The sequence below is a fragment of the Rheinheimera metallidurans genome, from assembly GCF_036983985.1.
Lineage (GTDB): Bacteria > Pseudomonadota > Gammaproteobacteria > Enterobacterales > Alteromonadaceae > Alishewanella > Alishewanella metallidurans.
Genome location: NZ_JALAHQ010000002.1, coordinates 1 through 230,686 on the forward strand (window position 1 = coordinate 1; position 230,686 = coordinate 230,686).

The 230,686-nt window shown below is 43.5% G+C and carries 193 protein-coding genes, 2 tRNA genes and 1 pseudogene (1 of these 196 cut by a window edge); 113 read left to right on the forward strand and 83 right to left on the reverse strand.

The features are described 5' to 3' along the window. Window positions 1-120 precede the first annotated feature (120 nt). From MN199_RS05450 to MN199_RS05465, 4 genes are all read right to left on the reverse strand, one after another. Complete coding sequence (locus tag MN199_RS05450) at window positions 121-1,563, reverse strand: SLC13 family permease (RefSeq protein WP_335738682.1); 1,443 nt, start codon at window positions 1,561-1,563, stop codon at window positions 121-123. Window positions 1,564-1,580: 17 nt separating this feature from the next. Beyond that, window positions 1,581-2,342 (reverse strand): pseudouridine synthase, encoded by a 762-nt coding sequence (locus MN199_RS05455; RefSeq protein ID WP_132583230.1) that lies wholly within the window; start codon window positions 2,340-2,342, stop codon window positions 1,581-1,583. A 122-nt stretch (window positions 2,343-2,464) separates the two neighbouring features. Next, entirely contained in the window at window positions 2,465-4,516 is a 2,052-nt protein-coding gene (locus MN199_RS05460) for a hypothetical protein (RefSeq protein ID WP_335739188.1), read from the reverse strand. A gap of 290 nt (window positions 4,517-4,806) precedes the next feature. Further along, window positions 4,807-6,441, reverse strand: coding sequence for an electron transfer flavoprotein-ubiquinone oxidoreductase (locus MN199_RS05465; RefSeq protein ID WP_418338082.1), 1,635 nt, complete (start codon window positions 6,439-6,441; stop codon window positions 4,807-4,809). A 201-nt stretch (window positions 6,442-6,642) separates the two neighbouring features. Here MN199_RS05465 and MN199_RS05470 point away from each other — a divergent pair, with 201 nt between their 5' ends. Both MN199_RS05470 and MN199_RS05475 read left to right on the forward strand, forming a co-directional pair. Further along, window positions 6,643-7,392: an electron transfer flavoprotein subunit beta/FixA family protein gene (locus MN199_RS05470; protein ID WP_335738684.1), complete on the forward strand. Its 750-nt coding sequence runs from the start codon at window positions 6,643-6,645 to the stop codon at window positions 7,390-7,392. Beyond that, window positions 7,392-8,318 carry an electron transfer flavoprotein subunit alpha/FixB family protein gene (locus MN199_RS05475; protein ID WP_335738685.1) on the forward strand — a complete coding sequence of 309 codons (927 nt, stop codon included), beginning with the start codon at window positions 7,392-7,394 and terminating at the stop codon, window positions 8,316-8,318. Before MN199_RS05470 ends, MN199_RS05475 begins: the two co-directional genes overlap by 1 nt. A gap of 98 nt (window positions 8,319-8,416) precedes the next feature. On the opposite strand, the gene fur is transcribed toward MN199_RS05475, so the two are convergent. Then, window positions 8,417-8,857 carry a ferric iron uptake transcriptional regulator gene (gene fur, locus MN199_RS05480; protein ID WP_132583240.1) on the reverse strand — a complete coding sequence of 147 codons (441 nt, stop codon included), beginning with the start codon at window positions 8,855-8,857 and terminating at the stop codon, window positions 8,417-8,419. A 154-nt stretch (window positions 8,858-9,011) separates the two neighbouring features. On the opposite strand from fur, the gene MN199_RS05485 reads away from it, so the two are divergent. Further along, a complete protein-coding gene (locus MN199_RS05485) occupies window positions 9,012-9,479 on the forward strand; it encodes a DUF4442 domain-containing protein (RefSeq protein WP_335738686.1) in 468 nt (155 codons plus the stop codon). A 38-nt stretch (window positions 9,480-9,517) separates the two neighbouring features. Here the strand turns inward: MN199_RS05485 and fldA are convergent, their stop codons facing one another. The 4 genes from fldA to MN199_RS05505 form a co-directional block, all read right to left on the reverse strand. Beyond that, window positions 9,518-10,048 (reverse strand): flavodoxin FldA, encoded by a 531-nt coding sequence (fldA, locus tag MN199_RS05490; RefSeq protein ID WP_335738687.1) that lies wholly within the window; start codon window positions 10,046-10,048, stop codon window positions 9,518-9,520. Window positions 10,049-10,061: 13 nt separating this feature from the next. Further along, the gene (ybfE, locus tag MN199_RS05495; RefSeq protein WP_335738688.1) at window positions 10,062-10,334 is read right to left on the reverse strand and encodes a LexA regulated protein; all 273 of its coding nucleotides are present in this window, start codon (window positions 10,332-10,334) and stop codon (window positions 10,062-10,064) included. Between the two features lie 11 nt (window positions 10,335-10,345). Then, a complete protein-coding gene (locus MN199_RS05500; protein ID WP_335738689.1) occupies window positions 10,346-10,546 on the reverse strand; it encodes a DUF2788 domain-containing protein in 201 nt (66 codons plus the stop codon). A gap of 65 nt (window positions 10,547-10,611) precedes the next feature. Further along, window positions 10,612-11,382 carry an alpha/beta fold hydrolase gene (locus MN199_RS05505; protein WP_335738690.1) on the reverse strand — a complete coding sequence of 257 codons (771 nt, stop codon included), beginning with the start codon at window positions 11,380-11,382 and terminating at the stop codon, window positions 10,612-10,614. A gap of 109 nt (window positions 11,383-11,491) precedes the next feature. On the opposite strand from MN199_RS05505, the gene seqA reads away from it, so the two are divergent. The 26 genes from seqA (at window position 11,492) to MN199_RS05635 (ending at window position 49,126) form a co-directional block, all read left to right on the forward strand. After that, window positions 11,492-11,998 carry a replication initiation negative regulator SeqA gene (gene seqA / locus MN199_RS05510; protein WP_335738691.1) on the forward strand — a complete coding sequence of 169 codons (507 nt, stop codon included), beginning with the start codon at window positions 11,492-11,494 and terminating at the stop codon, window positions 11,996-11,998. Window positions 11,999-12,010: 12 nt separating this feature from the next. Further along, window positions 12,011-13,660, forward strand: a complete 1,650-nt coding sequence (pgm, locus tag MN199_RS05515) for a phosphoglucomutase (alpha-D-glucose-1,6-bisphosphate-dependent) (RefSeq protein ID WP_335738692.1) — start codon at window positions 12,011-12,013, stop codon at window positions 13,658-13,660. 174 nt (window positions 13,661-13,834) lie between these two features. After that, entirely contained in the window at window positions 13,835-15,484 is a 1,650-nt protein-coding gene (locus MN199_RS05520) for a tetratricopeptide repeat-containing diguanylate cyclase (RefSeq protein ID WP_335738693.1), read from the forward strand. 73 nt (window positions 15,485-15,557) lie between these two features. Then, window positions 15,558-16,637, forward strand: coding sequence for a succinylglutamate desuccinylase (gene astE / locus MN199_RS05525; protein WP_335738694.1), 1,080 nt, complete (start codon window positions 15,558-15,560; stop codon window positions 16,635-16,637). Window positions 16,638-16,810: 173 nt separating this feature from the next. After that, window positions 16,811-17,995 (forward strand): thiamine pyrophosphate-dependent dehydrogenase E1 component subunit alpha, encoded by a 1,185-nt coding sequence (locus MN199_RS05530; protein WP_132583260.1) that lies wholly within the window; start codon window positions 16,811-16,813, stop codon window positions 17,993-17,995. Next, window positions 17,995-18,972, forward strand: a complete 978-nt coding sequence (locus tag MN199_RS05535) for an alpha-ketoacid dehydrogenase subunit beta (RefSeq protein ID WP_335738695.1) — start codon at window positions 17,995-17,997, stop codon at window positions 18,970-18,972. The genes MN199_RS05530 and MN199_RS05535 overlap by 1 nt, the downstream gene beginning before the upstream one ends. Window positions 18,973-18,983: 11 nt before the next feature. Further along, on the forward strand, window positions 18,984-20,579 hold the full coding sequence (locus MN199_RS05540) for a dihydrolipoyllysine-residue acetyltransferase (RefSeq protein ID WP_335738696.1): 1,596 nt from the start codon (window positions 18,984-18,986) through the stop codon (window positions 20,577-20,579). A gap of 85 nt (window positions 20,580-20,664) precedes the next feature. Further along, window positions 20,665-20,922 carry a hypothetical protein gene (locus MN199_RS05545; RefSeq protein ID WP_335738697.1) on the forward strand — a complete coding sequence of 86 codons (258 nt, stop codon included), beginning with the start codon at window positions 20,665-20,667 and terminating at the stop codon, window positions 20,920-20,922. 4 nt (window positions 20,923-20,926) lie between these two features. Next, window positions 20,927-22,756: a protein kinase domain-containing protein gene (locus MN199_RS05550; protein WP_335738698.1), complete on the forward strand. Its 1,830-nt coding sequence runs from the start codon at window positions 20,927-20,929 to the stop codon at window positions 22,754-22,756. Window positions 22,757-22,896: 140 nt separating this feature from the next. Next, window positions 22,897-23,370 carry a GAF domain-containing protein gene (locus MN199_RS05555; protein ID WP_132583268.1) on the forward strand — a complete coding sequence of 158 codons (474 nt, stop codon included), beginning with the start codon at window positions 22,897-22,899 and terminating at the stop codon, window positions 23,368-23,370. Further along, window positions 23,367-23,675: a hypothetical protein gene (locus MN199_RS05560; protein ID WP_132583270.1), complete on the forward strand. Its 309-nt coding sequence runs from the start codon at window positions 23,367-23,369 to the stop codon at window positions 23,673-23,675. The genes MN199_RS05555 and MN199_RS05560 overlap by 4 nt, the downstream gene beginning before the upstream one ends. Continuing rightward, complete coding sequence (gene proQ / locus MN199_RS05565) at window positions 23,662-24,378, forward strand: RNA chaperone ProQ (protein ID WP_335738699.1); 717 nt, start codon at window positions 23,662-23,664, stop codon at window positions 24,376-24,378. The genes MN199_RS05560 and proQ overlap by 14 nt, the downstream gene beginning before the upstream one ends. 17 nt (window positions 24,379-24,395) lie before the next feature. Beyond that, window positions 24,396-26,420: a carboxy terminal-processing peptidase gene (prc, locus tag MN199_RS05570; RefSeq protein WP_335738700.1), complete on the forward strand. Its 2,025-nt coding sequence runs from the start codon at window positions 24,396-24,398 to the stop codon at window positions 26,418-26,420. Between the two features lie 82 nt (window positions 26,421-26,502). After that, window positions 26,503-27,834 carry a sodium-dependent transporter gene (locus MN199_RS05575; RefSeq protein WP_335738701.1) on the forward strand — a complete coding sequence of 444 codons (1,332 nt, stop codon included), beginning with the start codon at window positions 26,503-26,505 and terminating at the stop codon, window positions 27,832-27,834. 75 nt (window positions 27,835-27,909) lie between these two features. Continuing rightward, window positions 27,910-29,379: a Na+/H+ antiporter NhaC gene (gene nhaC, locus MN199_RS05580; RefSeq protein WP_335738702.1), complete on the forward strand. Its 1,470-nt coding sequence runs from the start codon at window positions 27,910-27,912 to the stop codon at window positions 29,377-29,379. Between the two features lie 69 nt (window positions 29,380-29,448). Then, a complete protein-coding gene (gene pepN, locus MN199_RS05585; RefSeq protein ID WP_335738703.1) occupies window positions 29,449-32,037 on the forward strand; it encodes an aminopeptidase N in 2,589 nt (862 codons plus the stop codon). After that, window positions 32,037-32,258 carry a DUF2835 family protein gene (locus tag MN199_RS05590; RefSeq protein WP_132583280.1) on the forward strand — a complete coding sequence of 74 codons (222 nt, stop codon included), beginning with the start codon at window positions 32,037-32,039 and terminating at the stop codon, window positions 32,256-32,258. The genes pepN and MN199_RS05590 overlap by 1 nt, the downstream gene beginning before the upstream one ends. Before the next feature lie 318 nt (window positions 32,259-32,576). Then, on the forward strand, window positions 32,577-34,670 hold the full coding sequence (locus tag MN199_RS05595; RefSeq protein ID WP_335738704.1) for a DUF1302 domain-containing protein: 2,094 nt from the start codon (window positions 32,577-32,579) through the stop codon (window positions 34,668-34,670). A 16-nt stretch (window positions 34,671-34,686) separates the two neighbouring features. Next, complete coding sequence (locus tag MN199_RS05600; protein WP_132583284.1) at window positions 34,687-36,048, forward strand: DUF1329 domain-containing protein; 1,362 nt, start codon at window positions 34,687-34,689, stop codon at window positions 36,046-36,048. A gap of 136 nt (window positions 36,049-36,184) precedes the next feature. After that, on the forward strand, window positions 36,185-37,162 hold the full coding sequence (locus MN199_RS05605; RefSeq protein ID WP_243695582.1) for a WD40/YVTN/BNR-like repeat-containing protein: 978 nt from the start codon (window positions 36,185-36,187) through the stop codon (window positions 37,160-37,162). A 1-nt stretch (window position 37,163) separates the two neighbouring features. Next, entirely contained in the window at window positions 37,164-39,479 is a 2,316-nt protein-coding gene (locus MN199_RS05610) for an efflux RND transporter permease subunit (protein ID WP_335738705.1), read from the forward strand. Between the two features lie 228 nt (window positions 39,480-39,707). Then, window positions 39,708-44,546: an NAD-glutamate dehydrogenase gene (locus MN199_RS05615; RefSeq protein WP_335738706.1), complete on the forward strand. Its 4,839-nt coding sequence runs from the start codon at window positions 39,708-39,710 to the stop codon at window positions 44,544-44,546. A gap of 64 nt (window positions 44,547-44,610) precedes the next feature. Further along, the gene (gene pyrD, locus MN199_RS05620) at window positions 44,611-45,621 is read left to right on the forward strand and encodes a quinone-dependent dihydroorotate dehydrogenase (protein ID WP_335738707.1); all 1,011 of its coding nucleotides are present in this window, start codon (window positions 44,611-44,613) and stop codon (window positions 45,619-45,621) included. 99 nt (window positions 45,622-45,720) lie between these two features. Next, window positions 45,721-46,254: a cell division protein ZapC domain-containing protein gene (locus MN199_RS05625; RefSeq protein ID WP_207903158.1), complete on the forward strand. Its 534-nt coding sequence runs from the start codon at window positions 45,721-45,723 to the stop codon at window positions 46,252-46,254. A 76-nt stretch (window positions 46,255-46,330) separates the two neighbouring features. After that, on the forward strand, window positions 46,331-47,533 hold the full coding sequence (locus MN199_RS05630) for a class I SAM-dependent methyltransferase (protein WP_335738708.1): 1,203 nt from the start codon (window positions 46,331-46,333) through the stop codon (window positions 47,531-47,533). A 90-nt stretch (window positions 47,534-47,623) separates the two neighbouring features. Beyond that, entirely contained in the window at window positions 47,624-49,126 is a 1,503-nt protein-coding gene (locus MN199_RS05635; protein ID WP_335738709.1) for an alanine/glycine:cation symporter family protein, read from the forward strand. Between the two features lie 70 nt (window positions 49,127-49,196). Here the strand turns inward: MN199_RS05635 and pyk are convergent, their stop codons facing one another. Then, window positions 49,197-50,633 (reverse strand): pyruvate kinase, encoded by a 1,437-nt coding sequence (gene pyk / locus MN199_RS05640; protein WP_132583298.1) that lies wholly within the window; start codon window positions 50,631-50,633, stop codon window positions 49,197-49,199. A gap of 130 nt (window positions 50,634-50,763) precedes the next feature. After that, the gene (locus MN199_RS05645; RefSeq protein WP_132583300.1) at window positions 50,764-51,621 is read right to left on the reverse strand and encodes a MurR/RpiR family transcriptional regulator; all 858 of its coding nucleotides are present in this window, start codon (window positions 51,619-51,621) and stop codon (window positions 50,764-50,766) included. A gap of 253 nt (window positions 51,622-51,874) precedes the next feature. Between MN199_RS05645 and zwf the strand changes: the two genes are divergently transcribed. The 10 genes from zwf to MN199_RS05695 all read left to right on the forward strand — a co-directional run bounded on the left by zwf (window position 51,875) and on the right by MN199_RS05695 (window position 64,649). After that, on the forward strand, window positions 51,875-53,344 hold the full coding sequence (zwf, locus tag MN199_RS05650) for a glucose-6-phosphate dehydrogenase (RefSeq protein ID WP_335738710.1): 1,470 nt from the start codon (window positions 51,875-51,877) through the stop codon (window positions 53,342-53,344). A gap of 3 nt (window positions 53,345-53,347) precedes the next feature. Beyond that, window positions 53,348-54,040, forward strand: coding sequence for a 6-phosphogluconolactonase (pgl, locus tag MN199_RS05655; RefSeq protein ID WP_335738711.1), 693 nt, complete (start codon window positions 53,348-53,350; stop codon window positions 54,038-54,040). Between the two features lie 21 nt (window positions 54,041-54,061). Continuing rightward, on the forward strand, window positions 54,062-55,894 hold the full coding sequence (gene edd, locus MN199_RS05660; RefSeq protein WP_132583304.1) for a phosphogluconate dehydratase: 1,833 nt from the start codon (window positions 54,062-54,064) through the stop codon (window positions 55,892-55,894). Next, window positions 55,887-56,861, forward strand: coding sequence for a glucokinase (glk, locus tag MN199_RS05665; RefSeq protein ID WP_335738712.1), 975 nt, complete (start codon window positions 55,887-55,889; stop codon window positions 56,859-56,861). Before edd ends, glk begins: the two co-directional genes overlap by 8 nt. A gap of 1 nt (window position 56,862) precedes the next feature. Beyond that, the gene (locus tag MN199_RS05670; protein WP_335738713.1) at window positions 56,863-57,510 is read left to right on the forward strand and encodes a bifunctional 4-hydroxy-2-oxoglutarate aldolase/2-dehydro-3-deoxy-phosphogluconate aldolase; all 648 of its coding nucleotides are present in this window, start codon (window positions 56,863-56,865) and stop codon (window positions 57,508-57,510) included. Window positions 57,511-57,658: 148 nt separating this feature from the next. Next, window positions 57,659-59,248, forward strand: a complete 1,590-nt coding sequence (locus MN199_RS05675; RefSeq protein ID WP_132583310.1) for an ABC-F family ATPase — start codon at window positions 57,659-57,661, stop codon at window positions 59,246-59,248. Window positions 59,249-59,443: 195 nt separating this feature from the next. After that, window positions 59,444-59,911, forward strand: coding sequence for a Dps family protein (locus MN199_RS05680; protein WP_132583312.1), 468 nt, complete (start codon window positions 59,444-59,446; stop codon window positions 59,909-59,911). A gap of 184 nt (window positions 59,912-60,095) precedes the next feature. Further along, window positions 60,096-60,941 carry an HDOD domain-containing protein gene (locus MN199_RS05685; RefSeq protein ID WP_335738714.1) on the forward strand — a complete coding sequence of 282 codons (846 nt, stop codon included), beginning with the start codon at window positions 60,096-60,098 and terminating at the stop codon, window positions 60,939-60,941. Between the two features lie 56 nt (window positions 60,942-60,997). Beyond that, on the forward strand, window positions 60,998-62,680 hold the full coding sequence (locus MN199_RS05690; RefSeq protein WP_335738715.1) for an NAD-dependent malic enzyme: 1,683 nt from the start codon (window positions 60,998-61,000) through the stop codon (window positions 62,678-62,680). Between the two features lie 112 nt (window positions 62,681-62,792). Continuing rightward, the gene (locus MN199_RS05695; protein WP_335738716.1) at window positions 62,793-64,649 is read left to right on the forward strand and encodes a DUF885 domain-containing protein; all 1,857 of its coding nucleotides are present in this window, start codon (window positions 62,793-62,795) and stop codon (window positions 64,647-64,649) included. 70 nt (window positions 64,650-64,719) lie between these two features. Here MN199_RS05695 and yghU read toward each other — a convergent pair whose 3' ends face one another. Next, window positions 64,720-65,559 carry a glutathione-dependent disulfide-bond oxidoreductase gene (gene yghU / locus MN199_RS05700; protein WP_335738717.1) on the reverse strand — a complete coding sequence of 280 codons (840 nt, stop codon included), beginning with the start codon at window positions 65,557-65,559 and terminating at the stop codon, window positions 64,720-64,722. Between the two features lie 208 nt (window positions 65,560-65,767). Here yghU and MN199_RS05705 point away from each other — a divergent pair, with 208 nt between their 5' ends. Further along, complete coding sequence (locus MN199_RS05705; protein WP_335738718.1) at window positions 65,768-66,754, forward strand: diaminopimelate dehydrogenase; 987 nt, start codon at window positions 65,768-65,770, stop codon at window positions 66,752-66,754. An 84-nt stretch (window positions 66,755-66,838) separates the two neighbouring features. Here the strand turns inward: MN199_RS05705 and asnS are convergent, their stop codons facing one another. Continuing rightward, a complete protein-coding gene (asnS, locus tag MN199_RS05710; protein ID WP_335738719.1) occupies window positions 66,839-68,239 on the reverse strand; it encodes an asparagine--tRNA ligase in 1,401 nt (466 codons plus the stop codon). A 176-nt stretch (window positions 68,240-68,415) separates the two neighbouring features. Between asnS and MN199_RS05715 the strand changes: the two genes are divergently transcribed. Further along, window positions 68,416-68,790, forward strand: a complete 375-nt coding sequence (locus MN199_RS05715) for a hypothetical protein (protein ID WP_132583326.1) — start codon at window positions 68,416-68,418, stop codon at window positions 68,788-68,790. A 12-nt stretch (window positions 68,791-68,802) separates the two neighbouring features. Here MN199_RS05715 and bioA read toward each other — a convergent pair whose 3' ends face one another. Further along, window positions 68,803-70,074 (reverse strand): adenosylmethionine--8-amino-7-oxononanoate transaminase, encoded by a 1,272-nt coding sequence (bioA, locus tag MN199_RS05720; RefSeq protein WP_335738720.1) that lies wholly within the window; start codon window positions 70,072-70,074, stop codon window positions 68,803-68,805. Window positions 70,075-70,180: 106 nt separating this feature from the next. On the opposite strand from bioA, the gene bioB reads away from it, so the two are divergent. The 4 genes from bioB to bioD are packed head-to-tail and all read left to right on the forward strand — an operon-like array spanning window position 70,181 to window position 73,876. Further along, on the forward strand, window positions 70,181-71,221 hold the full coding sequence (gene bioB / locus MN199_RS05725; protein WP_335738721.1) for a biotin synthase BioB: 1,041 nt from the start codon (window positions 70,181-70,183) through the stop codon (window positions 71,219-71,221). Beyond that, the gene (gene bioF, locus MN199_RS05730) at window positions 71,222-72,373 is read left to right on the forward strand and encodes an 8-amino-7-oxononanoate synthase (protein ID WP_335738722.1); all 1,152 of its coding nucleotides are present in this window, start codon (window positions 71,222-71,224) and stop codon (window positions 72,371-72,373) included. It begins immediately after the preceding gene. Beyond that, window positions 72,370-73,170 carry a methyltransferase domain-containing protein gene (locus MN199_RS05735; protein WP_335738723.1) on the forward strand — a complete coding sequence of 267 codons (801 nt, stop codon included), beginning with the start codon at window positions 72,370-72,372 and terminating at the stop codon, window positions 73,168-73,170. Before bioF ends, MN199_RS05735 begins: the two co-directional genes overlap by 4 nt. Beyond that, a complete protein-coding gene (gene bioD, locus MN199_RS05740) occupies window positions 73,157-73,876 on the forward strand; it encodes a dethiobiotin synthase (RefSeq protein ID WP_335738724.1) in 720 nt (239 codons plus the stop codon). Before MN199_RS05735 ends, bioD begins: the two co-directional genes overlap by 14 nt. On the opposite strand, the gene pepE is transcribed toward bioD, so the two are convergent. Next, window positions 73,859-74,560 (reverse strand): dipeptidase PepE, encoded by a 702-nt coding sequence (gene pepE / locus MN199_RS05745; RefSeq protein ID WP_335738725.1) that lies wholly within the window; start codon window positions 74,558-74,560, stop codon window positions 73,859-73,861. The genes bioD and pepE overlap by 18 nt on opposite strands. Window positions 74,561-74,727: 167 nt before the next feature. Here pepE and htpX point away from each other — a divergent pair, with 167 nt between their 5' ends. Then, window positions 74,728-75,594 (forward strand): protease HtpX, encoded by an 867-nt coding sequence (htpX, locus tag MN199_RS05750; protein ID WP_132583336.1) that lies wholly within the window; start codon window positions 74,728-74,730, stop codon window positions 75,592-75,594. A gap of 66 nt (window positions 75,595-75,660) precedes the next feature. Here the strand turns inward: htpX and MN199_RS05755 are convergent, their stop codons facing one another. Then, entirely contained in the window at window positions 75,661-76,002 is a 342-nt protein-coding gene (locus MN199_RS05755) for a zinc ribbon domain-containing protein YjdM (protein WP_335738726.1), read from the reverse strand. A gap of 152 nt (window positions 76,003-76,154) precedes the next feature. On the opposite strand from MN199_RS05755, the gene MN199_RS05760 reads away from it, so the two are divergent. The 3 genes from MN199_RS05760 (at window position 76,155) to MN199_RS05770 (ending at window position 81,030) form a co-directional block, all read left to right on the forward strand. Beyond that, entirely contained in the window at window positions 76,155-77,285 is a 1,131-nt protein-coding gene (locus MN199_RS05760; protein WP_335738727.1) for a pyridoxal-phosphate-dependent aminotransferase family protein, read from the forward strand. Between the two features lie 107 nt (window positions 77,286-77,392). Next, complete coding sequence (locus MN199_RS05765) at window positions 77,393-80,662, forward strand: S41 family peptidase (protein ID WP_335738728.1); 3,270 nt, start codon at window positions 77,393-77,395, stop codon at window positions 80,660-80,662. A gap of 116 nt (window positions 80,663-80,778) precedes the next feature. Next, window positions 80,779-81,030 (forward strand): TIGR02647 family protein, encoded by a 252-nt coding sequence (locus tag MN199_RS05770; protein WP_335738729.1) that lies wholly within the window; start codon window positions 80,779-80,781, stop codon window positions 81,028-81,030. Here MN199_RS05770 and MN199_RS05775 read toward each other — a convergent pair. The 4 genes from MN199_RS05775 to MN199_RS05790 are packed head-to-tail and all read right to left on the reverse strand — an operon-like array spanning window position 80,992 to window position 85,451. Next, a complete protein-coding gene (locus MN199_RS05775; RefSeq protein ID WP_335738730.1) occupies window positions 80,992-82,941 on the reverse strand; it encodes a transglutaminaseTgpA domain-containing protein in 1,950 nt (649 codons plus the stop codon). The genes MN199_RS05770 and MN199_RS05775 overlap by 39 nt on opposite strands. Continuing rightward, complete coding sequence (locus MN199_RS05780; protein WP_335738731.1) at window positions 82,935-83,879, reverse strand: DUF58 domain-containing protein; 945 nt, start codon at window positions 83,877-83,879, stop codon at window positions 82,935-82,937. Before MN199_RS05780 ends, MN199_RS05775 begins: the two co-directional genes overlap by 7 nt. Further along, window positions 83,867-84,775, reverse strand: coding sequence for an AAA family ATPase (locus tag MN199_RS05785; RefSeq protein ID WP_132583350.1), 909 nt, complete (start codon window positions 84,773-84,775; stop codon window positions 83,867-83,869). The genes MN199_RS05780 and MN199_RS05785 overlap by 13 nt, the downstream gene beginning before the upstream one ends. A 31-nt stretch (window positions 84,776-84,806) precedes the next feature. Continuing rightward, complete coding sequence (locus MN199_RS05790; RefSeq protein WP_335738732.1) at window positions 84,807-85,451, reverse strand: response regulator transcription factor; 645 nt, start codon at window positions 85,449-85,451, stop codon at window positions 84,807-84,809. A gap of 128 nt (window positions 85,452-85,579) precedes the next feature. Between MN199_RS05790 and MN199_RS05795 the strand changes: the two genes are divergently transcribed. The 3 genes from MN199_RS05795 (at window position 85,580) to MN199_RS05805 (ending at window position 88,636) form a co-directional block, all read left to right on the forward strand. After that, a complete protein-coding gene (locus tag MN199_RS05795; protein WP_335738733.1) occupies window positions 85,580-86,047 on the forward strand; it encodes a low molecular weight protein-tyrosine-phosphatase in 468 nt (155 codons plus the stop codon). A gap of 149 nt (window positions 86,048-86,196) precedes the next feature. After that, entirely contained in the window at window positions 86,197-87,546 is a 1,350-nt protein-coding gene (locus tag MN199_RS05800) for a class II 3-deoxy-7-phosphoheptulonate synthase (protein WP_132583356.1), read from the forward strand. 22 nt (window positions 87,547-87,568) lie between these two features. Continuing rightward, window positions 87,569-88,636, forward strand: coding sequence for a 2-dehydropantoate 2-reductase (locus MN199_RS05805; RefSeq protein ID WP_335738734.1), 1,068 nt, complete (start codon window positions 87,569-87,571; stop codon window positions 88,634-88,636). Window positions 88,637-88,650: 14 nt separating this feature from the next. On the opposite strand, the gene ppsR is transcribed toward MN199_RS05805, so the two are convergent. Next, window positions 88,651-89,460 (reverse strand): posphoenolpyruvate synthetase regulatory kinase/phosphorylase PpsR, encoded by an 810-nt coding sequence (gene ppsR, locus MN199_RS05810; RefSeq protein WP_335738735.1) that lies wholly within the window; start codon window positions 89,458-89,460, stop codon window positions 88,651-88,653. A gap of 136 nt (window positions 89,461-89,596) precedes the next feature. Between ppsR and ppsA the strand changes: the two genes are divergently transcribed. Continuing rightward, complete coding sequence (ppsA, locus tag MN199_RS05815) at window positions 89,597-91,972, forward strand: phosphoenolpyruvate synthase (RefSeq protein WP_335738736.1); 2,376 nt, start codon at window positions 89,597-89,599, stop codon at window positions 91,970-91,972. A 59-nt stretch (window positions 91,973-92,031) separates the two neighbouring features. Here ppsA and MN199_RS05820 read toward each other — a convergent pair whose 3' ends face one another. Further along, the gene (locus MN199_RS05820) at window positions 92,032-93,501 is read right to left on the reverse strand and encodes a protein adenylyltransferase SelO (RefSeq protein ID WP_335738737.1); all 1,470 of its coding nucleotides are present in this window, start codon (window positions 93,499-93,501) and stop codon (window positions 92,032-92,034) included. A gap of 90 nt (window positions 93,502-93,591) precedes the next feature. On the opposite strand from MN199_RS05820, the gene MN199_RS05825 reads away from it, so the two are divergent. Beyond that, entirely contained in the window at window positions 93,592-94,275 is a 684-nt protein-coding gene (locus MN199_RS05825) for an MOSC domain-containing protein (protein ID WP_335738738.1), read from the forward strand. A gap of 24 nt (window positions 94,276-94,299) precedes the next feature. On the opposite strand, the gene MN199_RS05830 is transcribed toward MN199_RS05825, so the two are convergent. Continuing rightward, the gene (locus MN199_RS05830) at window positions 94,300-95,190 is read right to left on the reverse strand and encodes a BrxR family helix-turn-helix transcriptional regulator (RefSeq protein ID WP_335738739.1); all 891 of its coding nucleotides are present in this window, start codon (window positions 95,188-95,190) and stop codon (window positions 94,300-94,302) included. Between the two features lie 341 nt (window positions 95,191-95,531). Between MN199_RS05830 and MN199_RS05835 the strand changes: the two genes are divergently transcribed. The 6 genes from MN199_RS05835 (at window position 95,532) to MN199_RS05860 (ending at window position 104,472) form a co-directional block, all read left to right on the forward strand. Further along, window positions 95,532-95,843, forward strand: a complete 312-nt coding sequence (locus MN199_RS05835; RefSeq protein WP_335738740.1) for a hypothetical protein — start codon at window positions 95,532-95,534, stop codon at window positions 95,841-95,843. A gap of 100 nt (window positions 95,844-95,943) precedes the next feature. Continuing rightward, a complete protein-coding gene (gene hsdR, locus MN199_RS05840) occupies window positions 95,944-98,337 on the forward strand; it encodes an EcoAI/FtnUII family type I restriction enzme subunit R (protein ID WP_335738741.1) in 2,394 nt (797 codons plus the stop codon). A gap of 154 nt (window positions 98,338-98,491) precedes the next feature. After that, complete coding sequence (locus MN199_RS05845; RefSeq protein WP_335738742.1) at window positions 98,492-99,967, forward strand: type I restriction-modification system subunit M; 1,476 nt, start codon at window positions 98,492-98,494, stop codon at window positions 99,965-99,967. Window positions 99,968-99,971: 4 nt separating this feature from the next. After that, window positions 99,972-101,666, forward strand: a complete 1,695-nt coding sequence (locus MN199_RS05850; protein ID WP_335738743.1) for a restriction endonuclease subunit S — start codon at window positions 99,972-99,974, stop codon at window positions 101,664-101,666. A gap of 43 nt (window positions 101,667-101,709) precedes the next feature. After that, window positions 101,710-103,194: a hypothetical protein gene (locus MN199_RS05855; protein ID WP_335738744.1), complete on the forward strand. Its 1,485-nt coding sequence runs from the start codon at window positions 101,710-101,712 to the stop codon at window positions 103,192-103,194. 591 nt (window positions 103,195-103,785) lie between these two features. Continuing rightward, window positions 103,786-104,472 carry a hypothetical protein gene (locus tag MN199_RS05860; RefSeq protein ID WP_335738745.1) on the forward strand — a complete coding sequence of 229 codons (687 nt, stop codon included), beginning with the start codon at window positions 103,786-103,788 and terminating at the stop codon, window positions 104,470-104,472. Window positions 104,473-104,740: 268 nt separating this feature from the next. Here MN199_RS05860 and MN199_RS05865 read toward each other — a convergent pair. Next, window positions 104,741-104,817 (reverse strand) — tRNA-Met (locus tag MN199_RS05865). A gap of 173 nt (window positions 104,818-104,990) precedes the next feature. Then, a tRNA-Met gene (locus tag MN199_RS05870) sits at window positions 104,991-105,067 on the reverse strand. 204 nt (window positions 105,068-105,271) lie between these two features. On the opposite strand from MN199_RS05870, the gene rlmKL reads away from it, so the two are divergent. From rlmKL to rmf, 5 genes are all read left to right on the forward strand, one after another. Beyond that, window positions 105,272-107,386, forward strand: coding sequence for a bifunctional 23S rRNA (guanine(2069)-N(7))-methyltransferase RlmK/23S rRNA (guanine(2445)-N(2))-methyltransferase RlmL (rlmKL, locus tag MN199_RS05875; RefSeq protein ID WP_335738746.1), 2,115 nt, complete (start codon window positions 105,272-105,274; stop codon window positions 107,384-107,386). Between the two features lie 2 nt (window positions 107,387-107,388). Then, a complete protein-coding gene (locus tag MN199_RS05880) occupies window positions 107,389-107,628 on the forward strand; it encodes a glutaredoxin family protein (RefSeq protein WP_335738747.1) in 240 nt (79 codons plus the stop codon). Continuing rightward, window positions 107,628-109,529 carry an ATP-binding cassette ATPase Uup gene (uup, locus tag MN199_RS05885; protein WP_335738748.1) on the forward strand — a complete coding sequence of 634 codons (1,902 nt, stop codon included), beginning with the start codon at window positions 107,628-107,630 and terminating at the stop codon, window positions 109,527-109,529. Before MN199_RS05880 ends, uup begins: the two co-directional genes overlap by 1 nt. 26 nt (window positions 109,530-109,555) lie before the next feature. After that, window positions 109,556-111,325, forward strand: a complete 1,770-nt coding sequence (locus MN199_RS05890; protein WP_335738749.1) for a DUF3466 family protein — start codon at window positions 109,556-109,558, stop codon at window positions 111,323-111,325. A 264-nt stretch (window positions 111,326-111,589) separates the two neighbouring features. After that, on the forward strand, window positions 111,590-111,772 hold the full coding sequence (rmf, locus tag MN199_RS05895; RefSeq protein ID WP_132583384.1) for a ribosome modulation factor: 183 nt from the start codon (window positions 111,590-111,592) through the stop codon (window positions 111,770-111,772). A 100-nt stretch (window positions 111,773-111,872) separates the two neighbouring features. Here the strand turns inward: rmf and fabA are convergent, their stop codons facing one another. After that, a complete protein-coding gene (fabA, locus tag MN199_RS05900) occupies window positions 111,873-112,385 on the reverse strand; it encodes a bifunctional 3-hydroxydecanoyl-ACP dehydratase/trans-2-decenoyl-ACP isomerase (RefSeq protein ID WP_335738750.1) in 513 nt (170 codons plus the stop codon). A 142-nt stretch (window positions 112,386-112,527) separates the two neighbouring features. Here fabA and MN199_RS05905 point away from each other — a divergent pair, with 142 nt between their 5' ends. The 3 genes from MN199_RS05905 to MN199_RS05915 all read left to right on the forward strand — a co-directional run bounded on the left by MN199_RS05905 (window position 112,528) and on the right by MN199_RS05915 (window position 114,525). Then, window positions 112,528-112,785 carry a hypothetical protein gene (locus tag MN199_RS05905; RefSeq protein WP_132583388.1) on the forward strand — a complete coding sequence of 86 codons (258 nt, stop codon included), beginning with the start codon at window positions 112,528-112,530 and terminating at the stop codon, window positions 112,783-112,785. A 77-nt stretch (window positions 112,786-112,862) separates the two neighbouring features. Next, entirely contained in the window at window positions 112,863-113,720 is an 858-nt protein-coding gene (locus tag MN199_RS05910; RefSeq protein ID WP_335738751.1) for a 6-carboxytetrahydropterin synthase, read from the forward strand. Continuing rightward, window positions 113,683-114,525: a M23 family metallopeptidase gene (locus MN199_RS05915; RefSeq protein ID WP_335738752.1), complete on the forward strand. Its 843-nt coding sequence runs from the start codon at window positions 113,683-113,685 to the stop codon at window positions 114,523-114,525. The genes MN199_RS05910 and MN199_RS05915 overlap by 38 nt, the downstream gene beginning before the upstream one ends. A gap of 6 nt (window positions 114,526-114,531) precedes the next feature. On the opposite strand, the gene MN199_RS05920 is transcribed toward MN199_RS05915, so the two are convergent. Beyond that, window positions 114,532-116,301 (reverse strand): M61 family metallopeptidase, encoded by a 1,770-nt coding sequence (locus MN199_RS05920; RefSeq protein ID WP_335738753.1) that lies wholly within the window; start codon window positions 116,299-116,301, stop codon window positions 114,532-114,534. Between the two features lie 177 nt (window positions 116,302-116,478). Between MN199_RS05920 and MN199_RS05925 the strand changes: the two genes are divergently transcribed. From MN199_RS05925 to MN199_RS05935, 3 genes are all read left to right on the forward strand, one after another. Further along, window positions 116,479-116,877, forward strand: coding sequence for an acyl-CoA thioesterase (locus MN199_RS05925; protein WP_132583396.1), 399 nt, complete (start codon window positions 116,479-116,481; stop codon window positions 116,875-116,877). Between the two features lie 124 nt (window positions 116,878-117,001). After that, window positions 117,002-118,084, forward strand: a complete 1,083-nt coding sequence (locus MN199_RS05930) for a sensor histidine kinase (RefSeq protein WP_335738754.1) — start codon at window positions 117,002-117,004, stop codon at window positions 118,082-118,084. Further along, entirely contained in the window at window positions 118,077-118,895 is an 819-nt protein-coding gene (locus tag MN199_RS05935) for a LytR/AlgR family response regulator transcription factor (protein WP_132583399.1), read from the forward strand. The genes MN199_RS05930 and MN199_RS05935 overlap by 8 nt, the downstream gene beginning before the upstream one ends. A gap of 7 nt (window positions 118,896-118,902) precedes the next feature. On the opposite strand, the gene MN199_RS05940 is transcribed toward MN199_RS05935, so the two are convergent. Further along, on the reverse strand, window positions 118,903-119,892 hold the full coding sequence (locus tag MN199_RS05940) for an ATP-dependent 6-phosphofructokinase (RefSeq protein WP_132583401.1): 990 nt from the start codon (window positions 119,890-119,892) through the stop codon (window positions 118,903-118,905). A 175-nt stretch (window positions 119,893-120,067) separates the two neighbouring features. On the opposite strand from MN199_RS05940, the gene MN199_RS05945 reads away from it, so the two are divergent. After that, a complete protein-coding gene (locus tag MN199_RS05945; protein ID WP_335738755.1) occupies window positions 120,068-121,039 on the forward strand; it encodes a DMT family transporter in 972 nt (323 codons plus the stop codon). Window positions 121,040-121,060: 21 nt separating this feature from the next. Here MN199_RS05945 and MN199_RS05950 read toward each other — a convergent pair whose 3' ends face one another. Then, window positions 121,061-122,908, reverse strand: coding sequence for an ABC transporter ATP-binding protein (locus tag MN199_RS05950; protein WP_335738756.1), 1,848 nt, complete (start codon window positions 122,906-122,908; stop codon window positions 121,061-121,063). Window positions 122,909-123,105: 197 nt separating this feature from the next. On the opposite strand from MN199_RS05950, the gene MN199_RS05955 reads away from it, so the two are divergent. The 4 genes from MN199_RS05955 to ydiJ all read left to right on the forward strand — a co-directional run bounded on the left by MN199_RS05955 (window position 123,106) and on the right by ydiJ (window position 129,372). Continuing rightward, window positions 123,106-124,944, forward strand: coding sequence for a cation:proton antiporter (locus MN199_RS05955; protein WP_335738757.1), 1,839 nt, complete (start codon window positions 123,106-123,108; stop codon window positions 124,942-124,944). A 174-nt stretch (window positions 124,945-125,118) separates the two neighbouring features. After that, the gene (ribA, locus tag MN199_RS05960; protein WP_132583409.1) at window positions 125,119-125,700 is read left to right on the forward strand and encodes a GTP cyclohydrolase II; all 582 of its coding nucleotides are present in this window, start codon (window positions 125,119-125,121) and stop codon (window positions 125,698-125,700) included. A gap of 72 nt (window positions 125,701-125,772) precedes the next feature. Next, entirely contained in the window at window positions 125,773-126,246 is a 474-nt protein-coding gene (locus MN199_RS05965) for a YehS family protein (protein WP_132583411.1), read from the forward strand. A gap of 87 nt (window positions 126,247-126,333) precedes the next feature. Further along, the gene (gene ydiJ / locus MN199_RS05970; protein WP_335738758.1) at window positions 126,334-129,372 is read left to right on the forward strand and encodes a D-2-hydroxyglutarate dehydrogenase YdiJ; all 3,039 of its coding nucleotides are present in this window, start codon (window positions 126,334-126,336) and stop codon (window positions 129,370-129,372) included. A gap of 92 nt (window positions 129,373-129,464) precedes the next feature. On the opposite strand, the gene MN199_RS05975 is transcribed toward ydiJ, so the two are convergent. Further along, window positions 129,465-132,023 (reverse strand): TonB-dependent receptor plug domain-containing protein, encoded by a 2,559-nt coding sequence (locus tag MN199_RS05975; RefSeq protein WP_335738759.1) that lies wholly within the window; start codon window positions 132,021-132,023, stop codon window positions 129,465-129,467. 217 nt (window positions 132,024-132,240) lie between these two features. On the opposite strand from MN199_RS05975, the gene MN199_RS05980 reads away from it, so the two are divergent. Beyond that, window positions 132,241-132,804: a GNAT family N-acetyltransferase gene (locus tag MN199_RS05980; protein ID WP_335738760.1), complete on the forward strand. Its 564-nt coding sequence runs from the start codon at window positions 132,241-132,243 to the stop codon at window positions 132,802-132,804. A 14-nt stretch (window positions 132,805-132,818) separates the two neighbouring features. After that, complete coding sequence (locus MN199_RS05985) at window positions 132,819-134,156, forward strand: NAD(P)/FAD-dependent oxidoreductase (RefSeq protein ID WP_335738761.1); 1,338 nt, start codon at window positions 132,819-132,821, stop codon at window positions 134,154-134,156. 35 nt (window positions 134,157-134,191) lie between these two features. Here MN199_RS05985 and MN199_RS05990 read toward each other — a convergent pair whose 3' ends face one another. Continuing rightward, window positions 134,192-136,522 carry a TonB-dependent receptor gene (locus tag MN199_RS05990; protein WP_335738762.1) on the reverse strand — a complete coding sequence of 777 codons (2,331 nt, stop codon included), beginning with the start codon at window positions 136,520-136,522 and terminating at the stop codon, window positions 134,192-134,194. Between the two features lie 177 nt (window positions 136,523-136,699). Between MN199_RS05990 and MN199_RS05995 the strand changes: the two genes are divergently transcribed. The 4 genes from MN199_RS05995 to MN199_RS06010 all read left to right on the forward strand — a co-directional run bounded on the left by MN199_RS05995 (window position 136,700) and on the right by MN199_RS06010 (window position 139,653). Then, the gene (locus tag MN199_RS05995; protein ID WP_335738763.1) at window positions 136,700-137,338 is read left to right on the forward strand and encodes a LysE family translocator; all 639 of its coding nucleotides are present in this window, start codon (window positions 136,700-136,702) and stop codon (window positions 137,336-137,338) included. Between the two features lie 103 nt (window positions 137,339-137,441). Next, the gene (gene trhO / locus MN199_RS06000) at window positions 137,442-138,356 is read left to right on the forward strand and encodes an oxygen-dependent tRNA uridine(34) hydroxylase TrhO (protein ID WP_335738764.1); all 915 of its coding nucleotides are present in this window, start codon (window positions 137,442-137,444) and stop codon (window positions 138,354-138,356) included. A gap of 163 nt (window positions 138,357-138,519) precedes the next feature. Further along, on the forward strand, window positions 138,520-139,068 hold the full coding sequence (locus MN199_RS06005; protein WP_472511582.1) for a cytochrome b: 549 nt from the start codon (window positions 138,520-138,522) through the stop codon (window positions 139,066-139,068). Between the two features lie 15 nt (window positions 139,069-139,083). After that, on the forward strand, window positions 139,084-139,653 hold the full coding sequence (locus MN199_RS06010; RefSeq protein ID WP_335738765.1) for a YceI family protein: 570 nt from the start codon (window positions 139,084-139,086) through the stop codon (window positions 139,651-139,653). 61 nt (window positions 139,654-139,714) lie between these two features. Here the strand turns inward: MN199_RS06010 and MN199_RS06015 are convergent, their stop codons facing one another. The 5 genes from MN199_RS06015 to ubiG all read right to left on the reverse strand — a co-directional run bounded on the left by MN199_RS06015 (window position 139,715) and on the right by ubiG (window position 145,664). After that, complete coding sequence (locus tag MN199_RS06015; RefSeq protein WP_335738766.1) at window positions 139,715-140,770, reverse strand: tetratricopeptide repeat protein; 1,056 nt, start codon at window positions 140,768-140,770, stop codon at window positions 139,715-139,717. Window positions 140,771-140,839: 69 nt separating this feature from the next. Continuing rightward, window positions 140,840-141,097 carry a class I ribonucleotide reductase maintenance protein YfaE gene (gene yfaE / locus MN199_RS06020; protein ID WP_335738767.1) on the reverse strand — a complete coding sequence of 86 codons (258 nt, stop codon included), beginning with the start codon at window positions 141,095-141,097 and terminating at the stop codon, window positions 140,840-140,842. A gap of 5 nt (window positions 141,098-141,102) precedes the next feature. Beyond that, window positions 141,103-142,233, reverse strand: coding sequence for a class Ia ribonucleoside-diphosphate reductase subunit beta (gene nrdB, locus MN199_RS06025; protein WP_335738768.1), 1,131 nt, complete (start codon window positions 142,231-142,233; stop codon window positions 141,103-141,105). A 68-nt stretch (window positions 142,234-142,301) separates the two neighbouring features. Next, window positions 142,302-144,587 (reverse strand): class 1a ribonucleoside-diphosphate reductase subunit alpha, encoded by a 2,286-nt coding sequence (nrdA, locus tag MN199_RS06030; protein ID WP_335738769.1) that lies wholly within the window; start codon window positions 144,585-144,587, stop codon window positions 142,302-142,304. A gap of 357 nt (window positions 144,588-144,944) precedes the next feature. Further along, entirely contained in the window at window positions 144,945-145,664 is a 720-nt protein-coding gene (gene ubiG, locus MN199_RS06035; RefSeq protein WP_335738770.1) for a bifunctional 2-polyprenyl-6-hydroxyphenol methylase/3-demethylubiquinol 3-O-methyltransferase UbiG, read from the reverse strand. A gap of 188 nt (window positions 145,665-145,852) precedes the next feature. Here ubiG and gyrA point away from each other — a divergent pair, with 188 nt between their 5' ends. From gyrA to MN199_RS06080, 9 genes and pseudogenes are all read left to right on the forward strand, one after another. Next, on the forward strand, window positions 145,853-148,471 hold the full coding sequence (gene gyrA, locus MN199_RS06040; RefSeq protein WP_335738771.1) for a DNA gyrase subunit A: 2,619 nt from the start codon (window positions 145,853-145,855) through the stop codon (window positions 148,469-148,471). Between the two features lie 148 nt (window positions 148,472-148,619). After that, on the forward strand, window positions 148,620-149,705 hold the full coding sequence (serC, locus tag MN199_RS06045) for a 3-phosphoserine/phosphohydroxythreonine transaminase (RefSeq protein ID WP_418338083.1): 1,086 nt from the start codon (window positions 148,620-148,622) through the stop codon (window positions 149,703-149,705). After that, a complete protein-coding gene (gene aroA / locus MN199_RS06050; RefSeq protein WP_335738773.1) occupies window positions 149,702-150,982 on the forward strand; it encodes a 3-phosphoshikimate 1-carboxyvinyltransferase in 1,281 nt (426 codons plus the stop codon). Before serC ends, aroA begins: the two co-directional genes overlap by 4 nt. Window positions 150,983-151,127: 145 nt before the next feature. Beyond that, entirely contained in the window at window positions 151,128-151,817 is a 690-nt protein-coding gene (gene cmk / locus MN199_RS06055) for a (d)CMP kinase (protein WP_132583448.1), read from the forward strand. 111 nt (window positions 151,818-151,928) lie between these two features. Next, complete coding sequence (gene rpsA / locus MN199_RS06060) at window positions 151,929-153,608, forward strand: 30S ribosomal protein S1 (protein ID WP_132586737.1); 1,680 nt, start codon at window positions 151,929-151,931, stop codon at window positions 153,606-153,608. Between the two features lie 37 nt (window positions 153,609-153,645). Then, window positions 153,646-153,957: pseudogene (gene ihfB, locus MN199_RS06065) on the forward strand (integration host factor subunit beta); the annotation flags it as partial. Between the two features lie 286 nt (window positions 153,958-154,243). Next, entirely contained in the window at window positions 154,244-155,380 is a 1,137-nt protein-coding gene (locus MN199_RS06070) for an N-acetylglucosaminyl transferase (RefSeq protein WP_335738774.1), read from the forward strand. A 16-nt stretch (window positions 155,381-155,396) separates the two neighbouring features. Then, the gene (gene pyrF / locus MN199_RS06075) at window positions 155,397-156,101 is read left to right on the forward strand and encodes an orotidine-5'-phosphate decarboxylase (RefSeq protein WP_132583456.1); all 705 of its coding nucleotides are present in this window, start codon (window positions 155,397-155,399) and stop codon (window positions 156,099-156,101) included. A 17-nt stretch (window positions 156,102-156,118) separates the two neighbouring features. Continuing rightward, window positions 156,119-157,858 carry a potassium/proton antiporter gene (locus MN199_RS06080; protein ID WP_335738775.1) on the forward strand — a complete coding sequence of 580 codons (1,740 nt, stop codon included), beginning with the start codon at window positions 156,119-156,121 and terminating at the stop codon, window positions 157,856-157,858. Window positions 157,859-158,429: 571 nt separating this feature from the next. Here MN199_RS06080 and MN199_RS06085 read toward each other — a convergent pair. The 10 genes from MN199_RS06085 to MN199_RS06130 all read right to left on the reverse strand — a co-directional run bounded on the left by MN199_RS06085 (window position 158,430) and on the right by MN199_RS06130 (window position 164,813). Beyond that, the gene (locus MN199_RS06085) at window positions 158,430-158,624 is read right to left on the reverse strand and encodes a hypothetical protein (RefSeq protein ID WP_335738776.1); all 195 of its coding nucleotides are present in this window, start codon (window positions 158,622-158,624) and stop codon (window positions 158,430-158,432) included. A 118-nt stretch (window positions 158,625-158,742) separates the two neighbouring features. Beyond that, entirely contained in the window at window positions 158,743-159,894 is a 1,152-nt protein-coding gene (locus tag MN199_RS06090) for a zonular occludens toxin domain-containing protein (protein ID WP_335738777.1), read from the reverse strand. 1 nt (window position 159,895) lies between these two features. Then, window positions 159,896-160,213 (reverse strand): DUF2523 family protein, encoded by a 318-nt coding sequence (locus MN199_RS06095; protein WP_335738778.1) that lies wholly within the window; start codon window positions 160,211-160,213, stop codon window positions 159,896-159,898. Window position 160,214: 1 nt separating this feature from the next. After that, on the reverse strand, window positions 160,215-161,789 hold the full coding sequence (locus tag MN199_RS06100; protein WP_335738779.1) for a hypothetical protein: 1,575 nt from the start codon (window positions 161,787-161,789) through the stop codon (window positions 160,215-160,217). A gap of 103 nt (window positions 161,790-161,892) precedes the next feature. Continuing rightward, a complete protein-coding gene (locus MN199_RS06105; protein ID WP_335738780.1) occupies window positions 161,893-162,027 on the reverse strand; it encodes a hypothetical protein in 135 nt (44 codons plus the stop codon). Between the two features lies 1 nt (window position 162,028). After that, complete coding sequence (locus MN199_RS06110; protein WP_335738781.1) at window positions 162,029-162,316, reverse strand: hypothetical protein; 288 nt, start codon at window positions 162,314-162,316, stop codon at window positions 162,029-162,031. Continuing rightward, window positions 162,316-162,684 (reverse strand): hypothetical protein, encoded by a 369-nt coding sequence (locus MN199_RS06115; protein WP_335738782.1) that lies wholly within the window; start codon window positions 162,682-162,684, stop codon window positions 162,316-162,318. Before MN199_RS06115 ends, MN199_RS06110 begins: the two co-directional genes overlap by 1 nt. Before the next feature lie 10 nt (window positions 162,685-162,694). Then, window positions 162,695-163,945, reverse strand: coding sequence for a phage/plasmid replication protein, II/X family (locus tag MN199_RS06120; protein WP_335738783.1), 1,251 nt, complete (start codon window positions 163,943-163,945; stop codon window positions 162,695-162,697). Then, complete coding sequence (locus MN199_RS06125; RefSeq protein WP_335738784.1) at window positions 163,942-164,238, reverse strand: OmpA family protein; 297 nt, start codon at window positions 164,236-164,238, stop codon at window positions 163,942-163,944. Before MN199_RS06125 ends, MN199_RS06120 begins: the two co-directional genes overlap by 4 nt. Next, window positions 164,235-164,813 (reverse strand): hypothetical protein, encoded by a 579-nt coding sequence (locus MN199_RS06130; RefSeq protein ID WP_335738785.1) that lies wholly within the window; start codon window positions 164,811-164,813, stop codon window positions 164,235-164,237. Before MN199_RS06130 ends, MN199_RS06125 begins: the two co-directional genes overlap by 4 nt. A gap of 117 nt (window positions 164,814-164,930) precedes the next feature. Between MN199_RS06130 and MN199_RS06135 the strand changes: the two genes are divergently transcribed. Continuing rightward, window positions 164,931-165,284, forward strand: a complete 354-nt coding sequence (locus MN199_RS06135) for a hypothetical protein (protein ID WP_335738786.1) — start codon at window positions 164,931-164,933, stop codon at window positions 165,282-165,284. A gap of 143 nt (window positions 165,285-165,427) precedes the next feature. Here MN199_RS06135 and MN199_RS06140 read toward each other — a convergent pair whose 3' ends face one another. The 5 genes from MN199_RS06140 to MN199_RS06160 all read right to left on the reverse strand — a co-directional run bounded on the left by MN199_RS06140 (window position 165,428) and on the right by MN199_RS06160 (window position 171,549). Next, window positions 165,428-166,870 carry an alanine/glycine:cation symporter family protein gene (locus MN199_RS06140; protein ID WP_335739190.1) on the reverse strand — a complete coding sequence of 481 codons (1,443 nt, stop codon included), beginning with the start codon at window positions 166,868-166,870 and terminating at the stop codon, window positions 165,428-165,430. Window positions 166,871-166,956: 86 nt separating this feature from the next. Next, window positions 166,957-168,441, reverse strand: coding sequence for an aldehyde dehydrogenase (locus tag MN199_RS06145; protein WP_335738787.1), 1,485 nt, complete (start codon window positions 168,439-168,441; stop codon window positions 166,957-166,959). Window positions 168,442-168,452: 11 nt separating this feature from the next. Then, window positions 168,453-169,316 carry a 4-hydroxy-tetrahydrodipicolinate synthase gene (gene dapA, locus MN199_RS06150; RefSeq protein WP_335738788.1) on the reverse strand — a complete coding sequence of 288 codons (864 nt, stop codon included), beginning with the start codon at window positions 169,314-169,316 and terminating at the stop codon, window positions 168,453-168,455. Between the two features lie 26 nt (window positions 169,317-169,342). Beyond that, entirely contained in the window at window positions 169,343-170,596 is a 1,254-nt protein-coding gene (locus tag MN199_RS06155; protein WP_335738789.1) for an NAD(P)/FAD-dependent oxidoreductase, read from the reverse strand. Next, window positions 170,596-171,549 (reverse strand): 4-hydroxyproline epimerase, encoded by a 954-nt coding sequence (locus MN199_RS06160; protein ID WP_335738790.1) that lies wholly within the window; start codon window positions 171,547-171,549, stop codon window positions 170,596-170,598. The genes MN199_RS06155 and MN199_RS06160 overlap by 1 nt, the downstream gene beginning before the upstream one ends. 140 nt (window positions 171,550-171,689) lie before the next feature. On the opposite strand from MN199_RS06160, the gene MN199_RS06165 reads away from it, so the two are divergent. Beyond that, a complete protein-coding gene (locus MN199_RS06165) occupies window positions 171,690-172,463 on the forward strand; it encodes a helix-turn-helix domain-containing protein (RefSeq protein ID WP_335738791.1) in 774 nt (257 codons plus the stop codon). A 92-nt stretch (window positions 172,464-172,555) separates the two neighbouring features. Here MN199_RS06165 and MN199_RS06170 read toward each other — a convergent pair whose 3' ends face one another. Then, window positions 172,556-173,113 (reverse strand): NAD(P)H nitroreductase, encoded by a 558-nt coding sequence (locus tag MN199_RS06170; protein ID WP_335738792.1) that lies wholly within the window; start codon window positions 173,111-173,113, stop codon window positions 172,556-172,558. Between the two features lie 77 nt (window positions 173,114-173,190). Further along, a complete protein-coding gene (locus MN199_RS06175) occupies window positions 173,191-175,209 on the reverse strand; it encodes an NADPH-dependent 2,4-dienoyl-CoA reductase (RefSeq protein WP_335738793.1) in 2,019 nt (672 codons plus the stop codon). Window positions 175,210-175,393: 184 nt separating this feature from the next. Here MN199_RS06175 and sppA point away from each other — a divergent pair, with 184 nt between their 5' ends. Next, complete coding sequence (gene sppA, locus MN199_RS06180; RefSeq protein ID WP_132583494.1) at window positions 175,394-177,274, forward strand: signal peptide peptidase SppA; 1,881 nt, start codon at window positions 175,394-175,396, stop codon at window positions 177,272-177,274. A gap of 63 nt (window positions 177,275-177,337) precedes the next feature. After that, on the forward strand, window positions 177,338-178,354 hold the full coding sequence (gene ansA, locus MN199_RS06185; RefSeq protein WP_335738794.1) for an asparaginase: 1,017 nt from the start codon (window positions 177,338-177,340) through the stop codon (window positions 178,352-178,354). Between the two features lie 32 nt (window positions 178,355-178,386). Here the strand turns inward: ansA and MN199_RS06190 are convergent, their stop codons facing one another. The 12 genes from MN199_RS06190 to MN199_RS06245 form a co-directional block, all read right to left on the reverse strand. Further along, window positions 178,387-181,098 (reverse strand): DUF349 domain-containing protein, encoded by a 2,712-nt coding sequence (locus MN199_RS06190; protein ID WP_335738795.1) that lies wholly within the window; start codon window positions 181,096-181,098, stop codon window positions 178,387-178,389. Continuing rightward, a complete protein-coding gene (locus tag MN199_RS06195; RefSeq protein WP_132583500.1) occupies window positions 181,088-181,369 on the reverse strand; it encodes a YeaC family protein in 282 nt (93 codons plus the stop codon). Before MN199_RS06195 ends, MN199_RS06190 begins: the two co-directional genes overlap by 11 nt. Window positions 181,370-181,371: 2 nt before the next feature. Then, entirely contained in the window at window positions 181,372-181,698 is a 327-nt protein-coding gene (locus MN199_RS06200) for a zinc ribbon domain-containing protein (RefSeq protein ID WP_335738796.1), read from the reverse strand. A 28-nt stretch (window positions 181,699-181,726) separates the two neighbouring features. After that, window positions 181,727-183,400, reverse strand: coding sequence for a penicillin binding protein PBP4B (gene pbp4b, locus MN199_RS06205; protein ID WP_335738797.1), 1,674 nt, complete (start codon window positions 183,398-183,400; stop codon window positions 181,727-181,729). Window positions 183,401-183,410: 10 nt separating this feature from the next. Further along, on the reverse strand, window positions 183,411-184,538 hold the full coding sequence (locus tag MN199_RS06210; RefSeq protein ID WP_335738798.1) for a M14 family metallopeptidase: 1,128 nt from the start codon (window positions 184,536-184,538) through the stop codon (window positions 183,411-183,413). A 152-nt stretch (window positions 184,539-184,690) separates the two neighbouring features. Beyond that, window positions 184,691-186,193 carry a glyceraldehyde-3-phosphate dehydrogenase gene (locus tag MN199_RS06215; RefSeq protein WP_472511583.1) on the reverse strand — a complete coding sequence of 501 codons (1,503 nt, stop codon included), beginning with the start codon at window positions 186,191-186,193 and terminating at the stop codon, window positions 184,691-184,693. A 74-nt stretch (window positions 186,194-186,267) separates the two neighbouring features. Next, window positions 186,268-186,654, reverse strand: coding sequence for a peptide-methionine (R)-S-oxide reductase MsrB (msrB, locus tag MN199_RS06220; RefSeq protein WP_132583506.1), 387 nt, complete (start codon window positions 186,652-186,654; stop codon window positions 186,268-186,270). Window positions 186,655-186,668: 14 nt separating this feature from the next. Further along, the gene (locus MN199_RS06225) at window positions 186,669-187,184 is read right to left on the reverse strand and encodes a hypothetical protein (RefSeq protein ID WP_335738799.1); all 516 of its coding nucleotides are present in this window, start codon (window positions 187,182-187,184) and stop codon (window positions 186,669-186,671) included. 134 nt (window positions 187,185-187,318) lie between these two features. Further along, window positions 187,319-188,782, reverse strand: a complete 1,464-nt coding sequence (locus tag MN199_RS06230; protein ID WP_335738800.1) for a catalase — start codon at window positions 188,780-188,782, stop codon at window positions 187,319-187,321. A gap of 226 nt (window positions 188,783-189,008) precedes the next feature. Continuing rightward, window positions 189,009-190,199, reverse strand: a complete 1,191-nt coding sequence (purT, locus tag MN199_RS06235; RefSeq protein ID WP_207903045.1) for a formate-dependent phosphoribosylglycinamide formyltransferase — start codon at window positions 190,197-190,199, stop codon at window positions 189,009-189,011. Beyond that, complete coding sequence (gene gndA / locus MN199_RS06240; RefSeq protein WP_335738801.1) at window positions 190,196-191,725, reverse strand: NADP-dependent phosphogluconate dehydrogenase; 1,530 nt, start codon at window positions 191,723-191,725, stop codon at window positions 190,196-190,198. The genes purT and gndA overlap by 4 nt, the downstream gene beginning before the upstream one ends. A gap of 111 nt (window positions 191,726-191,836) precedes the next feature. Then, window positions 191,837-192,835: a 4-alpha-glucanotransferase gene (locus tag MN199_RS06245; protein WP_335738802.1), complete on the reverse strand. Its 999-nt coding sequence runs from the start codon at window positions 192,833-192,835 to the stop codon at window positions 191,837-191,839. Window positions 192,836-193,043: 208 nt separating this feature from the next. On the opposite strand from MN199_RS06245, the gene gap reads away from it, so the two are divergent. Beyond that, window positions 193,044-194,054, forward strand: a complete 1,011-nt coding sequence (gene gap, locus MN199_RS06250) for a type I glyceraldehyde-3-phosphate dehydrogenase (RefSeq protein WP_335738803.1) — start codon at window positions 193,044-193,046, stop codon at window positions 194,052-194,054. Window positions 194,055-194,069: 15 nt separating this feature from the next. Then, complete coding sequence (locus MN199_RS06255) at window positions 194,070-194,954, forward strand: aldose epimerase family protein (RefSeq protein WP_335738804.1); 885 nt, start codon at window positions 194,070-194,072, stop codon at window positions 194,952-194,954. A gap of 3 nt (window positions 194,955-194,957) precedes the next feature. Here the strand turns inward: MN199_RS06255 and MN199_RS06260 are convergent, their stop codons facing one another. Beyond that, window positions 194,958-195,344, reverse strand: coding sequence for a hypothetical protein (locus MN199_RS06260; protein ID WP_335738805.1), 387 nt, complete (start codon window positions 195,342-195,344; stop codon window positions 194,958-194,960). Window positions 195,345-195,622: 278 nt separating this feature from the next. Between MN199_RS06260 and ccoN the strand changes: the two genes are divergently transcribed. The 11 genes from ccoN (at window position 195,623) to ttcA (ending at window position 205,417) form a co-directional block, all read left to right on the forward strand. Next, a complete protein-coding gene (gene ccoN / locus MN199_RS06265; RefSeq protein WP_335738806.1) occupies window positions 195,623-197,050 on the forward strand; it encodes a cytochrome-c oxidase, cbb3-type subunit I in 1,428 nt (475 codons plus the stop codon). A 10-nt stretch (window positions 197,051-197,060) separates the two neighbouring features. Further along, on the forward strand, window positions 197,061-197,672 hold the full coding sequence (gene ccoO, locus MN199_RS06270; protein ID WP_132583523.1) for a cytochrome-c oxidase, cbb3-type subunit II: 612 nt from the start codon (window positions 197,061-197,063) through the stop codon (window positions 197,670-197,672). A gap of 5 nt (window positions 197,673-197,677) precedes the next feature. Continuing rightward, window positions 197,678-197,857, forward strand: coding sequence for a cbb3-type cytochrome oxidase subunit 3 (locus MN199_RS06275; protein WP_132583525.1), 180 nt, complete (start codon window positions 197,678-197,680; stop codon window positions 197,855-197,857). Further along, window positions 197,850-198,830, forward strand: coding sequence for a cytochrome-c oxidase, cbb3-type subunit III (ccoP, locus tag MN199_RS06280; protein WP_335738807.1), 981 nt, complete (start codon window positions 197,850-197,852; stop codon window positions 198,828-198,830). Before MN199_RS06275 ends, ccoP begins: the two co-directional genes overlap by 8 nt. 68 nt (window positions 198,831-198,898) lie before the next feature. Further along, on the forward strand, window positions 198,899-199,384 hold the full coding sequence (locus MN199_RS06285; RefSeq protein ID WP_335738808.1) for a FixH family protein: 486 nt from the start codon (window positions 198,899-198,901) through the stop codon (window positions 199,382-199,384). 13 nt (window positions 199,385-199,397) lie between these two features. Next, window positions 199,398-201,779 (forward strand): heavy metal translocating P-type ATPase, encoded by a 2,382-nt coding sequence (locus MN199_RS06290; RefSeq protein WP_335738809.1) that lies wholly within the window; start codon window positions 199,398-199,400, stop codon window positions 201,777-201,779. After that, entirely contained in the window at window positions 201,776-201,955 is a 180-nt protein-coding gene (ccoS, locus tag MN199_RS06295) for a cbb3-type cytochrome oxidase assembly protein CcoS (protein ID WP_132583533.1), read from the forward strand. Before MN199_RS06290 ends, ccoS begins: the two co-directional genes overlap by 4 nt. Next, window positions 201,952-202,626, forward strand: coding sequence for a sulfite exporter TauE/SafE family protein (locus tag MN199_RS06300; protein ID WP_132583535.1), 675 nt, complete (start codon window positions 201,952-201,954; stop codon window positions 202,624-202,626). Before ccoS ends, MN199_RS06300 begins: the two co-directional genes overlap by 4 nt. A 27-nt stretch (window positions 202,627-202,653) precedes the next feature. Further along, the gene (gene fnr / locus MN199_RS06305; RefSeq protein ID WP_279432800.1) at window positions 202,654-203,382 is read left to right on the forward strand and encodes a fumarate/nitrate reduction transcriptional regulator Fnr; all 729 of its coding nucleotides are present in this window, start codon (window positions 202,654-202,656) and stop codon (window positions 203,380-203,382) included. A 98-nt stretch (window positions 203,383-203,480) separates the two neighbouring features. Further along, window positions 203,481-204,413: a universal stress protein UspE gene (uspE, locus tag MN199_RS06310; protein ID WP_335738810.1), complete on the forward strand. Its 933-nt coding sequence runs from the start codon at window positions 203,481-203,483 to the stop codon at window positions 204,411-204,413. 80 nt (window positions 204,414-204,493) lie between these two features. After that, complete coding sequence (ttcA, locus tag MN199_RS06315; protein ID WP_335738811.1) at window positions 204,494-205,417, forward strand: tRNA 2-thiocytidine(32) synthetase TtcA; 924 nt, start codon at window positions 204,494-204,496, stop codon at window positions 205,415-205,417. 24 nt (window positions 205,418-205,441) lie between these two features. On the opposite strand, the gene MN199_RS06320 is transcribed toward ttcA, so the two are convergent. Then, a complete protein-coding gene (locus MN199_RS06320) occupies window positions 205,442-206,092 on the reverse strand; it encodes a DUF2987 domain-containing protein (protein WP_132583543.1) in 651 nt (216 codons plus the stop codon). Window position 206,093: 1 nt separating this feature from the next. After that, on the reverse strand, window positions 206,094-206,957 hold the full coding sequence (locus MN199_RS06325; protein WP_132583545.1) for a glucosaminidase domain-containing protein: 864 nt from the start codon (window positions 206,955-206,957) through the stop codon (window positions 206,094-206,096). Window positions 206,958-207,200: 243 nt separating this feature from the next. On the opposite strand from MN199_RS06325, the gene MN199_RS06330 reads away from it, so the two are divergent. Continuing rightward, window positions 207,201-208,598, forward strand: a complete 1,398-nt coding sequence (locus tag MN199_RS06330; RefSeq protein ID WP_335738812.1) for an alanine/glycine:cation symporter family protein — start codon at window positions 207,201-207,203, stop codon at window positions 208,596-208,598. On the opposite strand, the gene MN199_RS06335 is transcribed toward MN199_RS06330, so the two are convergent. Further along, window positions 208,595-208,912, reverse strand: coding sequence for a YebG family protein (locus MN199_RS06335; RefSeq protein ID WP_335738813.1), 318 nt, complete (start codon window positions 208,910-208,912; stop codon window positions 208,595-208,597). The two genes, MN199_RS06330 and MN199_RS06335, sit on opposite strands and share 4 nt — an antisense overlap. A 201-nt stretch (window positions 208,913-209,113) precedes the next feature. Between MN199_RS06335 and MN199_RS06340 the strand changes: the two genes are divergently transcribed. Together MN199_RS06340 and MN199_RS06345 are read left to right on the forward strand one after the other, a co-directional pair. Continuing rightward, a complete protein-coding gene (locus MN199_RS06340) occupies window positions 209,114-210,400 on the forward strand; it encodes an anti-phage deoxyguanosine triphosphatase (protein ID WP_132583551.1) in 1,287 nt (428 codons plus the stop codon). A 36-nt stretch (window positions 210,401-210,436) separates the two neighbouring features. Further along, window positions 210,437-210,829, forward strand: a complete 393-nt coding sequence (locus tag MN199_RS06345; protein ID WP_132583553.1) for an MAPEG family protein — start codon at window positions 210,437-210,439, stop codon at window positions 210,827-210,829. A gap of 83 nt (window positions 210,830-210,912) precedes the next feature. Here MN199_RS06345 and MN199_RS06350 read toward each other — a convergent pair whose 3' ends face one another. Together MN199_RS06350 and MN199_RS06355 are read right to left on the reverse strand one after the other, a co-directional pair. After that, entirely contained in the window at window positions 210,913-212,349 is a 1,437-nt protein-coding gene (locus MN199_RS06350; protein WP_335738814.1) for a tetratricopeptide repeat-containing sulfotransferase family protein, read from the reverse strand. A gap of 98 nt (window positions 212,350-212,447) precedes the next feature. Then, window positions 212,448-215,411 carry a TonB-dependent receptor gene (locus MN199_RS06355; RefSeq protein ID WP_335738815.1) on the reverse strand — a complete coding sequence of 988 codons (2,964 nt, stop codon included), beginning with the start codon at window positions 215,409-215,411 and terminating at the stop codon, window positions 212,448-212,450. Between the two features lie 315 nt (window positions 215,412-215,726). Between MN199_RS06355 and ggt the strand changes: the two genes are divergently transcribed. Together ggt and MN199_RS06365 are read left to right on the forward strand one after the other, a co-directional pair. Next, on the forward strand, window positions 215,727-217,397 hold the full coding sequence (gene ggt / locus MN199_RS06360; RefSeq protein ID WP_335738816.1) for a gamma-glutamyltransferase: 1,671 nt from the start codon (window positions 215,727-215,729) through the stop codon (window positions 217,395-217,397). A 38-nt stretch (window positions 217,398-217,435) separates the two neighbouring features. Beyond that, on the forward strand, window positions 217,436-218,266 hold the full coding sequence (locus MN199_RS06365; RefSeq protein WP_335738817.1) for an amino acid ABC transporter: 831 nt from the start codon (window positions 217,436-217,438) through the stop codon (window positions 218,264-218,266). A 61-nt stretch (window positions 218,267-218,327) separates the two neighbouring features. Here MN199_RS06365 and prpF read toward each other — a convergent pair whose 3' ends face one another. From prpF to fabF, 12 genes are all read right to left on the reverse strand, one after another. After that, a complete protein-coding gene (prpF, locus tag MN199_RS06370) occupies window positions 218,328-219,515 on the reverse strand; it encodes a 2-methylaconitate cis-trans isomerase PrpF (protein ID WP_335738818.1) in 1,188 nt (395 codons plus the stop codon). Between the two features lie 361 nt (window positions 219,516-219,876). Continuing rightward, window positions 219,877-222,465 carry a Fe/S-dependent 2-methylisocitrate dehydratase AcnD gene (gene acnD, locus MN199_RS06375; protein WP_335738819.1) on the reverse strand — a complete coding sequence of 863 codons (2,589 nt, stop codon included), beginning with the start codon at window positions 222,463-222,465 and terminating at the stop codon, window positions 219,877-219,879. A 296-nt stretch (window positions 222,466-222,761) separates the two neighbouring features. Beyond that, window positions 222,762-223,889, reverse strand: coding sequence for a bifunctional 2-methylcitrate synthase/citrate synthase (gene prpC, locus MN199_RS06380; RefSeq protein WP_132583563.1), 1,128 nt, complete (start codon window positions 223,887-223,889; stop codon window positions 222,762-222,764). Between the two features lie 28 nt (window positions 223,890-223,917). Then, a complete protein-coding gene (gene prpB, locus MN199_RS06385; protein WP_335738820.1) occupies window positions 223,918-224,802 on the reverse strand; it encodes a methylisocitrate lyase in 885 nt (294 codons plus the stop codon). 1 nt (window position 224,803) lies between these two features. Beyond that, on the reverse strand, window positions 224,804-225,487 hold the full coding sequence (locus tag MN199_RS06390) for a GntR family transcriptional regulator (protein WP_132583567.1): 684 nt from the start codon (window positions 225,485-225,487) through the stop codon (window positions 224,804-224,806). Window positions 225,488-226,012: 525 nt separating this feature from the next. Next, window positions 226,013-226,795 carry a TatD family hydrolase gene (locus MN199_RS06395; RefSeq protein ID WP_132583569.1) on the reverse strand — a complete coding sequence of 261 codons (783 nt, stop codon included), beginning with the start codon at window positions 226,793-226,795 and terminating at the stop codon, window positions 226,013-226,015. A gap of 15 nt (window positions 226,796-226,810) precedes the next feature. Continuing rightward, window positions 226,811-227,137 carry a PilZ domain-containing protein gene (locus MN199_RS06400; RefSeq protein ID WP_132583571.1) on the reverse strand — a complete coding sequence of 109 codons (327 nt, stop codon included), beginning with the start codon at window positions 227,135-227,137 and terminating at the stop codon, window positions 226,811-226,813. A gap of 11 nt (window positions 227,138-227,148) precedes the next feature. Next, window positions 227,149-228,042: a DNA polymerase III subunit delta' gene (holB, locus tag MN199_RS06405; RefSeq protein WP_335738821.1), complete on the reverse strand. Its 894-nt coding sequence runs from the start codon at window positions 228,040-228,042 to the stop codon at window positions 227,149-227,151. Window positions 228,043-228,045: 3 nt separating this feature from the next. Then, window positions 228,046-228,672 carry a dTMP kinase gene (tmk, locus tag MN199_RS06410; protein WP_335738822.1) on the reverse strand — a complete coding sequence of 209 codons (627 nt, stop codon included), beginning with the start codon at window positions 228,670-228,672 and terminating at the stop codon, window positions 228,046-228,048. Next, entirely contained in the window at window positions 228,669-229,679 is a 1,011-nt protein-coding gene (gene mltG, locus MN199_RS06415; protein WP_335738823.1) for an endolytic transglycosylase MltG, read from the reverse strand. Before mltG ends, tmk begins: the two co-directional genes overlap by 4 nt. A gap of 35 nt (window positions 229,680-229,714) precedes the next feature. After that, the gene (gene pabC, locus MN199_RS06420) at window positions 229,715-230,488 is read right to left on the reverse strand and encodes an aminodeoxychorismate lyase (RefSeq protein WP_335738824.1); all 774 of its coding nucleotides are present in this window, start codon (window positions 230,486-230,488) and stop codon (window positions 229,715-229,717) included. 97 nt (window positions 230,489-230,585) lie between these two features. Beyond that, on the reverse strand, window positions 230,586-230,686 hold the final stretch of the coding sequence (fabF, locus tag MN199_RS06425; RefSeq protein ID WP_132583581.1) for a beta-ketoacyl-ACP synthase II. Its footprint extends 1,138 nt past the window's final position; the window shows 101 of its 1,239 coding nt (coding positions 1,139-1,239); its start codon lies off the right edge, out of view — the gene reads right to left on this strand; the stop codon is at window positions 230,586-230,588.

Consider the following 230,686-nt stretch of genomic DNA (forward strand, 5'->3'; position numbering starts at 1 on the left):
TATAGCTCAGCTGGTAGAGCGCGACCTTGCCAAGGTCGAGGTCACGAGTTCGAACCTCGTTACTCGCTCCAAATTAAAAAACGCAGCCTAGAGCTGCGTTTTTTATTGCTTGTGATATCACTAAAAATGAAAGATATGGCGCGCTATAAACAGTACAAACACGGTAATCAAGCCAATAGCGATGATATTAAGTACTAAGCCCGCCTTCACCATATCAATTATCTTCAACTTACCTGAAGCAAACACTATAGCGTTTGGAGGTGTGGCCACCGGCATCATAAAGGCGCAGCTAGCAGCTACCGCAGCCGGTATTACTAGCATGGCAGCTGATGTATTTAGCGATACAGCAATTGGGCCAAGCAAAGGTAAAAATGCCGCCGCCGTCGCAGTATTACTGGTGATTTCTGTTAAAAATATAATGACGGTTGTTACTAACAAAATAAGTAATACCAGATTGATATTACCTAGCTGGCTAATTTGCAATGCGATATAAGATGATAAGCCAGAGTTATCTATCTGTGCCGCTAAGGTTAAGCCTCCGCCAAATAGCAATAAAATACCCCACGGTAGTTTTTGGCAATCTTCCCACTGCAAAATACGCTGTCCAGTTTTTAGTGAGATTGGCAAGATAAATAGTAAGCAGGCCGCCGCAATAGCAATTAAGGCATCATCCAGTTTTATACCTATTATTGAACTGATAGGGCGATTAAATACCCAAAAAAAAGCCGCTAATACAAAAACAACTAAGACTAGTTTTTCCGCGATATGCATTTTACCTAGCTGTTGTAACCGAGTAGCATAAAGCGCGCGGCTATTTAGTTTGGGCAAAGCATCTAATTTAAAGTGGATTTGAGTTAGCCAAAACCAACAAAAAAAGAGTAAACAAATGGCTAATGGCACGCCAAATAGCATCCAATCGCTAAAGCTAAGCTGTAACTGGTAACTGCGTTCAAGATACGCCGCCAGTAACGCATTAGGCGGCGTGCCAATAAGGGTAGCAATGCCGCCGATGCTGGCAGAATAGGCAATGGCCAATAATACCGCTTTGGCAAAATTCTCGTCTTTACAGTCGTGATCTTGTTGCATGGCGATAATAGATAAACCAATAGGTAACATCATTACTGCTGTAGCGGTATTGGACATCCACATGGATAAAAACGCGGTGACTATCATAATGCCGGCTATTTGCTGGCTAGGCTTGCTACCAACCAATAACATGGTTAATAGCGCAATTCGCTTGTGTAAATTCCAACGCTCCATCGCTATGGATAATATAAAACCGCCAAGAAATAAAAATATTAACGGGTGAGCGTAGGGTGCAGTAACGTTGCTAATAGAATCGAGCCTAAGCAGCGGCACCAGCACGATAGGTAAAAGTGCAGTAACGGGAATAGGCACTGGCTCTGTAACCCACCATAGCGCCATCCAAGCGGTAACGCCGCTAATTAGCCATGCACTGTGCGACATGCCCGCAAAAGCGGGCTCAGATAGTAGCGTAAGCAAAAAAAGCGAAGGGCCAACGAGTAATGAAAGATAATAAGGCCAAGTAAAATTAAAGCGCATCACAACCTCAAATTACGTTAATCGTCAAAGCTATTAGTTAACGCGGTATTGTCTTGGTTAATATTATCCGAGGTAACAAGTTGTTGTTCTAACATACGAATTTCAATAGGCTCTAATAAACGCCATTGACCAGGTTTTAAACCCGCTACACGAATATGCATAATGCGAGTGCGTTTTAAACTTTGTACTTCATAGCCGAGATATTCACACATACGCCGAATTTGTCGGTTTAAACCTTGAGTTAAAATAATAGTAAAGCTTTGCTTTGAGCGCTGTTGAACGGTGCAAGGTAGGGTGATGGTATCTAAAATTGGCACGCCACGGCTCATTTGTTGAATAAAACGCTCCGTAATCGGCCGATTTACCGTAACGACGTATTCTTTTTCGTGAGCATTACCGGCGCGGAGAATTTTATTAACGATATCACCATCATTGGTAAGAAAAATAAGTCCATCAGAGGGTTTATCTAAACGGCCAATAGGGAAGATACGTTCGGGGTAGCGCACTGCGTCAATAATATTTCCCTGTATATGACGTTCAGTAGTGCAGGTAATACCCACGGGTTTATTGTAAGCAAGATACACTCGTTTTGGTTTGGCTTTTAATGGTTTACCATCAATCAGTACCTGATCTTGTTCCGATACTTTTAAACCAACTGGCGCAACTGCACCGTTTACCGTTACTTGGCCATTTTCAATAAACTTATCGGCCTCGCGCCGAGAACAAAAACCGGTGTCACTAATAAATTTGTTTAAGCGAAACAAGGTGGCGTCAGACATAAATACACTAAATTCCAATAGGGTCAACGTGTGCCGATAGTTTAGGGGGTAAGACTGCTTTTCGCTACAACATATAAAAAAAAGGCTTAACATTGTTAAGCCTTTTTCTCGGTTATCTCAATTTACTTAGCTGCGTCTGACTGCGAGCTAGGCTGTGCATTAAGTGAAATAACTTTTGTCTTACTAATTTTATGCCGATAAATTTCACGCAGGTATTTAATGGCCTTTTTAACGCTGTCGCGACTTAAGCGTATATCGTTAATTGATACAAACTTATCTTTATTATGAATAAGTTCACGATACTTTTTCTCGTACATTGGTTTGATAGCGTACCAGTTGGTATCAAGAATTTTTGCTGGGTTTTCAAATTCATTTAGCATGGTGTCAAGCTGTGCTTCGTCAAATTCGTCTGAACGAATAAAATTAAGCATGGCTTGGTCTAATTGCTCGTCAAAGCGGTAATTATCTTTGGCAAAACAGCGCTTAATAAAAGCAACGATTAAAGTTAAAAAATCATCGCTTAAACATGGGCTTTTTACAATTAGTGTTGTGAGCGAAATATTGGCAGAGGCGCCTATTACCAACGCATAACGTTTTAATGTGGTGTTAGGAAATAACGAGTTTAGGTGCGACTTTAACCGGTTAAGATCCATGTAAGATAACTTGTAGTCTTTGGGTAATGACACAATAGACACTACAGAGGAGCAGTTCTTAAAGAAGTGAAGATCGTTCAATTCTGCAGCGTTGTAGCCGTTTTTTACATAGTTAGCCAAGGTTTCACGATAACTGCTCGACTCTATAGGCAACAAACTTATGCCTTCAATGGCTTGTGTCACTTTGTTAAAGTGCGGTAAATCAATAGAGCGGAAAAACAAATCATCAATATTCAAGCTGGTGCCAGTTTTTTTATCGGTCGCGTTAGCGTCAGGCGGAATAACTGACTCAGCATAAGCTATGGCAACCGGGCCAGCTAAACTCATAAACAGGTCGTTGGCGTCTAGCCGAATAGTTTCGCCGATGTCGATGCCGGCACGACGGAAATAGTTCTCGTCGTAATCTGTGGTTACTGCTTGCGCTGTTAAAATATTAAAAATTTGCTGAGAAATATATTGGTTAGCATATTTTTCCATGGCGTTAACATCGATATGTTGGATACCACCATCATCAGTTTCTTCGGCATAGCGCATAATGTCGTTTGAAATCAGCATCATCGCGTTCCAAGGGCGAATGCGATGCATAACACTAGATTCGCTGGTTTCTTCGTTATCAAAGTTATACGAAAAATCCCATTCTTCAGCTAAGTACTTACATAATAAGCGGCCAGCATTAATATGCAGCGCTTCTGACATTTCGACACCGTGATCCGAAATGTTCGGTAAAATACAAATACCGCTGGTAAATATAGGTTCAAAGACAAAAGAGTGGCCGCGATTTTCTTCATCTTCGGCTAAGGTGCGGGTATCAAAGGTTTTGCTCATATAGGCATATTGCTGAGCTAAACCAAATTCAGAAGCCATGCCGGAACCTGTACCACCGCCAGCGCTGAAAATATAGAAATACAAACGCGATTGGTTGGCTTTTATGCCACAGGAGTCGATAAGGTAAGAGTGAATATTTTTCCAATCGGTGTTGGCAAAACGCTGCGTATCTTTATTAAGAATAATTTTAGCTAAATATTGTCCCAAAATAGGGGCGTTACCGGCACCACCGGCATGAACTTCAGATAAGTCCATAATTTTCATTTTGGTGTAATCATGCAAAAAGCCGCTGCTTTCGCCTTTATGTGAAAAGCGAATACGGCCTTCGATATCTTTATCTAAGTCGCCAAGCATGACTAAAGGCTCAATTAAGAATACCGGCTTTAACGCTTGAGAATTAGATAAATGCAGGCTGCGCTTAATCCAGCGCATGGGTTGGTATTCTTGCTCGCGAGATTGCTTTTCTTCGTTATTAAATTCGTTCAGGTAAAAGTTGCGGGCGTTATACACTAATGAGGCGACATCAAGCGCGATATTAGAGCCACAGCGGCCTAAGCCAATAAGGCAAACCGATGGGAAATTCTGCTGCTTGCGGCTTTCAATTTCATTATCTGGATTCTGGACCGGAAATACACTAGTACGTAAAGCGTCTAGGTTGGTGAGTATTTTGTTGAGATCACGCTCGGTAAAATACATATAGCGATCACTAGCAAAAGAGGGTGCGGCAACTGTTGTTGCAAGTTTTTTCACTGCTGTTTTTACAGCAAGCACATCCTCTTGGGAATTAAATTCGTTTTTTATTTTATTGTTCATCAATCTACTTCCTGTCTCTGTCGAGGCGATACTGCAAGTAATATATGTTACGTTCAGTATTAAAGGTAGTAGTTGTTTGAAATTAAGCTAGCGTTAAGAAAGTTAAAACAAAATTGCAGCAACTGAGCATACTATATAGAACCTGAAGTTTACATAGTATGCTCGATAGCCCCTCACATATTCGGGTAGTTAGGCCCACCAGCGCCTTCAGGTGTCACCCATGTAATGTTCTGCGACGGATCTTTAATGTCGCAGGTTTTACAATGAATACAGTTTTGCGCGTTTATTTGAAATTTAGGCTCGTTTTGCTCATCTTGCACAATTTCATACACCCCGGCAGGGCAGTAACGTTGTGCGGGCTCGTTATATTTAGGCAAATTAACACTAATTGGAATACGCGGATCTTTTAACTTTAAATGACACGGTTGTTCTTCTTCGTGGTTGGTATTGGATAAATACACTGAGGTTAAGCGGTCAAAACTTAAAATATTATCAGGTTTAGCGTAATGAATAACCGGTGCCTCACTGGCTAATTTCATTTGCGCATAATCGTAACTATTGTCTTTTAGTGTAAACGGTAGTTTACCGGCAAAGATGTTTTGATCCAGCGTGTTGAATGCACCGCCCCAGAAGGTACCAAATTTATGCATTGCCGGGCCAAAGTTACGTGAGCGATATAATTCGTCATATAACCAGCTGTTTTTTATCGCATCAGCAAACTCGATTAAATCTCTACCTGCGTTATCGTCTGTTTGCAGTGCGCTAAACAGCGTTTCGGCCGCCAACATGCCAGACTTCATGGCGGTGTGGTTGCCTTTAATCTTGGCAAAGTTTAGTGTTCCGGCATCACAACCGACTAATAAACCGCCGTTGAAGCTCATTTTAGGTAGGCTGTTTAATCCGCCCTTAGTGATAGCCCGAGCGCCGTAGCTAACACGCTTACCATTTTTCAAATACTGGCTAATAACCGGGTGCTGTTTATAACGTTGAAACTCTTCAAATGGGCTTAAATGCGGGTTGCTATAATTAAGATCGACAATTAAACCCACCATCACTTGCTGGTCTTCACCATGATATAAATAACCACCACCAGAGGTGTCACCAGTTAAAGGCCAACCGGCTGAGTGCACGACTAAGCCTTCATGATAATTTTCGGCGGGCACATCCCAAATTTCTTTAAAACCCAATGCATAATGCTGCGGTGACTGGCCTTGGTCTAATTTAAAATGGCTGATGAGTTGTTTACCCAAATGCCCGCGGCAACCTTCGGCAAACACCGTGTACTTAGCGCGCAGCTCCATGCCCGGTGTAAAGCTATCTTTAGGTTGGCCATGTTTATCTAAGCCCATATCACCAATAAGAATACCTTTGACCACGTCGTCTTCAATTAATACTTCGCTGGCGGCAAAGCCGGGAAATATTTCTACACCTAATTGCTCCGCTTGTTGTGCTAACCAGCGACACAAGTTAGCAATTGATACAATGTAGTTACCGCTGTTGTGCATGGTTTTTGGTACAGCTATGCTGGGCAACTTGGTTGCGTGCTCGGCATTTTTAAACAGATAAATATCATCATGTTTAACCGTGGTTTTTACGGGGGCATCAAGCTGCTGCCAATCAGGGAAAAGTTCTGCTAGCGCGCGGGTTTCAAATACTGCGCCCGATAAGATGTGAGCTCCAACTTCAGAGCCTTTTTCTACCACACAGACTGAAAGCTCTTTTGCTGCGGCTTTGGCTTGTTGCATCAATCTGATCGCAGTAGACAAGCCCGCTGGGCCGGCACCTACTATTACTACATCAAATTCCATTGATTCTCTTTCCACTGCACGCACCTCTTGGAGTTTATTATTTACAGCTTACACCGCTTTTATCATGGTGTTTAGGGTATTGCAGGTTGACGTTAACGTCAACAGTAAGTAAATTGTGACAAACATAACTATTATAGCTTTACCTTAACGTAACCCTGTAGTGAATCGCGTAATTTCTTGCGGGAAAAGAATGAGGAACATATGAAAATATTAGTGCCGGTAAAACGGGTAATAGATTACAACGTAAAAGTACGTGTAAAAGCCGATCAGACAGGTGTTGACTTAGCAAACGTCAAAATGGCACTTAACCCATTTTGTGAGATTGCTATAGAAGAAGCGGTGCGTTTAAAAGAGGCGGGTAAGGCATCTGAAGTGGTAGTGGTATCTATAGGTACTGCTGCTGTGCAAGAACAGCTAAGAACGGCGTTGGCGCTGGGTGCTGATCGCGCAATACATATAGAAACTGAACTGAGCTTAGACTCACTGCAGGTTGCTAAGCTGCTGGCCAAATTAGTTGCACAAGAGCAGCCTAACTTAGTGATCTTAGGCAAGCAGGCAATTGACTCAGATAACAATCAAACCGGCCAGATGTTAGCTGCGCTTACCGGTATGGGGCAGGGAACCTTTGCCTCTAAAGTACAAATAAACGACGACAAGGTACAGGTTACTCGCGAGATAGATGGTGGTTTGCAAACGGTTGAACTAACACTGCCTGCAGTCGTTTCTACCGACTTACGTTTAAACGAGCCACGTTACGCATCGTTGCCTAATATTATGAAAGCTAAAAAGAAGCCACTTGAAGTAAAAGCGGCTGACAGTTTTGGTGTTAATTTGCAGTCGAATGTTACCGTAGTAAAAGTTGCTGCACCTGCTGTGCGTCAAGGCGGTATTAAAGTGGAATCAGTCGCTGAACTGGTTGACAAATTAAAGCATGAAGCGAAGGTGATCTAATGGCTATTTTACTTATTGCAGAACATAACAATCAAAGCTTGAAAAGCGAAACGCATAAGGTCGTGCAAGCGGCGAGTGCAATTGGTGGTGATATTACCGTGCTGGTTGCCGGTTTAAATTGTGCTGCGGCAGCAAATGAAGCTGCAACCATTAAAGGTGTTAGTAAAGTATTACTGGCTGATAATGCGGCCTATGAGCATCAATTAGCGGAAAACATCGCCGGTTTAGTTGCAGAATTAGGCGCTAATTTCAGCCATATTTTGGCGGCAGCAACGACTACAGGTAAAAACTTTTTACCTCGCGTGGCAGCAATGCTAGACGTAGCACAAATTTCTGATGTTATCGCCATTGAAAGCAGCGATACCTTTGTCCGGCCTATATACGCCGGTAATGCTATTGCAACGGTTAAATCTACTGATGCAATTAAAGTATTAACGGTGCGCCCAGCCGCGTTCCGTGCTGCACAAACGGGTAACAGTGCAACGGTTGAAACTGTTGCGGCAGTGCACGATGCTGGTGTGTCTAAATATATTAGTGCTGAATTGACTAAGTCTGAACGTCCTGAATTGACAGCGGCTCGCGTGGTTATTTCTGGTGGTAGAGGCATGCAAAATGGCGAAAACTTTGCGCTATTAAACGGCATTGCGGATAAGCTAGGTGCGGCAATAGGCGCATCGCGCGCTGCGGTAGACGCGGGTTTTGTGCCGAATGATATGCAGGTAGGTCAAACCGGTAAAATTGTTGCACCTGATCTGTATATTGCAGTAGGGATCTCTGGTGCAATTCAGCATTTAGCTGGTATGAAAGACTCAAAAGTTATAGTAGCAATTAATAAAGATGCAGAAGCGCCGATATTCCAAATTGCGGATTATGGTTTAGTTGCTGATTTATTTACGGTATTACCGGAATTAGAACAGTTGCTGTAACGAGAATTACTAATAAAAAAGCCAGCTAAATGCTGGCTTTTTTGTTGCTACCGTTTAATAAGCAACAAATTTACGCGCTTTAACTTTAGTGTAAGTTATTAATTAGCTGCGCTATTTTTTTTACACTGCACAGTGTCTTTACACTCGCCGTATAAATATAAACTATGATGGCTAAGTTTAATGCCATTTTTTTCGGCAATCTCTAGCTGCTTAGCTTCAATAACATCATCTTCAAACTCAACCACTCTGCCACATTTTAAACACACAAGATGATCGTGGTGCTCGCCGTCTGACAATTCAAATACTGACTTACCGCCTTCAAAATGATGACGGGTGATAATACCTGCGTCGTCAAATTGATTTAGTACGCGATAAACTGTTGCTAGGCCAATATCTTCGCCGATATCGAGTAATATTTTATAAACATCTTCGGCACTAATATGCTGATGTTTTGGATCTTGTAAGATCTCTAAAATTTTTACCCGTGGCAAGGTCACTTTCAGGCCGGCTTTGCGTAACTCACTGTTGTGATCTGACATAAAAACTCTAACTCTGGCTTATACATGCCAAAGATTATAGAGGCATTGGCAGGAGAATGATACGGCAAAATGCCTAACAGATTTTAAAGCAAAGCTTGTTCTGTACAATTTGCAAAGTACAATAGCGTTTATCAGGTCGTACCAGAGTGTGTTTATGAAATGGATGTTTAATCCAGCAGTTATGCGGCATTTATTAAATTTTTGGCCGCCGTTTTTATTTCCTGGAATAAAAGTTGAAGAGTTACGCGACGATTATCGTTACTGCAAAGTGATATTAAAAGGGCGGCCTTGGACACGTAATATTAATAATAGCCAATTTGGTGGCTCAATGTTTTCGATGACCGATCCTATCTATCCGTTAATGCTGATGGGGGCGCTAGGTAAAGAGTATATTGTTTGGGACAAACAAGCAGACATTAATTTTATTACCCCAGGTAAAGGTAAGCTAGTGGCGGAGTTTTGGTTAGCTGATCATGAAATTGATGCAATTAAACGGGCGACAGAAAGTGGTGAAAAACATTTTCCGCAGTTTATAGTACATATTAAGGATAGTAATAACCAGATTGTGGCAGAGGTAAACCGCACGGTGTACATTCGCAAAAAGGCGCAGTATCGGCCTTAAGTCGCAGCTAAAAAAGCCGGCACTAACGCCGGCTTTTTCTAGATACCTTCAAATTCTTTTAGGCTCATTTCTTCGTATATTTGTTTACACCATTGCTTAACGCGCTGTTCGGTTAGCTCTGGTTGGCGATCTTCATCAATACCTAAACCTACAAAGTGCTTGTCGTCCGTTAAGGCTTTAGATGCAACAAAGTTGTAACTCGCTGTTGGCCAGTGGCCAACGATAATGGCGCCTTTAGGTTCAATAATATCGCGCAGTGTACCCATAGCATCTAGGAAGTACTCAGCATAATCTTCTTGATCACCGCAGCCAAAAATTGCGACCAACTTGTTCTTAAAGTCAATATTCTCTAACTCAGGGAAAAAATCATCCCAATCACACTGCGCTTCGCCATAATACCAAGTAGGGATACCGAGTAGCAGTAAGTCAAAGGCCGCAATATCTTCTTTACTACTTTTAGCAATATCGCGAATATCAAACAAATGTTTACCCAGTTCTTTCTGGATCATTTTGGCGATATGCTCAGTGTTGCCGGTATCACTACCAAAAAAAATGCCTACAGTTGCCATTAATCTAACCTTCTTACCTAGATAAAACTTGAGCCAAAATATGTTCTAAATACGCACTGCGTGTCATTTTGGCTTGTTCAGCTTGTTCACTCAGTGCAGTATATAGTTGTTCAGACACTTTAAACTCAATGCGCTTTAAACCTTTACTACGATCACGTTTAACTTGATTACGCTTGTTCAGTTTAAGCTGTTCGTCGCGAGGCAACACGTTAGTTTTTGGCCGCCCGGGACGCTTATCCTGCGCAAATAAATCAATTGTGGTGCGATCAGTGGCAATTTTCGCCATTAATCTTAACCTTATTGCTCAAAAAAATACGGTACTATGCTTTTGATAATAAACACTGCAGGCGAAAGAAATAGCACCAGCCAGACAAAAAACTGGCCGAATTTAGGTGCATTACTTTTCTTTAGCACATCGCGTATTGCCATAATGATAAACAAATACAAAATGCCAAGCCCAAACCATAAACCCAAAGACTCAAACTGCTCAATAGACATGGTATTAAACCTGAGCTATAAAAAAGTGCGCGCATTGTAGCATAACTTGGCAGAAATTTAGTGTGTTAACGTAATAAAAAGTCGATAACTAATCGGCTAAACATGGCTGGTTTTTCAGCATGCAACCAATGGCCGGTGTCTTGAATAACTTTCGCTTCGGCTTTGGGGAATAGCTGCGTAATGCGTTGTTTATATTCAGGTAAAATATAATCTGAATTACCGCCTTTAATAAACAGCGTCGGTCCAAGATATTGCCCTTGTTCTGCCCCGGCTGAAATTAACTCATTATAATTATCGTGTAACGCGGCTAAATTAAAGCGCCAAGCAAAACTGTCGTTTTCTTTAATTAAACTTTTTAGTAAAAATTGTCGTACGCCAGGCTCAGTAATAAATTCCGCCAACTGTTTATCGGCATCAGTTCGGCTGGTTATACTTGCTAAATTAACGGCTATTAAACCAGCAAACACATTACTATGCCGAGGTGGGTAGTGTATTGGCGCTATATCGGCCAAAATAAGTTTGGTTACGCGCTCGGGATAAGCTAGCGCAAATGCCATAGCAAGTTTGCCGCCCATAGAATGGCCTAGCAGTGCAACCTGGTTAATGCCTAAAGCATCAAGTGTTTGCGCCAGATCTTCTGTCATTAGTGCATAATTCATCTGTTCACTATGCTCAGATCTGCCGTGGTTACGCACATCAATGTTAATTATGTGAAACTGCTCACTTAAACTGCGTGCTATTACGCCTAAGTTCTCATAACTACCAAACAGACCATGTATTAGAACTACAGGTGTTGAACTGTTGTGCTGGCCACTGCTATGGGTATATAAAAGCATAGAAAACTCGCTTATTTAGTTAAGGATGTTAGTTTATCAAATCATGTTGCTGGCGTCAGTCGATAAGGCTTTATATAATGGCTTCACCTTTAGCGCGCGGAATAAATATATGAAAACCATCGAAATAGATGACGAGCTGTATCAGTACATTGCTGGTCAAACTAAAAAAATAGGCGAAAGTGCATCAGAAATCCTACGGCGTTTGCTGCTAGGTGATGCTGCAGCTTCAGTGCCTGAAACGGTGGAAGTCATAACCCCTGAATCGGTATCAGTAGTTAATAACAATATTTTTGATCTTGTGCATAAGCAAGACTTGCAAGCAGAGTCGAGTGTGGTGGGGCGGTTTTTGTTTATTTTATCGGCCTTAGCCCGCGCGCATAAAAAGCAATTTACTAAAGTATTGGAGATTAAAGGCCGTAATCGACTGTACTTTGGCCGCAGTGCCGAAGAGCTGTCAGAAGCGGGTAGTAGCACTAACCCTAAGCAGATCCCCAATACTGATTTTTGGGTTATTACTAACTCAAATACAACGCGTAAAAAAATGATGTTAACCGAAACCGCCGCTAAGCTTGGTTACACTGAGCAGGACGCCGAACGCATTCGTGATTTGTTATAACAAGGAATTTTTATGTCTTTACACCCACTTGCTGGGCAACCGGTGCCAAGCGCATTAGTGCCTAATATAAGCCGACTTATGACGGCGTATTATGTACTTGAGCCCGATGTACAAATGCACCCAGAGCATAAAGTGAGTTTTGGTACTTCAGGCCACCGTGGCAGCGCATTAAGCTGCTCATTTAACGAACCACACGTGTTGGCAATTTGTCAGGCAATAGCAGATTATCGAAAAAAGCACGCGATTACTGGGCCATTATTTTTAGGTAAAGACACCCATGCCTTATCAGAAGCGGCCTTTGCTACTGCGCTTGAAGTACTAATAGCGAACAAGATTCAAGTGTGTATTCAAAAAGACTTCGGCTATACGCCAACACCGGTTATTTCGCATGCCATTTTAACGCAGAACGCTGGTGCAACATCGCAACTCGCCGATGGCATTGTGATCACACCATCGCATAATCCGCCGCAAGACGGTGGTATAAAATATAATCCGCCGCATGGTGGCCCAGCCGACACTGATGTAACTAATTGGATAGAAGCACGCGCTAATGAGTTGCTAAGCAAGGAGTTAGAAGGCGTAAAAATGATGCCTTACGCCTTGGCGCTACAATCCGGCTATTGCCAGCATATTGATTATATTGAGCATTATGTTGAAGATTTAAAGAATGTTATCGATATGGATGCCATTGCTAAAGCCGGTATTCGTATTGGTGTTGACCCGCTAGGTGGTTCAGGGCTGGCTTACTGGCCACGCATTGCTAAACGTTATGGTTTAAACATTACCGTGGTTAACGACAAGATTGATCCAGCGTTTGCATTTATGCCGTTAGATAAAGATGGGCAAATTCGCATGGACTGTTCATCTGAATATTCGATGGCGAATTTAATAAAGTTAAAAGACCAGTTTGATATCGCTATTGGTAATGATCCCGATTTTGACCGCCACGGCATTGTCACCAAAAGCGGTGGTTTAATGAACCCAAATCATTACCTAGCGGTTGCCATTAACTACTTATTGGCTAATCGATCACAGTGGCATAACGAGTTAGCTATTGGTAAAACGTTGGTATCCAGTGCCTTAATTGATCGCGTGGTTGCCGCTCGTGGTCGCACTTTGTTTGAGGTGCCGGTAGGTTTTAAGTGGTTTGTTGAAGGTTTACACAATGGTAAGGTTGCTTTTGGCGGTGAAGAAAGCGCTGGCGCCAGCTTTTTACGCTTTGACGGAACCGCTTGGTCTACCGATAAAGATGGTTTTATTTTGGGCCTATTGGCCGCCGAAATGTTAGCTAAAACCGGCATTGATCCGTATTTGCAATATCAGGCGTTAACGCAAGAGCTAGGTTCACCATTGTATAAGCGGTTTGACGCGCCCGCCACAGCAGGACAAAAAGCGGCCCTGAAACAACTGGATGCCAATAGTGTTTCGCAAACCCAGTTAGCCGGTGATGCCATTCTAGCAGTGTTAACCAAGGCACCAGGCAATAATGCAGATATTGGCGGCGTTAAAGTGGTAACTAGTAATGGCTGGTTTGCCGCACGGCCGTCAGGCACTGAAAACTCATATAAAATTTACATGGAAAGCTTTGTTGATGAAGCCCATTTACAACAGTTAGAGCTGGATGCTAAGGCATTTGTTGAATCTGTATTCAGTAAAATATAAGCTGTGGTAATATTTCGACATCTTGATAAGAATGCAGCGCTGATGATGGCCAATAATATAATACGGTGTTACTAGTTGCTAATGGCTAACATGTTCAGTGCGTACATAAAGCGAGCGAGGGCGATATTTATTATCGCCCTTCTGTTTTGCAGTTGTTTAGTTAAAGCCTCTGCATTGTCAGAGTTAGAATTAATTGATGATACGAAAGCCATCGATATTAGCGCGTTTCGAGAAAAACTTGCCGATTTCTCGCGGCAACATAAAGTTTTATCGGCCGATGAGTTGAGCTATTTTCAATTGTTGCAAGGGTATAGCTATATTCTCGTAAACGATTACAAAGCCGCCACCCGTCAGTTAGAAGATATGCTGATGACCGCGCAAAATAACGACCTACGATTTCGCGCAAAAGCATGGTTAATTAATGCTTACATTTTGCAGTATAATTATCAAAGCGCGTTTTCTTTTTTAGAGCAAATTAACCGCCAAGTTGAAGATATTAGCAATATCCGCGCCCGCGACCACGGCATGAGTATATTAGCCTATACCTACAACCAGCTTGAGCAATTTGATACGGCAAAATATTATGCCGAGCAATTAGTTAGCGACACCTTATCGGGAAAAACACGTTGCCATGCTAACCATCATGTGCTTGCCGCCTTAGTGGGGTTGGCACAATGGCGTGAGTTTGACCAACGTTATAACGCCGCCGAAGCGCAGTGCTTAGCTGTTGATGAACGCTTGGTAGTAAGTTTAATGCGGTTAAAGTATTTAGACTATTTACTGCACGACAACCGCGCTATTGAAGCTATCAGCTTTTTTAAAACGATAGCCGCTGAAATTAATGCTACGGCGCACAAACAGATTATTGCCAATGCCCAGCTGTTATATGCCAAAGCGTTATTTCAGCAAAAAAACTATCCAGAAGCCTTAACTGAAGCTAATAAAGCGCTAACGTTATTCGAAGGCAGTGATGACAATAAAGTTTCTGTTGCAACCTACGCGTTATTGCAACAGCTTCACACGATAAATAAAGATTATAAACAGGCATTGGCATACCAGCTAAAATTTAGTGATGCTGAAAAGACACTCAGTGACGCACGCTATAAGCGAATGCAGGCCTATTACATGGCGCGTACTGACGTTGATACTAACAATCGACAAATGGCGATGTTGCAAAAAGATAATGAACTTACTTTATTACAAAAAAATGCCTATCAACAACATATTCAACAACAACGCCTATTAGCTTTAGCGCTAATTAGCGTGTTAATTCTGATCAGTGTTTTACTCTATTTAGCGGTTACTGGGCGTCGCCGGTTTAAAAGGATGGCCGAGTTTGACCAACTTACCGGGATTAGTAATAGATATCACTTTAATAACCAAGCCAAGGTAGCGTTAGACTATTGCGAAAGTAACACTAAGCCCGTTGCGCTTATGCTGTTTGAATTGGATAACTTTGCCCGCATTAATCAAGAGTACGGCCAAGCAACAGGAGATTGGCTGTTACAGCGCGTGGTGCTTACCTGCCGTAATTTTATGCGTAATAATGATGTGTTTGGTCGAATTGGTGATGAAGAGTTTGTACTTGTGTTGCCCGGTTGCCTTACTGATAAAGCCGTATTACTAGCTGAAATATGCCGTGACGCCATTAGTAATATTACTAAAGTCGATAGTATTCCGCCGTTATCGATTACGGCAAGTTTTGGTGTAACAGGTTCTGATAATTCAGGTTATCAATTGAAACAATTACTGGCTGATGCCGACGTTGCTATGTATCAAGCAAAAGCGGCTGGGCGAAATAGAGTTGTGGTTTTTTCCAGCTAAGCAGCCAGCAATGTGTTGTCTAATGCACTAATACTGTAGAATTAACGCCAGTCTTATTTTATGGAGCTGGCGCATGTCTGAATTTACTGATTTAAAATCGTTGTCTAGCGCAGAATATTTACAACAATCTGGCGACTTCCTCAAGCTTACCCTAGAGCAACCGGATACGCTTGAACCCTTTAGTTTTAACCTAACCGACGGCACCAAGGTTCAGGTTTGGGATACTGGCGTTATTTGTTTTGAACCTGCAGTGTTAACCCCTAATGATATTGTGTTGTCTTGTGGTGTGCATGGTAATGAAACTGCGCCAATTGAAATTTGTGCTGCGCTGGTGCAAGACGTGTTACTCGGCCGTTTAACGTTAAAACATCGCCTATTAGTGCTGTTTGCTAACCCGCCAGCCATTAATGCGTCAACGCGTGAAATTAGTGAAAATTTAAATCGTTTATTCTCTGGCACGCATAGCAAAATAGACGGTGCACATAACGCAGAACGTACGCGGGCTAAGGCTTTGGAACAGTATGTAAGTCAATTTTATAATGCGGCACGCGTAACTGAAACGGTTTCGCGTAACCGCTGTTTGTATGATTTACATACTGCGATTCGCGGTTCTCGTTTTGAAAAGTTCGCGGTATACCCATTTTTGCATAACAAGCCGTGGCAAAAGGCTCAGTTTGAGTTTCTGCACGCCTGTGATGTAACAACGGTGCTATTAATGCAAACCCCTGCAACTACCTTTAGTTATTACGCCTCTAACACGCATGGCGCCGACTCTTTCACTATAGAGCTAGGCAAAGTACAACCTTTTGGCCAAAACGATATGCGGCGCTTTACCAAAGTGAACCACGCACTGCGCCAATTAATTAGCGAAGATGCGGTAACAACCAAAAGTTTTGATGAGTCACAATTTCAGTTGTATCAGGTGTATCGCGCAATTAATAAACAGACGGAAGCGTTTGAACTACATTTTGCCGATGATGTCGAAAATTTCACCTGCTATCCTGTAGGCACATTGCTAGCAAGCGATGGCGAGATTGAATATCGTGTCGAGCAAGAAGGCGAAGCGTTGATTTTCCCCAACGCTAAGGTCGCAAAAGGCCAGCGTGCCATGCTGATGGTGGTGCCAACCAGCGTAGTGCATAACTTAGCTTAACGCAGAGTTTGGCTAAACGTGGCGGCGTAAAAGAGTAAATTTTTGCTGACACTCCTTGGCCTAAATTGGTTGTGCAAACCTAGCCTGCAGTTGCAATGCAGTTTACGTAAAGGTAAAGTTGCCGCCGACAAGAAGCTGAATGCTTAATATGTTTAACAAATAAGAGACACCCTATGACGAACCCAAATAACGCCACCATCACGACGGTGCACACTGCAGAGTTTACTGCCGGTGATGCGTTAAAAATTCCTACGTTACGCATTTTGCGAGACGATGGCAGCCTTTACGAAGGTGCCGTTGCGCCAGAGCTAGATAAGGCTACTGCGCTTAAAATGTACGATACTATGGTGTTTATTCGTGTGCTTGATGAGCGCATGCTAGCAGCTCAGCGCCAAGGTCGTATTAGCTTTTATATGCAGTGCTTAGGCGAAGAGGCCACTACCGTGGGTAGTGCGGCTGCATTAGATGACAAAGACATGATTATGGCGCAGTACCGTGAACAAGGTGCGTTGCGTTATCGCGGTTTCACGTTAGAGCAGTTTATGAATCAATTGTTTTCTAACGAAAAAGATTTAGGCAAGGGCCGTCAAATGCCAGTGCATTACGGTAGTAAAGATATTTACTACATGACTATTTCATCTCCTCTGGGTACGCAAATTCCACAAGCCAGTGGTTATGCTTATGCACAAAAACTGCGCGGCCTTAAAAACGGCACTATTTGCTACTTTGGTGAAGGCGCTGCATCTGAAGGCGATTTTCATGCCGGTTTAAATATGGCAGCGGTACATAAAGCGCCAGTAATTTTCTTCTGTCGTAATAACGGCTATGCCATTTCAACACCAGCTAGTGAGCAGTTCGTTGGTGACGGTATTGCTTGTCGTGCCGTAGGTTATGGCATGAAAGCGTTGCGTGTTGACGGTGCTGATATTTTAGCGGTGTTTAAAGCAACACAAATGGCGCGTGAACACACGATGAAACACAATGAGCCGGTGTTAATTGAGTCTATTGCTTATCGCTTAGGCGCGCACTCTTCATCTGACGATCCTAGTGGTTATCGCTCTAAAGAAGAAGAAGAGAAATGGCGGCAAAATGATCCTATTTCACGGTTTCGTTTATGGTTGCTGGAAAAAGGTTGGTTAAACGAAGCCGATGACAAAAATACCATTGATGCATTACGTACAGAAATTTTAGATGCATTAAAAGTAGCAGAAAAAGTGGCTAAGCCTGGTATTGAACACCTTATATCTGATGTGTATGCAGAACCTATTCCTGCGTTACAACAACAATTAGACGAACTAAAAGCGCATATCCGTAAGTATCCAGATGCTTATCCGGTAACAGCGGGGAGACTAGACTAATGGCAAAAATGAACATGCTTCAAGCCATTAATAATGCGCTTGATTTAGCGATGGCCAAAGACGATAGCGTAGTATGCTTTGGCGAAGACGTTGGCCACTTTGGTGGTGTATTTCGTGCTACCAGCAAGTTACAAGAAAAGTATGGTAAGGCACGCTGCTTTAATACTCCGTTAACCGAACAAGGTATCGCTGGCTTTGCCAACGGTATGGCGGCACAAGGTATGAAACCGGTCGCTGAAATTCAGTTTGCCGATTACATTTTTCCGGCGTTTGATCAAATTGTTAACGAAACAGCTAAATTTCGCTACCGCTCAGGTAACGAGTTCGACGTAGGTGGTTTAGTGTTTCGTAGCCCTTACGGTGGAGGTATCGCTGGCGGCCATTATCATAGCCAATCACCAGAAGCCTATTTTGCTCATACTCCTGGTTTAAAAGTGGTGATACCGCGTGATCCTTATCAAGCTAAAGGCTTGCTATTAGCGTCTATTGCGTCACCAGATCCAGTTATTTTCTTTGAACCAAAGAAATTGTACCGTGCATCAGTGGGCGAAGTGCCAGAAGAGTATTACGAAATAGAACTGGGTAAAGCCGAAATAACGCAACAAGGTAAAGATATTACCGTGCTAGCGTGGGGCGCCCAAATGGAAACGGTACAAAAAGCGGTGGAAATGGCAGAGAAAGAGGGCATCTCGTGTGAAGTAATTGACCTGCGCAGCATTTTACCGTGGGATGCTGACACGGTTGCTAACTCAGTGAAGAAAACCGGCCGTTTAGTTATTAACCACGAAGCGCCATTAACCGGTGGCTTTGCTGGTGAAATTGCCGCAACTATTCAAAAAATGTGTTTCTTACATTTAGAAAGCCCAATTGAGCGCGTGTGTGGTTTAGATACACCCTATCCATTGGCACTAGAAAAAGAGTATGTGGCCGATCATTTAAAAACCTATGAAGCTATTAAACGCTCGATCAATTTCTAACGGAGGCAGCAATGAAAAAAGATTTTATTCTGCCTGATATTGGTGAAGGCATTGTTGAGTGTGAACTGGTTGAATGGTTAGTCGCTGAAGGCGATATCATTAAAGAAGACCAACCCGTTTGTGATGTAATGACTGACAAAGCTTTGGTACAAATACCGGCGGTACATGATGGCATCGTGTCGAAGTTGTATTATGCCAAAGGCGATATTGCCAAGGTACACGCGCCTTTATTTGAAATGCAAATTGCCTCTGATGATCACGTGGTGTCTGCCCCAGCGGCAGCCGTTATGTCGCCTGCAGCCGTGGTAACTAATAGCGTTGCGCCAGCAGCATCAGTAATGGGTAGCGAAGACTTTATTTTGCCAGATATTGGTGAAGGTATTGTTGAGTGCGAATTGGTTGAATGGTTAGTTGCTGAAGGTGATGACATCGTCGAAGACCAACCGGTCTGTGATGTGATGACCGACAAAGCATTGGTACAAATTCCGGCTAAGTATTCAGGCAAGGTAACGCGCTTGTATTATGCCAAGGGTGAAATAGCCAAAGTACATGCACCTTTATTTGCCATGCAGCATGCCGGCATTGCCGCTGCTACCCCTGTAGTGGCTGCAGCTACTGCCGTGGTTCAGCAAGCGAATGTTCCGCTGCAGGCCAAAGCCAATGTTCAAGCTGCTAACGTGCAAGCTAAAGTAACCAATGCTAAAGCACTGGCCAGTCCAGCAGTGCGTCGTTTAGCTCGAGAGCTTAACATTGATTTAAATACTGTACCTGGTAGTGGCGAAAAAGGCCGAGTATACAAAGATGATGTACGCGCCTTTGCTAACGGTAATAGCCAAGCTACTGCGGCTACGACAATAGCATCGGCCCCGAGTGCGGCTAATAACACCTCAGTAGCGCCAGCAGCTAATCGCGTTGAGCCAATTAAGGGTATTAAAGCGATAATGGCGCGGCAAATGACCGAGTCAGTATCAACTATTCCGCATTTTACCTATTGCGAAGAAATTGATTTAACCGAGCTCATCGCGCTGCGTAGTAGCTTAAAAGATGGCTATGCCAAACAGGGAATAAAATTAACCATGATGCCGTTTTTTATTAAAACGCTGTCATTGGCTATTAAGCAATTCCCGATTATGAACTCTCAGGTTAGCGCTGATTGTACTGAACTTACTTATATGACTGATCATAACGTTGGTATTGCGGTTGACTCTAAAGTCGGCTTGTTAGTACCTAACATTAAAGGTTGTCAGCATAAGTCGGTTATTCAAATTGCCGAAGAATTAGGTCAGCTTACTGACAAGGCCCGAGAAGGTCGCGTAAGCCCTGCTGATTTAAAAGGCGGTACTATTAGTATCTCTAATATTGGTGCGCTTGGCGGTACGGTAGCTACGCCAATTATCAATAAACCTGAAGTAGCCATAGTCGCCTTAGGTAAGGTACAAACCTTGCCGCGCTTTAATAGCAAGGGTGAAGTAGAAGCACGGCAAATTATGATGATTAGCTGGTCTGGTGATCATCGGGTTATTGATGGTGGCACCATTGCGCGCTTTACTAACCTGTGGAAACAATACTTAGAGCAGCCAGCAAGCATGCTAGTCGAAATGGCTTAACAGGCGTTATTAGCCCTTGGCAGCGTAGTTGCTTTCTGATAAAACCCACTGATGCCAGTGGGTTTTTTGTATTTAAGGGATGCTAATGAACGAGTTTGAAGATTTAAAGGTATTATTTCAGGCCAGCAGCCCACTAATTATTATTGAAAGTTACGAAGAGCCACGGGCGTTGCTACTAATAAAACGCCTTGCCGCTAACTTAATGCGGCCAGTATTTAAGTGGACCATTACCGAAGGCTTGTTGCGCTTAGATAGTGAACACGCCGCCCAAGTATTTAATGCCGATCCTACCAATGTGTTAGCGCAAATAAAAGCCACGCGGCAGCGCTGTGTAAAGGCTTAAATAGATGCAATATAAAAGTCAGTTACGTAATTTTTATATACCCGAAGAGCAATCTATTTATTTGCTTAATGCCAACGATGCGAAAAAACTAAAAGATTGGGTAGCCTTGTGTATCTCTGAGCTACAAAAACTAGGTTATAAACACATTTCTTTGTTAGGTAAGGGCGCTTATGGCTTCGCCTTTTGTGGTTTAGATACTACTGGTGAAGAGTGCGTATTTAAATTCTCACGTATTAACTTACCGCAACATATTCAAGAACGTTTGGCCGATGAAGCCTACATGCTGTCACAGGTTAAGCACGTTAATGTGCCAAGCTATATCACTTATCAGGTAGTAAAAAAACAAGGCATCTTGATGATGCAACGCGGTAAGGGTATCGACTTAGAGCAATTTAGTTTAAAGCATGGGCGTATTAGCGCACGTTTGCTTATTGATATTGCTTGTCAGCTAGCCGATGTACTACTTGCACTACGTAACTATCGTAAAGATGGAGAGCCACAACCGATAGTACATGGCGATATAAAGCCTTCTAATTTAGTGTTTGATCAACCAAGTGGTTTACTTAGCGTTATTGATTGGGGCTCATCAGTTTTTGCCCAGTTAGACCAGCATGGCCAGTATTTGTCTAATAATGTAATGCAACTAATGTCTGCCGATTTACAAATATCGAATGCGCGTATGGGCGATGTGTATTTTATTGGCCGTGAACAACGCCTAGGTGCGTTGTCTAGCCCACGCTTCGACGAGCAAGGCGTAGCTGGCACCTTATACGCGCTAGCATCCGGCCAGTCGTGTCGCTTTGGCCATAATGCGATACCTGCACGCAGCTTAGGCTTACCGGTAGAATTTGCGACCTTATTAGACAGTATGCTGTCTGACGATGTGCAATTACGTAACCAGGCCGGCGATTATTTTTTACAGCAGATGCCAAGATTAAAACGTTTGGTTTTGCCCGAGGTAAGCTTATTTGACGATACGCCACTGCTGCCGGTTTGGGTTAGTCCGCAGGTTCGTGAACTGGATACGGTGGTATACTCGTCACGTAAATCCTTTTTACGCGAGCATAGTGAACAAGATGGTATTGCCTATATCGATGATGCGCAGCTTGAACGTTATTATAAAAATTATTTAGAAGGTATGGGCGAAACTGAAAAAGCCTTTGTTGCTGCAGTAAGCCGATTAGCTAAATATCCGGTAGTGGGGGGCTTAGTTATAAACTGGCAGGTTGATGGGATTTATATCGATTCGAGTTTAAATTTATATAATGAAAGTTTAACCGAGTCGTTTGCGCTATCCGTTAATAATGTAATAACGTTAGCTCGCGCTATTGCTAAAATCGGTATCTTTAAGGCATGCTTATTTAACGCCCGTAATACCATACATATTAGTCGTGACAGCCGTGACGTCGCTTTTATTCCTGCAGCTGATGCCGTAATACCTTATCAAATCTCACCAATACTCAGTACGGACAATGCCAGTCGGCAGCATTCTTATTTTGAAGACGGTAAAGATCCTGATGAGCAGCTAACATTGCCGGTCTCAATTATGGATGATATTGCTCGGCTTAACCTAATTCGACACACCGGTTGCATTATTTTTGAAGTTAGTAGTTTGTATATGAAGGTACATAGTTATTTTCGTTTGCTCGATCCTGAAGCTGAACCAGAGTTTGCCCAGTTGCTAAAAAGCATAGTCACCAAAATTGCTTTAATAAACGATGTAGGCGTTGGCGGCTATATGAAACTACCGTACAAAGATACCCGATTTTTTAGCCATCAAGCGCAACAGCCCGTATGTTACTTTCCGGCTAATCCGCATAAAAGTAACGAATGATTGTACAAATCTCGAGCGAATAAACGCAGTCACCGATTAAAAGTGACACTGAGTCGAAATCTTTGCTGAGAAGAGGTTTAATTTCTTAGGTAAACCGAGTAATGTACGGGTTTTGAGTTATAAACAGAATACTGCATTTCATGTCTAACGATAAAACAGCGTCATACAAACTGCTAAATCAGCAAGCTCAAGCCATTATAGAGCAGGAACCTGATCTTATTGCCAATATGGCAAACCTCAGTGCTTTATTGTTTAACCAGCTACCAGACTTAAATTGGGCCGGATTCTATATCCTACGCGGTGATGAGTTGGTGCTTGGACCATTTCAGGGCCAAGTAGCTTGTGTGCGTATACCTGTAGGTAAAGGTGTCTGCGGTACGGCAGTGGCTACAGGTCAGGTGCAACTGGTTAAAGATGTACACGAGTTCGAAGGCCACATAGCCTGCGACAGTGCCAGCAACTCTGAAATTGTGCTACCACTTCGACATAACGGTAACATTATTGGCGTATTAGATATTGATAGTCCTTATATTGCTCGTTTTGACTTAGATGATCAGCATGGACTTGAGCAATTTGTTTCTGTGTTTGAACAGCATCTGGCGAAAACGCTATGAAAGATGCTATTTCTTTGCATGACTATTTGTTTGATGTTGCTGACATTGGCGATTGGGAAGGCGAAGAAGAACTAGTAACAGATAAGATTAACGAGGTATATCACGCAGTTTGGCGAGCATTGCCCGACGATATTAGCGTGGCGCAGGTTGATTTTTTACTACCAGGGATCTGGGATCAGCTGCGCGGTGGTACCATACTGCTAGAAACAGATGAATACGAACTAATTGATTGGGCGTTGGCATATGTTCGCCAACAGCTGGAAGAAGGTATACCTGAAATGGATACCGCAGATGATGAAGAGTGAAGCGTTAATGACCACCCCAACCGAACAAAATGTAAAAATTAGCAATGTTAAAGAAGTACTAGCGTATCTTGCGCAGCAGTTTCCAGCATGCTTTAGTTTAACTGGCGAAGCTAAACCATTGAAAATTGGTATTTTTCAAGACTTAGCACAAAAGTTACAAGATGATGCAACCGTTAGTAAAACGCAACTACGCCAAGCTTTACGAGTGTATACCTCAAGCTGGCGCTATCTAGAGTCAACTAAAGAGGGCGTAGCCCGTGTTGATTTAGACGGTGCAACTGGCGAGCTAATTGATGCCTCTCAGGCTGAACACGCCAATAAAGTGTTAGACGAAAGCAAAGCTCGCGCGGCAGAAAAACGTAAGGCCAAAATAGCGGAAGCCAAAGCTAAACAAGCTACGGTGGCAGCGCCAGAAAAACCTGCTTACAAAAAAACTGCGAACAAAAAGCCCGCTACAGCCTCTAACCAAACCAAGGTTAGCCCTACATCAGTGAAACCTGTAGTAGATGTACCGGCTAAACCAGCGGTAACGTTAGAGCGTATAACAGCAGAGCACATTGTGGTTGGTGGTAAAGTATTACTTAAGCTAGGGCAAAACCCAATGCTTGCAACCGTACTTGAAGTTAACAAAGACGATGTGACTGTGCAGCTAGGCTCTGGTATGGTGATCAAAACCCGTCAGGACAGCTTGTATTTAGCCTGACCAACTCTGAGACGCTTATGAAAAAATTATCAGTACTTGCAACCGCGATTCTTGTCGCTTTTAGTATCAATGCCTCTCCCGAATCGAAAACTGAGCCGCTTGTACTGCCTTCAATTACTCAAGATGCACAGCATGCTACTGCGAGTAAAAGGATCACTGCATTATTTACCCGCGGGCATTATACCGACGTACAACTTAATGATGAGTTGTCGTCTAAAATGTTTGATACGTATTTAAAAAATCTTGATTACTACCGCAATGTACTGACTAAAGCTGATGTTGACGCCTTCGAGCAATACCGCGATAAATTTGATGATGCAATTAACAAAGGCAATCTTAATTTTGCTTTTGATATGTTTAATTTAGCGCTAAAGCGACGCTTTGAGCGTTTTGATTATGCTTTACAATTATTAGATAAAGGCTTCGATTTTACTACTGATGATCAGTACGTGTATGACCGTGAAAAAGCTAATTGGCCAGTCAACGAAACTGAACTTAACGAAATATGGCGTCAGCGTGTTAAATTTGATGCCTTAAATTTAAAGTTAGCCGGCAAGAGTGCCGAAGACATTCAGCAAATTTTGGTTAAACGTTACCGTAATAGCCAAAAACGTTTAACGCAAAGTGAAAGCGAAGATGTCTTTCAACTAATAATGAATTCGTTTGCTCGAAGCATTGAAGCCCATACCTCGTATTTGTCACCAAGAAATGCTGACCGTTTTCAACAAGAAATGAACTTGTCGCTTGAGGGTATTGGCGCCGTGTTACGTGCTGATGAAGACTACACTGTTATTCAGAGTTTGGTGCCAGGTGGCCCTGCCGATTTAACTCAGAAGCTCAAACCTAAAGATAAGATTATTGGTGTTGCCCAAGATAAAACCGAGTTTGTTGATGTTATTGGTTGGCGCTTAGACGATGTTGTTGATCTGATTAAAGGTCCTAAGGGTAGTACGGTAAGGTTGCAGGTAGTTAGTGCTAACGAAATTGGTACTAGCCACGCGCAAGTCATCAGTATTGTCCGCGATAAAATTCGTTTAGAAGACCGAGCGGCAAAAGCAGAAGTGTTTAAGCCTCAGCTATCAGAATTACAGCAAAAAATTGGTGTTATTAGCATTCCTGGTTTTTACAATAACTTGTCTGAAGATGTAAAAAAACTACTGGTAGAGCTTAAAGAAAGCGCGGTGGAAGGCATTATTATTGATCTGCGTGGTAACGGTGGTGGTTCATTACAAGAGGCGACCTTACTTACCGGATTATTTATTGATCGCGGGCCTGTAGTACAAATTCGTGAAGGTGATGGCAAAGTATCGGTATCGCAAGATAACGATGGTGTTAGCTATTACGACGGTACTCTTACCGTAATGGTTGACCGTTATAGTGCATCTGCCTCAGAAATTTTTGCTGCAGCAATGCAAGATTATGGCCGCGCACTAATCGTTGGCGAGCAAACCTTTGGTAAGGGTACGGTGCAACAACATCGTGGTTTAGGTCGAATTTATGACATGTTCGATCATCCGCTAGGTAGTGTGCAATATACCATTGCTAAGTTTTACCGTATTAATGGTGGCAGTACTCAACATAAAGGCGTGATCCCTGATATTCAATTTCCTACCGCAATTGACCCAGCTGAATGGGGAGAAAGCAAAGAGGAATATGCATTGCCTTGGGATTCAATAAACGCAGCACGATACGAAAGCTTGTCTGATCTTAGCGCCATCATTCCTACCCTAAGAGAAAAGCATCAAGCGCGTATTAATGCCGAAGCTGAATTTCAGTATCTGCTAGAAGATATTGCTGAGTACAAACAGCAAGCGGATGATAAAACCCTTTCGTTAAAAGAAGCAGAACGCGTTGCCGAGCGTGATAAAACGAAAGCTAAGCAATTGGCACGAGTCAATATTCGCTTAAAACGTTTTGGCTTGCCTGAGGTGGCGTCGTTAGACGATGTACCAGAGAAACTAGAGAAAATTGATCCGTTTTTAGAAGAAGCGGCAAATATCACCGCTGATTTTAAACAGATTAATCGTTTGGCAAAAAAATAGTACATAGCATTTAAAGTTCGAAGCAGGGCGGTATTATTACCGCCTTTGTTAATATAAATTATAATAATTATAAAGGTTTAGTATGAGCGCACGTGGTGAATTCTCTTCGAGAATTGGCTTTGTCCTTGCTGCATCAGGGTCAGCAGTAGGGCTTGGAAATATTTGGGGATTTCCAGCGCAGGTTGCCAGCAATGGTGGTGCTGCTTTTGTTTTAATGTATTTAATTTTAGCATTTTTGCTGGCTTATCCCGTATTAATGGCTGAGTTCCTTATAGGTAGAGCAACCAAGTCAAACGTGGTAGATGCACTAGGGCAGGTGACTAAAAGCAATTTAGGCCGGGCAGTAGGCATGTGGGGTATTGCCACTGTATCTCTTATTTTGGCATTTTACGGTATTGTTGGCGGTTGGATGCTTGCCTATGCACTGCAAGCGTTAGCCAATTTACTTGGTCTAGAGCAGCTAGCGCAGTGGTTAGTTGCCTCTTCATTAGCTCGTGATATCGTTTTTTGTGCACTATTTATGTTACTAACGGTGGGAATAGTTAGTGGTGGTGTCGTTAAAGGTATCGAACGTTGGTCAGTACGCTTAATGCCTGCGTTGTTTATTATTATGTTGCTGTTGTTTGGTTATGTAATGACCCAAGCCGGTGCAATGGACGGTTTGAAAGTTTACTTACTGCCTAATTTTTCCGATATCCTTAATCCTAATTTACTTATCAGCGCCATGGGCCAAGCGTTTTTCTCAATGTCTTTAGGCGTGGGTACTATGCTGATTTACGGCTCTTATGTTAGCCATAAAGAAAACTTACCTAAACTTGGTGCCGCGGTATCACTTATTGATATAGGTGTCGCCGTGCTTGCAGGGTTACTAATTATTCCTGCAATGTACGTAGCGCTTCATAATGGCGTACAAATTTTTGGTGAAGACGGCAAGTTATTGGCCGAAGACACGCTGATTTTTGCGGTATTACCCTCATTATTTAATACTATGGGCTTGGCCGGAATATTTGTTGCGCTGGCATTTTTTCTTTTAATGTCAATTGCTTCGCTAACATCGTCTATTTCAATGTTAGAAGTTCCGGTATCTTATGTCGTTGAAAAACAAAAAGTAACTCGGCATAAAGCGGTTTGGTTAATTGCGGCGATTATCTTTGCTATTAGCGTGGTGATCATTTTCAATTTTGCTAGCTTGTTTGGTTTTGTTATCGCGTTAACTACGCGTTATAGCCAACCTTTGCTCGGTTTAATGTTATGCATTTTTGCTGGCTGGATCTGGCATCGCAACGAAATTTTACGTGAACTGCAAAAAAATGACGCGAAAGCTGAGCATTCGATGTTCTGGCGAATTTGGCCGTGGTATGTCAAGTTTGTCTGCCCAGTAGTAATACTCGTGATGTTTTATCGTTCACTGTGATCGTGAATTTATTTTCCTATAACAAGAAAAAATTGAAAGGCGCTATTAGTGCCTTTTCTAAATCGGAGTAACACAATGTCTGACAAACAGCCCAGTTTTCTGGATGCTTCTATTCCACTTATCACACTGATCGTTTTATTGTCGGCGTCTGTGTATCTATTTGGTGATAACTCTTCTTACGGTCCGAACCAAGTTGCTTTATTTATGGCCACAGCCGTCGCTGTCGCCATTGGTTTAAAAAATGGCTACCGTTGGTCGATTATTGAAAAAGCCATGGTAAAGGGTATTTCTATATCACTAGGCGCGGTACTTATTTTGTTATCGGTTGGCGCATTAATAGGTACTTGGATGTTATCCGGTACTGTACCAACCTTAATTTACTACGGCTTGCAGCTTATTAGCCCTAGTTGGTTCTATGCAGCTAGCTGTTTGTTATGTGGCATTGTGGCTATGAGCATTGGTAGTTCTTGGACTACCGCAGCAACCATTGGTGTTGCTTTAATTGGTGTGGCTCAAGGTCTAGGTTTGTCACCGGCGATTACGGCCGGTGCTATTGTATCGGGCGCTTATTTTGGCGATAAAATTTCACCACTAAGTGAAACCACGAACTTGGCACCAGCAGTAGCCGGTGCTGATTTGTTTGATCATATTCGACATATGCTGTGGACGACCATACCAAGCTATGCTCTTGCTTTAGTTCTATTTACTATTATTGGTTTTCATACTGATATTACTTCAGATTTTGCGCGAATTAATGAAATTAGTAACGTGCTACAAGAAAACTTTTCGATTAGCTTTGTCGCTTTAATTCCGCTATTTGTTTTGCTTATAATGGCTGTGAAAAAGGTCCCTGCTTTTCCGACAGTTTTTATTGGCGCCATGTTAGGTGCGGTATGGGCCGTATTTTTTCAGCAAGATTTAATGGCGCGTCTGGTAGAAAAAGATCTGGCCTATGCGCTGGGCTCACTTAAGTTAATATGGCACATATTACACGCAGGGTTTGCTATAGAAACGGGCAACGCTAGCTTAAATTCATTGCTTAGCGGTGGTGGCATGTCCAGTATGCTTAATACTATTTGGTTAGTGTTTTGCGCTATGATGTTTGGTGCAACCATTGAAAAAATTGGTTTACTACGTAAGTTTGTATCGTCAATTTTGTATTTTGCTAAAAGCACGGGGTCGTTAATTACCAGCACTATCGTTACCTGTTTTATTACTAACGTACTAACCGCTGATCAGTATATGTCAATTGTAATGCCGGGAAGAATGTTTAAAGAAGAGTACGAGCGTCGTAACTTGGCACCAGTTAATCTGTCTCGTACCTTAGAAGATGGCGGCACTATTACTAGCCCGCTAATACCATGGAATACTTGTGGTGCTTATATGCACAGTGTATTGCAAGTAAGCCCGCTAGATTACGCAATGTACGCCTTCTTTAACTTAATAAACCCTGTGTTAGCGATAATTTATGCTTACTGTGGTATTAAAATTCTTAAACTTAGCCCGCCTGATTCCGTGATCAGTGAAGTGGCAGCAAAAGCCTAAAAAGAAGCCTGACTTGTTCAGGCTTTTTTATCAGTATATTTATAGTAGTTAAACTATTAGGACCGCATTATGGCGCAAAACAGCAGTAGCAGAGTGGCAAAACATCGGCTTGATTATCAACCGCCAAGCTTTTTAATTTCAAAGGTAGCCTTGCGTTTTGAGCTGGATAAAACAGCTACTAAAGTAACATCTGTTATGCAGTTAGAGCGTCAAATTAGCGGCGCAGCATTAAAACTAGATGGTCAAGATTTAACACTATTAAGTGTCGCGATAAACGGTGTTGAATTAACCACTAGCCAGTATCAGCAGGATGAAGCTAGCCTTACTTTAGTAAGTGTGCCTGATCGCTTTGAGTTGACGGTAGTTACCCAGATAGCGCCAGTGGACAATACGGCGCTGGAAGGCCTATACATGGCTGGCGATACCTATAGTACGCAATGCGAAGCCGAAGGCTTTCGTCGGATCAGTTATTTTTTAGACCGTCCTGATGTTTTGGCTGAGTATGAAGTAACCATTCAAGCGGATGCTAAACAATACCCCTATTTATTATCTAATGGCAATAAGGTAAGTGAGCACATTGATGCTAAGGGCATGCGCATTAGCAAATGGCATGATCCATACCCTAAACCCAGTTATTTATTTGCCGTAGTCGCCGGTGATTTTGACGTATTAACCGATACCTTTACTACACGTTCAGGTCGTGAAGTAAGCTTGCAACTCTTTGTTGATAAAGGCTATACCAGTAAAGGCGAGTTTGCCGTAGCCTCATTAAAACGAGCAATGCTATGGGATGAACAGCGTTTTAATCTTGAGTATGATTTAGATATTTATATGGTGGTCGCGGTCGACTTTTTTAATATGGGCGCAATGGAAAACAAAGGCCTGAACATTTTCAATAGTAAGTATGTATTAGCGGATGCTAGCACCGCAACTGATCGTGATTATTTTAATATTGAATCAATTATAGGCCATGAATATTTTCATAACTGGACGGGTAATCGCGTAACGTGCAGAGATTGGTTTCAGCTGAGCTTAAAAGAAGGCTTAACGGTATTTCGCGATCAAGAATTTAGCGCAGATATGGCATCGGCTACGCTATGCCGAATTGATGCGGTAAAAATGATCCGTACTGCACAATTTGCTGAAGACGCTAGCCCAATGGCACATCCTATTCGGCCCGATTCCGTAATAGAGATGAATAACTTTTATACCGTCACTGTTTATGACAAAGGCGCCGAAGTTATTCGTATGTTACAAACATTGTTAGGCAAAGAGCGGTTTAATGCGGGTTTAGCGCTGTACTTAAAACGTTTTGATGGGCAAGCAGCAACTTGTGATGATTTTTTAAGTGCGATGCAACAGGCCAGTGGCCGCGATTTAACGCAGTTTTCGCTATGGTATAGCCAGTCTGGTACACCAGAGTTAACGGTTAGCGAATCTTATAACACGCAATCTGGACAACTAAGTTTGACGGTGCAGCAACATACGCCAAGCACGGCCGATCAATCGGAAAAACAGCCCTTACTTATACCGATAAACATTGAGTTGCTATTGGCTAACGATGTTAAACAAACGCATTTGTTGCAGTTAACTGAACCAACACAACAGTTTGTATTTGATGGTATAACTAGCCAGCCCGTTGTAGTTTGGTTGGCACACTTTTCTGCGCCGGTGAAGTTGATTCAACAAGCTGAAGATACAACGTTATTACACATTGCCGCACAGGCTTCAGATGGCGTAGCGCGCTGGGATGCCATGCAGCAATTTTGGAGTAGAAAAGTACAGCAAGTTATTAACGGTGCCGATGCGGTTTTAGTTCTGCCTGAATTGCTATTTACTACTATGCAGCAGTGGCTAAGCCAATCAGGGCCTGATTTGGCCTTAACTGCTGAGCTTTTAACCCTACCTGATTTTGATACCTTAGCTGAGCAATACAGTGTGATTCCAGTTGACGCCATTTTAACGGCGTTACAACAGTTTAAACAACATCTTGCGACTAGGCTACAGGCAGACTTTAACGCCTGTTATCAAAGCATTACCCAAACAAGGTACCAGTATAACGAAGCGTCAGTTGGTCAACGTAGCCTAAAGGCGATATGCTTAAGTTATCTTGCGGTAAATACCGCTGCCCACGCTGAGCTACTTAAAACCCATTATCACCAAGCTGATAATATGACCGATAAAATGTCTGCGCTAGTTGCCAGCCAGCAACACTGTCCTGAGTTGTTCAATGCGCTTGTTAGTGATTTTGCTAATAGCTGGCAGCATGATGCGTTGGTTATGGATAAGGTATTTTCACTTGTCGGCTCTGAACCATCAGAGCGGGTATTTACTGGTATAGAAAAAATGCTAACGCACCCTGTATTTAGCTGGAAAAACCCGAATCGGGTTAGGGCGCTATTTTCGGCATTTTGTTTACGTAACCCACAACAGTTTCATCGAATAGATGGCAAAGGTTATCAATTAATTAAGCAAACCGTGGCAAAGCTAGATCTAATAAACCCACAGATAGCAGCGCGGCTAATAACCCCCTTACTAAGTTGGCGGCGATTCGATAATGAACGTCAACAATTGATGCGCAGTGCCCTGCAATCGCTGGCATCTGAGCAGACATTAAGTAATGATGTATTTGAAAAGGTTAACCGAAGCTTGAACTAATGCACCGTTATTTTTTTAATGCCATGCTGAGCGCAGAACAATGCTATGGTTATTATCGTGGTGACATACGCAACATTATTGTTACTGCTGATGATGGCATGCGCATTCAGCTAAATTTTCGCCATTTTCAGCGTTTTATCGAGTCAAACGGCATCAAAGGCCGGTTTCGTCTAACGCTAGATCAGCAGGGTGGTTTTATTAGCTTAGAGAAAATTAGTTAGAGCTTATACTTTAAACGCATGGTTAAAATAATTACTTGCTTAAAGTACTGGTTTGACCTTTAATTTCATAGGCTTATATAAAAACGTATTGGCTCGTAAATAGCCGATTAAACCACAACAGCTAATATTAGTGTGAAAGATAAACAGAAATATCAAAAACTGAATACAAATCAACAGATTTACGCTCGAGCAGGCCTTGCTTGCTGCTTGAAATGATGTAATTATTTTGACTAAGTGAGCTGAGCTCCGATCAGTGGGCTTAATATTATAATTAAAAAAACATTTATAAATCCTGCAGGGACAGGGGGGAGAAACAAGATGAATAAAAGGTCAATAACCTTTGCTAAGAAACCCTTAGCTGTGGGTGTTGCTTCTGCGCTGTTTGCCTTGTCATTGGCACCGGTACAAGCTGCATCCTGGAGTTTAGGTGATGTTAACATCACTTTTGACTCTACATTTTCTTACGGTGGTAGCTGGCGTGCAGAAGAGCGTAATTTTGATACGATCAGTAAAGTAAATCATCCACGCTTCGATTGGGATGGTTACAACGCCGCAACCAACAATATTTATTTACCATCACAAATTTGGCAACAACCCGGTGCGTACTCAAGTAATGGCGATGCCGGAAATTTGAATTACGATCGCGGCGATATGTTTAGCAGCCTTGCTAAGGGCTTACACGAACTGTCTATTTCAAAACATAATATCGGCCTATTTACCCGCTTTATGTATTTTTACGATTTCGCCTTAATGGACAACGACGTTGCTTATACCAATCCGGTGTCTGGCCAGCGCGTCGATCCATGTGCCGACAGCGATGCTCGGGCACTAACCTGTCGTGATATACGCCTGCTTGATGCTTATGTATATGGTAATTTTAGTTTTAACGATGGTATGAACCCAGTTACGGTTAAAGTAGGCCAGCAAGTACTAAGCTGGGGTGAAAGTACTTTAATTCAGCATGGTATTAATATTACTCCTATCGACGTAGGCGTAGCCCGTGCGCCAGGTGCTGAGTTAAAAGAAGCCTATATTCCTGTAGGTATGGCAACGTTAAATATTGGTTTAACTGAAAATTTATCTACCGAAATATTTTATCAGTACGAGTGGGTAAATAGCTATCTACCTGTACCTGGTACTTATTTTTCTACTAATGACTTCGCCGGTGAGGGCGGTTACTTACAAAACGTACAGCTTGGTTTTGCCGGTAACCCAGATATTGATCTCGCCCACGTACTACAAAGTTTAAACCAGCTTGGTGCAGGTGTCGCCGGTGGCGTATTAGACCCAAGCGTAGCAGCGCAAGCCTATTTAGCTTATCCAACTAAGGTAACATTGCGGCCGTATGGTAGTGCGGGTGAAATAAAACCGAAAAATGGTGGCCAATACGGTATTAAATTTGACTATTTTGCTACTGATTTAAATGACACAGAGTTTTCAGTGTATTACATGAATTACCATAGCCGAGTGCCGGTAATATCGGGTATTGCGTCAGACTTCTCTCAAATTGGTGCTGATATCGGTCGTTTAGCTGCATTGCAGGCTAGCGGTGGCGTTACTAAAGACAACATTACGCAACTGGCTGCGTTTTCTAAAGCGTTAGTTGAATATCCAGAAGATATTAAATTATATGGTTTTAGTTTTAATACCACCGTCGGCGAAACCTCTGTTGCTGCTGAAATCGCTTATCGTCAAGATGAACCATTACAAATCGATGACGTTGAAATTTTGTATGCAGGTATGCCAGAGCAATTAGCTAATGCGGGGTTACGCCCTGATTTAGCCGGTATTTCACAAATAGGCCGCGATCCAAAATATGGCGCAAAGGTAGCTCCTGGACAAAAGGCGAGTGGTTTTATTCTTAGTGATACCTTGCAAGCACAGATGACATTTACCCATTTATTTGGCCCTACACTGGGCTCGGATAACTTAACCATGCTAGCTGAGGTTGGTGGTATTCGTATTCAAGATATGCCTGATCAAAGTGTCTTGCGTTTAAATGGTCCGAACACCGACCGCAGTGGCGCACCTTTATTAGGGCTAACTAACGGAGAGCTGGTAAATAAAGATGGTTTGCTAACCGGTTTATCTAATGGTGGCGAAACTAATCCATTTCCAACTGCATCAGCTTGGGGCTATCGTTTACTGGCTAAAGCCGATTACAACAACGTATTTGCTGGTGTTAACTTATCGCAGCGCGTTGTGTTTTCGCATGATGTTAATGGTATAACACCAGATCCACTGTTTATGTTTGTTGAAGACCGTAAGTCATTAGCTTATGCGGTAAGCTTCGATTATTTAAGTAAGTGGTCAGGTGAGGTGTCATACAACGTTTTCTGGGGCGGTCAGGGTACAACGAATAACGTTGCAGACCGTGACTTTATCTCTTTCAATATTAAATACTCTATTTAAGGGACGAGCACTAACTATGAATAAACTCACCCTAATTTCGTCAGCAATAGCACTAGTATTAAGCTGTTCAGTATCGGCTAAAATTACATCAGAGCAGGCAGCACGACTAGGTAACGATTTAACACCGCTTGGCGCTGAAAAGGCGGCTAGCGCAGATGGTTCTATTCCTGCTTGGAATGGTGGCATTACTGCAGCACCCGCTGGATACACAGTTGGCATGCATCATCCTGATCCATTTTCAGATGATAAGGTGTTGATAACCATAGATAAATCAAACTTAGACCAGTATAAAAACTTACTAAGTCCAGGTCAGATTAAACTATTTGAAATTTACCCTGATAGTTACAAAATGAATATCTACCAATCGCGTCGTACGGCGTCATTTCCCCAATACGTATACGATGCTACTAAAGACATTGCGACTAAAGCAGAGTTAATAGAAGGCGGTAACGGTATTATAAATGCTGCGATTGGCATTCCGTTTCCAATGCCTGCAACCGGTTTAGAAGCCGTATGGAACCATTTATTGCGCTATCGCGGTGTTGCTGCAAGTCGCAATGGTGGCCAAGCCGCACCAACAGCTACGGGTTCGTACACTATTATTGGTTTTGATGAACAAATTATATTTAAGTACTCAGATCCTAAAGCGACACCTGAAGCGTTAACTCAAGAAAATATATTATTCCGCTTTAAGCAAAGTGTTACTTCACCAGCGCGTTTGGCAGGTACGGCGTTATTGGTACATGAAACCATGGACCAAGTAAAAACACCGCGTCAAGCATGGACTTATAATACGGGGCAACGTCGTGTGCGCCGCGCACCTAACGTAGCTTATGATGCACCAGGTACCGCATCGGATGGCCTGCGTACTACTGATGACTTTGATATGTTTAACGGTTCACCAGATCGTTATAACTGGACATTAGTTGGTAAGCAGGAGCTGTATATTCCGTATAACAGCTATAAGTTACATAGTGATAAAGTAAAATATGCGGATTTATTGCTACCAGGTCATATTAATCCTGAATATGTGCGCTGGGAAAAACATCGCGTTTGGGTTGTTGAAGCTAAACTGAAAGATAATACTCGTCATGTCTACGGTAAGCGGGTGTTTTATATCGATGAAGATAGCTGGCAGATCCATGTTGCCGACCTATACGACAACCGTGATGAATTATACCGTGTTGCGGTAGCGCATGGTCTTAACTACTACGAAGTGCCAACGCATTGGAGTACGTTAGAGGTTTATCATGATCTTAACTCGCGTCGCTATATCGCCATTGGTTTAGATAACGAAGATAAAATGTACGATTTCTCTGTTAAATTAACTGATGCTGATTTCACTCCTGCGGCGCTGCGTCGTGAAGGTACAAGATAAGCAGTTAGTGTTATAACCACGGTTGGCCAAGTGCCAACCGTTTTTATTTTTAATCTTTTATAGAGTAAAAAACTTTAGTATGCGTAAAAAAAATATCTGTCTAACAGCCTTGTTTGCTGTGTTTTGTGCAGCTGCAATGGCGGCTGAGCCGGCTGATAATCAACCGCAGCAAGCTGACATAGCAAGGCTTGCTGAAAAAGTATTGCTTACCGATATTATTGATGTTAATCAGCAAAGTTTGGTTGCAGTGGGTGAGCGTGGGCATATATTAATCAGTAATGATGGCCAAAACTGGTTACAAGCCGTTGTTCCGGTGCAGGCTAATTTGAATAGCGTGTTCTTTGTCAACAAACTGCAAGGCTGGGCGGTAGGGCATGATGCCAGTATTTTAGTGACCACTGACGGCGGCGCAAACTGGCAATTACAACATTATGCACCAAGTACAGATAAACCTTTGTTTGATGTGTATTTTGCTGATAAAGACCGAGGCATAGCAGTGGGAGCCTATGGTTTATTTTACCGTACTGAAGATGGCGGTAATACGTGGCAAACCGAGTTTCATCCGGAGCTACTTGCTGAAGAAGAGCAAGAATACTTAGAAGAGTTAGCAGAGACTGATCCTGATATGTATGAAGTAGAACGGGGCGCTATTTTACCGCATTTTAATCGGTTATATGCTGACGGCAATGTGCTTTATATGGTTGGTGAGGCAGGTTTTGTTGCAAAAAGTATTGACAATGGCCTTAATTGGAACCGGCTTGAAGCATTTTATAATGGTTCGTTATTCGATATTACTCGCACTGCACAAATGACTTTAATTACCGTCGGTTTACGTGGTAATGCCTTTATTAGCAATGATCAAGGACAAAGCTGGGCAGCGCTTATCTTAAACAAGCAGGCGACGTTAAACAGTGCGTTTTCTGACGATAAAGGCCGCTTATATTTAGTAGGTAATGCCGGTACATTATTAATGAGTACCGATAATGGCGTATCGTTTAAAGACTTTTCGCTAGCAGATGGCAAAGCTATCGTTAATGGTTTGCTCTGGCGCGATCAGCTGTTATTAACAACAGAAGTAGGCATTAAGACGATTAATTTGAGTGAATTAAAATAAAATGAGTTTAAATCGATTAGTTAATAAATTTGAATATGCGCTATTTCGTCATCGCGCGGTCGTTATCTTTGCTTTTGTATTGGCAACGTTATTTTTATTATTTAAAGCCACGACGATCAAGCTTGATGCCGCATTTACAAAAAATATACCGTTAAAACATGAATATATGCAAACCTATCTGCGCCATGCGCAAGACTTTGGTGGTGCTAATAATATTCTTATCTCGTTGTGTGACAATAGCGGCGATATTTTTAATGCCAACTTTTTTGATACCTTACGTAAAGCCCATGATGAATTATTATATACGCCGGGTGTTGACCGCGTTTTAGTTAAATCGCTATTTAGCCCCAGCACACGCTTTGTCGAAGTAGTTGAAGATGGCTTTGCCGGTGGCCCGGTTATTCCTGCTGATTTCGTCGCTAACAAAGCAGGGCTAGCCAAAGTAAAAGAGAATACCGAAAAAGCCGGTATCGTCGGTCGGATGGTGGCCGATGATTACAGTTGCGCCATGATTTCTGCCCAATTATTTGAAGTGGACCCTGACACTGGAAAGCAATTAGATACCATAGGTTTTGCCAATACGTTAGAACATAACATTCGTAATAAGTATCAATCAGATAGCATTAGTGTACATATCATCGGTTTTGCCAAAATGGTTGGCGACGTTGCGAATGGTGCTAAAGGTGTGTTGCTGTTTTTCGCCATTGCGATTGCTGTTACCTCTATTATGGTGTTTTTCTTCTGCCGTTCGATAATGCTAACGGTGTTACCTATTGCTTGTTCGTTAATTGCCGTGATTTGGCAGATGGGATTATTGTCTGTAATGGGCTTTGGTATCGACCCCATGTCTATTTTAGTGCCGTTTCTGGTATTTGCTATTGGTGTAAGCCATGGTGTGCAAATGATTAATTCTACCGGCAAGCGTGTTGCAGCGGGTATGAATGCAAAAACTGCAGCGCAAGCCAGTTTTAGAAAGCTACTGGTGCCAGGCGGTGTTGCGCTGTTATCAGACACCGTCGGATTTTTAACGTTGCTAATTATTGAAATTGGCGTGATCCGTGAACTTGCTATTACCGCTAGCTTAGGTGTGGCAGTAATTATTCTGACTAACTTAGTTTTACTTCCGGTATTAATGTCGTTTGTGAAATTTAGCCAACGTTATAAAGAGTATGCGGCAGCGCCAACGCCCAAGACCGATAAAATTTGGTTTGCCTTGTCAGCGTTTGCCACGCGTAAATACGCTGCGGTTATTTTAATTATTACTGCTGCATTATTTGCCTTTGGTTATATGCAAAGCCAACAATTAAAAATTGGTGATTTACATAAAGGTGCTCCAGCGCTACATGAAGACTCGCGTTATAACCAAGATACCGATCTTATTACTAAACGTTATGCTATTTCAGTAGACTATTTAAATGTGATGGTAGAAACCATCCCTAGTGCCTGTACCGAACATAGTATTATGGCAAAAATTGACCGCTTTCAATGGTTAATGGAAAACATTGAAGGTGTGCAATCTACTGTATCACTGGCGTCGGTTTCCAAATCGATTAACGCCGCCTTTAACGAAGGTAACGTAAAGTGGCGGGTGCTACCGCGTAATACGCAAAGTTTAGTACAGGCATCGTCACGCGTTGAAACCAGCACCGGTTTGTTAAATGCGGACTGCTCGGTAATGCCGGTTATTCTGTTTTTGCACGATCACAAAGCTGAAACTATGGAGCGAGTGGTATTTGCTGCCAAAAAATATGCGCAAGAGCTTAACGATGAACAAACGCATTTTATGCTAGCTTCAGGCCCCGCCGGCGTTATGGCGGCAACCAATGAAGCGGTAGCGGAAGCGCAACAACCCATGATGTGGTATGTGTATGGCGCGGTTATTTTGCTTTGCCTACTTAGCTTTCGCTCACTGCGGGCAACAATATCGGTGATAGTGCCATTATATGTGGTGTCGGTATTGGCAACAGCATTAATGACTTGGCTACAAATTGGCCTTACGGTATCAACCTTGCCGGTTATTGCGCTAGGGGTGGGGATCGGCGTCGATTATGGTATTTATATTTTATCAAATATGACGCCGATGCTGCGTGATGGTGTGCCACTGCGCCAAGCCTATTATGAAGCGTTAAAAGAGCGCGGTAGTGCGGTATTGTTTACGGGTATCACCTTAGCAATAGGCGTAAGTACTTGGGTGTTTTCAGCATTAAAATTCCAAGTTGATATGGGTATTTTATTAACCTTTATGTTTGTGGTTAATATGCTCGGTGCTATTGTCGTATTACCTGCTCTAGCCGCTTTTTTATGGCGCAAAAAATAATTAATTTTACTGCATGAATAAACACGAAAATGGCCGAAAGGCCATTTTCTATTTACTTGTACTGAATAACTTCGCAATAACCCTAAATATCACTGGTTTAACCAGAACAAAACCACCAAATAGTACTCGAAAAGCGCTACAATAGTGACTACACTGCGCACCGGACACGCTCTGGTTTGTTCGGTAGCGCCTGCTGTTAAATGCAGTGACTGCAAAAAGGATACAAAAATGGCATTGAAAGACGGTCAACCCTCTGTATTACTACAAAATGTTAATAAATTAATCAAACAAAAAGTAAAAGATCAGGTTGGCCTGGTCGAGAAATTTGCTTATACGCTGTACGGTAATATGTCTGATGAAGACTTAGATGGCCGTAATGACAGTGACCTATATGGTGCAGCGCTTAGCTTGTGGCAAACATTTAATGGCCATGCTGAAGCTACAGTAAAAATTCGGGTATTCAATCCGGAATTAGCAAAATTTGGCTGGGAATCTAAACATACTATCGTTGAGATGGTGGTGCCTGATATGCCATTTTTGGTTGATTCTGTGCGGATGGCACTAAGTCGTCACAGTATTACGGCGCATTTGCTATTGCATTATCCATTGCAAACCGAACGCGACAACCAGCAACAAATTACTGATTTCTTTAAGCTTGGCAGCAAAGCGAAAGCGAGCACGGAACAAACCGTATTTCATATTGAAATTGACCGCATGACTGATACTGCGGCAATACAGCAGTTAACCGATGAACTGCACTCAGTAATGAAAGACGTGTCACTTGCCGTGCAAGATTGGCAGCCTGTGAGTGATAAACTGCAGCAAGTCATTAGCAACTTGCCTAAGCAAGCGAATAAATGCTCTGCAGAAGATATTACCCAAACCACTGAATTTTTAAACTGGTTAGCTAAAGATAACTTCACCTTGTTAGGCTATCGCGAATATTCAATTACACCGGTAGAAGGTGATTACAAAATTAGCGGTATTGACGCTAGCTCATTGGGTTTAATGCGCCGCTCTGCGTCACGTGATCTGATGTTGTCTGAGCTACCAGAGATTGGCCGTAAGCAGGCATTAAGTAATGCGTTATTAGTATTAACTAAGACCAATAACAAATCACGGGTGCACCGTCCGGCTTATATAGATTACATCGGCGTGAAGAAGTTTGATAAAGACGGTAAAGTTGTTGGTGAAGACCGCTTTATTGGTTTGTTCTCATCATCGTTTTATAACAACAGTGCTGCCGATATTCCGTTACTGAAAAACAAACTTGGCACTGTAATGCAGATGTCAGAGTTTTCAGCCGGTACTCACGCTTATAAAGCGTTATTAAATATTTTAGAAACTTATCCACGTGATGAGTTAATCCAAGCTACCGCCGATGAGTTATTGCATGTCGCGATGGGCGTGCTGCAAATGCAGGAGCGTGATATGACGCGCCTGTTTATGCGTAAAGATAGTTTTGGTCGTTTTGTTTCGGCCATGGTGTATGTACCGCGCGAGCGTTACAACACGCAATTGCGTAAACAAACTCAGGCGGTACTACAACGCGCTCTGGGTAGCGATGAGTCGGTAGAGTTTACTACTTATTTTTCTGAATCTGTGTTGGCACGTACGCACTACTTAGTACGGATCAACGATAGCCATGTAGAGTATAAAGTGAAAGATATTGAACGTAATCTAATTGAAGCAGCCCGCACTTGGGAAGACAAATTTGAAACCGCATTAATTGGTGCATACGGCGAAGCGCGTGGTCGCGAGCTGATTGCTAAGTATGTTAATGCCTTCCCGCGCAGCTATAAAGAAGAAATGTTACCGAGTGATGCATTAGTTGATATCGGTAAACTTGAAGCGTTAAACGACGATCGCAAGTTAGAAATGTTATTCTACCGTCCGCAAGAAGAAAAAGCCGACAGTAAAGCGGTACGTTTAAACTTATTCCACAAAGATCACCCAATTCATTTATCAGACGTACTGCCAATGTTAGAAAATTTTGGCCTGCGCGTTATTGGTGAAACACCTTATGCAGTGAAATGTGCTGACGGTTCTGTAAGCTGGATCCTAAATTTCACTATGGAATTAAATTGCGCAGTGCCGGCTAACTTTGAAGCGGCCCAGCAATCATTCCAAGAGTCGTTCGCAAAAGTGTGGGGCGGCGATTTAGAAGATGACGGCTTTAACCGTTTAATCCTAAGCGCAGGTTTAAGTGGTCGTGAAGCATCATTACTGCGTGCTTTGGCAAAATATAAGCGCCAAATTGGCGGTACATTTAGCCAATCTTATGTTGAAAGCACTTTCACTCGTTATGCCGAACTGGCTAACTTATTGGTACAACTGTTTAATAGCAAGTTTGACCCAAGCGCTAAAGACGGTGCAGCGGTGTCAGCTAAGTTAGAAGACAAAATAGCGGCGGCACTAGAAAACGTAGCCAACCTTGATGATGACCGTATTATCCGTCGTTATGTCGACATGATTAACGCCATTGTCCGCACTAACTACTTCCAAAAGAGTGCACAGGGTACAGAGAAATCGTATATCTCGTTTAAGATTAAAGCTGATTTAATCCCAGATATGCCAATGCCAGTGCCAATGTTTGAAATTTTTGTTTACTCACCAAGAATTGAAGGTTCGCATTTACGTTTTGGTAAGGTTGCGCGTGGTGGTTTACGTTGGTCAGACCGTCGTGAAGATTTCCGTACCGAAGTTCTGGGCCTAGTTAAAGCGCAAACGGTAAAAAATACCGTTATTGTACCTAGCGGCTCAAAAGGTGGTTTTGTTTGTAAAAAATTACCAACAACCGGTGGTCGTGAAGCCTTTATCAACGAAGGTAAAGAATGTTACCGCACCTTTATTCGTGGTTTGTTAGATGTTACCGACAACATTATTCAAGGTGAAATCGTGCCACCAAAAGACGTTGTACGTCTTGACGTTGACGATCCGTACCTAGTAGTAGCAGCTGACAAAGGTACTGCAACCTTCTCGGATATTTCTAACGGCATTTCTGCAGAATACAATTTCTGGATGGGCGATGCTTTTGCATCAGGTGGCTCAAACGGTTACGACCATAAGAAAATGGGTATTACTGCCCGCGGTGGTTGGGAATCGGTTAAACGCCATTTCCGTGAAGTTGGCATTGACTGCCAAACTACCGACTTTACCTGTGTGGGTATAGGTGACATGGCGGGTGACGTTTTCGGTAACGGTATGTTGTTGTCTAAACACCTATGTTTGCAGGTTGCCTTTAACCATATGCACATCTTTGTTGACCCAAAACCAAACTCAGCCAAAGGCTGGGAAGAGCGTAATCGTCTGTTTAGATTACCAACTTCTACTTGGGATGATTACGATAAGTCATTGATTTCAGAAGGTGGTGGTGTTTTCTCTCGTAGCGCGAAGGCAATTAAGTTGTCGCCGCAAATGCAAGAAATGTTGGCCACGACTAAAACCAGCATGACACCAACCGAACTGATCCGCGAAGCCTTGATGATGAAGGTCGATCTGATTTGGAACGGTGGTATTGGTACCTACTTAAAAGCCAGCACTGAAACACACGCTGAAGTGGGCGACCGTGGTTCAGAAGCTATGCGCGTTAATGGTAAAGATTTAAAAGCGACTATCGTTGGTGAAGGCGGTAACTTAGGCGCAACCCAACGCGGCCGTATTGAATACGCGCTAAACGGTGGTCGTATTAATACCGACTTCGTTGATAACGTAGGTGGCGTAACCTGTTCAGATAACGAAGTAAATATTAAAATTTTACTTAACACTCTAGTTGCATCTGGCGATTTAACATTAAAGCAGCGTAACCAATTGTTATTGGATATGACGCCAGATATAACCGCGATTGTGCTTAGAGACTGTTACAGCCAAACGCAGAGTATCAGTATTTCGTCATTACTGGGTGCTGAGCAGTTAAAAGAATATACCCGCTTTATTCATGAGCTAGAAAAAGACGGTAAGTTAAACCGTGAACTAGAGTTTTTACCATCTGATGATGAATTAGCTGAGCGCGCAGCGAAAGGCCAAGGTTTAACACGCCCTGAGCTAGCGATACTTACTGCTTACGGCAAAATGGTACTTAAAGAACGCTTAGTACTGCCAGAAATTTACGAAAATGCTTACTTTAAACGTCAGCTATTCAGTAATTTTCCGCAATTATTGCAAGATAAGTACGCTGCAGAAATGGAAAATCATCCGTTAAAAGCCGAAATTATTGCTACTAAACTAGCTAATATGATGGTTAACGAAATGGGCCCTAACTTCGCTCAGCGTATGCAAGAAGAAGCGGGTGCGAGCTTAGGTGAAGTAACGTTATGTTATGCTATTGCACGTGATCTGTTTGACTTGCCAACAATGTGGCATAAGTTAGAACAGCTGGATAACATTATTTCAGCCACGTTACAAACTAAGTTTTTACACCAGTTACGCCGCACTATGCGCCGTGTAACACGCTGGTTCTTGCGTCATCGCAATAAGGCATTAGATATTCAACAAACGGTTGATTTCTTTAAGCCAGCGTATCAGCAGTTAAGTAAAGATTTATCTAACTACTTAGCACCAGCCGAAGCAGAGCAACTGCTGCAGAAACAAGCTACGTTAGTAGAGCAGGGTGTACCAGAAGATATTGCGAAATACTTAGCGCAGTTAAGTACCGTATTCTCGGTAATGGATATTGCCCAAGTAGTTGATGCTGAAAAAATGGCATTACCACTGGTTGCGGAAATTTACTTTAAACTAGGTGATAAGCTGGACTTACACTGGTTCTTAGAGCAAATTACTAATCAACCAGTAGCGAATCATTGGCAGGCGTTAGCACGTGCGTCTTATCGTGAAGAGCTAGACTGGCAGCAACGTTCATTATCGGCGGTTGTTGCGCGTAGCTGTGGTAAAACCTGTTCTGCAGATGAAGTTATTTCTACTTGGATCACCGAACATAATGCACTACTTGAACGCTGGCGTTTAATGCTGGCTGAGTTTAAAACTACTAAGAACCATGAATTTGCTAAATTCTCAGTAGCACTGCGTGAATTAATGTTATTAAGTCACCACTGCGACACTGTAAAATAGTAAGTTAACTGGCTACAATACCCCGGCAAGTCCGGGGTATTTTTTTGTTTAAAAAAGGCAGTGTATGTTTTATCCAATAGCACAAAAAGTCATGTTCGCTTGTGACGCAGAGTGGTCACATAACTTTGCTCTAGGTAGTTTAAAACGCTTGGCTCATACGCCTATCGCTGGTTTATGGCGACAAAATTTACCTGTTAAACCGGTTACGGTTGCAGGCATTCGCTTTGATAACCCATTGGGCTTAGCGGCGGGTTTAGATAAAAACGCGGAATGTATTGATGCCTTTGGTCAAATGGGCTTTGGCTTTCTTGAAGTAGGCACGGTGACACCTAAACCGCAGCTGGGTAATGATAAACCTCGGATCTTCCGTTTACCGCAGTCAGAGGCCATTATTAACCGTATGGGGTTTAATAATAAAGGCGTAGATTACTTGGTGCAAAATGTTAAAAACGCCAGTTATAAAGGTGTTTTAGGCATTAATATTGGTAAAAACAAAGACACGCCAAACGAGCAGGGTAAAGACGATTATATTCACTGCATGCGCAAGGTTTATATTCATGCTAGTTATATTACCGTCAATATTTCGTCGCCTAATACACCAGGTCTGCGTGATTTACAGTTCGGTGATGCGTTATTGGATTTGTTAATAAGCGTAAAAAACGAACAACTCGATTTACAAGCAAAGTATGATAAATACGTGCCGGTATTTGTAAAAATAGCGCCGGATATGGATCTTATAGCCGTAAATCAGATTGCTGAAACCCTGCTAAAAAGCAAAATGGATGGTGTTATTGCCACTAATACCACATTAGATCGCAGTTTGGTGCAAGGGCAGCGTTACGCCGATGAAGCGGGTGGCTTAAGTGGCTTACCGGTACAAGCAAAAAGCACAGAAGTGTTGCGTCAGTTGCGCGCCGCAGTAGGTACTGATATGCCCATTATAGGCGTTGGTGGCATTAATGATGCCGCGTCAGCACAAGATAAACTTGCCGCAGGCGCAAATTTGCTGCAGGTGTATACAGGTTTTATTTATCGTGGCCCAGAGCTAATAAAACAGATCGTAACGAGCTTATAAGGATCCGTAGCTGATCTTGGCACGTTAGAACAAAAAAGTCTTTAACGTGCTGAACAACTTAGTGTACTTATATAAGAGATAGAATTAACAGTTTAATAAATGCAGACAGGGAATACCATGCTTAGGCCATCAGAACACTGGTTCTGGACATACTGTGCACAAAAAGACCGCTTATTGCTAGATATTAGTAATGAGGCACAGTATTGCTCGCCATATAGCGCAGCGCAACTAGCATATAAACCACAGCAGCAACCGTTATCGATAGCTGAAGCGCAAGCATTTTGGCACATGGATGATAGCCTGCAGCAGCTAGATATTGCGCCAGCAGTACGCTTAGAGCTTTGTCTTAGCGGCCTGTCAGCGTTTTTTATGCAACAACAGGCGCATAAAAGCTGGTATTTTCAGCAAGGCACAGGCTGCGATGCCAAGCAATTCGATTTAGTCATACTGCGCGGTTTAAGCAACCAATATGCGTTAGTGTTAAATGCTGAAACTGATTGTGTTACCTGTTTATTATTAGGTGATATTAGTACGCTAGCAGGTAAACACTTAGTAAGACTAAATGTAGTTCGGGTGCTGCGTAACCGTATTAGTCGCTTTAAGGTCGATGCCGCTTATCGTTATACCGCGTAGATTTAACTAGGTTTTATTTCTCTTCGCTAAAGATCCGACTAAACTAGCGGCTATTTTATTGTAGTGGAGCAGCGTTATGTCTGCCGTACCCCCATCATCATCTGAGCTTGCAGCTTTTCTGCAATTGTTAAAGACAGCATTATCAACGCAGCAGCTGATAAAGTTAGTACTTAGTAAGTATCAAGGTGACGAGCCAATTAAACAGCTGCAGATTAGGCCAGTAGAACTAAAGCAGCTATGGCAGCTTAGCTTTACCTATAAATACCAAACTAACGATATAACCCGTAATTTTAGCCCTGAAGAGGCGCTGACAGAAATTACCCAGCTACTTGGCAAGCAATATGCTGCAGCAAACCTATTTACTACGGAGGTTGAGGCGCAAGTCTCTATCAGTAAAAAAGGTAAAATATTGTTACAACAAAAAGCCTTGCCGCAGCCTATCAACCAAGTGGTCGCTAGCCATAATCGCGAGAAGCAACGTTACCTCAGTTTAGAGCGGCCGTTTTTAACTGAATTAGGGGTAACGGACGCAGAGCACCAACTCATTCCGGCAATGGCACGCAAGTGGAAGCAAATAAATAAATTTCTTGAGGTTTTTTCTGGCGCAGTAAAAGACTCAGGCCTTAGCCAGCACCAACAATTACATGTGGCCGATTTTGGCTCTGGTAAAGCTTACCTTACCTTCGCTATGCATGATTATTTAACTAATACATTAGCGCTTGAAGCTAAGGTTACTGGTGTAGAGTTAAGACAAAACTTAGTTGAGCTGTGTAATAACACCGCGCTTAAGTTAGGCCTTAACGGCATAGATTTTGAACAGGGTGACGTAAAGCATTTTAAAGCGCGCGGCATTAACGTAATGATTGCGCTACATGCCTGCGATATTGCCACCGATTATGCGATTCATATGGGTATAGCTACCGGCGCCGAAATTATTATGTGCTCACCCTGTTGTCACAAACAAATACGGCCGCAAATGAGCATGCCTAGTGTATTGGCACCTATGTTAGCGCATGGTATTCATTTGGGCCAAGAGGCTGAAATGGTAACTGATAGCCTAAGGGCATTATTACTTGAAGCCTTTGGTTATAGCACTAAGGTATTTGAATTCGTTTCGCTGGAGCACACCAGTAAAAACAAGATGATTTTAGCCATTAAAAATAAACAGAAATACAGCAAAACCGCGATTTTAAAGCAGGTTAATGCGATTAAGAACTTCTATGGTATTAAACAGCATTATTTAGAAAAGCTGCTAAATATTGAAAATGAGTCGGATTAACCGCTGCTGTTGCGTAGATATTCTCGGGTTGATGTGGCAAATTAACACCGCATTAGATAATTAAAATTACAATAATTATAAGGAAGGGAAATGGAAGGCTTTATTAGTGCGCTAAACAGCATTATCTGGAGCCAAGCGCTTATTTACTTGTGTCTTGGTGCTGGCTTGTTTTATTCAATACTCACACGTTTTGCGCAAGTGCGTCACTTCAAAGAAATGTGCAAACTCCTACTTAACAACACCGAATCTGATAAGGGCATTTCGTCGTTTCAGGCATTAGCCGTATCGTTATCGGGTCGAGTGGGTGTCGGTAATATTGCCGGTGTAGCTGCTGCCATTGGTTTTGGTGGGCCAGGTGCTATCTTTTGGATGTGGGTTGTAGCCTTTTTAGGTGCTAGTACAGCTTATGCAGAATCGACTTTAGGTCAAATTTATAAAGTAGAAGAAAACGGCCAATATCGCGGTGGCCCAGCATATTATTTTGAACGCTGTTTAGGCTGGCGTTGGCTAGGTATTGTTTTTGCTATTTCAGCCATTATTGGCTGTGGTATTTTCTTGCCTGGTGTTCAAGCTAATGCTGTAGGTAATGCGGTAACGCAAATTTTTGGTGAAGGCGATATGGTAGTAACCAGCTTCGGCGTGGTCGGCACCCATAAGTTGATAGCCCTAGCTGTTATTTTAATTGTGTTAGCTTTTATTATATTTGGCGGAATTAAACGCATTGCTCATTTCACGCAAATAATTGTGCCGTTTATGGCGCTTGGCTATATCGTGATGGCCTTAATTGTCGTATTTCTTAATATTGAAAAAATACCCGCTGTGTTTGGTCTTATTTTTAGTGATGCCTTTACGGCGCAAGCCGGTTTTGGTGCCGCCATTGGCTGGGGGGTAAAACGGGGTATTTATTCTAATGAAGCAGGTCAGGGTACAGGCCCACATGCGGCAGCGGCTGCAGAAGTAGATCATCCGGCGCAGCAAGGTTTAGTGCAAGCATTCTCGGTATACGTAGACACCTTGTTTGTTTGTACGGCAACGGCGTTAATGATCCTTATTACACAACAATACAACGTGGTAGGTGACTTACCTGCAGGCCAATTTATTGTACAAAACGTGGATGCGGCAACAGAAATTGGTTCTGCCGCCTTTACGCAAATGGCGCTATTAAGTGTGTTTGGTAATTTTGGTCAAATATTTGCTGGTTTGGCGTTATTCTTTTTCGCCTTTACCACTATCTTGGCTTATTACTATATAACTGAAACCAACGTAGCGTATTTAAATCGGGTATTTAATAACAAACTATCGTCTTTGGTATTTAAGTTGCTGTTAATGTTTATGGTTGCTTATGGCACGGTAAATAACGCAGGTTATATTTGGAACATCGGTGATATCGGCGTTGGTATGATGGCTTGGGTAAACGTGATCGGTATTCTGGCAATCTTCTTTATGTATCGGCCAACTATGCGTTGCCTGCGTGATTATGAGCGGCAGAAAAAAGCCGGTGGACCAATTACTTTTGACCCTGTAAGTTTGGGCATTAAAAATGCTACTTTCTGGGAGAAGAAACTAGCAAAGCAACAGACAGAGAAACAGTAATAGTAAGTTGATAGAGCTTAAAACGAAAAACCCGGTGTAAGACCGGGTTTTCTATTTTACGCGAATGAGGTTATTTAACTTGTACTATTTTACAGGTGTTTGATGCGCCTATAGTTTCCATTATGTCACCGTAGGTGATAACCACTAAATCACCAGTCTTTAATTCTGCTTGATGTTTTATGGCGTCAATTGCTGCATCAGCTAGTGACTTACCCGTTATTACCGTGCTGTCAAAAAATACCGGATATACACCGCGGTATAGCGCCATTTTATTTAACGTTTTGGTATGCCGAGATAGCGCATAAATAGGCTGTGGTGACGTAATACGCGACATCAGCTTGCCGGTATAACCTGACTCAGTGAGCGTAATAATGGCTTTAATACCGTCTAAGTGGTTAGCCGCGTACATCGCAGATAACGCAATAGTTTCACTAATTTCGGTGAAAGCGACGTCCATACGATGTTTAGATATTTGCACGCTTGGGTGTTTTTCCGCACCGTCACATACTCGCGCCATAGCTTTAACCGTTTCAGTTGGGTATTTACCTGCTGCGGTTTCTGCCGATAGCATTACCGCATCTGTGCCATCTAATACTGCGTTGGCGACGTCCATCACTTCAGCCCGTGTCGGCATAGGGCTTTCAATCATACTTTCCATCATTTGCGTAGCCGTAATTACCACGCGGTTTAATTGGCGAGAACGGGCAATAATCCGCTTTTGTTGGCCAACTAGCTCCGCATCGCCAATTTCTACGCCCAAATCACCACGTGCCACCATTACGGCATCTGATGTACGAATAATGTCATCTAAGGTTTCATCGTCAGCTACTGCTTCTGCGCGTTCAATTTTCGCCATAATACGTGCTTCTGAACCTGCGGCCTTCGCTAGTTCACGAGCTAAACGAATGTCATCACCGCTACGTGGGAAAGATACCGCTAAATAGTCGACATCAATTTCTGCTGCAGTAAGAATATCACGTTTGTCTTTATCGGTTAGGGCAGGGGCAGTTAAACCACCACCTTGACGGTTAATACCTTTATTATTACTTAGCTTACCGCCAACAGTAACTGTGGTATAAACACGCGAACCTTCAACCTTATCTACCGCAAGCTGAATGCGACCATCATCTAACAGCAGTAAATCGCCAGCTTTCACATCTTGTGGCAATTCTTTATAGTCGATACCTACTTGCTGCTCGTCACCTTCACCTTTGGCAAGCTCAGCATCTAGTACGTAAGCATTACCTTCTTCAAGTATTACCGAGCCATTTTTAAAGGTTGAAACCCGAATTTTGGGCCCCTGTAAATCACCTAATATAGCGACGTGGGCACCAAGCTTTGTCGCCGCAGCTCGAACCATCTGTGCCCGTTCGCGGTGATCATCAGAGCTACCATGCGAGAAGTTTAAACGGAAAACAGATGCACCGGCTTGGATCAGTTTTTCAATAGATATTTGCGTATTGGTTGCTGGGCCAAGGGTGGCGACAATTTTAGTTCTTCTATGCATGATTACTTCCTGCTAGTTACAAAGAGGGCGGTGTTGAATGACGTTAGTGTAATGTAATTTAATTACAGAATATAGCTTAAGACTGAAGAAAACGACCAACGCCGCAGTTGCTATGACCACTGTCCTTGGTTTAGTTGTTAAAATCTTTTCTATCAAAACGCGACCCACGAAGGCTGTCTTTTACCTTTTTCAAATTTTCTCTAAATTTGCTGCCGCGCCGCAGTGTGAAACCGGTAGCTAAGATATCTATTAACACTAACTGAGCAACGCGTGACGCCATAGGCATATACATATCAGTGTCTTCAGGTACATCTAACGATAATACCAAGGTACACTCTTTTGCTAGCGGGCTATCGTATGACGTAATGCCAATGACGGTAGCATCATTTTCACGAGCTATAGTTGCGATATCACATAGGTTTTTGGTTCTGCCGGTATGGCTAATGCACACGACTACATCACCCTCTGTACTATTAATGGCGCTCATGCGTTGCATCACAATGTCGTCGAAACAAACAACAGGCACATTAAAGCGAAAAAACTTGTTTTGCGCGTCGTGCGCTACCGAAGCAGAAGCACCTAAACCAAAAAATGAAATCTTTTTGGCTTGGGTAAGTACGTCTACCGCACGATTAATAGTGTTAATATCTACCCGTTGTCTAGCGGTGTCTAACGCTGCCATTGTCGATTCAAATATTTTAGCCGTATAGGCTTCAGGACCGTCGTCTTCTTCAACATGACGGTTAACATAGGGCGTGCCGTTGGCTAAGCTTTGCGCTAGATGTAGTTTAAAATCAGGAAAGCCTTTAGTATCAAGCCTGCGGCAAAACCGGTTAACGGTAGGCTCACTTACGTTAGCCATTTTTGCTAATGTGGCTATGCTAGAGTGTATGCTAACTTGCGGGTTAGCCAGAATAACGTCAGCAACTTTGCGTTCTGATTTACTAAAGTTAGTTACATTATTGACGATTTTTTCTAGCACATTCATCCGGTGATCCCTAGCTTATAATTAGGCTGATACAATTTGTTCTGTAGTATGTTGTCTTTCTTCACGTCAACAGAAAAGTATTAAAGTTACTACAAAATAACAGATCCGTTGCTAAGGCTGCCTTATTATATAAGAATAGTCAAAACATTACGCAATTCGTAATTTAATTACGTTATATTTGGTTTACAAGCTTAATCCGCTGCGTTAGCATCGGTTAAGTGTTGTAAAATTACATATATTTTAAGGGTTAGATATGGCAGCAACTGCGCAAAACTCTGCATGCGATTTAATTTTATTTGGTACCAAAGGTGATTTAGCGCGGCGGAAGCTATTACCCGCTATGTACCAATTAGAAAAAGCCAATTTGTTTTGTGTCGACTCTCGCATTATTGGTGTGGCGCGAGATGAGCTATCGACCGAAGAGTATACTGAGCTGGTATTAACCAATCTAAATAAGTTTCTTAAAGAACCTCTAGATAACGAGGTATGGCAGCGGTTACAGAAAAAACTCACTTACGTGCAGTTAGATCTCACTAACGAGCAAGATTACCAAAAGCTTGCCGATGTTACTAACTGCAATAAGCGCGTACCTGTAAGCTATTTTGCTACGCCACCGTCATTATTTGGCGCTATATGTAAAGGGCTTGCGTCTGCTGGTTTAGCTACAGGACCGGCGCGGGTGGTATTAGAAAAACCAATTGGTCATGACTTAGCTTCATCAAAGATAATTAACGATCAGGTTGCTGAGTTTTATGATGAGAGCCAGATCTACCGTATTGACCACTATCTAGGTAAAGAAACCGTACTCAACTTGTTGGCGCTGCGTTTTGCTAACGCTATTTTTGCTAGTAATTGGGATCATAACTCTATTGATCACGTGCAAATTACCGTTGCCGAAGAAGTTGGCGTAGAAGGCCGCTGGAGCTATTACGACGATGCCGGTCAAATGCGCGACATGGTACAAAATCATCTATTACAAGTGCTTACCCTAATTGCCATGGAGCCTCCTGCACGGTTAGATGCAGATAGTATTCGTGATGAAAAGCTTAAAGTGCTCAAAGCACTACGTAAAATAGATCTCAGCAACATTCAAGAAAAAACCGTGCGAGGCCAATATGCCAGCGGTTTTGTTGCTGGTAAAGCTGCACCGGGTTATTTAGAAGAGGACGGCGCAAGACTAAATAGTAGAACTGAAACTTTTGTCGCCATAAAAGTAGATATTGATAACTGGCGTTGGGCTGGTGTGCCATTTTACTTGCGCACGGGTAAGCGAATGGCATCTAAGTTAAGCGAAGTTGTTATTAGTTTTAAGCCGCAACCACATAATATTTTCCACGCTACCTACAGCCATTTACCTGCTAATAAGCTCATTATTCGTTTACAACCGGATGAAGGCGTTGAAATCCAAGTATTAAACAAGATACCAGGCTTAGGTGAAACCATGCGCCTGCAGGAAAGCAAACTGGATTTAAGCTTTGACGAAACCTTTAAATCACAGCGTATTGCTGATGCTTACGAGCGTTTATTACTGGAGGCTATGTTAGGTAATCAATATTTGTTTGTGCGACGCGATGAAGTAGAACATGCCTGGCGCTGGATTGACGGTATTTTAGATGCGTGGAAGATAAATAATGAACCACCAAAGTCATATCAAGCAGGAAGCTGGGGCCCGGTTGCGGCTATATCGTTACTAGCTCGTGATGATCGTAATTGGGAGGAATAAATTATGATGCAGTTACACAAATTTAATGACACTACAGCACTGAATGCCGATTTTTCCGATAGGTTGGTAACTATTTTACAGCAGGCCATTACGCAACGCGGCGCGGCGTATTTAGTAGTTTCCGGTGGTAAAACACCACAAGCCTTATTTACTGCACTCAGTCAGGTTAATTTAGCCTGGGATAAAGTTACGGTATTGTTGGCAGATGACCGTTGGTTAGATGATAGCCAAACTGACTCAAACGAGCGGTTAGTTAAAGCTACTTTATTACAAAACAAAGCCAGCGCGGCCCGTTTTATTAGCCTATATGCCAATACGCCATCAGCCTTTACGGGGGCTGCAGAAGTACTGCCGCGCATTAGCGCTTTACCCACTTTTGATGCAGTCATTCTGGGTATGGGCGAAGATGGCCATACTGCCTCTTTATTCCCATGTAGTGCACAAATAACGGCAGGTTTAGCTGAGGGGGCACCTGCTGTATTAGCAGTAGAACCGACTACCGCACCTTACCAACGTATGTCGCTTAGCCTGCCACGATTATTAGATAGTCGGCATATATTTTTGCATTTAGTTGGCAGTAATAAATTGGCGGTACTTAATAAAGCGATGGCAGAGCAAGACGTATTAGCTATGCCAATACGAGCATTCTTACAACATCCGCTAGCGCAAGTTACGGTAATGTATAGCGACACCTAGGGAGTAAATGGAAAAATGGTTATGTTACCTGAGATCCAGCAAGTGACCGACAGTATTATTGCCCGTAGCCAAAAAAGCCGCGAAATTTATCTGCAACGTATACAGGCGGCTAGGTTAAAAGGACCGCATCGAGGCGTATTAAGTTGCGGTAATTTAGCCCACGGTTTTGCCGCGTGTAATTCGCAAGATAAAGGCGATTTACGCAGTTTAACCAAAGCAAATATTGGCATTATTTCGTCGTACAACGACATGCTGTCGGCACATCAACCTTATGAACACTATCCTGCATTATTAAAGCAAGCGGTATCTGAGGTGGGAAGTGTCGCGCAGTTTGCCGGTGGTGTGCCAGCAATGTGTGATGGAATTACTCAGGGCCAGCCCGGTATGGAATTAAGCCTGCTTAGCCGTGACATCATTGCTATGTCAGCAGCGATTGGCTTGTCGCACAATATGTTTGATGGCGGTTTAATGCTGGGTATTTGTGACAAAATCGTGCCAGGCTTGTTTATGGCAGCAATGAGTTTTGGTCACTTACCCTTTGTGTTTGTGCCTGCGGGGCCAATGCCGTCCGGTATTCCTAATAAAGAAAAGGCTCGCGTACGGCAGTTATTTGCAGAAGGAAAAGTAGGCAAAGAGCAGTTACTTGAAGCTGAATCGGCATCTTATCATGCTGCAGGCACTTGCACCTTCTATGGCACAGCCAATTCGAATCAGTTGGTTATTGAAATTATGGGGCTGCATTTACCCGGTTCGTCCTTTGTTAATCCCAGCACTTTGCTTCGTGATGAGCTAACTAAAGCTGCGGCCCGCCAAGTAACACGTTTAACAGATTTAGGCCCAGATTATCTGCCAATCGGCCAGATGATTGACGCTAAATCTATTGTTAATGGCATTGTTGGCTTATTGGCTACCGGTGGTTCAACTAACCATACTATGCATTTAATTGCGATGGCGCGTTCTGCGGGCTTTATCGTTAATTGGGACGATTTCGCCAAACTGTCTGCGGCTACGCCGTTATTAACGCGTATTTACCCGAACGGACAGGCCGATATTAACCACTTTCAACATGCCGGTGGTATGGCACTGCTTATTCGTGAGCTACTTGATGCCGGTTTATTACACGAAGACGTACAAACTATTGCCGGTAAGGGCTTGCGCCGCTATACCCAGCAACCGGTTATACAAGACGGTAAATTACAATGGATAGAGGCACCGGCCCAGTCGTTAGACTTTGATGTACTGACCTGCGTAAGTAAACCGTTTAAAAGCCATGGTGGCCTTGAAGTGTTATCGGGTAATGTCGGGCGCGGTGTTATTAAAACTTCAGCGCTACGCGAAGGTACCGAAGTGGTAACGGCGCCAGCAGTAGTATTTTCTAGCCAGCATGAGCTCGACGCCGCGTTTCAGGCCGGTGATTTAAATAAAGACTGTATTGTTGTAGTGCGCTTTCAAGGGCCTAAAGCCTGTGGTATGCCAGAGCTGCACAAACTTACGCCGCCACTTGGCGTGTTACAAGACCGTGGTTTTAAAGTTGCTTTAGTCACTGACGGTCGTATGTCTGGAGCATCAGGTAAGGTACCAGCCGCTATTCACGTAACGCCAGAAGCACTGGATGGTGGCAATATTGCACGCATTCAAACCGGCGATATGATGACGGTAGATGGTTTAACCGGCCGCTTAGAGCTACTCATTTCGGACGCAGATCTCGCTGCGCGCGAAGCGGTAACGCTTAGCATGCAAGATAATCTTCATGGTATGGGCCGAGAAATGTTTGGCGCATTGCGTAGCCAACTTACCGGCGCGGAGCAAGGCGCATGCAGTTTATTCGGCACCGAGGAGCACCTGCATGGCTAACTTGCCAACTTATGCCATTGTGGCTGATATTGGTGGTACCAATGCCCGTTTTAGCCGCGTTGATCTGACAACCTTAGCGCTAGATAAGGTGGCGGTGTATGCCTGTGCCGATTTTGCCAGCCTAGCCGCTGCACTTATACATTATCAAACAGAACAACAGTTGATGCTAATAAAGCATGTCGCTATTGCCATTGCTTGTCCGGTTAACGGCGACCAAATTAGCATGACAAATTTTCATTGGCAGTTTTCAGTAAATGCCATGCAGCGGCAACTAGGCTTAGAAGCACTGCAGGTTATTAACGATTTTACTGCCGTCGCTATGTGCCTGCCCGCATTAAATGCCGAACAGAAGGTGCAAGTGGGTGCGGGAGAAATACAACAGGGTAAACCTATGTTAGTGCTGGGTGCCGGTACCGGGCTTGGTGTTGCCTATCTATTAAAGATTGACGACACCTTTATTCCATTACCAAGCGAAGGTGGGCATACCGAATTTGCGGTGCAAACTGAGCAAGAATGGTTTATTAAGCAACAATTAGCCAAAGAATACGGCCACGTATCAGCCGAGCGAATATTATCTGGCCCTGGGCTGGAAGCAATATTTAACGCCTTGGCACGCTATCGAGGGCAAGACGTAGCACCGACAAGTGCCGCACAAATTGCCGCACAGGCACTGACGGGGAAGTCTGAATTGGCCAAAGACAGTGTTAACCAATTTTTTGCCAGTTTAGGCAGTGTGGCTGGCGATCTGGCATTAACCTTAAGTACCTTTGGCGGCGTTTATATCGCCGGTGGTATTACGCCCAAACTGTTACCACTGATGGCTGATAGTGAATTTAGATCTCGTTTTGAAACAAAAGGTCGGTTAAGTGCATTTAATCGCCAGATCGCAACCTATGTTGTTACTGCTGCTCAGCCCGGTTTAGTAGGCGCGGCAGTGTATTTAAAACAATTTTTGGCGAGTAATTAATATGGCATTTAAAAATTGGCAGTTACAACCCGAAACCTTATTTAACCAAGGGCCTGTAGTGCCAGTTATTGTGGTTAAAGATCTCGCCGACGCTGTACCTATGGCCAAAGCGCTAGTGGCCGGTGGCATAAAAGTATTAGAAGTAACACTGCGCACACCTATTGCGCTGGATGCGATCCGTTTACTCGCAAAAGAAGTACCTGACGCCATTGTTGGTGCCGGTACTATAACTACGCCAGAACAGTTGCAACAATGCATTGCCGCTGGAGCGAAGTTTGCAATAAGCCCTGGCCTTACACGTGAATTACTGCAAGCGGGGAAAGACGCCAGTATTCCGCTTATTCCAGGCATTGCCAGTATTTCTGAGTTAATGGAAGGGGTGAGCTTGGGTTATAGCCACTTTAAATTTTTTCCGGCAGAAGCCGCTGGTGGCGTAAAAACACTAAAATCGATTTATGGTCCATTTGCTGACGTATGCTTTTGCCCAACGGGTGGCATTAACGACAGTAATTTTATGGATTACTTAGCGTTACCCAACGTAAAATGTGTTGGTGGCTCTTGGATCGTACCTGACGACGCCATAATACAAAAAGATTGGCAACGCATTACCGAGCTTTGCCAAGCCGCAGTAATTAAAAGCCGCGCCTAACCTGTTGCAGCCTAATAACCATTAACGCCTAGTTTTAACTAGGCGTTTGTTTTGAGTTTACGTTCAAATAAGCGTATAGTAGCGCACTTTTTGCCCTTGGTAGTTTTGTCTACTTAGGTATCAGTCCTAACCTGTTCTGGAACACACTGTGATATCAACTGCTAACATTACAATGCAATTTGGCGCCAAGCCGTTGTTTGAAAATATTTCAATTAAATTCGGCGATGGTAATCGCTACGGTTTAATTGGTGCGAACGGCTGTGGTAAATCCACTTTTATGAAAATTTTAAGTCGTGAACTTGAGCCAAGTGCGGGAAATGTGTTTGTTGAACCTAATCACCGTGTAGCTAAGCTGCACCAAGATCAGTTCGCATTTGAACAATATTCGGTAATAGATACCGTTATTATGGGGCACGGCGAACTTTGGGCAGTAAAAGAAGAACGTGATCGTATTTACTCTAGTGCCGAGATGAGTGAAGAAGATGGTATGAAAGTAGCTGACTTAGAAGTTGCTTTTGGTGAAATGGACGGTTACACGGCAGAATCGCGCGCTGGCGAATTGTTAATTGGCGTCGGTATTCCGGTCGAGCAGCATTTTGGTTTAATGTCAGCCATTGCGCCCGGCTTTAAATTGCGGGTATTACTGGCACAAGTACTGTTTGCTGATCCAGAAATAATGCTGTTAGACGAACCTACCAACAACTTGGATATTAATACTATTCGTTGGTTGGAAAACGTACTAGCTGAGCGCAATAGTACTATGGTTATCATTTCGCATGACCGTCACTTTTTAAATAGCGTTTGTACGCATATGGCTGATTTAGACTACGGCGAGTTACGTTTGTATCCGGGTAATTACGACGAATATATGTTTGCTGCAACCCAAGCACGCGAGCGTTTATTGTCAGATAATGCGAAGAAAAAAGCCCAAATTGCTGAGCTACAAACCTTCGTTAGCCGCTTCTCTGCTAACGCCTCAAAAGCTAAGCAGGCTACATCGCGTGCCAAACAAATAGATAAAATTCAGTTAGACGAAGTCAAAGCTTCTAGCCGCGTTAACCCATTTATTCGTTTTGAACAGCAAAAGCAGCTATATCGCTTAGCGCTAGAAGTAGAGGGTTTAAACAAGAGTTTTGGTGAGCTTAGCTTACTTAAAGATTTAGGTTTAACTATTGAAGTTGGCGAGAAAGTAGCCATTTTAGGTGCGAATGGTATTGGTAAAACTACGCTACTTAAATGTTTAGTAGGTGATTTAAAACCCGATTCAGGCATGGTGAAATGGTCAGAAAACCATAAGATTGGTTACTACGCTCAAGATCATGCGCATGAGTTTAGCGAAGACATCAGTTTGTTTGACTGGATGAGCCAGTGGAAGCAGCCGTCTGATGATGAACAAGCGATCCGAGGTATTCTTGGCCGGTTATTATTTTCACAAGATGAGATTAAAAAGTCGGTTAAAGTACTATCAGGTGGTGAAAAAGGCCGGATGTTATTTGGTAAATTAATGTTACAACGGCCAAATATTTTAGTTATGGATGAACCGACCAACCACTTGGATATGGAATCGATAGAATCATTAAACTTGGCATTAGAGCATTATAAAGGCACGTTAATATTTGTTAGCCATGACCGTGAGTTTGTATCTAGTTTAGCCAGTAGAATCATTGAAATAACCGATAAAGATATTCGTAATTTCGTGGGTACGTACGAAGAGTATCTCGCGGCACAAACCGTGTAATAACAAGCATAAAGCCGGGCATTCACGACCGGCTTTATTGTTTTTCTACTTGAATTTTCTACACAACATCCCCATGTCTACTAAGTCCATATTTATTCACGCGCGGTAACACACTGTTTTACCTAGAAAGGTAAAACGATATTTCTATTTTATGCTATGTTAAAACAGTGTCCGTGCTCATTAAGAGGAAGCGCTATGAAAATTAATATTGGTATTAACGACGTTCAACGTAAAGCCATTGTCGAAGGTTTATCTGTACTGCTTGCCGACACCTATACATTATATTTAAAAACGCATAATTATCATTGGAACGTAACTGGGCCAATGTTTCAAACACTACACACCTTATTTGAAACTCAGTATATGGAATTATCAACTGCGGTTGACGATATCGCTGAGCGTATTCGTGCGTTAGGTGAGTTTGCGCCGGGCTCTTACAAGGCTTATGCCAAATTAACATCAATTAAAGAAGCCGATGGTATTCCAAGTGCTGAAGAGATGATTAGAGATTTAGTTAATGGCCAAGAGGCTATTGCTAAAACGGCACGTTCATTGGTTAAAACCGCTGAAGATGCCGAAGACGAAGTAACTTTAGATATTTTGACGCAACGCATGACAGTACATGAAAAAACGGCCTGGATGTTACGTAGTTTAGTAGCCTAAATTTAACAAGTTACAGGTCAGTCTGGTCTGGCCTGTAATAGCTTGTGGCACGCTAAGCGCATATAAACGACGTTCTAACAAAAAACACTAAGTTTTTCCCAGCAAACCTTGTAAAATCGTATCAAGCAGTAACACTTATAGTTAACGCACCATAGTGTGTGTTCGCTACGGGAGATAATATCCAATGAAAGCTTTGCAATATGCTCAGAATGTTGCAGATCTGTTTGCCTTGCCGGAAGGATATTTACATGCAAAGCAGCTGATGGACTCTGACACCGCAAGTTTGGATGAAGTCGCCGACGTGATCATGTTAGATCCGGTGTTAACCTCTAAGCTTCTAAAGTTGGCCAACAGCGCCATATACAATTTACCTTACCAAGTAGAAAGCGTCAGCAAGGCCCTTTTAATTTTAGGTAAAACTCAAGTTTATAACTTGATCCTGAGTATTGGCATTTCATCGGCATGTAGCAAAATTGACACCTCAGCCATTGATCTTGAACGGTTTTGGGAGCAAAGCATTAATGCGGCGCTAATCGCTCGCTTTCTTGCGCAGTGCTGCCTGCTAAAACCTACCGATCGGTATTATGTTGCAGGTTTACTGCACAATATTGGCGAGTTAGTGGTTTTACAAAATAACCCAGTACAAGCACAAAACTGTCAAAATTACACGGCAAGTGAACGGCCATGGCAAGTGCAACAGCGTGAACTCGCTTTTACCTATGCCGATTGCGGTGCCGAGTTACTGCATTTATGGCAATTACCCGACAGTATTGTCGAACCTATTGCCTTACAGCATAGCCATAATTTTGTGCAGAAAAATAAAGCGCAGCTCGTAACATATTTGGCCACACGTTTGGCATTAGCTAACCAGCATCCAGAAATTTATTCGATAAAAGAATTGGTCGATCCTTTTGTGCTCGAATTATTACAACTAAGCCAACAAGATGTGCTTCGCGCCATTGATTTTTGTAATACGGAAGGCTTATTTATCCTATCGGTACTAAATCCTAGAATTAGCACCATTTATTAATTTTAAGCTAGGTAAGGTGCCATAGTGTTACCTTGTCTACTTTCGGATGTCTATTAATGAAAAAACTCCCGCTGTATACCGCATATTCAGGCTCTGCATTATTAGAAACGCCATTGTTAAATAAAGGCAGTGCTTTTACGCAAGAAGAACGTTTAGCCTTTAATTTGGCAGGGTTATTACCGCCCCGTTATGAAACGATTGAAGAGCAAGTTAGCCGTGCTTATATGCAATATAAAAGCTTTGACACCGCGATTAACAAGCATATTTACTTGCGGGCCATTCAAGACAATAACGAAACTTTATTCCATCGCCTGCTGCAGCAGCATTTAGAGGAAATGATCCCGATTATTTACACGCCAACGGTGGGTGATGCGTGTGAGCAGTTTTCTGATATTTACCGCAGCGCACGTGGCTTATTTATTAGTTATAACGATCGGCATCAGTTAGATGAAGTACTAAGAAACGCCACTAAACGTAAGGTAAAAGTGATTGTCGTCACCGATGGTGAACGTGTGCTTGGTCTAGGTGATCAGGGCATTGGCGGCATGGGCATTTCTATTGGTAAATTGTCGTTATATACCGCATGTGGTGGTATTAGCCCTGCTTATACCTTACCGGTAATGTTGGATGTTGGTACCAACAACGAAAAACTGCTGAACGACCCAATGTATATGGGCCTTAGACAAAAGCGGGTAGCACAACAAGAATATGATGAATTTGTTGAGTTGTTTATTCAAGCCGTAAAACGTCGCTGGCCAGAAGCGATTATTCAGTTTGAAGATTTTGCTCAACCTAATGCTATGCCAATATTGCAGCGTTATCGCGATAAAATTTGCTGTTTTAATGATGATATTCAGGGCACTGCAGCTGTTACTGTAGGCACTTTGCTTGCCGCTTGTCGCAGTAAAAATGCAAAGCTATCTGAGCAAAAAGTGGCATTTGTTGGTGCAGGTTCGGCCGGCTGTGGTATTGCAGAACAGGTTATTAGCCAGATGGTGGCTGAGGGTATTAGTGAAACTCAAGCGCGTAGCCAAGTGTATATGATTGACCGTTTTGGTTTGCTTACCTGCAGCACCCCCGATTTACGTGATTTTCAACAAGCCTTAGCACAACCACAAAGTGCCATAGATAGCTGGAGCTATAGCGGTGCGTTTCCTACGCTACTTGATGTAATGAACTGCGCCGCACCGGGTATTCTAATAGGTGTGTCCGGACAGCCCGGTTTATTTACCGAAGCGGTAATTCGCGCTATGAAAGCGGGCACCACAACGCCTATTATATTTCCATTAAGTAACCCGTCGCGTCAGGTTGAAGCCACACCTGAGCAAGTTATAAATTGGACTGATGGCGATGTCATTATTGCTACCGGTAGCCCCTTTGCGCCGGTAACCTATAACGGCAAGCAATATGCTATTGCCCAGTGTAACAATAGTTATATTTTTCCCGGTATTGGCCTTGGCGTAATAGCGAGCAAGGCACGGCTTATTAGCGATGAGATGTTACGCGAAGCCAGTAAAACCTTAGCTGCGGCGTCACCAAGAGCGAATACAGGTAGTGGTGGTTTATTACCCGCATTTACAGAATTAGCGGCACTAAGTAAGCAAATCGCCTTTAACGTGGCTAAGGTTGCGATACAGCAAGGTTTAGCCTTAGAACTTGACGATGCACAATTACAGCAGAAAATTGATGATAATTTTTGGTTGCCGCAATATCGGCAGTACAAACGGGTTAGTGCTTAAACCAGTATAAGTTCAAGCCAGACAAAGCTGGTTACAATTAAGGCTTATACTAAAAACCGATTACAGGGTAGGCTGTGTTTAATAACTACTAAAGTAATAAGGACACGTTTTTATGTATAAGTCTTTGCTTGCGCTGGCAATTGCCAGCGTTATCACAGGTTGCAGCCCTGTAACTGAAACCCCAACCAACAGTGCGGCCAACGTTGTTGCAGAGCAAAAGCAGCAATCAGAGACCGAACGCTTAAATCAATGGTTTGACATAAAATATAATGAACAACTGCAGCAAAGCCCATTACAAATGACGTTTTTGGGCCGCAAAGATAAGTATGACCAAATTGATGATGTCTCTATTGCTGCAGAAGATAAACAGCTAGCTTGGTTAGCCGCTACCGTGGCGGAGTTAAAAAGCCAATTTGATTACAGTAAGTTAGAGCCTGAAGCGCAAACATCTTATGACATCTGGGTTTATCAATATGAGCAAGCTAAAGAGGGCGTAGCCTTTCGCCACAATGCTTATGTATTTACTCAAATGCAGGGCATACAGAGCATGTTGCCGCAAATTCTTATTACCTTTCACAAGGTAGATAATATCGATGATATGCAAGCCTATGTTAAACGTATCGATGGCATTAGCCACGCACTTAACCAGCTGCTAGAACGTGCTAAAGACAATGCAAAGCTAAATATACGCGCGCCGCGTTTTGCGTATGAGGGCGTAGTAGCACAAATTAATAATTTGATTGCTGGTGCGCCTTTTATTGATGCCGAGCAAGATGTTCCGCTATGGGCCGATGTCAAAGATAAAATTGATACTCTGGTTAAAGCTGATAAGTTAACGGATAGCCAAGCTAAACAGCTAGCTGATGATGCAAAGACAGCGTTAGAAACCCAATTTTTACCTGCCTATACCGCACTTAAGCAATGGTTAGAGCAAGACATTCAGTTTACTGATGATATAGCGACAGGCGTAGGCAAGCAGCCTAATGGTGTCGACTATTACAATTATCAATTAAAAGTATCAACCACTACCGATTTAACCGCCGAGCAAATTCACCAAATTGGCTTGAACGAGGTAGAGCGCTTAACTAATGAAATGATCGCAATAAAAAACAAAGTAGGTTTTACCGGCGATTTAAAAGCCTTCTTTAAATTTATTAAAGACGATGATCAATTTTACTATCCTGAGACAGATGCTGGGCGTGAAGCATATTTAGAGGATTCACGTCAGTACCTTGCGTTTATTAATCAGCGATTACCCGAGCTCTTCGGAATTTTACCCAAAGCTGATCTGACAGTGAAAAGAGTAGAAGCGTTTAGAGAAGAGCCAGGTGCAGCACAGCATTATTTCCCTGGTACCCCAGATGGTGCAAGGCCAGGTATTTACTATGCGCATTTGTCTGATATGCGCTCTATGCCAAAAAATGAAATGGAGGCCATTGCTTATCACGAAGGTAACCCAGGCCATCATATGCAAATATCTATTGCGCAAGAGTTAACTTCGGTACCCACATTTCGCACTCAAGCTGGCTTTACCGCATATTCCGAAGGTTGGGGGTTATATGCCGAGTTATTAGCCAAAGAAATGGGTGCTTATCAAAACCCGTATTCCGATTTTGGCCGTTTGATCACTGAAATGTGGCGTGCGGTGCGTTTAGTGGTCGATACAGGGCTGCATGCTAAAGGCTGGAATGAGCAACAAGCGATAGATTACTTTTTAGAGAAAACGCCCATCGCTCAAGGTGCGGTTATTTCAGAGGTACGTCGTTATATTGTTTGGCCTGGCCAAGCAACCGCATATAAAATTGGCATGTTAAAAATAGTAGAGCTACGCAGTAAAGCGCAAACTGAGCTAGGTGATAAGTTTGATATTCGCGCCTTTCATGACACAGTATTAGGTGGCGGTGCATTGCCACTTAATGTGTTAGAAAAACGGGTTAATAACTGGATTGCTAGCGTAAAAGCCGCTTAAGTATTAATTTGTTTTAGGTTAAAAAAGGCTGTTGTTATAACAGCCTTTTTATTTATACCAAGACAAACAGCTATAAATTGAATGGAATAAAATCAGAGCTATTATGGCGCTCTGGTAGCTGCGCGCCGTCACCAAACGAGCGATTAACTAAGTGACCACGTTTTACCGCTGGGCGCTGTGCCAGCTGCTTAGCCCAGCGTAAAACATGGCTATAACTTTGCACATCTAAAAATTCTGCCGCGTTATATAGTTGGCCCAACACTAAGCCGCCGTACCACGGCCAAATGGCCATATCAGCAATACTATATTCATCACCAGCTATATATTCGTGCACCGCAAGTTGCTTATCTAATACATCTAGCTGGCGTTTTACTTCCATGGCATAGCGATTTATTGGGTATTCGTATTTTTCTGGTGCATAGGCATAAAAATGACCGAAGCCGCCACCTAAAAAGGGGGCACTGCCCATTTGCCAAAATAACCAGCTCATTACTTCGGTGCGTTTTGCTAAGTCTTTGCTTAAAAATGCATTAAATTTATCGGCCAGATAAACTAAAATCGAACCTGACTCGAATATGCGCATGCCATTAGTGGTGTCCAATAAAGCCGGAATTTTTGAATTTGGGTTAATCTCAACAAAGCCACTGGCAAATTGATCGCCTTTACTAATATCAATTAGCCACGCATCGTATTCAGCTGCGCTATGGCCAGCAAGTAGCAGCTCTTCTAACATTATGGTTACTTTCACGCCGTTGGGAGTAGCCAATGAATACAACTGCAATGGATGTTTACCAACCTGCATTGCTTTGTTATGAGTAGCACCTGAAACAGGGCGATTAATATGGGCAAATTTACCCCCGTTTTCGCTATCCCAGGTCCACACTTTGGGCGGGGTATAATTGTTAGTCATAAAAAGCTCCTGATTTGGTTTAATTAAAATTAAAGAGATAACTAATTTATCCGGTATTTTGCTTAGTGTTCCGGCAAGATTGCGTTATTATTTTGCTGCTAAGCCAATCTCTCAATTAACACTGCGCATTTAAAACGTTTTGTTTTTTTAATGCTGTGCAGTGGTATTGGCCTGTTTCGTTATTTTTAATGCTATAAGGTAAATTATTATGACGCATCCCATCAGAGTGGCCATTGCCGGTTATGGCAATTTAGGCCGTGGTGTTGAAGCTGCACTAAAACAAAACCCCGATATGCGCTTAGTTGGCGTATTTAGTCGTCGCGCGCCAACGAGTGTTACCTTACTTGATACTGATGTACCAGTATACGCTATGGCCGATATTGAGCAGTATCAAGACGAAGTTGATGTGATGATACTGTGCGGTGGCTCTAAAACCGACTTACCCGAGCAGGGGCCGTATTTAGCACAGTTTTTTAATACGGTTGATAGTTTTGATACTCACGCCAAAGTGAATGATCACTACGCCGCGTTAGCTCAGTCGGCACAAAAGTCTGGCCATGTTGCCATGTTGTCTGGTGGTTGGGACCCCGGTTTGTTTTCAATTAACCGTTTATATGGTGAGGCTATTTTACCTGAAGGTAAAACTTACACCTTTTGGGGTAAAGGCTTAAGCCAAGGCCATTCTGATGCCATACGCCGCATTGCTGGCGTGCAAAGTGCTGCGCAGTATACCTTACCGATTGAAGCGGCGATTACACGCGTACGCAGTGGTGAGCAACCAGAGCTTACCACTCGAGAAAAACACACCCGCGAATGCTATGTGGTATTAAAAGCCGGTGTTGACGAGGAAACAGTGCGACATACGATTGTAACTATGCCTGACTACTTTGCCGACTATGACACCAAAGTACATTTTATTGATCAAGCTAGCTTTGATAAAGATCATAGTACAATGCCTCACGGTGGTTTTGTTATTCGTAGTGGAGTAACCGGCGATAATAATAAACAGACCATAGAGTATGGTTTAACCTTGGACAGTAACCCCGAGTTTACCTCAAGCGTGTTAGTGGCTTATGCTCGTGCGGTACATCGTTTAGCCTTGTCTGGTGAAGTAGGGGCAAAAACAGTATTTGATATTGCACCTAGTTTGTTATCGGCAAAAAGCCCAGCGCAGCTACGTGAAGAATTACTATAACAACGCTAATGGCAAATTGTGGTTGCTAAGAAATAGAAAAGGGGCTTTGCCCCTTTTCTTGTTAGTGCATAGGCTTAAGCTGTATTAGAAATCAGCATTACCTGGTGTACGTGGGAACGCGATAACATCGCGAATATTATTAACACAAGTAACGTACGACACTAAACGTTCAAAGCCTAAACCAAAACCGGCGTGTGGTACGGTGCCATAACGACGTAAATCACGGTACCAACCGTAGTCTTCTTTATTTAAGCCCATTTCTTCTAAGCGCTTATCAAATTCTTCTAAACGCTCTTCACGCTGGCTACCACCGATAATTTCACCAATACCTGGTGCTAATACGTCCATTGCTGCAACCGTTTTACCATCGTCATTTAAGCGCATATAAAAGGCTTTAATGTCTTTGGGGTAATTTTGCATAATAATTGGCGCGCCAATATGTTCTTCAGCAAGGTAACGTTCGTGCTCTGATTGCAAGTCAACACCCCATTCCACAGGGTATTCGAACTTTTTGCCACAGCTTTTTAAAATGTCAATCGCGTCGGTATAATCCATACGGACAAAGCTAGAATTAACCAGTTTTTCTAAACGAGTTATCGCAGTTGGGTCAATGCGCTCGGCGAAGAACGCCATGTCGTCAGCACGTTCAGTTAGTACGGCTTTGCATACGTATTTCAGCATATCTTCGGCTAATTGCGCGATGTCTTTCAATTCAGCAAAGGCGACTTCTGGTTCAATCATCCAGAACTCGGCTAAGTGACGGCTGGTATTTGAATTTTCGGCACGGAAAGTTGGGCCAAAAGTATAAATTTTTGACATAGCACAAGCGTAGGTTTCGCCGTTTAACTGGCCAGAAACTGTTAAGAAGGTTTCTTTACCGAAAAAATCTTGGCTGTAATCTACGGCGCCTTTATCGTTACGCGGTAAGTTTTCAAGATCTAAAGTGCTAACACGGAACATTTCACCGGCACCTTCAGCGTCTGAACCGGTAATAATTGGTGTACTGATCCAGTAATAACCTTGTTCATGGAAGAACCGATGTACCGCTTGAGCTAAACAATGGCGCACCCGAGTAACAGCACCCATAATGTTAGTGCGCGGGCGTAAATGCGCGTGTTCACGCAGATATTCCATGCTATGACGTTTTGGTGCCATCGGGTAGGTATCTGGGTTTTCTACCCAACCTAGTACTTTAATATCGCTAGCTTGCAGTTCAAATGCTTGGCCTTGGCCTTCAGATTGCGCAACAGTGCCGGTAACGCTTACTGAACAAGAACTGGTTAGGCGTTTTACTTCTGATTCATAATTAGGTAATTCAGCAGGTATAACCGCCTGCACAGCATCAAAGCAGCTGCCATCATGAATAGCTAAAAAGGAAATGCCGGCTTTAGAATCGCGGCGGGTGCGGATCCAGCCTTTAACAGTGACAGTATCACCTATGGCATAGCGACCAGCTAAAACATCTTTAATAACGGCGTGCGTCATGCAACAAACTCCAGAGGGTGTAAACTTAGCAAAGTATGTTCACTAATATGTTCACGAACTATGTTTAATAATGGGTTTAAGACTATGTTTAGTACTGCGCATAGTAAACGATATAAGGCATATAATGATACTGAGCCAAGCGCACAACACAAGTAAAAGTTACTAGGACAATTAAATTGATTTCAGACCAAGATAAACCAGAGAAATTTGAACGCCGCCAAGGTCCAGATCTACTGTGTAGAGGTTTTAGTTGGCTCGCAATATTGGGCTGGTTATTGTTTATTGCCGGCCTTGTGCTGGCGCACTATGCCAGTCCAGATCTCGAAACGGGTTTAGTACGTTATTGGGATATCAATATTCGCGCCGATTGGCAGCCGCAGCTTACGCAATATTTACGCTACCTATTATGGGCAGCGATATTGAGTAGTAGCTTAAGTTTATTATTAAACAAAATGCGCTTACGCCGCCGTGGTGATCATTTACACTTTAACATTATTATATTATTGCTCAGCAGTATTGGCTTATTGCTGTACTTATATTGGCAGGTGTAAGCATTAGCAAGTTTAAACACCAGTAATAACACGCATGGCGTGGGTTAGCTTGCTTAGCTCTGCTTCAGTAATAATAAACGGCGGCATGACATAAATAAGGTGATTAAACGGCCGGATCCACACACCTAGCTCGACAAACTGTTGCTGCAATACGGCTACGTCCACTTTATCGTGCATTTCAAGTACGCCAATAGCGCCTAGCACCCGCACATCTTTTACCTTTGGCGAATTACGACAAGCGGCTAGCTCACGTTTTAACTGAGCTTCAATGGCTGGCACCTGCCATTGCCAATCGCCATACTCAATAAGTTGTAAACTGGCATTTGCTACTGCGCAGGCGAGCGGGTTTGCCATAAAAGTTGGGCCATGCATTAAACCGCCGGCGGCGCTTAGGCTAATACCGCGTGCCACTTCATTGGTACACAAGGTGGCGGCCAACGAAATGTAACCGCCACTAAGGGCTTTACCAACACACATAATATCGGGCTGAATACCTGCATGCTCACAAGCAAATAGTTTACCGCTACGGCCAAAGCCGGTAGCAATTTCATCGGCAATTAATAGTATATGATAACGGTCACAGAGTTTACGCGCTTGGCGTAAATATTCAGGGTGGTAAAAACGCATACCACCATAACCTTGTACTATAGGTTCAACAATAAGCGCGGCTATATTGGTGTGACATTCAGCTAATAGTTGCTCTAAAGCGCTAATGTCATTAGCAATAAAATCGCCGTCAAAACGGCTTTCCGGTGCGGGTAAAAAATAGTGCTGCGCTAATAAGCCGGCAAACATATCGTGCATACCATCAACCGGATCGCATACTGCCATCGCGGCAAACGTATCGCCATGATAGCCTTTTCTTAGGCTTATCAGTTTGGTTTTGCTTGGTTGCTCACTGGCTAACCAATATTGCAAAGCCATTTTTATGGCAACTTCTACCGCAATAGAGCCACTATCGGCTAAAAAAACTTTGGTTAAATTGCCGGGCACCATCTTTAGTAAACGCTGACATAGCTCAACCGCCGGCGGGTGGGTTATGCCGCCGAACATTACATGTGCCATTTTGCTCAGCTGGCTGGTTACCGCCTCGTTTAGCAATGGATGGTTATAACCGTGTACTGCCGACCACCACGATGCCGTACCATCAATTAGATGCTGGCCGTTTTCTAATATCAACTCACAGCCTTGTGCTGCAACTACTGGATATACCGGTAACGGCTTGAGCATAGAGGTATAAGGGTGCCAAATATGCTCGCGATCAAACGCTATATTTATGCTCATTTAATAACCTGTAGTAAAGTTTGGCCTTTTGCTGGCATTGACAAGGCTGAGGTGGCGGTTAGACTAGCCGAAAATGTTTATAACCTCAATCTGAACAAGGATTATTATGCAGGCAGCAGTGCGCCACGATTGGACCTTGGCCCAAGTTAATGCATTATATGCGTTACCATTTAATGATTTATTATTTCAAGCGCAAACCGTACATCGTCAGCATTTTACACCGAATGAAGTGCAAGTAAGCACCTTGTTATCCATTAAAACCGGCGCTTGTGCTGAAGACTGTAAATATTGTCCGCAAAGTGGTCATTATAATACCGGTTTAGAGCGTGAGCGTTTATTAGAAGTTGAAAAGGTGCTGACACAAGCAAAAGCGGCGAAAGATCAGGGTGCTACTCGTTTTTGTATGGGCGCCGCGTGGAGTAACCCAAAACAACGCGATATGCCCTACATTATTGAAATGGTGCAAGGCGTGAAAAATATGGGCCTAGAAACCTGTATGACACTTGGCATGCTTGATAATGAACAAGCGAAAACGCTAGCGCAAGCGGGCTTAGACTATTACAACCATAACCTAGATACCTCACCTGAGTTTTACGGTGAAATTATTACTACTCGTACTTATCAAGACCGTTTAGATACACTAAGCCACGTGCGTGATGCCGGCATGAAAGTATGTTGTGGTGGTATTTTAGGTATGGGTGAAACGGCCAATGATCGTTCCGCATTATTAATGCAATTAGCCAATTTGCCTGAACATCCAGAAAGTGTACCAATTAACATGCTGGTAAAGGTCGCGGGAACGCCATTAGAAAATGTTGAAGATTTAGACGCGTTTGAGTTTATTCGTAGCATTGCGGTGGCGCGTATTATGTTGCCGCAAAGCCATGTGCGTTTATCGGCTGGTCGCTCGCGGATGAATGAACAAATGCAAGCGCTGTGTTTTTTCGCTGGCGCTAATTCAATATTTTATGGCGACAAATTACTTACTACCGATAACCCTGAAGCTGACGCCGATATGTTGTTGTTTGCCAAGCTAGGTATTAAGCCAGAACAGCGCCATGATGTATCAGATGAAGCGCATACTTTGGCGTTAACCGAAGCGATAAAAGAGCAAGCTAACCCGCCATTGTTTCACGCAGCGGGCTAAATGCAACCAACGAAAATTGCCCAACTGCAACAGGCGTTAACCGAACGTGCGCAGCAACATTTGCTACGCACGCCACAAACGCTACAGCAATATAGTGGCCGTTTGGTGCAAATAGCTGAGCGCGATTATTTAAATTTTTGTGGTAACGACTACTTAGGTTTAGCTAGCGCACCGCAGCTATTGCAAGCTTATGCGGACGGTGCATTAAAATACGGCGCGGGTAGCTCGGGCTCCCCTTTGGTTACCGGCCAGCATCAGATACATCAGCAACTCACTGAACAATTATCTGATTGGTTAGGCGTAGAACGCGCCTTGTTATTTTCTTCCGGCTTTGCTGCTAACCATGCCATGCTTACGACGTTAGCAGATAAACAAGACACGCTGCTGTTAGACAAGCTTAGCCATGCCTCGTTAATTGATGGTGCGCTGCACAGCAATGCTAGCTTTAAACGTTTTTCTCACAATGACACTGCCGCATTGGCGCAGCTATTGGCAAAGCATAATGCAGCAATGGTGGTGACCGAAGGTGTGTTTAGCATGGACGGCGACAGCCCTGATTTAACAAGCATGCTGGCGTTGTGCAATAAGCATAGCGCTATGCTGTTGTTAGACGATGCGCACGGTATTGGTGTGCTTGGACCACAAGGCGAGGGTTCGGCGGCGGCGCAGGGCGTTAGTAATAATCAGCTATTTTGCACTATGGCCAACTTTGGGAAAGCTCTTGGCGTAGCGGGGGCCTTTGTTGCTGGTAGTAAAACGGTAATTGATTACCTAGAACAGTTTGCTCGGCACTATGTTTACAGCACCGCGTTATCGCCAGCCTTATGTGCGGCAGTAGTTAAAAGTATCGGTTTGTGCCGTGTTGAGCATTGGCGCCGCGACAAACTGCAAAGCAATATTGCGCTATTTCGCCAGTTAGCTGACGATTTACCTTTGCTGCCATCACAAACTGCAATTCAAGTTGTGGTGCTTGGCAGTAGCGAGCGCGCTTTGGCCGTTAGCCAACAGTTAAAAACGGCTGGCATTTGGCTTAGTGCTATTCGCCCACCTACAGTAGCTAAAGGCAGTGCTCGTTTACGCATTACGCTTAGTACACAACATACTGAGCAAGATATACAGCTGTTAGTGCAGCAATTAAGGCAATGGTTATGACAGTGGCTATGCAGCCAATATCCGAGCGTTTTATATCACAGGTTGCTAATAGTTTTAGCAAAGCCAGTGAGCAGTATATTACGGCAGCACGTTTACAGCAGCAGGTTGCACTTGATGCTTTAACCTTACTGCCAGCCGATCAACGCGGGCAGTTACTTGATATTGGCTGTGGCCCAGGCTGGATCCATCCCCGTTTTAGTGCCTATAGCACCGGCTTCTCTGCGGTCGATTTAAGCCAAGGTATGTTACAAAAGGCAGCGCAGCAGCAATTAGCCACACGTTATATTCAGGCTAATGCAGCATCACTGCCGTTACAAAACCAAAGTATTGATAAAGTGTTCTCCAGTTTAATGCTGCAGTGGTGCCCAGATCCCTCGGCAGTCCTGGCTGAGATTAGCCGAGTGCTAGTACCAGGTGGGCGTGCCGTTATTACCACGTTGATTGATGGCACATTAACCGAGCTAAAGCAGGCTTTTGCTAGCATTGACAACCAGCAACATGTTAACTCGTTTTTAGTACAACAGCAGCTTTGTGCTGCGGCCGCACAGGTGCCTAATGTGAGCTGGCAATTTACACAGCATAGCTATCAGCTGTATTACCCTGATGTAATAAGTTTAGCTAAAGAGCTAAAAACCTTAGGTGCGAACCAGGTCGCTAAACGTCATGCTGGCGGCCTTACTGGGAAAAATTACTGGCAACGGTTAGCTGCAGCCTATAACCAAAACTGCACTGCATTAGGTTTACCTGCAACCTACCAAGTGTTGATTATTAGCGGGGTTAAACATGGCTATGAGTAGGCGCCTAAATACGTCTATTTGCATGGCTAGCAGTTTTATTACTGCTACCGACACCGATGCTGGCAAAACGTATATCAGCACTATGTTACTGCACGGTTTTAAGCTGCTTAAACTAACTGCTGTAGGCGTAAAACCAATAGCTGCGGGTGTTGACGCCGATGGATACAATAGTGACGCGTTACTGATGCAGCAGCATTCCGGTATCGCGTTACCCTATTCGCAAGTTAACCCTATTTGTTATGCACCTCCAGTAGCACCACATTTAGCGGCTATTAATACCCTGCAGCCGATAGACGAAGCGGTGCTAAATAGCGCGTTACACCGCTGGCAACAGCTACCAATACAACAGTTAATTATTGAAGGTGCGGGTGGTTGGTTATTACCTATAAGCGAGCAACGCTATTTAGCGGACTGGGTCGTTGAGCAGCAATTGTCGGTAATATTAGTGGTTGGAGTAAAGCTCGGCTGTTTAAACCACGCCATGCTAACGGTGCGTGAAATTGAACGCAGCGGCGCAAAGCTAATAGGTTGGATCGCAAACTGTATTGATACAGAAATGGCACTGCTTGAGCAAAATATTGCTGATTTACGCCAACGTATTACCGCACCCTGTTTTGCGGTAATACCCTATGCTGCTAATACCGCAGCATATCAGCAGCTAGCGTTACAACTCGCTACCCAATTACAGTTAGCACAGCAGCGCTGATAAATCAGCTTGTGCTATTAACGGCGTTTTCTTACCACCTTGAAATAAAAAACCACCGGCGTCGCCCAATAAAGTTAAATTATCCGCAGTGCACTTAAGTGCGCTACCTTCAGGCAGTGCAATAATAGGCGTGGTTGGCTGCAACTGCATAAACTCAGCTAAGCGCATATCTCGGGTTTCACCGTGAAAATCAGCTAGCGTTACATTGCTATAATGCGGGTTTAATTGCAGCGGTAATAAACCTAACGCATTAAATGAGGCAGGTTGCACAATCGGCATATCATTGGTGGTTTGAATGGTTGCACCGGCAATATTAGTGCCTGCGCTCCAGCCAATATAAGGGATGCTTTCGGTTACGCGTTGCTTAATGATATCTAAGATATCTAATTGATATAACTTATAAAGTAGGTGAAATGTATTGCCGCCGCCGACACAAATAGCTTGGGCATTTTGCAGCGCTAATTTGGGTTCAGATGCCTGATGTAAACTACTCACCTTTATCGCTAACGGCTGTAACGCTTGCTTTACCTTGGCTAAATAAGCGTCATAACTAATGCTAACACCGGCATAAGGAATAAATAGCAGTTCAGTAATACCCTTTAACGTTTGCTCAATTAACGGCATATAGGGTGCAAGATAGTCGCTACCATTGGCGCGCGAGCTACTTAGTAACAGTAATTGCATAACAACATCCTTTTAAACTGCATAACCTTGTCCTTTTAGTTTGCCCGATTGTAGCGAATTATCATGTGCCAGACACCTTTTCTTACAAATTATCGCGTGGCTTGCAATTGAATTAGCAAGATATGCCCATATAGTTCGATGCAGTGTGTCATTTGAGGTAAAGCAGTATGAAAAGAGTTTTTTTATTTTTACTCACCAACTTAGCGGTAATTTTAGTGCTAAGCATTGTGCTAAATGTTGTATTTAGCTTTTTAGGCATCGATCGCAGCGGCATTGGTGGTTTGTTAGTGTTTGCCGCCATCTTTGGTTTTGGTGGTTCGTTTATTTCGTTGGCTATTTCAAAATGGATGGCCAAGCGCTCAACCGGCGCGGTGGTTATTCAGCAACCACGCAATGCTACCGAGCAATGGTTAATGAACACCGTGGCACGCCAAGCTAAAGCGGCCGGTATTGGTATGCCAGAAGTAGCCGTTTACGACTCGCCAGAGATGAACGCCTTTGCCACAGGTATGAACCGTAACGACGCCTTAGTGGCCGTAAGTACGGGCTTATTGCGCAATATGCGTGAAGATGAAGTAGAGGCCGTGTTGGCGCATGAGGTATCGCATATCGCTAATGGTGATATGGTTACGCTAACCTTGATCCAAGGTGTGGTAAATACCTTTGTTATTTTTCTCGCCCGTTTAATTGCCGGTATGTTGAACAATAGCGGTAATGATAATAATCGTGGCGGTGGCATGGCATATTTTATTACCGTAATGGTACTGGAAATGGCCTTTGGTGTGCTGGCTAGCATTATTGTGATGTGGTTCTCTCGCCAACGCGAATACCGTGCTGATGCCGGTGCGGCCAAACTAGAAGGTAACCCAAATAAAATGATTGCGGCATTAGAGCGGTTGAAAAACAACCATGAAAGCCGTTTAGAAGGCAGTATGATGGCATTTGGTATTGCTAGCGGCGCGGCGAAGTCTGAATTGTTTTTAAGCCATCCACCACTGGAAAAGCGTATTGCTGCGCTACGTAATCAAAGATAAAAAGCAAGCTTATAACGCCACTAACTCAAAGGTTAGCGGCGTTATATCAACACATTATTCTGGAACTTATTCTTGAACTTTGCGGACAAATTCTGATTTTAAGCTCATCTGACCAAAACCATCAATTTTACAGTCAATATCGTGATCGCCGTCAACTAGGCGAATATTCTTCACTTTAGTGCCAATTTTTACTACTGACGATGAACCCTTAACTTTTAAGTCTTTAATTACGGTTACCGTATCGCCATCTTGTAGCACATTGCCAGCAGAGTCACGTATTTGTGTGGCATCATCACTAGTATCCGCGTTAGCAGACCATTCATGACCGCATTCCGGACACATTAGCAAAGTGCCATCCTCATAGGTATAGCTCGACTGACATTTAGGACAGGCAGGTAATGTACTCATTATAAGGCTCCTTACAAAAGGCGGGAGTATAGCTTAAACGCGTGCCACTTTGGTGACTATTAATCTGGCGAATAGTCGTAATAGCCGCACAACACTGGCATCGATAGTGGTTTTTGATATTGTAAACCGCAAACGCTAGCTATGGAGTCACTATGATTACGCCGCCAACTATTCACGCATTTTTACCACCTAAACGCATTCTTATGGGGCCAGGGCCATCTGATGTGCACCCGCAAGTATTAGCAGCACAAGCTCGGCCAACAGTGGGGCATTTAGATCCGCTGTTTATTGGCATGATGGATGAGTTAAAACAGCTACTGCAATACGCGTTTCAAACTAAAAATGACATGACGCTTGCGGTATCCGCGCCCGGTAGTGCCGGTATGGAAACCTGTTTTGTTAACTTGCTGCAACCGGGCGATACGGTAATTGTGTGTCGTAACGGGGTATTTGGCGAGCGCATGCGACAAAACGTAGAGCGCTGTGGCGCGATAGCCATTACGGTTGATAATGCTTGGGGTGAGCCAGTAAACCCACAAGCAGTTGAAGCCGCACTAAAAGCGCATCCTGAAGCTAACTTTGTCGCCTTTGTGCATGCTGAAACCTCAACCGGTGCGTTATCTGATGCGAAAACACTGTGCGCGCTGGCACGGCAATACCAGTGTTTATCTATTGTTGATGCCGTTACGTCATTAGGCGGTGTTGAGCTTAGGGTGGATGAGTGGGGTATTGATGCAATTTATTCTGGTAGCCAAAAATGCTTGTCTTGTGTTCCGGGTTTATCACCCGTGTCGTTTTCGCCAGCCGCAGTAGCGCGAATTCAAGCGCGAACCCTGCCAGTACGAAGTTGGTTTTTAGATCAAACCTTGGTAATGAGCTATTGGAGCGGTGGCGCTAAGCGTAGTTATCATCATACCGCGCCGGTAAATGCGCTGTACGCACTGCATGAGTCATTACGTTTATTAGCAGCAGAAGGCTTAGAGCAAGCTTGGCAGCGCCATAACGACATGCATCAGTTGTTAAAACTCGGCTTAGAAAGCTTAGGTTTAAAGTTTGTCGTAGCCGAGCACTGCCGATTACCGCAATTAAACGCGGTATATATTCCTGCTGGCGTTGATGATGCAGCAGTACGTAAACAGTTATTAGAGCAATACAATTTAGAAATCGGTGCCGGTTTAGGTGATTTAGCCGGTAAAGCGTGGCGTATTGGCTTAATGGGTTATGCCGCAAGACGAGAAAACGTGGCGCTGTGCCTAAAAGCACTGGAGAACGTGTTAGCTTAATCACACATATACGACAGACAATATTGTTAATTGGCCGTTTTTGTTTGGCTGTGTTTGTTGCTTCTGGTAAGTTGGAAGCGAAAACAATAAACAATAATGAGGCCAAAATGAAATTGCGTTATTCAATGCTAAGCACAGCCTTGCTTAGCATTCTTGCGTTACCATTGCATGCTGTTCAGGGATACTACCGCTCACCAACTTTACAACAAGACAACGTGGTTTTTACTGCCGAAGGCGATCTCTGGCTTGCTAATGCGCAAGGCGAGCCGGCGCGCCGCCTTACCTCGCATTTAGCTGAAGAAACCCAGCCACTGTTATCCGCCGATGGTAAAACCCTTGCCTTTGTTGCTAACTACGACGGTAGTAGTGAAATTTATACCATGCCGATAAGTGGCGGCGTGGCCAAGCGTATTACCTTTGAAAATAGCCGAGTTAATATTCAGCAGTGGCTAGCAGATGGCCGTATTTTATATGCTACTGACAGCGCTGCCGGCCCTGCTAATTATTGGTTATTAAAGCTGGTTAACCCCAATAATATGCAAACCGAAACGATACCGCTGGCAGATGTGTCGGGTGGCAGCATTGATGAAAAAAATGGTGTGCTTTATTTTAGCCGTTTTGGCTTACAGCTTACCGGAGATAATGCCAAGGTTTACCGTGGCGGTGCTATGGGCGAGTTGTGGCGCTGGACATTAGGCAGTAAAGACGAAGCCACGCGGCTAAGCAAAGATCATCAAGGCAGCATTAGCCAGCCGGTGTATCAGCAAGGTCGGGTGTATTTTGTTAGTGATGCCAACGGCAATAGCAATATCTGGTCGGCGGCTACGGATGGCACTGATGTCAAAGTTCATAGCGCGCATACCGATTGGCGCATTGGCCGTTTAAGCGTATCTAGTGGTAAAGCGTTGTATCAGTTAGGTGCCGATTTACGCCTACTTGATTTAGCCAGCGGTAATGGCCAAACACTCGCACCAAACTTGTCGTCTGATTTAGTGCAGCAGCGCGAGCGGGCAATAGAAAACCCATTACAGTTTTTTAACTCGGCGTATTTTCAAGCTCAGCAAGCCGATAGCGACAAAGCGGTAATTACCGCACGTGGTCAAATTGCGGTTAGTAGCATTGGCCCGAAGCGTTTAGTACAGATTAGCACCCCAGAAAATAGTCGTTCTCGCGAAGCGGTGTTATCAAAAGATGGTAAATCGGTTTATGCCATTAATGATCAAAGCGGTGAGCAAGAAATTTGGCAATTTGCCGCGGATGGTTCAAGCGAGGCAAAGCAGTTAACGAAAGACGGTAAAACCTATCGCTGGCAACTGAATTTATCACCTGATGGTGAGTATTTAGCACATGATGATAAAAACGGTGATTTATGGTTGCTTGAACTTAAAACCGGCCGTAATAGTAAAATTTATTCTGGTGCGACTGGCTTATCTGAATACGAAGATATTACCTGGTCAGCTGATAGTAATTTACTCGCCTTTACGTTCAATGGCGCCAACAGCGAACGGCCACAAGTTGTGGTTTATAACCGTGTTGATCAACAAAGTGCGGTAGTGACGTCTGAAAAGTACCCATCTTACTCACCCGCATTTAGTCCTGATGGGCTTTGGTTATATTTCGCCTCCGATCGACATTACAACGCCACACCGGGTCATCCGTGGGGCGATCGCAATATGGGGGCACTATTTAACCAACGGACACAAATTTTTGCGGTGAGTTTAAAGCAGCAGGCCTGTTTTGCTTTTCGTCCACAGCAAGAGCTGGATAACTGTGACAATGACGCAGCCACCGCCAGCCGTAGTGCTAAAAAAGCCAGTTTAGTTGATTGGGATAGTTTATCTACCCGTTTATGGCAAGTTCCGGTTAATCCGGGTAACTACGGTAAATTAGCTGTAAATGATAAACGGCTGTATTTGTTAGAACGAAATAGTGGCAAGCCGGCGTTAAAACACATTGAGCTAACGCGCAGCGACGCTAAGGTAGAAACTGTTGCCAGCGATATTGCCGATTATCAATTGTCTGCTGATGGTAAAAAGCTATTTTTGCGCAAAACGGGGAATAATGCCGCCGGTGCAATGTTTATCATTGATGCCGCCGCGAAGACGCCAACAGAAATGGCTAAGTTCAAGCTTAATATCGACAGCTGGAAACTCAGTATTAACCCAAGTGCTGAATGGCAACAAATGTTTACTGATGCTTGGCGAATGCACCGCGACTTCTTGTTTGATAAAGGTATGCGCGGTTTAGATTGGGCGGCAACGAAACAAAAATACCAACCGTTATTAGCACGAGTAACCGATCGCTTTGAGCTAGATGATATTTTAGCGCAAATGATGGGTGAACTTAACGCGCTGCACTCTCAAGTGCGAGGCGGTGAATACCGTAATGACGCCCTAGCCAGCAATGGTAGTAGTTTAGGTGCCGAGTTTGATGTAACAAAAGCCGGTATTGTTATTCGGCATATTTATCGCACCGACGCTGAATTACCAGAGCAGGCCGCTCCACTGGCCAAGCCGGGGGTAAATGTTAAAGCGGGTGACACGCTAACGGCGGTAAATGGTCAGGCGGTAACTAACCTTGCTGAGTTAACTCAGGCATTAAATAACCAAGCCGGAAAACAAGTGTTGCTAAGCTTGCAACGCGGTAAGCAGCAAATTAAAACCGTAGTTACGCCGGTTAGTAATGGCAGAGATAGCACCTTACGTTACCAAGATTGGGTTACTGCCAATCAGCAAACGGTAGCTAAAGCCAGTGCGAACCAATTTGGTTATTTACATTTGTACGCTATGGGCGCTAATGATGTGGCCAGCTTTGCCCGTGAGTTTTACGCTCAGTATAACAAGCAAGGGCTGATTATTGACGTGCGCCGAAACCGTGGCGGTAACATTGATAGCTTGATTATTGAAAAACTGCTGCGTAGCACTTGGGCGTTTTGGCAACCAACCCAAGGTAATGCCTACGCTAATATGCAACAAACGTTTCGTGGTCAGTTAGTGGTACTGGCCGATCAGCTAACGTATTCTGATGGTGAAACCTTTTCTGCTGGTGTAAAAGCTTTAGGTTTAGGACCATTAATTGGTAAGCGCACAGCGGGCGCTGGCGTGTGGTTATCGGGCCGTAACCGGTTGGCTGATAATGGTATTGCCCGGGTTGCTGAAACAGCGCAGTTTGCCATGGATGGTCGTTGGATCATTGAAGGCTACGGTGTGGCGCCAGATCAAGAGGTAGATAACTTACCTTATGCCCAGTTTAACGGTCACGATGCGCAGCTAGAACAAGCGATAGCGTATTTACAAACAACGCTGCAGCAGCAACCCGTTGCGCCGTTAAAAGCGCAGCCATTAACTACGCCAATAGCGGCAGACGTTAAACCCTAATTAAGAGTCAGCGTAGAAGGAAGCCCAGTTAAATGCTGGGCTTTTGTTATTTGCTTGTTGGCTTTTATGCTAATGCCAGTTATGTTGAGTAAAACAACCAGAGTAGGAAGTGTTATATGCCAATACCTGAAATAATTAATGCAGAAATTCGTGTGCTAACCTTATTTAATCTTGATAGTGCAATGGAAGGAATTAAAGTTCACCAGTCAGCAGATGCGGACACGCTTGCTGCCATAAAACGGTTATACGATAAAGGTTTAGTTACTCAGGCTGATGGTGGTTACCTAACTGATTTAGGTATTCATTGCGCTGAACATTTACATACTGCTTTACGCATTCTTAATACGGCTGCGCCGCAAAGCGCGTAACTCTTTACTGTGGCGTTTAAGTAGTTGCTGCAACTGTTTAAGCGCCTCAACATCATCTTTAAATACTGCATGTTCGTACGTTTTAGCTAAAAACAACAGCCAATGTTGATGCACTGGCTGTTGTAAGGCTATGTGTTGTATAAACGCTGATAGTGATTGCTCGGGTGCTTTCGCCTGCAGCAATTTGCCAAGTTTATGCTGTACTAAAACGGTGGCCTCTGGCGCTAGGTTAGTAGGCCGGCGTTGCCAGAAAAATAAACCGAAAAGCAGCAGTGTTATGCCAACTAATACCGCAAGCACGCTTAAAATAGTCGTAAAATATTGGCGCAAATTACGCCATAATGTTTGCTGACTCGTATCGTTAAACCCTAGCACCCACACCGACCAGTAATAATCTAGATGCATCAGCTGCAAGCGTATGCTTTGCAGTAGCTCAAACTGCGCCCAACCAGAGAACAGTAATTGACGCTGCTCAGCGGTTAATGCCGACTCCAAGCTATTAAGAATGCGCTCTGGGGCAACGGCTGCGGTAGGGTCAAATAGCTGCCATTGTTCATTATCTAAGTACTCAACCCAAGCATGAGCTTCGCGCTGACGCACGGCTAAATAGCCTTGCTGTGGATGCCAGTCACCACCTTGATACCCACCAACTACACGCGCTGGTATACCTGCAGCGCGCAATATTAATGCGGCGGCTGAAGCATAGTGGCTACAAAACCCAGTGCGACTATCAAACATAAAGCTGTCAACGCTGTTATTGCCAAGTGGCGGTGGTGTTAAACTATAAAAATAGTGTTGCTGATTAAAGTGTGTGGCAATAGCTTGTACCAGTTGTGGTGCTGAAGGGTTTTGCTTTGCTAATTGTTTAGCAAATACCTGCGTTTTTGCATTGCCAACGCCTAGCTGTAAGTTAATGTCGGTTTCAGTATTACCCGACCACGTTACTGGAGCATTAATGCTAGTTACTTGGTAACTGGTACGCTGACTTACCGGTTTGTTACTTTTAATTAAGCCGGCAGACGCGATATAAACCTCATTGCTCACTGTTGTCGGCAGCATTAGCGCAAATAAGTTGTGCTGCTGGCTGGCTTCAGCAATAACGCGGTACTGTAAGCTTCTGCCGCGAGTATTTTGTGGCAACGCTTTATTAAGCTGGCTGCGATGTTGTCGTAGCGGGTTTACTTGCCAGCTGCGGCCATTAAAATCTTCGTATAAATAGGAACGCCAGTATAGCTGCGATCTTGCGGGTAATTCGCCGTTAAACTCAACCCGAAAGGCTAAACTGTCATCTTTTACTAGCTGCTCGATACTGCCAGGATCTAAGGTATCGCTTAACCCTGTGCTGGCCACTTTGGCATTAGGTATTTGCCAAAATGGCGGTAAGCGCGGAAACAAGGTAAACATTGCCAACCAAAGCGGTAACACAATTAATATGCTGCGGCTGGTTTGTCGCCAAGCAATAGACAAGCGGGGCGGCGCAAATAGGCGAAAGTGACTATAAAGATTTAGCGTAAATACCGTAAAGATCAGTAACGCAGTAAACATATCTTGATGAATAACAAAGCAGCTGGCAATCAGAAAATAATGTACCCAAACCAGCTGACGCGCATCTGCACTGTGTTTAAGCGCAAGTAGCCGACAAGAGGCTGCTAATAGCAAGATTTGCAGCATAAAATGCAGTACGCCGGCTTGGCGTATATTTAAGATTAAAGCCAGTGCGATAGCCGCTGCTAATAGGTTAACTAGCTTAAGGCTAAGTGTCGCTTTGCCTTGCCACGTCGCGGTTATTTTGTACAGCATTAATAAGATAAACAGCGCAGTGATCCATAGCGCAAACGCCTGTTGTAACAGCAAGACAATACTTAGCTGTATGCCAGCCCAGAGCATTAATAACCTTGGTGCGACTAACATAGTGCTAATGCCTGCAAACAACGTTGTAAATGCAGCGGGCCAACGGCTTGCGCCAAGGTTAAATTAGGCAACTTTAAACCGTAACGCGTACCGCTTTTCTCTAAAGCTAATAATTGCTGGCAGGCTTGACGCAACGCACGCTCTAACGCATCGCCAGTCAATTTTGGCACCACAACCCAGCTCGGTTCGGCTTTAGGCGCTATTAATTGCTGACGCACTACTGGGTTTGCCGGATCGCGCGCCAGGCGCTTCCACACAATATGACGAATGCTATCGCCAGCCTGATAAGCCGCTAAGCTATCTCCGCTGGGTTGCATAAATTGCGTGGCATCATTATCTGCAGCTGATGAGTTTGCCGCAACGTGATCTGCAGCTGCAGGGTATACCCAGTAAATTTGCTCAATAGCAATATAGCTCCACACACGCCATAAACCAAACGGATATTGACTGCTTATTTTTACTCGAGGTAGCTGATATTTTCCGCGTTGAGTTACGGCTAAATTAAAACTGATATTGTGCTTAAGCTCGGGTTGTTCAATTAATTCGTTATGTTGCACCAGATTAAACTGCAACATTTTAGGTTGTTTTTGCGACGATAAACTTAGCTGGGCGTTAACGTATTCGCCGGCAAAGCCCTCCGCCGATTTTTGTGCTTGTATGATTAGGCCACTTATATTTTGATAGCTCAGTGCAATGCTGAATAAAAACAGGCTAAGCAGTAAATAGCTTAATAACAAAATAAGGTTATTTTGATAGTTGGTGCCAAGTAAATACAACAGCATAATTAATAGCAAAAACCACCAACCATAGCGGGTGGGCAAAATAAATATTAACTTTTGCGTTAAGCGAACCTGGCTGGCAGCAGGTTGACGTTTATTTAAATACCGCGTCAGTAATCGCCAATACAGCGGATATAGCCGCTGTTTCAGATTAAACATGGCGTAGTGTGCAATAACATTTGGCTTAACTGGCTGTTTTGCGCTGATGAGGCCGGATCAAGCCTATGTTCCGCGACAAAAGGAAACACCTGTTTCACATCATCAGCGCTGACATAGTCACGGTTATCTATTAATGCAAATGCCTTGGCGGCACGCAGTAATGCTTTTGATGCCCGCGGTGAAAGTGGCAACATATCGTTGCGCTGGCGGCTGGCGTCTACCAGCGATAATAAATAATCGAGTAGGGCATCTGAAGCATGCACTTTAGGCACCTGTTGTTGAATAAGTTGCAGTTGGTCGAAACTAAGCTGCTCCGTTAATAGCTCTAAACGCGAATTGCTGGTGTCACGCTGCAACAGCTGACGTTCTGCTTGGCGATCTGGAAAACCTAAGGATAAACGAAACATAAAACGATCAAGCTGTGATTCCGGTAATGCGGAGGTGCCGGCATGAAAAATGGGGTTTTGCGTTGCTATAACAAAAAACGGTTTGGGCAGGGCTCGGGTTTCACCGTCAATAGACACCTGTTTTTCTTCCATCGCTTCAAGTAACGCACTTTGTGTTTTTGGGCTGGCGCGGTTTATTTCATCCGCTAATAGTACTTGGCTAAATACCGGACCTGCTTGAAAACGAAATTGTTGCGAGCGGCTATCATATATATTCATACCAACCAGATCGCCAGGCAGCAAGTCGTTGGTAAACTGCACCCGACGATAACTTAAACCTAAACTGTTAGCCAGAGCATGCGCCAACGTGGTTTTACCCATGCCGGGTAAGTCCTCAAGCAACAAATGGCCTTCTGCTAATAAGCAGCATAAGGCTAAGCGTATTTGGCTGGCTTTACCCAAAATAACATTATTCAGGCTGCGTTCTACATTTACTAACTGCGTTAACATCCTAACTCCTTACAGCAGACGAGCAACAGCGCTATTTAACTACATTACACCAACGTAATAGCTCTACTCGGTTTCGGGCCTGCGTTTTGCGAAATACCGAGGCAAGATGCGCTTTAACAGTGTGAGCGCTAATTTCCAAATTTTCAGCAATTTCTTTATTGCGCGCACCTTCTGCAACGAGTTGAATAATACGTTTTTCTTGCTTAGTTAGTAAGTTGTTATCTGGTAGGCAAAGCGGCGCCTTTTTTTCTAGCCGTTTTTGCTGCAATAATTCATCTAATAGCTCAGACATTACGGTACGGGCATAATAGAGTTCACCCTGCATCATGGTTTTTAATGCCGTTAATATTCGGTTCGGTTGCTCGTCGCGGTATATAATACCCCTAAGGCCGGCAAAAACGGCTTGTTGTGCGTTAACTAACAGTCGTTCAGTTTGAAATAAGCATACCGATGTTTTTTGCAATAAATACTCAAGCTCGGGCGACAAACCATGTTTATTCCAATCAATTGTAGAATACGGATAAGCCACTAAGGTGCGAGCTTTTATAGTGCCAGAATACAAGATATCTAGTTTGGTTTTTTGCTCTACATCAATGCCTGCCGACCTTGCTAAAAACGTAAGACTATGCTGCGCATCTTGCTCTGTAAGTACGATAAGTTTCATGAACTTATCCATCCATAATACTCCTGCCGACTAGCTATATCTTTGCTGCTTATACTGTACTGTGCTTTGTTTTAATGCAACCGTTTAACCTCTGCTTTAAAGCGTGCTAGCATTGCTCGCTGTATATAATTGGGGGGTTTATGATTAACAAGGTGTTGTTTGTTTGTTTAGGTAATATTTGTCGCTCACCGACAGCGCATGCTGTTATGCGACAAAAAGCGGCAACGCGGGCCAAGTTTCTTGAAATTGAATCTGCAGGTACTAGTGCATCGCATCGTGGAGCTAAGCCTGATCCGCGCAGTATTCGTGAAGCGGAGCAAGCTGGCTATCAGTTTGATGGCATTAGCTCAAGACCAGTTAAAGACACCGATTTTGCCTACTACGATTTAATTTTAGCCATGGACAATAGCAATCTGCGTGATTTAAAAGCACGTTGTCCTGCACAGCATCAGCATAAATTGCAATTATTTTTGCACTATCATCCGCAATTTCAAGACATTCAAGAAGTTCCCGATCCGTATTATGGCGGTAGTCGAGGCTTTGCCTTGGTACTCGAATTAATAGAGCAAGGCTGTGACGGTTTGTTAGAACATCTAAAACGGCCATAACCGCACCCTAAGCAAAGCTGATTGAGTGAAAAACAAACAGTTAACAAGGTGCCGCTAAAAATCTGCTTAGTTATACTAAATTCGTCATTGAATTCACGTCCAGAAGTCTATAACTTGCTGGGGAGTTAATTAACTATAGGACAACCATTGTGACCACCTGGACGCCTCAAAGCTGGCGCAGCTTTCCTATCCAGCAGCAACCAAGCTATCAGGATAAGGAATTGCTTCAACGTATTGAACAGCAACTGCATAAATATCCACCACTGGTTTTTGCGCAAGAAACACGAGCGCTGTTTAGCCAGCTCGGTCAGGTTGCTGAAGGTCAGGGCTTTTTACTGCAAGGTGGTGACTGTGCTGAAAGTTTTAATGACTTTAATGCACCAAAAATTCGCGATACCTTTAAAGTTCTACTGCAAATGGCAGTGGTGCTCACCTTTGCTGGCGGTTTGCCCGTGGTTAAACTGGCGCGTATGGCTGGGCAATACGCCAAGCCACGCTCAAGTGATCTTGAAGTCATTGATGGCGTGTCACTACCAAGTTATCGTGGTGACATCGTTAATAGTTTTGAATTTACTGACAGTGCACGTCAGCCTGATCCAAACCGTTTAACTACTGCTTATCATCACTCTGCGGCCACGCTTAACCTGTTAAGAGCCTTTGCTCAGGGTGGTTTAGCCGACTTACATCAGGTCAGTAAGTGGAATATGGGCTTTGTTGAGTCCAACCCATTAAAAGAACGTTATCAAGACGTTGCTCAGCGTATACAAGACGCACTACGTTTTATGGAAATTTGCGGTATTACTGGACAAAACTCGCCGTCTATTCGTGAAACGCAACTATTTACCTCGCACGAAGCATTGTTACTTAATTACGAAGAAGCGCTAACACGCTGTGATTCATTAACCGGCGATTGGTATGACTGTTCTGCACATATGGTGTGGATTGGTGAGCGTACTCGCCAGCTTGATCATGCACATATAGAATTTTTCCGTGGCATTCATAACCCCGTAGGCGTGAAAATTGGCCCAAGCATGCAGCCAGACGAGCTAATTCGTTTAATTGATGCCTTAAACCCGAACAACATCGCAGGGCGTTTAACCTTAATTACCCGTATGGGTGCAGACAAGCTAGCGGAAAAACTACCTGCGTTAGTACGAAAAGTACAACAAGAGGGCCGTAAAGTCGTCTGGAGCTCAGACCCTATGCATGGCAATACGGTTAAGGCCAGTAACGATTATAAAACCCGTGATTTTGAAGCCATATTGCGCGAAATACGTAACTTTTTTGCGGTGCATAAAGCGGAAGGTAGCCATGCAGGTGGAATTCACTTAGAAATGACGGGTGAAAATGTGACGGAATGTACTGGCGGCGCCTATGGTTTAAGTGAACATGATTTAGGCCAACGCTACTTTACGCAATGCGATCCGCGATTAAATGCCGATCAGGTACTGGAATTAGCTTTCTTAATTGCCGATACTTTACGCACAGCGCGCAAATAACTCTGCGCTCAAAGGAGCGTAAGTGCAAGTACAGCAACTAAACAAAGATAACGCAGGTCAACTCGGTATGGCTGGCCAGCGTTACTGCGTAGGTATTATTGGTGCCGGCAGTGTTGGTTGTTATTTAGGCGCATATCTTTGCCAAGACGTTGCACTTGATGTTAAGTTTTTTGGCCGAGAGACCACCGCGCTAGAGTTAGCGGCGTATGGATTAACGGCCAGTTCGTATAACGCACCCAGCCAATTTGCGCAGCCGGTAGCGTTTTATAGCTTACTTAATAGCTTAATTGAATGTGATGTCGTGCTATTAACCGTAAAAACCACGGCATTAATTCCGATGCTAGCAGAGTTAAAGCGTTTTTTACGTCCAGAAGTACCTATTGTTGCACTGCAAAATGGCATAGGTATTGGTGAAATGCTCAACCAAGACTTACCCAACCCAATACTAAGAGCCATCGTATCTTTTAATGTAGTGAAAAATGGGCGAGGTCGGTTTCATCGTGCTACATCAGGCAGTATCGTCTGGCAAAGTAATACGCATAACGTCGTTAATTACCTTATTAACGTATTTAATCGCTTAAATTTACCCGTAGAATCTTGTACTGATATTACAGCAGCTGAATACGGAAAATTATTACTTAATTTAAATAATGCCCTTAACGCTATTAGTGGTTTACCCCTAAAGCAGCAATTGCTTGATAAAAACTATCGCTTATTACTGTCGCGCGCCATGCAGGAATGGTTAGCAATCTGTGATAAAGCCCAAATTACGCCAATACCTTATACACGTTTAGCTAATAACTTGATACCTTGGTTATTACGCTTGCCAACGCCGCTGTTTCGTATTCTTGCTAAAAGTATGCTAACGCTAGATCCGCAAGCGCGCTCGTCAATGTGGGACGATTTACAGGCAAAAAAACGCACTGAAATTATGTTTTTAAACGGCTCGGTAGTTAGATTGGGCATTGACCATAAGCAAGCAACGCCAGTAAATTCACTACTGGTCGACTATATAAAACGCTTGGAAAGTGGCGAGCCACTGCAGCTGAACGCAATTGAGATATTACGCCAGCTACAGCAAAGTGAGTAACCTCTGTTAAATACCTAGTATTTACGCCGTTTTAAGCCGGTTTTCGCAATAATTTTTGCTGAAATTTCTTCAATAGATAAATGGGTTGAATTTAAAAATGGAATGTGTTCCTGCTGATATAAGCGCTCTACTTCGTTAAGTTCAAGTTGGCATTGTCGCAACGATGCGTAACGGCTATTTGCTCGGCGTTGTTCTCGAATATGGTGTAGTCGTTCTGGGGTAATGGTTAAACCAAATAACTTGTCTTGGTTACGTTTTAAAACTTCTGGCAGGCGCAGTTGCTCCATATCTTCTTCAACAAAGGGGTAATTCGCAGCTTTAATACCATATTGCAGTGCTAAATATAAACTGGTTGGTGTTTTACCAGAGCGACTTACGCCAATAAGAATAATATCAGCTTGATCATAGTCTTTTAAATTTGAGCCATCATCATTAGCTAGCGCGTAGTTTACGGCGTCAATGCGAAAGTCATAGGTTTGCTCATGAATACTATGCGTACGGTGAGTTTTAGGTACAGGGGCAACGCCTAATTCACGCTGCACGGGTTCAATAAAGCTATGCAGAAAGTCGTAACAAACACCATTACTGTGGTTAATTATTTGTCGTAAATTGTCGTCAACAAAGGTTTGGAAAATAAGCGGACGTTCTCCTGTAGTTTTATAACGATCGTTAATGCGTTGCTTTACTTGTTCTGCCATCTCTGCTGTTTCGACAAAAGGAATGGTTACATGCTCAAATTTAGTAGGAAAAAGAGTAAGTAAGGCTTGGCCAAATACTTCTGCGGTAATAGCCGTGCCATCTGAAATATAAAAGGCTGTGCGCACGAGTGCTCCGTTTTGTTGTTATTAAATTACATTGAAAATTAAGGTTTTAATTCTCATGAGTGCCAGTGTAAAATCGGTATTACTGTAGTGCTAACTGTAAGCTTACACGCCACACGACAAAAAATGGAGATTAACTGTGCAAGAATTTGTGATTTGGTATGAAAATCTTGGAATGCATGATGTAAACCGCGTGGGCGGAAAAAACGCATCTTTAGGCGAAATGATCAGTAACCTCGCTAATGCAGGAGTACAAGTACCGGGCGGCTTTGCTACTAGCGCTTATGCTTTCAACCAATTTCTTGAGCAAAGCGGCGTTAACGAACGCATTTATCAGCTGCTAGATGGCTTAGATGTTGACGATATTCCAGCACTAAGCAAAGCGGGCGCACAAATTCGGCAATGGGTTATTGATACTCCTTTTCAGCCAGAATTAGAGCAAGCTATTCGCGAAGCCTATCAGAAATTACACCCTGATGCGGCGCACGATGTGTCGTTTGCGGTACGCTCATCAGCAACTGCCGAAGATATGCCAGACGCTTCTTTTGCTGGCCAACAAGAAACTTTCTTAAACGTACGTGGTTATGATGCGGTTATTATCGCTATTAAACACGTATTTGCCTCATTGTTTAACGACCGCGCTATTTCTTATCGTGTACACCAAGGTTACGACCATCGCGGTGTTGCCTTATCTGCTGGCGTACAAAAAATGGTGCGCTCAGATTTATCCTCATCTGGCGTTATGTTTAGTATTGATACCGAATCAGGTTTTGAAGACGTAGTATTTATTACCTCATCGTATGGTTTAGGTGAAATGGTGGTGCAGGGCGCAGTTAACCCTGACGAATTTTATGTGCATAAACCAACCTTAGCGGCAGGCCGCCCAGCCATTGTGAAACGTAACCTTGGCAGCAAAAAAATAGAAATGATTTACTCTGGCGAACAAGGCCACGGTAAACAAGTGAAAATTGTTGATATTGAAGAGACCCGTAGCCGTCAGTTTTCGTTAACCGATGCTGAAGTGGAAGAGCTAGCCAAACAAGCGGTTACTATTGCCAAGCACTATGGCCGTGCCATGGACATTGAATGGGCAAAAGATGGTAACGACGGCAAGCTTTATATTGTACAAGCGCGGCCAGAAACAGTACGCAGCCGTGAAGACAGCAACACCATGGAGCGTTTTCAGCTAGAAGGCACAGCAGCAATTTTAGTTGAAGGCCGTGCTATTGGTCAGCGTATTGGTAGTGGTACCGCTAAAGTGCTAAAAGGCATTGAGCAAATGGACCAAATTCAACCGGGCGATGTGCTGGTTACCGATATGACCGATCCTGACTGGGAACCGATAATGAAGCGCGCGTCGGCCATTGTTACTAATCGTGGCGGCCGTACTTGTCATGCGGCAATTATTGCGCGTGAACTGGGTATTCCTGCGATTGTGGGTTGTGGTGATGCAACCAGTAAAATTAAAACTGGCCAGCAAATTACGGTGTCTTGTGCGGAAGGTGATACCGGTTTTGTTTACGATGCCAAACTAGATTATAAAATTGTTAGCAGCCGCATTGATCAAATGCCTAAGCTAGATTTAAAAATAATGATGAACGTGGGTAACCCAGAGCGGGCATTCTCGTTTGCTAAGTTGCCACATGCCGGTATAGGTTTAGCGCGTTTAGAATTTATTATTAACCGCATGATTGGCGTGCACCCTAAAGCGCTTTTAAACTTCGACGCGCAAACACCTGAGCTTAAGGCCACTATTAACGAGATGATAGCCGGCTACGCCAGCCCAGTAGAATTTTACATTGCTAAGCTAACGGAAGGCATTGCCACGCTGGCCTGTGCCTTTGCGCCAGAAAAAGTTATTGTGCGGATGTCAGATTTTAAATCGAACGAATACGCTAACTTAGTGGGCGGCCGTCAGTATGAGCCGCATGAAGAAAACCCAATGATTGGCTTTCGTGGTGCTGCACGGTATATTTCACAAGATTTCCGTGATTGTTTTGCACTTGAAGTTGAAGCGTTAAAACGGGTACGTAACGTTATGGGCTTTACCAACATTGAGGTGATGATCCCATTCGTGCGTACCTTAGAAGAGGCCAGCGCAGTAATTGATCTATTAGCTGAACATGGTTTAAAACGCGGCGATAACGGCCTGCGTGTGATTATGATGTGTGAATTACCGTCAAACGCGTTATTAGCCGAAGAGTTTTTAGAGTATTTCGATGGTTTCTCTATCGGCTCTAACGACTTAACTCAGCTAACACTGGGTTTAGACCGTGACAGCGGCCTAATTGCGCACTTGTTTGATGAACGTAATCCAGCCATTTATAAATTATTAGAAATGGCCATTAAAACCTGTAAAGCCAAAGGTAAATATATCGGTATTTGTGGCCAAGGCCCTTCAGATCACGAAGACTTTGCCGCCTGGTTAATGCAACAGGGCATAGATAGCGTATCGTTAAACCCCGATACCGTATTAGAAACTTGGCTGTATTTAGCAGAAAAATACGGTAAGTAATGAATATTACTCAGCGTTAAAAGAAAGCCAGAGCTAATGCTCTGGCTTTTTTGTTTGGGCTAAGTACCGCAAAAAGTATTAGCAATACATTGCTCGGCGTTGGGTGCTAAGCCTAAATCCGCATTGGCTTTAGCTAAAGTAAAAGGGGTAGCCAACGCCTTATGTAAGCGATTAAACAGCGTTAAATCGCCTTGTGCTGTTGCCTGCTCAATGGCGTTCGCAATTTGATGGTTACGGGCAATAACCGCTGGATTAGTGCTATCCATCTGCTGTTGCACCTCCGTAGCGTTTATTGCTTGTTCCGCCAGCCGCAGTTGCCAGCGCTCAGCCCAGCTTTGCCAAGCTTGTTTATCGCCAAATAGCTGCGCAGCGCCGGCATTTATGTCGTTAATCGATTGGCTTAATAACCGAAATGCCAAGGTAAAATCAGCTTTGTTTTCAGTCATTAAATGTAAATAATCGCGTATTAACACCTCATCCGCTGCAGTGGCCTGCTGTAACCCTATTTTAGCTGCCATTAACTGCAAAAATGCGGTTTCATTAAGCGTGCTAAATTTTTGTAATACCGCGGTTGCTTCGGCCACCGCCAGCTCTTGCTCTGGGTTTACCAGCGGCAATAAACACTCTGTCAAGCGCGCTAAATTCCAGCTGCCTATGCGCGGTTGGTTACCCCAAGCGTAACGGCCTTGTTTATCGATAAAACTAAACACTTGTGCTGGGTTAAAGCTATCCATAAAAGCACAGGGGCCATAATCAATGGTTTCGCCGGCAATGCTCATATTATCGGTATTCATTACGCCGTGAATAAACCCCAAACTCATCCATTTGGCAATTAGGTTGGCTTGTGCCTCTACCACGCTTTCTAATAATGCTAAGTAGGGCGTATTACTTGCCGCACAGTGTGGATAATGCCGGTTAATAACATAGTCGGCAAAGGTTTTTAATTGCTCAATATCGCCATGTTCAGCAATATATTGAAAACTACCAATACGAATATGGCTTTTAGCAACACGAGTAATAATAGCACCGGGCTCTGCCGTGTCACGTTGCAGCCAGTCACCGGTTAATACCGCAGCCAGCGCTCGGGTAGTGGGTACGCCTAACGCGTGCATCGCTTCGCTAACCAAATATTCGCGCAGCACTGGGCCTAATGGCGCTCGGCCATCGCCACGGCGCGAAAACGGTGTGCGGCCAGCGCCTTTTAGCTGGATATCAAAGCGCTGGCCGGTTTCATCTAATACTTCAGCCAATAGCAAGGCTCGGCCATCGCCTAATTGCGGTACAAAATGGCCAAATTGGTGGCCAGCATACGCATGCGCTGCCGACTGCACCCAATCAGGTAAGTTATTACCACTAAATAAAGCTAAGCCGGTATCGGTTTGCCAATAGTGTTTAGGTAAGGCTAATTGCGCAGCAAGTTCAGTATTAAAGGCAATCCACTGTGGTGCAGGCACACTAGTAGGTAAACAGGCTTGGCTATAAGGCGCGCCTAAACGTACCAAGCTATTATCAACCGTAAATTCACTCATCAAAAAAGCCTAGTTATAATGCAATGACCTACAGTGTACTGTGTGGGTATACTAGACACCAAATACTGCGTTAGTTTATTAGGCTATTTAATGACAACACATTACCTTAACGGCGTTTATTGCGGCAAAATCGCCACACGCTATGGCATTCAAACTGCGATAGATAAACACGGCGTTGAGCAAAGCTTATATTTATCTTTACACGGCTTAGCAGAGGATGAGTCGGCAGATCCTAAGCATCATGGTGGGCCAGAGCGTGCTCTGCACCAGTATCCGTTAGAGCATTATGCCTACTGGCAACAACAATACCCGAGCATTAATTGGCAAATACCGGGCATGGGAGAAAACATTAGCTCTATTGGTATGACCGAGCATAACGTTTACTTAGGCGACCGTTACCAATGGGGCGATGCCATTATAGAGGTAAGCCAGCCGCGCTCACCATGTTATAAGCTGAATAAACGCTGGGGTAACGCGAATATTTCCCTAGATATGCAGCAAAGTGGCCACTGTGGTTGGTTATATCGGGTTATTCAGCCAGGTACGGTAAGCGTTTCACAACCGTTGATTTTGCAGCAACGTTTAGCAAATGCCCTGAGTGTGGCAAAAACCTGTCAGCTATTTTTTACTGATCCGCTAAACCCAGAGCATTTAGCCCTATTAAAACAGCAAACCACGTTGTCAGTAAGTTGGATGAGTAAAATAATGCTACGCATAGAAACGCAACAAGTAGAAAATTGGCATTTTCGTTTGCATGGCCCTGACGCTATTTAGGCGTGTTTAAGCTGGGCTTACCGGCTAAAACGCATGCTTGCGCACCTCATCTAAATTTGCCACCACTATTTGTTGTGCTTCGGGGCGGGCTTCTATTTTGGTTAAATCTAAATTTAATGCCTGCACCGCATAGGGGATCAAGGCCGAGCGCACTGGGATCACGCGTTTACCCTGTGTCATATTGTAATCATCGGCAATAATGGTTTGCTGGTAAGCAGATAAACGCGAGTCGGGCACCAGTATAATATCAACCAAGGTATTCCAGCGTGCATCCTCTGCTTTAGTCATCTGTGCGCTACCTTCAATGTGGTTAATGCTGCGAAAACGGCTGAGCACAAAATCACGATAATCGCGGTTTTTCTCACAATATGCACGTACATGCCAACGCAGTGGTGTGCATACCAGTGTGTGCGGCGCAATAATTCGACTTTCTTCATCAGGCGAAGTAAGTGACACATAACCCATATCAATTTTGTTGCCATCTCTGGCAGCTTGCACAAGTGCGCGTAAAATATCGGGGTTTACCTGACGCACTGGCGTATTCAGCATTTCAGTATGGGCAAAGCCTAAATCAAGTTGGCTAAAGGTATGAGCGAAGTCTTTAGTGCTTGCCAACGCATGCAAATATTCATCGGCTAAGCCACTGGTTACCTTGGGCGAAAAATGGCTTGCAGGTTTGTAACCCCGTAACTTGCTGTCATACACCAGATTGTCTGGCGCAACATCACGCAAATAGGCATTAATATCTTTAGAGGCCTGCTGGCGGGCAATGCCAAAGCTGTTACATAAATGCTTAGTGGTTAAGCGGCCTTCCCACAGTGCAACAATTTCAATTAGCCGATAGCGCATCAGTAGCTCCCAGCGCAGCGGCCAACCTTGCTCCTCGTTTTCGCTAACATCATGTGTATTATTCATCGTTACCTTTGCGCTTATCTGTAGCCAAAGCGTACGCATGTTACGCTTGGTGTAGTCGTTTATTAGGTTACCAGTAGGTTTAAAGTTAAAGCAAAGCCAACCATAACAAAACAACAATTTTCATCCAGCCCTTTGATGTGAATGAAAAGCGTACACTGAATACTTGCACAGTATGGCGTGAATTTAGAAACAACCTAAGATGTATAGCAACGGATGACCTGTCGCCGATAGTTACAGTAAATAGATGACAATAAATAGGTGACAGTAAATGGACAACGCTACCGGACGTAGCGAACAGGGAAATGGACAAACAGGCACGGATGCCAACTTAGGAGACCAAGATGAACTACTTACAGCGCGAGTTATTTTTAATTACCTTACACCAGCAATTTACTGACATGTTTCTGGCCAGCAAAGCCGGTAAAGATAACGCTGAACAAAAGCTACGCAGCCAAGGCTTTATTCATGCCGGCGAATTGCTAGAGCTATGCAGCCGCCAAGAAGTACAGCAACTTATGGAACAAGTGCACCACGAAGTATTCGGCGTTAGTATAGCCAAGCGCCAACCCAGCGAGCAAAGCCGCCGCCAACACGCCTTAAGTTTAGGTGATTACGATTATTTTGATGAGCCGGCGATTAATCGATTGAGGTAAAATCCCTTGCAGTTTGCGCTTCAATACCTGAGGTGTTTGTCATTGACGCTGTATCCATTTCCTATACAATCGCTTAATCATCATACGGATATGAGTACGCATGAATAAAAAAGCCTTTAGCGAACGTGATATTTGTACCAAGTTTATTACTCCTGCCATTCAGCAAGCAGGCTGGGATCTTCAAAGCCAAATCCGTGAAGAGCTTACCTTTACTGCCGGGCGCGTTATTGTGCGTGGCCGCATGCATAGCCGTGGTGAAAGACGCCGTGCTGATTATGTGCTGTATCACAAGAAAAACCTGCCGCTGGCGGTAGTCGAAGCCAAAGACAATAAACACAGTGTTGGCGCAGGCATGCAGCAGGCACTGGCTTATAGCGAAGCGCTGGACGTGCTGTTTGTGTTTTCCAGCAATGGCGATGGCTTTTTATTTCATGACAAAACCGGCTTAAGCGGCAAAACCGAGCACGAGCTTACGCTTAACCAATTCCCCTCACCGGCGCAGCTGTGGCAATGGTATTGCCAGCACCATGGCTTTAAAGACAATGCTGTGCAGCTGGTGGATACACCATACTACGACGATGGCAGTGGCCGCAGCCCGCGTTATTATCAAATGACCGCCATTAACCGCACAATAGAGGCGGTGGCGCGTGGTCAGGACAGAATATTGCTGGTTATGGCCACCGGCACCGGTAAAACCTATACCGCCTTTCAGATTATCTGGCGGCTTTGGAAATCGCGGCAGAAAAAGCGCATTTTGTTTCTAGCCGACCGCAATATTCTGGTCGACCAAACCAAAAACAACGACTTTAAACCCTTTGGTCAGGCGATGACCAAAATTACCAAGCGCACAATTAACAAGTCGTACGAAATTTATTTGTCGCTGTACCAGGCGGTTACCGGCACAGAAGAAGAGCAAAACATTTACCGCGAGTTCTCACCCGACTTTTTCGATCTCATCGTCATAGACGAATGCCACCGCGGCAGCGCACGGGAAGACTCGGCCTGGCGCGATATTCTCGATTACTTTAAATCTGCCACTCATATCGGCCTTACAGCTACACCGAAAGAAACCAAGGAAGTGAGCAACATTCACTATTTTGGCGAGCCCATTTTTACCTACTCGTTAAAGCAGGGCATTGATGACGGCTTTTTAGCGCCATACAAGGTAGTACGCATCGACTTTGATATTGACCTGTTAGGCTGGCGGCCGAGAAAGGGCCAGAAAGATAAATACGGCCTTGAGATTGAAGACAGGATCTATAACCAGAAGGATATGGATCGCAATATCGTGTTTGACGAGCGTACTCAACTTGTGGCGCAAAAAGTGACTGAGTACCTGCAGAAAACCGGCGAGTTTCAAAAAACCATTATCTTTTGTGACGACATCGACCATGCCGAGCGTATGCGCCAGGCCCTGGTGAACCTTAACCCGGTGCGGGTGCGGGAAAACAGTAAGTACATTATGCGCATTACCGGTGACGACAACGAAGGTAAAGCCGAGCTGGATAACTTTATTAACCCGGAAAGCCGCTACCCGGTAATTGCTACTACCAGCAAACTGATGACCACCGGCGTGGATGCGCAAACCTGTAAGTTAGTGGTGTTGGATCAGCGTATTCAGTCGATGACTGAGTTTAAGCAAATTATCGGCCGTGGCACGCGCATTAATGAAGACTACGACAAGCTGTGGTTTACCATTATGGACTTTAAAAAGGCCACCGAGCTATTTGCTGATCCGGCGTTTGACGGTGAACCGGTAATCATCTTCAACCCCAAACCAGGCGAAGAAGCTGTGCCGCCGGAAGATATCCCAGGTGGGGTAGAAGAGCCCGGAGCGCCTTATGGCGGCTCTGAGCAGCCAGAAGATGAACCTGGCGGTGAGACAGGCCCAACCGGGCCAGGCGAGAAAAAGCAGAAGTTCTTCGTTAACGGCCAACCGGTGCAGATGATTGGCCAGCGGGTACAGTTTTTAGGCCCCGACGGCAAGCTGATTACCGAGTCGCTTACCGATTACACCAAGCAGTGCGTACAAAAGCAGTTTGCCACCTTAAAAGACTTCTTCCGCCACTGGAGCAGCGCCGAGCGTAAGCAGGAGATTATTCAGCAACTGGCCGAGCAGGGTGTGTTTTGGGATGAACTACGCGCAGAAGTTAAGCAAAAGCGCGGCAACGAGCTGGATGCCTTCGATTTAATTGCCCATATCGTTTACGATGCCCCGCCACTTACCCGGCGCGAGCGCGCCAATAACGTGAAAAAGCGCAATTACTTTACCAAGTACCAGGGCGCAGCCTTGCAGGTGCTGGAAAACCTGCTGGAAAAATATGCCGACACCGGCATAGAACATATTGAAGATATTAAAATTTTGCAGCTGCCGCCGTTTGACCAAATTGGCACCGGTATCGAGCTGGTGCGCGCCTTTGGCGGCAAAGCAGGTTACGAGCAGGCAGTGCAGGAACTAGAACAAGCGTTATACGACGATAAAAGCATTGCTTGATAATTAAGAATACTGAAGTGAGAACCGGCTTACACTAAGCCAACCGTTGCAGGCCTGGATGGCCGAATCGAGCCTACAAGGACGTATTTACGGCGTGTTGGCGTGTGTAAACCGGTTCGTGACCTTTAGACGAATTTGTTAGAAAAGGAACACCATGTCAATCAGCAGTACCATTAAATCCATTCAGGACATTATGCGCAAAGACGTCGGCGTCGACGGCGACGCCCAGCGTATCGGCCAGTTAGTCTGGATGCTGTTCTTAAAAATCTATGACGATAAAGAGCAGGAATGGGAGCTATTCGGCGATTATACCTCACCCATACCCGAGCCACTGCGCTGGCGTAACTGGGCCGCCGATGCTGAAGGCATTACCGGTGACGAGCTAAAGCAGTTTATTGATAACGAGCTATTTCCCACGCTGCAAAACCTGGAACCCAAAGGCGACGACCAGCGCGCTTTTGTCATTAAAAGCGTATTTGAAGATGCCTACAACTACATGAAATCTGGTCAGCTGCTGCGGCAGATGATCAACAAAATTCAGGACGGCATCGACTTTAATAAGGCGCAGGAACGTCATTTGTTCGGTGATATGTACGAGCAAATACTGCGCGACTTACAAAACGCCGGTAACGCCGGTGAGTTTTATACTCCGCGCCCGGTTACCGAATTTATGGTGCGCATGGTTAACCCCAAGCTGGATGACAAGGTGCTTGACCCGGCCTGTGGCACGGGTGGCTTTTTAACCTGCACTATCGAGCATAAGCGTAAGCATTACGTTAAAACCCCAAGCGACGAGCAAGTGCTGCAAAACAGTATTTTTGGCGTAGAGAAAAAGCCACTGCCGCACTTGCTTGCCACTACCAATATGATTTTGCACGGCATTGAAGTGCCGTTTAATATCCGCCACGACAACACCCTGGCAAGGCCGCTAATCAGCTGGGGGCCAAAAAAGCGGGTCGACTGCATTATAACCAACCCGCCATTTGGTGGCATGGAAGAAGACGGCATCGAAACCAACTTCCCGCAGGCGCTACGCACCCGCGAAACCGCCGATTTGTTTATGACGCTGATTATCCACCTGCTAAAAGACGGTGGCCGCGCCGCAGTGGTGCTGCCCGACGGCTTTTTATTTGGCGAGGGTATGAAATCACGCTTAAAAGAAAAGCTGCTGCAAGAGTGCAACCTGCACACCATAGTGCGCCTGCCCAATGGCGTGTTTAACCCGTACACCGGCATTAAAACCAACCTGCTGTTTTTCACCAAAGGCACACCGACTAAAGACATTTGGTTTTACGAGCACCAATACCCAGAGGGTGTAAAAAACTACAGCAAAACCAGGCCGATGCGCATTGAAGAATTCGCGGTAGAAGAAGCCTGGTGGGGCAGCGAAGCCGATGGCTTTGCCACGCGTGAGGAAAACGAATTTGCCTGGAAGGTGTCGGCAGATGAGATTAAAACGCGCAACTACAACCTCGATTGTAAAAACCCGCATATTGGCGAGTTAATCAGCCATGACCCGGAAGAGTTATTAGCCAGCTACGCCCAGCAGCAGCAGGAAATACAACAACTGCGCGACCAGCTAAAAAGCATACTGGCCGAAGCCTTAGCGCCAACAAGCGGCAGAGGTTAATAGCATGGCACTGCAAGTTGAACAGCTGATTACCGATCATCTAGATCTGTGGACACAGGCACAAACCGCCAAAAGTACCAGCGGACGCGGCAGCAATAACAAGATTGAGCTAACCGGTATTAAAAAACTGCGTGAGCTGATTTTAGAACTCGCCGTACGCGGCAAACTGGTGCCGCAAGATCCAACTGATGAACCAGCCAGTGAGCTATTAAAGCGGATTGCTGAAGAAAAAGAGGCGTTAGTTAAAGCCGGTAAGCTTAAAAAGCAAAAACCATTTCCGCGGATTTCGGATGAGGAAAAGCCTTTTGAATTGCCGAAAGGCTGGGCATTTCTGAAGCTTGGTTCGCTACTGGAGTTTGAGTATGGTGATAACTTACCAGAAGCAAAGAGAACAAATACTGGCGAATTCCCCGTATATGGTTCAAATGGGGTAGTGGGATCTCATAACGTAGCTTTTATAAATGCGCCTTGTATCGTAATTGGTCGAAAAGGATCTGCGGGTGCACTCAATTTATGTATGCATTCGGGTTGTTGCGTAACTGATGTTGCATATTACTGTATACCGTCAGCTTATATGAATTTAAATTTCGTGTTTAAGTTGCTCCATACTCTTGCTCTAGACAAGCTCGGTAAAGGGATTAAACCTGGCCTCAATAGAAATGAGGCTTATGAGCTAATCGTTTCGCTACCACCATTTGCAGAGCAGAATCGAATCGTCGCCAAAGTAGATGAACTAATGGCCCTATGCGATCAGCTGGAACAGCAAAGCTACCAGCAGCTCGATGCCCATAATCAACTGGTTGATGCCTTACTGGCTACCTTAACCCAAAGCCTGAATGCTGACGAACTGGCCAGCAACTGGCAGCGCCTGGCAGCACACTTTGATACGTTATTTACCACCGAATACAGCATCGACGCGCTGAAGCAAACTATTTTGCAATTAGCAGTAATGGGCAAGCTGGTTAAACAAGACCCTAGCGACGAACCCGCCAGCGAACTGCTAAAACGCATCGCCTTTGAGAAAGACGCCTTGGTAAAAGCCGGTAAAATCAAAAAGCAAAAATCGTTACCGCCGATTAGTGATGACGAGAAACCGTTTGAACTGCCAGAGGGGTGGGAGTGGTGTAGGTTGGGATGGATTGCTGAAATTAACCCGCGCAATTATGCCGAAGATAAACTTCAAGCGTCATTTGTACCCATGACATTAATTGGTAAATCACACACTGGCGAGCATCTGAGTGAAACCAGAGATTGGGGTGACATCAAAAAAGGTTTCACTCACTTCGCTAATGGTGATCTGGCTGTGGCGAAGATCACGCCATGTTTTGAAAACAGTAAGGCTGCAGTGTTTCATGATTTAACTAACGGCATTGGTGCAGGAACCACTGAGCTTCATATAGCCCGTTTTATCTCTGCAGAAGATGCTCTGGCAAAATATTTGTTGTTGAACATTAAATCACCACTTTATTTGAAGACAGGTGAGTCAAAAATGACAGGAACGGCAGGTCAAAAACGTCTGCCCAAAGACTTTTTTGAAGGTAATCCATTTGCTCTGCCGCCTAAATCTGAACAAGGCAGGATAGTTAATCGGGTAAACGAACTTTTTGAGCTTTGTGATGCTTTAAGTGAGAAATTGAATAGCAGTAAACAAACTCAAGTAGTCTTAGCTGAAGCATTGGTCGAACAGGTGGTTGCCTGATTAGCACAGTTAGACATTAAATTTGTTAGAGAAGGGATTTTGAATGAGCAGATGGACTACACAGTTTAAAAACCACGCATTTCAGGCACAGTTGAAAAAAGCCATGTCTTTACTAGCAGAGCTAAAGCCTCATCAAAATGCTACACCTGATGACCGGCTAGAGATTGGCCGGTTAAAAAAAGCAATGAAGTACATTGAGGAATCAATTCAGCTGATTGATCCTGAATTAACACCAATGTCTTATTTTGATGGTTTAAATAGTGGTTTTAGTCACGTTATTACATATATAAATCAGTACGCTACAACTCCTAACTCGCCTATTAACAGCATTCAAAGCGCTAACACTCACATTGATCAAATGTTGACAGTGATTGCTCCAGTTTGCGGTAAAGGCAGTGGGCCAGCCAAAGCGGCTCATTACGCATTTAAAAAGTATGCCGAAACCATAGAAGAGCATCTTACCCAGTTTCATGAGAAGGCAAATCAGATAGTTACCGACATGCAAAGCGCATCGGAAAGTGTCAAAGGTGATGCTGACTCAGTTGATACGCTTAAAAGCGAAATAGAAGAATTTAGAGACGAGCTGTTTGTTGAAACAGACGAGAAATACTCAGTTCAGCAGCTTATAAAAGAGTTGCAAGAGAAAGCCGATAGCCTTTTCGAAAAAATCAGCGGTTATCACGATAAGTTGTTTAGTGATGATGCCAGAGGCGAAGCAATCAGCACACAAATCGAGACCGCATTAAATGAAGCTACGGAAAACAGCGAGAGGATTGATGAGCTTTTAGACGGCGCAAAATCTGACCTAAAAGAGCTGAAAGATTTCTATCACCATATTTTTGGCAAGCCGAGTGCTGAAGACGAGACCGTTATGGTGGGCGGCTTAAAAGAAGAGTTGAAAAAGCGGCGTGCCGACTTAGATAAGTTTAAGAAAGAACAAGAAGAACGGTACAAAGCGCTAAACGACGAAATTGAGACGTTGTTACCTGGCGCAACCAGTGCAGGTTTAACTACTGCTTACAGGGAAATGAAAAATAGCTTCGACTCAACGATTAGCACTAATACAAAAATCTTTTATGGTTCGATTCTGACGTTGGTTGTTATTTCATTGGTTTCTGTGACTAACAAAATTTATTGGTTTGGTATCGACTGGGTAGACCTTAGCCAATTGTCCAATTTATGGAGTAACCTTGCTTATAAAATTCCGTTAGCGCTGCCTGTGATTTGGCTAGCATTTTTTGCGTCAAAGCGTCGTAGTGAAGCACAAAGATTACAGCAAGAATATGCCCATAAAGAGGCGCTGGCAAAATCCTATCAAAGCTATAAAACGCAGGTGGAACAGCTAGGCCAGGAAACTAATGAGTTAATGGCGCATTTATTAAGATCTGCCATAGATGCAATAGCATTCAATGCTTCCGTGACTTTGGAAACTAAACATGGTGACAAATCACCACTTCAAGACATGCTCGATAAAATCATTGATAGGCAGGATAAAATCGAACAGTTGTTGAAAACAGACAAAAAATGACTGTTACTAGGGCTAATAAAGAACCCCTAAGCAATAGCTTGCAAAGGCAATACTATCGATAGGGGCCGTGTTATAAACGACATTAATTCTCTGCTCAAAGTTAGTCAAAGATTTGTATGAGATACGATTGGATGTGCTCTGAAAAGCAGGCATATCCCTGTTTCCGGGACGGGCCGTAACTCCTTCTACGCATGGTAGACGAGATGCGCGTAGTGTAGTTAACTACAGGTTACGTATAAAGACTGCTTTGATATAACTAATGCTGTTTTAACAGGCTTACCGTTATATCTGTTTTAATAAATTTTAGAAAGACAGTACATTAAGCCGATATCGCAAGCTGTTGTAAAATCGAGTGTGAAAATGGCGACAGCACAGCAGATAATAACGAGTAAAACATCGTCAGCATGGTATTGGTAAGAGTAACTAGTAAGAAAGTTATAAATTTTTTTCATATGAACTCCGTTTAGTCAGTATTTGACGAGGAGAGCGTATCTAAAGTCTTGATGATGCTGGCAGATTAAACATGCTTATTTCGCCCTCTTAGCAAAGTATTTTTAGCTGGAATAGCGATATTAAGGACACTAAGCAATAATGAACATGCAATACCAATTCTGCGCTACCAATGCCCTAATCAAGTGGCTAAAATCCGACTTACCGCGTTTGCCCGCCGCACCCGGCCAGCAGGTGGGGGTGAATACCGTTGCCAGCACCCGCGAGCAAATGAGCTGGCAGTTGCATATTATCGACAATAGCTATGGTTCATGGCATAAAACCATTATTGCCACCGAGGCTAACAGTCGGTTTACTGTGTTTATACCGGTAGATTTAATACTGACGCCTGAACAGCTAAGCAAACGCTTACAAATAGAGTGGCAGTTTCTACTCGCTGAAACACTACAAGATCAGCATATGTTGCCGCGCAGCGATATTGCGCTGCTGCTAAGTAACCTTAGTGATATTAACTTCGACATAGACTGGGTTAAAAATACCGATCTTAGCGTTAATGGTCATATTGCAGACGCCGCATTGTGGGTAACGCAAACTTTGGCAGACAAAAAGCAAGCTGAATTATCGCCAAGTTTAGCACTGGAGTTAGCTATTTACCTTAACACTCAGCCCAAACGAGTAGCTAAACAAAAGACCAAAATTGTGCCGGTAGAGCGCTTAGCGCAGTACTGTAACAGCTTAGTAAACGCAAGAAACAGAATGCAGGAAAACAGTGTTACGCCCAAAAATATAAGCGATAATGTTGTGTATTTAAAAGATTTTAAACACTAAGTATTTAGCTAAACGTTGTAGCATCTGGCTCCACCTGCGAGTCAAGTTCCTCGGCTTATAGCACATTCTGTAATGATGCAGGTGCAAACGCAGGTACAAGTGCGGGTGCAAACACCAGAAAAATCTTGCACATACTCAAATTTCAGGCACAAAAAAACCGACTTAATTAGTCGGCTTAGTTGGTTGCGTAAGCTCAGGTTTAGACCTTCGCCTCGCGGTTATAAAGAGGAGCCCGAGGGCTTTCTAAATAATCACTACACACTTAATTTGGTTGCGGGAGCCGGATTTGAACCGACGACCTTCGGGTTATGAGCCCGACGAGCTACCAGGCTGCTCCATCCCGCGTCCGTATATTACCCTTGAGCAGAGAAGGTAATATGTTGATTTGCAAGACGTTAATTGATGACCTTTAGGCTAAACAAGTCACAATTGGTTGCGTAAGCTTGGGGTTAGACCTTCGCCTCGTGGTTATAAAGAGGAGCCCGAGGGCTTGCTAAATAATCACTACACACTCAATTTGGTTGCGGGAGCCGGATTTGAACCGACGACCTTCGGGTTATGAGCCCGACGAGCTACCAGGCTGCTCCATCCCGCGTCCGTCACTGCGGGGCGCATATTAGGGCTTTTACTTTAGACACGCAAGTCTTTAATTCGCTTTATTTCACATTAGCCGTTCAACCGCTGCTTTATTAAACAAAGCGCAGTTTAATACAACAATTTGGCCGGTGTGTAAAAACTCAAACGTATAAATACTACATTCTGCTATACTAAGCGCCATTTTTGATAAGGGTTGGGTAGCATGCTGGAATTCTGGGCGTTAACGTCTAAAGGGGTAGAGGAACTGTTGGCTGATGAGATCCGTCAACACGGTGGCGAAGTTATAAAAGTAACCATGGGAGTAGTGCGTTTTAGTGCTGAACTGCGCACGGCGTATCAGTTATGCTTGTGGTCTCGTTTGGCTACCCGAATTTTGCGTCTTATTCAGTCTGAGCCGATAACGGCAGACAGTGATATCTACCAAGTAGCCAGTAAAATTGACTGGCCGCAGCATATGTCGCTACGTAATAGTTTAGCGGTAGAGTGCGTTGGTAAACACCCGAAAATAGATAATACCCAGTTTGGCGCTATTCGTCTAAAAGATGCGATTGTTGATCAGTTTCGTGAAGAAACCGGCAACCGTCCAGATGTCGACCGTATGGACCCTGATGTACGTTTCCAAGTGCGCTTAGATAAACAGCATTTTCACTTCTTGCAAGATTTCTCTGGCCCATCGCTACATCAGCGCGGTTATCGCAGCGGGCAAGGTGAAGCACCATTAAAAGAACACTTAGCCGCAGCGTTATTGAAACGCTCAGGTTGGCAGGTTGAACAACCGTTATTTGACCCGTTTTGTGGTAGCGGCACTATTGTTCTTGAAGCGGCGTTAATTGCGCAAAATAAAGCACCGGGTTTAACCCGTGAAAAATTTGCATTTATTGGTTGGCCTGGCCATCGCGATGCCACGTGGCAACAGTTAAAACAAGAAGCAGTGGTTGCAGAACGTAGTTTGCCGGCAAAGGTACAATTTTGGGGCTCTGATTTTGATGAACGTAGCTTAGCCAAAGCCAAACAAAATGCGGCACGGGCCGGTGTTAGTGCTTTAGTGCAGTTTGACTATGCCGATGCCACCGCCTTAAAGGCTGCGGTTAGTAGTGTTGCCGGTGTTATTGTAACTAACCCGCCGTACGGCGAGCGTTTAGGTGATTTACCATCACTTATACCGCTATATAGTAAGTTTTCGTTAGCCTTAAAACAGCATTATCAAGGTTGGCGCTTAGCTATTATCACCTCAAATGCTGATTTACTGCGTGCGCTTCGTTTATCAAAAAGTAAAACCTATAAATTTACTAACGGTCCGTTAGATTGTGAATTTACGCTGTTTGATTTAACCGAAAAGCAAGTCGCGGTGAGCTCTGATGCACCAGCACTGTTTTATAGCGAAAGTAGCTCTTTTGGTAATAGGTTAGCGAAAAACCTTAAACAATTACAAAAATGGGCGAATAAAGAAGGCCTGAACTGCTATCGCTTATACGACGCTGATATTCCTGAATATAACGTGGCGGTAGATTGGTACGATGGCGAAGTAGTGGTGCACGAATATGCGGCTCCGGCTACGGTAGATGAGCAGGTATCACAAAAGCGTTTATTTGACGTGGTAAACCAAGTACCACAAGTGCTGGGTATTAACTCAGATAAAATGATTTTAAAGGTTCGAGAAAAACAAAAGGGTACTTCACAGTATCAGGCCAATGATAAAGTGGGCCGTTATAAAGAAGTTAGCGAATATGGCGCTAAGTTTTTAGTAAACTTACGCGATTATCTTGATACCGGCTTATTTTTAGATCACCGTATTACTCGGCGGATGATCCAGCAGCAGGCAAAAGGCAAAACGGTATTAAACTTATTTGCTTACACCGGCACGGCATCGGTACATGCGGCTATTGGCGGCGCAGCAAGTGTCACTACAGTAGACATGTCAAATACTTACCTTGATTGGGCTAAGCGCAACTTTACACTTAATGGTTTAGCCGGCAAGCAATACCAGTTTGAACAAGCCGATTGTTTGCAATGGTTAAGCCGTTGCCGTAATCAGTTTGAATTGATTTTTGTTGACCCACCAACCTTTTCAAATTCAAAACGGATGCAAGATAACTGGGATGTGCAGCGTGATCACGTGATGCTAATTAATATGCTAACGCCGCGCTTAGCGCCTGGCGGCAAGGTTATATTTTCTAACAACAAACGCCGCTTTAAAATTGATACTCAGGCATTAAACGATGCGGGTTGGCAAGTTAAAGATATTTCTGCAGCAACCTTACCTGAAGATTATAAACGTAACCCCAATATTCACGTTTGTTTTGAGTTAACCCGTTAACAATGACAAGCCATAGCTTAGTTTTATACAGCACCTGGGGCTGCCATCTTTGCGAGCAAGCAGAACAGCTGCTCGTGGCGGCGGGGTTGGCACAGCAGTTTAGCGTGGTAGATATTGTTGATGATGAACACGCCTTTGCACGTTACCGCGTAATGATACCGGTGCTGCGTAACGGCGATAATGAATTGTGCTGGCCGTTTGATGCGGCGCAGCTTGCAACATGGCTTAAGGATGTAAGATAGTGGAATTATTACGGTTTCAGCAGGCATGTTTAGCCTTTGGTACACACCCCATTTTAGATCACGTTGATTTTAGCTTATTTAGTGGCGAGCGAGTGTGTTTGGTTGGCCGAAATGGTGCCGGCAAGTCATCATTTTTAAAATTGTTGACCGGTCAGCAAAATTTAGATGACGGGCAAATAGTGGTTAATACCGGTGTGGTATTAAGCCGCCTTGAGCAAGACCCGCCAGCGAAAATGGAGGTGAAAATTGCCGACTTTATTCGTGAAGGCGCCGGCGATTTAGCGCAAATAGCCCAACAGTTTTACACCTTATCAGAAAACTTAGACGGCGCATCAGATGCTGATTACCGTTTATTTGAACAGCTACAAAGCGAAATGGATACGCGCGATGGCTGGGGTTTAGAAAGCCGCGTGGCCGATTTATGCCAGCAGTTTGAAATGGACCCGAATGCCAGTTTAACTACGTTATCGGGTGGCTGGTTACGTAAAGCGGCATTAGCCCGCGCACTGATTGCTAAACCCGACATTTTGCTACTTGATGAGCCAACTAACCACTTAGACGTTGCGGCGATTCAATGGTTAGAGCAGTTTTTACTTAATTTTTCTGGCGCTATTATTTTTATCTCGCACGATAGAGCGTTTATTCGTGCTTTAGCCAGTCGTATTATTGATCTTGACCGTGGGCAGCTAACGTCACACCCGGGTAACTATCAAGAGTACCTTGATCGTAAACAAAAGATGCTAGAAGACGAACAGCAGCACAATGCGCTGTTTGATAAAAAGCTAGCGGAAGAAGAAGTGTGGATCCGCCAAGGTATAAAAGCTCGCCGTACGCGTAATGAAGGCCGGGTACGTGCCTTAAAAGCCTTACGCCAAGAGCGTGCGCAGCGAGTAGAAACCCTGGGTAAAGTTGACTTTAATATTGAGCAATCTGACCGCTCTGGCAAATTAGTATTTGAAACCAAAGCCATAAGTGTGGGTTTTGACGGTAAAACCGTTATTAACGGCCTTGATTTATTGGTTATGCGTGGCGACCGAATTGCTTTAGTTGGCCCTAATGGTGTTGGCAAATCTACGCTAATAAAGTTATTGCTCGGTGATTACAAGCACACTAGCGGTGAAATAAAGCGCGGTACCAATATTGAAGTAGCGTATTTTGACCAACACCGCATGGCGCTTGATTTAGAAGCCACAGTGCAGGACAACGTGGCCGAAGGTAAGCAGGAAATTACCCAAAACGGTAAAACACGGCATGTGCTTAGCTATCTGCAAGACTTTTTATTTCCACCGGCACGCGCGCGTACACCGGTTAAAGCCTTATCCGGCGGTGAGAAAAACCGCTTGTTGCTGGCTAAACTCTTTGCGCGGCCAAGCAACCTGCTGATCCTCGATGAGCCGACCAATGATCTCGACGTAGAAACACTCGAATTACTAGAAGATATTTTACAGCAGTATCAGGGTACGGTATTACTGGTAAGCCACGACCGAGAATTTGTTAATAATACCGTGACGAGCTCGCTATTATTTGCCGGAGCAGGCCGTATAGTAGAAATTGCCGGTGGTTATGATGATGTGATCGCTTATCAGCAACGTCATGCAACGCCAGTGTTAACGCCACAAAAAGTGACAAAGCAAACACAAAGTATTACAGAAGAAACGCCAGTTCAGGCTTCTGCTGTAAGTACTAAGAAGTTATCATACAAAGAAAAGCGTGAGTTGGAACAATTGCCGGCACTTATCGAGCAGTTAGAAACCGAGCTTAAAGCCTTACAGCTGCTGGTAAATGACGGTGAGTTCTTCAAAAAAAGCGCAGAGCAAACCCAGAGCACGTTGAACCAATTACAACAGACCGAGTCGAAGCTGGCGCAAACCTACGCGCGCTGGGAAGAATTAGACGCTTAAAAGAAGTAAAAAATTAGGGGCCCCGAATGAAATTATCACCTATCAGTTTGGCGATACTGCCGCTGCTAAGTCTGTGTTCTGTACAAGCGGCAGTTTATAGCGTCGTCGACGTTGGTAAAGTACCGGAACTGAAATCTACCTATGCGTCAGCCATTAATGATAATGGTGATACCGTGTTTAACGGCGCCGTTAAAGTGGTTAAAAATGATGTTACAAATTCTGGTGTAGTACAGTATCAATATTTTAATTTTCCGATCCAGCTAAATGCTATCGATTTTGACAATGATAATATTAAAGCGCTATTTACAGCAGAGCAGTTAGCGGATGTAAAAAATGGCATCCTTGATGTAACAACTTTAGGTATTTTACTTGGTACAAACCCTGCGGCACAACCTATAGGTAATGCAATAAGCTATGTATTACGTGGCAATGAGCTAGCAAACAATATTAAGTTACGTGATGTCAACGCAACGCGAACTAACAGTGAATACTTATACGATATTAATAATGCTGGCGTCGCTGTAGGTCAGGCAACAGCTACCTTTACGCAGCAGAGCTTTACGCCTGCTGCCACCACTGAAAAGCCAACACCTGCGCCAGAGAAGTTATGGGCACCAGAATTACCCTATCAGTTGGGCGTAGTGGTAGTAGGTAATGACACTACAGCGTTAGCTCCTCTTTATTCAAGTTACGGCGGCGGTTACAGCGTGGCAAAAGCAATAAACGATAATGGGCTTGTTGCCGGCTACGGCAGCGTTGGCTTAGTTGCTGAATCTATTGCCAATATAGAAAAACTATGTACCGGAGCTGCAGTACCTATAGATGTTTGTTATTACAACTATCATACCAGTGCCGCAAGAATGCCAGCCATTAATGCTTATCGGCAAGAATTAAGCGATTTTAGTTATACCCAACGCGGCATATTGTGGTCACAAAATGGTAGTAACGCGGTTACACCTACGGTATTAGGTTTTTTAGGTGATAAAAATAGCCAAGTAGCGCATAGCGTTGAGGGTGTTAAAGCGATTAACTACTATAGCCAAGCTTTAGATGTGAACAATTCAGGTATTGCTGTTGGCCTATCCTTGTACAGTGATTCAGACTTGTACGTTTTCCAAGATGAAATTTATCGCACCGAGCAAGCAACATTATTTGTTGATAACGAAGCCTTACCTATGGTTGATCAAAATGAATGGTCTAGTAGTCGAGCTTTGTCTATTAACAACAATAATATTGCTATGGGTTATGCCGTAAAAAACATTAACGGTAACGCCCGTGCCAAGTTATTTTATTATGATTACAGCACCAATAAAGCAAATTATGTAACAGGTTTTTTTGCTAGTTCAAATACTCGACCTAATGCCATTAACGATAATAATCAAATTGTAGGTAATGCCGAAGTTATCATTGATGGTACCTCAACACGGCGAACTCACGGCTTTATGTACGATATCGCCAGCGATAAGTTTGTCGATTTAAATACGCTAGTTGGCTGTAATTTGCCGTACCAAATCGTTGATGCTACCGATATTAATAATAACGGTACTATAGTGGCTACGGCATTGGTTAGCCGTGAAAAGCGTAACATCAAAGGCGAGCCTGTACTTGATGCTAAAGGTGATCCAGAAATGGAAAGTGTTACCACAGTAATAACCTTGCAACCTATAGCCAATGGTGAAGTTGAAAGCTGTGGTGGGGAAGATCAGAATAGCTATAAACGTCAAAGTGGTGGCTTTGGTGGCGCAGGCTTAGTTTTAGGTTCAGTGCTACTCTGGTGGCGCAGACGTGTAATGTAAATAAAAAAGCTGCTTCGGCAGCTTTTTTTATGTTTCAGCAACTTATGCAATAAGCTATAACAAGCAGCGTATTTACACAAATAAAGTATAACAACGTTTATAAGTAAATCTTAAGAGCCATCAGTTCTTTAGCTATTGTCAAGCTATTAATTTAGCTTTAGTCGATTGAACCTTTAGTGCATGTCAGCTATCAATAATAGGGTAGTCGCAAGCAACATTGCGATTACTTTAATTACATAAAAAGTTATTGAGGAAGACTGCCGTATGAAAAGACAAAAACGTGATCGTCTGGAACGTGCTCATGCTCAAGGTTATCGTGCCGGTGTTACCGGACGGTCAAAAGAAATTTGCCCTTATCAAAGTTTAGAAACGCGCTCACAATGGTTAGGAGGCTGGCGCGAAGCCCTAGAAGACCGAGGTACTGGACTGTTTAATAAAGGTCCATAATTTACTGTAAAGGTTTATGTATTAAAAAAGCCCCGTTAAGGTAAACCTACGGGGCTTTTGTCATTGTGGGGCGTAGCTAATTAAAAGTAGAAACCGCTAATTAAAAACTAGAGGTATCTTGAAATAAGCCTACTTTTAAATCAGTAGCGGTATAAATGTCTCGGCCATCAACACTGACGACACCATCAGCAATACCCATAAATAGTTTACGTTTAATAACGCGTTTCATATTAATGGTATAGGTCACTTTTTTCGCGGTAGGTACAATTTGGCCAGTAAATTTAACTTCGCCAACGCCAAGCGCGCGACCTTTGCCTGGGCCACCAGACCAACCTAAGAAAAAGCCAACCAATTGCCACATGGCATCTAAGCCTAAACAACCTGGCATTACGGGATCACCTTTAAAGTGACAGGCAAAAAACCATAAATCAGGCGTGATATCCAGCTCGGCAATAATTTGACCTTTACCGTATAAACCACCTTCTTCAGAAATATGAACAATGCGATCCATCATTAGCATATGATCTGAAGGCAACTGGCTGTTACCTTCACCAAATAATTTACCTTCGCCGCAGGCGATTAAATCTTCTTTTGTAAAGCTATTCTTAGTCATGTATGTTTAATCCAGTAAAAATGCTGGGCCACTTTAGCGAACACTTGTACGCTAGACAAGTCCGATTTGTGTGAAGTTCAATTATACTTACTTAACTCGCTTACCTAAGTGGGTAACAGTGTTATTGCCAAAGAGTGACAACATGACTAATACCAGTAAAAAAGCCTTAACTAATGCAGAAAAACAGCAACGTTATCGTGAACGGCAAAAGCAATCAGGAAAAAAGGAATTACGCGGTTATCTTACGCCTGAAGCATTAAGTTGTTATGAAGAAATACAGCAAAAAACGCAGTGGAGCGATAGCCTGTTATTGAGCAATGCTATTCGTTTAATGTATGCCGCACACAAGTGTGGTCAAGTTGGCATTTTAAACAGTTGGCTGACCGAGCATAAGCGTTAATTTACCGGCTTGCTGGCTGTTGCCCGCAGCGGTTCAGCGCTATAATACGCGCTGTTTATAGTAATAGAGAGCCACTGATGATTTTGTTTGTTCGGGATTTAACGGTTATTGATTTTTCTTACCTATGTGAAAAACGTGGCATGTTAGGCGAAAGCTATATTGTTGATGTCGAGTTGCATGGTGGCTTAGATCAAACGTCTATGGTGTTAGATTTTAGCCATGTAAAAAAGCTGATAAAACGTACTATCGATGAGCTTGTTGACCATAAGTTAGTATTGCCAGAGCAATCAGCTGCCTTATCATTAAGCGTGATAGAACAAACGCATATTCTGCGCTTTAACAGCCAACGTGGCTTAATTCAAATGGCTGCACCGGCACAAGCCAGTGTGGCTATTGCAACAACAGCAATAAATGAGCACAGCATTACTGAATTTTTGCAGCAGGTGCTAAAACCTTTATTACCCGACAATATCGACCAAGTTATTTTCACTTTACGGCCAGAAAATAGCACTAGCTTCTATTATCACTATAGCCATGGCTTAAAAAAACATGATGGCAATTGCCAACGTATCGCCCATGGTCATCGCTCTACCATTCAAATTTATACTGACGGTATGTTAGCGCCACGATTAAACAAATATTGGTCTGAGCGCTGGCAAGATATTTATTTGGCTACCGCTGAGGATGTCTGCGACGCTGCAGCAATGCAACATTTACGCGCCGGAAACGATGATTACAGTTTTCGCTATCAAGCGGCGCAAGGCTGGTTTGAGTTAACTATGCCCAAAGCGCATTGTGAAATTGTGTCGTGTGACACTACAGTGGAATGCTTAGCTGATTACATTGCGACTGAACTTAAACTGCTAGACCAAACTAAACAATATAAGGTTGTTGCTTATGAAGGTGTGGGCAAAGGCGCTATTGCTTTTAGCTAGTGTTAGTGGTGTTGCACTAGCACAATCTCAGACCCAATTATCTGAGCTGAAATTACCCGCGTTTGAATTAAAAGGCCAGTTAACCCAAGGTAGTTTATTACTTGGAAAAACCGCACCTGGCAGCACGGTATTTTTTAATAATATTGAACTGCCACTTAGTGTTGATGGCCGCTTTGTATTTGGTGTTGGCCGCGATGCGCCGTTAAAACATCAACTTAAAGTGCAAATTAACAACCAGCAGCTAGTAAAAGAGCTGGTTTTTGCTCCACGTGAATATGATGTGCAGTACGTTACGGGCGTAGCACAAAAGTATGTTACGCCACCGAAAGACGTTACTGAGCGCATCAGCAAGGATAACCAACGAGTACGTAAAGTACGCGAAACGGTGTCTGGTTTAGTTTATATTTTTGCTACACCAATAATGCCCGCAAACGGGCGTATTTCTGGCGTTTATGGTAGCCAGCGCGTATTTAACGGTGAGCCGCGTAATCCACATTATGGGCTGGATATCGCCGCACCGACAGGAGCAAAGGTTATTGCCCCGTTCAGTGGCAAAGTACTGTTAGCAGAAGATTTATATTTTTCAGGTTTAACCCTAATTGTTGATCACGGTTTTGGTATTAGTTCTACCTTTATGCACCTGAGTAAATTTGATGTTGCAGTGGGGGATACCGTACAGCAAGGACAAAAAATAGCAGAAGTAGGCGCCAGCGGCCGTGTTACCGGGCCGCATTTAGACTGGCGTATTAACTGGCAGCAAGAAAGATTGGATCCTGCGTTACTGCCTGGCCTTATTATTCCATAGTGATTATTAATTGGCGTTAAGCCAACTATCACATAAACCTTGTTCAGTTATTGAAAGCATAGCAACCTGCTGCACTGATGCGGCTAACGTTAGCGTGCAGTGTAATAGCCGGTCTTTACGGTAAAAATGTACGGTAACGCTACTATTTGTCGCATAACGTTGCAGCAGCTGGCTAAAGTTATTAGCAGTGATCTTGCGTTGTTCCAATGCTAATAGCTGATCTCCGACCATTAAACCGGCACTATATGCTGCGCCAGCATGATAAACATGAGTTAGTTGCAATAAACCATTATTTACTTTGGTTAATGCACCAATAAAAATCTGGCTTTGCTCGTTAAGCTCACCGCCCATATCGTCAGCATGTTGCATGGGTCTAAATATTAAATTAAGCCCAAGTTTCACTGCAGCATCGGTTAAAGGTAAGGCTGCAGAATCGATTAACCAGCGCTGGCTTAACTGGGCTAATTCAGCAAAACCTAGTTGGGTTAGTATCACACTTAACGCATTGTCGGGGGTGCCGCTAGTTAGGTATTCTTGCCACAGCTTTTGCACGATCTGCTGCAGTGAACTACCTTGCTCGCGAAGTGCGGCATCAAGACAAAAGGCTAACAATGCACCTTTAGCGTAATAACTTACGACAGCATTTACCGCATTTTCATCTTGTTTGTAAAACTTTGTCCACGCACTGAAGCTACTATCGACAAGGCTTTGCACTTTATCGCTTGGGTTACGCGTGACTCTGGATATGGTTTTTTCAAGTGTTTTAATATAAGCCGTTTGCGAAATTATGCCCGATTGCACTAAGGCTAAATCATCAAAATAGGAAGTAAAACCTTCGTATAACCACAGTTGCGTGGTGTACTGCTCGGACGCGAGTTGGTAGCGCGAAAAATTAGTCGGTTTTAAGCGCTTAACCCACCAAGTATGAAAATATTCATGGCTACATAAAGCCAATAAGTTTTGGTAGTTGTCATCTATGGTGCTGATATTTGGTGCCGGCAAATCAAAGCGACTGCACAGTAACAAGGTGGAGTTAAGGTGCTCCAGTCCGCCGTAACCCTCTTCGGTTACCCAAAGCAAAAACCAATAGCTTGTAAGATCATCTGGCAGGGCGCCAAACACCTTAACTTGCTGTTGGCATATCTTGGTTAAATCATCAGTAAAACGCGTTAAATCCGTTAAGTTATCACCGGTAACCACAAGATAGTGCGGAATATCGTTAATAGTAAATTCACGCAGTTCAAATTGTCCTAATAGGATTGGGCTATCAATCAATGCTGCATAGTTATTAGCATTGTAGTAGCCAAAATCTAGAAAATCGGTATTTTTATTACGGCGTAAACCTGTAGCAACGCGCCAATGTTGCGCTAAGGCTGACGTCGGTTTTACTATTTTTATCTGATGGGGTAAATCGTGTAATTGGCTAATACCAAGACACAAACAAGCTGGGTTAAGTACGGCTACTTCATCATCTACGTAGGCAGCTCTAACGGATAAATCATAGGCATAAACGTGATAACTAACACTAACTTCATCGGTATTACAGTGTAGCTGCCAAGTTTGTTTATCTAGTTGAGTTAGCGCTAAGTTACCCAAGTTGTCAGTAGCTTCAATGCTAATAATATTACGGGCAAAATCTCTAATCATATAGCTGCCGGGGATCCACGCTGGCAAGCTAAGTTCATGTATCGCTTGAGTTGGCACAAAGCGTAAGGTTACTGAAATAAGATGAGCAGTAACGTCGGTAATATCCACATGATAATAAATAGAATTCATAACAATACTCTTTACGGCGTATTCAAGTCGCTATTATGCCGTTTTATCTAAATAAGGAAAATGCTCTATTTAGCCGCTTAAGCGGTAACAGGCGTCAGCGTTAATTCTGTGTATAATGTTGCAATTGCAAGTAACTCTTATAAAATTCATGCCTTAGCATGATCAGCAGAGACGAAGATGAATAATGAAGCTTTAATTGCCAAACGCATGGAGCATGCCGTTACTCGGGTTACGCAAACCGTGTTTCCAGGGCGCACCAACCATCACAATACACTGTTTGGTGGTGAAGCACTGGCATGGATGGATGAAGCAGCGTTTATCGCAGCTACGCGATTTTGTCGCAAGCCTTTAGTTACAGTAAGTTCAGACCGTGTAGATTTTAAAGAGTCGATTCCGGCTGGTTCTATTGTTGAATTGGTAGCAAGAGTAGAGCACGTTGGTCGTACTAGCCTTCGAGTACAAGTTGACATTTTTGTTGAAAATATGTATAGCGACGATCAGCATAAAGCTATTTCTGGTAGCTTTACCTTTGTTGCGCTGGGGCCAGATCGTAAACCTACACCCGTGTTGGGCTAAAGATTGACACTAAAGCAGCCAATTATGCGATTAAAGCTTGGCCAAACAAGTTCAGCGCGTAGCGGCTTTGTTACCGGTTTAGTTATAATTAGAGCATTATTAAATTTGCCTGCGGGTTATTGTTTTGTATAAGTTATTTGAAGATCGCACCCGTCAGTTTTGGATCCTGCATACCTTGGGCTGGCTTGGCTTTGCCATTGTTAACTACCTAAACTCGTTAGTGCAAGAAACTCGCGATGCCTATCTTATCGTGGTGGCACTTGATGCGTATATCGGTTGGCTGTTAACTATTCCACTGCGTTATACCTATCAAAAGGTAGGGCAGTGGACGCCATGGAAGATGGTGCTAACGGTATTAGTATTAGCCTTTACCGTTGCTGCGGTTTGGACTGCGGTACGAAATTTTAATTACTGGGAAATATACCGGCACGGCGCACGCCCTGATCATTGGATAAAATATATTCGGGAAACACCATTTGCCTTTTATGTAATGCTAAGCTGGAGCGGCTTATACTTTGGTATAAAATACTATCAGACGTTACAAGAAGAAAAACAAAAATTACTTACCGCTACCAATAAAGCACACGAAGCACAGCTAAAAATGCTGCGTTATCAGCTTAATCCACACTTTTTATTTAATACCCTAAATGCGATCTCTACCTTGGTATTAATCAACGAAACCGACACGGCCAATAAAATGGTTACTCGGCTTAGTGACTTTCTACGCTATTCGTTGTACAAAGATCCTATTAATAAGGTACCGCTTGAGCAAGAGGTGTATGCCGCTAGGTTATATCTTGAAATTGAAAAGGTGCGCTTTTCTGAGCGCCTATCAGTGATCTTTGATTTAGAACCTGGCACAGAGAAAGCTTTAGTACCGAGTTTAATTTTACAACCCATTATAGAGAACGCCATTAAGTACGCGGTTGCTAGCCAAATTAATGGTGGTGAAATAGCCATCACAGCAAAGAAATTTGGCCACGATTTACTGTTAGAAGTTGCCGATAATGGCCCAGGTATGAGCATTAACGATGGTCTACCCAAAAGCAGCGATAGCGGTGTAGGTTTAGTCAATACGAAAGAGCGGTTGTCAGCCTTATATGACAATAATTTTGCGCTGGTATTAACGCATAATCAGCCTCAGGGGCTGAAAGTAAATATTAGAATTCCATTACAATTAGAAAAAACGGAACATGAACATGCTTAAGGTAATAGTAGTTGACGACGAGCCTTTAGCCCGCAAGGGAATGTTAGTGCGTTTGCGGGAATTTCCAGAATTAGAAGTAATTGCAGAATGCAGTAACGGCCAGCAAGCCGCTGACGTTATTGCTGAGTTAGAACCTGATTTAGTATTTCTCGACGTAGAAATGCCGGGCATGGACGGCTTTGCTGTGCTGAAAAAATTGCAAGCGCAGCAGGTTACCTTACCCTATGTTATTTTTGTTACTGCCTATGATCACTATGCGTATAACGCCTTTGAAGTGAACGCATTAGACTACGTACTTAAGCCAGTTGAACCTGAGCGGCTAAAACAAGCAGTAGAAAAAGTATTACGTATTCACCAGGCGCAGGATACGCAAAAACATAAGGGCCAACTAGCAGAAGCCGTAGCGAAATTAACCGGCGACGAAGCGGGAAATATTCTGCAACGGTTAGATAATGCTGAACCGGTGGTAAATGATCGCTTTCCTGATGCCATTAGCATTAAAGATAGTGGTGAAATTACTCGAGTGCCGGTGGCAGCTATTGAATGGGTAGACGCGGCAGGCGATTATATGTGTATTCATACTCGTGATGGCCAAACCCATATTTTACGCCGTACGATGAAAGAGCTAGAACAAGAGCTTGATCCTAAAGTGTTTGTGCGGGTACATCGCTCAGCTATTGTTAATGTACAAACTATTGCAAAGTTACAAATGCTTGCCAATGGCGAACATCAACTTATGCTGACTAACGGCCAAGCGGTGAAGGTTAGCCGTAGTTATAAAGACCGTGTTAAACAAGTATTTAATCAATAAGTTATGCTTAATCGCTGGCAATAAGTTGTTGCCAGCGCACTAAATAAGGATCAATGGGTTTTTTCTTATCACCGGTTTGACCTAGCGGGTATAACACCGCTTGTTGGTTAACTTCACCGGCCATCATCAAATTAGCACCCGCAACCAGCTGCTCTACTGCGTACGAACCTAACTTAGTGGCAAGTATTCTATCTGCTCCTACTGGACTACCACCGCGTTGTATATGGCCTAAAATACAAGCTCGGCAGTCGATGCCTAATTCTTCGCTTAATGCTTCAGCTAATGCCGTTGTGCCGCCAGGATAGCTATTTTCAGCGACGACAATAATATAACTGCTTTTACCTCTAAGTAATTGCGCATGCTTAATGGGTGTGATTACTTCTTTTAGCGAACCCAGTTGCAATGTGCCAAATTCAGGGCAGATAATTTGCTCAGCGCCAGCGGCAATGCCGGCAGCTAAGCTAATATGGCCGGAATGACGGCCCATTAGTTCAACTAAAAAGATGCGCTCAAACGCATCAGCGGTATCACGAATTTTGTCTATGGCATCCAGCGCGGTATCTATGGCAGTAGCAAAACCAATAGTGTAATCGGTGCCATCTACATCGTTATCAATAGTGCCTGGCACGCCAATAATTTGGCCGCGATAGTATTTGGCTATCGCTAGTGCGCCGCGAAAACTACCATCGCCGCCAATAACAATTAATGCATCAAGCTGTAACTGCTCTAATGCCATTGCTGCTTGTTTTGCCCCCTCAGCGGTGTGCAAAGTTTTACAGCGGGCACTTTTCAAAATAGTGCCACCACGTTGAATAATATGTTGCACGTGCTGGGGTAATAAGGTTTGGTAATCGTTATCTAACAAACCATTAAAACCATAGTGAAAACCAATAACATCAATATTATGTACCGACGCCGTTAACACTGCAGCACGTATAGCCGCGTTCATGCCTGGTGCGTCGCCACCAGAGGTAAGTATACCAATACGTTTAATCATTATTCGTCTCAAAATAAGAAATTATAACCGGCAGCCGGCAAAGCTGGTTTGATATAGCGCAACGGCAAGTGAATTTGTCGATATTTAGCATTGAATTGCAGACAAGCTTAGATGAAATAGAGGAAAATGATAGGGTTTTTACTGATCTCAGTAATACTACCATTGGAACCACATTATGCATCAAACCACAGGTAAAAGCTTAGTTGGCCTTTTGCTGGCTTTAACCACCGCTATTTTATGGGGCATGTTGCCGATTGCACTTAAGGTGCTGCTAGATGTTTTAACCGCGAATACGATCACGGCAATACGTTTTTTAGTGGCGGCAGTTATGGTAGGTATTTGGCTTGGTGTTGCCGGCAAATTACCGAAAATAACATCACTGGCCAAAGCTAACGTTAAAACCTTAATGTTTATTGCTATTGCCGGCCTATTGTCTAATTACATTATGTATTTAAGTGGTTTAAATTATTTAACGGCTGAAACGGGGCAGGTGGTTATTCAATTAGCACCGTTTTTAATGATGATTGGTGGCGTGGTAGTGTTTAAAGAACGCCTTTTGTTATGGCAACAAGTTGGCGCCTTACTATTGGTTATTGGCCTATTGCTGTTTTTTAATGAGCGTTTAGTACAGCTTGTTACCCAAGCCAGTAACGAAACGGTTGGTATACTATTAATTATTGCCGCCGCCATAACTTGGGCCGCGTATGCGTTGGCGCAAAAGCAATTACTCGTGCATTACAGCTCAAAGCAAATTATGTATTTGCTGTATGCCGCGGGCACTATTGCATTTTTACCGGTGGCAGATTATGCACCGCTACTTACGATGAGCGTTTTACAATGGTCATTACTAATTTTTTGCTGCCTGAATACCGTTGTCGCTTATGGTGCATTTGCCGAGGCATTACATCACTGGGAAGCATCAAAAGTGAGTGCGGTATTGGCTATTACGCCATTATTTACTATTTTCTTTGCACAGCTATTAGGTTGGCTGTATCCGGGCTTTTTAGCGCCGCAAGCGTTAAATCTTTGGTCGTGGCTTGGCGCTGCGTTGGTGGTACTAGGTTCAGCGCTTACCGCACTGGCGCCGCAGTTTGTTGAGTATCGTGCGGCGCGTAAAGTGCGTAAGTTACAACGTGACGTGTTTTAAGCTAGCGGTAATTCAATAAACTTACTCGACACCAATGAATCCACCGGTTTGATGCGCCCATAATTGGGCGTATATACCACCCGAGGCAATTAACTCGTGATGGGTGCCTTGTTCAACAATATTGCCATGCTCTAACACTATTAACCGATCCATTTGTGCAATAGTGGATAAGCGATGGGCGATAGCAATAACAGTTTTACCGGTCATGAGTTTATTTAAACTCGCCTGAATGGCGGCTTCTACTTCAGAGTCTAATGCTGAGGTGGCTTCGTCTAAAATAAGAATAGGTGCGTTTTTCAACAATACCCGCGCAATGGCAATACGTTGGCGTTGACCACCCGATAGCTTAACGCCGCGTTCACCCACTTGCGCATCTAAACCACGGTTGCCTTTAGCGTCAATTAGCTCGGCAATAAACTCGGTTGCTTCGGCTTGCTCGGCTGCTAATAACAATTCAGTTTCAGTAGCGCTAGGTTTGCCATAGCTAATGTTGTCGCGAACTGAGCGATGCAGCAACGATGTATCTTGGGTTACCATGGCGATGTGCTGACGTAGGCTTTCTTGGCTTACCAAACTTATGTCTTGGCCATCAATTAAGATTTTCCCGCTTTCTACATCATAAAAACGCAGCAGTAAATTAACTAAGGTGGATTTACCTGCGCCCGAGCGGCCAACCAAACCTACTTTTTCACCCGGTTTAATGTTTAACGTAAGCTGTTGCAGCACTGAGGTCTTAGTCTGATCTGCGGCCGCTTTGCCGTAATTAAAGCTAACATTGTCAAAGCTAATTGCACCTTGTGTTATCTGTAACGGTTTGGCGTTTGGTACATCCACTACCTGCGCAGCTTGAGACAGCGTCGTAATACCATCGGCCACGGTGCCAATGTTTTCAAATAAGCTGCTTATTTCCCACATGATCCACTGCGACATGCCATTTAAGCGCAAGGCTAAACTCACGGCTATGGCAATGGCGCCTACGCTTATTGCGCTGTCGGTCCAAAGGTAAATAGATAACGCCGCAATACTAAATACTAATAAATAATTCAATGTTTGTACCGATACGCTAAGCCCCGTTGCCAAACGCATTTGCCGATATACAGGTTTTAAAAATACTTCCATGCTGTCTTTAGCGTAGGCTTCTTCACGATTGGTATGAGAAAACAGCTTAATAGTTGAAATATTGGTGTAGCTATCAACAATACGGCCGGTCATTTCTGAGCGCGCATCTGCTTGGCGGGTAGACGCGGCTTTTAAACGCGGTACAAAATAAAACTGCATCCCAATATAGATAACAAGCCAGCCCAACATTGGCAAAATTAAACGTAAATCGGCCTCAGCAATAAAAAACAACATTGAGCCAAAATACACCAATACATATACCATCACATCAAGCAGTTTCATTACGGTTTCGCGCACCGCTAACGACGTTTGCAACACCTTGGTTGCTATACGGCCGGCAAAATCATTTTGATAAAAACTGATACTTTGGCGCAGTAAATAACGGTGTGCTAACCAGCGGATTGACATCGGGTAATTGCCCAACAAGGTTTGATGCACAATTGCGGCATGAAAAAAGCTTAGTGCTGGTAAAAGAATAACCGTTACTATCGCCATTTTTATTAGAGTAGCACGCTCGGCAAGAAACAAACTTTGCGGGTCATTTTTTACCAGCCAATCAACCAGCTGACCCATAAAGCTAAATAATGACACCTCTAGAATAGCTAATAACGCGGTGCTTAGAGACATTAAAAGCAGTGAGGTTTCCATGCCCTTGGTGTAATGCCGACAAAATGCCCAAATACCTTTTGGTGGTTGTGTCGGTTCGGTTGCAGGAAAAGGTTTAATAATACGTTCAAAAAAACTCAACATAACAGGCTCAAAATAACGGCAAATAGGCGTATATTGTACCTTAGTTATTTAAAAAATCCTGTTCAGCACAGCCTGTAGTTTGGTATTAGTATCGAATAATATTGGGATTATTATTTTCGCTGTGTATTATTGTGCGCTTGTTTGTATCGGCGCCAGTGCGTTATTTAATTAGATTGTGAATTTTTAACAGGACACTCATGGAAAAAATTTCTGCCACGTTGGCACTGCTTGGTATTTTGTCCCTGTTTTGTCAGTGGCTAGGTTGGAAGCTTAGACTACCGGCCATTTTACCCTTATTAATTGCCGGCCTAATACTTGGCCCGGCGTTAGGCGTTTTAAACCCAGATGAGCTATTTGGTAATTTGTTATTTCCTATTATCTCATTGGGTGTTGCCGTCATTTTATTTGAAGGTTCGCTAACGCTAAATTTTAAGGAAATAAAAAACCACGGCCGAATGGTCACCAGTTTAGTTACCGTTGGTGCAGCGGTTACCTGGGTATGCGTAACTTTAGCGGCGTATTGGTTAGTGGGTTTTAGCTTTGAAATTGCCATGCTGTTTGGTGCTTTAGTAGTCGTTACTGGGCCAACGGTAATAGTGCCAATGCTGCGCAGTGTTAAGCCTACGTCTAAGCTTGCCAGCATTTTACGCTGGGAAGGTATAGTAATAGATCCGTTAGGTGCGCTACTTGCAGTGTTGGTATTTGAGTATATTGCTTACTCATCTGAGTCTGGCAATCATGTACTCATGGCGCTGGGCTTAATGTTATCGGTTGGCTTTGGTTTAGGTGCTTTGTCGGGTTATGTTGTCGGTACGGTGCTGCGTAAAAATATGCTTCCGCATTATTTACAAAATACCGCCGTGTTAACCATCGTTTTAGCGGTGTTTGTTGGCTCTAACTTATTACGCGAAGAGTCGGGTTTATTAACCGTTACGGTAATGGGTATTTGGCTAGCGAATATGCGCGGTGTTGATATTGCCGAAATCCTAGAATTTAAAGAAACCCTTACCGTATTGCTTATTTCTGCACTCTTTATTCTGCTCGCGGCAAGATTAGACTCTAGCGCGATGTTAGATTTAGGCTGGGGTGGGCTTGGCTTGCTGCTGGTAGTAATGTTTATTGCTCGGCCGCTTAGTATCTGGATATCAGCAATTGGTTCCTCGTTACAAAGTAACGACAAGTGGTTTTTAAGTTGGGTAGCACCACGGGGTATTGTTGCTGCCGCGGTATCTTCTTTATTCGCCATCAAATTAGAAAACTTAGGCTACGAAGGCGCGCAGCATATCGTACCCTTAGTGTTTTTAGTTATTATTGGTACAGTGGTAGTGCAAAGTTTAACTGCCGGTAGATGGGCTAAGTGGTTAGGTGTGGCTGCGGGCTCAAACCAAGGTGTACTTATTTTTGGTGCATCACCTTTTGCTAGAGATTTAGCAAAGGTGCTACAAGCTAGGCAGTTTCGTACTGTTTTGGCTGATACCAACTGGGACAATATTCGTTTAGCCCGAATGGATAATATACCGGTCTATTTTGGTAACCCTGCGTCAGAACATGCCGAGAACTATTTAGATTTAACCGGCATTGGCCGTGTGTTTATTATTTCACCATACCGTCAAATTAATCCGTTAGTTAGTTTTCATTTTCAAGACGTGTACGGTATGCACAAGGTGTTTAGTTTAAATAGCTCAGAAGCATCCAGTGCGCGCCATCAAATGTCAGAAACCCATGTTAAGCAGCTTAGTTTATTTGGCGAGCATGTGTCGTACGCGAAGCTATCAAGTTTAGTGGCAAAAGGTGCAGTAATAAAAACCACCAATATTACTGAAAACTTTACTTATCAGCATTTTGTTAGTCGTTATGGTGATGGGGCGTTACCTCTACTGTATATCAAAGATAAAAAAATACAGGTTATTACCGGTAATGCCGGCGTTGCCACCATACCGGCAGATGTTGAATTAGTAAGCTTAATTTCTGCTCACGCTTTGCAAGAGGCCAAAACGGCCAGTCAAACGCAAACCGATACAGCAAAAACCACGTAATAATAACGGTGTTAACAGGTGCGTGTAGCGGCAAGCTTGTGATATTATAACAACCTTGCCGCTATAGCATAGTTAACCGCGACATGGGCAGTAGTGCATTGCCTTGAATTAACAGCATAGCCACCCAATAAAGGCTGGGCTGTAACTTTCGCAGACGTTATCTGAGAAGTCATAATGAAATTAAAACTTGTAACCTCAACGTTATTACCAACGCTTTTTGCCGAATTTCGTCTCCATGGTTTTGAGGCGCCAAATGGTAAAGAGCATGTCGCATTGACGTTGGGCGATGTAACTACCGATGAGCCAGTTTTAGCTCGGGTTCACTCAGAGTGTTTAACTGGTGACGCATTATTTAGCTTACGCTGCGACTGTGGTCCACAATTAGAAACGGCAATGCGCAAAATTGCCGAGCAGGGCCGAGGCTGTATTTTATATCTACGCCAAGAAGGCCGGGGTATTGGCCTTATTAATAAAATTCGCGCTTATGCAGAGCAAGATAAAGGTTTAGATACGGTAGAAGCTAATGAAATTCTTGGCTTTTTACCCGATATGCGCGAGTACGATATTGCCGCAGATATGTTTACCCAGTTAGGTATCAAACAAATTAGATTATTAACCAATAATCCGCGTAAATTAAAAGCGTTAACTGATGCTGGTGTTAATATACTAGAACGTGTGGCGCACCGCGTAAAAACCACGGCGCATAGCCATCGCTATTTGGCCACCAAAGCCAGTAAATTGGGCCATTTACCTTAACCGTATTTATGTAATAAGTAGCGTGTTATTATCGCTATTAGCGTTTATTTTATTTTTCAACAGGACATTAACTTGACTAACAATGACGTGCTGCGCAGCCTGCGCTACAGCCTTAACGTGCACGACCATGGCATGATTGCTATTTTTGCGCTTACCAAGGTTACCGTAACCAAAGAGCAGGTTGTCGCCTGGTTAAAAAAAGATGAAGATGAAGGTTTTGCACCGATCAGCGATGTGCTAATGGCTAGTTTTCTTAATGGCTTAATTATTCAGCGCCGTGGGGCAAAGGATGATGTAATTCCTGAACCTGAAAGCGTGTTAAATCATAACATTATGCTACGTAAGCTTAAAATTGCTTTTGATTTAAAAGATGACGACATTATTGCCTTATTGCAAACGGTCGATTTTCGTTTAAGTAAGCCAGAACTTAGCGCATTTTTCCGTCGCGCGGATCACAAGCACTATCGCGCTTGCCAAGATCAAGTATTACGGTATTTTTTAAAAGGTATTCAGTTAAAACTTCGGCCAACCGAAGCCTTAATTTAAACACCACGTTAAGAGCATAAATACCGGTTAAATCTCTCTTCTAGTTAATGTTATACTACAGACACTTATTGCCGAGTGTCTGTAGTTATGATCCCAAAGCTTAATCCTGAATTAGCGCTGGATGCCAGCATCGTTGCCTTTAGTAAAGCCTTAGTCGCTGCAGGTTTTAATGGCGATATTGAAACCAGTTATGGCAGTCGTTTAGCGGTTGCTACTGATAACAGCGTTTATCAAGCGTTACCGCAAGCGGTAATACTGCCCAGGTCAACCGATGATTTGGTTATTTTAACCTCACTCGCACAAACCTCTAGTTTCTCACATATTAAATTTAGCCCTCGCGGTGGTGGCACCGGCACCAATGGCCAGTCATTAACTGAGCACGTTGTGGTCGATTTATCACGCCATATGCGCAACATTTTAGATATTAATGTGGAGCAGCGTTGGGTTAGGGTGCAGGCTGGCGTGATTAAAGATCAACTTAATGCTTTTCTAAAGCCTTATGGCTTTTTCTTTGCTCCTGATTTATCCACCTCTAACCGCGCTACCATTGGCGGTATGATTAATACTGACGCCTCAGGGCAGGGCTCTTTGGTCTATGGTAAAACCAGTGATCACGTATTGGCGCTAAAAACCGTACTTATTGACGGTAATGTATTAAAAACCCATAAAATGCCGACCTATGAAGCCGAACATCGCGCTGAAATGCCCAATAGTATTGGCCGTATTTATCAACAAGTGCTGCATAGTTGTCGCGAATTTAGGCCGCAAATCTTAGCTAAGTTTCCAAGGTTAAACCGATTTTTAACTGGCTACGATTTAGAACATGTATTTAATGATGATCTAAGCGAGTTTGATTTATCGCGCATTATTACGGGTTCTGAAGGTTCGCTAGGGTTTGTGGTTGAAGCCAAGCTAAATATTACGCCGATTGCTAAGTATAAATGCCTCGTTAACGTTAAGTACGACAGCTTTATTAGCGCATTAAAAAATGCGCCCTTTTTGGTGGCGGCAGAGGCGACTTCAGTTGAAACCGTTGATAGCAAAGTACTTAATTTAGCTCGCAGCGATATTATTTGGCATCAAGTAAAAGACTTAATCACAGATGTACCCGGCATTGAAATGCAAGGTCTGAATATGGTTGAGTATAACAGCGAACAACAAGCTGACATTGAGCAAAAAATTGCCGAGCTTACTACACGACTAGACACAGCAATAGCCGATAAAACTGACGGTATTATTGGCTACCAGCTAACGTATGATAATACTGCCATCGGCCATATTTATGCGATGCGCAAAAAAGCAGTAGGGCTGTTAGGCAATACTCAAGGCCGACAGAAACCTATTGCGTTTACTGAAGACACCGCCGTACCGCCAGAGCATTTAGCTGACTTTATTATTGAGTTTCGTGCATTACTAGACAGTCACAACCTGCAATACGGTATGTTTGGCCATGTTGATGCTGGCGTACTGCATGTTAGGCCAGCATTAGATTTATGTGATCCTACGCAGGAAGCCTTGCTTAGAACCATTTCTGATCAAGTGGTTGCTCTAACCGCAAAGTACGGCGGTTTAATGTGGGGCGAACACGGTAAAGGTTATCGTAGCGAATATAGCCCGGCATTTTTTGGCGAAGAGTTATTTACTGAACTGAGAAAAATTAAAGCTGCGTTTGATCCGCGTAATCGCGTAAACCCGGGTAAAATTTGTACGCCTTATTATAGCGCCGAGCAATTAGTGTCGGTAGACGGCGTTAAGCGCGCCTATTTTGACCGGCAAATACCCATAGCGGTAAAAGACAGTTTTGACAGCAGTTTGAATTGTAACGGTAACGGCTTGTGCTTTAATTACGAAGAAAACTCACCGATGTGTCCGTCAAGCAAAGTAACCAAAGACCGGCGCCACAGCCCTAAAGGCAGAGCCGGGCTGATGCGCGAATGGTTACGCCTAGCGGAAACCTCGGGTGTCGACGTACTGGCAACAGAACAACAACTGCTCACACAATCCGGTGGTATAAGCACATTATGGCAGCGGATAAAAAACACCTTAGCCAAGCGCCAAGGCGAAGCCGATTTTTCGCATGAAGTTATGGAAGCAATGGAAGGCTGTTTAGCGTGTAAAGCCTGCGCTGGGCAATGCCCAATTAAAGTTGATGTACCTTCGTTTCGGGCACGTTTTTTACAGCTGTATCACAGTAGGTACTTACGGCCAACTAAAGATTATATTGTCGGCAATATTGAACGCACCGCGCCGTTACTAGCAAAAGCGCCGCGCTTAGTTAACTTTGTACTAAAACGTAAACTAACCGCAAAGCTGTTAGCAATCAGCGTTGGTTATGTTGATACTCCGTTATTATCAGTACCAACATTAGCACAACAGCTTAATAAGCGTTTTAGCTTTAATTTGGCTGAATTAGAGCAACTCGATGCAGCAACTCGGCAAAAAACCATCTTATTAGTGCAAGACCCCTTTACTAGCTTTTATGAAGCAGAACTGGTGGCCGATGCGCTAAATTTATTAGAGAAACTTGGTTTTAAGCCCATATTGTTGCCGTTTTTACCCAATGGTAAACCGCAGCATGTTAAAGGTTTTTTACGGCAGTTTGCTAAAACCGCTAATAATGCGGCACAGTTTTTCAATAAGTTACACACGCTAGGCTTACCTATGCTTGGTTTAGATGCCTCTTTAGTGTTGGTGTATCGCGATGAATATAACAAAGCTTTAGGTAATAATCGTGGTAATTTTAACGTGCAGTTATTGCATGAATGGTTAGTAGAGCAAACGTTACCTAAAGCAAACACGACCGAAGAGTTTGCTTTACTGGCGCACTGTACGGAAAAAACCGCATTACCTGCAACAGAGAAGGCATGGCAACTCATTTTTGCCAATGTAGGTTTAGCATTAAAGCCTATTAGCGTTGGTTGCTGTGGCATGGCCGGAACCTATGGCCATGAAGCGCAAAACTTAGAAAATAGTAAAGCGTTATTTGATATGAGCTGGCGAGCCCCTGTTGAGCAATATAGCACCAGCAAAATATTGGTGACGGGGTTTTCGTGTCGTAGTCAGGTAAAACGCTTGGTCGGAGATAAACCCAAGCACCCGTTGCAAGCACTATTGGCGCTGTTGTAACTAGAAACGCTAATATTGTGTGGCTAGCAAAGAAAACCCGCTGAATTAGCGGGTTTTTTATCTTCTGATTTTAGGTTAATGTTACCTACTTATTAGAATTTATACGTACCTTTTAAGTACCAATAACCACCGTTAATGCCCATAGGTGAGGTTTCATAGTATTTAGCACCTAATTCTTTGCTCCACGCATCTGATAATTTTTCAGGTTCAGTGTTAAACAAATTTTGTGCGCCAGCGGTAATCGCAAAGTTATCGTTAATGTAGTAGCTTACTTCAGCATCAAAGGTTACTTTAGCACTTGCATCTGTGGTGCGAGTGTCATCATCTGCAGCAACACCCTGATAGGTGCCATAGTAGTTAGAACGGACAAATAACGACCAATTATCCCAACTTTGTGACCAAGTAAAGGTAGCACGATGTTTCGGTAAATCATCTTCTAAACGCGATACCCTAAACTCGCCTGTAATATCGGTAAAACGAGTTACTTCGGTGTCATTCCAGTTATAGGCTAGGGCAAAGCTACTGCGACCTTCGAACAGATCCATTGAGTAGTTGGCAACAAGATCAATACCTTGGGTGCGGGTGTCAAAATCGTTAGTTAGGTAAGTAATACTGGTTAACGAATCAATACCTTGTACACCAGCGGCTTTTAATGCGGCAATTTCGGCTGCAGTTACTTCAAACGCATCTGACTGACTAATACGACCATCAACGTCAATTAAATAATAGTCGGCGGTAATAAAGAAATCGTTACCAGTATAAACTACGCCCATCGCGTAGCTAGTTGATTCTTCAGGCTTAAGTTCTGTTGCACCTTTTAATATTGCGACAGGGTTGGTAGGTGGCAATACACCAACATCGAATAACTTACCTTGACTGGCTTCGGTGCGCACGTTACTCACGTTAGCTTGGCCCACGGTTGGCGCTCTAAAACCAGTGCTATTTGATGCACGTAATGACCAGTCTTCATTAATACGATATTGGCCGCTAAGTTTATAGTTCGTGGTGGTACCAAAGCTGTCGTAATCTTCAAACCGCAGTGCCAATGCAGTAAGTAAATTTTCAGTAACATTGGCTTCAACATCAATATAGGCCGCATAGTTACGACGAGTTGACACTCCAGCATTTTGCGGTTGAAAACCAGGAAAACCGTTTGAACCGTTACTTAAGCCTTGATCAATATACGGCCCAACTTCCCATGATGCTTGTTCACCAGCCACAATTTCAAAGCTCTCTTCGGTCCACTGGGTACCAAAAGCGATGGTTAAGTCTTCATATAAACCTACCGGTAAATATTTAACAAAGTCTGCGGTAAAGGTTTTTTCTAACTGGATGTATTTACCGGTTTCAAAGTCGGTAGGCGTATTTGGCCCTAACGACGCGTTAACCGAATTAAATAGTTGGAATGTTGACTCGCTGCGGCCTACAACTCCGGTAAAATCATATAATATGCCATTCAAAAAGCTGTTTTTAAATTCACCCTTAGTGCCAATAGCTAACGATGTATCGGTGATATTACCGCCTAAATTAGGCGTAAAGCCGCCAGGGAACATGGAGAAAAAGGTAAAGCAATTATCGGGTAACGCGTTAACCTGAGCGGTAATTTGCTGATGATTAAGGCCAGAGATCGGCACATTAGCGCAGCCGCCAGCGCCGGACGTGTCAACAACTTGCAGTGTTTCACCGTCATCATTTGAAAACACGCTGGCACGGTTGTGTGGGTTGCGATAATAAAAACCACCACGTACATCACGCTCTGAATAGTTACCAAACATATAGGCTTCGCCGCCATTACCTAAATCAAGACCCGCATTAACAAAAATACTGATATCGTCTTTAATTTCTGGCGAGCCCCAAACTTGGGCAAGTGGAGCGACTGAAGTATTGCCGTTATCGATCAATTCTTGCGCATCACTACGTTGTACGCTGCGACTGGTAGCATCAACATTTTTATATTGCATGCTCGCATTAACAAAACCGTCTTTAGTTAGCGGCATACCAATGTTGGCTGAAAGCTCGGTAGAGGCACCATCGCCAGCGAAGTATTCACCTTGTTTTACTTCAATTGAACCACCGTCGGCGGAGTCTTTTAAAACAAAGTTAATTACACCCGCAATGGCGTCCGAACCATATTGCGCTGCAGCACCGTCGCGCAATACTTCAACTTGCTTCATAGCAATGCCTGGAATAACAGATAAATCAGGCCCTTGTGCGCCGTCGTTAATGCCACCACCTAAAAATGAGATAACCGATGCGCGGTGGCGACGTTTGCCGTTTAACAGGACTAAGGTACTGTCCGAAGATAAGCCACGTAAGTTGATCGGGCGGATTAGCGAGCCAGTATCACTAATGGGCTGGGTGTGTACGTTAAGTGACGGCACAGTGGTGCTAATTAAATTTAGCATGTCGCTATTACCGTTTTTGTTGAGCTCTTCGCCACTAATAATATCAATAGGTACTGGAGAATCGCCAATAGAGCGGGGTGCTGAACGCGTGCCGACAACGGCTATTTTTTCAACGGCTTTTTCTTTGGCTGTAGTTGATGCGGGCTGTTCTTGTGCCACCGCAACGCCAGCGCTAATGCACAATGATGCTGCTAAGGCGAATTTTACCGACCTCGCAACCGGATTATAATTGTTATGTTTTATCATATAGATTTCCTGGAATTTAGTAGTTGTTACCTGACGCTTATATTATTTTTGTAACGTCTCTGTAACCTTATTTGATAACACGGTTGTTGTCTATCGCATATTTAGGTAATTACATCGCTATTTTCATCTTGTCGCAGTAACTTTAGTTACTAAAATGCATTGCCAATAATCCTTGGCTGTTTTATAACAGGCAAATAAACCGTATTTAGGTATAAAAATGCAGTATCTGGAATTAAGCGAAAATTATTTCTCTGCTGTTGTTGCACTGGCCAATTCAATTCATGGCGATAACTATTTATCTTTAGCTCAATTACAACTCATGCAGCTGCAAGGGGTAAAACAGGGGGTAAATGCCAGTTTTATTGCTATTGATCGCGATCGAGTTGTTGGCTATCGGCTTAGTTTTTCGCCAGAACAGTGGCAAATTGATCACTGGTGCAGCGAAGGCAGTTGGCCAGTAGTTGTAAAACAGATGGCCTATTTTAAATCGGTTGGCGTAGTAGCAAGTTATCGTGGTAAAGGCGTGGCAAAAAACTTATTACGCCTCTCAATTCAAGCCTTACAACAACAAGGGGCAACCGCAGGTTTAGCCCATATTTGGCGTGAAAGCCCAGGCAACACCGCTCAGTTATATTTTACTAAAGCTGGAGCTAAGCTTATTAATATTCACCCTGAGCGTTGGCGGCATTTATCAGAAACATTAGGCTATAACTGCCCACGTTGTGGCCAAACTTGCCTTTGTAGTGCTGCCGAAATGGCACTGCTATTTGCTGAACTTTAGTTAGGCCGCCTCTAATGTACGATCCCTTAGTTGACCCATATATTGGCCAAGATGTGGCTTATCCAACCTCATACTGGGCCGATAATACAGAACATATAACGCCCTTTACCCATTTACAACACAGTATTGATACTGATGTTGTCATTATTGGTGCAGGTTATACTGGCCTTAGTTGCGGTTATCAGTTAGCTAAACAGTTTTCCCGTGACGTTGTAATACTAGAAGCAAATAAAGTGGGTTGGGGCTGCAGTGGGCGTAATGCGGGGTTTGTACTACGAGGCACTGGCCGGTTAGGTCTTGCTCAATTACAACACAAGTTTGGTATTGAAACCGCAACGTTATTTCATCAAGAATATGGCGCTGCCATTGAAAACGTTAAGCAAATGATAACTGCCGGAAATATTAGCTGTGAAATGCAGCAATCAGGTTATCTTAAAATTGCTCATAACCTAAAGCTGGGTGCTGAGTTGCCAGCGCAAGCTGAGTTTTTACGCCGACAATTTGGTTATGACGTCCAGTATTTGTCTGCTGCCCAGTTGCATGCAGATTATATGCATAACCATCAAGCCTTTGGCGCTATTCGGTTTCCTGATTGTTTTGGCGTTAACCCGCTGGCTTTGGCACAAGGTTATGCACAGCTTGCCAAGCAAAGCGGGGTAAATTTATATACGGGTACGCCAATGCAAAGCTGGGCTCGTAGTGCTAATGGCGGTTTTACGGTGCAAACCCCAAGCGCAACTGTGCGTTGCAAGCAGTTAATTTTCGCCACTAATGGTTATACGGCAAAAAACTTATTCCCACCGCTAAACATGTCTTGTCTACCGGTGTTAAGTAGCGTAATTGTTACTCAACCGCTTAGTGCTGAGCAGCTTAAATTAAGCGGCCTTAACCATACTCAGCTGGTGATGGATACGCGTGCACTAAAATATTACTACCGCAAGCTACCGGATAATAGACTGCTGTTTGGTGGCAGAAGTGCGGTATATGGCAAAGATGCGGAAAAGGCAATTTATCCGGCCCGTTTGCTTGGCGCATTAAAAACCTGTTTTCCGATGCTAAGCGAGCTTCGCTGTGATTATCATTGGAGTGGCTGGGTGGCGGTGTCTTATGATGATTTACCGCGGGTATGCCAAGCACAACCCAATATATTTTATGCGGCAGGTTACTGTGGTAGCGGTGTATCTTTTAGCACCCAAGCTGGTAAGCGTTTAGCACAACTGGCAATGGGAGAACCCTTACCGGCATTGCCGATTTATCAGTCTGCGTTACAGCCATTTCCACTACCAGCACTGCGTCGTGTTGGTCAACAAGCCTATTATCAGTGGGGTCGTTTTAAAGATCGCTTTTTGTAATAAACCCCGCTATTAGCAGCGGGGCTTAGCTATTACTAAAACTTGGCGCGCAAGCCCAGCGTTATAGCACGGCCGGGTAATGGCGCATCGTCTTTAATAAATGAGCTATGCACAAAACCCAGCTTATTAGTTAGGTTAGTGCCGCGAGCAAACAGTGTGACATCAACTGCTGAGAAGTTAACATCATAATTAAGGTTGGCATCAAGCAGCGTATACGCAGGGGTTGATGTTTCATTAACGGCTAGTTTAGTTTGGCTACCATAATGGGTTACTCCCACATCCGCACTCCAACTTAGGCCAGTATATTGATAACCTAAACCTAGTTTATACGGTGGTATTCTTGGTAAATAATCGCCGTTATCTAGCTTGGCACGCACTGTGTCAGCAAAAACATTTAACGCCTGAGCGCTGTCTAATTGATAACGGGCTTCAAACTCCATACCGTACAACGTGGCATCATGCTGCTGATATTGATATAGCGGAAAGCTATCGTGATGCTCGTGATCGTGCTCATCGTCAACATGGTCGTGTTCGGCCTCAAGATCAGCCATAGTTAGCCCTGTATTAGCCTGATATAGGTAGTTATGTACCTTGTTGTAGAAAAAATTATAGGTAAAGGTTAAATCATCTTTAAAATGCCGAAAGGTTAGATCGATGTTATTTGCCGTTTCTTTTTTCGCTTTAGTATCAATATATGCAAGCTCGCCGGCATTGATTGCATACTGTAATCCTAGCTCGTAACTGCTCGTTGCAATATGTGCACCGTTAGCATAAAGCTCGGCTGCCGATGGCGCGCGCTCTGAGCGGCTGTAGGCTAATGCCCAAGAGAACCCCGGTATAAACTGCCATACGGCACCAGCTGATACACTCGACGCAGTAAATTGGTCGGAAACATGAGCAATGGTAAGTCCATCGGCTAAGGTAATGTGGTCAATGTCATGTTTGGTGCGCTCAATTCGACCGCCAAACTGCAAGCCAACCTGACCTATTTGTTTTTCTTCCATCACAAAAAGGGCGTGCGATAAACTATCGCTATCTGGGGTAAAGGCTTCTTCGCCAAACGCACTGTAATTTGACTGTTGTAAATGATAACCAAACAAACCATGCCAACCATTAAACGTTTCATGCTCAAGTGTTAAGCGGCTTTCTAACGCTTTGTTTTTAAATGTAGTACCTACTGTGCCAGCTTCTATTTCTTGGTGTTGATAATCAGTATAAGCGGTATTAATCGACAGAGTTTCAATGCCGTTAACGGGGTTATACCATTCACCAGCAAGGCTAATACGATTTTGTTTTAATGCCGCAAAAACACCGTCATCTTCAGTATGCGGCTCGGCATCGGCTTCTTCAGCGTGATGATGATGCCCAGGAATACCGTAATCTGATTCTAACCGACCTATGCTGATACCAATTAAACCTTGAGCACCAATGTAGCTTAAACCAGTATTTAACGCTTTACTGTCTAGCCAAGAGTTCTCTAATGAGGTAAGGCTTTCACCCTCATCATTAGTAAAACGGGGTACGGAGTAATCTGACGTTTTACGATTAAAACCATCAACATGCCAAGCAATATTATTAACACTACCTTCGTGGTTTAGGGCCAGTGATTTTTCTGCAGCTACGTCGGCATATAGCGCTTGAACTTGCGTTTCACTTTGTTGGCGTAATTGACGCGGAATACGGTTATCAACCACGTTAATAACGCCGCCAATAGCACCGCTACCGTATAATAATGTAGCAGGGCCGCGTAGCACCTCAATTTGTTGCGCAGTTAGGGCATCGGCACTAATAGCGTGATCAGGTCCAACGCGCGACACATCGGCGGTATCTAAGCCGTTATTAAGCACCCGTACGCGAGGGCCATCCAAACCACGGATCACCGGGCTTGAGGCAACAGGGCCATAATAATTAGCGTGTACACCTGGCTCAAATTTTAAGGTTTCGCCAATGGTTGGTTCGGTTCTACGCTGTAACTCTTCACCCGATAAAACCGATACCGGAGTTACCATATCTAAGGTGTTTTTATGAATACCCGACGCTGATACCACAATGCGTTCGATGCCGCCTTTAGTTAGCGATACGCTCAGCTCTAATTGCTCAGTGGTTAATTTAATATAGCTATCGCCATAGCTGGGTGCATCAATATGTAACTCGGCATCGGGCTGCGCCTCAATGCTAAACCTACCTAAAGCATCGGCATAAACATATTGCTGGCGGCCGTGAATATGTACCCGAGCATTTTTTATCGGCTCACCTTGTTGATCGGTAATCACGCCACGATATTGTGCAGCTTGCACCTGGCTGGTAAAAATGAAACCTATACTTGCCGCTAACAGGCTATAACGAAGTAGAGAAGAATTACGCACAAAAACACCTTTTTAAAATTCTGATATGTGATGTTATAACATTCTACGCAATTTATGCCTCACTGCAAGTAGGAATATGTAAAAAAAGTTCAATAGGGCAGCTCACGCGATTAATCACTAGCGTTATTTGAGATTAGGTTATTAGAATACAGCTTTTATATTTATGGATTAATACTGATGAGTTTTTGGCCTGAGTTTTTATTAATTGCCGCTGTGCATTTAATGGCTGTTGCAAGCCCAGGGCCCGATTTTGCCATTGTGCTGCGCTATGCCGTGCGCTTTGGTCGACGCCAAGCACTAGCCGCGAGTATAGGTATTGGTGTGGCAATATTGCTGCATGTCACTTGGTCGTTAGTGGGTATTGCGGTACTTATTCAAACCACGCCTTGGCTATTTAAAGTATTAAGCGTCTGTGCGGCAATTTATTTGGCTTACATTGGCGTAATGGCATTAAAAAGTTCAGCACCAACAAGGGTGCAAACCAACACTGCAGATACGCCAGCGCCAATACCGTCCATTAAAAAAGCCTTTATTGCTGGCTTTATTACCAACGGTTTAAACCCTAAAGCAACGCTATTTTTTCTATCATTATTTGCCGTTATTATCTCGCCACTTACACCGTTGTCATACAAGGTTATTTATGGTGTTTATATGGCTTTTGCTACTGCAGCATGGTTTTGCATGTTATCGCTGCTGCTAACCCATGAAAAAGTAACACGGTTTTTATTGCAAAAAGGCTATTGGTTCGACCGTGTTATGGGGCTGGTTTTATTGGCATTAGCGGTGCATTTAATTATCAGTAGCGTTAATAGTTAATGCCAAGCTTATTACAACCTTTGCTACAAGGGATCAGCAACGTTATAATGCCGCCGATTTTAATTGCCCCGAATTTACGGTTCGGCTTTGCAAGAGGTTACTTATGTACGTAGTTGCTGCTTTATATAAATTTGTTTCGTTACCCGATTATGTCAGTTTACGCGATGCGTTATATGACGCAATGGTTGCTAATAATGTTAAAGGCACGTTATTGCTAGCTGAGGAAGGTATTAACGGTACCATTTGTGGTAAACGCGAGGGTGTCGATGCAGTTAAAGCTTGGTTAGACGCTGACGGCCGTTTTAGCAATTTAAGCTATAAAGAGTCGTTAGCTGACGAGCTAGCGTTTTATCGTACCAAGGTAAAACTGAAAAAAGAAATTGTTACCATGGGTGTTCAGGGTATAGATCCGGCTCAAATTGTTGGCACCTATGTAAAAGGTGAAGACTGGAACGAGCTTATTTCAGACGAAGACACCATTTTAATTGATACGCGTAACGACTATGAAGTAGCTATTGGCAGCTTTAAAAATGCGGTAAACCCCAACACTACAACGTTTCGCGAGTTTCCGCAGTGGGCCGCAGATAACCTAGATAAAACCAAACATAAAAAAGTCGCTATGTTTTGTACTGGCGGTATTCGCTGCGAAAAATCAACCGCGTTTTTAAAAGAACAAGGCTTTGAGCAGGTATACCATTTAGATGGCGGTATTTTAAAGTACTTAGAAGAAATGCCTGAAGAGCAAAGCCTATGGCAAGGCGAATGCTTTGTTTTTGATCAGCGAGTAGCCGTTAAACATGGTTTAGAGCAGGGCAGTTATGATCAGTGTTATGCCTGTCGTATGCCGTTATCGGTCGAAGAGATGGCTGCAGATACCTATGTTAAAGGCTTAAGCTGCCCACATTGCCATGACAAAACCAGCGAAGAACAAAAAGCGTCATTTACCGAGCGACAACGCCAAGTTGAATTAGCCAAACAACGTGGTGAAAAACATATTCGTGATGGTAAGTTTGAATAACCGTGTTTATCACGACATTTAAGCCAGCATTTAGCTGGCTTTTTTATTAGCTTAAATTAACGATAAAACTTAAACCGTTCTAATAAATAGAATTATAAGTCCGTAATAATCCCATTTATCTTTAGTTAAATTGGTGTATTATAAAATTCTACAGGAGCTAATTATGCTAAAAAACAGTTCGTCACAATATGGTTTAGTTAGTGTGTTGATACACTGGTTGATGGCGTTAGTAGTATTTGCTTTGTTTGCTGTTGGCTTTTGGATGGTCGACTTAAATTATTACAGTGAGTGGTATCGCACTGCGCCTTATTGGCACAAAAGTGCAGGCATACTGCTAGCTGCTGCTTTAGTGCTGCGCTTAATTTGGCGTAGGATTAGCCCGCCGCCATTACCTCTAGCAACGCACCAGCGCTGGGAACGGAAACTTGCACAAGCAGTACAGTTTTGTTTATACCTAGGGTTGATAATACTATTTATTAGCGGTTACTTAATATCGACCGAAGATGGTAGAGCAATCAGTGTTTTTGCTTGGTTTAACGTGCCTTCGGCCGGGGCATTATTTGCTAATCAGGCTGATATCGCGGGTATTATTCATCAGTACACAGCGTACAGTTTAATCAGCTTGGCGGTATTACACGGCTTAGCTGCACTAAAGCATCATGTTGTTGATAAAGACCATACGCTTAAACGTATGTTTGGACATAAACCTTAATAGCGGAAACCTATAATGAAAAAATTATTATTAGCTACATCTATCACTGCAATGATGGCAATACCAGCACAAGCTGCCGACTATGTTATTGATACTCAAGGTGCTCATGCTTTTGTACAGTTTAAAATTAGCCACTTAGGATACAGTTGGCTACATGGCCGTTTTAATACTTTTTCTGGTGATTTTAGCTATGAAGCAGATAAGCTTACCGATGCGAAAATTAAGCTAACTATTGATACTACCAGCGTAGATTCAAACCATGCCGAGCGCGATAAGCACTTACGCAGTGCGGATTTTTTAAATGTAAGTAAGCACCCTAAAGCCAATTTTGTCAGTACTAAAATTGTGCCTAAAGCCGGCAAAGAGTTTGATTTATACGGTAATCTTACGCTAAATGGAGTAACTAAAGAAGTTGTCATTGCGGCTGAGAAATTAGGTGAAGGTAACGACCCTTGGGGTGGCTACCGAGCGGGTTTTGCCGGAACCACTACGCTAACCTTAAAAGACTTTGCCATTAACACAGATTTGGGCCCAGCCTCAACCACAGTGCAGCTTGAATTAGTGGTTGAAGGTGTTCGCAAATAATTGTAATCCGTACTTTTATAAAGCTTTTATAAAATAAAATTAGCTAAACAGCAGGCAAGTGCTAACTTTCCTGCTGTTTTTCTATTGGGTTACCAGTAGTGTTTTGCTCTACTGGGATAGCTTCTGGCTCTAGCGGTTTAGTGTGAGCTTCTTTAGATTTTATGGCGCTCGTTAAACTTAATAAAATAAGATTAAATTCTTCATCCGCCACCTGTACGTTAGTTAACTGACTCACCAACAAATTGGCTTCGTAGTTATCGCCTGTGCGGTACATTAATTGTGCCAGCCTTAGGGTTGCCCAAGGCAAGGTTTTGTTTTCACTATCGTGATAGAACTCTAAATACTGCTGTAGGGCACTAATACCCTGAGTGGCATCTTGATCCGCAACTACCGCCAAACGACCAATGTGATACAGCGCATTGTATTTATCGGTCATATCGGTAGCGTATTCCACTACCAAGCGATAACTAACAAAAGCATCATCATAAGCCGCTAATTCATTTTCTAACTGAGCTTTACGTACTAACAGCCTAGCTACAGGTGGGTTTGGCATCATACTGTTTAGTAATGCCAAAGCTTCCGTTGGTTTTTTATTATTAATAAGAATACGGCTTTGTGCCAATAACCCCTGGGCAGGGCTATCTATTGCCAGCTGCTTTGCCATAGTTTCTGCTAGCTCTTTATCGCCACCCGCAGCCGCCGGCGCAATGCTATAAAAGTCGACTAATGCTTGACGGGCATTGAAATGATCAGGCTTTAAACTTACTGCTTTTTGTAATAAAGCTACGCCGCGACTTGCGCGCTCTTTTGCTGAGAAAATATTACCATTGCTCGCTAAACGAATTTTACTTAAACCAGCTAAATAATTGAGTTCACTGTTATTAGGAAACTGCTCAACGGCAAAGTTTAATAAGGTATTAGCATCTTCTAACCGCTGCTGACTAATTAACGCTTTGGCATAAATAACTAATAAGCCATCTTGCTGTTTATAATCGGGCTGTTTGACCAGTTGATGCTCTAATTCAGTAAATTGAGATTTAGCTAATAATTGTTCGTAATGAGAGAAATCTGCAGTAGTTAAACTCGAAGCAGCAAGTAATAACAACAACGCCTTCATTAATCTGCTCCATTTAAGTGGGATAGGGTATAGCTAGTCTGCTCGATAGCGTACGAAATTACCATAGCGTTAGGGAATTTCAATGTCGATATCTGTCAGTGGAATACTACAGCAGGGGAGAAACTCATTTTTACGAACAAAGGCGAGCGGTTCGTTAATGTAACTGACTTCACCACTCAATAGCTTGCAGCGGCACGCACCACAATAGCCTTCGCGACAATTAAAATTAACCTGCAGTTTTTGCTGCTCTAACGCATTAAGTAAGGTGCGCTCGCTACCATCAAAATTAAAATGGACGTTTGCACCTACTTTAACCTGCTGGGGCATAATGCTTAAAGATCAAAATCGCCGAAGTCACTACCATCAACTTCATTGTCGATTTGCCCAACTAAATATGAACTAATTTCAGTTTCTTGTGGCGCAACCTGTACGTTGTCAGATACCAACCAGGTATTAATCCATGGGATAGGGTTTTGCGTAGTCGAGAATATGGATTTTAAGCCAATTGCTTGCATTCTGCTATTAGTAATATATTCGACATATTGACACAAAATGTCTTTATTTAGGCCGATCATCGAGCCATCTTTAAATAAATATTCTGCCCAATCTTTTTCTTGCTCAGCAGCTTTACGAAAAATAGCGTAGGCATCTTCTTCACACTCTTTAGCAATAATCGCCATTTCAGGATCATCATCGCCGGCAGCCATAATATTTAAAATATGCTGCGTACCCGTAAGATGCAGAGCCTCATCACGAGCAATTAAGCGAATAATTTTTGCATTACCTTCCATAAGCTCGCGCTCGGCAAACGCAAAGCTACAGGCAAAACTAACATAAAAGCGAATAGCCTCTAGCACGTTAACCGACATCATACATAAATATAAACGGCGCTTTAGCTCGCGCAGGGTAATGCTATATTCTTTACCATTAATAGTGTGTGTACCTTCACCACAGCGTTGGTACAAGTTTATGCCATCTATTAGGTGATCGTAGTAACGCGTTACATCTTCGGCGCGTTCTAAGATTTTCTCATTCAACATAATATCGTCGAATACTTTGTGCGGTTCAGAAGTAATATTGCGCACGATATGGGTATAACTGCGGCTATGAATGGTTTCACTAAACGCCCAAGTTTCAATCCATGTTTCCAGCTCAGGTAGCGATACGATGGGTAAAAAGGCAACGTTAGGTGAACGCCCTTGTACTGAATCGAGGAGTGTCTGGTACTTTAGATTGCTAATAAAAATGTGCTTTTCATGCTCAGGCAGATTTTGATAATCAATTCGATCTTTACTTACATCAATTTCTTCCGGACGCCAAAAAAAGCTCAATTGCTTTTCGATCAGTTTTTCAAAAATCATATGCTTTTGTTGATCATAGCGCGAAACGTTTACCGGATTACCATAGAACATAGGTTCTTTCATCTGGTCATTCATTTGTCGGTTAAAAGTTGTGTAAGCCATTGCCACTTATCATCCTAACAAGGTTTAAAATAAATACGCGTTACCAACGTAACGCATTTACTCTATAGTTAAATTTTGCAAGCGCCACCAGCACAGCCGTCGTCTTCAGGCTCAGGCTTAATGTCTTCCTGCATATCTGATGCACCGTCACGAGTGTTATGGTAGTACATCGTTTTGACACCCAATTTATACGCTGTTAGCAAGTCTTGTAGTAACAATTTCATTGGTACTTTACCGCCATCAAATCGATTTGGGTCATAGTTGGTGTTAGCTGAAATTGTCTGGTCAATAAACTTCTGCATAATTGCCACCAACGAGATATAACCGGTGTTACTTGGAATATCCCATAACAGTTCATATTGATTTTTTAAGCGCTCATATTCCGGAACAACCTGTTTTAATATGCCATCTTTACTGGCTTTAATACTAATATGGCCGCGAGGTGGTTCAATACCATTGGTCGCATTAGAAATTTGTGATGACGTTTCCGACGGCATTAACGCTGATAACGTAGAGTTACGCAGGCCATGGCTTAGAATATCTTGGCGTAATTGCTCCCAATCAAGCAATAGCGGCTCGTTACACACCTTATCTAAGTCTTTTTTGTAGGTATCTATTGGCAATATGCCTTGTGAATATGTAGTTTCATTAAACTTAGGGCATGCGCCAAACTCTTGCGCTAATTTATTTGATGCTTTTAACAGGTAATACTGAATGGCTTCAAAGGTGCGGTGTGTTAAACCATTGGCTGAGCCATCGGAATATTTAACACCATTTTTTGCCAAGTAATAGGCGTAGTTAATTACACCAACACCTAATGTACGACGGTTAATCGAGGCGTGAAATGCCGCTGGAATAGGGTAGTCTTGATAATCTAATAAGTTATCAAGCGAGCGTACCGCTAATTCAGCTAATTCTTCTAACTCGCTTAGGTTTTCAATCGCACCTAAGTTAAACGCCGATAAGGTACACAGCGCAATTTCACCATCAGGATCATTAATATGATTTAATGGCTTAGTTGGCAAAGCAATTTCAAGACACAGATTACTTTGACGCACCGGCGCTAGTTTAGGATTAAATGGGCTGTGGGTATTGCAGTGATCAACGTTTTGTAAATAAATACGCCCGGTGCTGGCACGTTCTTGCATAAACAGCGTAAATAGCTCTAAGGCTTTAATGCGTTTTTTACGAATGCTGCTATCAGCTTCATATTTTACGTACAGTTGCTCAAACTGTTCTTGATCTTCGAAAAACGCGTCATAAAGCCCAGGTACATCGGATGGACTAAATAAGGTAATGTAATCGTCTTTAATTAAACGGGTATACATTAAGCGGTTAAACTGCACGCCGTAATCTAAATGCCGTACGCGGTTTTCTTCAACGCCACGGTTATTTTTTAATACCAGTAACGACTCAACCTCTAAATGCCACAATGGGTAGAATAGGGTAGCTGCACCACCGCGCACGCCACCTTGTGAGCAGCTTTTAACCGCGGTTTGAAAGTGTTTATAAAACGGAATACAACCGGTATGAAAGGCTTCACCATTACGAATTGGGCTACCTAAGGCACGAATACGGCCGGCATTAACACCAATACCTGCACGTTGGCTAACGTATTTTACAATAGCACTTGAGGTGGCATTAATAGAGTCTAAGCTGTCGCCACATTCAATTAACACGCACGAGCTAAACTGACGAGTCGGTGTACGCACACCAGACATAATCGGCGTAGGTAACGATAATTTAAACAACGAGCAGGCGTCATAGAAGCGGCGCACATAATCTAAGCGACTTGCTTTGTCGTAATTAGCAAACAAGCAGGCAGCAACCAACATATATAAAAACTGTGCACTTTCATAAATAGCACCGGTTACTCGGTTTTGGACTAAATATTTACCTTCCAGCTGTTTCACTGCGGCGTAGCTGAAGTTTAGGTCGCGGCCGTGGTCAATAAAGCTATTTAGCTGCTCTAGCTCTTCGCGGCTATAGTCGGCCAAAATATGTTCATCATAACGTTTGGCTTCAACCATTTTAACGACGTGGTCATACAAATGTGGCGGTTCAAACTGACCATAGGCTTTTTTACGTAAGTGAAATACCGCTAAACGCGCAGCCAAGTATTGATAATCAGGGCTGTCTTTACTAATTAAATCAGCGGCCGCTTTAATTATCGTTTCGTGGATGTCAGACGATTTAATGCCATCGTAAAACTGGATATGTGATTTTAGCTCAACCTGAGATACAGAAACATGTGACAAACCTTCAGCCGCCCACGTAATTACACGGTGAATTTTATCAAGATCTAAAGGTTCACGACGGCCATCACGTTTTGTGACGAATAAAGATTGAGTCATTGCTACAGAGTCCATTTTTAAATTAGTGGTTTAGCAATCATCCTACAGCCGAGGCTAATATAGCAGCAGCTATTGTGCACGCTTTACACAACATATAGATGAATTCTAGAAAGTGATCACAAGATAGTGTGTTATAGAGCTGAAATCAAGGTGAGATTTGTTATTTGTCAGAGTAATTTTTGTCAAGTATTTAACGTGATAATTTTTATGAGATTAATGATCAATGCCAGCATTTGCAAGCAAAGAAATACCCAATTGCAAGCTTAATCTAACTGGTTAGTAGCTGCTAACCCCCTCAGTAAGATGCCGCTATAAGCGAGCACGAAACAAGGGGGTTAGCATAAAATAAATAATATTTTATTCTGGCTTTTTTGCCACCACAATGTAGTTCACGTCTACACCTGGGCCCACTTTAAAACTTTCTGTTATTGGATTGTAATGTAAGCCTGTAGTATCAACAACTTCTAAGCCTGCACGCTCTATATACTGCATTAATTGTGACGGGCGAATAAATTTACTGAATTCATGCGTGCCTTTAGGTACCAGCTTCATGACCTGCTCGGCACCAATAATAGCGAGCAAATAGGCCTTCCAGGTTTTATTTAACGTTGAGAAAAACAACATGCCACCAGGCTTAGCTAAATCGGCACAGGCCTGAACAACCGACATAGGTTCAGGCACATGCTCTAACATTTCCATACAGGTAACTACATCAAACTGCTCACCATGACTGCTGGCATAGTGTTCTGCCGTGGCTTGCTGGTAATTTAATGTTACACCGGCCTCTAATGCGTGTAAGCGAGCAACGTTTAGCGAATCTTCCGCCATATCTATGCCCGTTACCGTTGCACCACAGCGCGCCATACTTTCAGACAAAATACCGCCGCCACAACCGACATCAATAACCTGCTTACCAAATAAACCTTGTAGCTCGTCGCTGATATAGGTTAAACGCACTGGGTTAAGTAAATGCAACGGCTTAAATTCGCCGGTAAGGTCCCACCAGCGCGACGCAATATCGTTAAATTTTGCAATTTCGTTTGCATCAACATTTTCGCTATTAACTTGTGCTGTCATAAAATATGCCTTAGATTTTTTGGCTATTATAAAGCCTTGATCTATTAGAGCAATGCAGCTACAAAATTTGTGCTGAATTTCAAGCATGGCAAGGTTGGTTTTCTGTGGTAGAATCCTGCGTTGTCTCGCGCTTTATAACATCGACAAAAGCGAGTTATCTATCTGATTTTAAGGGAAATTAGCGTTTTATGACAGATCAAGCCAGAGAAATAGTCCCTATTAATATTGAAGACGAATTAAAAAATTCGTACCTCGATTACGCAATGAGCGTCATTGTGGGCCGCGCCTTACCGGACGTAAGGGATGGTTTAAAGCCGGTACACCGTCGCGTATTGTTCGCAATGAAGGAACTTGGCAACGACTGGAACAAAGCCTATAAAAAGTCTGCTCGCGTGGTTGGTGACGTTATTGGTAAATACCACCCGCATGGCGACATTGCGGTGTACGACACTATAGTTCGTATGGCGCAACCATTTTCACTACGTTACATGCTTGTTGATGGACAAGGTAACTTTGGTTCTGTTGATGGTGACTCTGCCGCAGCCATGCGTTATACCGAAGTGCGTATGGCACGGATTGCGCACGAATTATTAGCCGACTTAGATAAAGAAACCGTCGATTTTGTACCTAACTACGATGGTACAGAGTTAATTCCAGCGGTTATGCCAACAAAACTGCCTAACCTGTTAGTAAACGGGTCAAGCGGTATCGCTGTAGGTATGGCAACTAATATTCCACCACATAACTTAAATGAAGTTATTGACGGTTGTTTAGCGTTAATTGCTAACCCTGATATTGAATTGCATGAGCTAATGCAGCATATTCCAGGGCCAGACTTTCCAACTGCCGCCATTATTAATGGTCGTAAAGGTATAGAAGAAGCGTACCGTACCGGGCGTGGTAAAGTTTATATTCGCGCTAAAACCTGTATCGAAACTGATGAAAAAACCGGTCGCGAAACCATTATCGTTAATGAAATTCCATATCAGGTAAACAAAGCGCGGTTAATTGAAAAAATTGCCGAGCTGGTAAAAGAAAAACGCATAGAAGGCATTTCAGCACTGCGCGATGAGTCTGATAAAGACGGTATGCGTATTGTTATTGAATTAAAACGTGGTGAGTCTACCGACGTAATGCTCAATCAGCTGTATACCAATACTCAAATGCAAACGGTATTTGGTATTAATATGGTATCGCTGGATCAAGGCCAGCCTAAGCTAATGGGTTTAAAGCAAATGTTGCAGTGCTTTGTACTGCACCGTCGCGAAGTAGTAACCCGCAGAACCGTATACGACTTACGTAAAGCCCGAGATCGCGCACACATCTTAGAAGGCTTAGCCATTGCATTGGCTAACATTGATGAAATTATTGAGTTAATCAAAAAGTCATCAAGCCCAGCTGACGCAAAAGTAGGCTTAGTAGAACGTGCTTGGCAGTTAGGCGATGTTAGCGCCATGCTAGAGCGTGCTGGCCAAGACGCGGCACGCCCAGAATGGCTAGAACCGCATTTTGGTATTAGTAATGGCAAGTATTTTTTAACTGAGCAGCAAGCGCAAGCCATTCTAGATTTACGTTTACACCGACTAACCGGGCTTGAACACGAGAAAATTCTTGATGAATACAAGCAGCTGTTAGAACTCATTGCAGAACTGTTACACATTCTGAATACGCCAGAGCGTTTAATGGAGGTTATTTGCGAAGAGCTAGAAGCGGTTAAAGCACAATACGGCGATGCACGTCGCACTGATATCCAAGACAATATGCTGGATATCAATATGGAAGACTTAATTACGGAAGAAGACGTAGTTGTTACCTTATCGCACCTAGGTTATGCCAAGTATCAGCCATTGTCTGATTACGAAGCACAGCGTCGTGGCGGTAAAGGTAAAGCCGCTACTACCGTTAAAGATGAAGACTTCGTTGATAAACTATTGATTGCCAGCACCCACGATACCATTTTATGTTTCTCTAACCGTGGTCGCATGTACTGGATGAAGGTATATCAATTACCATTAGCCAGCCGCACTGCACGTGGCAAGCCAATTGTTAACTTGCTGCCATTAGAAGAAGGTGAGCGTATCAACGCTATTTTACCAGTGCGTGAATACGAGGCAGATAAATACGTGTTTATGGCTACCGCCAATGGCACAGTGAAAAAGACGGCACTAACTGAATACTCACGGCCACGTTCAAACGGCATAATTGCCGTGAACTTAAATGAAGGCGATCACCTAATTGATGTTGGCTTAACCGATGGCAATAGCGAGATAATGCTATTCTCTGACGACGGTAAAGTGGTGCGCTTTACTGAAGATCAAGTGCGTAGCATGGGTCGTACCGCTACTGGCGTACGCGGTATTCGCTTACGTGAAGGCGGTTCGGTTGTATCGCTAATTATTCCAAATGGCGATGGCCCAATTCTTACTGTAACTGAAAACGGTTATGGTAAACGTACTGCATTAAGTGAATATCCAGCGAAGAGCCGTGCTACTCAAGGCGTAGTGTCAATTAAAGTATCTGAGCGTAATGGCTTAGTAGTTGGCGCGGTGCAGGTAAATGAGTTAGACGAAATTATGATGATTTCAAACAAAGGTACATTAGTCCGTACTCGTGTTAATGAAGTATCAGAAGTTGGTCGTAATACCCAAGGTGTTATCTTGATCCGCACTGCTGAAAATGAAAAAGTAGTCGGTGTCGCGAAGGTTGACGAAATTCAGGATGTGGAAGATCTTGAAGCTGCGGTGGCAGAAAAAGCCGTCAACGCTGAGTTAACCGATACGCAATTAGCGCAAGATGAAGAAGAGTAACACCCAATAAAAACGAGCGCTGATGCGCTCGTTTTGCTTTGTGCTACTGTAAAAAATATAAAAAACAATAAGAACGGTAATTAGCCGACAGTTCAACCTACAACCAAGCCAGTTACGATAAATCATTAATATCAGGAGCAAGCAGCACATCATGAGCACTTTTAATTTTTGTGCCGGCCCGGCAATGCTGCCGGTTGAAGTAATGGCGCAAGCACAACAAGAATTTGTTAACTGGCAACAACATGGTTGTTCCATTATGGAAATGAGCCATCGCAGCAGTGCGTTTATTCGTGTAGCCGAAGAGGCAGAGCAAAATTTACGTGAGTTACTTAATGTACCGGCTAACTATAAAATACTGTTTATGCACGGCGGCGGGCGCGGCCAGTTTTCTGCGGTACCGCTTAACCTGTTACAAGCAGGGCAACATGCTGATTATATTATTTCTGGTGCTTGGTCTAAATCGGCTGTAGACGAAGCAACAAAATACGGTCAAATTAATGCGCACGATATTCGCCTGAAAACTGTAGACGGTATGCGCACTATTACTGCCCCGACAAACTGGCAGCTAACGGCTAACGCGACTTACGTACATTGTTGCCCCAACGAAACAGTAGATGGCGTTGAATTTACCAATTTACCTGATACCCATATTCCTATTGTCGCCGATTTATCATCAACTATTTTGTCTCGGCCCATTGATGTTAGCCGCTATGGCGTTATTTACGCCGGTGCGCAAAAAAACATTGGCCCATCGGGTTTAACTTTGGCGATTGTACGCGAAGATTTATTACCCAGTAAAAATGCCATTATACCTTCGGTACTTGATTATCGCTTGGCGGCAGATAACGACAGTATGTTTAACACGCCTCCTACCTTTGCTTGGTACTTAGCTGGGTTAGTTTTTAAATGGTTAAAACAGCAAGGCGGCGTTACCAGCATAGCTACGCGTAACCAAGAAAAATCTAGCTTTCTATATGATTATATTGATAAAAGTGACTTTTACAGCAACGACGTTGATATTGCTTATCGCTCGTGGATGAACGTGCCGTTTTTCTTGGCCGATGACCGGTTAAACGATATGTTTGTCGACCAAGCAGAAAACCATGGCCTGCTTGCATTAAAAGGCCACCGTATGGTTGGTGGTATGCGAGCCAGCATCTATAACGCAATGCCATTAGAGGGCGTGCAAACCTTAGTTAGCTTTATGCAAGAGTTTGAGCGAGTGCACGGATGAAAACACTTACTCTAAACCCAATTAGTAAAGTTGCGGGCGAAGTGCATTTACCGGGTTCAAAAAGCATTTCTAATCGGGTGTTATTGTTAGCTGCTTTAGCACAAGGCAATACACAAATAACCAATTTGTTAGACAGCGATGACGTGCGCTACATGCTTAATGCTTTAACTGCGCTAGGCGTAGATTACCATTTATCAGAATGTCGTACTAAGTGCGACGTCAGCGGTTTAGGCGGCTTATTTAAGCGAGCTGAGGCAACAACACTGTTTTTGGGCAATGCAGGTACTGCGATGCGGCCCTTAACCGCCGCGCTGGCAGCGTCAGAGGTTAATATTACGCTAACTGGCGAGCCTCGTATGTATGAGCGACCCATTGCGCATTTAGTTGATGCACTGCGTCAAGTTCAGGCCGATATAAGTTATCTAGAAACTAACGGTTTTCCACCATTACATATCAAGGGTAAGCTCCTTAACGGTGGTCAAATTAATATTGATGGTAGTATTTCTAGCCAGTTTTTAACCGCAGTACTCATGGTTGCACCGCTATTAACTGGCGACAGCACTATTAGCATTATTGGTGAACTGGTCTCTAAACCTTATATCGATATTACGCTAGCTTTAATGCAACGCTTTGGTGTAACGGTAGAAAACCAAGATTATAAAGCATTTATTATTAAAGGTGGTCAGTGCTACCAATCTCCGGGCCATTGGCTAGTTGAAGGTGATGCTTCATCTGCGTCGTATTTTCTAGCTGCCGCAGCAATTAAAGGCGGCAGTATTAAAGTTACCGGCATAGGTAAACATGCGGTGCAAGGTGATATCTATTTTGCTGACGCCCTAGAGGCTATGGGTGCTGACGTAGAATGGGCCGATGACCACATAAAGGTAACGCGTAACAGGTTAGTAGGCATAGACCGAGATTACAATGCTATACCCGATGCGGCTATGACTATTGCTACCACTGCATTGTTCGCCGAAGGCCCTACAGTTATACGTAACGTTTTTAACTGGCGAGTAAAAGAAACTGACCGGCTACACGCCATGGCTACCGAACTTAGAAAAGTTGGTGCGACGGTAGAGGAAGGCCAAGATTATATCAAGATAACACCGCCGGTTAAGCTTAAGCATGCCAGTATAGCCACCTATAACGATCATCGTATGGCGATGTGTTTTTCGTTAGTTGCGCTTGGTGATGCAGGCATAACCATTGAAGATCCCGACTGCACAGCAAAAACTTTTCCCAATTATTTTAGTTTATTTCAGCAACTCGCTTGCTGATTTACTAAAACTAAGCAGACGCGCAGCCTTATTGGCGCGCGTCTTTACTTTGCTTTATCTGAATTAAACACAGATCTTGTCGCAAAAAGCTGTATAATACTGCCGTTTGAAAATCTGATTAACCGGTAGTTTAAAAGGGGGTAGGATGCCACACTCTGCAGCAGTAATTACCATTGATGGCCCTGGCGGTTCAGGCAAAGGCACTATTTGTCGTTTGCTTGCCCAGCGCTTAGGCTGGCAATTACTCGACAGTGGCGCTATTTACCGCGTACTGGCGTTGGCAGCAATGCATCACCATATCGCTAGCGATGATGAGGAAGGCTTACAGCCGCTAGCTGCACATCTTGATGTGCAATTTAGTAGCGATGAGCAAGGTAATATTCGCATAACGCTCGAAGGCGAAAACGTATCCAGCACTATTCGTACCGAACAAGTCGGCGCTATGGCATCAAAAATCGCCTTATTACCGCGAGTACGAGAAGCTTTATTACGCCGGCAACGTGCGTTTGCCGAAGCACCCGGCTTGGTAGCTGATGGCCGTGATATGGGTACTGTCGTTTTTCCTCAAGCAGAAGTTAAAATATTTTTAACAGCCTCGCCTGAAGAGCGCGCCAGACGGCGCTATTTAGAGTTGAAAGAAAAGGGCTTTGATGTTAATATCGGCGACCTTTTGGGCGAAATACAAGCACGTGACGAGCGAGATATGAATCGCGCTACCGCGCCGCTGAAACCAGCTGCCGACGCTTACATGCTAGATTCGACCAGTAAATCAATTGAACAAGTGTTGGAAGAGGTACTGAACTACGCCAGTATGAAAATACCCGCTGTAGTATGAACCAGGCCAAAACCGCATTTTGGGCAGCCTGTTAAATGGAATTAAACAGGTAAATTTAGCAACCCCACACGAACATGATGATCTGTGGCGCACTTAACTGAAAAAGTGAATATGACTGAAAATTTCGCACAATTATTTGAGGAAAGCCTCAAAACTATCGAAACACGTCCAGGTGCCATTGTTAAAGGTACTGTTGTAGCTATTCTGAAAGACGTCGTTATGGTTGACGCTGGTCTAAAATCAGAAGCCGCTATTCCGGTTGAGCAGTTCAAATCTCTGAGCGGCGAAATCGAAGTAAGCGTTGGCGACATCATTGACGTTGCTTTAGATGCGATTGAAGACGGTTTCGGTGAAACTCTGTTATCTCGTGAAAAAGCTAAGCGTCATGAAGCCTGGGTACGCCTGGAAAAAGCTTGTGAAGACAAAGAAACTGTTATCGGTGTTATTACTGGTAAAGTTAAAGGTGGTTTCACAGTTGAAGTTGATGGTATTCGTGCATTCCTGCCTGGTTCATTAGTAGACGTACGTCCGGTGCGCGATACTCTGCACTTGGAAAATAAAGAACTTGAATTCAAAGTTATCAAGCTAGATCAAAAACGTAACAACGTGGTTGTATCACGTCGTGCGGTTATTGAATCTGAAAGCAGCCATGAACGCGACCAGTTGTTAGAAACGCTGGAAGAGGGCATGGAAGTTAAAGGTATCGTTAAGAACCTAACTGACTACGGTGCATTCGTAGACTTAGGTGGTGTTGACGGCTTACTGCATATCACTGATATGGCATGGAAGCGTGTTAAGCACCCAAGCGAAATCGTTAATGTTGGCGATGAAATTCCAGTTAAAGTATTGAAATTCGATCGTGAGAAGCAACGTGTTTCTTTAGGTCTGAAGCAAATGGGTGAAGATCCATGGGCAGCTATTGCATCACGTTATCCAGAAGGTGCTCGCATCACTGGTCGCGTAACTAACCTGACTGACTACGGCTGTTTCGTTGAAATCGAAGAAGGCGTTGAAGGCTTAGTACACGTTTCAGAAATGGACTGGACTAACAAAAACATCCACCCATCTAAAGTTGTTAACTTAGGTGACTCTGTGGAAGTTATGGTTTTAGAAATTGACGAAGAACGTCGTCGTATTTCTTTAGGTCTGAAGCAGTGTAAAGCTAACCCTTGGGAAGAATTTGCTAAGGGCTTCAACAAAAACGATCGCGTTAGCGGTAAGATCAAGTCAATCACTGACTTTGGTATCTTCATCGGTTTAGACGGCGGTATCGACGGTTTAGTACACTTATCTGATATTTCTTGGAACGCAACTGGCGAAGAAGCCGTACGTGACTTCAAGAAAGGCGACGAAGTACACGCAGTTGTGTTACAAGTTGACCCAGAGCGCGAGCGTATTTCTTTAGGTATCAAGCAACTGGATGAAGACCCGTTCAATGATTACCTTGCTGACAACAAAAAAGGTGCTATCGTTAAAGGTGAAGTAACTGCCGTTGACGCTAAAGGCGCTACTGTTATGTTAGAAGGCGCGGTAGAAGGTTATATCCGTGTATCTGATATCGCGCGTGAGCGTATTGAAGATGCCTCTACTGTACTGAAAGTTGGCGAAGAAGTTGAAGCTCGTTTAATGGGTGTTGATCGCAAAAATCGCGTAATCAGCCTGTCAATCAAAGCTAAGTTCGAAGTTGAAGAAAAAGAAGCTATGGATACTGTCAATAAGAAGCAAGATGATGCTGATTTTGGTGGTAACGCTATGGCCGAAGCATTTAAAGCTGCTCAGAAGCAGGATTAATTGCTAACAAAGCAGGGGGCTTAAGCCTCCTGCTTTATTCATTCGCAGGTTTGCCGGAGGGTCTATGACCAAGTCTGAATTAATTGAAAAATTAGCTACTGATTTCCCCCATATTCAGGTTAAGGATGTTGAGGCTTCAGTTAAAGAAATCCTCGAACAAATGGCACAATCGTTAGCGGGTAACGAACGTATTGAAATTCGTGGTTTTGGTAGTTTTTCACTGCACTATCGCGCACCAAGAGTTGGCCGTAACCCTAAAACTGGTGACAAAGTTGAACTAGACGGTAAATATGTACCGCATTTCAAACCAGGAAAAGAGCTGCGTGACCGCGTAAAAGATAATACCTGATTTTAGCTTTAACAGCTTTCAGGCGTAAACGGAGTTTCCCTTGCGCAGACTACTTTATATTTTAGTAATAGTAGCCCTGATTGTAGTAGGGGTACTATTCGGTTCTATAAATCAGCAACAAACTGATTTAAATCTTCTTATTATCAGCATGCCACTTCGTGTAGTTGACATAGCTTTGATATTTCTTCTGCTAGGCATACTGCTTGGATTACTCATTGCTTTGTTGTACTCATTACAACGAAAAGCAAAAGGCTGGCGGCGTAAATCGACGGAAAGCAGCTAGTTTATGTTGGAATTGCTGTTCTTATTATTGCCTGTTGCCGCCGCTTACGGCTGGTTTATGGGCCGTAACAGCGTTAAACATAAAGAGCTAAAAGGCCGAGCCAGTATTACCCGCAATTTATCTTCGGGCTTAAATTTCTTACTGACTGATCAGGAAGATAAAGCCATTGAGCAGTTATTGGAACTGCTTGATATTGAAGCTGCCACTATCGATACCTATTTGGCACTGGCAAACTTGTTTCGGCGCAAAGGCGACTGGGATAAGGCTATTCGCATTCATGAAAAGTTGCATCAATTAAAATTACCTAAACCTAAAGCCCAGCAAATTCAATTTGAGTTGGCAAAAGACTATTTCTCTGCGGGTTTATACGATCGTGCAGAAAAGCTGCTGGTTAATGTTGTTACATCGCCGGTGTTGGCTGAAGCCGCACTAAAACAGTTATTTAGTATTTTTATCGCCACGCAAGAATGGCATAAAGCTAAATTATATTCTGCTGCAGTAGATAACACTAAATCGCACTCATTACGCATAGCACAAGCTAATATGCAGACAGAAGCATTAAAGCAGCAAGCGATACTCACCAAAGATAGTTTAACTGAGCTAGCAACACGCTATGCTAAAGCAATTCGCCCTAAATTCGAATTGGCGCAGTTAGCGTTAAGCCAAAATGATACCAAGCTGGCGGCATCAGCATTATTATATATTGTTGAGCACAAACCGAAGTGGGCTGCTGATATATTACCATTGCTACAACAATGCGAGCTACCCAGCGAAGAGTGGTACCAACTCCTGAGTAACTTGGCTAATAAACATCAAAATATTACTGCTGTAGTATTACTGGCATGCTGGCTAACCGAACATGGCTCAGCCGAAGCGGCTGAGCAGTTCTTACTAGATAAGTTAGAACAGCAACCCAGTATTCGTTTATTTCAGCAGCTATTACAAATACGCCAACAGCAATCCGCACCGGCGGCTGAAGTGTTGTCATCGGTAAAAGAGTTAGTAAATGCGTATTTAGATAAAAAGTCGTTGTATAGCTGCCGCAATTGCGGTTTTACAACTCGTAAACATTATTGGTTATGCCCATCATGCCAGCATTGGGAAAGCGTCGAACCCATTAGCGGTATTGACGGTAGATAGTAGTTAAGGAAATTCGATGTCTTGTCAGACCCCAGTAGTTGTAGCCCTTGATTTTGAACAACAAGCAGATGCGTTAAACTTGGTAAGCCAACTTGATCCCAGTTTATGTCGCCTTAAAGTAGGTAAAGAAATGTTCACTCATTTTGGCCCGCAGTTTGTTAAACAACTACAGCAGCGCAATTTTGACGTATTTTTAGATTTAAAATTTCATGATATTCCGAACACTGTCGCTAAAGCAGTTAAAGCGGCGGCCGATCTTGGCGTATGGATGGTAAACGTGCATGCCTGTGGTGGTAGTAAAATGATGAGCGCAGCGCGCGAGTCTCTGATATCGTATGGTACTGATAAACCTTACCTTATTGCCGTTACCGTACTAACTAGCATGGAGCAGGGCGACCTAACCGAATTGGGTATTAACTTAACTCCCGAGCAACAAGTATTAAAATTAGCTACGCTAACACATAGTGCAGGGCTTGATGGTGTAGTGTGTTCAGCTCAGGAAGCGGTGCTGTTAAAGCGCCAGTTTGGTAAAGACTTTTGCTTGGTAACCCCCGGCATTAGACCCGCGAGCAGCGAGCAAGATGATCAGAAGCGCGTGATGACACCAGCACAAGCACTCTCAGCCGGCGTTGATTATATGGTTATCGGTCGGCCAATTACCAAAGCAGCCAAACCACTGGACGCACTGAATGCTATCGTTCAGGAGATTTTAAACGCGTAATTAATAAGGAGGTTAATTTGGATGGTATAAACCTCGCAATATTAGTTGGCGGCCTTCTTTTTGTTGTAAGTATTATCGCTACGCTTATTTCTGCACGACTTGGCGCACCCATGCTACTGGTGTTCCTTATAATTGGCATGCTGGCCGGCAAACAAGGCTTGGTCGGCATCCAATTTGACAATCCACAAGTTGCATTTTTAATTGGTTCTATTGCTCTAACCATCATTTTGTTTGACGGCGGCATGCGCACACGGCCCGAACGGCTGCGCGTAGCACTAGCACCAGCGTCAGTACTAGCTACCTTTGGCGTAATATTAACCTGCGTTATTCTTGGTGTCGCTGCAGCTTATATTTTAAATTTAAGCTTACTTGAAGGCCTATTATTAGGTGCCATTCTTAGCTCAACCGATGCGGCAGCAGTGTTTTCAATTTTTCAATCTCAGGGCATTCGCATCAAACAACGAGTGGCATCAACGCTCGAAATAGAGTCGGGTAGTAATGACCCAATGGCCATTATGTTAACCCTAACCATACTGGGTATGATTGTTGAGGGAAAAACCTTAAGCTTTGAAGTAGGTAAAACCTTTTTACAACAAGCCGTAGTTGGCGCAGTAATGGGTTATGTAGCGGGGCGTATCTTTATCTTTTTATGCAAAAAGTTACCGCTAAACTTTGCTTTTTTTCCTTTATTCGCTGTCGCAAGTTGCGTGCTCATTTATGCCGTTACTAACGTGTTTGGTGGTAGTGGCTTTTTGGCTGTATATTTAATGGGCTATTTAGTGGGCAACGCGCGCTTACCACAAATTGTGCATATATTACGCATGCTTGACGGTTTAGCTTGGCTTAGCCAAATTAGTATGTTTTTGATGCTCGGGTTACTCGTTGTGCCAAGTAATTTGATGCACCACTTATTACCGGCATTGCTTATTGCCGGTGTCATGATTTTTGTTGCTAGGCCTATAGCAGTATTTATTAGTTTAATTCCGTTTCGCTTTCCGATACGTGATCAAGTATTTGTCAGTTGGGTTGGCTTACGCGGTGCGGTACCCATTATATTAGCGTTATTTCCTTGGTTAGCGGGTATGCCAAATGAACATCTTTATTTTGATGTCGCCTTTGTCGTAGTTATTGTGTCTTTAGTGGTCCAAGGCTGGAGCATAGTGCCAATCGCACGCTGGTTAAAACTTGAAGTACCGGCTGAACTGGCACCCGATCAAGCTATGCCATTAGATGCTGTACCGAGCAACGATTTACTAGAAGTTCTAGCTTTCAAAGTAACCGATACATCGCCAGTGTTAGCAATTGGCTGGCACGACTTGGTGTTCAAACAACCAATCCAGTTTTTAGGGATTATTCGGGACGGTGAATGGATTTTACCCGACAAAAAGCCGCAATTTAATGTTCACGACACACTTATGGTTATGGCTAAGTTAAAGCATGTGCAGAAAATAAGTGAAGTGCTGGCTAAAGATGCAGAAATTTCAGTGCAAAGTAATACCAGCTTCTTTGGTGACTTTGTATTAAATGGCAACATTAGCATTAGCGATCTAGATGCGTTTTATACTATTAACTTTGACGGTGGCGATAAAAACCAAACACTAGCCGCATATATTATCCAGCGTTTTCATCGCCGAGTCGTTATTGGTGACCAAGTGCGTTTAGACGGTTTGCTATTAACTGTACGTGAAGTTGACGACACTGGGGACGTTATTCAAGTGGGTATAAAGTTAGTTGAAGAAAAGCCTAAAATTGCATAATTATAAGGGCCAGCAAAGCCCTGCTTTTGCATAGCTACCCTATAGCCCATAATGGGCTTTTTATGTTAAATACATATTAAAATTCAACAACTTACAGCACTAAAGGCCGATTCTTGCGAACTGGCCTTTTTTTACAGCTAAAAGACAAAGCTTTGTTCGGTGTAAAACAGGTGGTTTTGTTTCAAAATGAAACAAGAGTGGACTATTACTGTAGTCCACCCTGCGCAAAAACACCGAAAAGAGGAACAACCATAGATAAGTTGTTTTTTTAGGGCTTTGGGAGCCGGAAAAATCGCAGGCGCGGAGACGCGCCAAGAGTGGGGAAAAATGAGCGCCGGGGAAGGCGCGAGATTTAACGCAACAAGTTGCGAGACGCTAAAGCGATTTAATGCGTGGCTTCGCCACTGGCTTTTTTACAAGCTGCGCTTGTTTTTGTTTTGCAGGGCGCGGGCGGGCAGCGGATTGAAAGCGGGTCAAGTTAACGCGAAAAAGGCAGGTTGTATCATGAACTGGTTTGGTTCCCGTTGCGCGTCTCCTTCCAGTCGATGCTCACTGCATGGCCTGCGGCCATCTAAGACGGCAACAGCTTTAGTACAGCTGATAGAAAAAGCACAGAAAAAATGGACGATATAACAAATAAGATACCGACAGCAGTTAATATCGCCCAAACAATTGTCCAGTAAAGCCTGTTGTAATCTATTACATCATCAGCTTTAGATTGTTGTGTAGCGTTGGGTTTCTCATTACCCCAGTCTTTTAATTGCATAAGCCCTCCAGTAGGAAAGGCTAAATATATCAAAGAGTTTACAAAAACCAAACAATAGAAATTACAGGCGGTTCCCCTTTCCCGCAAGCGGGAACCCTTTCCCCGCCTGTAATTTTATTTAATCTAATGATGCTATTTGCTGGCCTGCGCCAGTAACTACAGCCGTGGGAGCGTCACACATTACAAAACGTTCGTAATTATCACCATAGCTTACACGAGCCACACAATCAGCAAGCATCTGTACGTTATAGCCAGCCAGTGCTAAATCAGTGTTAGTTATTTCTGATAAATACTGGCCATTACGACTTACTGCGAAATAAAACGTTTTTTTAAACCTGCCTTTTCTGTCGAAATCCTGATACCAACCCGCTAAGTGCAAATCTACGTTATTAAAAGGGTGTAAACCTTTGCTTTTATCGGGCTTTTCTTGCCTGTTTTGCTGCTGCTGCGGTGAAGAAGTAACAGCGGGAGGGCTATTTAGTTGCGCAGTTGATGAAATAGGCTCGCCGTTTCTTAAGTTTTGTAACGTTTGTCGTGCTTTTTCTTCGGTGTCTGGTTTATCACGGCTTAAGTTAGCCATAAGAATGAACGCAGCGAGCACAAAACAGATTACAGCGCCTTTTGTTGTCCAGCGCTGATACCATTTTGTAACGTCTGCTGTGGTTGCTTCTGTGACTGAACCAGTAGATTTTGTGTGACTTTGATAAGCTGGGTAATACTTAGGATCATATTCGCGTTCATGTGTAGTGATAATGTTCCTAGAAACGCCGTCAGCGACTTTTACAATATATTTTTCATCACGGCCTAAGAAAGACAACTTAGTGCAGTAGTAACAGTTCTGCACCATATCTTTAATGTCACGGTCTACCTTTCTGAAATTTTGAGTTATTAGCATTATGTCGTGGCCGTAATGCCTGTGCATTGACATATATTCTTTTAGCTCTTTGTCGGTGGCTCCTTGCGGCATAGCAAGGTGCGCTTCATCGACAAAGAAGTAAACACCTTGGTTTTCTTTATTGCGCCATGTGTCGTACTGCAAAAAGTCTTTGGCTTTAGAAAAGTAACGGCTTTGGCCGTAGTTATGAAAACCGCCATCGACTAAAGTGATCAAGTCTCTGACTTCTTCACCAAGAACGCCAACAAACCAGTCGACGTTAAGCGGTATATTAATAACAACTTTTCGGCCTTGTTTTAACGCTGGCAAAATATGCGTTACAACGGCTTCGTAAGTTTTGCCTGCACCTGGTCTACCTGATAATCCGTTAATCATATTATGAGCCCAGCCTTACAAACGGTATTAGCTGAAGAAAAAAACGAATAGTTAAAGCAGCAATTATCATTGATAGCGCTTGGCCTATGCCAATTTGAGATAACACCCAAGCTGTACCGGACGGTATACCTGACATATAAGAAGTAATATCAAGACCAGAAAAAAGCGTGCCCATACCATCAAGTATGAACGTGATTAAGATCATCATTTGTTCAAAGATAAAAAGCATCGCGTCTTTAGCCATAGTTAAAATGGTATTAGCCATTGTTTTTAAAATATCTAACAACCAATTACCAAAATCTATCAACCATTGCGGCATGTTAACCCCCAAATATCAGTGCGCGACATAAAAATGCGGCGCTAATAAGTATACAAATTCGTATAAAAGGCCAAAGAATGGCAGGCAGCTCTAACGAGTGACAACCAAAGTCACCAGCTGCGCCAAGATTAAAGCAAAAATTAAAATCAGGCTGTGAGCCATCAGGCGAAAGCTGGAATTGATTTAAGAAATCAAAGGCAGGCGTTTGCTGTAGTGCTGCGCTGTGCTCTTGCCAAATGCCTACCATGCCGTCAGGGTAAACGCTTTCGTACCATGAACCAGTACATTCGCCCTCGCATTTGCCATCAGGTGCGCCATCATCGCCAAAAGCGTCATCTAAACCGTCTTTAATGCCTTTTAGCGTTTTGCCTTGGCCGTCTAACTGTTGGCCTATGCCATCAAGTTTGCTATTAGTTTGACCAATTTTATCGCCTAGGTTTTTAAGCTCGTTGTTATTGTTATCAATAGAAATGTTTATATTATCAAGACGTTGTTCAGAGCCTTTTTGTATTTCTTTTAAATCGCCTTTGGTCATATCAGGCATTAACTTGTTAGGGTCGGTTATATCGTCGTCAACGTCTTTTTTTGGCGTGTCTGGTCTATCAGGGATAATAGGGTCTTTTTGTTCATAACATACAAAATCGCCATTTATGAAGCCGCAGCCAGTTTCACATTGTTGTTGGCCATTTACCGTTGTGCATTTTTCGGCGGGGTTAGCGAAGCACCATTTTTGACCTGTTTTAAGAGTAAAACATTCTTCTTTTTCTGGTGGTTGCGTGTCGGCATCTTCTTCGCCACAGGTTGCGCCTGTGTACGTTCCTGACGGCTTGCCTTGCTCATAAGGTAAGGGAGACCAGCTAACATCTGAGCCACTACCGAATTGCATCCATTTCTGTGCTATTAACTGGCAGTTACACTGCTGACCTGTTGTTGGGTCGGTAACGGTACTGCATTGCGGAGGGTTTGCACTGCTGTAAACGTCTTTTTTTGCGACAAAATCAGAACCAACAATATAGCCTTCACCAGCTAATTCTGAGCAATCACACGGTGGTTGAGCTAGAGCAGGAGCCCAACAAAAAAAACTAGGCTCGTCGCCACCTACATTTCTTAGTTTAGGCGAATTATCAGGGGGGCAATAAGCGGGGCTTGGCTTTGATATGTAAGTATGATGCGTTTCAGAGTACGGAACTGTAAAAGTAGTTTTATCGGCGCGAACGCCTGTTGCTGTTGTGGTATTAACACAGGACGAGCCAGATAAAGAACCGGTGGCAGGATTTACATAACCACCTAGAAGAGTAAAGACAGAGTCTTTTAATTCAGAAATGAGAAAATCTGTGTAACCCTCAGCACTACTGCTACAAGCCTCAACCAATGAAGATTTAAATTGACCACGAGGAAACCGATAAAGAGTACCACTTGGAGCAGGGGCAGAGCAAATTTCGCCAAGCTCAGGGTGATTTAAAAATGTACCGCCTATATCAGTACATTTTGCTTGGTCAGTTGCAGGGTCAGCAAATGAATAATTAGAAAAAAAAGCCCCGCAAAGAAGCAGGGCGCATAAGTTTAAATATTTCATGGTTAGACCTTAAAAATTAACCAGCTAACAATAAAACCACATAGCGCCCCAATCATTGCAATAAGTGCATAGATTAGGGCGACAATTAAGCCGCCCATAATCGTTACGCCTTACGAACTGCGCGTTTGCCAAGGTCGATACCTTTAAACGCCATAAAAATGCCAATTACGATTACACCAGTTGCGCCTACGAAAGTTGCTACTGTTGATAAATCCACTGCTGCAAAAATATCTGCCATGTTAAATTTTCCTAACTAAAGCGGTGCCGATTTGCACCTTAAATGCCAAGAAGCTAAAGAACACCATTGTTCCAAAGCCCCAACTAAACGCCGCTGCTATATCAGTGGCGGTTATTTCTACGGCTGACAGGTAAGCGCTGTACTCAGTTGCGGATATTAACCAGTAACCTGTACAGTTTGCTGCTGTATCAGCTGTAAAAATTAAAGTGCCGTCTAGCTGTGGTTGCGCGCACTGTGCGAGCAGTTCAGGAGATAAAAACGCAATGAGCAAGACGGCGAAATATTTCATTATGCTGTTTTAACCTCTAGTGGTTTTTCAGGGCAAAATAGGCCAGCGTCGAGTACATGCTTAACTGACGGACAAAGAGAAATCGATGTGCCTTTTCTGCCGTTCATTTCCCATTCCCTTAAAACGAATGGCAAGGCAACTTGCTTATTTATTAAGTTACTCATTCTTGACGGTATGCCCATTTGAACGATGGAATCAGGCACATTAAAAAGGCGCATTTCTGACACTTCGCCAAAATCAGTTAAGGCAACAACTTCTACCGCGCACTGTAACGACGTGCGGCTAATGCCTTGCTGGTTAGGGCGTGATTGTTTCTCGGCAAAACCTTTGAAAATGCCGTGGCAAATGTAACCAGATAATTTTTTCATTGCTAAGTTCCTATGCTATTAGTCGTAATGGTTGCGCTAAATTTTGGCGCGATAGTGGTAGTGGTTCGATAAAATCGGCTGGTAGCTGTTTGGCAAAATCAACATTTATTAAACGGATTAACGGAATAACGTTTGAATCATCACCGGTAAATTGCATTAATTGAGCAAGAGAAAGGCCAGCGGCCATTAGGTCATCAATCTTGCGCTTCCACGTAGCGCGTGAACGTTCACAGATACGTTCTTTGGTCTTTTTAAAGCCGTCTTTAGTAATAGCGGTGTACAAATCGTAAAGAGATTCCGCTTTTGAATATGTGATATTGCCCTTAGGCGTAACTCTATGATGCACGGCGCGTAGCTGGTGCAATACTTCTGTTTTGTCGTGTGCGTTCATTTTGGCACCTGCGAATGTTTTAAATATATCGTTAAAGGCTTTAGACCAAAGCGAGGGAAAGTCAGGTTGTTTTTCGGGGTCGGTTAAATATGCAAAGGTGCAAGTAACACCGTTAGCGTGCAGCCAACGGGAATGTAAACGGGCTTCAAAGCGTAAAGCGCCAATAGCGGCTTGGCGAATCTCTGGTGAAGTAATTTTATTTAGCTGAAACGCTAAGTGATCGTGTTTTTCCTTAACCCACTTATTGGTTAAGTATTTAATCTGGTGTTCTAGCTCAGGCAGTTTTAAATAACATTTTAGCTCTTTGTGGTCGCTGCCTTTGTTCCAATAAATTGTGCTTTTAAACGATTTATTCTCAGTCGTAACACGGGTTTGGCCGTAATTCAGGTTGCGCAATGTATCAATAAGCTGCTGCGCAACAACTTCGTTTTCCACTCTGGCTGTATACGTTACATCTAAGTAATCAATGCTAGCGTGATACCAATCAAGCGCTTTGGATAGTTCAGGAAACGCAAGAGAGAACGCTTCAAAAATAGCAAACGAACATAAACTAGCGTTTGCAGAGCCGTAAACGTTGTGGCCTTGCAGCAACTTAGCAGGGCAGCCAGAAATGCGAACATAAGGTATTTTCTTTAAATCTGTACCGTCGATAACCTTATAGGCGAGTGACGCAAACGAGCTTGGCAGGCTTTCGAAGTTATGTCGTAAACGTTGAACCTTGCGCTGGCCATTTTCCCAAAAAACCTCACCGACTAGCGTCATGCCCAATTCAGAGCAAAGCATTTCAATATTTTTTAATATAGAGCCGTGGTTATTACTAACCGTGTGCTCATCTAAAAACGGTATGCTAACGCCAATCATGTCAATCATGCCATTTGCTCCGCTGTACGGTAATAATCAGAGCCTTTAGGGTAAACAAACATGATTTTGTTTTTTGGTACGCCTAAGCGCGTGAAATAGTTAACTACTTCTGGCTGCTCGGTAAATGGCCTGTCTGTATGAAACACCAATTCAGCGTTAACGTGCTGGTTTGGCGTTTTGATATACGCGCTTATTTCATAGATGCGATGCTTTTCCTCGCCAGCAATTACTATGGCTGGTGAGCATTCAAGGCAGTTAAGCATATTATGCTGAATAAGCACTTTAAGGGCTTGTGGTGTCATGACGAAAGCCCCTTAGCTTGTGAGCGCTTAAGACGGCGTTCTGTGCGTAAAATTTCCCTATGTTTAAGCAGGTCAACAAGTGGAATATTTGGATAAGTGCGGCGAACAGTAGACAGGGAATTAGAATGATTTTCCCATTCAATTTCGGCTTTGTCGTAGTCGAAACGGTCTGCGGGTTCATGCCAATTGATGTTATCCACAGATTCTGTGGATGGTTTATGTATATTGCAGCCCGAAGTGTCATCAAGTGACTTTAAACAGTGAGGGCAGGTATAAGGGCGCTGGCAAGCGGTCTCAGGAGATACGGCAGGAACCGAAGTACCCACTGTGTCATGCTTGCCAGCTAAAAACGTTACTCGGTCATCATAAGCCTGTATTTCACCGTTAACAGAAACGGCTAACGGGCATTTGCGAGAATTAATCGGCCAAAAATTAATGTCGTGATTGTCTAAGCTGTACCAGCAGACTATATCAGATTTAGTATAAAGGATATTTAGCTCATCTAAACGAGTTAAGGCTTCGTTCAGGTTTTGTGCGTTAAACAGCACTGTTTTGATTAGGTTTAATTCGCTCATGGTTCCCGCCTAGAGTATACTTTGTTAACAAGCTAAATCTGTCAACATTGAAAGATTAAGTTAAGTGTGATCCTTTTAAATTAATCTGTCAAGCATGAAAGAATCGTGAGGGTGAAAATGTTTAGCTACGAGCTAGTACAAGAACTAAAAAAAGCTAAGGGAATGAAAACAGACCTAGAAGCGTCAGCGTATATAGCAGGTTTAAATAGTGGAAACATGAGCCAGATAAAATCAGGCAAACGACACTTAACAGAAGAACAAGCATTATTCATTGCGAACGAATGCGGTTTAAATCCTGAATGGGTTTTAGTGCATTTAGCTGAACAAGTATCAAAACACGAAGAAGCTAAAGAGATTTGGCACAATCTAGCAAAAAAGATTAGTAAGTCAGTAACAGCCGCAGCACTGGCTTTAATTGTTATTTTTGGCGGTTTGAGCGTAAAAGACCAGCAAAGCCCTAGTTTTGGCTAATTATCCTATAGCCCATAATGTATATTATGTTAAATGGCATTTAGGACACAGCTAAGCTGTTGTCACTTGCCGGAGTCGTCATTAGCCCCGTTATTAGTGCTATGGCGCTAACATCAATATATAACGTTAATTAGCCGACGATGTTACTGCTTATACTGCTTACTTAATGTTTCCCATAATTCAGCGTTCTTTACTCCTGCTTTACGCGGATTAAAAACAGGGTCTATACCCATTTTCTTTTGTCGCTCATAATCGCGCAAAGCAAGCAGCGCAGGCTTAGATAGCAAAACAATGGCAATATAATTAAGATAACACATACTGCCAAAGCCAATGTCACCTAAGCTCCACATCAAACTTGCGGGTTGAACACTGCCAAAAAATAACACTGTTAAAAATACTAATTTTAATACTAGCTTTAACACTGGATAAGACAACTTACGATCTAGATACACCACTGTAGTTTCGGCAATATAGTAGTAAGCCATTAATGTTGTAAAAGCGAACAGAAAAATTGCGACAGAGATAAAAGTAGAACCTGCATTAACAAATACCGTTGATACCGCCAGCTGGGTCCACGCTGTTCCGGCAGCTACACCAGGTATATGTTCAACTAAGGCTAAACTTGCTCCATCTGGATATACGTTATACATATTAGTAACGAGTATCATTAAGCCAGATGCCGTGCACACTAAAACAGTATCAATATAAATTGAAAATGACTGCACTAATCCTTGTTTAACCGGATGACTTACCTCAGCTGCAGCAGAACTAAATGTGCTTTCACCGGCCCCTGCTACGTTTGAAAATACGGCTCGGCGCACCCCCCACGAGACTGCTGTACCAACAATACCGCCGAATACTGCATCCATACCTAAGGCACTACGGAAAATTAGGCTAAACATGTAAGGTACTTGTTGATAATGGCTAGTTAAAATAACAAACATCAGTAAAAGGTAAGCTAAAGCCATAATTGGCACAACCTTATCTGCCACTTTAGCAATGCGCTTAATACCACCAAAAATTAAATACGCCATCAATGCAGTGACCAGTACCCCCGTCATCATTGGCGGCATATTAAATGACACTTTAAATGAATCAGAAATGGTATTAGCTTGAATACCCGGCACCAATACACCATACGATAAACAAATAATCGCCGCCGCAAAAATTGCAAATGGTTTCAGTTTTAAGCCTTTTTCAATATAATAAGGTGAGCCACCGCGATACTGGCCGTCGGCGCGCTCTTTATAAACTTGAGCTAAAGTCGACTCAATAAAAGCACTAGCACCGCCTAATAATCCCATAACGACCATCCAAAAAATGGCACCGGGCCCCCCTGCTGCTATGGCAGTTGCCACACCGGCTATGTTGCCCACACCAATGCGCCCAGATAAGGCCATGCAGAACGCCTGAAAGGAAGAAATACCTTCTGCCGAAGGTTTACTTTCACGCAATAACCTGATCATTTCAAAAAAGTAACGAAATTGAACGCCACGCGTAATAATAGTAAAATATAGCCCTACCCCTAAGGCTAGGCCAACTAGTGCTGTGCTCCATATATACCCAACGAGGGTGTTTATTATCATTTCCACGAACGTTACCTTTTTTATTGTTTTTATTATAAGGTTAAAAATTCAGTTATAATCTGGCTTTCAAGCCAGAAATAAGCATATTATTCATTAACATACCAAATAACTTTGGTTTGAATATACTGTGAAAATGCTTCTAGCCCGTTATCTTTACCGCCAAAACCAGACTGTTTAAAGCCACCAAACGGCGTGGAAATATCGCCTTCGCTAAAACCATTAATGGATACTGTGCCGGCTTTAATTTTTCTGGCTACACGCATAGTGCGTTTAACATTTTGGCTATAAAAAGACGCTGCCAAGCCATAATTGGTGTCATTAGCCAAGGCAATAGCCTCTTCTTCGGTGGTAAATGTACTGACCGCTAAAATTGGACCAAACACTTCGTTTTTAAATAGCGACATAGTAGAACTGACGTTGTCAAAAATAGTTGGTTCTATGTACCAACCACTCCCTACGTTGTCATGAATTTTGCCTCCGGTTACTAACCGACCGCCTTCTTGGATAGTAAGATCTAAAAATAATTTTACTTTATTAAAGTGTGCTTGTTCTACCATTGGGCCAATAGACACGGTCTCGTCCATCGGGTTACCAACTTTCCACGCTTTTAATCCTTCTACCAGCTTGGCGAGTAAAGCTTCTTTAATAGATCCATCAACAATAAGGCGAGAGCCGCAACTACAGTTTTCACTCATATTCCAAAATGCAGCAGCTAAAATGTGTGGTACGGCAGCGTCAAGTTCGGCATCATCAAACACCACTTGAGGGCTTTTGCCACCGCATTCTAAAATTACCTCTTTAAGATTACTGTCAGCAGAATACTTAAGAAACAACCGTCCAACTTCAGTAGAGCCCGTGAACGACACTACATCTACATCCATGTGCTTACCCAATGAGGCCCCTACTTTTTCACCTAAACCACACACCATGCTTAGCGCGCCTCTAGGTACACCGGCTTCATAAGCTAACTGCACCATACGGTAGGCACTTAGAGAAGTTAGCTCTGCTGGCTTTACAATTACCGAATTGCCAGCTGCCAATGCCGGTGCTACCTTCCAAGCAAACATTTGCGCAGGAAAATTCCACGGCAATACAGCGACAACAACGCCAATGGGCTCGTTGACAATTAACCCCAGTGCATCGGGTCCGGTTGGCGCAATTTTGCCAAAAAGTTTATCCACGGCCTCGGCATACCAATAAAACGTATCTATCGTCGCTGGTATATCTGTATTTAGGCACTCAGTAATGGGCTTGCCTGCATCTATGCAGTCTAATGCGGCCAGCTCTTCGCTGTGCTGTTCTAACAGTTGGGCCAAACGCAGCATCACTTTTTTACGCTCGCCAGGTGCTAATTGGCTCCATGGTCCTTGTTCGAATGTAGCGCGCGCAACGGTGACTGCCGCATCTACGTCTAATGCGTCGCCATCAGCAATATAGCCAATAACACTGTTATCTATGGGTGTACGATTTTCTAATTTAGCCGTATTACCGACAAAACCTGCGATAAGGTTTCCAGCCCACAGTTTGCCTGCTTTGGCTTGTGCAAATACCTGCTCTTTAGTTAATGACATCATTGGCTCCTTTATTTAAAAAATGCACTGAATTCTGCTGCATCTGCCACAGATAATTCCGACAGCGGCAAGCGAACTGTGCCTACATTTATGGTGCCTTTTAAACAACCTAGCTTAGCCTTTTGGTTATAATTACCCGACTCCATAGAATAAATAGCAGGGTAAATAGCACGCATGATGTTGCGCGCCTCGTCCCAATCGCCCAGTTGTGTTGCGTTAAACATGGCTACCTGCTCTTCTGGAAATACGTTGCCTGCACCGGCAATCCAGCTTTTTGCACCCCAGAAGAAAAAATCGACAGCTTGATCGTCACAACCACAAATAACTTCAAAATTTTCAAATGGGGTTTGTAGCAGGCGTAATGCACGGCTAAAGTCGCCACTACTTTCTTTAATGGCAACAATATTGTTGTGTTTGGCTAGATGAACGACGGTATCGTACTCAAGCTCAATGCCAATTCGTGCCGGAAAGTTATACATAATAATCGGTAAATCGGTGGCCGATGCGACTGCTTCGTAATGTGCAATCACTCCCTGTTGATCTGGCAGGCTATAGGCAGGTGGCGCTAACATTAGCCCTTCATAGCCTAAAGCCTTGGCTTGCTGCGCACGGGCACAAGCGCCGGCGGTATATAAATCGTTAATCCCAGCAATAAGGGTTACTCGCCCTTTAGCGATAGTCGCAATGGTAGTTAATACGGCCTCACGCTCAGCCTCGTTTAACGCATAATACTCACCCGTTGTGCCACAAGCGACGAGCCCCATAACGCCCTTTTGAATAAAAGCTTCGGTTAGTGTTGCAAGTGTGTCTAAATCTAGGCTTTTATCGTGTTTGAATGGCGTTACCAAAGGCACTAAAATTCCATGAAAATTCATATTCTTCTCCTGTTCTTTATAAGTAATTATGCAAAGCGACTCAGCGAAAATGCCGAGCAATCAATAGGTGTGGCTTCGCCAAAATGTAGCGCAGCAATTAGCTCTGCGGTAATGGGGGCCTGAGTTAACCCCAAGTGTTGGTGGCCAAAGGCGTAGTAACAATTTTCGTATTTATCGATAACAGGTAAAGAGTCGGCAATCGTAGGCCTAAAGCCCATCCATTGGGTATTGCCCTGTGCGTTTAACGCCGTACGTAACATTGGATTAGCCAGTGGCAAAAGGTTACGCGCACGCTGCATGTTGGGTGGCCGCGTTAAGCCCGCATATTCGACCGTGCCGGCCAAACGTAATCCATTATTCATTGGCGTCATAATAAAACGTCGATCAGCGCTGGATACAGGAACCGACAACCTTGCCGTCTCTGCCGGCAACATCAAGTGATACCCTCTTTCGGTTTCTAACGGCACACTGACACCGCTTAAGCCTTTAACTAAATTTTTAGCATAAGCACCGCAGGCAACCACGACGTTATTAGCTAATAACGGGCCGTGGCTGCTGTCGATAAAAATATCATCTGGCCCGCGTTGCCTAATACTGCGTACGTTAACATGCTCTAAAACCGCGCCACCTAAAGCAAAAAACTGTGCTTGTAGTCGTGTAAATAATATCGCAAGGTCAACTAGATGCCCGGTATTTGGGTAAAATAGTGCCCCTAATTGGTTATTAGCCAGAAGCGGTTCACGTTCAAGTAGTTCAGCCGTTGTAAGCCAACTGTTTGTTACACCAATGCGGTTAAGTGCTTCACCGTGTTGCTGCAGCTTAACTGCCGTTTGCGGTTTTTCAGCTACCAGTAAAGAACCGTTAATTTTAACTAAATCTTCAAGTTGGTATTGTTTAGTAAAGGTGTGCCAAGCCGGTAAAGCGGCGGCATTAATTAGTGTTAATGCCTGATGAATATGCGCAAAGGCTCGCGGGCGCATATTGCTAACCAATCGCAGCATCCATGGCGTAATAGGTAATAAATACCGCCAATCCAAACGCAGTGGCCCTAAGGGATCAAGCAGCATTCTTGGCAAGGATTTTAAGACACTAGGATCAGCAATTGGAAAAACCTGCTCGGTAGCAATGTGCCCCGCATTACCTAAGGAGGTTCCGGCAGCTATAGTGTCTTTGTCGACTAACAGCACTTGCACACCGCGCGCTTGCAGTGTTAACGCAATGGTCAGGCCAATTACACCGCCGCCAACGACCACAAACGACTGTTTTGTTTTATTTTGCATTATAAAGTTGCCTCAAAACCCCAACGAAATGGGTCTTCGGCATCTATTAGCAAATTATTGTCGGCACAAATATAAGCTCGGCCACGAAACGTAGGAATAACAGTGTTAGCATCAAGGCGGGCATAACTGGCGTCAAAGGTACTACCAATAACACTAGCTTGTTGCCAAATTTCACCTTCGGCCAACTTACCATCTGCTGCAAGGCATGCCAATTTGGCACTAGTACCGGTACCACAAGGTGACCGATCATATTCACCTCCTGGACACAAAACAAAACTCTGGCTATCGGCACTGTTGTGAGGTTGAAATAACTCAATATGGTCAATTGGCTGGCCGTCTTTACCCGTTATTTGGCTAACCTCTAGCGCAGACTTAATGGCAAGGCTAATTTCACTGAGCAACTTTACTTGCTTGATATGAATATCGGTAAATTTTTGATTAACCAGAAAAAACCAATTACCGCCCCAAGCAATATCACCAGTAACCAGCCCTAATCCGGGTACGTTAACTTCAACATCTTTTCGATAGCGGTACGCGGGTACATTTTTTATACTTACGCTGCCATCATCATGGATAACGGTAGCCACGTCGCCTACTGGTGTTTCAATTAAATGCTCGCCAACGTCTGCCAGACCTAAATAATGCAGTGAAGCCATTAAACCAATAGTGCCGTGGCCACACATGGCCAAATATCCTTGGTTATTAAAAAATATTACACCCGCTGTAGCCTTTGAATGTGTTGGCGAGCACAAAAGCGCACCAACCAATATGTCGTTACCACGGGGCTCAAGTATCACGGCTTTACGCCAGTTATCATGCTTTGAACGTAATAGCGCTAAGCGCTCAGCCATACTAGCTGTGCCCAGCTCAGGAAAGCCGTTTAACACTAAACGTGTTGGCTCGCCCTCAGTATGAGAGTCAATAACATGAATACGATGGTATCGTTGTGGCATAGTTTCGCCTTTATCAAAATATTAAAAATGCTTTTACATAGAGTGCTTGATTTAGCGAGCCTAATCTTGATATATCTTATGCAATCTAATGCGCAATTCAGCATAGTAATGAAAAAAGTAAAGGATAAAATATGCTTAATATGGATAAGCTTCTGACAATTAGCCAAGGAGAAGTAGCGTTAGAAGTGGCTAGCTTAAGCTCATTTCTAAGTCATTTAGGGCTGATTATGCCACTTATAAATGCCTTACCTAACGTGACTTTTTTTGTCAAAAATAGCGATGCGCGTTATCAACTTGCGAACGAACACTTAGCCAAGCGCTGTAAGGTTGGCCATTTAAAACATATTCTTGGCAAACGAGCAGAAGAGGTGTTTCACTACGATTTAGGCTTGGGCTACACCAAGCAAGACTTATGCGTGATGCACAAGAAACAACGTATCAGTAACCAACTAGAGTTACATTCTTATCAGTCTGGGATATTGGGTTGGTGTTTAACAACCAAAGTGCCAATTACTGATCAGAACCATAGTGTGGTAGGCGTGGCCGGCATATCGGTAGACTTGCAAGATGAAAAACTGATTCGACCGAATATTAACGCTAAACTAAGTCGTGTAAATGACTACATCGAACAACACTTTGATAAGGTACTTAAAGTTCAGTATTTAGCCAATTTGGCTGAGTTATCAATCTCACAGTTAGACCGGCAATTTAAAAGTGTATTTCAAATGACACCGATACAACTGATTCAAAAAAAACGCTTACAATATGCTATTGAGCTATTAGAAAAAGATCTCTCTATTACCGAGATTTCAAGCCGATGCGGTTATACGGATCACAGTGCATTTACTAGAAAATTCAAACAATTAACTACAATGACGCCGAGCCAGTTTAAAAAACAATGCATCGGTTTTTGAACTCACTTTTTAATAAAAACAATAAACAGCTTAAACAAAAAAAACCAGAGTAGCCGCCTACTCTGGTTTTAACTATCAACTAAGCTTTTAACTTATAAGTAAGAGAAAAAATCTGCAGGGTCCGACGTAATACGCCTTGCTGGCTCAGCCGCTTTAGTGCCTAGATATAAAAAGCCCACAATCTCATCGTCTTCACCTAGTTCAAGCGCTTGTTTAACAAAATCTAGCTGTGCGTAAGCACCTGTACGCCATATAGCACCAACATCTTGCGCAAAAGCGGCTTGTTGCATCGCCATAACACTGCACGCAGCAGAATGTTGCTGTTCAACTAATGGTATTTTGCCGTGTGCTACTGCTTTGGCAATACACACTATCACCATGGGTGCGCGCAGCGGCAATTGGCGGGCGCGCTCTATCAGCTCGCTCGCCAGAGTTGGGTTATCTTCTACAGCTGCCTCAGCAAAAATATCGCCCAAACGTAGTAAAGCCGTGCGCCCTTCAGCGATAATAAAACGCCATGGCCGCAAATTGCCATGATCGGGCACCTGTAATGCAGCGCGTTTAATATTTTCTAACACTTCACCCGCTGGTGCTGGCTCGGTTAAACGGGCCGAAGAAAAACGGCTGGTTAATAACGTTAATGCATCCATATAAAATCTCAATAATTATAACTGTGACTAGCCTAGCAAATTAATAGTCACCTTACATCCAATTATGCCGCAATTTATTAAATCGAGGCGGCCAACTCAGTGCCTTGACGTATAGCGCGTTTGGCATCTAATTCAGCAGCTACGTCAGCACCACCAATTAAATGTGCTGTAATACCGTGTTGCTCTAAGCCCGCCACTAACACGCGTAATGGTTCTTGTCCGGCACAGATCACCACATTATCTACATTAAGGCAGCGCTCTTCACCGGCTATTTCAACCCAGAGGCCAGCATCGTCTACTTTAATGTAATTAACACCGGCTATCATCTCAACGCCCTTTTTCTTTAACGATGCACGATGGATCCAGCCCGTCGTTTTACCTAAACCTGCACCTACTTTACTGGCTTTACGCTGTAACAAATACACTTTACGTACAGCTGGCTGTGTGCCCTCGTCAGGCAACAATGCGCCTCTAGACTGGTAGTCTTTATCTATACCCCAATCCTTTAACCAAGCATCAGGTTGCAGTGTAAGCGAATCAGGCTCAGTTAAATATTCAGCCACATCAAAGCCAATACCACCAGCACCAATAATTGCAACATGCTGCCCCACGGCTTTATGATCACGTAATACATCAAGATAGCTCAATACTTTAGGATGATCACTACCAACTAAACCAATATCACGTGGCACTATACCGCTAGCCAACACCACCTCATCAAAACCGCCTTTGGCTAGGCTATCGGCTGTTTGCTCGCTATTTAAAAATAGTTTAATGGCATGTAGTTTTATCATACGTCCGTAGTAACGCAGTGTTTCGTTAAACTCTTCTTTACCCGGTATTTGCTTGGCATAATTAAATTGGCCACCAATTTGATGCGATTTATCAAACAAATGTACTTCATGCCCACGTTGAGCAGCATTAACACTAAAAGCTAATCCGGCGGGGCCTGCGCCAACTACGGCAATTTTTTTCGGCTTAGTAGCTGGGGTAAGATTTAGCTCAGTTTCATAGCATGCACGTGGGTTTACTAAACAACTCGCCCGCTTGTTTTGAAACACATGGTCTAAACACGCTTGATTACAGGCAATGCAGGTGTTAATTAGCTCTGCTTGGTTTGCTGCAGCCTTATTAACAAAATCGGCATCGGCTAAAAAAGGCCGCGCCATACACACCATATCGGCCTGCCCTTTAGCTAAAATATCTTCTGCAACCTGAGGAACATTAATACGGTTAGTAGCAATAACTGGAATACTAACTTCAGCTTTTACCCGCTCGGTGATCCAGCTAAAAGCAGCTCGCGGCACCATAGTGCCAATAGTTGGTACTCGTGCTTCATGCCAGCCGATACCGGTGTTTATCAAGGTAGCGCCAGCGCTGGCAATAGCTTTTGCTAGCGCTACAACTTCATCGTAGCTATTTCCATCTTCAACTAAATCTAACATCGATAACCGATAGATAATAATAAAATCATCGCCACAGGCGGCACGCACCGCTTTTACTGTTTCTATAGCAAAACGACAACGGTTTTCGAAACTGCCGCCCCACTCGTCATCACGATGATTAGTGCGTGAACAAATAAATTGATTAATTAAATAGCCTTCTGAGCCCATAACTTCAACGCCATCGTAGCCAGCATTTTTTGCTAACTTAGCCGATGTCGCAAAGTCTTTTATAGTGCCGCGAACCTGGCGCGCAGACATTTTTGATGGTTTAAATGGCGTAATTGGCGACTTAATTTTGCTCGGCGCCACACTAAATGGATGATAACCATAGCGACCGGCATGTAATAACTGTAAGCAAATTTTTGCACCATGCTCATGCACAGCTTTAGTTACCAGTTTGTGTTTACCCGTTTGCCACCAAAAGCTAAGCTGACTGCCAAATGGGACTAAATTACCACGAAAATTTGGGCTTATGCCGCCGGTAATTATCATGCCGACACCACCTTTAGCTCGCTCTGCATAAAAGGCTGCAAGCTTGCTAAAACCTTGCTTCTCTTCTTCTAAACCGGTATGCATTGAACCCATAATTACCCGATTTTTCAGTGTAGTGAAACCTAAATCTAGTGGTTGTAATAATTTTTGATAGGCCACATCACCCTCTCTGGTCGTACCTGTTGTTTGAAGCAAACTTTAGCTGCTTTGCCGGTTGATAGCAAGCTGAGCCTGCGCTGATCTGGTGTGTTACACATTTACTTACAAATTCCACTTAGCCTTTAATGCTAAATTGTTTAGCATATGACAGTGCGCAACTTTTGCTTTTAATCAGGAAATATCTATGACCAATACTAATCCCGGCACTATTCGTCGGTTATTCAGTGCCATAGCCCGTGTCTATCGTGGCTTTCGCTCTGTTATTCTCAACTTACTGTTTATCATTATAGTGACCTCTATTGGCATTGCTATGTTTAGCGGTGATGACAAAGTAAAAGTACCCGCAACTGCGGCATTGGTACTAAACCTAAGCGGCGATTTAGTCGAAGAGAAACGCTGGATAGATCCTATTTCTGCGGCAATTAACGAAAGTGTTGGCGGCCAAGAAGAGGCACCAGAGGTGCTAGTTAATGACGTTATTAAAGTTATAAAAAACGCCGCTAACGACAATCGCGTTCAGGCAATGGTACTGGAGCTATCAAGCCTAAGAAGTGGTTCTCTTGATAAAATGCAACAAATCGGCAAGGCTATTGAAGAGTTTAAAGCCAAAGGTAAAAAGGTTTTTGCTTACAGCGGCTTTTATGATCAAACTCAATATTACTTAGCCAGTTACGCTGATGAAATTAATATCAGCCCTATGGGCACCGTGCTGTTAGAAGGTTACGGTAGTTATCCAATGTATTATAAAAATGCGTTGGAAAAATTAAAAATTAACACCCATGTATTTCGAGTGGGTACTTATAAATCAGCGGTAGAGCCGTTTTTACGTAACGATATGTCAGACGCCGCTAAAGAAGCTAACTTGGCATGGTTAAACGAATTATGGCACGACTATAAAACCCAAGTTGCTGCACGTCGTGGTTTTGCTGTAGATAATTTTGATGAAACCTACGGCGCGCTGCTTGAGAAGTTGCAAGCTGCTAACGGCGATTTAAGCCAATATGCGCTGAACGCTGGTTTAGTTGATCATATAAAAACACGCGAAACCTTTCGCCGAGAATTAATGGCTATTGTTGGTGAAAATAAGGATCACAGTTACAACCATGTAACCTTTGCTGATTACACTGATTTAGTTATTCCTCGCCAACAATTTGATAATCCAATCAGCGACAAAGTTGCGGTAGTGGTAGCGCGCGGCGTAATAGTTGACGGCAATGCCAAAGCCGGCGATATTGGTGGCGATTCTACTGCCGCGCTGTTGCGCAGTGCGCGTTATGACGAAAAAATTAAAGCCGTAGTGTTGCGTATCGATAGCCCTGGCGGCAGTGCTTATGCATCAGAGGTTATTGCTCAAGAAATACGTTTATTGCGTGAAGCGGGTAAGCCAGTCATTGCCTCTATGGGCTCTGTAGCGGCATCAGGCGGTTATTGGATTGCGGCTCCGACAAACGAAATTTGGGCTGCGCCTACTACTATTACAGGTTCTATAGGTATTTTTGGTTTACTGCATACCGCTGAAAATGTATTGCCGGTACTTGGCTTAAATGTTGACGGTGTTGGCACTACAGAACTAGCTGGTTTATCTAGCGGTTTGCCGTTATATAAAGGCTTAAACGATAAAGCTAAAGACTTATTCCAACTAATGATTGAACGTGGTTATACCGAGTTTTTAACCTTAGTTAGCGAAAACCGTAATATGACCATTACACAAGTCGATGCTGTAGCACAGGGTCGTGTTTGGACTGGGCAAAAAGCGTTAGAGCTTGGTTTAGTTGATAAACTAGGTAGCTTTGATGACGCAATAAAAGCTGCGGCGGAAAAAGCCGGCTTAAGTAACTATGACATTAAAGTGATGCAACAAGAGCTAACGCCTAGCGAGAAAATGTTAAACGAACTACTAGGTAGTGCAAAAGCAAAAGGCTGGTTGCCACAAGGCAGCGCAAGTGCAGAGCAAAAGCTACTAGCTCAATTAACTCAACAAGTAAAACAAAACTTTGTCTTACTTAATCAGTTTAATGATCCAAATGGTGTTTATTCATACTGTGTAGGTTGCAGCATTAACTGACAGCCATAGCGAAGTCTATTACAATGCCCAGCACTGACTGGGCATTTTTATTTGATTAACCATATGAACAGAAAACGTATTTATGTAGCCTATACCGGCGGCACCATTGGTATGCAACATTCCAAACAAGGCTTTGTACCTGTATCTGGTTTTTTAACCGATACAGTAAAACGAATGCCAGAATTTTATCGGCCCGAAATGCCCGAATTTGTTATTCATGAATATGACCCCGTTATAGACTCTTCTGACATGACGCCTGAACACTGGCGCGATATTGCTCAAGATATTCAGCAGCAATATCATAATTATGATGGTTTTGTCGTACTGCATGGTACTGACACCATGGCGTATACCGCATCAGCACTGTCGTTTATGTTAGAGAACCTAGAAAAACCGGTGATTATTACCGGTTCACAAATTCCATTAGCGCAAATGCGTTCGGATGGTCAGGTAAATTTGTTAAACGCACTCTATTTGGCGGCAAATTACCCGATTGCTGAAGTCGCGCTATTTTTTAATAACCAATTATTTCGTGGTAACCGCGCAACCAAAGCCGATGCAAATGGCTTTAATGCTTTTGCTTCGCCAAATTTCCCGCCATTACTTGAAGCCGGCATTCACATTAACTTAATTGCTGGGCATTTACACCAAGTCGCAATAGCGGCGCCGTTAACCTTGGCGTCTGTTGTACCGCAACCTATCAGTGTAGTTACATTATACCCGGGCATTAGCACCGAAGTGATCCGTAACATGACGTCAGCACCGGTGCGGGCACTAATTATAAAATCTTTTGGTGTAGGTAATGCGCCTCAGCGGCCAGAGCTACTGCAAATACTTACCGACGCTAGTGAGCGTGGCTTAATTATTGTTAACTGTACGCAGTGCTTTAAAGGTACGGTTAATATGCAAGGCTACGCAACGGGGAATGCTTTAAAACAGTGTGGCGTAATTAGCGGATATGACATGACCTTAGAAGCCACGTTAACTAAGCTGCATTACTTACTGAGTAAACCTTTATCAGCTCACGAAATTCGTGAGCAAATGCAACAAGATTTACGTGGTGAGCTAACTGCAGGTTAAGTTGCTTAGGCTTAACCTGCTAAAAGCGTTATTTAAATAAATAACGCTTTTACTCTCGCTAACAGTGGTAACTCATGTTCTGCAACTGCACCAAACTGTAGCCAACGTTTTAACAGGCTATCTTTGTCTAATACGTTTCCCTGATTGTGCTTATCAGATAATAACAACAACTGTACCTGCTGCCGAGCGCCCTGCTCGTGCACTGGCGATGGTACATTGGCAATGATCTCTAACGCCAAGGTTAGCTGTTCGCGACTAAACTGTCGCTCTTGCTGCGTAGCAAAAACATCCCGGTACATAGCTGGTAATTGTTCACTGCTAACAGCCGGGTTAGTGAGCAATTCGAACATTTGGCTAAATTCACGTTGTCCTTGTTGCTGTTGCCATTGACGCTGCCGTTGTTTTAATATCTCTTGTAGCTGTTTTACTGCTTGCTGTGTCGCCGCTGATTGAGGTTGTAAAGCATCTAACTGCTGTTGCACAGCAGTAAAAGCTGAGGGCTCTTCAGCTTGCTCTAACATTGCTGTCAGCTGATTTAAACTCGCGGAAAACTGCTGCAACTCTGCCTGTTCGGCTACTTTTTTCAGCTCAACCTGCTCTGCTCTGGCGTTAAAGAAACCATCACATACCGCACGAAACTCAGTCCATAAGGCTTGATCTTGTTTGCGTGCAGCCTGGCCCAGTGTTTTCCACTGTTGTTGGCATTCCTTTAGTATTTTAGCGGTTAAATTTGCTTCTTCTAACGCTAATGCAGCACGCGCTTGGTCAATTAGCTGTTGTTTTGCTATTGCTACCTGCTGCTGTGTTGCATTTAGTTGCTCCCTTAGCGGGGTTAACGCAGCATTAAACGCGTCATTTAAACCAGAAAACTGCTGTTTGTCTACTGAGCCAGCTTGCTGCCAAGCCTGCTTCAACTGTTGTAGATGCCTATCTAGCGTTTTCGTATCATGTTGTTGTGTTTGTAAAGCAATGGCTTGCTGAATTAGCTGTTCCCGTTGTTTTACGTGCTCGGCACGCTGTGCATCTTGTGCAGCAAAATACACTCTACATGGCGAAAATGCGCGCTCGCACGCTTGATCAAATGCCGTATTTAACTGCTCTTCTTGCACTGGATCAGCTTTACCTAAACTGCTCCACTGAGCGCGGGCAAGTTTTACCTCATCGGCGCGCTTACGAACGGCGCTATCGGCTATATCGATATCTAGCTGCTGTATTTGTTCCAGTAATTGCTGCTTACGCGGTGTAGCGATATATTCTTGCCAATCGGCAAGCTCGGCCATTTTATCGCGAGCAAACTCATAGTCTTTACTTAACTGCGCTTGCAATGCTGGTGTAAGTTGCTGGTAGTCTTCTTCAATACCTTTAAATAAGCCAAACAGTACTTTGTATTTGCCCGCATTATACAAGCGGCGATACTGTGCAAGCTTGCTACGACATTGCCGTTGGGTTTTGTCGCCTTCTGCATTAAATGCTTTGGCGGCAGTTTTCCATTGCTCAGTTAACTCTGTTTTGGCTTGCTGTAAACTCAGCGGCACAGCAATAATCATGGCTTTACTTAGCTGACGCCAATCATTTTGAAACTGTGCTACTTGTTCGGCACTTTGTTGAAACAGTGCTATATCATCAGGTACAGCAATTGCTGCCCAGTCAGCGACAATGCGCGTTAACTGAGCCAATTGCTCTGCCAGTAATGGCAGTTGTGCTAGTTGTTGTTGTAACTGGGCAGCACGTTTACCAAGGCTTAGTTTATCTGTAATGTCTGCGTTGGCCAGCTCGGTAGTAAACGCATGTAATTGTTGCTCTAATTGCTGCGCCGCGTTGATGTCGGTATTAAGTAAAGTTTGTTGCAGACGGTATTCTAGCGCCGATAATTGTTGTTGCATTGTTTGCTGAGCAACCAATTTCGCTTGAGTTTTTGCTTGTTCAACCTGAATTTGCTCCAATTCAGCTAATCGCGGCGTTAGCCATTGCTGAATTTGACCAACAATTTTGTCATACTTTTGCTGATATTCTGTTGCTTCATCGGCTAAACAGTCAAGCTCTGGGCTTAATTGCTGCCATTGTACGTCATAGTCGGCTAAATGTGCCGGAATATCAGCTAAACTAACGCGCTCTCGAGTAGCATTAAGTTTAGCTAAAAGTAAGGTTAATTGCTTGCGTAGCTGAATTGGCTTTTGTTTTTGCTCGCTAAGCATATGTAACTTTTGTTTTATATCGTGTTGTAATTCACCATCTAGCTGTTTTACTAGCTTTTCTAATAGTTTTTCATCGTTAATATTAGCTAATAATTCACGTTTTTGTGACAGCTGCAACACAGGATCTAGCAACGCTTTATGATTTAATTCGGTTTTATTTAAGCGTAATAGTAAATTAAACTTAATCTCGGCGTCAGTTTCCGTTTGGGCTAACTGTTCCAAAATACTGCCACGATTGCACTGAGCAATAAATTTCTGTTTTAGTTTAGCTTCTACTTTGTTTTGTAATAATTGTTCAATTAACGTCTGCTCTGCTAGCTGCTGCAAACGTTCAGAACTATCGTGTTTACTACTTTGCCACCATAACGAAAAATCGTTTAATTTAAGTAGCGCGGCTTTACGCACTGCTTCTGAACCATCATTAAAAGCCAATTCGTGCAAAATGCTTTTATGCTCTTGACTAATTGGGTTAAGCGTTTGAATTGCTTGTTGACGCACTAACGCATCAGCATGTTGCCACTTCGGCTTAAAAAAGCGTTTAAAGATCATCGTGCGAGAACCTTGCTATAGACTGCGGAGTATCGAATTGTTTTTTTAGTTCGGCCTTAGTTTTTTGTATCATTTGGCCATCAGCACCTATGGTAAATATTTCTTCCGATTTAAGCACATGAGCCTGATACGCCATCACTAATTGAAAGCTATGGTCGCGCTGATCTTCAGTTAGTGGGTTACCATCGGCCCAACGCCCTGTTGCAACCGCATCGGCTAACTTTTCATAGACCTCAGGCGTCATGGCCTGAACAAGAGCATTAAAATTCATAGTTACTTACGCTTTTTAATAAAAAATATACGGGCACGGCTAATCATATACCAACAAAAGCCAAGCCCAATTGCAGCACCAGCAATATATTGCTGCACACTACCCGCTTCAGGATCCCACCAGTACATTAAGCCAAAACCGGCTAAAAATAATAACAATGCAAACATCGAGTGGTTGACTAAACTTTGAGCTTGGTCAATCGCTTTGTCACGCGATAACGCAGCGCGCTTTTCTGGCGTTAAACTGGCTAGATCGCCATTACACTTAACACAGTTAGCACCTTTATCCGACGTTTTATGTCCACAATACGGGCAAGAGATAATAGCCATGGAACTCCAATTTTAATCAAATTATTGTTTAGTGCATCGCTTGGTATATTTTACTCATGATGCTGCCATACATACCAGTTTCAAACCTATCACCAGCAAAATAATAGCTGTTTTCACCCTCAGCTATTACAGCACTGTGTTTTTTGTTGGTTAATAACACCACAACCAGACCGTAATAGGGATCAATTAAAGTGGCAGTACCAGTCCAGCCAGTATGGCCAAATGCATATGCACTGGCGTAAGGGCCAAAATGCCAGTTTAAATCACCACCTACCGCAGTGCGCCAGCCCAAACCCATAGTATGATCAGACACTGACGGTCGCACAAATTGCTGCAGTATTGCTTGAGAAAATACCGGCGTTAAATTGTAACCACCATGCAGTGCTAACATTGCCAACCTCGCGGTTTCACGAGCAGTAGAAAACAAACCGGCATGCCCCGCTACGCCATCAAAAGCATAACGCGCTTTTTCATCGTGTACATTGCCGCGCACGATACCGCCTTTATCTGCAGGAAAACTAACTCTACCGCCGCGACTATTGCCATCAAGCTCGGTAGCAGCGATTTGCGTTATTGGCACACCTTTACGTAAAGGGTTGAACAGGGTGTTATTGAGGCCCATTGGTTGATACAAACTGTGTTCTAGATAATCATCTTGCCGTTTGCCTGTTATGCGTTCAATAACTAAGCCAAGCAACATGTAGTCAATATCGCTATATATCGACTTAGTACCACGCTCGCGTTCAAACGGCACCTTGCTGGCAATAAGCTGCATACTGCGTTCACGGTTTAAGGAGTAAAACATTGCACCATGACGATTGTCAGGGCGATGAAAATGCACTTCAGGCGGATAACCGGCATTATGATAGAGTAAATCGCGAACCAAACGCTGCTCTCGGCCATCACCTTGGTATTCATTAATATAATGCTGGATTGGTAAATTAACATCCAACAAGCCCAATTGTACTAAATGCATAATGGCATAGTTGGTAGCGTACATTTTGGTATTAGAGGCTAAATCAAATAAGGTGTTGCTGTGCATAGGCTCAGGGTTAGCCAGTGGCGAGCCATCGCTATTATATCGATTAGCATAGCCATAAGCGGTCTCTTTTATTACCTTGCCATCTTTAACAATTAGCAGCACAGCCCCGGGGAAGCCTTGCGCGACTTCGCGATTAATTAGCGAATCTAGCTGGGCAAGCTCAGTTAATGAAAAACCGGCCTGCTCGGCTGAACCATCTTGTAACATGGGATAAGGTAAAACCACACGCACCGAAGCGCCAAGTGGTTGAATATCAACGAGTGCTAACTGATTCAGCCCGTTACGCGTTACACTACCAATGTCAAAAGCAAGCTGTTTACCCAAGCTAGCTGAAGGGGAAAGTGATAATACATGGCCATTAATATTCAAGCTAACACTCTGTGCCGTGCCTAAATCTAACAATAATTGGCCCTGACCTTTATAAGCCCAAAAGCTAGCGTGGTTATTTACTAACGCACGTTTACTGCTAGTTTCTGGCCAATTTACATCTAGCTGCCCCACCTTGCTCGTCATACTACTAAGCACGGCTTGTTGCTGCTCAGTTTGTTGACTAACAGGTAATGGCGATACGGCTAACCAGTGTTGTAATGAAACACAACCCACTAAAAGCTGCAGCGCTATTAATAGCACTGTAGCTTTTAGGCTGGTGCATAATGACACGGTATAAAACTTAACGTAGCTGATCGACTACGGCCAAGGTGGCAGTAAGTATGTCTTGCCCAAGTTTCATTGAGCGAATATCTGACCAGCCATAGGCGTCGTCAGGTAAGTTAGCATTGTCTTTAAACGGCATTTCAACAGTATACGCTAAGCATTTAAACTGCTCGCCTACCCACGTTGTCGCCAAGGTCATATTAGCTTTACCTGGTTCATCTAACTCATAACCAAACTCTGTTTGAAACTCTGGTGTCACGGTTAATAGCGTTTGCTTAAACTGGGTTTCTAACGCTTTAATCCGGTCGTTGTATGAAGGTACGCCTTCAGTGCCAGCAACAAAGTTATACGGCAGGTTTTCATCGCCGTGCATATCGAGGAACATATCAACGCCGATTTCGAGCATTTTTTGCCGTACTAGATACACTTCAGGGCTTTTCTCCATGCTTGGTGTTAACCATTCACGGTTTAAATTCGCCCCTGCCGCGTTAGTGCGTAAATGGCCACGCACTGAACCATCTGGATTCATATTTGGCACAATGTAAAACACCGCTTTGTTTAATAAAGCCCGAGCTACGCCATCATCTTCATCCAGCAGGCGCTCTAACAAGCCTTCAACTAGCCATTCGGCCATACTTTCGCCAGGGTGTTGACGCGCCGTGATCCAAATTTTCTTTTTGCCTGCTTCTGGCTCACCCACTACTAGCATGCTCATATCACGACCATCTAGCGTTTCACCTAGCTCCACCAACTGACAGTTATAATCTAACTGTGTTTGGTGCAATAAATCCATGTGTCGCTCGTAGCTGTATGGCGCAAAATAAGCAAAATAAACCGATTCAGCTTCAGGGAAATGTTTAATCGTTAGCGTTGTACCATCGTACTCGGTTTCCACGCGAAACCAGCTTTGCCGATCATAAGACGCCACAGCTTGATAGTCTTTCCAGCCATCAGGATACGCTGAAGTACCAGCATTAGTAATTTTTAAGGTATGTAGTTCTGCGTGTTCAGTGCTTAAACGAAAGTGAAACCACTGATAAAAGTCTGATTCGTTATCTTTACGGATAGCCAGCTGAATATTATCTGGAGAGTCAGCTTGTATTACTTCGATGTTACCACTGTCAAAATTGCTGGTGATTTTCATAATGTAAATCCAATGCCCTTAAAGGTAAAAATACTAATACAGACCAATGCAACAACCTGCAACAAAGAAACTGTATTACGATGTATGAGATTCTAACAGGTTAAGACAAAAGAAAAAGCCGCATTAAAGCGGCTTTACAACAAAGTAGCGAATTAACGCGCTACTGGCAGGGTTGGATACTTAATACCCGCCATATCATTCATTACACGAATAACCTGAGTGCTATAACCAAACTCATTGTCATACCATACATAAAGTACGCAGCGATCGCCATCCACAATAGTTGCTTGCGAATCGACGACACCAGCATAGCGTGAACCGACCAAATCAGAGGATACGATTTCTGTTGAAGCGGTAAAATCGATTTGATCCTGTAATTCAGAAAACAGTGACGTACGCTGCAGAAAATCATTCATTTCATCGCGGTTGGTTTCACGGTTTAGGTTCAGTGACAAAATAGCCATAGATACATTCGGTGTAGGTACACGTATCGCGTTACCAGTTAATTTGCCTTTTAACTGCGGTAATGCTTTCGATACTGCGCTGGCAGCACCGGTTGAAGTAAGTACCATATTCAGTGGTGCAGCACGACCACGACGCTCCGCGCTGTGGAAGTTATCAATCAGGTTTTGATCGTTCGTATACGAGTGCACGGTTTCGACGTGACCATTACGAATACCGTATTCATCTTCCAACGCTTTTAATACTGGAGTAATCGCATTGGTTGTGCAGCTAGCGGCGGAAACAATTTTGTGCTCAGGTAAAATCATGTGTTGGTTTACGCCATACACGATATTTGGCACGTCACCTTTAGCGGGCGCGGTAAGCAATACTTTGACTGCACCTTTGCTTTTAAAATGAATACTCAGTTCTTGATCGTCTTTCCAGATACCGGTGTTATCAACAATCAGCGCGTTGTTAATGCCGTACTGGGTATAATCTACTAATTCTGGTGAATTAGCATAGATAACTTTAATGAAAGTGCCGTTAGCTTTTATGCCTTGGTTTTCTTCATCAACGGTAATACTGCCGTTAAATGGGCCGTGAATTGAATCGCGGCGTAGCAAGCTAGCACGTTTTTCTAAATCACCTTTTTTACCGCCACGCACCACAATGGCACGTAACCGTAACTTTGTGCTTGGGCCGTTACGTTCTAACATTAAGCGCGCTAATAAACGGCCGATACGACCAAAACCGTACAACACAACGTCTACTGGTTTTACTTGATCTTCATGATCCAGAATGTCAGCCAGCTCATGGGCTAAGTAGCTGTCTAAGCTAACACCATTAGCGGCATTTTTATAAATATAAGCATAAGCAAGTTTGCCAATATCAACACGACCCGGCGCAAGCTTCATTTGACTGATGGCTTCTAATAGCGGGAAACTTTCGCGTAAGCGTAGTTTTTGCCCTTCAAAACGCTCAACACTTTTGTGCGCTTTAATAATATCTATGGTAGTGGCATTAACTAATGGGCGGCCATAAACCACCACTTCAATACCTTTATTACGATACAACCGTCCAATGATTGGTTGCATATTCTCGGCATATTCTTGGCGTTCCTGCCAGCTCTTCTGGTACTGTTCTTCGTGCGATAGGGTCATGTGTAGGCCTTTTACTTCAATAATATGAATTAATCGGTTTTGCCAAAGCACGGCTACGCCGCATAACGCTTTGCCGGCGCGTATTGTAATAGAAGTTGAAAGGTAACAACAACAGTTACAGCTTTTTATTTGTCTTTAGCGTTAAAACTAAGTGATACCGAGTTAACACAATAGCGATCACCGGTTGGTGCAGGACCATCATTAAATACGTGACCAAGATGGGCGTCACAGTTCGCGCAGAGTATTTCGGTGCGGTTCATACCATGAGTGTTGTCTGGCTGATATTTTACCTTGTTAGCTATAGCTTGATAAAAGCTCGGCCAACCGCAGCCAGCATCAAATTTAGTACTCGAGTTAAATAATTCGTTGCCACAGCAAACACAGTGATAACTGCCTCGTTGTTCATTGTGCAACAAGCTGCCGCTAAATGGATGTTCAGTACCTTTTAATCGAGTTACGCGGTACTGCTCGTCCGTTAATCGGTTACGCCATTCATCTTCTGTAAGGTGCATATTAATGGTCTCGCTTATTCGGCAAATAATTTCGCTATTGTACGGTGATAATGCGTTGCTGGTTTAGCTTTTGGCTGCTGCAAGGCATCAACTACTTGACGAAAGTGCGCATCAGTGTCGGCTAAAATAAAGCTATAACCGCCATTAGCACTAACAAAAATAGTCATACTTAACTGGACTGCACCATTGTTGCTACGAATAAAGTTAAGGCTGTCGCGAACCGGATATTTATCAATGCTGTAATTAAAAAATTGTAGCGCAAATTCTATTTGCTGAAATGATGTTGGAAAGTCGGCTCTTGTCGCATAATAGCGACTAAACGCGCGCGAAATTTCTTCTTTGGGTGCAAAAGCAATAGCACTTGGTGTCGCTCGAGTAAATTGCAATTTGCAATGTCCTGGGGCTTTTTGCTCAATAATTTTCCAGCACGGTTTATTTTGTTCGATAGAAAAATCGACGGCTGATTTAGCACTTAACGCACAGCTAAAAAAAATAGCGCCGATCAGGCATACTTGCCGCAGTACTGACACCACTCCTCCGTGACAACTTTATACAACATTTACAGCGTAAACACGCAGTCAGTATTTCTTTATAATATTAAATTGTGACAAATTCAATGTATTGTTTTTGCCCTTGACCAGAATACTGACCAAGGGCAAATGTATTATTTCTCTACATCGTTTAAGCTAATTCCCATCGCTTTTGCAATGCCGGCACCATATGCAGGATCAGCTTTTAAGCAATGGCGTATATGTCGATTTCTAACCATCTCATCAACATTAGTCAGCTCTGCTGCGGTATTATTAAACAGTATTTGTTGCTTCTCGGCAGACATAAGTCGAAATAAATTACCCGGCTGGGTAAAGTAATCTTCATCGTCATCGCGGTAGTTCCAGTTATAAGCGGCTCCTGATAACTCTAACGGCGGTTCTTTCGCTGCTGGGCACTCTTGCCACAAGCCTAAACTATTAGGTTCATAGGCCTTAGCGCTACCATAGTTACCATCAACCCGCATCGCACCATCACGATGAAAGCTAGACACTGGGCAACGTGGTTGATTCACCGGAATATGGCTATGGTTAACCCCTAACCGATAGCGCTGTGTATCACCATAAGAAAATAAACGCCCTTGCAGCATTTTATCTGGCGAGAAGCCGATGCCAGGTACAATACTCGCAGGATTAAATGCCGCTTGCTCGACTTCAGCAAAATAGTTTTCTGGATTTCTATTTAATTCAAAGGTACCAACATCAATTAATGGATAATCAGCGTGTGGCCATACCTTAGATAAATCAAACGGATGGAAACGATACGTCGCCGCATCTTTCTCCGGCATAATTTGTACTTTAAAGTCCCAACGAGGGAAATCACCGCGTTCAATCGCCCCGTATAAATCACGTTGGTGGCTTTCACGGTCTTTACCGATAATTGCCTCTGCTTCGGCGTTACTTAAGTTTTCAATGCCTTGCTGGCATTTAAAGTGAAATTTAACCCAAAATCGTTCGTTAGCCGCATTAATAAAGCTGAAAGTATGGCTGCCAAAACCATGCATATGGCGGTAGCTACGAGGAATACCTCGGTCACTCATTACTATGGTAATTTGGTGCAGCGCTTCGGGTAGCAGGGTCCAAAAATCCCAGTTACTTTGTGCGCTACGCAAGTTAGTGCGCGGATCGCGCTTTACCGCGTGATTAAGATCCGGGAATTTTAGTGGATCACGCATAAAGAAAACTGGCGTGTTATTACCCACCATGTCCCAGTTGCCCTCTTCAGTATAAAACTTAAGAGCAAAACCGCGAATGTCGCGCTCAGCATCAGCCGCACCGCGTTCACCGGCTACGGTAGAGAAACGTGCAAACATCTCAGTTTTTTTACCAATTTCAGCAAACAACTTAGCTTTAGTATACTTGGTAATGTCGTGGGTAACGGTAAAAGTACCATAAGCTCCAGAGCCTTTAGCGTGCATACGACGCTCTGGAATAACTTCACGGTCAAAGTGGGCGAGTTTTTCTAAAAACCAAAAATCTTGCATTAATAAAGGCCCACGTGGCCCTGCCGTCATCGAGTTTTGGTTATCAGCCACAGGACAGCCATTGGTCGTGGTTAATTTTTTTGTTTTATCACTCATATTATTGTCCCTGTTAAATAGCATCTGCTCATTTAAATATCTGCATGTGAATAATTATAGTAGTTAAGATAAAGCTAAAGTGTGTTTAGCCCAAACTAGCAGTTTAATCATAACTTAGCAAAGTACATTTTCACGCCAGACTGGTTTATAAAAGACAAAAGAGTACAACAGCCGTTGCAGTGATTAACAGCTGTGGTACTAACGATGCGTATAAAGGTTAGATGAACTAGTTGAGTGTTACGCTTAACTTGCTTATTACCTGTAGCGCTTTAGCCGTGGCGGCTTCAGTGCTGTCGCTTAGCGCTAGTGCAACGCCCATTCGGCGTTCACCCTGCACTTCTGGTTTAGCAAAAATACGCAGTTCAGTATCGGGTTCAGCTAAGGCAGCTGCTAAACCATAGTATTGAATATTTTCACTATGGCCAGGTACCAGTAACACAGCCGATGCGGCTGGGCCAAAATGTTTTATTTGCGGAATAGGCAAACCTAAAATTGCCCGAGCATGCAGCGCAAATTCGCTAAGCTGCTGTGATATTAAGGTAACCATGCCAGTATCATGTGGCCGTGGTGATACCTCAGAAAAATACACCTGGTCGCCTTTAATAAATAGCTCTACGCCAAATACGCCATACCCTCCTAATGCCTCAACTACGGCTTTAGCGCAGGCTTTGGCGGCATCTAACGCTGCGATACTCATCGCTTGCGGCTGCCAGCTTTCACGATAATCACCGTGTTCTTGGCGATGACCAATCGGCTGACAATATTGAATCCCGGACACCGAATTTACCGTTAACAAGGTAATTTCGTAATCAAAGTCGATAAAACCTTCAACAATGACTCGACCTTTACCAGCGCGACCACCGTCTTGTGCATATAGCCAAGCGGCATCTATGTCGGCGTCAGTGCGCAGTAAACTTTGACCTTTGCCACTTGATGACATAATAGGTTTAACTAAACAGGGGTAACCTATTGCCTGTATTGCCGCAACAAAACTGTTTTTATCATTAGCAAATTGGTACGGAGACGTAGCCAAACCTAACTCTTGTGCAGCTAAGTGGCGAATACCCTCTCGATTCATGGTTAAATTTACCGCTTTAGCACTGGGCACCACATTAAAACCGCAATCTTCAAGCTCAATCAGTACCGAGGTCGCTATAGCTTCCAGCTCCGGTACGATTAACGCTGGCTTTTCCGTAATTACCAACTGGCGTAGCGCGGCATTATCTAGCATCGACATAACCACCGCTTTATCGGCTACTTGCATAGCCGGCGCATTGGGATAACGGTCTACCGCGACAACTTCGCAGCCATAACGTTTTAATTCAATACAGAGCTCTTTGCCTAGCTCGCCAGCACCAAGTAATAATACTTTGGTGCTGCTAGCCGTACCGGGTGTACCTATATACTTAAACATCATTTTATTTTCACCATTGGTCGCTGTGGGTGGCTCCACTCAACGTGGTACATCTTACCTTTGCTTTTATCCGTACGTTCAAAAGTGTGGGCACCAAAGTAATCGCGCTGCCCTTGCAATAAATTAGCGGGTAGCACAGCAGTGCGGTAAGAATCGTAATAACTTAGCGCTGAACTCAGCGCCGCTACCGGGATACCAGCTAAGGTGGCATTAGCCACGGCTTTACGCCAATTTTGCTGATAAATTGAAATCTGCTTAGCGAAGAATGGATCTAGTAACAGGTTTTCTAGCTCTTCATTGCGCTCATAAGCTTGTGCAATAGACTGCAAAAATACTGCACGAATAATACAACCTGCCCGCCATATTTTTGCAATTTCAGCAAAATTAAGCTGCCAGCCATGCTCATCGGCAGCCGTTTTCATCAGGTGAAAACCTTGCGCATAAACGCAAATTTTGGCGCAATATAGCGCATCATGTAACGCGTTTATAATGTCTTGTTTTTGCTCAGCGCATATCGGGTTTTGTGCTGGGCCCGCTAACACCGTAGCGGCTTTTATGCGTTCATGTTTAAGTGCAGACAACGAACGCGCATAAACAGCTTCGGCAATAGTTGGCGATGGGCTACCAAGCTGCAAACTGCTCACCGCAGTCCATAAACCGGTACCTTTTTGCCCCGCTTTGTCCATTATTACATCAACCAGCGGCAGGCCGGTTTCAGAATCTTTAGTGGCTAGCACATCGGCACTAATGCCAATTAAATAACTGTGCAGCTTGCCTTCGTTCCACTGTTTAAATACCTCAGCAATATCTGCAGCTGGCATAGCTAACACATCACGCATGATCTGGTACGCTTCACAAATAAGCTGCATGTCAGCGTATTCAATGCCGTTATGAACCATTTTCACATAGTGACCTGAGCCGCTAGGGCCAATATAGGTCGCACAAGGTTCGCCTTCGGTTACCGGATTGCCCGGTTCAAAACGTTCAATAGGTTTGCCGCTAACTGGGTCAACCTTGGCCGCAATGGCTTGCCATAGCGGTTTAATTCGTGTCCACGCATAAGGGTCGCCACTTGGCATTAACGATGGGCCAAACCGCGCGCCAACCTCACCGCCAGAAACAGCAGTAGAAAAGAAAATAAATTTACCTTCATAGTTCTTCTCGCGAGCGACAGTGTCGGTCCATAAGCTGTTGCCCGTATCAACAATAATGTCATCAGCATGAATGCCAGCATCAATAAGCTTTAAACAAACATCGTCTACGGCTTTGCCTGCAGGTACCGATAACACGATAAGATGAGGTGCAGACAACCGTGACAGTAATTCAGTGTAGGAACGACAGGCAACAACGCGTGCGGCTTTATCACCGCGCTCTACTTTATCTTGCGCCAATACCGCATCCAGCTTCTGATGGTCTAAATCAAATGCGGCCACGCGATAACCATTATCAGCCAAATTTAGAATAAGGTTTTTACCCATTACCCCGGCGCCAACAAAACCGATGTCACAAAGTGCGGTGGTGTCTGTCATCTGACATTCCTATATTATTTTTCATTTTGCCAGTTAAAGCCCAGGCTAACATATGGCATATAAACGGTGCGCATTATACTGAAAACATAGAAGCAAGCCTACCGCTGCTTTTTATACCACTGCAACGCCGTATGCCTGCAATATATCCAGCATCCCCTCTGGTGCGTCATCGGGTTTATTACAGGTTATGAGCACGTTATTACGCTGACTTTCTAACGCTAAGACACCAAGTAAATCCATAAACGGATAATAGACGTACGCTCCAGCACCAACGGTTTGTTCTGTTTTCGGCAACCACCAGAGCCTTAGTAGTGCCATAATATTTTCGATATGTAGCACATTAGTACCGTGCATATTGGTTCGCAGTAAATCGATAAATGGCTGATAAGCTTGCCGATACAGCTGATATGGATAGATGGGCGCTATATTCAGGTTTATACCGGATGGCTCGATTAGGCTTGGCGGGCTACCAATACTAGCATCTACGCAATGTAATTCTGTACTACCTAAGGTTTCGCTTAATGCTGCATCCACACCTAGTGCAGAACCCGCAGACAAGCCATATAACTGCAAAGCCGTGCGTTTAAGTTGTTGCCCTTTAACAGCATCAGGTTGATAGCAAACACCAGAGCTAATAATTACGCTTTGTGTTGCGACACCGTCCACTACCTGTAATTGATGATAGCCAACCGGCAGTTGCAATGGCAGTGCATGCTGGTACTGGTGATACTCGTCTTCATCTAATACCACCATTTGAGTTAGCTCTCCATCAACGGGGGTTAGGCTAAACGAATGTGTTTGGCCATCTTCACGGGTTAACAATAAGGCTAACGGCTCATTTGCCTGCGCTAACGCAACCTGGATTAATAGCTGATGCGGTTCGTCACTTTGCTGTACTGATACCGCTTGCAATGGCCGCAACCAAAAATCAAGCTGGCGCATTAATAATTGCAGCTGGGCGCTTTCTTCGTCTTCGGTATCAAAACCATGGGCTTTAAGCAGTGCTAATTGCTGTATATCGCTAATCGCAGTGTGCTTACCCCAAGCGTCAGTATATTCTGTTTCAATACCGCAAAATGCGGTTAACTCAGCTATTAAGCCGGCATCCATAATAAACCCCTAGTTGTTTTAATTAGCGATGTTAATAGCTGGCGCACATTTTAGGTGGCATAGCGGTCAATGTCATTGTTCATTTTCGTTATTTAGTTACACCATTTGCACTTAATTACGTTTTTAGCTTGAAAAAATCAGCATTAGGTGTAATTTAATTACACAAAGCAATTTAAAGGTTTTTAATTTTTATTTATTGGGGGGTAACATGACTATTCGTGTAGCAATTAATGGTTTTGGCCGTGTTGGCCGTAACGTACTGCGCGCATTGTACGAAAGTAATAAACATTACGATATTAAGATCGTGGCTATTAATGATTTGGGTGATGCCGCTATCAACGCGCATTTATTAAAATACGATACCACCCACGGAATTTTTGCTGCGAATGTTGAGCACAACGAGACCGCCATTTATGTTAACCAAGACGAAATTATTACGCTTAGTGAGCGCAGCCCAGAAAAGCTACCATGGAAACAACTAAATATTGATGTTGTACTTGAGTGTACCGGCCTATTTACACACCGCAAAACGGCAAGTGCACATATAGACGCAGGAGCAAAAAAGGTAATTATTTCCGCGCCGGGTAAAGAAGTTGATGCCACAATTGTTTATGGCGTGAATCACCATATTTTAACAGCGGATATGAGTATTATTTCCAGTGCATCGTGCACTACTAACTGTTTAGCCCCTGTTGCTAAGTCACTTAATGATGCCTTGGGTATTGAGTCAGGTTTAATGACCACCATTCATGCCTACACTAATGACCAACGTTTAACCGATGTTTACCATACTGATGTTCGCCGTGCTCGCGCTGCTGCGATGTCGATGATCCCAACAAAAACCGGTGCGGCAGCAGCAGTAGGTTTAGTGGTGCCAGAATTGGCGGGTAAATTTGATGGCTTAGCCGTACGCGTACCAACACTAAACGTCTCATTGGTCGATTTAACCTTTATTGCCAACCGCGACACTAGCGTGACAGAAGTTAATAATATTATTCGTCAGGCTTGTGCCTCTGGCCCTATGGCGGAGGTTTTAGCAGTAAACGATTTATCTTTGGTTTCAATCGATTTTAACCATAACCCTAAATCGTCTATTTTTGATGCCACCGAAACTCGCGTTAATGGCCGTTTGATTAAAGTTATGAGCTGGTACGATAACGAATGGGGCTTTAGCAACCGTATGTTAGATAATACGGTAGAGTTAATGAAACACGTATAATGGTTTGCTGGCAAAATGAGAACTAACGACGATATTGAGCATGTAGCCGCAATAACTGAGCAGCTTGGTTTTGCACACCTAGACGATTTGCCATGCTTAAGGCTGCAATTTGGCCAAGCGACGGCCGTCATTGCGTTATATGGTGCACAGGTATTGTCGTATCAGCCGCGAAACAACCAGGAAATACTCTGGTTATCGCCGCTGGCGACATGGCATAACCAAACGCCGATCCGCGGCGGCGTGCCAATCTGCTGGCCATGGTTTGGTGCTATTTCACCGATATTAAATCCTGAGCAGTTGGCATTACCTAATCATGGCTTGGTTAGAACGCAGTTATGGCAGCTCAAAAGTAAACACTGCAGTGCTGAGGGCGTAAGCGTAACCTTAGAAACCACTATTGCCTATCAACCTTGGTTTAGTAAAACGCCCAATACTGCGACAAAAATAACGCTGCAACTGCAGCTAACCTTAGCGCAACAGCTACAAATAAACCTGCGCTGTAATGACGCAATTGTGCAGCAAGCCGCTTTACATAGTTACTTTAAAGTAGACGATATAAGCCAAACACAGGTACAGCCTTTACCGTTAACTTATATTGACACTACTTGTGCACAAGTGGTGACAAGTAAAGCGAATACCGCGACGTTCTGCACTGAAGTTGATCGAATATATCAACACAGCGAGCCTATGTTAAAAATACAAAACAGTAACCTTAGCGTTGGTATTGAACAAATTGGACATGACGCTACCGTAATATGGAACCCTTGGCGCGAAAGAAGCGCTAAAATGACCGATCTAACCGAGCAAAGCTATAAAGAGTTTATTTGTGTAGAAACGGCGAAATTGGCGTTAGATACTGCTGCGCCGCTAAACTTGACGCAACACATAACCTTATTATAGCCCTTACCAACTAGATGTAAGTTGTTGTTTTATTTTGAGTTTTTCACCACCCTCAAACAGCACGTCTAACTCTAATTGCCATAACATGTTTGGCTCGCTACAAGCACCTAACAAAAATTCGCTCTGCCAAACCTCTTGTTGTTGGCTAAATTTAAGCGGAATTTTACCCATATACATTGAGATACCAGTGATCTCGCCACTGACACTCACCACATTTTTAGCATTAAGGTGCAACTGTAATGGCGTTTCTACTGGTGCATTGCCCGGTGTTAACTGTAGAGCTAATTCAGGATCAGAATAAAGCAAATACGAAGAATCATCGGTAATATCAACAGGCTGGCAACTAACAATTGCGAATAACCATAAAAAGAAAATAAAACGTTGCAGCATAAACCACCACTAAGCCTGAGTGTAATGCCGTATTGTACGCAGTTTTACGAAAAAGCCTCAAACATCGACTACACTTGTTCACTTATTAACCAGCAACTTTATCCTAAATCATAAAACACGCTGTTTCACCTATCTTTTTAGGGGCAAAACCCTTAGTATAAAGGGCCACTTTGGCGAGTAACACACGGCAAGTACTGCGTATGTTATTTGTCTAGAACAAGAATGGCTGCACCAGCAGCCGATATCAGTAACCAGCACAAACTGCAGCGGAACTCAACATGAGCCATACCACATCATTAAATGTTGACTACAACTATAGCATTGTCCGCCTATTTACCTTAACTACCGTATTTTGGGGAATAATAGGTATGACGGTGGGCGTGTTAATTGCGGCACAGTTATATTGGCCAGCATTAAACTTCGACACTCCTTGGTTAACCTATAGTCGTTTACGTCCTTTACATACCAGCGCGGTTATTTTCGCCTTTGGTACAAGCGCCCTCTTTGCTACTAGCTACTACGTAGTACAACGTACCAGCCAGGTTCGTCTATTTGCAGAAAAGCTAGCGCTCTTTACTTTCTGGGGCTGGCAAGCGGTAATTGTTTCGGCAGTTGTTACCTTACCTATGGGGTTAACCAGCACCAAAGAATACGCCGAATTAGAATGGCCGATTGATATTTTAATCCTTCTGGTTTGGGTATCTTATGCCATTGTATTCTTTGGTACTTTAGCTAAACGTAAAGTAAGCCACATTTATGTCGCCAACTGGTTCTTCGGCGGGTTTATTTTAACTGTTGCGGCATTACACGTTGTTAACAGTATGGCAATTCCGATCAGTGCATTTAAATCCTATTCTATTTACGCTGGCGCGGTTGATGCCATGATCCAGTGGTGGTACGGCCATAATGCGGTAGGTTTCCTGTTAACTGCAGGTTTCTTGGGTATGATGTACTATTTCGTTCCTAAACAGGCAGGTCGTCCGGTTTACTCTTACCGCTTATCGATTGTGCACTTTTGGGCATTAATCGCGTTATATATTTGGGCTGGCCCGCACCATTTACACTACACTGCCCTACCTGACTGGACTCAGTCATTAGGTATGGTGATGTCGGTTGTACTCTTTGTACCAAGCTGGGGCGGTATGATTAACGGTATTATGACCTTGTCTGGTGCTTGGCATAAGCTGAAAACTGACCCTATTTTACGCTTCTTAATTGTGTCGTTGTCTTTCTACGGTATGTCTACCTTTGAAGGCCCTATGATGGCAATTAAATCAGTAAACGCATTATCTCACTATACAGACTGGACTGTTGGCCACGTACACTCGGGGGCCTTAGGTTGGGTTGCAATGATCTCTATCGGTGCAATTTATCACCTTATTCCTGTGCTATATAAACAAGGTCGCATGTACAGTATTTCACTGATTAACACTCACTTCTGGTTACACACTATTGGTGTGGTGCTGTATATAGTAGCAATGTGGATTTCAGGTATTACTCAAGGCATGATGTGGCGCGCAGTTAACACTGACGGTACGTTAACGTACAGCTTTGTACAGAGCTTAGAAGCATCTAAACCATTCTATCTGATGCGTTTTATTGGTGGCGTCTTTGTTGTAGTAGGTATGTTATTAATGGCATACAACGTATATAAAACCGTACGTGCTAAAGATGAATCGTTACAACCTGTACCTGTAGCAGCGTAAGAGGAAAATCATGTCGAACAAGAATCATCATGAAAAAATTGAACGAAGTGTTGGCCTGTTAGCTATTTTAACTGTCGTTGCCATTAGCTTCGGTACACTTGTATTGATTACGCCGCTATTCTTTATGGATGAAATGACCCAACCTGTTGATGGTATGACACCTTATACCGCATTAGAGTTGGAAGGTCGTGATATCTACATTCGTGAAGGTTGCGTTGGTTGTCACACTCAAATGATACGTCCATTTCGCGCAGAAGTTGAACGTTATGGCCATTATTCTGTTGCGGGCGAAAGCGTTTGGGATCACCCTCACCTGTGGGGCTCTAAACGCACAGGCCCCGACTTAGCGCGCGTTGGCGCACGCTACAGTGACGATTGGCACCATGCTCATTTAATGGATCCACGTTCAGTTGTACCGCAATCGAATATGCCAGCATTTCCGTGGTTGGAAGAGAATCGTTTAGACGGCAAACTGACTGCACGGAAAATGGAAGTAATGCGGATGTTTGATATTCCCTACACTGATGAAGATATAGCTACAGCGTCTGAGTCGGTTAAGGGTAAAACAGAAATGCAGGCCCTGATTGCGTATTTGCAGTCGCTTGGCACACACTTGAAGTAATACTCATGGAATACACAACGTTACACAGTATTTTTACCGTGATTTTGTTTGTCGGCTTTATCGCCTTTGTTATTTGGGCATACAGCAAAAAACGTAAAACTGATTTTGATCAGGCGGCAAACCTAGTGTTTGAAGACGAACAAAAAGCACAACAAAAAACCAAACAGGAGTCAGATCATGAGTAACTTTTGGAGTGCTTGGATCATTGTGTTTACCCTTCCGGTGCTAATCGGTTGCGCGTTATTATTGAAATGGAACCTTAGCAACCACATTGGTGTAGCTGAAGATGAAACTACCGGACATGAAGCTGACGGTATTTCAGAGATCAACAACCCGCTGCCACGTTGGTGGACTTATATGTTCATTTTAACCTTGGTCTGGTCAGTGTTTTATTTAGCTGCATACCCAGGGTTAGGCCAATGGAAAGGTTTGTTTGGCTGGACTAGTTCTAACCAAGGCATTAAATCGTTAGAAGAGTCTCGTTTAGCTGTAGAGCAAAACCGTGCCGCAGGCAAGATGGTTGAACTTGACCGCGAAATGGCTCACGCCGATGAAGTATACGGCCCCGTTTTTCAGCAATTTGCTAAACGTGACGTATTAGATTTAGCCTATGACGATGAAGCAATTAAAATTGGTCAGCGTTTATTTTTGCAAAACTGCGCACTGTGCCATGGTTCAGACGCTCGTGGTCAGCAAGGTTTTCCTAACCTAACTGATAACGATTGGTTATATGGCGGCACTGCAGACAAAATTAAAGAAACGCTACTATATGGTCGTAAAGCAGCGATGCCAGCGTGGATTGATGCACTTGGCGAGCAAGGCGTTAAAGAAATGACGGCTTATGTACTTAGCTTATCAGGTCGTGTGGTAAATGATCGCGAAGCCGACGCAGGTAAAGCCAAGTTTGCAATGTGTGCGGCTTGTCATGGTGCTGATGGTAAAGGCAGTTTAGCGCATAATTTACCCTTTGGTGCGCCTAACCTGACTGATAACATTTGGTTATATGGTGGCTCAGCTAAAACTGTTGAAGAAACCTTAACCAAAGGCCGTAACGGTGAGATGCCTGCGTTCCAAAAAACGTTAGGTGAAGACAAGGTTCACATTTTAACTGCCTACGTCTACCGCTTAGCGCATCCAGATAAAGCGACTAGTCAATAGTCTGCAATTGCTTTGTATAATAATAGGCCCCATTTTGGGGCTTATTTCTATGTACTTTTGAGGTTACCATGCAGCAAGATACTAAACCCTGGTATAAACAATTATGGCCGTGGTTACTCATTGCCATACCGGTTATTACTGCAATAAAAGCCGTACATACTGTTATAATTATGCAAAGGAGTTCGCCTGATCTTGTTGTTGACGATTACTACAAACAAGGTAAAGCCATTAATATGCAACTGGCTAAATATCGTGAAGCAGAATTGCGTAATTTACAGGCATCAATATTAATTGCTGGTAATAAAGCCATTATCCACTTTGCCAAAAACAGTGTGTTAGAAGGTGAAGTACATCTTGATTTTTACCACCCTACTATTGCCGCTTCAGACTTTGCATTAAACGCCCAGCGCAGTGGTGAACAGCTTTATATTGCCGAGCTTCCTCTAACGCCTGATGGCAAGTGGCAGCTGGTGGTGTCGGATGCATCTAATGAATGGAAATTACGTGCGGTACTAGCACTACCGGCGACAACTGAAACTAAACTTGGTTATTGAGCAGGATTGCTAAGTGAGTACAAAGCGCTGTTTTCACTGTAATGAACCCGTACCCGCTGGTTTTAATTTCGGTTGCCAGTTTGATGGCGAAGCACGCTCTTTTTGCTGTGCCGGCTGTCTTGCCGTTGCTGATACCATCATAAAAAGCGATTTAGCCGATTATTATCGTTTTAGAACAGAACCTGCCAGCAAAGCCAACGCAGTACCAACTGAGCTAGCTGCAGCCTTAACCGAATTTGATACGCCAGATATACTCGCTGACATTAGTATCCAGCAAGGCGAATTAACCGAAATTGAGCTATCGATCAGCGGTATTAGTTGTGCGGCTTGTGCTTGGTTAATTGAAAAACAACTACGCCAACTGCCTGCAGTACACCAAGTTAATGTAAATTCGGCTACCCAACGCTGTCATCTTATTTGGCATGCAACACAAGCTCCCCTTAGTCAGGTGCTTAATACCTTAGCTAAAATTGGTTATCAGGCTAGCCCGTTTATTGCCGACCATGAAGAACAAATATTTAAATCTGAGCTACACCAGTTTTTAAAGCGCTTAGCGGTGTCTGGCATTATGACCATGCAAGTAATGATGCTGGCGGTTGCCCTGTACTTTGGTGACTATACCGGCATTGAAATATCACACCAAGGTTACCTGCGTTGGATCAGTTTAGTACTAACATTACCGGTCGTGTTATATGCTGCAATACCCTTTGTAAAAAGCGCTTGGCGTGGCATTAAAGCAAAACAACTGAATATGGATGTGCCAGTAAGCTTAGCTATTTACTATACGTTTTTTGCCTCGGCTTATGCCACTGCATTTAGTACCGGCGAAGTGTATTTTGAGTCGGTGTGTATGTTTACGTTTTTGCTGCAGCTAGGCAAGTTTTTTGAATACCGGGCCCGTGCTCGCGCGCGCGACGCCACCAGTAACCTATTAAAAATCATGCCGGTTGCGGCTACGCTACTGCATAATGAGCAGCAGCAAACTGTATCTGCCAAACGGTTAACTATTGGCGATATAATATTAATTAAACCAGGCGAAACCATCGCTGCTGATGGCGATATTATTATTGGTAGCAGTTCAGCTGACGAGTCGATGTTAACCGGTGAATATGCCGCCATCGCTAAAAATGTTGGCGATAAAGTTCTAGCTGGAAGTACCAATCATGATGGGTTATTACAGGTGAAAGTAACTCAGCCATTGTTATCGTCGCATTTAGGTCAAATTATCGCGTTACAGCAACGCACCTTAAGCCAAAAGCCCGCCATACTACAAAAAACTGATCGTTTGGCGCGGTATTTTGTTGAGCGTTTATTACTTATTGCTGTAGCAACATTTTTATTGTGGTATTTCTGGTTAGATGCTGACCGCGCCTTTTGGATCACCTTATCGGTATTAGTCGCTACCTGCCCTTGCGCACTTAGTTTGGCTGCGCCAACAGCTGTGACTTGCGCACTAGCTAGCTTAAACCGACGCGGTGTATTAATTAAAAACTCCATGGTATTAGATGTCTTACCCGAGCTAACTCATATTGTGTTTGATAAAACCGGTACCCTAACCGAAGGCCGTTTTTCTATCGCCAAAGTAACCATACTCGATGAGCGTTTTACTGTTAGTGGCGTGCTTAATTTAATTGCTAACCTAGAATGCTATTCAGAGCACCCTATTGCGCGAGCTTTTACCTCACACTTAACGCAGCAGCTAACGTTGCAGCAGGTAGATATTCAAGTGGGTGGTGGTATTTCAGCGCATTATCAAGATAAAGTGCTCAAAGTTGGCAGTGCCGTTTTTTGCAAGGTAAATAGCCCAGAACCGGCCATGGTGTACGTTAGCTACGACAATACCTGTATTGCCGCAATTAATTTACACGATGCCCTTCGCCCAGAAGTACCACAGCTAATAAGCATGCTACGCCAACAAGGCTATCAACTGGTTATGCTTACCGGTGATAGCTCAATGCAAGCCGAAGCTCTACAGCAACAATTGCAGTTCGATCTAATGAAAAAAGGCTGTACGCCAGCACAAAAGGTCGCAGAAATTGAGCGGTTAGTACAAGCTGGTCATAAAGTATTAATGCTAGGCGATGGTATTAACGATAACCCTGCATTTCATGCTGCACACGTGTCCGTTACGCTAGAGACCGGCAGCGATTTATCAAAAAACCAAGCCGATGTGGTATTGTTACAACCTAGCATTGGCTTGCTAAACGATTTAATGCAAGCTAGCACCCAAGCACAGCGGGTTATAAAACAAAATTTATATTGGGCCGCCGGTTATAATCTACTAATTATTCCACTAGCGGTGGCGGGTTATGTTTCACCTTATATTGCGGTGTTGGGTATGTCTTTTAGCTCGTTATTAGTGGTATCAAATTCATTAAGGCTGCTGAAAAAATGAGTGTTATATACGTTTTAATTCCGATTGCTATCTTGTTTGTCATTATTGGCCTAATTGTATTTTTCTGGGCAGTGCGCAGCCGACAGTTTGAAGACCTTGATAAAGAAGGCTTTAGTATCTTGTTTGATGACAACAAGCCGAAAAGTGCTGATAAACCAACAAAACCTGAACAATGATCCCCGATCTATTAGCCGCATTACTTATTGGTTTAATTGGCAGTAGCCATTGTTTGGTTATGTGTGGTGGCATTGCCGCCGCATTACAGTTGTCTATGCCCAAACAACGTAATGGCTACAATTGGCAACTACCTCTGTTACTTAGCCTAGGTCGCCTAACTACTTATAGCCTATTTGGCGCCGCTGTCGGTTACTTTGGCGCTAGCGCCATGCAATTAGCAGGCACGTCGTTATTATGGCTGCGTTTGCTGGCGGGTATTTTATTGTTAATGATGGCGTTATACATTAGCCGTCTATGGTTTGGTCTTATTCACTTGGAAAAACTAGGCCAAAAACTATGGCGACATGTGCAGCCGATAGCAAAAAAACTACTACCTCTTAATTCACGCCGTAAGGCCTATGCTTATGGTTTATGTTGGGGGGCATTACCTTGCGGTTTGGTATATAGCACCTTAGGCTGGAGCTTAGCCAGTGGTAGTTTATTGCAAGGTGCCGCAATTATGTTTAGCTTTGGTGTAGGTACGTTGCCTGCAATTTTACTTACGGGTAGTGCCGCAGGGTTACTTATCAAACTTAAAAATACCCTAATGCTGCGCTATATTACCGCAGCAATGTTAGCTATTTACGCTAGTTATACAATTTGGCTTGCTATCCGGCGTTTGGTTTTTTAACCTAGCCAATGTATTGATTATAGAAAAGTGAAGGACGCCGTTATGCAACGCTCAGCAATAAACTGTCAGGACTGTGGTTTCAGTCAGCTCTGTTTACCGTTCTCACTAAATAATACAGAATTAAACCAATTGGACGATATTATTCAACGTAAAAAGCCGTTTCACAAAGCAGATATGCTATTTGAAGCTGGCCAAAATCAACGCTGTTTATATGCTATTCGTACCGGTTCGTTTAAAACCTTTACCCTAACCGAGCAAGGCGAGCAGCAAATTACCGGTTTTCACTTACCTGGTGATATCGTAGGTTTTGATGGCTTAAGCAAACAGCATCACCCTAGCTATGCCGAAGCGCTTGAAACGGCAATGGTATGTGAAATACCGCTGCCGAATTTAGAAACCTTACTGGATCAATTACCCCGTTTACGTCAACAAATGATGCGTTTAATGAGCGAAGATATTCAAGCTGATCAACAAATGATGCTGTTGCTAAACCGTAAAACTGCCGAACAAAAATTAGCTACATTTTTATCTCAACTGGCACAGCGCTTCGCTAGTCGGGGCTTTTCTGGTAGTGAATTTCGTTTAACTATGACCCGCAGCGACATTGGTAACTACTTAGGTTTAACCGTAGAAACCATTAGCCGTTTACTCAGCAAGCTAGATAAAGAGCAATTAATACTCGTTAATGGCAAACTCATTACCATCCTAGATCAGCCACGTTTATCTAAACTAGGTGCGCTTACAGCTCAGTGCTAGATTTTATGCGTAATTATTTGCGCCAACGCAACTAAGTTTGCCTCCAGCCAGGTTATTTTAGCTACACTTAATACAAGCTAAGCTAAGTGGAGCACGTCATGTCAATCTACAATAATATATTAGTTGTATTAGACCCTAGCGTTGAAACGCAAAAGGCCCTTAACCGTGCCATTGAACTCGTTAGATTACAAGGTGGTAAGCTAACCGCATTTTTAGCGGTTTACGACTTTTCGTATGAAATGACCACCATGCTATCCGGCGATGAACGCGAGACAATGCGCCAAGCGGTAATTAAGGACCGAGAACTATGGGCGGGTAAATATATGATCGCGCCGCATAATATCGGTATCGATATTGAGATTAAAGTGGTGTGGCATAACCGGCCCTTTGAAGCAATAGTACTTGCGGTACTCGAAGATAACTACGATTTGGTGATTAAAGGTACTCATGATCATGATGTACTAAAATCAATGATTTTCACCCCTACTGATTGGCATATTTTACGTAAATGCCCTTGCCCAGTTTTAATGGTAAAAGACAATGAATGGCGACAAGGTGGAAATATTATTGCTGCAGTAAATGCGGGCAGTGAAAAAGAGCACCATTTATCACTTAACCAACGCGTTATAAGCAGAGCTTTGCAAATGGCCACACTGCTTCAGGCAGAAACTCATTTAGTTAATGCTTACCCTGGCACACCAATAAATATCGCAATTGAAATACCTGAATTTAATATTCAAGAATATAACAGCACCATGAAGCACCATCATTTTGACGCTGTTGCCGCTTTAGCAAAGCAGTTCGATATCGACGCTAAGCACTGGCATGTAAGCGAAGGTATTCCAGAAGATGTGTTACCAAAACTGGCGAAAAAGCTCAATGCGACGATGATGATCATCGGCACTATTGGCCGTACCGGATTGTCGGCTGCTATCATAGGTAACACTGCTGAGCATGTTATTGACCGCCTAGACTGCGACGTACTAGCAGTAAAACCCGCTAATTTTGTCTGCCCATTGCACAAAGACTAACATTTAACACGACACAGCTTTGGTATTGGCGCACGCTTCGTTATAATGTGCGCCATTTTCATTAGTGGTAATTTTGTTTTATGACTCACGCAGCGCAAGCCAAAGCACAATATAATTTAAATAAACTCCATAAACGCCTGCGCCGTGGCGTCGGACAAGCTATAGCCGACTTTAATATGATTGAAGAAGGCGACAAAATTATGGTGTGCTTATCTGGCGGCAAAGACTCTTATACCCTATTGGACATTTTGCTGAATTTACAACAATCTGCGCCTATTAACTTTAAAATTATTGCGGTAAATTTAGATCAGAAACAACCCGGCTTTCCAGCCGAAGTACTGCCAAATTATCTAACCGGCATTGGTGTCGATTTTCAGATAGTCAATGAAGACACCTACTCTATTGTTAAAGATAAAATTCCTGAAGGCAAAACCACTTGCTCACTTTGCTCTAGGCTGCGTCGTGGTATTTTATATCGTACGGCTAAAGAACTGGGCGCGACTAAAATTGCATTAGGTCATCATCGTGATGACATGTTAGAAACGCTGTTTTTAAATATGTTTTATGGTGGGAAATTAAAATCTATGCCGCCAAAGCTAGTTAGCGATAACGGTGAGCATATTGTGATCAGGCCTTTAGCTTACTGTCGCGAAAAAGATATCGAAAAGTACTCACAAGCCCGCAGCTTTCCAATTATTCCGTGTAATCTATGTGGTTCACAAGATGGATTACAGCGTCAAGTGGTAAAGGAAATGCTGCAAGATTGGGATCGTCGTTTTCCTGGTCGTATTGAAACCATGTTTCAGGCCATGCAAAATATCGTGCCATCCCACATGATTGACAAAAACTTGTTTAACTTCGCCGCGCTAAGTAAAGACACCGAACTAAATGAGCGAGATACCGCCTTTGATAGAGAGAGTATCCCTGCTATACCTGTGGGCTTAATCGTAGATGACGAGCAAGCTGAATCCAATCATAATGTGCAAATTATTGCTTTAAACTAAGTAACATCGCAGTGTTAGTAAAGCTTATTTAACACTGCTGCCAATTAACGGTAATATATATTGTGGCCGCTGATTAAACTGCCAGTTGGTTGCTGCCGGTAACAATGGCGTTGTTAAACGAATATAGCAACGTCTTGCATCGCAGCGAGTAACATCAGCTGCCGTTATAGGCATCTGCGGCGTAGTGGTATCCTCAGCGAACTCAACAATCACACCTTCAACAGCAGGCAACCAACGTTTACTGAACCCGGCCATATCATCAAGTAGCAGTGTAAATTGGCGTTGATAATGCTGCACAGTAGCAAGCTCTAAACTGGTATTTAAACGCATCCGCGAACGCAACTTAAATTGTATCTGACACGGCTCGGCGTTATCGGCCTGTAATACCGTAAGTATCGCGTTACTATCTTTTAAGGCTTCATCATAAGGTAGGCTAATTTCACCATTACCTGCAATATCTAGCGCAATATCGTGTCTGTCACTGACTAATTTTAAACTATAAAACCGACAAGGTTGCCCGCTACGTTCACCAATTAGGGCAAAGGCTAAAGTAATATCGCTGTATTCAGGTTGTTGTAGCTTTTTCATCCGTGCGTAAAAGCCGTTATAGTTCATCATTAAATCGGCAGAAACCGGTGTGGCTAAAAGTAGTAACAAAGACAATAGAAAACGCATTTTATTCTTCCAATAATTTACGGTTAACGCGGATCATGCCACTAATTTCAGCTATATATTCCTCGCCACGTTCAGAGTACGAACCTAAACCTGCGGCCAAGGTTTCACCGCGCACGGGCTTATTTTCTGCTCTTAAACTTGCTCTAATGCTACGTAAGTGTTCGTAGGTATGGAATGTATTTAAATTATAGAAATACCCCTTAATGCTCGCAGCAGGACTATTAAAACTTGCTACCTCATGATATTGGCCTTCTACTCGTTCTTGCGGTACTAATCCACACCCTATACGAAAACACCACTGACCAAAAAAGTTATATCCTTCAAGCGCAAACCGACTTGTCCCCCACGCCGATTCATTAGCAGCTTGCATTAATACTAGTGAATCAGGAATAACATCAACCCGCAACAATAGCTCGGTTAATGTTGTCTCATCAATTTCATCGACGTCTAAACGAAACTCATCACACAAACTGTATAGAAATGCATACTCCTCCAGCGTAACACGTAACCGTTTTTGTCGCTTTTGCTGAATTTCTAACAATTGTCGACGTAGCTCGCGTAGACGAGCATTTTCGCGCTTAACGTAAGGTCGCAAATAATTAAAAAAGTTACGTTTTTTTTCTGTTACATTTTTAATTTGATTAAAATCTGGCAAGCTAACAAATGTAGGTAGCGGCTGAGTATAAGCTAAACGTTGCAGAACCTTTTTCTGATCTGCTTGGTTTAGTGCCGTTATGCGGCTAGGCTTTTGCCACTCTTCTAGTGAGTCGAGCTGCCTTATCGGTTCTAACTCAGCAAAGGGACTTAATACAGCAACAATGACAGCCAGCCAAAATATAACAGCACTGATTTTTCCTAATACCATTGTTCACCTGTTGTTTGTGTATCATTACTAAACAATGCTTATAACCAGTTTATAGCAATAAAAAACAGTCATTTTACCTGTATCAGCGTCGTTATACGACCAATAAATACGATACCTTGCTCTACTCCCACTCGTTAGCTATAGACAAGTAATAGTTAAGTAACAGATAAGGCCTTGTTTCTGCGTGAATAACACAGTAGTCTTGCCTATCGCATTAGCCATCCATACTTCTTAATAACATTTATGAATAACGACTTTTCGTTCCAGCATGCATTTGAAACCCTAACATCGCATCTTTCTGCTGTAGTGTTTTATGCCTTTAACATTAATGATGTCAGTATTCCTTTAGTGCTAATTTGGTTAATTAGTGGAGCGTTAATTTTCACACTTTATCTGGGCTTTATTAACGTGCGTGGTTTTGGCCATGCTATTAGTTTGCTAAAAAACAATAAAAGTACTGGTGTTAAGGGTGAGATCACACCATTTCAAGCATTAAGTACGGCGCTATCTGGAACTGTTGGTACAGGAAATATTGCCGGTGTTGCCATAGCAATAGGCTTAGGCGGGCCAGGTGCAACATTTTGGATGATTGTGGCTGGCGTGCTGGGTATGTCTACTAAGTTTGTTGAATGCACACTTGCAGTAAAATATCGACAAATTAACCCAGATGGTAGTGTTTCTGGCGGCCCAATGTACTATATAAAAGCCGCTCTAGATAAATTTAACTTACCGCTATTGGGTAGCATTTTAGCAGTAGCATTCTCGGTATTTGTTATCTTTGGCTCTGCAGGTTTCGTTCACGTTAACCAAGGCTTTGTACAAGTAAAAACCGTAACTGGTTTTGATAATGCCTGGTTGTTTGGTGTTATCTACGCCCTATTAGTAGCCGCAGTTATTATTGGTGGTTTAAAAAGCATTGCCAAGGTTACCAGTAAGCTAGTGCCGTTAATGTGCGCAATCTACTTGCTCGCATCACTTATTGTGATATTTACTCATGCCAGCGCTATTCCGTCAGCTTTTGAGTTAATAATAAAAAGTGCTTTTACGCCTGAAGCCGGTTACGGCGGATTTATTGGTGTATTAATACAAGGTTTTCGCCGCGCCGCGTATTCTAACGAAGCCGGCATTGGCTCATCGCCCATCGCCCATGCTGCTGCGCAAGTAAAAGAACCCGTTAGCCAAGGCTTTATTGGTTTGTTAGAACCCTTTATTGATACTGTTGTTATTTGCACCATCACTGCTCTGGTGATTATTCTAACTGGCGCTTATCAAACATCTGGTCTTGACGGTGTGCAAATGACGTCAGGAGCTTTCGCTTCTGTATTTAGCTGGTTTCCATGGGTGTTAATGATTGCATTGCTACTATTTGGTTTTTCAACCGTTATTAGCTGGTCATATTATGGTCTAACTGGTTGGCGCTACCTAGTTGGCCACAACGAGCGCCTTACGCAGCTATATAAAGTGTTTTTTTGTATCATTGTCTCTATGGGTGCAGTGCCGAATGTTATGGCCGTGTTCGACTTTATTGATTCAATGATTTTCTTAATGGCCATGCCAAATATTCTGGCGCTCTATTTATTACTACCAGAAGTTAAAACCGATTTAAACGCTTACTGGAAAAATAAACAGCAGGCCCGTTAAGCGGCCTGCTCTACTGACGATATTTTAGCCTTAGCAGTCTGGTCATCTGACTTTTCTAGCTTAGCTTTTTCAGCTTTAACCGGCGGCTTTTTTGCCCCTAAGGCAACTAATAGCTCGTCTTTTTGCTGCGCCATAAACAGTGCCAACGCTTCTACAACTTGCTCATCCGTAATTAATGCGCTGCCGGTTAAAAACTGGCTAAGCTCATCTGCAGTATCGAGCATTTTGTCATAGGCATCTGCTTCTGCTTTGGATGTGAAAGTCATCTTTTCCGCTCCATTACGTTCGACTACATACTTAATAATTACAGCCATAATATTCCCCTTAATTAATGCACTGTTATTTTATACAGTATATTTTGCAGGTTGTCGATAGCGCTTAAATTAAAAACAACAAATAGTGCAGCCGTACCGCTACTCGTAGTTTAAACTCAATTAACGTAGTATAAGTAAGTGAAAAACATTTAATTCGCATAAGAGTAAATGTATTTATCAGCCTGAATTATAAGGAACACTATGTCATTTTCACAATGGTCAGAGCGCCGCTCAGGTATCAGTAATTCCAGGCCTGGTGATCAACGCTCACCATGGCAACGTGATCGCGCTCGTATTTTACATTCAGCCGCTTTTCGACGCTTACAAGCAAAAACCCAAATTCTGGGTATTGGCCAAAACGACTTTTATCGCACCCGCCTGACCCATTCATTAGAAGCAGCACAAATAGGTACCGCTTTAGTAAGCCAGTTACAAACTAAAGTAAGCATTGCCGAGCAATACTTTTTGCCTGATGCCAGCCTTATGGAAGCCTTATGTTTAGCGCACGATATTGGCCACCCACCTTTTGGTCATGGTGGTGAAACGGCGCTTAATTATAAGATGCTGCACGCAGGCGGGTTTGAAGGTAACGGCCAAACCTTGCGTATTGTTGCCAAGTTAGAGCCCTACACCGAACATCATGGAATGGACTTAACCCGTCGTACTTTATTGGGCTTGTTGAAATACCCTGTATTACAACCTAAGTTAAGCCATGACCTGATAGCGCCGATAAACCCTCTTAATTTAACACCTTGGAAACCGGCTAAAGCCATTTTTGCTGCAGATAGCGACATTTTAGACTGGGTTTTAGCGCCATTGAGTAAATCAGATCGTGCGCTATTTCAAAGCTGTGAAAGTTTAACGCAATCGCCTTACATTAAATCTTGCTATAAATCGCTTGATGCCTCAATTATGGAATTAGCCGACGATATTGCTTATGGTGTGCACGACTTAGAAGATGCGATTGTCTTGGGCAATATTAGCCAAAGCCAATGGCAGCAACACACCGAGTCAGAATGGGCGGCACTGCCGGCTAATTTACAACAATTAATGCAAAGCATTAGTGCCAACTTGTTTAGTGACCAACATCATTTACGTAAAGATGCAATCGGCTCGCTAGTAAACCTACTTATTAGCTCCGTAGCACTTACTGAAGCTTTACCCCAAGCCGAACAAGTACTGATCCGGTATAACGCTAGCTTAGACGTCGCTCCGCAGGCCATTTTGCAATGTTTAAAACGGGTGGTTTATCGTTGCGTAATATCAAAGCCGGAGATCCAACAATCACGTTTTCGCAGCCAAAATATGTTGATGGCATTATTTGATGCCTTTGTTTCAGATCCATCCCGGTTGCTACCAGCAAACACACAACAGCGATGGCTGCAGGCTGATGAGCAATTAAAAACCCGCGTGATCTGTGACTATATTTCTGGCATGACTGACGGTTACGCCGAACATATGTATCACCAGCTTTATGCTAGTGTTTAACGAACCTAATTTTAGCTTAGCAGCAACGGAGCAACGATGATTACAACCTTATTATTAACCCTATTTATTGCCATGTTACTGCCCTATCTGGCAAAGGCTCCCTTAGCGGCAGCGATGAAAAAATCTGGTGGGTATGATAACCATAACCCGCGTGCACAGCAGGCGGCATTGCAGGGCTTTGGCCAGCGCGCAAATGCCGCGCACTACAATAGTTTTGAAGCCTTGCTAATTTATGCATGTGCTGTATTTACCGCTGTCGGTTTAAATGCCGTAGATAGCATCACCGTGATATTAGCCTGGTTATTTATAGCTAGCCGCATCGCTTATTTATTGTGTTACTGGTTAGATCTAGCCACGATACGCTCACTCGTTTGGGCTATTGGCATGCTGGCAACACTGAGTATCGCCGGCCGAGCATTGCTGGGCTAGGTGCCAAGATACCGTTTAAGATTAGTATGTACGTTCCCTCCAAATAAGGGCCGTACATACACCACGTCTTTTATTAGCACTCGTTAAAAACCAGCAAAAAACTCAGGATATTGACTTACTAAATTAGGCCTAATTTGTTGTAGTGGTTGATGGACCTGCCCTACGCTTGAAGTAAATACCGGAGAACTACTATTGTAAAAGCTCAGCATATTAGACTCATAATTAATGCCTAGATGAGCACAGATTTTTGTTAGCGTAGCTTCGGGCTTGGCAACTAAATCTTCATAGTTAACCTCTAAAATACGCTTAGAAAATAGTCGTTTCCAATGTTCTAACAAACGCCGTTCACTTGATATATAACCAAAAATACTCTCCGCTGACCAACTCCACGCTGCTTTTGCGCGAAAATTAGTTTTAAAACAGGACCATGCAGTATCGTTGTCATTACGTCGAATATAAATAGCCTTGCTATTGGGGAACGCTTGAGCCCAAATGCCAAAATATCGATTTAAATTTAATGATTTATCTACAATATAACCTTTCGCTTTGAACTGCAGATCTGCTACTTTTTGGTATACCGTTGCAATATGGTCAATCGCACCAACCGGATGACCATGATTAGCAATATAAGCAGGGAAATCTAAGAAGTTCTTTCCCTGTAAGTGCATACAAGCAACACCGATACCATTAAACTCTCCAGCACCCGCTACGCTACTATGACAACTGAGCATTTGCCCGAGTAATGTAGTGCCACTTCTAGGCAAGCCTAAAACCGCAATGCTTCTACGGTATGAACTACGCGAATAAGGTAATTGCTTTTGCTTATCTAACGAAAAATTGCCAATAATTGCATCTACTTCGTTGGCATCTATATCAGATGAATAATTGGCCAATTGAGCCATAATGTTGGCGCCTTTAGCGTAATATTGCCAAGCTTGTTCGTAGTCGCCAACATCGTCATAAGCTTTACCTAAAGCATATAAAAACTGTTGCTCATTGCGCTTATCATCAGCGTTTAGATTCTGATAAGCCAGTTGTAGGTTTCGTAGTAAGTTAGCATGCTGTTTGAAATTGATAATACTCGCTAACGTAAACCAGCTAATGCCTAAATGTGGCGCTAAGTCTAAAGCGAATATCAATGCTCGTTTAGCTTCATCGATGCGCCCAAGCTGGGCATACATAGTTCCAGCCATATGAAATATAGCCGGATGCTTCTCTCCTGCACTTATATAAGGCTCAATAATCGCTAAGGCTTTGCCCAAATCGCCGGCTTCTGCGTACAACCCCGCGTAATGCAGATCAGTATCTATGCCTTGTGGACAACTCTTATGAAATAGCTCTGCCGCCTGTTTTGCCATATCTACTTCACCAATACGCAGTGACAACGCAGAAACTTTTAGCCAATCAGCTTTGATATGCGGTTTATTTTCTAAATAATGACTAATTAATGCTTCAGCTTCGGTTCGTTTACCCAACTTCATGCAGTCGATAATATTGTTCACATTAAAAGATTTATCCACATATGGCTCCGATAAGGTATAAAAAAGCCGGAAAACAATGCTATTTCCCGGCTTTTTATCAGTTTAATAAAACACGTAATAAACTGATGGTCTAACTATTAAAACTTAATTTCAGCACTTAAACGCACTGAACGTGGAGTTTGAAATGATGTAGGTAAGCCATAAAGCGCACTTGTCTCACCTGCGAAACCGCCATCAGCGCGTTCACCGGCATAAATTTCATTAACTTGATTACGTTCAGTCACTTTTAAGTTATTAAACAGATTAAACACATCGCCACGTAATATAATATCGGTACCTTTAAAGTTAAGCTGATACCGAGCAGTTAAATCTAGTGTCCAGTTGCTAGCTGTGCGGCCTTCTGAACCACGATTAACCATTTGACCATCCTTAACAAATGATTCTGCTTCATACTGCGATGCAAATGCATCTGTAGGATGGAAACCAAACGAACTTAGCGGTCTACCTGATTCCCAGCGGAAATTAGCGCCTAAACTAAAAGCTTCCGTAAACGCATAAGCCCCCTGCAGTTTAAACATATGCCGACGGTCATTTGGTAAATTACCGTTTGCACCTTCAACTAAGCCTGGCTGGTCAAAGTTGCTTGTTAAACCACCGTCATCTTGACCGTTGTCTGAACGCACGAAACCTTCACTATTACCCCAGCTATGAGACCAAGTATAGGTGGCATCGATCATCCAATCATCGGCAAATGCACGACGTAAATTTAAATCTACAGCAGCATATCTACGTTTTGCTTCAGGGAAACCCAACAAGTTACCAGGAATAGTGTACTGTTGATAAGCTAACGGGCCATCACCATCAGGATCGGTAGTAATAGAAACCGCCGCTCCCGGGTTGGTCAATACATAATAAGTAAAGCCACTGCAATTGGTGCATGAAGAACCAAACTCTTGCTCTAAATATTGATTAAAACCATAGTCGATGGCAACGTCTTCTAATGAGCTTTTTAGATCGCGATAGGTGCCTTTCACGCCAAAGGTCCAGTTATCCTCTAACATACGCTCATAACCAAGAATAAACTCATCTTGATACATAGGTTTAATATCGGCGTTAACCGTTTCTAATGTGCCTTTTAATGTACCATCAGAATAGACTGTCGTACTTAGTGGTGCATTTGGGTTAACAATTGGCGTTAAATCACTATTAATACCAAGCACATCGTATTCGGTAATCGTATAGAGCTCATCACCTGCTAAGCGAATATTAGTATTGGTTGCAACGGGTAGATAGTAACGGCCATAATTGGCAAATATTTTACTTGTACCGTCGCCGCTAACATCCCAGCTTACACCAACACGCGGTGCCCATTGGTCTGATACGTCAACAAACTTATCGCCCGCTTTATTATAGTTTTGAAAAGTTTCATTACGTAAACCAATACGGGCAACGATGTTATCTGTTACTTGCCAAGTATCTTGAATGTAATAAGCGTAAGATTTGGTCTCAAAAGCACCAGCGTTGATATAGGTATTAAACCTAACACGCGCACAGTCAGAAGCGAGCAAATCGGCTGCAGCTACCGCATCTAAATTTGCGCAATTACGGTATTGATATAACGACCCGCCAACACGGCTTGTATCTTCGACGGCTTCCATATTTTCATAGTCAAAACCAAAACGTAAGCTGTGGTCATCATGCACATACCAATCTACGTCGGCACGATACGCGGTACGTTTGTCTTCCATCACAGACGGCGTAGTTAAACCGTATTTCGTAAATTGCTTACCTGAAGGCGAATGAACTACACCAACAACATTATTGCCGGCATTAATGTTGCTATAGTTGGCTTCATTTACACCATATAGCAAACTTACGGTAAGGTCATCAGTTACAATACCAGTGTATTGCAAGGCATACGACTTACCACCGCGTGCTAATACATAATCACCGTATAGATCAGCTCGCGTGTCAGTCGCGAAATCATAGTCATACTTACTCGTGTCGAGATCACTAGTATTATCCCACCCAGTAAATTCAACAATATGATTTGGTGTAATATACCAATCTAGTTTAGCGGTATATAACACGTCACTAGCGCTACGCTCATAAGATAACACATCCGTGGAGTAGTCACTGTCTCGCGCTTTGTAGTTAACTAAGCCAAAGAAAAACAGTTTATCTTGCACCAACGCACCACTGGCCCATGCATTAACGTTGGTTTCACCAATTTTATCATTGCTATTTATGATGTAGTAAGGTGAGCCATTTTCGTCAATAGCATCTTGCTCGGTTAAATATACGTTAGGCCTATGCGCGCGCAGTGATGATGGTTCAAAGTAGGCACTGCCACCTGCGTGAAAATCATTTGAACCTGATTTAGTTTTTGCATTAATTACACCACCAGTTGAGCGCCCAAACTCGGCAGAATAACCACCGGTTTTAACTTCAAACGTTTCATACATTTCAAAAGGTAGTTCAGAGCCACCCAAGCCATTTCTAAAATTAGTTACGTTTAGACCGTTAACATAATAAGCATTTTCACCAACAGAAGCGCCGCCAAATGAGGCCAAATTACCAAAAGCCGATACACCACGCGTAGTACCCGGTGCCAATAAAGCAACAGAAGCTAAATCACGCGGCACAGGTATTTTTGATAAAAACTCTTGACTAACTACCAATTGAGACTCAGACGAAGTTGCATCAAGCACCGCAACTCGAGAACCACGCACCTCAATAGATTCAACAGCACCCTCAGCTAACATAACAATATTCATACTGGTATTTCCACCAACACGAACATTAACATTCTCTTCAGCTACAACACCAAAACCTGATTTTGTTGCCTGTACTGAATACGCACCCGGTGGTAATAATGGGAAACGGAAATTACCACTATCGCTTGATGACACTTTACGTACCAAGCCTGTTTCTAAGTTAGTAATGGTAATTTCAACGCCACTAACTACTTGGCCACTTTGATCAATCGATTGGCCGACTAAATTACCGCGCGATGCATCTTGCGCTAGTGCAGGTAACGCAGCGAGAGACATCGCAACAGCGGCAGCTGTTAACGTGGTTTTAAATATTTTTTTATTCACTATTGTTCTCCATGGATGGATTTTATAATTATGTAATTAAGTGTGTTCTTTGACACACTTAATTACATAATAACCATATAAATAACGCACGAACAATAACTACATGTGGATCATTGACTTATTAGACACAAACACGTTTATGATAAACGTAAGGATTTCGAGACGATTTTAAGCATTACAACCTACACTAAGCTGTTACTAATTAGTCTGAAAGGTGTTCTATAAAAGCAAAGTTAAAGTAAAGCAGCATAGCGTTGCCTTGCAATTAAAAGCACGCCTAGTTTACATTGGCCAAAATCAATACTGGAGAGCGACATGATCTACCGCCTATTATTAACTCTAAGCCTGATATTTAGCAGTTTTTATAGCCTTGCTGAGCCGAATAAAACTCAGCTCGCTGGTGCGGTAGCGTCGCCGGATCAATACGGCGCTATCGTTGCAGAAAATATCCTGCGTAGCGGTGGTAATGCTATTGATGCGGCCGTAGCCACCGCCTTTACCTTAGCCGTTACCTACCCTGAGGCGGGCAACATTGGTGGCGGTGGCTTTATGACCATTTGGTTTGAAGGCAAACCTTATTACCTAGATTATCGTGAAACTGCGCCTGCCGCGGCGCATCGCGATATGTACTTAGATAAAGATAAACAAGTGATTGATGATTTAAGTTTAATCGGAGCTAAAGCTAGCGGCGTACCCGGCACTGTTATGGGGTTGTGGCAAGCACACCAGCGCTTTGGCTGCCTACCTTGGGCCGAGGTAGTAAAACCGGCAATTCAGTATGCACAAGCTGGTTTTACCGTTGCAGAAAATCAATATCAATACCGCGCTGATGTATTAGAGCAATTTGCCGGTAAAACCAACTTTGCCGACTATTTTAGCAAAATGCGCGCTAATGAAAACTTTGTGCAAACCGAGTTAGCTGCCACGCTAAGCCGAATTGCCAAACATGGGCCCAGCGATTTTTATCAAGGCGAAACTGCAAAGCTATTGGTCGCACAAGTTCAGCGTAATAATGGCCTAATTACTATGCAAGACCTAGCGGCATATAAAGCAGTGTGGCGTGAACCAGTAGTAACTGCTTGGCACGATTTTCAGTTGGTTACACCAGCTCCGCCAAGCTCTGGTGGCATTGCACTTAGCCAGTTACTTGGCTTAAAGCAGCGTCGCGATGCTGATTTTAAAGACGTGCCGCTTAATAGCACCCAGTATGTACATTTAATTGCTGAAATTGAAAAACGCGTGTTTGCTGACCGTGCCGATTACTTAGGCGACCCTGACTTTACCACCGTGCCACAAAACCAATTACTTGATGCGGCATACTTAGACAAACGCGCCAGCGAAATTAATAGTAAAGCGATATCAGTAACTGCTGATGTAAAGCCCGGGCTTGAAGGCTACCATACCACGCATTTTTCGATCTTAGATAAACACGGTAACGCGGTATCTAACACTTATACGCTTAACCTTGATTTTGGTAGTGGCGTAGTAGTCACCGGTGCCGGCTTTTTACTGAATAATGAAATGGACGATTTCTCAGCCAAAGCCGGTGTGCCAAATGCCTTTGGTGTGGTGGGCGGCAGCGCTAATGCTATAGAGCCAGGTAAACGGATGTTGTCGTCAATGGCACCGAGCTTATTAGTTAAAGATAATAAAGTGGAATTGGTAATAGGCACCCCGGGCGGCTCTACTATTTTCACTTCTATTTTTCAGGTTATAAATAACGTGTATGATTATAAAATGTCATTAACCGATGCCGTTGCCGCACCGCGGTTTCATCACCAGTTATTGCCTAAAGATCAAATAACCATGGAGCCTTACGCGCAGTTAACAACTGAAGTGCAACAAGCACTAACAGCAAAAGGCTATAACATTAAAACGCAAAGCTGGAACTTAGGTGATATTCAGGCAATAAAAATAACTGAGGGTAAGGTAGAGGCCGCAGCGGATCCGCGCTCTCGTGGCGTAGCAAAAGTGTTTAGCTATTAATTAGTATAATAATGCGTTACCGGAGTAGTAGATTAGTTATGCCAGTAGTTCACAACACATATATAAGCCGTTACTTGCCAATACTATTAACGGTATTGGCCATAATAACGCCGGCCAGCTACGCTAAAACACCAAAGCCAGTAGCTGTCGTTTCTAACAGTGATGCGACACTAACCTTTTGCTATGAAGACAAACAACTATTGCCTTATTACGCAGGCAACAGTAACAACGTCGCCGAATTGCCGGGCGCATCAATAGAACATCTGCGTGCGGCTACAGCGGCTACTGGCGTTAATTTGCAATTAATCCGTTTACCTTGGTTACGCTGTTTACAAGGGTTAAAAGATAACAGCATAGATGCGTTAATTGCGTCTGTTGAAACAGAGCGCCTGCATTATACGGTTTACCCTAAACTAGCTAACGGTGAACCGGATACCAATAGAGCATTTAATCAGTTGGGTTTATGTTTAGCGCATCGCTTTGACAACCCAATAACAGATAAAATAAAGAGTAAAACAGAACAATTTAGTGTTGCCAGAGCACTGGGTTATCGGCCAATTCCAATGCCTAGTAACGCCGTGATAATTGGGGTGCACTCTATAGAGAAAGCGTTAGATCTTGTAGTATCAAAACGGGTAGATGCAACTACGATGTTGTGTCAACTTAATGGTTTAGATGCGAAAGAACATCACCTTAATTTACTGCCTATACAATTAATGTATCCGCCTATTCATCAAAGTTTTGGTTATTTGATGTTGAGTAACAGTTTTTATCAACGTTATCCGCAGCTATCAGAACAGCTGTGGAATGCCCTTCCTAAAACTTTAGATAAAGCACGCTATTTAGAATACTTAAACGTTACAGAATAATGTTATCGAAGCTGAAAAAAACAAAGGCGCTGTTGCGCCTTTGTTTTTGCATAACCTTAAATTAGAAACAATCGCCCGGTACGCGTACCCAGCCTTCCATTAATACTCTAGCACTGCGACTCATAATGGCTTTAGTAACAGCCCAGTTACCATCAATCAGCTTAGCTTCTGCACCAACCCGTAAGGTGCCCGATGGGTGGCCAAACCGAACAGCTTGACGCTCAATGCCGCCAGCTGCCAAATTAACTAAGGTACCAGGAATAGCCGCTGCCGTGCCTATAGCAACTGCGGCAGTGCCCATCATGGCGTGGTGCAGCTTGCCCATTGAAAGTGCGCGCACTAGTAAGTCGATGTCGGCTATGTCTACCGTTTTGCCACTTGACGATATGTAGTTTTTAGCTGGTGCAACAAAGGCCACTTTAGGCGTATGCTGGCGAGCTGCTGCTTCAGAAATATCACTAATTAAGCCCATTTTTACTGCGCCGTAAGCACGAATAGTTTCAAACATAGCTAAGGCTTTAGCATCGCCGTTAATCACGTCTTGTAATTCTGTGCCGGTATAACCAATAGCGTCGGCATTAATAAAAATAGTCGGAATACCGGCATTTATTAATGTTGCTTTAAAGGTGCCTATACCTGGTACCTCTAAATCATCAACTAGGTTACCGGTAGGAAACATAGCACCACCGCCCTCGCCTTCGTCGGCGGCAGGGTCGAGAAACTCTATTTGTACTTCGGCCGCGGCAAAAGTAACACCGTCTAACTCAAAGTCGCCAGTCTCTTGTACTTCACCATTAGTAATGGGCACATGGGCAATAATAGTTTTTTTGATATTGGCCTGCCAAATACGCACGGTACATAGGCCGTTTTCGGGTATACGCTCGGCGGCAACTAAACCGTTACTTATAGCGAAAGAGCCTACCGCAGCGGTTAAATTACCGCAGTTACCGCTCCAATCAATAAAGGCTTTATCAATTGCTACTTGGCCAAACAGATAATCTACATCGTGTTCAGGCTGGCTGCTTTTGCTTAAAATAACGGTTTTACTGGTACTAGATGTAGCGCCACCCATGCCGTCGGTATGTTTACCGTATGGGTCTGGGCTGCCAATAACGCGCAGTAATAAATTGTCTCGTGTTGCACCAGCGTGTTGCGCTGTGGCCGGTAAGTCATCTAATTTAAAAAATACACCTTTACTGGTGCCGCCGCGCATATAGGTGGCAGGAATTTTAATTTGCGGAACACTCATAACTATTAGTCTCGGTTATCGTTTATATTTTATTTATCTTTACAGGTGGTTTGAGGCAGAGGTTCGAGCCGATGTCCTATTTAGCTCGTCGCAGCAACTCGCTCACGCTAGCGCGTTCACTCAAACACTCTGCGCCGACAAAACAGGACATCGGCTCTACTTTGCACATCGCTGATGCATATAGCTTTGGTTGGAACCTCTGAAATGTTGTCACAGAGTGTCTGAGTCCTGCCGTAGGCATGGACGAGTTGCTGTGACAAGCAGTTCAGAGCGTTGCAACCAAAGCCTAGACCTAAATCTAAGCCTTAAACCAAAGCCAAAACTTAAACTTAAGCCTGAATCAACAATAAAACCGACTCACTTAAACCGCACCCTGTAAAAAGTCCTGCGCAAAACGCTGTAACACACCACCAGCTTCGTAAATTGACACCTCTTCTGCGGTGTCTAAACGGCAGGTTACTGGCACCTTTAGTGTTTCGCCATTAGTACGATGAATAACCAAGGTAACCGTTGAACGTGGTGTGCAATCGCCTATTACGTCATAGGTTTCAGTACCGTCTAACTGCAGCGTAGTGCGTGTGGTACCTGGTGCAAACTCTAACGGCAACACTCCCATACCAATTAAGTTAGTACGATGAATACGCTCAAAACCTTCTGCCGCAATAGCTTCTACACCGGCTAAACGTACGCCTTTAGCAGCCCAGTCACGCGATGAACCTTGGCCATAATCGGCACCTGCAACAATGATTAACGGCTGTTTGCGCTGCATATAGGTTTCAATGGCTTCCCACATGCGGGTAACCTTACCCTCGGGTTCAATACGCGCTAATGAACCTTGCTTAACCTTGCCATCTACTACGGCCATTTCGTTAATTAGTTTAGGGTTGGCAAAGGTAGCGCGCTGTGCGGTTAGGTGATCACCGCGGTGCGTAGCATAAGAGTTAAAATCTTCTTCTGGCAGCCCCATTTTATGCAAGTATTCACCCGCCGCACTGTCTAGCATTATCGCGTTTGATGGCGACAAGTGGTCGGTGGTAATGTTGTCACCCAATACAGCAAGCGGACGCATACCTGTTAACGTTCGCTCACCTGCTAACGCGCCTTCCCAATAAGGTGGGCGACGAATATAAGTGCTTTGTGGCCGCCAGTCATACAGTGGGCTAATTTGCTCACCGTAATCTACCGCTAAGTCAAACATTGGCTCGTACACTTTACGGAACTGCTCGGGTTTAACACTGGCTTTTACTACCGCATCAATTTCCGCATCGGTTGGCCAAATATCTTTTAAGGTAATAGCGCTACCATCTGGGTTAAAGCCTAAGGCATCTTTTTCAATATCAAAGCGAATAGTACCGGCAATAGCATACGCCACTACCAGTGCTGGTGAGGCTAAAAACGCTTGCTTAGCATACGGGTGAATACGACCATCGAAGTTGCGGTTACCCGACAATACGGCAGTTGCATACAAGTCACGTTCAACCACTTCTTGTTGAATAATAGGGTCTAAAGCACCGCTCATACCGTTACAAGTGGTACAAGCAAAACCAACAATACCAAAGCCTAACTGTTCTAGCTCAGTTAATAACTTGGCGTCGTTTAAATACAGCTCTACGGTTTTAGAGCCTGGCGCTAATGAGCTTTTTACCCAGCTTTTACGGGTTAAACCTTTCGCATTGGCGTTACGCGCTAACAAGCCGGCAGCAATAACGTTACGCGGGTTACTGGTATTAGTGCAGCTAGTAATAGCGGCAATAATAACGGCACCATCGGGCATTTTGCCGTCTTCAATTATATACTTACCGGCAATACCTTTAGCGGTTAAATCGCTAGTTGCTAAACGTGCATGCGGGTTAGATGGGCCTGCCATAGTGCGGCCAACGCTTGATAAATCAAACGTAAGTACCCGCTCGTACTCTGCTGTTTTTAGGCTTTCTGCCCACAAGCCAGCCACTTTAGCGTAGGTTTCTACTAGCTTGACTTGCTCAGCGTCGCGGCCAGTTAAGGTTAAATAATCCAGCGTTTGCTGGTCAATGGCAAACATAGCTGCAGTTGCACCATATTCTGGTGTCATATTGGAGATAGTTGCTCTGTCACCTAAACTTAGGCTATCTGCGCCTGCGCCATAAAATTCTAAGTAACTTGATACCACTTTTTGCTGGCGTAAGAATTCCGTTAGTGCAAGCACTATGTCGGTGGCCATAATGCCTTCTTGTGCTTTACCGGTAAGCTCAACACCAATAATATCGGGCAGGCGCATCCAGCTGGCACGGCCTAGCATAACGCTTTCTGCTTCTAGACCACCCACACCAATGGCAATAACGCCTAACGCATCAACATGCGGTGTATGGCTGTCGGTACCTACTAAAGTATCTGGAAACGCCACGCCGTTAAGCGAATGAATTACCGGTGACATACGCTCTAGATTAATTTGATGCATAATGCCGTTACCCGGCGGAATAACTTCAACGTTTTTAAAGGCTTTTTTAGTCCAGTTAATAAAGTGGAAACGGTCGTCGTTACGGCGGTCTTCTATCGCACGGTTTTTTTCAAACGCGTCGGCTTCAAAGCCCGCATGCTCTACTGCTAACGAGTGGTCAACAATTAGCTGCGTTGGTACTACTGGGTTTACTTTTGACGGATCACCGCCCTTTTCAGCAATGGCATCGCGCAGGCCTGCTAAGTCAACTAATGCGGTTTGGCCTAAAATATCATGACACACTACACGGGCTGGAAACCAAGGAAAATCGAGATCGCGCTTGCGGTAAATTAACTGTTTTAGTGCATCAGTTAACATAGCAGGATCACAGCGGCGCACTAAGTTTTCGGCATGCACACGTGAGGTATAAGGTAATTTGGCGTAGGCGCCCGGTTCAATGGCGTCAACCGCGGCTTGAGTATCAAAGTAATCTAACTTAGTGCCCGGTAAGGGCTTGCGGTACTGGCTGTTCATAATGGTTACCTGTGTATGAGTAATTCTCACGTTAAGCGTTACGCTCAAATCGGTTTGACCACACCAACACGCCGTAAACCCATCCCTGGGGGCTCCTTTTCGCCCGTCCAGGGCTACAAGGGTTGGCTTAGTTCAAACCGATTTGGCTTTATCTCGTTAAGCTATTAGTTTAACAGTGAAGTTGCCCCCGTTTAGCACAGCCACAGAGTGTCTGAGTCCTGCCGAAGGCATAAGGACGAGTTGCTGTGGCGAGCATAAATGGGTGCAACTAAATACCACGCTAAATAAGGCACAACTTAACGCTGGGCAATCGGCTTAACACTACGTGGTTCAACACCAACATAGTCAGCACTTGGCCGTATAATACGGTTGTCAGCGCGTTGCTCCATTACGTGTGCTGCCCAACCCGTTAAACGACTACAAACAAAAATTGGTGTAAACAACTTAGTAGGAATACCCATGTAGTTATAAGCCGATGCGTGGAAGAAGTCGGCATTACAGAACAGTTTTTTCTCACGCCACATTACCGCTTCACAGCGCACTGATACGTCATATAACAGTGTATCGCCATTGGCTTGGGCCAGCTTTTCTGACCACTGCTTAATTACCGCGTTACGTGGGTCTGACTCTGAATACACCGCATGGCCAAAGCCCATGATTTTTTCTTTACGCTCAAGCATACCTAACAGCTTTTGCTCGGCATCATCAGCGCTGGTCATTTTCTCAATCAGTTCCATCGCCGCTTCGTTAGCGCCACCATGTAATGGGCCACGTAGCGAACCAATAGCACCGGTAATGCACGAGTGCATATCACTTAGAGTTGAAGCACAAACGCGCGCGGTAAAGGTTGAGGCATTAAACTCATGCTCAGCATATAAAATAAGTGAGGCTTGCATGACTTCGGTGTGCAGCGCCTGTGGCTTTTCACCATGTAATGTCCATAAAAACTGTTCTGCAATAGACTCTGCCGCCGTTTCAACGTCAATACGTTTGCCGTGGTGGCTAAAGTTATACCAGTAGTTTACTAAACCTGGAAAAATAGCTAATAAGCGATCACTAGCATCTTGCTGCTGCGCAAAACTCTGTTCAGTTTCTAAATTACCTAACATAGAACAACCGGTGCGCATAACGTCCATTGGGTGCGCTGAAGCCGGAATACGCTCTAATACGTCTTTTAAAGCTTGAGGTAAGCTACGCAAACTTTTTAACTTGGCTTTATAGGCCGCTAATTCTGCGATGTTTGGCAGCTCGCCTTTTAACACTAAGTGCGCAACTTCTTCAAACTCACAGTGCGCCGCTAAATCTTTAACATCATAACCACGATAGGTTAAACCTGAACCGGTTTTACCAACAGTTGAAAGTGCTGTTTTACCTGCAACCTGACCACGCAAACCTGCGCCGGTTAACTGTTTTGCATTTGCCATTATCTTGTCCTTATTATCTTTAGAATGCTTATTTAGTTTTGCTGCTAAACAGCTGATCCAGCTTTTCTTCAAAACTGTGATAATTTAAAAAGTCATACAGTTCAGCCCGTGTTTGCATATTGTCAATCACGGCTTTTTGATCGCCATTGGCTAAAATAGATTGATACACATTAAGCGCCGCTTTATTCATTGCTCTAAACGCACTTAATGGGTACAACACCATCGCCACACCCACGCTACCTAATTCGGCCTTATTAAACAGTGGTGTTTGGCCAAACTCAGTAATGTTTGCCAATACCGGCACCTTTAATGCTTTGGTAAAGGCTTGATATTGCTCTAGCGTATGCACAGCTTCAGCAAATATTGCATCAGCACCGGCAGCTTCACAGGCTAAAGCGCGCTCTATTGCTGCATCAACGCCTTGTTGTGCTAACGCATCGGTACGCGCCATAATAAAAAAGCTTTCGTCGGTACGCGCATCAACACTGGCTTTTACCCGATCAACCATCTCGTCTAACGACACAATTTCTTTATTTGGCCGGTGACCACAGCGCTTTTGCGCTACCTGATCTTCAATATGAAATCCTGCCGCTCCGGCACGTGTCATTTCTTTTACCGTACGAGCAATATTAAATGCTCCACCCCAACCAGTATCAGCATCTACCAATAACGGCACGCTAGTGGCGGCGGTAATACGACGAATATCTTCACAAACATCATTTAACGATGTCATACCTAAATCAGGCAAACCAAAAGAGGCATTCGCCACACCAGCACCCGACAGATAAAGTGCCTGATGGCCAGTACGCTCGGCCATCATAGCGGTGTACGCGTTAATTGTGCCAACAATTTGCAGCGGTGTATTCGCCTTAATAGCCGCGCGAAATTTTTGGCCGGCAGTAAGTGTGCTCATGTTAAGTCCTCATTTGTTCTAGTTGTTTTTCAATATTTAACCGCGACGCTGCTATATGGCGGCGCATTAATAATTCGGCAAGTTCACCATCACGGTTAGCAATGGCATTAAGAATAGCTTTATGTTCATCAAATGCACGTGATACCCGAGGCCCATTCATACCTAGCTGCACGCGATACATACGCACTAAATAATACAGCTCATCACACAGGATATTAATAAGGTAGTCATTTTTGCTGCCCAAGATAATGCGGTAATGAAAATCCAGATCGCCCGCTTCTTGATAATAGCTTTCGCCTTCGCGCACACGCTGCGTACTTAAGTGCTGATCGAGTAATTGGCGCAATTCGGCTATTTCGCTATCAGCCATGTGCTCTGCGGCCAAACGGCACGCCATACCCTCAAGGGTTTCGCGTAACTGATATAATGATAGCAAACCTTTTGTCGACAATTTGACTACGCGAGCGCCGGCATTAGGAATACGCTCAATAAGATGGCAGCGCTCTAAGCGCGCTAAAGCCTCACGCAGTGGCGCACGGCTAAGATCAAAACGTTTTGCCAGCTCCGGCTCACTAATTTTGCTACCCGCAGCGATTTCACCTTCAACAATTGCGCGCTGCACTTCTAGCAACACGCGATCAGCGGCAGTAATAGGAGAACGTAATGAAGGATGCGGTACCGTCATAAATTGTCGACACAAAATAAAGATGCGATAGTTTTAAAGGCTTTTAACTGCTTAGTCAAGTAAGCCAAGGTATATATTGTCGACAATCAACGGAAAAATGTGAATCCAGCTTTACAAAAAATATGAGCTGGTATTGGCTGTCTTTACAATTGAATTTATAAAACCAGATTTAATTTAGAATAAATAAGCATTAAAAATAGTGAAGCAATACATTTAACGAATAAAAGACGCAACAAATGTTAGCGCACTAAAGTCGGGACAACTCAATAATACAGCAGGTTTCACGTAACAAGCTGGGGATAAGTTGAGGATAAGCTGGGTGCAAATTTAAAAAAACGTATCAGTTCAATGGTATCTAAGTATCACCGTTAGTAAGCAATTTTTTTTTGCTTTACTAGACTGGATCTTACCTTGAAAACATTTGTAGTAGTAACGATAGCGCACGGCTCATTCCCTATGAGCCATTCCCCTAGGCCCGGAACAATGCAAATTAGTTCCGGGCTACTTTTATCTAGGCCTATAACGTTAGGCTACTCGTTTTACTAAGTTAAATAACGTATAAAAATTATCCGTCGTGGCTTTTGCTAGGCTGTCTAGACTTACGCCTTTAACCTCAGCAACAGCCTTTGCTACTGCGCTAACATAAGCCGGTTGGTTAGTTTTACCACGAAACGGCACTGGCGTTAGATAAGGTGCATCTGTTTCTATTAGCAGACGATCAAGCGGTAAACGTTTAACTACATCGCGCAGCTCGGTGGCATTACGAAACGTCATAATGCCTGAAATTGAAATATAAAAACCCAGATCAAGTGCAGCTTTAGCCATATCCCAGTTTTCAGTAAAACAGTGTAAAACACCACTGGCTTTATCCGCATTATGGCTACGCATTAATGCCAAGGTATCGGCTCTAGCATCGCGGGTATGAATAATTAACGGCTTAGCGAGCTGATTAGCTACGTCAATATGGCTAACGAAAGCAGCCTGTTGGCTAAGTTTAGACTCTGGTGAGTAAAAATAATCTAGCCCTGTTTCACCCACAGCAACCACAGTATCTCGCTGACACTGCTGTAACAACTGTTCTGGGTCTACCTTGTCATGCTGGTGCAACGGGTGCTCGCCACAAGATATAGACACATTAGTAAATGGAGCAACGCTTTGGGCCATTTGCTCAAATTCGGATAAGCTTACGCACACACATAACATGTGCTGAATTTGTTCAGCCTTTGCATTATCGACAACTTGCTCAAGGGTTAACCCTAGTTTATCTAGCTCTAGCCGATCAAGATGGCAATGTGAATCTACAAACAAAATAATACTCTCAGCTTAAATAGTGTGGGTCGGATCAGCCGAATTTAGCATTCCGCCAAGTAGCTTCTCTATCTGCGCACCTAATTGCGACTTATCATCAATAAAGCTAACGCCGATACCTGCAGGGTTAGAGCTTTGCGAACCATGTGGCGTGATCCAAGCTACTTTACCCGATACGGCAATCGGCTCTAATGAATCAGGTAAGGTAACGCTCAACGCCAGCGACTGGCCCATTTTATATTGTCTTGGCGTACGAACAAACAAACCGCCTGTTTTTAAAAATGGCATATAGCTGCGGTATAAATCTTTTAAATCATTGAAGCCTATTGTTAGCTCTTCCATAAATACTCCACTTAACCTTGCAGTCGTTTTAACTCAATTAAAAACGCACTTAAAGCAAGCTGCTTATTCTGCCCTAAAATTTGTATTTCGTCACGACACCAGCGGCTATACAACTGATGTATTGCTAGAACACGTTGCGGATTATGGCCAATTAAACTAGGCAATAATTGTTGGCGAAGTAGCCAACCGATAATCTGGCTTAATCCGCTAATTGCCTCTAGCTGTTTTACGCAATCGGCTAATACTATTTGCTGGCTAAAAAACTTCGTCAAACTATTAATAGTCACGTGTAACTGATCCGCTTCACCAGACTCTAATAAACTTAAGGCTTTTAGCGGCCCACCTGCAGCGTAAGCTAATAAGAAATCAGGCACCGCGCGATTACTATGTAGCGCTAACCAGCGCTGAATATCGTCGCCATACTGTGCAGCTATTACCCATTGTTGGCAGCGGCTAAGCAAGGTTGCCGGCAAGGTGCTACCACTGGCGCTAAACAACAGTAAAAAACTATTTTGCGGTGGCTCTTCTAAGGTTTTTAGTAACGCGTTAGCGGCAGCTTCGGTTAACTTGCTAGCGTCAGCTAATAATACTACCTTATTTTGCTGCTGCTGCGCCCTACCTTGCATAAACTGACTAAGCTGACGCACCGCATCAACACCTATGCTTGTACCAGAGCTGTCGACAATAAGTAAGTCAGAATGGTTGCCCGCTTCACGTAATAAACAACTTTTGCATATACCACAAGGCTTGGTTTGGGCAGTACAAAGTAAAGATGCCGCCAGCCAGTTGGCTAATAGGTGTTTACCGATACCTTCTGGACCAGTAAGTAAAATGCCATGCGCTAACTGATTAGTGTTTAGTAGCTGACTAAATTGTTGCTGATAAGATACTAACCAAGGTGGCATAAATTAACCCACTGCCGGAGTAAGTGCTTTAGCAATACTTTGCTGTACTTGCTCTATCGTTTGGTTAGCATCAATGATGGCAATATTGGGCTCCGTATGGGCAATGTGTAAGTATTTTTCGCGGGTGCGTTGAAAAAATGCCAGTTGCTCTAATTCAATACGATCCAGCTCACCGCGCACCCGAGCGCGCTCTAAACCAATTGCAGGATCAATATCTAAATACAAGGTTAAATCAGGCGTTAAATCTCCCAGCACAGCTTGACGCAGTTGATTAATAAACGGCTCGTCAAGTTGCCGACCACCACCTTGATATGCACGAGACGACAGATCGTGTCGGTCAGCTAATACCCATTTACCTTGTGCAAGTGCAGGATTAATCACATTTAGCAGTAATTGCATGCGCGCGGCATACATTAGTAATAGCTCGGTTTGGGGGGCAATAATTTCTGTCGTTTGTACTTGTTTAATTAAGTTACGTAAACTTTCAGCTAACGGCGTACCGCCGGGCTCACGGGTGCAAACAACGTCATGCCCTAATTGCTGCAAATACTGTTTAACATAGGCGATAGCCGTACTCTTTCCTGCGCCTTCAAGGCCTTCAACAACAATAAACTTGCCTTTATGGCTCATAATTTTGCTCCCAAAATATATTTTTTTACTGCACGATTATGCTGCTCTAATGTGGAAGAAAACTGATGAGTACCATCGCCTTTACTGACAAAATAAAACAACTCTGTTTCCGCGGGCTTTGCTACCGCTTGTAACGATGCACGACCAACCAAACTTATCGGTCCTGGCGGTAAACCATGGTGACGATAGGTATTATACGGGTGTGGGTTGCTTAAATCGGCTCGAGTAATATTACCGTTAAAATTATCTAAACCGTAAATTACTGTAGGATCCGTTTGCAAACGCATATTTTTGCGTAACCGATTTATAAAAACCGATGCTACTAAGGTTTTTTCTGGCGGATAGCTACTTTCCTTCTCAATAATAGAGGCCAGTATTAATAGCTGATATCGGTTTTGTAGCGGCAAGTTATCTTGGCGCTGCTGCCATGCCTGTTCTAGCTCTATTAGTAAGGCGCGCTGTGCACGCATAACCAACGCACTTACTTTGCTATTAGCCGTGTAGTAATACGTATCAGGGTAAAGCAGTGCTTCACTATTGACCGGCTTTTCACCCCACTCGGCTGGCCATTGCAATAGCTGTAATACCTCGGCCGCGGAACGTATATCTTGCTGTAAATAAGGGGCTCGTTGTATTCGTTCTAAGCTTTGTTGCAAGGTTTCGCCATCAATTAGCGTTAACGAAAACTGCGCTTCTTTACCACTACGAAATAAAGCTAATACCTGTAATAAGGTATGCTGATTATCAAGACGAAACACGCCCTGCTGCACCGTAGCCTCTGCTGGGTGTAGTTTAAGATATAACTTTAATGACAAACATTCTGCTGTACTTAGCAGCTGTTGTTGCTGCCAACGCTGACATAACTGCGCGGCAGAACTGCCTGAGGGCACAGTATAAATACGCTCAGGCAAAGCAAGGCTGATCTGCTGCACATAGCGCACTACAGCGTAATAGCCCGCTGCGCATAGCAGTAGAAATAGAATAATAATTTTCAGCGACTTTAGCATATTACCTGCGGTTTTAATGTCTAGGGTTTAAATGGCTACGCGTTCAATTTCTGTTGTAATTGCTGCACTGGCAATAGTGTCAGTTCTAGATTATTAATACTTTTAACCGGAACTATACCCATAAGTGCATTGCAGATAAACATTGCCTCTACGTTTGCTAGTTCATTTAGCCGCCAGCTAACTTCGGCTATATCTAACAGCTGTTTACGGTGTTGCTGCATAATATGCTGACGCATTACGCCGTTAACACCGGCTCGTGTCAGTTCAGGTGTATACCAGTTACCCGAGCGATAGAAAAATACATTTGCGGCGGTAGCTTCGGTAATAAAACCTTGCTGATCTAGTACTAAAAGATCATCAGCGTCCGTTTGGGCTAACTCTTGCTTTAATAATACTTGCTCTAAACGATTATTATGTTTTAAACCCGCCAGCAATGGCTGAATACCAAGTTGTAACCTCGCGGTGCTTAACTGCACACCCAGCCGCTGTGCCATAGTATAATCAGGCATAGCACTGCTGCTAATATAAATACGTGGTTGGCTTACGTCTTGGCAAGCATAACCTCGCCCGCCTTCGCCACGCGAAATCAATATTTTTATAACCTGTTGCGTTAAGGTCACTGCAGCTTCAGCTTGGCGTTGCAATGCAAACCAGTCAATATCGCCAAAACCTAATGTGGTCGCACCTAGTTGCAAACGTTGCAGATGTAACGGCCATAATTGAATTTTACCACCACGCACTTGCATAGTAGTAAAAAGGCCATCACCGTAATTAAAGCTGCGATCTTGAGTATGTATAGCCGCTTGCACACCTGTTACCAGATAAGTAGAAACAGCCGCAGTATGCCTTAAAATGCAGATAAAACAAAGGCTGCACTAGGCAGCCTTTGTTAATCAATACAGCAGATTATACGCGCTTGAACAAGATAGAACCGTTAGTACCACCAAAGCCAAATGAATTACACAATGCATAATCCATCGTAACTTGACGTGATTCAAGAGGCACAT

Excerpts from the sequence above, each read along its gene's own strand:
- edd (WP_132583304.1), top strand. The coding sequence starts at position 54,062 with ATGTTACCTGAGATCCAGCAAGTGACCGACAGTATTATTGCCCGTAGC.
- MN199_RS05470 (WP_335738684.1), top strand. The coding sequence starts at position 6,643 with ATGAAAATATTAGTGCCGGTAAAACGGGTAATAGATTACAACGTAAAA.
- MN199_RS05600 (WP_132583284.1), top strand. The coding sequence starts at position 34,687 with ATGAATAAACTCACCCTAATTTCGTCAGCAATAGCACTAGTATTAAGC.
- MN199_RS05630 (WP_335738708.1), top strand. The coding sequence starts at position 46,331 with ATGTCTGCCGTACCCCCATCATCATCTGAGCTTGCAGCTTTTCTGCAA.
- yfaE (WP_335738767.1), bottom strand. The coding sequence starts at position 141,097 with ATGCCCCAGCAGGTTAAAGTAGGTGCAAACGTCCATTTTAATTTTGAT.
- MN199_RS06365 (WP_335738817.1), top strand. The coding sequence starts at position 217,436 with ATGCCAGTAGTTCACAACACATATATAAGCCGTTACTTGCCAATACTA.
- MN199_RS06390 (WP_132583567.1), bottom strand. The coding sequence starts at position 225,487 with ATGACGGTACCGCATCCTTCATTACGTTCTCCTATTACTGCCGCTGAT.
- prc (WP_335738700.1), top strand. The coding sequence starts at position 24,396 with ATGAAAAAATTATCAGTACTTGCAACCGCGATTCTTGTCGCTTTTAGT.
- MN199_RS05595 (WP_335738704.1), top strand. The coding sequence starts at position 32,577 with ATGAATAAAAGGTCAATAACCTTTGCTAAGAAACCCTTAGCTGTGGGT.
- MN199_RS05780 (WP_335738731.1), bottom strand. The coding sequence starts at position 83,879 with ATGTTTAATCTGAAACAGCGGCTATATCCGCTGTATTGGCGATTACTG.
- MN199_RS06345 (WP_132583553.1), top strand. The coding sequence starts at position 210,437 with ATGATTACAACCTTATTATTAACCCTATTTATTGCCATGTTACTGCCC.
- prpB (WP_335738820.1), bottom strand. The coding sequence starts at position 224,802 with ATGAGCACACTTACTGCCGGCCAAAAATTTCGCGCGGCTATTAAGGCG.
- MN199_RS05680 (WP_132583312.1), top strand. The coding sequence starts at position 59,444 with ATGAAAATTAATATTGGTATTAACGACGTTCAACGTAAAGCCATTGTC.
- ccoN (WP_335738806.1), top strand. The coding sequence starts at position 195,623 with ATGAGCCATACCACATCATTAAATGTTGACTACAACTATAGCATTGTC.
- ccoS (WP_132583533.1), top strand. The coding sequence starts at position 201,776 with ATGAGTGTTATATACGTTTTAATTCCGATTGCTATCTTGTTTGTCATT.
- MN199_RS06260 (WP_335738805.1), bottom strand. The coding sequence starts at position 195,344 with ATGCTGCAACGTTTTATTTTCTTTTTATGGTTATTCGCAATTGTTAGT.
- MN199_RS05775 (WP_335738730.1), bottom strand. The coding sequence starts at position 82,941 with ATGTTAGTCGCACCAAGGTTATTAATGCTCTGGGCTGGCATACAGCTA.
- MN199_RS05770 (WP_335738729.1), top strand. The coding sequence starts at position 80,779 with ATGCCAATACCTGAAATAATTAATGCAGAAATTCGTGTGCTAACCTTA.
- bioB (WP_335738721.1), top strand. The coding sequence starts at position 70,181 with ATGCAGGCAGCAGTGCGCCACGATTGGACCTTGGCCCAAGTTAATGCA.
- ccoO (WP_132583523.1), top strand. The coding sequence starts at position 197,061 with ATGTCGAACAAGAATCATCATGAAAAAATTGAACGAAGTGTTGGCCTG.
- MN199_RS06200 (WP_335738796.1), bottom strand. The coding sequence starts at position 181,698 with ATGGCTATTATCTCTTGCCCGTATTGTGGACATAAAACGTCGGATAAA.
- MN199_RS05835 (WP_335738740.1), top strand. The coding sequence starts at position 95,532 with ATGAACTACTTACAGCGCGAGTTATTTTTAATTACCTTACACCAGCAA.
- MN199_RS05765 (WP_335738728.1), top strand. The coding sequence starts at position 77,393 with ATGAAATTGCGTTATTCAATGCTAAGCACAGCCTTGCTTAGCATTCTT.
- MN199_RS06115 (WP_335738782.1), bottom strand. The coding sequence starts at position 162,684 with ATGAAAAAATTATCTGGTTACATTTGCCACGGCATTTTCAAAGGTTTT.
- MN199_RS06170 (WP_335738792.1), bottom strand. The coding sequence starts at position 173,113 with ATGGATGCATTAACGTTATTAACCAGCCGTTTTTCTTCGGCCCGTTTA.
- MN199_RS05845 (WP_335738742.1), top strand. The coding sequence starts at position 98,492 with ATGTCAATCAGCAGTACCATTAAATCCATTCAGGACATTATGCGCAAA.
- yghU (WP_335738717.1), bottom strand. The coding sequence starts at position 65,559 with ATGACTAACAATTATACCCCGCCCAAAGTGTGGACCTGGGATAGCGAA.
- htpX (WP_132583336.1), top strand. The coding sequence starts at position 74,728 with ATGAAAAGAGTTTTTTTATTTTTACTCACCAACTTAGCGGTAATTTTA.
- MN199_RS05475 (WP_335738685.1), top strand. The coding sequence starts at position 7,392 with ATGGCTATTTTACTTATTGCAGAACATAACAATCAAAGCTTGAAAAGC.
- MN199_RS06110 (WP_335738781.1), bottom strand. The coding sequence starts at position 162,316 with ATGAAATATTTCGCCGTCTTGCTCATTGCGTTTTTATCTCCTGAACTG.
- ccoP (WP_335738807.1), top strand. The coding sequence starts at position 197,850 with ATGAGTAACTTTTGGAGTGCTTGGATCATTGTGTTTACCCTTCCGGTG.
- pyrF (WP_132583456.1), top strand. The coding sequence starts at position 155,397 with ATGTCTTGTCAGACCCCAGTAGTTGTAGCCCTTGATTTTGAACAACAA.
- nrdA (WP_335738769.1), bottom strand. The coding sequence starts at position 144,587 with ATGACTCAATCTTTATTCGTCACAAAACGTGATGGCCGTCGTGAACCT.
- MN199_RS05755 (WP_335738726.1), bottom strand. The coding sequence starts at position 76,002 with ATGAGTACATTACCTGCCTGTCCTAAATGTCAGTCGAGCTATACCTAT.
- fldA (WP_335738687.1), bottom strand. The coding sequence starts at position 10,048 with ATGGCAACTGTAGGCATTTTTTTTGGTAGTGATACCGGCAACACTGAG.
- MN199_RS05500 (WP_335738689.1), bottom strand. The coding sequence starts at position 10,546 with ATGTCTATTGAGCAGTTTGAGTCTTTGGGTTTATGGTTTGGGCTTGGC.
- MN199_RS05940 (WP_132583401.1), bottom strand. The coding sequence starts at position 119,892 with ATGATTAAACGTATTGGTATACTTACCTCTGGTGGCGACGCACCAGGC.
- ydiJ (WP_335738758.1), top strand. The coding sequence starts at position 126,334 with ATGATCCCAAAGCTTAATCCTGAATTAGCGCTGGATGCCAGCATCGTT.
- MN199_RS06160 (WP_335738790.1), bottom strand. The coding sequence starts at position 171,549 with ATGCCACAACGATACCATCGTATTCATGTTATTGACTCTCATACTGAG.
- MN199_RS06275 (WP_132583525.1), top strand. The coding sequence starts at position 197,678 with ATGGAATACACAACGTTACACAGTATTTTTACCGTGATTTTGTTTGTC.
- MN199_RS06155 (WP_335738789.1), bottom strand. The coding sequence starts at position 170,596 with ATGCAAAATAAAACAAAACAGTCGTTTGTGGTCGTTGGCGGCGGTGTA.
- holB (WP_335738821.1), bottom strand. The coding sequence starts at position 228,042 with ATGCCACCTTGGTTAGTATCTTATCAGCAACAATTTAGTCAGCTACTA.
- MN199_RS06130 (WP_335738785.1), bottom strand. The coding sequence starts at position 164,813 with ATGAGCGAATTAAACCTAATCAAAACAGTGCTGTTTAACGCACAAAAC.
- MN199_RS06070 (WP_335738774.1), top strand. The coding sequence starts at position 154,244 with ATGTTGGAATTGCTGTTCTTATTATTGCCTGTTGCCGCCGCTTACGGC.
- MN199_RS06285 (WP_335738808.1), top strand. The coding sequence starts at position 198,899 with ATGCAGCAAGATACTAAACCCTGGTATAAACAATTATGGCCGTGGTTA.
- MN199_RS05850 (WP_335738743.1), top strand. The coding sequence starts at position 99,972 with ATGGCACTGCAAGTTGAACAGCTGATTACCGATCATCTAGATCTGTGG.
- MN199_RS05945 (WP_335738755.1), top strand. The coding sequence starts at position 120,068 with ATGCATCAAACCACAGGTAAAAGCTTAGTTGGCCTTTTGCTGGCTTTA.
- gndA (WP_335738801.1), bottom strand. The coding sequence starts at position 191,725 with ATGACAGACACCACCGCACTTTGTGACATCGGTTTTGTTGGCGCCGGG.
- tmk (WP_335738822.1), bottom strand. The coding sequence starts at position 228,672 with ATGAGCCATAAAGGCAAGTTTATTGTTGTTGAAGGCCTTGAAGGCGCA.
- hsdR (WP_335738741.1), top strand. The coding sequence starts at position 95,944 with ATGAATAAAAAAGCCTTTAGCGAACGTGATATTTGTACCAAGTTTATT.
- MN199_RS05915 (WP_335738752.1), top strand. The coding sequence starts at position 113,683 with ATGAAGGTGTGGGCAAAGGCGCTATTGCTTTTAGCTAGTGTTAGTGGT.
- MN199_RS05540 (WP_335738696.1), top strand. The coding sequence starts at position 18,984 with ATGAAAAAAGATTTTATTCTGCCTGATATTGGTGAAGGCATTGTTGAG.
- astE (WP_335738694.1), top strand. The coding sequence starts at position 15,558 with ATGTCTGAATTTACTGATTTAAAATCGTTGTCTAGCGCAGAATATTTA.
- MN199_RS05645 (WP_132583300.1), bottom strand. The coding sequence starts at position 51,621 with ATGAATGTGCTAGAAAAAATCGTCAATAATGTAACTAACTTTAGTAAA.
- MN199_RS06400 (WP_132583571.1), bottom strand. The coding sequence starts at position 227,137 with ATGGAAGAGCTAACAATAGGCTTCAATGATTTAAAAGATTTATACCGC.
- MN199_RS05555 (WP_132583268.1), top strand. The coding sequence starts at position 22,897 with ATGTCTAACGATAAAACAGCGTCATACAAACTGCTAAATCAGCAAGCT.
- rpsA (WP_132586737.1), top strand. The coding sequence starts at position 151,929 with ATGACTGAAAATTTCGCACAATTATTTGAGGAAAGCCTCAAAACTATC.
- MN199_RS06140 (WP_335739190.1), bottom strand. The coding sequence starts at position 166,870 with ATGATAATAAACACCCTCGTTGGGTATATATGGAGCACAGCACTAGTT.
- MN199_RS05625 (WP_207903158.1), top strand. The coding sequence starts at position 45,721 with ATGCAGACAGGGAATACCATGCTTAGGCCATCAGAACACTGGTTCTGG.
- MN199_RS05995 (WP_335738763.1), top strand. The coding sequence starts at position 136,700 with ATGAGTTTTTGGCCTGAGTTTTTATTAATTGCCGCTGTGCATTTAATG.
- trhO (WP_335738764.1), top strand. The coding sequence starts at position 137,442 with ATGTACGTAGTTGCTGCTTTATATAAATTTGTTTCGTTACCCGATTAT.
- MN199_RS06105 (WP_335738780.1), bottom strand. The coding sequence starts at position 162,027 with ATGGCAGATATTTTTGCAGCAGTGGATTTATCAACAGTAGCAACTTTC.
- MN199_RS06085 (WP_335738776.1), bottom strand. The coding sequence starts at position 158,624 with ATGCAATTAAAAGACTGGGGTAATGAGAAACCCAACGCTACACAACAA.
- MN199_RS06195 (WP_132583500.1), bottom strand. The coding sequence starts at position 181,369 with ATGAATTTTAATGCTCTTGTTCAGGCCATGACGCCTGAGGTCTATGAA.
- MN199_RS06100 (WP_335738779.1), bottom strand. The coding sequence starts at position 161,789 with ATGAAATATTTAAACTTATGCGCCCTGCTTCTTTGCGGGGCTTTTTTT.
- MN199_RS05760 (WP_335738727.1), top strand. The coding sequence starts at position 76,155 with ATGATTACGCCGCCAACTATTCACGCATTTTTACCACCTAAACGCATT.
- mltG (WP_335738823.1), bottom strand. The coding sequence starts at position 229,679 with ATGCTAAAGTCGCTGAAAATTATTATTCTATTTCTACTGCTATGCGCA.
- MN199_RS06335 (WP_335738813.1), bottom strand. The coding sequence starts at position 208,912 with ATGGCTGTAATTATTAAGTATGTAGTCGAACGTAATGGAGCGGAAAAG.
- prpC (WP_132583563.1), bottom strand. The coding sequence starts at position 223,889 with ATGGCAAATGCAAAACAGTTAACCGGCGCAGGTTTGCGTGGTCAGGTT.
- acnD (WP_335738819.1), bottom strand. The coding sequence starts at position 222,465 with ATGAACAGCCAGTACCGCAAGCCCTTACCGGGCACTAAGTTAGATTAC.
- purT (WP_207903045.1), bottom strand. The coding sequence starts at position 190,199 with ATGATGTTTAAGTATATAGGTACACCCGGTACGGCTAGCAGCACCAAA.
- MN199_RS05825 (WP_335738738.1), top strand. The coding sequence starts at position 93,592 with ATGACAACACATTACCTTAACGGCGTTTATTGCGGCAAAATCGCCACA.
- asnS (WP_335738719.1), bottom strand. The coding sequence starts at position 68,239 with ATGACGCACGCCGTTATTAAAGATGTTTTAGCTGGTCGCTATGCCATA.
- MN199_RS05985 (WP_335738761.1), top strand. The coding sequence starts at position 132,819 with ATGTACGATCCCTTAGTTGACCCATATATTGGCCAAGATGTGGCTTAT.
- rlmKL (WP_335738746.1), top strand. The coding sequence starts at position 105,272 with ATGCTGGAATTCTGGGCGTTAACGTCTAAAGGGGTAGAGGAACTGTTG.
- glk (WP_335738712.1), top strand. The coding sequence starts at position 55,887 with ATGGCTAACTTGCCAACTTATGCCATTGTGGCTGATATTGGTGGTACC.
- MN199_RS05485 (WP_335738686.1), top strand. The coding sequence starts at position 9,012 with ATGAAATGGATGTTTAATCCAGCAGTTATGCGGCATTTATTAAATTTT.
- bioF (WP_335738722.1), top strand. The coding sequence starts at position 71,222 with ATGCAACCAACGAAAATTGCCCAACTGCAACAGGCGTTAACCGAACGT.
- MN199_RS06320 (WP_132583543.1), bottom strand. The coding sequence starts at position 206,092 with ATGCGTTTTCTATTGTCTTTGTTACTACTTTTAGCCACACCGGTTTCT.
- MN199_RS05590 (WP_132583280.1), top strand. The coding sequence starts at position 32,037 with ATGCACCGTTATTTTTTTAATGCCATGCTGAGCGCAGAACAATGCTAT.
- sppA (WP_132583494.1), top strand. The coding sequence starts at position 175,394 with ATGACCAATACTAATCCCGGCACTATTCGTCGGTTATTCAGTGCCATA.
- MN199_RS05610 (WP_335738705.1), top strand. The coding sequence starts at position 37,164 with ATGAGTTTAAATCGATTAGTTAATAAATTTGAATATGCGCTATTTCGT.
- ggt (WP_335738816.1), top strand. The coding sequence starts at position 215,727 with ATGATCTACCGCCTATTATTAACTCTAAGCCTGATATTTAGCAGTTTT.
- MN199_RS05910 (WP_335738751.1), top strand. The coding sequence starts at position 112,863 with ATGATTTTGTTTGTTCGGGATTTAACGGTTATTGATTTTTCTTACCTA.
- MN199_RS05980 (WP_335738760.1), top strand. The coding sequence starts at position 132,241 with ATGCAGTATCTGGAATTAAGCGAAAATTATTTCTCTGCTGTTGTTGCA.
- MN199_RS05790 (WP_335738732.1), bottom strand. The coding sequence starts at position 85,451 with ATGGATAAGTTCATGAAACTTATCGTACTTACAGAGCAAGATGCGCAG.
- MN199_RS06120 (WP_335738783.1), bottom strand. The coding sequence starts at position 163,945 with ATGATTGACATGATTGGCGTTAGCATACCGTTTTTAGATGAGCACACG.
- rmf (WP_132583384.1), top strand. The coding sequence starts at position 111,590 with ATGAAAAGACAAAAACGTGATCGTCTGGAACGTGCTCATGCTCAAGGT.
- pepN (WP_335738703.1), top strand. The coding sequence starts at position 29,449 with ATGGCGCAAAACAGCAGTAGCAGAGTGGCAAAACATCGGCTTGATTAT.
- MN199_RS05705 (WP_335738718.1), top strand. The coding sequence starts at position 65,768 with ATGACGCATCCCATCAGAGTGGCCATTGCCGGTTATGGCAATTTAGGC.
- MN199_RS05455 (WP_132583230.1), bottom strand. The coding sequence starts at position 2,342 with ATGTCTGACGCCACCTTGTTTCGCTTAAACAAATTTATTAGTGACACC.
- MN199_RS05880 (WP_335738747.1), top strand. The coding sequence starts at position 107,389 with ATGACAAGCCATAGCTTAGTTTTATACAGCACCTGGGGCTGCCATCTT.
- MN199_RS06230 (WP_335738800.1), bottom strand. The coding sequence starts at position 188,782 with ATGAGTGATAAAACAAAAAAATTAACCACGACCAATGGCTGTCCTGTG.
- gyrA (WP_335738771.1), top strand. The coding sequence starts at position 145,853 with ATGACAGATCAAGCCAGAGAAATAGTCCCTATTAATATTGAAGACGAA.
- MN199_RS06210 (WP_335738798.1), bottom strand. The coding sequence starts at position 184,538 with ATGAAAATCACCAGCAATTTTGACAGTGGTAACATCGAAGTAATACAA.
- MN199_RS06325 (WP_132583545.1), bottom strand. The coding sequence starts at position 206,957 with ATGGTATTAGGAAAAATCAGTGCTGTTATATTTTGGCTGGCTGTCATT.
- MN199_RS05460 (WP_335739188.1), bottom strand. The coding sequence starts at position 4,516 with ATGTATTTTACCGAGCGTGATCTCAACAAAATACTCACCAACCTAGAC.
- MN199_RS06245 (WP_335738802.1), bottom strand. The coding sequence starts at position 192,835 with ATGGATGCCGGCTTAATAGCTGAGTTAACCGCATTTTGCGGTATTGAA.
- pgm (WP_335738692.1), top strand. The coding sequence starts at position 12,011 with ATGTCTTTACACCCACTTGCTGGGCAACCGGTGCCAAGCGCATTAGTG.
- nrdB (WP_335738768.1), bottom strand. The coding sequence starts at position 142,233 with ATGGCTTACACAACTTTTAACCGACAAATGAATGACCAGATGAAAGAA.
- bioA (WP_335738720.1), bottom strand. The coding sequence starts at position 70,074 with ATGAGCATAAATATAGCGTTTGATCGCGAGCATATTTGGCACCCTTAT.
- MN199_RS06145 (WP_335738787.1), bottom strand. The coding sequence starts at position 168,441 with ATGTCATTAACTAAAGAGCAGGTATTTGCACAAGCCAAAGCAGGCAAA.
- cmk (WP_132583448.1), top strand. The coding sequence starts at position 151,128 with ATGCCACACTCTGCAGCAGTAATTACCATTGATGGCCCTGGCGGTTCA.
- MN199_RS05785 (WP_132583350.1), bottom strand. The coding sequence starts at position 84,775 with ATGTTAACGCAGTTAGTAAATGTAGAACGCAGCCTGAATAATGTTATT.
- MN199_RS05560 (WP_132583270.1), top strand. The coding sequence starts at position 23,367 with ATGAAAGATGCTATTTCTTTGCATGACTATTTGTTTGATGTTGCTGAC.
- MN199_RS05735 (WP_335738723.1), top strand. The coding sequence starts at position 72,370 with ATGACAGTGGCTATGCAGCCAATATCCGAGCGTTTTATATCACAGGTT.
- MN199_RS06090 (WP_335738777.1), bottom strand. The coding sequence starts at position 159,894 with ATGATTAACGGATTATCAGGTAGACCAGGTGCAGGCAAAACTTACGAA.
- MN199_RS05905 (WP_132583388.1), top strand. The coding sequence starts at position 112,528 with ATGACTAATACCAGTAAAAAAGCCTTAACTAATGCAGAAAAACAGCAA.
- MN199_RS06255 (WP_335738804.1), top strand. The coding sequence starts at position 194,070 with ATGAGAACTAACGACGATATTGAGCATGTAGCCGCAATAACTGAGCAG.
- ansA (WP_335738794.1), top strand. The coding sequence starts at position 177,338 with ATGAACAGAAAACGTATTTATGTAGCCTATACCGGCGGCACCATTGGT.
- nhaC (WP_335738702.1), top strand. The coding sequence starts at position 27,910 with ATGTCTGACAAACAGCCCAGTTTTCTGGATGCTTCTATTCCACTTATC.
- MN199_RS05575 (WP_335738701.1), top strand. The coding sequence starts at position 26,503 with ATGAGCGCACGTGGTGAATTCTCTTCGAGAATTGGCTTTGTCCTTGCT.
- MN199_RS05860 (WP_335738745.1), top strand. The coding sequence starts at position 103,786 with ATGAACATGCAATACCAATTCTGCGCTACCAATGCCCTAATCAAGTGG.
- pgl (WP_335738711.1), top strand. The coding sequence starts at position 53,348 with ATGATGCAGTTACACAAATTTAATGACACTACAGCACTGAATGCCGAT.
- MN199_RS05670 (WP_335738713.1), top strand. The coding sequence starts at position 56,863 with ATGGCATTTAAAAATTGGCAGTTACAACCCGAAACCTTATTTAACCAA.
- MN199_RS06135 (WP_335738786.1), top strand. The coding sequence starts at position 164,931 with ATGTTTAGCTACGAGCTAGTACAAGAACTAAAAAAAGCTAAGGGAATG.
- MN199_RS05685 (WP_335738714.1), top strand. The coding sequence starts at position 60,096 with ATGAAAGCTTTGCAATATGCTCAGAATGTTGCAGATCTGTTTGCCTTG.
- MN199_RS05855 (WP_335738744.1), top strand. The coding sequence starts at position 101,710 with ATGAGCAGATGGACTACACAGTTTAAAAACCACGCATTTCAGGCACAG.
- MN199_RS06010 (WP_335738765.1), top strand. The coding sequence starts at position 139,084 with ATGAAAAAATTATTATTAGCTACATCTATCACTGCAATGATGGCAATA.
- MN199_RS06095 (WP_335738778.1), bottom strand. The coding sequence starts at position 160,213 with ATGCCGCAATGGTTGATAGATTTTGGTAATTGGTTGTTAGATATTTTA.
- MN199_RS06005 (WP_472511582.1), top strand. The coding sequence starts at position 138,520 with ATGCTAAAAAACAGTTCGTCACAATATGGTTTAGTTAGTGTGTTGATA.
- MN199_RS05605 (WP_243695582.1), top strand. The coding sequence starts at position 36,185 with ATGGCGGCTGAGCCGGCTGATAATCAACCGCAGCAAGCTGACATAGCA.
- gap (WP_335738803.1), top strand. The coding sequence starts at position 193,044 with ATGACTATTCGTGTAGCAATTAATGGTTTTGGCCGTGTTGGCCGTAAC.
- uspE (WP_335738810.1), top strand. The coding sequence starts at position 203,481 with ATGTCAATCTACAATAATATATTAGTTGTATTAGACCCTAGCGTTGAA.
- MN199_RS05935 (WP_132583399.1), top strand. The coding sequence starts at position 118,077 with ATGCTTAAGGTAATAGTAGTTGACGACGAGCCTTTAGCCCGCAAGGGA.
- prpF (WP_335738818.1), bottom strand. The coding sequence starts at position 219,515 with ATGAGTGTTCCGCAAATTAAAATTCCTGCCACCTATATGCGCGGCGGC.
- MN199_RS06300 (WP_132583535.1), top strand. The coding sequence starts at position 201,952 with ATGATCCCCGATCTATTAGCCGCATTACTTATTGGTTTAATTGGCAGT.
- MN199_RS05820 (WP_335738737.1), bottom strand. The coding sequence starts at position 93,501 with ATGAGTGAATTTACGGTTGATAATAGCTTGGTACGTTTAGGCGCGCCT.
- MN199_RS05535 (WP_335738695.1), top strand. The coding sequence starts at position 17,995 with ATGGCAAAAATGAACATGCTTCAAGCCATTAATAATGCGCTTGATTTA.
- MN199_RS05450 (WP_335738682.1), bottom strand. The coding sequence starts at position 1,563 with ATGCGCTTTAATTTTACTTGGCCTTATTATCTTTCATTACTCGTTGGC.
- MN199_RS06165 (WP_335738791.1), top strand. The coding sequence starts at position 171,690 with ATGGATAAGCTTCTGACAATTAGCCAAGGAGAAGTAGCGTTAGAAGTG.
- fabA (WP_335738750.1), bottom strand. The coding sequence starts at position 112,385 with ATGACTAAGAATAGCTTTACAAAAGAAGATTTAATCGCCTGCGGCGAA.
- ribA (WP_132583409.1), top strand. The coding sequence starts at position 125,119 with ATGAAATTAAAACTTGTAACCTCAACGTTATTACCAACGCTTTTTGCC.
- MN199_RS05830 (WP_335738739.1), bottom strand. The coding sequence starts at position 95,190 with ATGAATAATACACATGATGTTAGCGAAAACGAGGAGCAAGGTTGGCCG.
- pepE (WP_335738725.1), bottom strand. The coding sequence starts at position 74,560 with ATGCAATTACTGTTACTAAGTAGCTCGCGCGCCAATGGTAGCGACTAT.
- MN199_RS06015 (WP_335738766.1), bottom strand. The coding sequence starts at position 140,770 with ATGAAGGCGTTGTTGTTATTACTTGCTGCTTCGAGTTTAACTACTGCA.
- MN199_RS05795 (WP_335738733.1), top strand. The coding sequence starts at position 85,580 with ATGATTAACAAGGTGTTGTTTGTTTGTTTAGGTAATATTTGTCGCTCA.
- MN199_RS05635 (WP_335738709.1), top strand. The coding sequence starts at position 47,624 with ATGGAAGGCTTTATTAGTGCGCTAAACAGCATTATCTGGAGCCAAGCG.
- aroA (WP_335738773.1), top strand. The coding sequence starts at position 149,702 with ATGAAAACACTTACTCTAAACCCAATTAGTAAAGTTGCGGGCGAAGTG.
- pyrD (WP_335738707.1), top strand. The coding sequence starts at position 44,611 with ATGTTTTATCCAATAGCACAAAAAGTCATGTTCGCTTGTGACGCAGAG.
- MN199_RS05890 (WP_335738749.1), top strand. The coding sequence starts at position 109,556 with ATGAAATTATCACCTATCAGTTTGGCGATACTGCCGCTGCTAAGTCTG.
- MN199_RS05545 (WP_335738697.1), top strand. The coding sequence starts at position 20,665 with ATGAACGAGTTTGAAGATTTAAAGGTATTATTTCAGGCCAGCAGCCCA.
- MN199_RS05505 (WP_335738690.1), bottom strand. The coding sequence starts at position 11,382 with ATGCTTTTATATACCCATAGCAGTGGCCAGCACAACAGTTCAACACCT.
- ttcA (WP_335738811.1), top strand. The coding sequence starts at position 204,494 with ATGACTCACGCAGCGCAAGCCAAAGCACAATATAATTTAAATAAACTC.
- MN199_RS05925 (WP_132583396.1), top strand. The coding sequence starts at position 116,479 with ATGAATAATGAAGCTTTAATTGCCAAACGCATGGAGCATGCCGTTACT.
- MN199_RS05975 (WP_335738759.1), bottom strand. The coding sequence starts at position 132,023 with ATGATAAAACATAACAATTATAATCCGGTTGCGAGGTCGGTAAAATTC.
- MN199_RS05465 (WP_418338082.1), bottom strand. The coding sequence starts at position 6,441 with ATGGAATTTGATGTAGTAATAGTAGGTGCCGGCCCAGCGGGCTTGTCT.
- MN199_RS06125 (WP_335738784.1), bottom strand. The coding sequence starts at position 164,238 with ATGACACCACAAGCCCTTAAAGTGCTTATTCAGCATAATATGCTTAAC.
- MN199_RS06330 (WP_335738812.1), top strand. The coding sequence starts at position 207,201 with ATGAATAACGACTTTTCGTTCCAGCATGCATTTGAAACCCTAACATCG.
- MN199_RS05550 (WP_335738698.1), top strand. The coding sequence starts at position 20,927 with ATGCAATATAAAAGTCAGTTACGTAATTTTTATATACCCGAAGAGCAA.
- MN199_RS06340 (WP_132583551.1), top strand. The coding sequence starts at position 209,114 with ATGTCATTTTCACAATGGTCAGAGCGCCGCTCAGGTATCAGTAATTCC.
- MN199_RS05920 (WP_335738753.1), bottom strand. The coding sequence starts at position 116,301 with ATGAATTCTATTTATTATCATGTGGATATTACCGACGTTACTGCTCAT.
- seqA (WP_335738691.1), top strand. The coding sequence starts at position 11,492 with ATGAAAACCATCGAAATAGATGACGAGCTGTATCAGTACATTGCTGGT.
- zwf (WP_335738710.1), top strand. The coding sequence starts at position 51,875 with ATGGCAGCAACTGCGCAAAACTCTGCATGCGATTTAATTTTATTTGGT.
- MN199_RS05950 (WP_335738756.1), bottom strand. The coding sequence starts at position 122,908 with ATGTTGAGTTTTTTTGAACGTATTATTAAACCTTTTCCTGCAACCGAA.
- pyk (WP_132583298.1), bottom strand. The coding sequence starts at position 50,633 with ATGCATAGAAGAACTAAAATTGTCGCCACCCTTGGCCCAGCAACCAAT.
- fur (WP_132583240.1), bottom strand. The coding sequence starts at position 8,857 with ATGTCAGATCACAACAGTGAGTTACGCAAAGCCGGCCTGAAAGTGACC.
- MN199_RS05530 (WP_132583260.1), top strand. The coding sequence starts at position 16,811 with ATGACGAACCCAAATAACGCCACCATCACGACGGTGCACACTGCAGAG.
- MN199_RS06190 (WP_335738795.1), bottom strand. The coding sequence starts at position 181,098 with ATGATCTTTAAACGCTTTTTTAAGCCGAAGTGGCAACATGCTGATGCG.
- ybfE (WP_335738688.1), bottom strand. The coding sequence starts at position 10,334 with ATGGCGAAAATTGCCACTGATCGCACCACAATTGATTTATTTGCGCAG.
- MN199_RS05615 (WP_335738706.1), top strand. The coding sequence starts at position 39,708 with ATGGCATTGAAAGACGGTCAACCCTCTGTATTACTACAAAATGTTAAT.
- MN199_RS05955 (WP_335738757.1), top strand. The coding sequence starts at position 123,106 with ATGGAAAAAATTTCTGCCACGTTGGCACTGCTTGGTATTTTGTCCCTG.
- ubiG (WP_335738770.1), bottom strand. The coding sequence starts at position 145,664 with ATGACAGCACAAGTTAATAGCGAAAATGTTGATGCAAACGAAATTGCA.
- bioD (WP_335738724.1), top strand. The coding sequence starts at position 73,157 with ATGGCTATGAGTAGGCGCCTAAATACGTCTATTTGCATGGCTAGCAGT.
- proQ (WP_335738699.1), top strand. The coding sequence starts at position 23,662 with ATGATGAAGAGTGAAGCGTTAATGACCACCCCAACCGAACAAAATGTA.
- MN199_RS05690 (WP_335738715.1), top strand. The coding sequence starts at position 60,998 with ATGAAAAAACTCCCGCTGTATACCGCATATTCAGGCTCTGCATTATTA.
- msrB (WP_132583506.1), bottom strand. The coding sequence starts at position 186,654 with ATGCACCTTACAGAAGATGAATGGCGTAACCGATTAACGGACGAGCAG.
- MN199_RS05695 (WP_335738716.1), top strand. The coding sequence starts at position 62,793 with ATGTATAAGTCTTTGCTTGCGCTGGCAATTGCCAGCGTTATCACAGGT.
- dapA (WP_335738788.1), bottom strand. The coding sequence starts at position 169,316 with ATGAATTTTCATGGAATTTTAGTGCCTTTGGTAACGCCATTCAAACAC.